The sequence below is a fragment of the Candidatus Sulfotelmatobacter sp. genome, assembly GCA_035504415.1.
Lineage (GTDB): Bacteria > Vulcanimicrobiota > Vulcanimicrobiia > Vulcanimicrobiales > Vulcanimicrobiaceae > Vulcanimicrobium.
On sequence record DATJRY010000007.1, the window covers coordinates 114115 to 285583 of the forward strand.

Here is a 171469-nt window from a genome sequence, read left to right on the forward strand (position 1 = left end):
CGGCGCGACGAGAACGGTCGCGGTCGCCGCTGACTCTCGGCGGTCGGTGAGGTGAACCCAGACGGCGCGCTCCGGCGCGCCGTCTCCGTTTGGGTCAGCCCGCGGCGGCGCGCACCGCGTCGGCGAAATGCGCGAAGTCGCTGCGGTGCAGCGTGTGGCCGTGGCCTTCGACGACCTCGACCGTGACGGTCTGCGAGGCGTCGGCGAGATCCGCCGGCGCGATGACCGAACCTTCGCCGGCCACCAAGATGCGGGTGGGAATCTTGAGCGCGGCGAGCTTTTGGCGCAGATCCCAACCGCCCGCGTCGACGTCGTTGTCGCGACCGAGGCGCCGCAGCGTGTCGGCCGAGAGCGCGTGCATCGCGTGCACCTTACCGTCGCGATCGACCGCGTCGGCGTCGGCGAAGAGCGCGCGGATCTCGGCGTCGCGTTCCTCGCCGACCGGTTGATCGAGCAGCTCCGCCAGATCGTCGACGTAGTCGCCGTAGAACGTGTTCGGTGCGACGCGGATCATCGGATCGACCAGGACCAGGGCGCGCGCGACCTTGGGTCCGCCGACCAGCGCGACCGCGCCGCCCCACGAGTGGCCGACCACGACCGCGACCGTGCCGATGCTGTCGGCGACCGCGCGCAGGTCGGCGGCCAGCACGGCCAGCGACATCGCGCCGGTGCTCGTCGAGCTCTCGCCGTGGCCGCGCTGATCGTAGGCGAAGACCCGGTGCGTATCCGCGAGTGCCGCGCCCAGCCGCGCGAAGTCGCGCCGCGACGAGGTGATTCCGTGGACGCACAGGATGGCGGGTCCGGCTTCGCCCCACCGCTCGACGGTCGTCGTCTCGCCCGTCTCCAGGGCCACCCGCCGGATCTCGGTCGTGCTCGTCATATGCCGCGCTCGTTTCTCAGCACGCCCGCCGGTCCTTCGCGGCTCGGGCCGTTCGGGCGACGTCGGTGACCGTCGGCCCGGCCGGGACGACCTACGACCACGCAGGCGGCTCGGCGGCTGCGCTCGCCGGGTTGCCATGATGATATCACTGTGATATCATCCATCGAACCATGCGTCAATTCCCGGCGCGGTTGGACAACGGAGTGTACGACGAGCTGAAGCGGCGGTCGGAGAACGAACGCAAAAGCATGAACGCGGTCCTGAACGAATCGCTCGACCGTCACTTTCGTGGCCAGTCGGACGCCAAGGCGGCGCTCCTTCGCGCGCTGGCGGCACTCGAAGAGGCCGAGCGGCCCGAATGACCGCGCACGCGCCGGTACGGGAACGGCTTGGCTGTGGGGCGTACTTCTCAGGTTCGATCATGGCACGCACGCTCGAATCCCTCACCGAAGGTACACCCGTGTTCGCCGGCGAGACACGCGTCGGCGACGTGCGCGGCGTGTATGCCGAAGGCGACGCGCGTTCCGCCGAGCTGATCGTCGTCCACTGGGACGCGCTCGGCAGCGACGTCGGCGTGCCGGCCACCGAGATCGAGAGCATCGACGAGGACGGCGTTTCGTTGATCCGCACCGAGCCCGACGCGTACGAGGATTTCGCGCCGTTCGACGCGTCGCGCTTTCCGACGTTGCGGAAGATCGCGTGACGACCGAGATGGAGACCGCGGTGAACGCGCCGGCGATGAAGTTCTCGATCGTCGTTCCGACGTACAACGAAGCCGGCGGCATCGAGCGGCTGGTCACGACCGTCACCCAGATCTTCCGCGACAACGGGCTCGACGGTGAGATCGTCGTCGTCGACGACAACTCGCCCGACGGCACCGGGGCGATCGTCGACCGCCTCGAACGCGAGGGCTATCCGGTGCGCTGCCTGCACCGGCCCGGCAAGCTCGGCCTCTCGTCCGGCGTGATCGACGGCTGGCGCTTCGCGCGGCCCGACTCGGTCGCGCTCGGCGCGATGGACGCCGACTTCTCGCACGACGCGAACATCATCCCGCGCATGGTGCACGCGCTCGCCGACGAGGGCTACGGCCTGGCGATCGGCTCCCGCTACGTCCCCGGCGGCGGGATCAGCAACTGGCCCAAGCGCCGCATCGTCACCTCGAAGGTGGCCATCGCGCTGGCGCAGCCGCTCACGCCGATCAAAGACATCACCTCGGGGTACTTTCTGGTCAAGCGCGAGGCGCTCGACGGCGTCGACCTCGATCCGATCGGCTTCAAGATCGGGCTCGAGGTCATCGCGAAGGCGCACTACGGCCGCGCGCTCGAGGTGCCGTACGTGTTCACCGATCGCATCGCCGGCGAGTCGAAGCTCAACCAGAACGAGATCCTCAACTATCTGCGCCAGCTCGGCCGCATCTATCGTGCGCGCTTGTTCGGCCGCGGGGGCGCGCGCTAGCCGTGGCGATGCCGGAGTGGCTCCGTCTGCGTCGTGCGCAGCCCGTGCCGCCCGAAGAGGCGGCGCAGTGGACCAAGTGCCCCGGCTGCGGCGAGATGCTCTACCGCCCCGACCTGGCAGCCAACCTGTGGGTGTGCACGCGCTGCGAGCACAACTTCCGCATGCACGCCTTCGATCGCATCGCGCTGCTGGTCGACGCGGACTTCACCGAGATCGGCGGCGACGTGCTGCCGTCCGATCCGCTGGGCTGGACCGACAAGTCGTCGTATCCCGCCAAGCTCCAGCGCGATCGTGAGAAGTCCAAGTTGACCGAAGCGATCGTGTGCGGCTTCGCGACCATCGGCAGCGTCCCGGTCGCGCTCGGCGTGATGGACTTCAACTTTCGCGGCGGCACGATGGGCACGGTCGTCGGCGAGCGCCTGGCGCAGCTCTTCGAGCAGGCTCGCGATCGCGGCGTTCCGGTCATCGTCGTCACCGCCAGCGGCGGCGCCCGCATGGAAGAAGGCATGCTGGCACTGATGCAGATGGCGAAGACGACGCTCGCCGTGCGCCGCTTCCAGGACGCCGGCGGCTACTATCTGAGCGTGCTGACCGACCCCACCACCGGCGGCGTGTCCGCCTCGTTCGCGTTCCAGGCCGACGTCATCGTCGCCGAGTCGCACGCGGCGATCGGCTTCGCCGGACGGCGCGTCATCGAGCAGACGATCCGCCAGAAGCTGCCCGACAACTTCCAGACCGCCGAGTTCCTGCTCGAAAAGGGCGCGATCGACATGGTCGTGCCGCGTCGCGATCTCAAGGACCAGCTGATCCGGCTGCTCGACTACGGCGTCGGCGCGACGATCGCCTCGAGCAACGGTCGCGGCCTGACGGCGCCCGCACCGCAACCGGCGGAGACGCGCACGTGAACGTCATCGTCGAGCGCGAGAAGGGGCTGCTCGAGCTCGAGCAGCGCATCGCCGAGCTCAAGGCGCAAGCCGCGCAGCAGCCGGTCGACATGACGGCCGAGATCACCGCCCTGGAAGCCAAGTACGGCGAGATCCAGCGCGAGATCTTCGGCACGATGACGCCGTGGCAGCGCGTCAACATGGCGCGCCACCCCAAGCGTCCGATCGGGACCGACTACATCAGCGCGTTGGACCGCTTCGACGAGCTGCACGGCGATCGCCACTTCCGCGACGATCATGCGATCGTCGGCGGTTTCGCGAAGCTGCGCGGCCGGCGCGTCGTCGCGATCGCGCAAGACAAGGGCCGCGACACCAAGGAGAAGGTATTCCGCAACTTCGGCATGTCTTCGCCCGAAGGGTATCGCAAGGTCATTCGCCTGGTGCGGTTGGCCGCGCACCTGCACTTGCCGGTCGTCACGTTCATCGACACCAGCGGTGCCGATCCGGGCATCGGTTCGGAGGAGCGCGCGCAGTCCGAGGCGATCGCCGCCTCGCTCTACGAGCTGGCCCAGGTCGAGGTGCCGATCGTCGCGACCGTCATCGGCGAGGGCGGCTCGGGCGGCGCGCTCGCGCTCGGCCTGGCCGACCGGGTGCTGATGCTCGAACACGCGGTCTATTCGGTCGCCTCGCCCGAGGGCGCGGCGGCGATCCTGTGGGGCGACGCGGCGCGTGCCGAAGAAGCGGCCTCGCGACTGCGGCTGACCTCCGACGACCTGTTGCGTTTCGGCATCGTCGACGAGCTCGTGCCCGAGCCGGTCGGCGGCGCGCACCGTGACGGCGCGGCGACGATCGCGCGCGTCCTCGACGCGGTCGATCGCGCCCTGACGACGCTGGTCACGGTGCCGATCCCGACGCTGCTCGACCGTCGCTACGCCAAGTTCCGGCGCATCGGAGCCCCGTGAACAGGCCGGCGGCGCTGCTCCGTCTCGCGAGTCGGATCGGCGTCGTCTGCGTTGTGCTCGTCGTCTTCTCGCTGATCGCCGTGCAGTACGCGCGGTTGATCGGGCGCACCGTCGGCATGGCGCACGAGCTGCGCGACGCCCGCCGCGAGGTCGCGCGCCTGGAAGCGAAGCGCCTGCAGCAGAACCGGGAGATTCGGCGGCTGAGCGATCCCGCCGGCGCGCTGCCGGAGATCCACGACCGCCTGCACCTGGTCGGCGACCACGAAGCGATCATCTATCTCAAGGGCAACAAGGGCGCGCCGAACCCGTGAGCGAGCGCGTGCGCGGCAGCGTCATCAACGTGCACAACCTCGGCGCCACCGTGCGGCTCGAGGACGGCCGGCTGGTGGCCGCGCCGATCGGCGACGTCAACAAGAACCGGGCCGCCTACACGCGTGCGCTGGAGCACAAGTCGGCCACGGTGCCGTTCGACTTGGTGGGGCGGATGGTCGTCCTGGCGCAGACCCGCGTCGACGAGGTCCTGCCGACGAATGACGCACCGGTGCTGACCGACCCCTCGTTCGAGGCGCAAATCGCCGCCTACCTCAAGTCGACCGAGGAGTGGGCGCCGGCCGACCGGCCCGAGCCGGCGGAGCGACACCTGCAGCGCAAGCGCCAGCGCGCGAAGGTGTTTCGCTCGGACGCCACTCCAGGCAGGTAGGCGGCGCGCGTCGAACTTCGCGTCCATGGCGACGAAAGAAGTGCGAGTCGATCCCGTAAAGGTGCCCGGTTCTTTCGTGCGTTTGCAAGGCGCGTACTCGGGGCTGCGCGCCGCCGAACAGCGCGTGGCGGATTTCATCCTGCGGCACCCGGACGAGCTGATCTACCTGACCGTGACGGAGCTGGCCGAGCGGACCAACACCAGCGAGTCGACGGTGGTACGGCTCTGCCAGAAGATCGGCTACAAGGGATATCAAGAGTTCAAGATCGTGCTGGCGCGCGATCTGGTCGAGCCGACGACCGAGATCTACGCGGCGATCGAGCCCGACGACGACCTCTCGACGGTGAAGAGCAAGGTCTTCCAGGCCAACACCCAGGCGCTGCGCGACACCATCGAGGTGCTCGACGACGAGATGCTCGGCCGGGCCGTCGAGGCGTTGGCGAAGGCGAACCGGGTCGACATCTACGGCGTGGGCGGCAGCGGTCCGCTGGCGGCCGACGCGTACCACAAGTTCCTCAAGCTGGGGCTGCGCGCGGTCGCGCTCTCCGACGGCGACCTGATGGCGATGTCCTCGGCGCTGCTGGGCAGCGGCGACGTCGCGCTGGGGATCTCGCACACCGGAGCCAGCCGCGACGTGACCGACGCGCTCGGCCGCGCCAAGACGAACGGTGCGACGACGATCTGCATCACCCATCGGTCCAGCTCGCCGATCACCAAGGTGGCGGACATTCAGCTCGTCACCGCGGCCAAAGAGACGGCTTTCCGCAGTGACGCCAGCTCGAGCCGCATCGCGCAGCTCACGATCATCGACACGCTCTACGTCGGCATCGCGCACAAGGCGCACGACCGCTCGTTGCAGATGATCGAACGAACGCGCGAAGCGACCGCCGCCAAGCGCTACTGATCGCGACGGCACCCTGGCGCGTGGCGGGGCGGCGCGCGGGTCAGCGCTTCGACGCCGAGCTGCGGGTCACGACCGAAGCGTTGGTGTTTCTGGGCGAGCTCGATCCCGAGGCGATCGGCCCGGCGATCGAGTTCGCCACCCACTACGAGCCGACGCCGGTCGCGGAAGCGGAGGCGCTGCTCGCGGCTTCGCCGTTATCACCCGAAACGACGACGTTCGTCGACGTCGGCGCGGGGATGGGGCGCGTCGTCATGCTGGCGGCACGGCGGCCGTTCCGCGCCGTCGTCGGCGTCGAGCTGTCGCCGGCGCTCGCCGAGATCGCGCGCGAGAACCTCGCGGCCGCCAACGATCCCAAGCGCGTCGTGCACGACGTGCGCGTCGTGCGCGCCGACGCCTCCGCGTGGACGCTGCCGCGCGGCGATCTGCTGCTCTATCTCTACAACCCCTTTCAGGCGCCCGTGCTCGAACGGCTGCTGACCCGCGTGGGAAGCGGGCCCGCGCGCGAGGTCGTGCTGCTCTACCACACGCCGGTCGAACGTGCGACGATCGACGCCGACCACCGCTTCGCGCTGGTCGCCGATCTGGGCTTCGGCCTCGTCTACCGGTTGCGCAGCTAGTGCGGCGCGCGCACGCCGACTTCGTCCAGGTGCTGTAAGAGGTCGGCCGGATCGTCGTAGACGCGATACGCGCCCGCGATCTGCAGCTCGTCCAGGCCGTAGCCGCCGGAGAGCAGCCCCACGCCGAGCGCGCGCGCGCGCCGCGCCGCCAGCAGATCCCAGACCGAGTCGCCGACGACGATGCTGTTGGTGATCTCGACGCCGAGCTTCTCGGCCGCTTTCAAGAACAGGTCGGGGTCGGGCTTGGCGTGCGCCACCTCGTCACGGGTGACGATCGGGACGCCGGGCGGGATGTCCAGCAGCGCGAGGGTCCGATACGCGACCTCGCGCCCGCCGCTGGTGGCGATGGCCCACGGCACGCCCAGGTCCGTCAGCGTCGCCAACAACTCGCTCGCGCCCGGCAGCGGCACGACTTCGTCGAACCGCTTGGCATAGGCCTCGGCGTGTCGCCGGCCGAGATCGGACACCGTCGCGGCATCGACGGGACGCCCCAGCTCGCGGGCCAGCGCGCGCACGAACAGCCCGCCGCTCATGCCGACCTTGCGGTGGATCCGCCACATCGAGAGCGCGATGCCGGCCGAGCGCAGCGCGTCGTGCCACGCACCGACGTGCTGGTACACGGAGTCGACCAGCGTACCGTCGAGGTCGAACAAGAGCGCGGGCGCGGCCATAACGTTACATTCGCGACGGCGGGGAGCGCCGCCCGGTGGCCGAAAGGGCCGCCTCGTGACTCGTGCGCTCGTCTCCATCGGCACCAACTCGACGCGGCTCCTGATCCTCGGCGAGGGCGACGCGCCGGTGGTCGCCGAGTCACGCGGGACCCGCCTGGGCGCCGGGATCGGGACGACCGGGTCGATCGACCTGGTGGCGAAGATCCGCACCCTGGCTGCCGTCGACGAGTACGTCGGCATCGCGCGCGCCAACGGCGTGACCGCGGTCGACGCGATCGCGACCAGCGTGCTGCGCCGCGCGAGCGACGGTGAGGCCTTCGGCCGCGAGGTCGAGCACCGAATCGGTGTCGTGCCGCGCGTGCTCACGGGCGAAGAAGAAGCGACCTACTCGTTCCTCGGCGCGACCGCGCAGCGCCCGGGCGCCGAGTCAGTGGCCGTGCTCGACGTCGGCGGCGGCAGCACCGAGATCGCCGTCGACACCCCGGCGCACGCGCGCAGCACCGGTGCCGTCGGCTTGAGCATGTCGCTCGAGATCGGCGCCGTGCGACTCTCGGAACGCCATCCCGCGCTGCTCGGCCAAACCGCGCTCGCGCCGGCCGCGCGCCGTTCGCTCGAGATCGAAGCACGCTCGTACGCGCTCGGCGTCCTCACGCCGCTCTCCGAGGCACGCGGTTTCGGCGAGTTGATCGCCGTCGGCGGCACGGTCTTCACGGCCGCCGCGATGATCGCCGACGGCGCCCGCGACGGCGCGCCGATGACCCGCGCCGATTGCGCCGGGCTCATCGACGCGCTCCTCTCACGCGACCTCGAGGCCCGCAAGCAGATGCCGCACATCCGTCCGCAGCGCGCCGACATCTTACCGGCCGGCCTGATCGTCGTCGACGAAGCCTGCCGCATGCTCGACGTCGACCACTTCACGGTCAGCGAAGCGGACCTGCTCTACGGTTACCTCACATCGAGGTCGTTCCGTTCCGAGCCATTCGTCGCCAAGGGGTAGCGGCCGGTGCCCGCGGCGAATCGGGCCGCGGGATGATGGTGGAATAGGCAGACACAGCAGACTTACCAAATGTGAGCCGACCGCACGGAAACGGCGGCCGGGATGCGCTCAAAGTCGGTGAACTCGTCGCGCGGGCACGACAACGCCGAGCCAAGCCGCGAAGCCGCATGTCGGCGACGTGGAAGGTGTAGAGACTGGACGGGCGCGACCTACCGGTTCGTACGCGAACCCACGGCCAAGGCACAGTCCAGACCACGAACGGTTTCGACGAGAAAGCCGGCGGCGAAAGCCGAAGTGGTACGAAAATCTGCAGCCCGCAAGGGCGTCCGGGTTCGAGCCCCGGTCATCCCACGTTCACGGGCAGCACTCTTGCGGTGTCGGCGCGAACGAGCGTAGATGGCAGAACATCGCGTGTGTGTTTCGCAGACTCCGTCGTACGAGCTCGTCAATACGGACCTCGTCGTCGAGATCGACGACGAGCATGGGAAGCTCGGTGAATTACGGCTCAGCCGCGGCGGCGTCGATTGGTGGCCGCGCGATGCGCGCAACGGCGTCACGATGACGTGGGAGCAGTTCCGCGACCGGCTGGAGGGCTATCGGCTCTGAGCAGCAGGTCAAGCGACCCAGCCTGACCGAAGAGAGCGGGCGACAGCCGTTCGACTGCCGGTCGGCAGCGCGCTGTATCGCGGGGGTGAGACGATGCAGGGACCGGATAAAATCATGCTGATCCGCCACGCGGAGAAGCCGATTCCGGGTGGCCCGAACGGCGTGAACCTGGACGGGAGCCCGAACGATCATGCTCTGATCGTGCGCGGCTGGCACCGCGCAGGCGCGCTGGTGTCGTTTTTCGCCAAGCCGACGCACGCGGGAATCGCCACGCCGACGACGATCTTCGCATCGGGCACCAGCGCCGATCCGTCGCTGCCCCCGGACGAAGCCGAGAGCCTGCGCCCGCAGCAGACGGTCACGCCCGTGCACGACATGCTGGGCGTGCCGTTTCAGACGGCCATCGCCGTCGGTGACGAAGCCGCAGTGATCGAGGCGATCACGGCCTGCACCGGCGTCGTGCTGGTCGCCTGGGAGCACAAGCACATCCCGATCATCGCGGCGGGCTTCGTCGACGGCGCGCCGACCAAATGGGGTGACCGCTTCGATGTGGTGTGGGTCCTCGATCACCAGCCCGACGGAACGTACGCGTTCAGCGCGCTCGACCAATCCCTGCTCGCCGGAGATGTGACGTCATGAGCCACCTCGCGACCCGCGGCGCCAAGAGCCGCACGCTCCGGTTCGGACAGCCCGCGACGCGGCCGCTCAAGGTCTATGCGTTCGATCCGAGTCTGGGGAAAACGCTGGGCAATTTTCTGGTCATCGACGTGCGCTACGAGAAGCTCGAGCCGGGCCCGCTCGGCGAGCGTTTCGCGGTCGTCGACTACGACGGCTCGACGAAGGGATACTACACGCCGGTCGACCTCGACGAGCCCGATCTGCTGCTCGGGCAAGGCCTGGACCCGACCGAGGCCGATCCGCGCTTTCACCAGCAGATGGTCTACGCCGTCGCGTCGGAAACGCTCGACCGATTCGAGGCTGCGCTCGGCCGCCGCGTCCACTGGCGCTTGCCCAAAGGCAAGCAGGAACGGCGGGGCGTGCTCAACCGGCTGTACCTCTTCCCGCACGCGATGGTCCAGGCCAACGCGTTCTACAGCCCGGACGTGCACGGCATCCTGTTCGGATACTTCCGGGCCAGCGACTATGCCGACGCGCAGGTCGTCCCCGGCGAGACGATCTTCACCTGTCTCTCGCACGACATCATCGCGCACGAAGTGACCCACGCGGTCGTCGACGGCATCCGGCAATACTTCATGGAAGCCACCAACATCGACGTCCCGGCCTTCCACGAAGCATTCGCCGACATGTCGGCGCTGTTCCGGCACTTCTCACACAGCGAGGTGCTGCTCGATACGCTGCAGCGAACGGGCGGGAAGCTCTATCTCGGCCGTGAGACGGCGGACACGACGGACCAGGCGCAGTCCAGCTCGCCGCTAGCGACGCGGACGCCGACCATTCAAGCGCAGGTGCGGCCGGACAATCCACTGATCGAGCTGGCGCGGCAATTCGGCCAAGTCTCGGGGATGCACAACGGATTGCGCAGCGCGCTCGGCATCCCGCAGACGCCCGACGCGATCCGCACGACGACCGAACCGCATCTGCGCGGCGCGATCTTGGTCGCGGCCGTCTTTGACGCGTATTTCGACGTCTACTTGCGGCAAACGGCGGATCTCTTCCGCATCTTCCGGGCCGGCGGCGGCTCCGCGCACCCGGTCGACCTGCCCGGGCCGTTGGCCGCGTTGCTGGCGAACGCGGCGAGCGACATCGCGGACCTGTTCTTTTCGGTCTGCGCACGCGCCCTGGACTACTGCCCGCCGGTCGACGTCACGTTCGGCGATTTTCTGCGCGCGCTGATCACCGCGGATACGGTGCTCTTCCCGAGCGACACGTACGGCGTCCGCGAGTCCGTGATGCAGGCCTTCCGGGCCCGCGGCATCCTGCCGACCGACGCCGAGTTCTTTTCCGAGGACGCGCTTTGCTGGCCGCGCGTCGCGCCGGGCACCTACGATCCGGTCGTCGGCCTGGAGTTCGGCGACCCGAACGGCTTGACCACCGAGGAGAAGAACGCCAACGCCGCCGTCCTCCATCGCTTCGCGAAGCGTTACGCGAGGGATCTGGGCTTCGATCCGAAGCTCGCCATCGAGATCCCCTCGTTCCATCCGATGTTCCGCACCGATGAGGACGGCTCGCTGAAGGTCGACATGGTCGTCGAGATGGTGCAGGTCCACAACGAGCCGCTCGATCCGAAACAGCCGAACCTGGGCAGCTTCCCGCTCCGCTGCGGCGTGACGATGATCATCGCACGCCCGCCGGTCGTGGCCGATGAACGCAAGGACCCCCAAGTGTCCTTCGTCATCGAGAAGTCGCTCAGCGACGAGCGGCGCATCCGCCAACGCGCCGCCTACGCCGAACAAGGCGTTACCGACGGTCCAGCTCACGTCAACCTCGCTCTCCTCCACGGGATCTGATGATGGCAACGACGCGCAAGAAGAAGACGACCCGCAAGAAAACCGCGCGGAAAAAGACCGCCGGACGCAAGAAGGCGACGACTCGCAAGAAGACGCCCGCGCGCAAAAAGAAGACGTCCGGACGCAAAAAGAAGACGAGCGGGCGTAAGAAGACGACGCGCAAGAAGCGTCCGCGTCGCAAGGCGCCCGCGCGCGGCGGCGGTGCCGCGACGCCTGCGCCTACGCCGGCCGAACCCTCGCAGAGCTCCGGTGACACGCCGACCCCCACCGCGCCGAGCACACCGAGCGCTCCGGCCCCCGCGAGCCCCGCGCAGCCGGCCGGGTCGATCGGCGGCAAAGCCGGCATTCGCGTGCGGATGTATCGGGTCGGTTTCGGCGACTTCTTTCTCTTGAGTCTGCAAGGACCGGACCGCGTCCATCACATCCTGATCGATTGCGGCGTGCACGCGAAGGACATCGGCAGCATCGGGGATGCGGTCGCGCAAATGGCGCAAGAGACGGGGCGTCATTTGGATCTGCTCATCGTGACGCACCGGCACGCCGACCACATCTCCGGCTTCAGCTCGCAGAAGAGCGTATTCGCGACCTTCACCGTCGACCGCGTCTGGATGTCCTGGTTCGAGGACCCGAACAACGCCGACGCGGTCAAGTTCCAGACCACGCTGACGGCCGTCGCGACCAACCTGCAGGCCAACTTCGCGTTGAGCCCGCCGCTCGAGAACCAATATCTGTACATGGCCCAGAACGTCACCGGCGACGTACTCGGGGTCGGCGGCGTCACGAGCAACCAAGACGCGCTCAACACGCTGCACGGCAAGTTCGGCAACGCGCAGAATCCGCCCATCGACTACTACAAGGCCGGCGATCCGGCGATTCTGCCGCCGGCGCTGGTGCAGGCCGGACTCACGGCGCAGATTCTCGGGCCGCCGATCGACCCGAACCTGGTGAGCCAGATGAACGGCAAAGGCGAGCAATACCTGACCGCGACCACCGACGACGATGCGCCGCCGCGGCGGTTCAACGCGGCTTTCAAGGCGCGGGTCACGGCCTATCCCAAGGGAGCCTTCGAGCTCTGCACGCCCGATGAGATCGCCAAGAACATCGCCGCGGCGCAGCCCGACTTGGCCATCGCCAAGGCACAGCAGGCCGACAACACGCTCAACAACCAGAGCGTCATCGTGCTCTTCGGATTCAACGGGAAGAAGCTGCTCTTCGTCGGCGACGCCCAGTGGGGCAATTGGCAGAACTTCCTCTACGGCGGCGCCGTCGGAACGGGGAGTCCGCAGCTCAGCGCGGCGGCCAGCTCGATCCTGGGCAACATCGACTTCTACAAAGTCGGCCACCACGGCAGCACCAACGCGACGCCGATCGATGCGCTCAACGCGATGCGTCAAGGCATGGTCGCGATGTGCTCGACCATCGAAGGCGCCTACGGCAAGGTTGCCAACAAGAGCGAGGTTCCGCGCGTTCCACTGATGGCCGCGTTGGACAAGAAGACCGGCACGAGAGTCGCGCGCGCCGACGAGGTCGCGGCCGGAACGCAGGCCGCCGGCGCTCCGGTCTATCCCGGCCAGCCGATTCCCCCGCTCCCGAGCATCTTCGAACCGGGCCCCGGCGACAAGCTCTACATCGACTACGAGCTGTAGACGCCAACCCATGCTCCGCCGTGTACGCGCCGCCCTCATCGTCGGCGTCCTCGTGGTGGCACACATCGAGGGTCTCGCGCTGCCGGCGGTGCCCGCGAGCGCTGCGGGCCAGCTCATCCTGAATTTTTTGCCGACACGCCGAAGCGCCGCGGCGACGTATCAGCGACTCGGCCGCGGGGGCTCGGTCCTCGAGGAAGGGCGCGATTCGATCATGGTCGCCGCTCGCAACCATCCGGAGCGCTGGCTCGAGGTCACCATGAGCGACACGTCGGTGGGACTGATCATCCCGCACGGCTACGGTCATGTCCGTCCCTATCCGGAGCCGTGTCCGGGTGCAGATTTCGAGCACGTCCTCTCGCCGGACGGCAGGCTGGGTGCATGTCTGGTTGGCGTTTACCACCGACGGGTGCCCGCGATGGCCAATGGGCCGAGTCTGGTCTTGTTCGCCCCGCCGACCGGACGCGTGTTGCGGCGGGCGAGGACCGACGAGCTTGATGCAGGTTGGCAGGCCTTGGCTTTCGTCGGCGACCACGCGTTGGTCGCGCTCGAGTTCGATGCGCGGTGCGCGGGCATCTCCGATTCGGGCGAGGAGAGAGGCGTTCCGGTGCTGTTCTCGCTCGCGCTGCGCGTGCAGAAGAGGTACACGGATCGTTGCGCAACCGGCGTCGTCCCCTATGGAGCGGGGCGTTTCGCCACCGTCTGGTTTCTCGGCGGCGACGGCCTGTTTCGCCTCGCGGACGGCACGCTGCACCAGGGCGACTTGCTTGCCGTGAGCGATGACGGAACGCCGATCGTGTGGTCGTCGAACGTCGTTCGGGGCGACGGCTGGACCGTGCCCGCGACGACGTTTCCGCTGGCCACCTGGGTTCGTTGATCGACTAGTGCGCGAAGCCGGCTTGCGCGACGGCTTGTTGGCTCGACGTGACGTGCACCGCGTCGGCGACGTACACGGGAATCGCCTGGTCCGGCTTCACGATGACGTCGTGGCCGTGCACGAAGTTGTGCGCGAAGAGCCCGAGCGGTCCCAGCAAGACGTAGGACGCGATCGTCGCGGTCGACGCCGCACCCTTTTTGCCTTCGCCATCTTGCTGCGCGGGCACATCTGAGAGAGCAACCTTCTCGCCGTCGACGCCGTAGACCCAATCGAACTTCAGCGCGAGTTTTCCGGGGTGCCCGTTTCCGGCAGCGCTCTCGGCGTTCGCGACCGTGCCGGTGCCGAGTGCGCCCTTCGCAATGACGACCCAGCCGTCGACCACGACATCGTGCTGTGCCTTGAATTGGAACGTGTCGCCGGTATGCGCGGTGTTCGACGCGATCTGCGCCGTCAGGACGACCTTCATCGGCGTGCCGCCGGGAATGAGCACCGCGGTACCGGTAACAGGCCCCGCGACCGGCGCAGGCGACGTTGCCGGCGCGGTCTGTGCCAACGCCGAGCCGGCGAGCAATGCGAGCAAGGCGACCGTCGTACCGGCGGCGCGCAGAGAGAGATGTGCCATGAGAGCCCCTTCCAGAAAGAGGGAAGCGGGGCGCACGGTAACACCCCTAGCCGAATATCGGCACCCGGCTGCTCGCTCTTATAGAGCAAATGCGCTCTATCGCACGCTGGCAAGCGGCCTCTCCCTGGAAGTTCCTCAATCCGACAAGATCGATCGCCGGACTTGACCAGGTAGCGCTGATCGTATAGAACTAACTGGTTGGAGGCCTGATGGGACGGTTTCCCGAATGGCCGCCTGTTCCCGACCCGGCGCCGAGAGCCGGGTTTTCGTGTGTCCGGAGGTTGGTGCGCTGAAGATCCTCGTCACCGTCAAGCTCGTCCCCGATACGAACGCCGACAAGCGGATCGATCCGGCGACGAAGCGCCTCGTCCGTACCGGCGTCGAGACGGTTCTCAACCCGTTCGACGAGTACGCGATCGAAGCGGCCCTGCAGCTCAAAGAGAAGCTCAACGATGGTTCCACGGTAACCGTCGTCTCCATGACGCCCGCGTCGGGCAAAGAGATCGTGCGCAAGGCGCTCGCGATGGGCGCGGATGACGCCGTCATGCTGTCCGACGACACGCTCGCCGGCAGCGACTTGTGGGGAACCGCGGTCGCGCTGTCCGCGGCGATCAAGCAACAGAGTCCCGATCTGATCCTGACCGGCACGCAGTCGACCGACGCGGGCACCGGTGATCTGCCGGGGATGCTCGCCGAGAAGCTCGGTCTGCCCGGTCTGACCAACGCGCGCAGCGTCGAGCTCGTCGACGGCCGCGTCAAGGTGCAACGCGAAACGGAGACGGGCTACATGACGCTCTCCGCGCCGCTGCCCGCGCTGGTGAGCGTGACGAAGTCGGCCAACGAGCCGCGTTATCCGTCGCTCAAAGGCATCATGGGCGCCAAGAAAAAGGAGATCAAGCAGCTCGCCGCCGGCGATCTCGCGCTGACCGTCGCGGTCGGCAGCGACGGCGCGAAGGCGAAGCTGACCGATCTCGCGACGCCGCCGACCCGCGGCAAGGGCAAAGTGGTGACGGTTGCCGACGGCGCGGAAGGCGCGAAGGTCATCGTCGAGTTCCTCAAAGAGCGGAAGTTCCTGTGATGCAAAACGTCATCGCGTTCATCGAGCACAAGAAGGGCGCGCCGCGGCGGGTCGCGCTGGAAGCGGCAACCTACGCCAAGACGCTCGCCGATCAGCTGGGCGGCAAGGCGCACGCCGTCGTCACCGGTCCCGGTGCCGGCGCCGCGGCCGAGCTGCTCAAGAAGTACCCGCTCGACCAGATCCACGTCTCCGAGGAAGACCGCTTCCTCGACGGCGCCGTCGACGCGCTCGAAGCGGTTGCCAAGGCCGCAGGTCCCTCGCTCATTTTGGTCGGCAACACCGTCATCGGTCGCGACGTCGGCTCGCGCTTCGCGGCGCGGCTGGACTGCGGCATCAACGCCGACGTCACCGACTTCAAGATCGACGGCGGCTCGGTCGCCTGTGTTTCCCCCAAGCTGGGCGGTCTGGTGATCACGACCTGCCAGCTGACCGGTTCGGACTACGGCGTCGCCGCGATCCGTCCCAACGTTTTTGCCGCCAAGGAAACTCCTGGGGCCGGTGAGATCGTTTCACTCCCGTCGAGTGGGAAGGCGTCCACCATCACGGTGGAGGATGAGGTCGAGGAAGCCGCGGCGGAGCTCGGCGTCGAAGAGGCGTCGGTCGTCGTCAGCGGCGGTCGTGGGATGGGCGGTCCGGAACCGTTCACCACGATCCTCAAAGGCCTGGCCGACGCGTTCGGCGGCGCAGTGGGTGCCTCTCGTGCGGCGGTCGACGCCGGTTGGGTCGCTCATGGTCACCAAGTCGGGCAAACCGGGAAGACCGTCAGCCCGCAACTCTACATCGCCGTTGGTATCTCAGGCGCGATTCAACACAAGGTCGGGATGCGCACGTCCGAAACGATCGTCGCGATCAACAAGGACGCGGGTGCCCCGATCTCCGAGTTCGCCGACCTCCTTGTCGTCGGAGACGCGTTCGCCATCGTTCCGGAGTTGACGAACCTCGTTAAAGACGCGAAAGCCGCTCACGCTTGATGAAGCCCCGTCTGGTACCCGTTTTGGCACTCACGGCCGCCGCGTTTCTCGCGGCGGTCGCGGTGCATCCGCACGCCGCGAACGCCGCGCCCAAACCGGCGGCGACCGCGTCGCCGAGCCCCTCGCCGTCGCCCAGCGCGACGCCTGAGCCGCTCGATCACGCGATCCCGCGCCTGGAGGCGGCGGTCAAGGCTGATCCGACCGACAAACAGGACGCGATCGAGCTGGCTGCGGACTATCTGCAGATCAACCGAGCCGATCTCGCGATCGCGCTCACGCAGAAGCTGATCCAGGGCGGGACGAAGACGGCCCAGACCTACTATTTCGACGGGCTGGCCAACCAGCAGCTCGGCCATCAAGCGCAAGCGCTGGCCGATCTCGAGCAAGCCGCGAACCTCGAGCCGACCAACGCCGGCGTGCTGGGGACGCTGACCAACTTGTATCTGCAGCTCAATCGCCCGGCGGACGCAGAGCGCGTCGCCAAGCGCGCGATCACGTTCAACAAGAACGACGAGAACGCGGCGCTGGCCTACGGTTCGGTGCTGGCGCAAGAGCAGAAGTTCGACGAAGCGCGCCAACAGTACGAAGCCGCCGCGACGATCAACCCCAAGGACGTGCGGCCGGTGCTGCTCGAGGCGCAGACCTATCAGGCACAAGGCGCACTCGCGCTGGCCAGCCAGCTCTACGACCGTGCGATCGCGATCGATCCCAAGAGCATCGACGCGCTGGCCGGCAAGGCGCGCCTGCAGGCCGCCGAGCACGACGTCACCGGCGCGATCGCGACCTTCGAGACGCTGCTGAATCTGGCGGTCGACCCGGCCGACAAGGTCATCGTCATCGATCAGGAAGGCGCCGTGTACGCCAACGAAAAGATGGACGGCAACGCCGACCAGCAATTCCGCCGCGCGCTGACCGCCTATCCGAACGTGTTGGCCGGTCACACCGCGTACGGTGAGTATCTCGCCAGCCGCAACGACCGCGTCGGCGCCGAGCGGGAGTTCCTGGCGGGCGAGGGCCCCAACCGCGATCAGCCCGATGCGGTGGTGAAGCTCGGCGAGCTGTACGCGCAAGAGAAGCAGTTCGGGAAGGCGATCGATCAGTTCAAGCGGCTGGTCGAGATCGCCGGCAACGACCCGCGCTCGCACCTCTTGCTGGCCGCCAGTTACGCCGCGAACAACCAGTTCGACAAGTCGCGCGACGAGTTCAAGGCGTCCTACAACCTCCAGCACACCTCGGAAGCGCTGCTCGGGCTGGGGCAGGCCGATCTACGCACGCGCAACTATGCCGAGTGCGCGCAGGTCTACGACGCGATCGATCGCGGCGCGCCGCAGCTCGCACGCCAGCAGCCGGCGATCCTGTATTCGCTGGGCCAGTGCTACGAAGGCGCCAAGCAGAACGACAAGGCGCGCTCGACCTACCTGCGGCTGTTGAGCTATCTCCCGCCGGGCTCACAGGCCGCCGGTGAGGTGAAGTCGCGCATCGCCTCGCTCGACCATGCCAACCAGCCGGCGCGCAAGCCTGCGGCCAAGCCGACCGCGTCGCCCAAGCAAGCCGCCCTGGCGCACAAGCCGAAGCCGAGCCCGACGCCGACTCACTAGTCCGATGCTCGTCGCGTACGACGAAGGCCTCACCACCCACCTGGCCGGCGTTCCGCACCCGGAGTCGCCGGACCGGGTGCGGGTCGTCGCGCACGAGCTCGAACGCCGCGGCATGCTCGGCGAGCGGCTTGACCCGCGCGTCGCGCGGCCCGACGAGATCGCGCGCGTCCATCCCGCCGGGTACATCGAACTGGTCCGGCGGACGTGTGCCAGCCTCGAAGACGGCGACGTCGCACAGCTGATCACCGGCGACACCATCGTCGACGAGACGTCGTACGAAGGCGCAGCACGCGCCGTCGGCGCGGCGCTGGTCGCGCTCGAGCACGCCGTCACCAATCGCCGCGCCGCGTTCGCGCTGGTGCGGCCGCCGGGCCATCACGCCGAGCCCGCGCGCGGGATGGGCTTTTGCGTGTTCAACAACGTCGCGATCGCGGCGCGCACCTTCGCGCAGGATACCGGCGGGCGCGCGCTGGTTTGGGACTTCGACTACCATCACGGCAACGGGACGCAGGCCGCCACCGGCGGTGGCGTCTCGTTCTTCGGCACGCACGCCGATCCGGCGTATCCCGGCACCGGCGATCCGCGCGACAACCGCGTCACCGCCGGCGCGGCGATGGTCAACGTGCCGATCGACGCGCGCGGGATCGCGACCGAGGGTTTCGTCGCGATCCACACCCGCGCGCTGCGCGCGCTGGCCGAACGCGTGCAGCCGCGCCTGATCGTCGTCAGCGCCGGCTACGACGTCGTCGCCGGGGATCCGGTCGGCGATCTGGGCGTCGAACCGTCGTTCGCGCGGCAAATGGGCCGGCTCGTCCGGGAAATCGCCGATACCTACTGCGACGGCCGCGCGCTGTTCGTGCTCGAGGGCGGCTACGATCCGCACACGCTCGCCGGCTGCGTCGCCGAGACGATTCTCGGCTTCGAAGAGGCGACCGAGGTCGAACGCACCGACGTGCAAGCGATCCCGCCGCGCCAACGGGCGCTGGTTCGCGAAGTCGAAGACGCCGCATTGACATCATGAACATCGTCATTCTGATCCTCCGGGTCGCGCTGGGCGCGATCTTCATCGTCGCGGGTGCCTCGAAGATCGGGCACGCCGCGTTCTTCGCGGCGCAGATCGCGGGCTTTCGCATCTTGCCGCAGGCCGTGGTCGCGCCGCTCGCGCTGGTGCTGCCGTTCCTCGAAGTGCTGCTCGGCGCGTACCTGGTCGTCGGCTTGTTCACTCGTCAGGCCGCTTGGATCGCGGCGCTGCTGCTGCTGATCTTCGACGCGGCCATCGCGTCGGCGGTCGTACGCGGCATGGCCATCGACTGCGGCTGCTTCGGGCCGAGCGACGCCACCCTGACCACCTGGAGCGAGGTCGCACGCGACGCGATCTTCGTCGTGCTGGCCGTCATCGTCGCCCTGCGCGCGCCCGGAAGGCTGGCGCTCGACCACCGTCTCAACAAGGGATCATGAACCGCAAGACGCTCATTTACGGCACGCTGGCCGTCGTCATCATCGCGATCATCGCCGCCATCGGGCTGGCGAATCGCAACGCGGTGCCCAACGCCGCTTCGCAAGCGCCGATGCAATCGAAGCTCAAGGTCGGCGACACGGCGCCCGAGTTCAAGGTCGACACGAACGCCGGACCCTTCGACCTGGCCAGCGTGCAGACGCCGGTGCTGCTCGAGGTCTTCGCGACCTGGTGCCCGCACTGCCAGCACGAGACGGTCATCCTCAACGATCTCGCCACCAAGTACCAAGGCAAGATCGCGATGGTCGCCGTGAGCGGCAGTCCCTACGGGATGGACGGCAGCAGCCCCGAGTCGTTGGCCGACGTCAACACGTTCGGCCAGACGTTCCGGGTCCGCTATCCGCTGGCGTTCGATCCGCAGCTCACGGTCGGGCAGCAGTACTTGCTGGGCGGCTATCCCACCATCGTCCTGATCAAGCCCGACAAGAAGATCGCCTTCCTCAAGGACGGCGAGATCCCGGAAGCGGACCTGGTCAAGGCGATCAACGGCGTCCTCTAGCCGATCTAACGGCCTTCTCACGACCTGCTAACGGCGCTCTCACAACGCGGTAACCGGTACCGCGGTAGTGTGGTGCAGATGGGCACCGCCCGTCACGCACTCGATGAAACGCGCCGTCACCCGGCGTGAGGAGATCGCCTTGTCACCCATTCGCTTCCTGACGACCGTCGCGCTGGCCGCGGCGGTCGCCGCCCCGACGGCCGCGTTCGCCCAAAGCACCGGCCCCAACGGGCCGCCGCCCGCCGGTCCCCCGGCGGCCGCCGGGCCGGCCGGCATGCACCACGGTCATCACCGCCACAACCGCTTCCTGCACGCGCTGCGCGGGCTCAAGCTGAGCGACGCGCAGCGTGCGCAGATCCGCGACACCGTCCGCCAAACGTTCCGGGCCAATCGCGGGCTCGATCCGCAAACGCGGCGCACCAACCTGCGCGCGATGCGCCAGAAGGTCGAAGCGATCCTGACGCCCGACCAGCGCGCGCGATTCCACGCCGCGTTGCAGCGTCACCGCGAGCGCGTCAACCCGGGCGGCCCGATGATTCCCGCCCAGCCGCCGGCGGGCGCGCCGGGTCGCTAGTCGCGACCGAATCGCCGACGTCTCGCGCCAGCGCCGCCTTCACCGCGGCGACCAGCGAGACGTCGGCGGTCACCGTTCCCCAGTCCAGTTGCGCGCCGTAGCTGCCGCCGGCGAAGGTCGCGTTGGTCGAGCCGATCCAGGCGCGGTCGCCCACCAGCGCCAGCTTGGCATTGCTGCTGCCGGCGCGCACCTCGACGCCGGCACCGCGCAGATGCGAGAGCACCGCGTGGGCGCGTCCGCTCTCGGCGCCGTTGACGATCAGCGTCGTCGGTGCGCCGCTCGCGGCATGATGGGCGAGCGCGGCCGTCAGCGGCCCGGCGCCGATCGCTTCGGTTTCGAGCGTCACCGGCGCGGCGCCGGCATGTGCGAGCAGGTCGAGCTCGAGCGCCTGGGCACGGTCCTTGCGCGTCGCCAAGCCGTCGACCGAACCACCGTGGCCGGCCAGCGAGCGGCGCACCAGCGCGACCGCGTCCGGATCGTCGTCGGCGACGACCAAATCTCGCCCGCTGTGCGTCCAGTTGCGATCGTCGAGATACGCGACGCCGTCGCAGACGGCGGCTTTGAGGTGAAACGTCGTGTGACCGTCGTCGCCGACCAGGCGTACGTGCGCGCCGGCCGCGCGCAGCTCGCGCGCATTCGCGGCGTTCTCTCCCGCGAGCTCGCCGGTGCTGTCCGGCCACGGCGCGCGCGGCAAGACGACGTCGACGTGGGCGCCGCGGTGGGCCGCGGCGATCAGCGCATCGTGCACCGGTCCCGGCGGCAGGATGTACGCGCCGAGCGCGACGTCGCGCGCGCCGGCGACCCGCGCGGCGAGCGCGGGCACGGAAGAAAGCGTCGTTCCCATGCCGCTCGTTCACGCGCTCCGCGGCGCGTGACGAGGGTCAGGGGACGACGGACTTCGCGATCGGGACCAGCTCGGTCAGGTCGAGGTCGCCGACGAGCAAGAACGTCAGCCGGCGCTCGCGCCACGAGAGCAGCGTGTCGGAACCGTCGTGCGCGTACTGCGCGTCGTGGCCTTCGAACGAGGTCGCGTGGGCCTGCATGTCGCTGAAATCGACGGCGCGATCGCTGGCGTTCTCGAACAGCGAGAGGTTGCGGATGCCGTCGGTGTAGAGCAGGTGCAGGTTCTTGATGCCTTCCGGCGTGCGCGAGACGTCGGCGCCCGTCAGGATGAAGCCGTCGGGGAGATATTTCGGCGTGATCGGCGTGAAGCCGGCCTCGGTGATCGCACCCGGCAGCGCGCCTTGGCGACTGTACGAACGGCCGCGCACGGTGTCGTATCCGCTCGGAACGCTGGTGGAGAAGATGGCCTCGGGGATCGCGTCGGTGTAGCGGATCTCGTCGAAGCGCGTGCGCCACGCCAGCGAACCGTCGCTGTGATACGCCTCTTTGGCCAGCACGACGTGCATGTCGCTGTCGATCCACAGCCGCATCACGCGTTCGCCGGTGTAGCGGCTGACCAGGTCGACGACGTCGGTGCGGCGGTCGGCGACGTTGTCGGTCGCGCTGCGCACGGCGCGGTAGTTCCCGTCGAGCAGCGCGATGTCGTCGACGATCGCGACCGGGTCGACGACGGTCTTGTTCTCGCTGACCACGACCCGCTTGTTGAGCGGCTCGACGTCGTACGAGATCGCGCCGTGGGTGATGACGTACTCGCCGTACACGCCGCGCGGGGCCAGGTAGGTGCGCCGCGTCTCGTCGGGTGCGCGGTGCTCGATCTTCGCGACGTACGCGAACGCCTGATGCGTCCCGCTGACGATCGAGGACATCTGTCCGACAAACGAGACGTGGCGCGGCGCGGCGACCGCCGCGACGATCAGCGGGCGCGCATCCGTGCTCGGCTGCGGGGTGGCGGCGCGCGCGGCCGCGACGAGCCCGGCCGGCGCGCTCACCAGGAGCGCGCCGAAGAGCGCGAAGAGCCTAGCGGTCCGCACCGACGGCGTCGTCGAGAGTCGCGGCGTCGGCGGAATCGATGTACGAGGCGGCGGACGACGAGGCGGTGTGGTTCGCGGCCGTCTCGTAGATGGCGGGCGCGGCGCCCTGACCGAGCGGGTTGTCCTGGGTCTCGGCGCTGTGCTCGTCGAGGTAGAACGTGGCGGCGACGCCCGGCACGGACCCGCGGAAGACCGGCGTCCCGAAGTACACGCCGAGAATGAAGGCCGCGGCGACCGGGACCGCCAGCGCGGGTCCCCAGCGCAGGTGCAGGCGCGCCAGCACCGAGGGGCGTTCGCGACGGACCGCGTCCCAGACGCGCGCCTTGATCAGCGACGGGAACTCGCGCTCTTGCGCGCCGGCCAGCGCGCGCAGACGTTCGCCCAGCGCCGCTTCCTCGTCGTGCAGCGCGAGGCAATCGGCGCACGTCTCGAGGTGCGCGAAAACGGCGGCGTCCGCGTCGGGGTCGAGCGCGCGGTGCTGGTAGTCGATGAGGGTGTCGCGATCGTAGTGGCTGGTCATCGTCGTTCCTGTTGCGCCCGGGTCACCAACCGACGGAGAAGGGCTCGCGCTCTATGGAGTCGCGACCGGACGGTTCCGATCGAGCACCCCATGATGTCCGCGATTTCTTGGTAGCTGTACTCTTCGATATCGGCGAGGATGACGACTTGGCGCTGTTCCGGGGAGAGTTGCGACAACGCGATTGCGAGCGGCTCCCCCAACTGCCCCGCCATGTAGTCCTCGATGGGATCGACCGCGAGCGGCCGGCTCCCCCCGTACTCTTGCGGGGCGTTGTCTTCCGGGATTTCCTCTTGGAAACGTCCTTTTCTCCTCCGAAGTTCATCTCGGTAGAGATTCGTGACGATCCGGTAAACCCAAGAGAGGAAGCTCGTGCCTGGTTGGAACGAGCGCCAAGCCCGGTACACGCGAATGAACGCCTCCTGCGTCAGATCGCGGGCGTCGGCTTCGTTCCCGGTCAGCCGGTAGGCGAAGTTGTAGGTCGCCTTGCCGTACTGGTCCATCGCCATTTCGAGGAACGCCGAGGCCTCCGGCGTCGGCGGGTCGGACGGCTTGCGCGGGACCCCCATCGGGAAAAGAGCCTTCGGGGGAGCGTCGCCGACGGCCTCGCGGCCTCAGCGACGCTTAACGACAGCGGGCCGCGGCTGCGACGATGACGCGGGTGGCCGCGTCTTCCCAGCGGCCGGTGTAGCTCTGGATCGCGCCCAGGTCGTCGTCGAGCTTGTGGGCGTCGTGGAGGCTGACCGCGACCTGGTGCTGGCCGATGTCCGCGACGCTCGTCTTCTGGTCGTTCAGGAACCCGGTGATGGGCGGCATCGTCGGGTACGCGCCGGCCGGCAGGTTCGGCTGCATCGAGTTCATCATCTGCTGCTGCGTCTCGCTGGGCTGCGCGAACCGTCGCATCCGCTCGGTCTCGACGAAACCCGACATGATGCTCTCTTCCATCTTCTGGGCCTGCAAGATGCCGTTGAGGGTGGTCTTGAGGTCCTTGATGCTCTTCTGATCCTCGCTCGACGCGGTTGCCGCGGGGATGAGCAGCGGATCGTCGACGGCGTTCTTGAGCTTCTCGACCTGATCGTTCATGTGGTCGACCTCGCGGTCCATCTGCAGCAGGTGCAGGTCGCGCGACGCGTCGTTGTCCTTCACGACGTAGTCGAAGATCTTCGCGCGGACGACCTTGTAGCTGGCGTCCGTCGCCATCGCGGCCTGCAACGCCGGCGCCACGACCGTCCGCAGGGCGCTGCACAACGGCCGGTTGTGCGTCGTGCCGATCAGCGGGGGCGGCGTCGACTGGATCGGGTCGAGCGTGAAGGGGTTGGTCGCGGTCGGTTTCGGCGCGGGAGTCGCGGCGAGGGCCACGGCCAAGACGATGGCAAGCACCTAGCTTCCGTTCGGCACCCGGCCAGGCGCCTCCGTGCTGAGCGACCGGCACCTGCGGGACGTCGTCGTCGTCGAACGGCTCCTCGGTGGGGCGTTCAGACCGAAGCCGTAGCGGGAACTTCGGGTGACCTACGACAATCGTTAGGAGCACCTCACGCCCTCGGAGCATCATGGCCGCCGTCCACGCCGAGTCCCAAACCTTTCCCGTCCCTCGGAACCGCGGCCGCCTGTGGCGCTACCTTGCCGTCGCCGGGCCCGGGCTGATCGTCGCCTTCGCCGACACCGAGGCCGGCAGCATCACCACCGCGGCGACGTCGGGCGCGCAGTTCGGCATGAAGCTGGTGCTCCTCCAGCTGCTGCTGATCGTGCCGCTGTTCGTCGTCCAGGAGATGACCGTGCGGCTCGGCACGGTGACCGGCAAAGGGCACGCGCAGCTGATCCGCGAGCATTATGGGCTGGGCTGGACGTGGCTCTCGCTGGGGACGATGCTGATCACCAACCTGGCCGCGCTGGTCACCGAGTTCATCGGTGTCGCCGGCGCCGCGCTGATCTTCGGCATCCCGGCCGCGCCGCTGGTCGTCGCCGCGGCGGCGGTCCTGGTCGGGGTCGCGCTCAGCGGTCGCTATCGACGGGCCGAAGTGTTCGCGCTCGGCCTGTGCCTGTTGGAGCTGCTGTTCATCCCGGCCGCCTTCGCGGCGCATCCGCAGCTGGGGACGCTGGTCCGCGACGGGCTCTTCGGGAGCCAGCCGTTGGGCAACCGCGACTACCTGTTGCTGGTGGCCGGCAACATCGGCGCGGTCATCATGCCGTGGATGATCTTCTACCAGCAGTCGGCGACCGTCGACAAAGGGCTGCGCGAGGCCGACCTCGGCCTGGCCCGCACCGACACCGCGATCGGCTCGGTCGCGACGCAGCTGATCATGGTGGCCGTGATCGTCACCTGCGGCGCGACCCTGTTCGTCCACCACATCAGCGTCACGGACGCCGCGCAGGCAGCCCTGGCTCTGGTGCCCCTGACGGGCTCCAAGCTGGCCGGGATCGCCTTCGGGGCCGGCCTGCTGGGCGCGGCCATGCTGGGGGCGCTGGTGGTGTCCTTGGCGACCGCTTGGGCCTTCGGAGAGGCCTTTGCCTGGCGCTGCTCGCTCAACGCCCAGTGCGTTGACGCGAAGCGCTTCTACGGCCTGTACGCGGGCATGGTCGTGGTCGCCGCGGGGGTCGTCCTGATCCCCCATCTGCCGCTGGTGCGGATCACCGTCTGGGTGGAGGCCTTCAACGCGTTCGTGCTGCCGATCGTCCTTGGGTTCTTGCTCGTCTTGTCCAACGACAGGAAGATTTTGGGTTCGCGTGTGAACTCGCTCCTGGGCAACGTCGTCGCCATCGGGGTCGCGATCGTGTGCGTGGGACTTGGCCTTTGGATGGGTGCGCTGACACTCATGGGCCAGGTGTAGCAAGGCTACCGAGCGGTCGCATTTACGTACACTTTACGAGCAAGTAATTGACCTAATTGTGACCGTGCTCGCATAGTTTCCTTACACAGCCCGGAAGACGTCCGCCGGGTCGGAACCTCTATAAACCAAGGGTGAGGACGTCATCCCAACGGTACGTCCGCTCGATCTCGTTTAGAGATGGAGCGGCGGGCTCGCCCGGCAACGGAAGAGCCCTCGTCGACGGGTCACACCGACGACGCCGTCTCCGAACGGGGCTCGTATGAACCGCCTTCTTTCCGCCCTCGCGCTCGCCGCTCTTATTACAGGGTCGGCTTGTAGTGCTCCGACGAGCGTCGGCAGCGTTTCGCCGCAGACCCTCGCCGACCAGTCGTCGGCTCGTCATACGCAAGACGTAACCGGCGGAGGCGGCGGCTTCAACACTGCAGCCGTCACGGTAGACCTCTACGACGCGGCGCTGCAGCTCGGACCCAACGCGCAGGTCAACGTCGCGATCGAGGGCGTGGACGTGGTGTCGGACGGCACCGAGTATCCGCTGGTGTCGTACGCGAGTGCGCAGATCGTCAACTTGCTCCAACTGCAGCAGGTGGCGGACGCGATTCAGGGCCAGCTTCCGGCAGGCTCGTACGACTCGCTGGAGCTGCTCGTCGATCCCTCGCAGTCGACGCTGGTCAACAACGGCACGACGTATCCGATGGTCTTCCGCAGCGGGCGCTCGAAGTGGGGCACGACCAGCTCGCGCCGCCGCTCGCACTCGCAGAGCACCCTACGCGGAACGCAAGACGTCGTCGGCGGCGGCGGCGGCTTCATGGCACTCGTCGCGCCGGTCAGCTTCAGCGCCAGCTCGGGCGGGTCGGTGAGCCTCGCCGTCGACTTCAACGTCCTCGAGTCCGTGACCGTGGCCAACGGCGTCGCGATCGTGACCGCGAACCTTGCGGCTGCGGATCAGCCCTCGGCCGTGAACGGCGTCGTGCAGAATCAGGCCGGCCAGCCGGTGGTCAACGCGACCATCATCGCGACCGATTCGAACGGTAACGTCGACAACACGACGACCACCGCATCCGACGGATCGTTCACGCTGCATGCCCTGAACAGCGGCGCGTACACGATCTCGGTCGTGAACTCGTACACGAGCGCCAGTGGGAACACCGTCACCGCGAGCGGTAACGATCCAAACGCGTCGCCAAGTGTCCCCATCGATTTGGCACCGTCCGACCAACTCAACATCGGAACGCTGATCGACTAGAGCGGCCCTCAGGTACTCAAGGTGCAGGGAAGCATCGGCGCAGAGAAGGCTGCTAGTACCGTCCGTGACGCGAAGCTCGCGTTACGGGCGGCCTGGTACGATGCTGTTCTCTCGCTGACCGAGGGCTGCGAAGATTGGGCCTCGCCGTTCGCGGAGCAGGCGATGCTCATGAAGGCGGACGTGCTGGGCCGTCGCGATCGCGTGAACGCGCTCGAATACCTCACGAGCATCGAAGATCTCTTTGACTCCGTCGAGGGCCGGTTCGAGCGTGATCTCGCGGCCGGATTCCTCCACTATCGCCTGAACGACTTCGACACCGGCGACGCGCGGTACGACGCGGCGCGCAAGCTCGCGGGCGCCGTAACGGACGGCGAGAAAACGCTCGCGTTCCATCAGCTGCGCTGTGCGTTCATGCGCCGCGAATGCAACCTCGATGCGCCGGAGTTCGCGCTCGCGTTCTCGCATCCCGATCCGCACATCGTTACGCTCACGCACAATTACCGCGGGTGGTATCATGCCGCGCTGGGCGACCTGCGCGGGCAGATCGCCGAGTGCCGCAAGGCGCTCGCGGTGAAGCCGCGCGCGGACGAGCCGTACGACGTGCAGCTGCGAGCGAAGAACGTCTACACGCTGGCTCTCATCGCGTTCGAGATCGCGGACGGCGAAAGCGTCTCGGTCGCTCGCGAGGTGGCCGACACCATCGCTTGGACGCCGGACCTCGATGTTGAGCACTTCAATACGCTGCGCTGGTTCGGGTGGGACTCGTTCATGCGCGGACGGCCGGGCGCCGCACAGTGGTCGTTCAAGGATGCGCGCGCCGTCGCGCCGTCGGTGCACTGGCAGGTGATGGCGCATCTGGATCGTTCGTATGTCGCGCGGATCGCGAAGAACGAGGCGTGGGCGCTCGACGAGCTCAATCAGGCCGACCGCCTGGCGCGTGACACGCGATGGGAACTGGCCGCCGGCGAAGAGCGGCAAGTGCTGCCCGTGCTCGCCACGCTGTTCGCTCGCGTCGACCCGGTCCGCGCGCAGCGCTATGCCGCGATCTACGGTTCGATTGGCGCTGCCAAGGGCGTCGATCCGATGCTCGGCATGGTCAAGGATCCACGCGTGTGGGCTTTTGCCCGTTACGCGCAAGGTCTCATCGACCTCACGCTCGGGCGGCCCGACATGGCGGTCCCGGCGATCGCGGCCGCCCTCGAGAAGTTCGAAGCCGTCGATTATCACTTCCGCTCCACGCTCGCTGCCGGGATGTTGTACGAGGCGACGGGTGAGCAGCGGTGGCGCGAGGCGTCGATCGCGCACGCCAATCAGTATCCGAACTGCCCGCTTGCGACCTTCGCCGACGACGCGGTCGCGCGCGAAGAAGTCATGCCGCGCACGCTCTCGCCGTTCCAAAAGCAGATTGTCCGCGCGCTCATCAACGGCGCCGACGTCTCCGAGCTCTCGCGGCGGTTCAGCCGCAGCCTCTACACCATCGAGCGGCAGGTCAGCGAAGTCTACTCGGCCTTCGACGTGCGTACGCGTGGGGAGCTGCTCGACGTCGCGCAGGCACGAGGCCTGGCGTGACGGTCGCGCTGGCGGTGCTGCTCGTCCTGGTGATCGCCGCGGCGGCGGTCTGGGCGACGCGCATGCTGGCGGTCGTGCGTTCCGCCCGGGCCACCGCCGACGACGCGATCGAGCGCCGCTTCAACGTGCTCGAGACGGTCGGCGACGGGCTGTACATCGTCGATGAGTCGATGCGCATCACCCACGTCAACGAAGAGGCGGAGCGGCTGCTGCGGGCGATGGCCGGGAGCTTGGTCGGCGAGACGCTCGACGCGGTCGTCGACCCGCTCGGCTCCGAGCTGGTGCCGGACATTCGCTACGCGCGGCGCACCGGCAACGTCGTCGAGAGCGTGCACGCGTTTCCGACCAGCCGCACCTGGGTCGAGGTGCGCATCAAGCCGGCCGCAGCCGAAACGCTGATCCTGCTGCGCGACGTCACCGAACGAATGCGCGCCGAGACGATGCTGCGCGAGAACGAGCAGCGCATGCGCCTGGTGACGCAGAACGTCGACGCGGTCCTGTGGACGACCGACCGCGACGCGCGTTTCACCAACGTCGCGGGCGGCGCGCTGCACGAGCTCGAGCTGGATCCGGAGCGGATGGTCGGCCAGCCGTGCGAGGCGCTGCTCTCGGAGCACGTCCTCGAAGAGGTCTTCGCCGGCGAGTCGGTCCGCATCGTCACCGCGCGCGGCGAGCGCTGGCTGCGCCACCACCTCGAGCCGCTGCGCGACAACGAGAAGCGCGTGCTCGGCGCGGTCGGCGTCTCGCTCGACATCACCGAGCTCAAGCGCACGCAGCAGCAGCTCTTCGAGAGCGCGCACCGTGACCGGTTGACCGGGCTCCCCAACCGGCTCTCGCTCGAGCAGCGCCTCAACGCCGCGCTCGAGACGGCCAGCCTGGACGACCGCCGCTTCGCGCTACTCTACGTCGACCTCGACCGCTTCAAGACGATCAACGACACGCTCGGCCACGGCGTCGGCGACGCCGTCCTGCGCGAGGTCGCCAGCCGCTTGCGCGAAGCGCTGCACCCGCGCGACGTCATCGCGCGCCCAGGCGGCGACGAGTTCATCGTGCTGGTCCCGTCGGTCGTCGACGCCGGCGACGCGGACGCGACCGCGCAGCGTATCTTGCGCGTGCTCAAGACGCCGCTGACCGTGCTCGGCCGCGAGCTGTTCGTCACCGCCAGCGTCGGCGCGGCGATCTTTCCCGATCACGGCCGCACCGCGGAAGCGATCGTCGCTCACGCCGACGCCGCGATGTACCGCGCCAAAGCGATGGGCGGCAGCCGCCATGCGATCTACGACGCCACGATCGAAGCGGCGGCGTCGGAACGCCTCGCGCTCGAGAACGACCTCTGGCACGCGCTCGGGCGCGACGAGCTGCGCCTGTTCTTCCAGCCGATCGTCGACCTGGCGACCAAGAAGGTCACCGGCTGCGAGGCGCTGATTCGCTGGAACCACCGGACGCGCGGGCTGGTCGAGCCGGGCACCTTCATCCCGATCGCCGAAGAGACCGGCGCGATCGTCGCCCTCGACCGCTGGGTCTTGCGTGAAGCCTGCAAGGCCGTCGCCAAGATCCGCAAGACGCATCCTGCCTTCCGGGTCGCGATCAACCTCTCGCCGCGCGATCTGCGCGAGCAAGACCTGCCGGACGCCGTCGCCGCGATGCTGGTCGAGCACGAGCTCACGCCCGACGCCCTCACGCTCGAGGTGACCGAGCACGTCGCGCTCGACGACGCCGTCGTGCCGGCGCTGCGCCGACTATGCGCGATCGGGATGCGCATCGAAGTCGACGACTTCGGCACCGGCTACAGCTCGTTGGCGTACCTCAAGCGGCTGCCGGTGACCGGGCTGAAGATCGACCGCGCGTTCATCGCCGACATCGCCGACGACGCCTACGACCAGGCCATCGTCGGCTCGATCGTCAGCGTCGCCAAGGCGCTCGGTTTGAGCGTGACCGCCGAAGGGATCGAGACGGACGCGCAGAGCGAGTTCGTGACCGCGCTTGGGTGCGTCGAGGCGCAGGGCTATCGTTTCGGCCGGCCGGTCACCTACGACCAGCTGCTGCGCACCCTGCCCCCGACGCCGCCCTCGCTGCGGCTGGTGCGCGGCGCCTAGAGCCGTCTCGCAGACGATGGAAGAGGCGAGCGCGTTGCACTCGCCTCTTCCATCGCTACGATCTGCTACGATCGACCGTGCGGTTCGCCCGCAGGTCGCCGCGTCGGATCAACTCTTCACGCGGAGGCCGATCTCGAACGTGCGCGGCGGCGCGTAGTGATTGCCCTGCGCGTTGATGTACGTGACGTAGTAGCGGTCGTTGAGCAGGTTGCGGATGTCGAAGGTTACCGCGGTGGACGGCGAGACCGCGATACCGTCCTCCACGTCGAACGTGATGTGCGGCGTTCGCTTGCACGGGCCGCCGACGTTGAACATGTAGTCGGGGCCGGCGCACGTGATCGTGGCGGGATTCAGCGTTGACGAGAGGCCGCTTCCGTATTCGCCGTCGGCCGAGAACCAGCCGCCGTGGCGGTTGTTCAGCAGCACGCCGCTGTTGATGGTCCAGTTCTGCTCGTGGTCAGCCGGCGTGTAGCCGGTCGGCTGCCCGAAGCACGGCGCCAAGAGCTGCGTCTCGCAGCCGCTGTTGAGCGACATGACATGCGCCACCGAGAAGTACGCACGGCCATTTCGGGCCAGCGGCTGGACATAGTTCACGGCTTCCTGCGAAAGTCGGCCAAGCACGTAATTGATGTCCTGGTGGAGCAAGGTGACGCCAACCTGCGTGTCGTCGATGAGGTCGTTCGCATTCTTCTGCCACACGCGGAAACCGAGGCTTCCCGACCCGAAGGGAACGTGTCCGCCCAGCTCCAGGTCCGTGTCACGTTCCGGCTTGAGGTCGAACTGCGCGATCGTCGGCTGAAGCGGGAGGTTCAGCAGATACGCGGCCGACGGGCTAACGTTCTCGAACGACGGCGGCTCGAAGAAGCGGCCGATGTATGCATACAGACTCGCGCGATCGCCCCAGTAGCGCGTGAGCTTCAGCCGCGGGCTGAACGATCCGAAGCCTTCGTCGTACCCGGTCGACCGGATCGTGTAGAAGTCGTATCGCAAGCCGTAGTCGACGCCCCACAGGTCGCTCATGCGCCAGCTGTCTTGCGCGTAGGTAGAGTAGATCGTACCGAGGTTCGGTGCGTCATCGACGACCGGCGTCGGAGCGTCCGGCGTACCCGGCGTCTCGAGCGGGGCGAGAAAGTTCCCCGGCTGCAACGTGATCTCGTAATACTTGAGCACGCGCGTGAGGTCGTATTCACCACCGGCCGCGACCGTGTGCTTCCCGAACCGCTGGTTGTAGTCGGTCTGGAAAATGTAGTCGATCGCCGTCCGCGTGTCGTTCAGCGAAAAGGCACAGGTCGTCGGCAAGTACGAGACCGCGGGATTGGTGAGCGCGGTGGCACAATCGGTCGAGCTGCCCCCGTTTCCGTACGGCGGAGCCTCGACGTTGAGCGCTTCGCCGTATGCCCAGTCGTTGGCCGGGTCACCGAAGTCTTGAATGCGCGACACCTTGTACGCCGGACCGAACGTGAGCACGCCGGTATCGCCGAGCAAGTGGTGGTACTGCGCGGTGAAGAACGTGTCCGCTTGCGTCTCGTTGTCGTCCGTGTTCCCGGGCTCGCCGTTGTCCACGTCGTTCGGAATTTGATAGCCGCTCTTGCTGTCGATGAACGTGATGTTCGTGAAGTCCTTGCCCGCGGGCAGGGTCATGCGCAGGAACGTGCCGAGCGCACTCGCGTCGTTGTGCGGCGAGCCGAGGTTCGGCGGGTCCAGGCCGCGGGTCGTCTGCAGACCCGAAACCGAGATGTCGTACCCGCCACCGCCGGCGAGAGGTGCGTGATAGCCGAGCGTTCCCTGTCCGGTCGTATATGAGCCGAACGAGCCGTTGCCGTAGAAACCGGCGGGTCCGGTGCCGGCGCGCGTGTCCATGTTGAACACCGAGCCGAATTTCAACCCGTACTGGGCCGGGTAAGCCCCTTCGATCAGGTCGATGAACGAGAGATCGTTCAGATTGATCTCCCCGCCGATGTCGCGGTTGAGCTCCTGCGGGAGCGGCACGCCGTCGATGAGGTAGTCGATCACGCCGTGGTCGCCGTTCATGTGCACCACGCCGTTTGCGCCGCGTACGGCGCCAGGCTGCTGAATCTCCATCTCGGAGAAGTTGTTGTTGTACGGCATCTGCGTGAGCTGAGTCGTGTTCAAGACCACGTCGCTGCCGCTGCCTTGGATGACCGCGGTCGGTATTTGCTGAGGATGAACGACGACCTCACCGATCTCGCGGACGAGCGGTATCTGGACTACCGAGCCGCTCGCACCCACATCGACGCTGATCGCGCCCTGGAGGTCGCCGCTGTGCACCCGCAGGACGTACGTGCCGAGCGGGAGTGGCGGAAATTCGAAGGCGCCTTTGGCGTCCGTCGTCGCGTGGAGCGTGAGGTTATTGCCGGACGCGGTGACCACCGCACCGGCGACTGGTTGGCCTGCGTTCGTGACCGTCCCGTTCAAGAACGCGTTGCTGTTGGCGGCATACGCGCTGAGCGGTCCGGCGGCGACCAAAATAAAAATGAGCAATGCGGCGCGAGCACGTAATGATCGCACCACCTTCCACGAGGTGAACACTGGTTTCTATCCCTTTCTAGGACGTTTTCTAGGACGTTTTTTGTTGCGTCAGGTCAGGGATGGAAACGGCGGTGGTCGATTCGGCACGAAAAGCGTGAAGATGCGTGCGGCGCTGCGCGGCGGGGCGACGCGCCGGACGGGTGCCAGGGCCGGTCCGACCGGCGGGCGCGTCCAGGACAGGTGCCGGACGGTCGCGTCGACGAGCGCGCGGCCCAGGGCGGCGACGATCGCGGCCGCGACCAGCGAGCCGAGCAGCCCCAGCGCCAGGCCCAGCACGAGGTCCCCGCTCAGCAGCGGGATGCCTTCGCCGAGCTGCGTCAGGGCGAAGAAGGCTACGTGCGCCCCGGCCAGCGCGGCTAGCGTCAGCGGCCCCCGGGGCCCGCGCACGAGGGCGGCCAGCAGGGCCACCCGGCGCCGGCGCTCGGGCCGACCGCGGCCGACCCCGACGGTCCGCCCGAAGGTGACCAGGCTGGCGGCGACGAGCAGCGCGAGATAGACGTGCCGCAGCACGAACCCCATCCCCAACGCGCCATGGCCCAAGGCGGTCGCCTCGGCCAGAATATGAACCAAGGTAGCGCTCGGAACCACGGCGGCTGCCAGACCCACGACCGTCAGCCAACGCCGCATCCTAGCGCGGGTATACACCACGACCGCCACCGTCGCCTCGCCAAACGCGTTCCTGGAGGTACTCGTCGGCCGCTTCCGCCGGCGCAGACGGGGGGCGAATCCCCGCAGGTGGCCCCCCAGCGGGGGTCCGAAGCATCGACCCCCTTACTCCAGGCCACCCCGAGAAGAGAGATGTACACCCCCCGCCCGCTTGCTTTCGACTCCGCCGACACGGTCAACCGTGTCGTCGCGTTGCTGGTCCGATATCCGGAGATCCACAGCGTACGTTCGAGCCCCGCGGACGCGTCGGTGACGCTTTCCTTCGCGGTGCGCGAACGGCTCGACCGCGCTCGGACCAAGGCGTTCGGCGAGCAGGTCACCGAGCACATCCGCGCGTTCTTCGACCTGCTCGGCGAAGAGCCGGGCGCGATCGGCGTGAGCTCGGATCGCGACGCGTCGGTCACGTTCGTGCACCTCACGCGGGAAGCCGCCGGCTTCACCCGCGAGGAGTTGGACTTGGTCGTCGCCTTGTTCGCCGAGACGTTCGGCGAGCGGCTGGTGCGCGATGACGCCGGCGCACCGATCGACGACGATCCCGCCGCGCGTGAAGAGATGGTCGAGATCGCGCTCGACGCATTGCGCGATCCCGCTCGTCGTCAACGGTTGGTCGGTTTTCGGGAAGAACAACGTGTGCTCGTCTACTTCGCACACGCCCGCAAACGTACGAAAGCTAGGGCCCGATCGTAACACCCACCTCGGTCACCATCTTGGTCGTCGGCGATGTCATGGGCTCGCCGGGCCGCGACGTCCTCATGAACCACCTGCCGCTCGCGCGCGAGCAGTACCACGTCGACGCGGTCATCGCCAACGGCGAGAACGCGGCCGGCGGTTTCGGGCTGACCACGCAGACCGCGGACGAGCTGTTCGAGGCCGGCGTCGACTTCATCACGTCCGGCAACCACATCTGGGACAAGCGCGAGTTTCGCAACGCGCTCGACGAGACCGACCGCATCCTGCGGCCCGCCAACTATCCGCCCACGCTGCCCGGCCGGGGCGCCGGCACGTTCGTCGCCGGCGGCGTCACCATCGGGGTGCTCAACCTGATGGGCCGCGTCTTCATGCCGCCCGTCGACGACCCGTTCCGCGTCGGCCGCGACCTGGTCGACGAGCTGCGCGCGCGCACGAACGTGATCGTCGTCGACGTGCACGCCGAGGCGACCTCGGAGAAGATGGCGCTGGGGCGGTTCTTCGACGGCTCCATCTCCCTGTTGTACGGGACGCACACCCACGTGCAGACCTCCGACGAGCAGATCTTCGCCGGCGGCACCGCCTACCTCACCGACGTCGGGATGACCGGGCCTTCCGAGGGCATCATCGGAATGGAGGCGGGCCCGGTGCTCGAGCGATTCACCAAAACCGTCTCGGAGCGGTTCGCCGTCCAGAAATCGGGTACACGGCAGTTTTGTGCGGCCGTCACGACGGTGGACGTCGCGACGGGACGCGCGCTCGACATCAAACGCATCAATCTTCGAGGCCTGGCATGATCGAGCCCCAGAGGGCGCCAGCGTCCGGCGTCCTCAAAGTGTCCGCTCAGTCGAATCCCAACTCCGTCGCCGGCGCCCTGGCGGGCGTGCTGCGTGAGAAGACCCATGCCGAGCTCCAAGCGATCGGAGCCGGTGCGACCAACCAAGCTGTCAAAGCGATCGCCATCGCGCGCTCCTACCTGCACGCCGGGGGCATCGACTTGACCTGCGTTCCGGAGTTCACCGAAGTCGAGATCGACGGCAACGTCCGTACCGCGATCCGTCTCTTGGTCGAACGGCGCGCCCTGTCCGGACCCCCGCCGGCGCCGCCGCCACCGGAAGCGGGCGCTTGACGGTCGACTTCCACTCGCACACGCGCGAGAGCGATGGCACGCTGCGCGCCGACGAGCTGGCGGCGCGCATGCGAGCACGCGGCGTCTCGTGGTTCTCGATCACCGATCACGACACGACCCGCGCCTACGACGGGCTCGACACGACCGGCGCGCACGTCGTCCCCGGCATCGAGATCAACACGACCTGGGACGGCAGCGAGGTCCACATCCTGGGCTACCGCATCCCCACCGGGCCCGGCGCCCTCGCCGACGCGCTGGCGCGCAATCGCGAACACCGTCGCTCGCGGGTCGGCCGCATGGCGGCCGCGCTCGCGGCCGCCGGCTACCCGCTCAGCGAAGAACAGATCGTGGCCGAGTCCGACGGCGGTCACGCGTTGGGCCGCCCGCACGTCGCCAAAGCGCTCGTGCGCGCCGGCCACGTGCGCGACGTGCAGGCGGCGTTCGACACGCTGCTCTCGCGCGGCAAGCCCGGCTACGTTCCCTCGCACCACATTACCCCGGCCGCCGCGATCGAGCTGGTCATCGCGGCCGGCGGTGTTCCGGTGCTCGCCCATCCCGGCCGGCTGCGCGACGAGAGCGTGATCGAGACGCTGACCGCAAGCGGCCTGCGCGGGCTGGAAGTCTTCTATCCCAGCCACACCACCGAACAGGTCGCGCGCTACCGCGCGCTGGCGAACCGCTTGGGGCTGGTGATGACGGCAGGCTCGGACTTCCACGACCCGCGTTGGAACCCGCGCGGGGTGGGCATGGACGTCGATCCGGCCAACATCCGGCCGTTCCTCGATCTGGTCGCCTAGCGCGAGCTCCCCGGCAGCGTGCGCAGCACGCGGTCGAAGGTCGTGGCCAACGTGTGCACGTCCCCCGGCCAGCGGCCCGAACAATAGCGGCCGTGCTGGACGACGAACGCGGGCGTCGCGTCGGTCAGCGTGTCGCGCGCGAGGCCCGCGGTCTTGCGGCGGTAGTCCGGATCGCCGCGCGGCACGTCCTCGAAGTCGCTCGGGCGTTCGAGCGCGCGCGTGACCTCGGCCTGGACGCTCATGTAGCCCGGCGGTTGATCCGGCGCTTCGCGGTAGGTGCGATAGTAGTCGGGATCCCAGAAGCGCGCGATGCGCCCGATGCGCCAGGCCGCGCGCTCGAGCTGCCAGGTCAAGGCGGTCGTGCGCCGGCCGTAGAGCACCGAACGCCGCGTGCGCGGATCGATGCTGCGCGCGGCCAGCAGCACGCCATGGCAGATCGCCGCCACCGGTTTGTCGTCCGCGAAGAAGTCGACGACCAGCTGCTGCAGCACCGCGCTCTCGAGGTACGCGCGCATCCCGCGCGCGCGGTGGCCGCCGGGCAGGAACAGCGCGTCGTAGTCGCGCGCGCGCAGCGTCTCCCAGCGCTCGGGCGCGCGGAAGGGCGGCAGGTGCGCCAGCGCGGCGTAGGCGGCGCGCGCGTCGGCGTTCGCGCCGAGCACGCGCCCGAACAGGCCCAGACCGCGCCCCGTCAGCATCACCTCGTCCGACTGCGCGGCTGCGCCGGTCTGGGTCGCGAAGACGACCTCGTGACCCGAACCCGCCAGGACTTGCCAGGTGATCGCGACTTCGCTCGGATCGGAGTCCCGTTCGGGGAGCGGGAGCAACACGCGCGCCATCTCGTGCCAGTGTAGCAGAGGCGGGTCGCTCGGTAGGATGGGGACTGCGCGACGGGAACACCTCGCGTCCGGCCTTTCACCATCGCACCATTCCGACGAGGAGCACCCGCACGATGACAGACGCCGAAGTCAAACCCTGGGTTGGCAAGCCCGTTCGCCTCACCCTCGACGACGGCCAGGTGCTGGCCGGTACCCTGCACGCGGACCACAGTCACGGTCACGGGCACGATCACTACGCGGTCGTTTCGGGTGCGGTACGCGAAGGCGGGGAAAACGCGACCGTGACCATTCACGGCGCGGAACGAATCACGACGATCGAGGACGCGTCGGGCGACCCCGCCGCCGTCGAATAGGCGGCCCTCCGGAGGCTTCTCACATGATCGACGATCTCGTGCTGCTGGCGGTGCGCCTCGCCGTCGGCGGCAGCATCGCTTCGCACGGCGCGCAAAAGGCGTTCGGCTGGTTCGAAGGGCCTGGCCCCGACAAGGCGGCCGGCTATTTCGAAGGGCTCGGCTTCAAGCCCGGTGCCCGCTTCGCGCAGGCGGCGTCCGCCACCGAGATCGGTTCGGGCATCCTCATCGCGCTGGGACTGGGCGGTCCGCTCGGCCCGGCGGGACTGCTCTCGACGATGATCGTCGCGGCGCAGTCGGTGCACGCCAAGAACGGCTACTTCCAGCAGAAGGGCGGCGTCGAGCTGAACGTGCTCTACGCGGCGTCGGCGTTGGCGCTGGCGGCGCGCGGCTTCGGCGCGCTCTCGCTCGATCGCGCGCTCGGCCTGCACGACCGGCTGCATCACCCGGTGCTCGAGACGCTGGCGCTGGCCGGCGGCGTCCTCTCGGCGTGGGCGATTCTCGGGCAGCGCGATGCCGGGCCGCCGGAGGGCACGCTGGCGACGCCCACGATCAGCGGCGCGCGCAGCAACGGCAGCGCCGAGCCGGCCCGCAGCTAGCTAGACCGGGGTCGCCGCCTTGGTGGCCTCGGCGATGCCGACCGTGCTGCGGCTGCGCGAGTAGGTGAAGTACACGATCAGGCCGAGCACGAGCCAGATCAGGTAGCTCACGATCGTCATCAGCGGCAGGCCCTTGACGATCAGGTAGAGCGCCCCGAGCGCGGCCAGGACCGGCACGACCGGGCTGCCCGGGACGCGGAACCCGCGCCGCATGGTGGGGCGGGTGCGCCGCAAGACGATGACGCCGACCGCGACCAGCGCGAAGGCGACCAGCGTGCCGATGTTGACCAGATCCGCGACGACGTCGAGCTGGCCGACCGCCGCGACGACCGCGACCACGATGCCGACGATCGCCGAGGACAGATAGGGCGTGCGGAAGCGCGGGTGCACGCGCGCGAAGACGGCCGGCAACAGCCCGTCGCGCGACATGGCGAAGAACACGCGGCTCTGGCCGTAGAGCATCACCAGCAAGACCGTCGTCAGGCCCGCGATCGCGCCCAGCGCGACGATCGCGCCCGCCCAGCCCAGCCCGATCTGGATCAGCGAGAACGAGACCGGCGAGGGGACGTTGAGCTGCGTGTAGGGCAGGATGCCGGTCAGGATGCCCGACACGATGATGTAGAGGATCGTGCAGATGACCAGGCTGCCGATGATGCCGCGCGGCAGATCGCGGGCCGGGTTGCGCACTTCCTCGGCCGAGGTCGAGACCGCGTCGAAACCGATGTAGGCGAAGAACACTAGGCCCGCGCCGTTGATGATGCCGTCGAAGCCGAAGGGCGCGAACGGATGCCAGTTCGCGGGGTTGACGTGGCCGATCCCGATGACGATGAAGAACGCCACCACCAGCAGCTTGGCGGCCACGATGATCTTGTTGACGTTGTCGCTCTCGTGGGTGCCGCGGATGAGCAGCACCGTGATCAACAGGATGATCAGGGCGGCGGGCAGGTTGAACAGGCCGCCGTCCCACGGGTTGGTCGCGAGCGCTTTCGGGATGTGCAGGCCGATCGTGCCCAGGAAGTCGGTGAAGTAGCCCGACCAGCCGATCGCGACCGTCGCCGCGCCGAGCGCGTACTCGAGGATCAGCCCCCAGCCGACGATCCAGGCGACGAACTCGCCCAGCGTCGCATAGACGTAGGAGTAGGCGCTGCCGGAGATCGGCACCGACGAGGCCAGCTCGGCGTAGCACAGCGCGGCGAGCGCGCTGACGATGCCGGCGGCCACGAACGAGAGCACGACGGCCGGCCCGGCGCTCAGCGCCGCGGCTTTCCCGGTCAGCACGAAGATGCCGGTTCCGATGATGGCGCCGATGCCCAGCGCGGTCAGTCCCCAGACCCCGAGGGTCTTCTTGAGCGCGGGGGCGCTGTGGTCGTCGAGTGCTTCGGCTTGCGCCAGAAGATCGTCGAGCGGCTTGACGCGTTCGAGTAGCATTGGCAGCGACACTACGCCCCGTGGGCCGGGGGACCTCTTCGCACGAGCACGGCCAGCCGCTCGTTCTGGGCTTGGATGATCGCCTCGTCGCGAATATATCGGTGATTGATTCGGACGTTGGCGACGCACGCCGCCTGCGCGGCCCGCAGGAAGTGTTCGGCGCACTCCACGTCGCTGATCAGGTGCTCGTTGCCCAGCGCCGCGGCCCGTTCGACCAGGGCCAGCCCTTCGGCGCACAGCCCGGCGGCGGCCAGCGGGGCCTCGGCCGCGCCGACCAGCGCGGCCTGCAGGGCGGCCGTGCGTGCCGCCTTCGCGGCCTCGCTGCCGCGCGGGAGCGCCTGGGCGGCCACGACCCGGCTGAACGCGTCCTCGTCGACCACGCGGGCCGCGCTCAGCCGCTCGCGCAGGGCGTCGGCGTCGTGCACGATCGCCTCGGCCGGGCCGCGCTGCTCGGCGTGACGCGGGCTGGTAGCGGTGATGCGGGCGACCATCGCGCACAGCGCGACCCCGCAGGCTGCGACAATCGTCGCCGCGCTGCCGCCACCCGGCGTGGGGTCGGCGGACGCCAGCTTGTCGAGATACGCATCGATTCCGTCCACGCCGCGGTCTACCAGGCATGAGCCCCTGACGCCTCGCGGCGAATGAGGTTCGGTCGCGCCGGTAGAGCTGGTTTCAACAAGCACGGACGCACAACGACAACTGACATCCGAACATAGGAGTGCATCCTTGCCTACTCTCGAGAAGGCGCGCGGGGACGTTCGCGACCTCGCATTGGCCGACGCCGGTAAGTCGCGCATCGAATGGGCCGCATCGTTCATGCCGGTCCTCGGGCAGATCCGCGATCGCTTCGCGAAGACCAAGCCGCTGGCCGGCGTGCGCATCGGCGCGTGCCTGCACGTCACCACCGAAACCGCCAACCTGATGCTGGCCCTCAAGGCCGGCGGCGCCGACATCGCGCTGTGCGCCTCCAACCCGCTCTCGACGCAGGACGACGTCGCGGCCGCGCTGTGCAGCCACTACGAGATCCCGACCTTCGCCATCAAGGGTGAAGACGAGAAGACGTACTACAGCCACATCGAGGCCGTCATCGCCGCGAAGCCGCAGATGTCGATGGACGACGGCTGCGATCTCGTCACCACCATCTACACCAAGCACAACGCGCTGCTGCGGGACATGATCGGCGGCTGCGAGGAGACCACGACGGGCGTCATCCGTCTGCACGCGATGGAGAAGGACGGCGTGCTGCCCTACCCGGTCATCGCCGTCAACGACGCGCTGACCAAGCACATGTTCGACAACCGCTACGGGACCGGCCAGTCGACCCTCGACGGCGTCATCCGCGCGACCAACGTGCTGATCGCCGGCTCGACCGTCGTGGTCGTCGGCTACGGCTGGTGCGGGCGCGGCGTCGCCTCGCGCGCCAAGGGCCTGGGCGCCCACGTCGTCGTCACCGAGATCGATCCCCGCAAGGCGCTCGAAGCCGCGATGGACGGGTTCGAGGTGCTGCCGATGGCGGAAGCCGCCAAGCGCGGCGACGTCTTCATCACCGTCACCGGCAACTACCACGTGATCCGCAAGGAGCACTTCGAGGTGATGAAGGACGGCGCGATCGTCTGCAACTCGGGGCACTTCAACGACGAGCTCGACCTCGACGCGCTCGAGCTGCTCTCGACCGGCAAGACGACGCCGCGCGAGTTCGTCGAAGCGTACGCGCTCAAGAACGGCCGCACGGTTCGCGTGCTGGGTCAGGGCCGCCTGATCAACCTGGCCGCCGGCGAGGGTCACCCGGCCGCGGTGATGGACATGTCGTTCGCCAACCAGGCGATGGCGGCGGCGTTCCTGGCGCAGAACTACCAGACCCTCGAGAAGAAGGTCTACTCGGTTCCCGACCACATCGACGAAGAAGTCGCACAGCTCAAGCTGGCCGCGTTCGGCATCAGCATCGACACCCCGACGCCCGAGCAGGTCAAGTACATGGCGTCGTGGAGCGAGGGCACCTAGCATGGCGTATCAGCGTCTGTTCACCTCGGAGTCGGTGACCGAAGGGCATCCCGACAAGGTCGCCGACCAGATCTCCGACGCGGTGCTCGACGCGATCCTCGCCGACGACCCGCATGGCCGCGTCGCGTGCGAGACGTTCGCGATCACCGGCCAGATCCACATCGCCGGCGAGATCACGACCAAGACGTACGTCGACATCCCGAAGATCGTCCGCGAGACGATCAAGGAGATCGGCTACGATCGCTCGGCGGTCGGCTTCGACTACGAGACCTGCGGCGTCAGCGTCTCGGTCGACGAGCAGTCGCCCGACATCGCGATGGGCGTCGATCAATCGCTGGAAGTCAAGGAGACCGGTCAGCACGATCCGTTCGAGCTGACCGGCGCCGGCGACCAGGGGATGATGTTCGGCTACGCGTGCCGTGAAACCGCGCAGCTCATGCCGCTGCCGATCACGCTGGCGCACGACCTCACCCGCTTGCTCGCGGCCGCGCGCAAGAACAAGACGATCGGCTACCTGCGCCCCGACGGCAAGTCGCAGGTCACGGTCGAGTACGACGGGCTCAAGCCGGTGCGCGTCGACGCCGTCGTCATCTCGACCCAGCACGATCCCGACGTCCCGCTCGACCTGATCCGGCGCGAAGTCACCGAGCAGATCATCGATCAGGTGATCCCCAAGGGGCTGCGCGACAACAATCTCAAGGTCTACGTCAACCCGACCGGGCGTTTCGTCATCGGCGGTCCGAAGGGCGACGCCGGCTTGACCGGCCGCAAGATCATCGCCGATACGTACGGCGGGATGGCGCGGCACGGCGGCGGCGCGTTCTCCGGCAAGGACCCGACCAAGGTGGACCGCTCGGCGGCGTACGCGGCGCGCTACGTCGCCAAGAACGTCGTCGCGGCGGGGCTCGCCGACCGCTGCGAGATCCAGGTCGCATACGCGATCGGCGTCGCGCACCCGGTCAGCGTGCTGGTCGAGACGTTCGGCACCAACAAGATCGAGGAAGAGACGATCGCGGAACTGGTCAAACGCCACTTCGACCTGCGCCCCGCCGCCATCATCCACAACCTCGACCTGCGCCGCCCGATCTACAAGCAGACCGCGGCGTACGGCCACTTCGGCCGTCCCGAGCTCGACTTGCCGTGGGAGAAGCTCGACAAGGCCGCCGCGCTGCGCGCCGACTCCGGGCTGCGCGGCGAGATCGATCGCGAGCTGGTGCCGCTGATCGGCTGACACCGATCGCGGTCGAGTTCCCCTCCGAGGCGCCGGGCGACCGGCGCTTCGGGTATTTCTGCGGGAACGCTGGGAGCCCGAGGATCGTTCTCATGTCGATACCCCGCCCCCGCAAGAGGTACCCGATGTCCCGCAGGATACTGGTCGCGGTCACCGCTGCGCTTATTGCAGCGATGCCGTTGGCTGCTGGAGCGCAGCAGTTCAACGGCGGCCCGCCGGGCGCCGATCAACTGCTGCCCTCGCAAACGATCATCACCGGCGTGCTCGAACAATCGATCTCGAGCAAGACCGCGCAGGTCGGCGATCCGTTCGTGCTCGACGTGCAGCCGCCGTATCCCGGCGACGACGGACGCTTTCAGGCCGCCAAGGTCTACGGTCACGTCAAGGCTGTCGGCCGCGCCGGCGGCCTCAAGAAGGGCGCGGTCGCGCTCGCCTTCGATCGCATCACGCTGGCCGACGGGACGACGGCGTCGCTGACGGGTTCGGTGCTCTCGCTCGATGCGAAGGAGCAGGGCAACAAGGGCGCCCGCGCCGTCATCGGCGCCGTCATCGGCGATCTGGTCGGCAACTTCGTCGGCAAGAAGCTCGGCACCAACGCCGGCGGCGCGGTCGGCGCGGTCGGCGGCGCTATCTACGCGGCCAGCCTGGGCAGCAACGTCGTGATCGGCCCCGGCTCGACGATCGAGATGCGCACGACGCAGCCCTCGACGGTCCTCTCACGCCGCCAACAATACCAACCCCAAGCCGCGAACTACCCACCGGGCACGTTCGCCTCGCCGACCGCCCTGCCCACCCCGTATCACTAAACGGCGCTCCGCCCCCGGCTCCGCGCCCCCCAACGCCTAGGGCGTGGGGCCCCCGGACCGACCTCGCAACAACCGCAACGGTGATGTGACCATGCTCCTGCGCTCGGTCCATCACCGTTTTCTCGTCGCGCTAGCGCATCGTGACTTTGTCGGCGCCGAGCCAGTGTGCCATCGACTCCAGTTGGGTGCGGACCGCGGCGAGAACCTCGCGGCGGGGGACGCCGTGCTCGAGGTGGGTGGCGTGCGCGCGCAGGATGCGCGCTTGGCGATCGTGCTTGAGGTCGACGCGCGCCATCAGCCGGTCGCCGAACAGGAACGGCAGCACGTAGTAGCCGTGGACGCGCTTGTGCCGCGGGACGTAGATCTCGATGCGGTAGTCGAAGCCGAACAGCTCGCGCGTGCGATCGCGGTTCCAGACCAGCGAATCGAAGGGTGAGAGCAGCGCGTGCGCGTGCACGCGCCGCGGCACCCTCGTGCCGGGGGCGAGGTACCGCGTCCCACGGAGGCTTTCGACCGTGACCGGCGTGAGCTCGCCGCTCTCGACCAGCTCCGCGACGCGGGCGCGCGCGTCGGCGAGGTCGAGCCGGAAGTAGTCGCGCAGATCGCGCTCGCTCGCGATCCCCATCGCGCGCGCCGAGGTGCGCACCAGCTCGCGCTGCGCGTCGGCTTCGCCGGGCGTCGGCAGCGCGAGGATCTCGGCTGGGATGACGCGTTCGGTCAGGTCGTAGATGCGCTCGAAGCCGCGCCGCGTCCGGGTCGTGATCTCGCCCGACCAGAACAGCGCCTCGAGCGCGTTCTTCGCCTCGCTCCAGCCCCACCAGCCGCCCTCGCCGCGCGGGCCTTCGAACGCGCCCGCGCCGAGCGGACCCTCGTGGGCCAGCCGCGCCAGCACGCGCTCGAGCACGTGCGGGTTGTCGCGCCGCAGCCGCGCCAGCCGCCCCCAGGTTCCCTCGCCGCTGCGCGCGCGCTCCATCCGCCAGCGCAAGAGCGGGTGCGCGGCGAGCGGCAGCAGCGACGCCTCATGACCCCAGTACTCGAAGAGGATGCGGTCGCGTCCGTACGCCGCATCCTCGAGCACGCCCGGTTCGTAGTCGCCCAGCCGCGAGAAGAGCGGCAGGTAGTGCGAGCGCACCAGTACGTTGACGCTGTCGATCTGGATGAGTCCGACCCGCGCGAAGACCCGCCGCAGCAGACGACGGTCGACGGCGCCCCGCGGCGGCGGGTCGGTGAAGCCTTGCGCCGCCAGCGCGATCCGTCGCGCTTCGGCCAGCGAGAAGTCGGCGATGCCGCCGGGTTATCCGTGCCGCGCCGTGGCTCCCGCGTCCGCTCAGCGGCAGACGTTCTCGAAATCCGTCGAGGAGGCGACAAGCCAGAGTCTGACCGGGGGACGATGATCCTCCGAGAGGCCGAGAAAGACGAAGCGCAGCGGACCTACGTGCCGACCGTCGTCCGAAACGGCGACCGCGTCGATGCGATAGTGTCGCGCCTGCACGTCGTTGTCGATGATCGGGACTTGGTCGTGGAAGCGATCGACGCTCCAGTACCCGACGACGCCGCCGGCCGGAGCTCTGACTTCATTTTGGACGAGGTCTTCGAAGGGGCGTAACGTCTCGTACGGGGCGGCGGTGAAATACGCTTCGTCGACAAGAGCGCTGGCGACCCGACGGAGCGCTTCCGTATCCGCGGAACTCCCAGCGGGGCAGTAGGAGACGACCCGGGCCGGCGCGGGAACCGTGGGGGCAGCCGCGCACCCGGTCAGCAGCGCGACCACGATTCCCGCGAAGGTGCTTCGCAAACGCGCCTCAGTGAGCTTTTGCAGGCGTCGACGACGAACTGCCGGCCGGTGTCAGCTGAATCATTCCATATTCTATGACATGAGTGGTTTGGCTGTAAACGTATGAGTGAATCCACGTGCCGGTTCGATCGACGACCTGCGTCTGCACAAGCAGTCCGGAGCTCGGGCCGTTGAGCCGAGTAAAGCCGATCGCGGCGAGGTCGCGCGTCGTCACGGACCGCGTGGCGAGCAGGCGGACAGAGGGCATCGGACCCCGATGGTTGATCCGAAAGCGCTCGGCACGAGCGGTTCGGGCGATCGCATCGTTGACGATGTTCGCATTTCGAAGCACGAGCGGCCGGCGGTGAATATTTCGCACCTGCGGCATCTGTTGCGTCGCCGTTGCGGGCGTTTCGTGCGCTGCCACGCCGAGCACGGCCAGCACTACTACGGCGAACATCTTATTGAACGAAGGCATCAATGCTCTCCACGGCGCCGGAATATGCGTCTACCGAGACGACATAGTGTCCGCTATAGAAGAAATGAAACGCGGGGTAGGCTGTGTTGTCGGTCGACGTTATCGATGGCGTCCAATAGCCATACAGGTAGCCCAGGGGCTGCCCCAGCGTGGTGGCCCCTTTGATCGATTGATCCTGAGACGCGATGGAGAAGGCTTGGGCCGGTGAAAGAGCGGGTGAGCCGGTCCCGTTCACCCCCGTAGGATAGCGAACGGCATTTGGTTCGCGCCACAGGCGATAGTAATAGTTGAGGTGGAGCGTGTAAGTCATCTCCCACTGAATACATGTCGGGACAGGCCCGTGCGGGCCGACGACGATGACCTTCGTTTCGGTGCAGACCTGCTTCTCGGTGTTGTCCACACCGACTCGAATGAAATCGCCGCCGAGGATCGGGGTGTTATGCTTCCAGACGAAGTCGTAACCTATCAGGACGGGCGCCTCACTGCCCGTTGTCATGTAGACGGAGACCACGTTTTGCAGCTGCGCGTCGCTGGGCAGAGGGTTGTAACTTTGCTGGCTCGAGATGGCGAAGTTCTCGGCAGCCGAAACAGCGTAGTTCATTGGCACGCGAGTGCTCGATCCGCTGGCGATCAACCCTTGGCTTCCCTCATAGTGGCTTGCTACAAAAGCAGAGCCTGCCATCCGGTACTCGTTCGAAGAAGGGGACTCGGTCGTTACGCCCGGATTCTGTGCATTCGCGGCCGAAAAAAGCGCCGCATCGCTGTACGACTCGGTCGTCATCGCCAACGGTAGATATTGCCCGGGGGAGGACGACGATATCTGAGACTGCGGAACGATCGGGAGTGGATAGGCCGTAGAACCGTCATTGTCGGTGTAGACCACCGGATTGCTGTCCGAGTAGACGCCCGTACTCTGCTCTGTGCTTCCGAGATGATCGCCGTTGCCGAGATCAGCCCCGTTGCTATTGATACCGCTCGCGTCTTCGAGTTCCCATTCGCCGAAATTTGTATTGGCAGCTCCGACCGCATCTCGCCAGGCATCGTGAACGTCGGTGCCGGAGTTTGAGCCGACGTTGGCCGCAGCGGAGACGAACGTGTCGGCGACGTTTTTCGCGGTGTCCGGCAGGTCGGTCGGCTCGCCTTCGACGCCATAGTAGCCATGAAGACCTTGCGAGCTCGTGTTGAAGATATAGGGCCAGTTCTGATCCGTGGTACAGACGGATGCATACGCGAAGATCCACTTCAGCCGCCCGGCCATCGGAACGTTCGCGGAGGCCCCGTTGAAGCATTCGACGTCCGGCGAGTACCCCTTCGAGCTGCAGTCGCCTTCGTTGCTGCCCGTTGGATCGTATTCGTTCAGTACAATGAAGCCGTCGTCTCCGTGCCCCGAGTACCATATGAAGTCGGCATTTTCCGCATTGCTGCTTGTGAAGCTTGACGCATGGACGGCTGGGTCGCTGGTTGTACCCGTGGCAAACGTGCAAGCACCGTCATTGTCTTCGATGGAACTGGTGCGGGTCCAAGACTTTGCGGTGAGACGTGAGTTGAGTTCGGGGACGTCCGCGTTTTGCAGGCAGCTATTGTATGCGAAGAACGGGTAGTAGTGTTGGTGGAGCGTAACGAAATTGCCCGGCGGGGGCGGAGCAGTACCGCTGCCGCCGACTCCGCAACCGCATAGCGTCGCGGCGCAGACTGCTAGTAGCGCGACTATCGATCGTTGCACAGTCGATGAACCTTTCAAGAGTGGCTTTGATCCGGAGACGGCGCATTGGTGATGTGCGGCGTGACGACGATATAGAGATTTGTGTTTACCCGTTGCTCGGTACGGTTTCGAAAGAAACTCCCAAGTAGGGGTAGGTCGCCTAAAAGCGGGATCTTGGAAAGGCTGTTGATCTCGCTGTCCTCTATCAAGCCTCCGATAACGAAGGACTGACCGTCACGTACAGTCGCCGCCGTCGTCGCCGTACGTTGTGTGATTTCGGGGTAGCCCTGCACGTATGAGCTCACACTGGAGACTTCCGAGTAGATGTGGAAGTTGATGAAGCCGTCAGGCGAAACGCGTGGCTGAATTTGAAGATTCACGCCGACGGTCACGTACTGCACCTGTTGCTGCGTAAGAGTCGCCGAGCCGAAGCTCGTCAACGTCGTAACGACCGGAATCTCATCGCCGGTGAGAATCGATGCCGGCGACCCGCTTTGCGCGACGATGCTCGGTCGCGCAAGAAGTTTTCCGCCACCCTTCGTAACGACGTCGTAGATTTGTGCCTGCAAGTTCAAGCTCGACGTGGCGAGGCTTTGGCTTTTGAGCTGCGTCGAAACGGCAGCAATGGGACCGCCGGCGTTTGTGTAGTCGATGCCGACTTGCTTAGCGGCACTGTCGGTAAGCTCGACGATCTGCGTTTCGAGGGTCACGGTTGGAAGGGGCACGTCCAGTTGTGCGATTAGGCTGCGCAATTCGGCGACGCGTTCCGGCGTACCGGTAAGGATGATCGCGTTGAGGCGGCGATCAATGGCGAGCTCGTCCGTCAGCTTCTGCCCGAGGGCCTGCGTCGACGCTGGGCTTGCGACCGATATCGATTGCGCCGCAACGATGCCGCCGGAGGCGCCGCCGATTGATGAGGCGCTTTGGCTGATTTGTGATGGTTGCGGCGCAAAGGTATCATTAACAGGCACGGTCTGCCCCTCGATGAGGGCACCCGCAATCTCGCTCACGTCGGCGAAGTGTAAGATGACGACGGCAGTCGTCGCGCCGAGCACGATGGGCAGTCGCCTCATTGCTTCTTGCTTGCTCGGGGGGCTACGATCGCGAGAGATCGATAGTTCGATGGTGTTTGCCGTGGCGGAGAAATCGACGTGAGCCGGGACTGCGACGAGGATCAGTATGTTGAGGTCGCCGCCGATGAGGTTGACCCGGACGGACTCTACGAGTGCGCCTGCGACGGCGATTGGCCTAAACTGCGGCGCGATACGCGTCTGTATGCATTGCACAACAATCGCGCTTGCGGCTTGCGGCGGAACGTTGCAGCGCGGTATTGGGCCCGAGAATCTTAGGGTGAGATCGGCATGGTCGGCCGAGCCGTGTTCGAGCGCGCCACTCACGATGATGGACGCGTTCGGCTGCGCGTTCACGGGCCGAACCGTGGCGCAGAACATAGCGATGAGGAGGACTGACGTACGCCTCGGCGTTTGAAGGACGCAGCCGCGCTTGTATGTGGCCGTGACAAGACCATCCTGTGGTGCGCAGCGAACGACGATATATTCCGTCGTCCGCTAGTATGGCACTACAGGTCGGTCGCGTGCTGCTCCCGTCGAGCTGCGATTATTGATTATCGATCGTGACTGTCAGTATCGACCAACGAGAACCGGCGTGGCTCGGACTCGAGGTCGTTCACTCGGCGAAGACCTCTACCGCGACGACTTTGCCCGAGACGATGCGCCCGACGCAGGTGTCGGTCGAGTCGTTGATGAGGTGGCCATCGACGAGCTGGTGAAGTTCGAGTTCGAGTAGCCGCCCGCGACGGTGCCCGACCAACCGTTGCGGCCCAGCGAGGTCGCGTTCTCGCTGCGCTCGTCGTTGAACGACTGCACGATGCGCCCGGTCAGCGCGTCGACGACCTTAACCGAGACTTTGAGCGTCGTACGGCTGCTGTGCACCGAGCCCGCGATCGAGCCGGCAACGCCGGCAGAAAGCCGGCGCCGCCGCTGCGCCCGGTGACGTCCAACTGCACCACGTTGCCGGAGATGAGATAGCGCGCTCCGATGAGCCGGCCGGCGCTGACGGCGGAGGCCGGATCGACCTCGCCGCCCGCGCCCAAGTGGTGCTCGTTCAGCGTCGAGGTGAGGTGGCTGCGATCGACGACCGAGAGCTGTCCTTTGCTGACGAGCGCGTCGGTCACCAGGTCCGCCAGCGCGACGCCGGGTTCGAACTGGCCGTAATTGCTGCCGGTCAGGCCTTTGGTGTCGAAGTCGAGTACGGCCGCGGTCGGCGGTCCGGCCGCACACGCGCCGGACGGCGTGCCGAGCGTCGTCGCGGACACGACCGCGCACGCAAGCGCGAAGACGATTCGTCGCACGGTGAGTCCCTCCAAGAAAGCGAGGCAGGCGCACTTGGGGGCGTACGCGGTACTCCCGAACTTGGCTCGCTCTGAAAACCGACCCTGCTCTCGCTCAATACCTCTACCGAAGGGCTCGTCTATCGGCTGGCGCGGTCGACCCACCAGAGCAGCGGCAGCTGCAGCGGCACGCGTGCCCAGATGACCCAAGCCGGCGCGACGCGCCGGAAGCGCTTCGCCTCGAGCGCCATCCCGATGTTGGCCGGCCAGACTCCGAGCAACAGCAGCATGAGCCCAATGCCCGCCGGCCGCCGCGTGCCGGGAAGCAGCAGTCCGATTGCGCCGGCGATCTCCGCCGCGCCGGTGATGCGTACGAGCATCTTGGGGTCGCCGAAGCGCGGCGGCACGATGGCCTCGAACGGACGCGGGCGCACGAAATGCAAGATGCCCGACGTCAAGAAAAGGGCCGCGAGCGGGAGGCGTGCGCGCATCCGCGGACGTTCAGCGCCGGGCCCGCGGCATCCGCGCAGGGGTGCGCGGCGAGGACGCGGGATACGTCGCGATGGCGACCGTAACGACCGAACCGGCGATCGAGCGTTCCAAGGCGGTGCTGGAGGGACTGTTCGGCCCACAGCTCGGCAACGAGGTGGCGGTCCGCCTGTGGGACGGCAGCGAGATTCCCGCGTCGTCGCCCGCCTTCACGCTGCTGGTCAACGCGCCGTACGCGCTGCGCGCGGCCTTCACGCCGCCGCTCGACGCCAACCCCGGCCGCGCGTTCGTCGAGGGTTGGATCGACATCGTCGGCGACGTCGAGCTCGCGCTGGATACGCTCGAACGGTCGGTGACGCGGCTCTCGAAGCTCGCGCTGGCGCGCCTAGCGATGCTGCTGGCGCGCTTGCCGCGTGCGCCGCGCCACCACCACGGGCGCGCGCGGCTGCACGGAAAGGTGCACTCGAAAGCGCGCGACGCGGCGGCGATCGGGTTCCACTACGACCAGCCGGTCGCGTTCTACCGCACCTTCCTGGGCCGCGAGCTGGTGTACTCGTGCGCATATTGGGACGACGGCGTGACCGACCTCGACGGCGCGCAGCGCGCGAAGCTCGACTACGTCCTCGACAAGGTGCGCTTGCGCGCCGGCCAGACGTTCTTGGACATCGGGTGCGGGTGGGGCGGCCTGGTGCTGCGGGCGGCGCAGCGCGGCGCGCGCGCGCTCGGCGTTACGCTCTCGCGCCGCCAGCACGAAGAAGCGCAGCGCCGCATCGCCGAGGCCGGACTCGAGGATCGCGCGCGGGTCGAGCTGCGTGACTACCGTGAGCTAGGCGACCTGCAGTTCGACGCGATCGCGTCGGTGGGAATGGTCGAGCACGTCGGGCGCGAACGGCTGGGTGAGTATTTCCGCTGCGCGTACCGCGCGCTGCGCGAGGGTGGCCTGTTCCTCAACCACGGCATCGTGCAGCAGGGCCGCGACGGGAAAGGGTATCGCGCCAGCGACGATTTCATCGGCCGCTACGTGTTTCCCGACGGCGACTTGGTGCCGGTCGACGTCACCACCCGCGCGGCGGAATCGGTCGGTTTCGAAGTGCGCGACGTCGAGAACCTGCGCGAGCACTACGCCCGCACGCTGCGTGCCTGGGGGACGAATCTGGAGGCGAATCGCGTGACCGCGATCGACGCGACCGACGCGCGCACCGAACGCATCTGGCGCATCTACATGGCCGGCAGCGCGCGCGGCTTCGCGCTCGGCCGCATGGGATTGATGCAAACGCTGCTCGGGAAGCCCCGTTCCAACGGCGTCACCGACGTTCCGCCGACGCGCCGCGACCTCTATCGCTGAACCGGCCGAGCGTTCGGCCGTCAAATGTCCGCAAACGGGTACAACGCTGCCATGCGCAGCACCCACGCTCTCATTCTCACGGCGGCGCTGACCGCCCTGGCGACCCCGGCTTTCGCGCAGCAGCAAGCGTCCGACAACGGCACCAGCGCGAACGGCCCGATCACGATCTTCAAGAACATGCTCCCGGAGGATCCCGGCGTCACCGTGCGGATCGACGGCCGCGAGATCGATCACCTCCACATGGCCGCGTACGACGACGTCACCACGACCGTCAAGCCCGGCGCGAACACCCTGACCATCAGCTGGAATCACCCGGTCAAGGCGCTGAACTTCAAAGTCGCCTACGCGCCGACGCGGAACAACTTCAAGAACATCCTCGTCGTCAACGTCAGCAGCAGCCAGGACCCCGCGCTGAACCAGGCCGGCTCGAAGACGATGTCCTTCAACATCCCCGGCTAACCGGCTCGCCTCGCGGCGGTCCGCACGAAAGAAGGACCGGGCTCGCGCTAGTGCGCGAGCCCGGTGATGAAGTTCCGCAGGTCGGCCGACAGGCGCGCGTGCGACGCCGGATCGGCATAGATCATGTGCCCGCTCGGATAGTACGCGAGGTGCACGTGGTCGCGCAGGCTGGGGTCGAGCTCCAAGTGCGCGATCGTGTACTCGGTGTTCATGAACGGGGTCGCCAGATCGAACAAGCCGTTGGCGACGAACACGCGCAGCGAGGGATTTTGGCTAAGCGCTTGACGGAGATCGTCGACCACTTCGGGGGCGAGCACTTTGCCGGCGAAGCCGGCGATCGCGGCCGTGCGCTTGAAGTCCCAGTCCCGGAACACCTCGCCGTAGTCGGTGATGCGGTACTCTTCGTTGGGCTTCCAGTCCAGCGCGTCGCGGCTGTAGACGTTGAACAGCGTCGTGTAGACCGGCTCGAGCGCGGTGTCGGCCGGATCGTAGTCGGGTGAATCGTCGGTCGCGTCGCGATCGATGCCGGTGAAGCGCGAGTCGAGACGGCCGACGGTGCGGCGCTGGTCGCGCAGCAGTTCCTTCTCGAAGTGCTCGGCCCAGATGCGCAGGTTCGCCAGGTCGATGTAGTGCGCGCTCAGACCGGTGTAGGCGTGCAGCCGTTCGATGATGTGCGCGCGCGTCTGCGGGTCCAGCCGGTCGCCCTGCATCAGCGCCGCCGCGTACTCGGTGGCCGCGAAGTGCCGAACCTCGGCCAGGAACGCGTCGAGGTTGGCCGGCTGCTGCGGCAGCGCATGGTGGTAGTAGGCGACGGCGGCTTCCGAGGGCAAGAACAGCACGAACGGCAGATCGTTGTCCTGTGCGGCGATGAGCGTCGCGTAGTCGAGCGCGGTCGAGATCAGCACGACGCCGTTGCAGGCGATGCCGCGCTGCGCGAGCACGTTGACGAGGTTGGCCGAGCGGGTCGTCCCGTAGCTCTCGCCGATCAGGAACTTCGGGCTGTTCCAGCGATCGGACGTCGTCAGGTACCGCTGCACGAAGGTCGCGAACGTCGCCGCGTCTTGGTCGATACCGAACACCGCCTTGGGATCGTAGGCGCGGCCGTAGCCGGTGCCGGGCGCGTCGACGAAGACCAGATCGGTCGCGTCGAGCAGGCTGTCGGCGTTGTCGACCAGGCGATACGGCGCCGGCGGCGTCGTGGTGGCGTTCGCCGTCACGACCATGCGCGGCCCGAACGCGCCCATGTGCAGCCACACCGTCGAGGATCCGGGGCCGCCGTTGTAGACGAACGAGAGCGGGCGGTGCATGCGATCGGCGACGTCGTCGCGCGTGTACGCGACGTACGACATCGAGGTCGTCGGCTTGCCGTCGTCGCCGCGAATCACCAGCAGCCCGGCGCGTGCGGTGTACGCGATGTCGGTGCCGTTGATGCGCGCGTGGTGGTGGGTGACGACCGGCGTCTCGGAGGGCAGCGCGGGGCTGGGCGCCGGAGTCGGGTCGGCCGCGTGGGCGGCGCGAGGGAGACCGCCGCTCAGCGCGGCGGTCAGGACGACGAGCACGAGGGTGCGCAACCAGAGCATGGCAGCCCGGCTTCGGTCCGTGGCCGGTCGACCACTCTCTAGCGGAACGGATAGGTCGATTTGGGGGCCGAGAGGCCGACCGGCGGTCGAGGGCCGAAGGCAAGCGGCCGATACCGAAAGAGGAAACGTCGGACAGGGAGGTCTTGCGTGTCGTCGTCGTCCCCGGTGACCTTGCATCTCCACGCGACGGCAACGCAGCCGCTCGCGTCCGCCGCGGCGCGCGGCCTGGACGCGAAAAGCCCTGCCGGCGACGGCAGCGCGACGCCGCAGGGGACGTTCACGGCGCAGATCGCCGTGACGCTCTACGACGGCAACGGCGCGCCGCGCTCGCTCACCGAGGGGCCGGCACCGATCACCGGCGCCAAGCTGACGGGCGACGACGTGGCGATCCTCGAGGTCCAGGGTCTGAACGGCAGCAACAGCGATCTCACCGTGACGCTGCGCGCCGACGACACCTACCTCGCGGTCGAGCACCGCGACGGCCAGACGATCACCTACGACAGCCGCAATGGTCCGGCCAGCTTGGCCCAGGTCCCCCTGGCGACGCTGGCCGGCCAGGTGGTGGGCCTGGCCGGCGCGGCCGGGTCGGACACGAAGCTGGCGAGCGCGGCTCCGGCGGCGCTGAGCCAGTTGGTCGCGCCGGGTGGCTCGATCGAGGGCTTGACCGTGACCGTCACCGATGCCAAGGGCGTCTCGCGCTACGTCGGCGGCGCGGACGGCGTCGTCTCTGCCCTACGCACCGGCGGCGACGTCGCGCTCGAGAGCGTGACCGTCGATGACGGGGTGACGACCGACTCGGTCCGGTTGCTCGACGGCAGCGGCACGACCACGGTCGACGGTGCGGCGCTCAACGGGACGGTGTTCACCTTCAGCCGCGACGCACAGGGGGAAGAGATCGCGCGGGTGACCAGCGACGGCGGCGCGCTCAGCGATGCGACGCCCGCGGCGGCGAGTGCGGTCGACGCGTTCGGTGACACGCTCACGATCGGCACCGGGGCACAGGGCGCCGTGAACATCGCGGTGCGCGACGGGTTCGGTAACAGCTTCACGTTCAGCGAGGGCGGTGCCGGGACGAGCGCGTCGCTGACCGCCGGCATCTCGGTCGGCGGCTCGACCAACATCGCGAAGGCCGACGTGGTCGCCGACGAGTCGGCCACCTTGACGACCGGCAGCATCGCGAGCGCCGCGACCTCGCTCGAAGCGGACGGCACCTCGGCGAAGAACGACGGCACCCTGAACGTCGCGCTGGACGACACGGTGAGCTCGGCCCAGACGAGTTCCGCCGGCAACGAGCAGTCCAAGGCACCGCAACAGAACGCGACAAGCACGCTGGCCTCGGCGCAGGTCGGCATCCACGCGACCGCGTCGGGAACGCTCGACGTCCTCGGCGCCGCGCAAGCGGGCGTGCTCGACGGCGCGCAGAGCGATACCGGAGACCTGCTCGAGGGGGGAGCCTCGCAAGAAGGCAAGGGCGCCGAAACGCTCGTCGACGGCGCGTCGCGCACGATCGTCGACGCGTCGATCGAAACGCAGGCCACGGACGTGCGAAACGCGGCGGAAGCCCCGAAGAACTCGGCGACCAGCGACTTCGGCGACGTGAGCGTCACCGCATTCGGTCACACGTCCTCGGCGCTCTCGGACGAAGAGATCGATCGCGAGGACGACGTGCTCTACACGACCTCGCAGCCCGACTCGCTGGTGCTGTGAGCGTCAGCCGCCGGCGCGCTTGACCCGCCGCGCGCGCTGCTCGAAGTACGCGACCACCGCGTCGCGGTGATCGCCCTGCAGCTCGACGACGCCGTTCTTGGCCGTGCCACCGGTGCCGCACAGGCGCTTGAGCTCCTTGCCGACGGTTGCCAGCTCGTTCGCGGCAAGGCCGTGCACGAGGGTGACGCTGCTGGCGCGGCGGCGTTCGCGCGCGACCCGCACGACGCCGTCGTCGGGAAGCGCCCGCCCGGCACCCGGCGCCGGCGCCGGAAGCCGGGGCGCGCTCGGGAGCGGCAGGCTGCCGTCGGTCGAGTAGACCAGGACGCGCTCGTCGCGCACGCGCTCGTCTTTCATCGCTGCTGCAACCGGCCAGGCATGGGCGGTGGTTCCGCCTGGGGTGATCACGGTGCTGCCGGCACCGCCGCCGGCGGTGGTCGAAGAGATCGCGGCGTTCGGGCGCTTCGCCGCCTCGCGCGGCTGGGTGCCCGCCACCGGCGGCAATTTTTCGTGCCGTCTGGACGCCTTCCACGCCGTCGTGACCCGCAGCGGGGTTGACAAAGGCACGATTCGCCGGATCGACGTCGCCACGCTGGCGCTCGACGAGCCGGTGCCGCCCGGCATGTCGGCGGAGACGCCGCTGCACTTGGCGCGCTATCGCCGCGACCTGCGGCTCGGCGCGATCTTCCACGTGCACTCGCTGGCGGCGACCGTGCTCTCCAAGCTCGACGCCGCGCGCGGGTTCGTGCGCACCGAGGGCTACGAGATGCACAAGGCGCTGGGGCTGCGCACGCACGAGAGCGTCGTCGACATCCCGGTGTTCGCCAACGACCAGGACACCGAGGCGCTGGCGGCACGGATCGAGTCGCAGCTCGGCGACGAACCCGCCGTCCCGGGCTATCTCCTGGCCGGTCACGGCTTGTACGCGTGGGGCGCGGACGCCGCGCAGGCGCGCCGCCGCGTCGAGGGACTCGAGTTCCTGTTGGCCTGCCACCTCGAAGAACGGAGACTGCGATGAACGCCGTGTTGACCTCGACCTTGCGCGTCTACGACGACGCCGACCCCGCGCGCATGCTGCTCGACACGACCGACCGTGCCGAGATCACCCGGACGCTCAACGGCGTCGGCGTGCGTTTCGAGCGCTGGGCGGCCGACGCGGCGATCGCGTCGGACGCGACGCCGGCGGACGTGCTGGCGGCGTACGCGGACGACGTCGCACGCTTGCGCGCGGAGTGCGGGTACGAGGCAGCCGACGTGATCCGGCTGGCGAAGGGGGCGCCGAACACCGCGCCCATGCGCGAGAAGTTCCTCGACGAGCACACCCACAGCGAGGACGAAGTCCGCTTCTTCGTCGAGGGCAGCGGCGCGTTCTACTTGCGCATCGGCGGTCGCGTGCACCAGATGATCTGCACCCGCGGCGATCTGATCTCGGTCCCCGCCGGGACGACGCACTGGTTCGACATGGGCCCCGATCCGGAGTTCACCGCGATCCGGCTGTTCACCGACGCGTCCGGGTGGGTCGCGCAGTTCACCGGCGACCCCATCGCCCGGCGCTTCCCGCTCTACGAGTAACGTGCCGGTCGCGCTGACCGCGCGCGCGGTACTGACCGACATCGAGGGGACCACCAGCACGATCGCCTTCGTGCACGAGGTCCTCTTTCCGTACGCCGACGCGCGGCTGGACGCGTTCGTCGCCGCCCATCGTGAAGAGCCCGACGTCGCCGCGGCGATGCGCGACGCGGCCCGTGAGGCCGATGAGGAGCCCGACGTCGACGATGCGACCGTGCTGGCGTACTTGCACCGGTGGATCGCCGAAGACCGCAAGTCCACCGCGCTCAAGGCGCTGCAAGGGCTGATCTGGGCCCAGGGCTACCGCCGCAACGAGATCCCCGCGCACGTCTATCCCGACGCGGTCGCCGGGCTGCGCCGCTGGCATGCGGCGGGACTGCGCTTGTACGTGTACTCGTCGGGGTCGATCGCGGCACAGCGCACGCTGTTCGGCCACACGCCGGCCGGCGATCTGCGCTCGCTCTTCAGCGGCAACTTCGACACGACGAGCGGCCCCAAACGCGAGGCGGCGTCCTACGCGACGATCGCGCGCGCGATCGGGCTGCCGGCGGGTGAGATCGTGTTCCTGAGCGACGTCGACGCCGAGCTCGACGCCGCGCGCGGCGCCGGGATGCAGACGGTGCGGCTGCTGCGCCCGGCCGACACGCCGCCGGGTGCGACCACGACGCACCCGGCAGCGAGCAGCTTCGAGGAGATCGAGATCAGAAGCCGGTCTGGCGGCTGAGCTCGAGGTAGACCGTGCGCGGCTGGACGTACTCGAGGTTGGTCGGCCCGACACCGCCGCCCAGCGCCTCGGACGTGTAACCGCCGTAGTAGATGCCGCCGACCTGGTTGCCGTCCTTGTCGAACAGGTTGCGCGCGCCCAGGGTGATGTCGAACGCTCGCGTCGGGAACTTGAGCGCGGCGTCGAACTCGGTGAAGCCCGGCTGACCGAAGGCGTTGTTCGCCCCGTAGGTCGTGCTGCTGAAGCGAACCGAGCTGCCGCTGGGGAACGTGTAGAAGAGATCGCCGCGCATCTTGCTGTCGGGATAGCCCGGCAGCTGGACGCCGTCGGCCGGCAGCTCGAAGAACAGCGTTCCCGACTTCGAGGGGACTTGGTTGTAGGAGTAGTCGCGCAGCAGATCGACCATCGCGCGGTAGCCGAAGCCGACGCGCGGTTGATGCACCAGCGAGAGCTCGACGCCCGCTTGGCGGCCGTCGCCTTGCGAAGAGTTGATCGTTTCCGACGAATACGGCTTGCCGTCGAACGTGCCGGAGACCGGTTCGACGATCTGTGCGTAGCGGTTGTAGATCGTCGAGTCGTAGAGGTCGAGCGATACCAGACTGTCGCGACCGTACTTGTAGTCGCCGCCGATGTCCCAGCCGGTCGACGTCTCGGGGTTGAAGGTCGTCGTCGGGACGATGAGTGAGCCGCCGGTGATCTTCTCGGTCGTGCCGGTGACCAGTCCGTAGTAGGGAGCGACGTAGGCGCTCCCCCACGACGCGCGCACGCTCGTGTTCGCGTTCGGCCGGAACGTCAAGCCGGCACGGGGATCGAACCGCGAACCGACGTAGCTCGTGTTCGAGAAATAGGCGCCGGCGTCGAGCTGCAGGTCCGGCAGCAGCTGGAACGAGCCGCGCACGCTCTCGGACGTGCTCGCGACCGTGAAGTACGTGTCGGTGCCGGACTCGAGCGTATAGTAGTCGCTCGGGGTCGTGTCGTAGGGCCAATACCCGACGGCGTAGACGCCGTTGATGAACAGCGACTTGTCGACGTGGCGGTCGAAACCGACCGTGATGGTGTTCGCCCCGATCGGCAGCGTGTACTGCGCGTCGAAGCCGTGCAGCGTGTCGGTCGTCGGCTCGATGTACGGCTCGCCCGGGTAGCCGTTGTCGTCGTAGCTGCTGGCCTTGCCGGGGAGCGGCGGCGTGTCGGTGACGACCCACTGGCAGGTCGGCGTGTAGCAGGGCGAGATCGCGTAGGGCGCCTCGTTCTGCGTGACGGTGCGCGAGACGCTGCCGGCGTAGTACCGCGCCAGCAGCGAGCCCGGCCCGATCACCGTGCGGAACTCACCCGTGTAGAGCGGCTCGTTGTCGAACTCGTACGTGTTCGGGTACGCCGCGTAGTAGTTGATCAGCTGGTGCGTGCCCACGTAGCCCAGGAACGGGTTTGCCGTGTAGTTGTAGTTGCCGGCCGTGCCGCCCGCCGGGCAGGTCGCGCTCGGCGTGGCGCCGGTGTAGATGCACGGCACGATGAGGGCGTTGATGCTGCCCTCGTTGTTGCCGGTCTCGTCGAGCCACGTCTGGGTCGAGTAGCTGCTGAACTGCATCGACGTCACCGGCGAGAAGCTGTACGAGAGCTTGACGAGCTGCGAGTCGCTGCTGAAGTCGGATGTGGCGGGGTAGCGGAAGTTGAGCACGCCGTCGTACGACGCGCCCGGTCCGAACACGTCGCGGGGATTCGGGTAGACCGGAATGCCGACCGGGTTGTAGTAGTTGTCGGCGCCCCACAGGTACTGCGGGGTCAAGAAGCCGGGCGTGGTCTCGCGCGCGGCGCCGACCAGGAACCCGACCTTGCCGATCGTGTCGGAGAAGCGCAACGCGTACGTGAAGGTGTCGAACGAGTCGTAGCCGGTCTGGAACGCGCTGGTCGGCTTCGCCGTGATCGGCGCGGTACGGAAGTTCAGCGTGCCGCCGACCGCGTCTTCGACCGTGTTCGTCATGCTGCCGGGACCTTCGCTGACCTCGATGTTGCTGATCAGGAGCGAGTTGATGAACGCGGTGTTGAAGCCGAAGGTACCATTGCCGGCGGTGTTGACGGGGTGGCCGTCGATGAGGATCTGTGATTCGTAGGGCTCCGCGCCGCGGAGCGAGATCGACGCGTTCGAGCCGGGCTCGTTCGAGCCACCGCCGACGCGCAGGATCTCGACGCCGGGGATCTGGTCGAGCACGTTGACGACCTGGTCCTGACCTTGGTTGAGCAGTGCGCTCGCGTTGACGCTCTGCTGCAGCACGGGCGCGCTGCTGACCGCCGTCGCGCTGGTCGAGGTGTGCCCGATCGTGGTCAGCGACGCGTTCGCGAGCGACGTCTTGAGCGAGACCGTTTGACCCGGGACGATGGCGATGTTGTCTTGGCGGGTCGACTGAAAGCCGCTCGCGGAGATGGTGACGCTGTAGATGCCGGGCGGGACGCTGACGGAATACGTGCCGTCCGGCTTGGTGACGGCCTCCGTCGAGACGGGGCCGCTCAGGCGGATGCGGGCGTTGCCGAGTGCCTGTCCGGCGCCGTCGGTCACGGTTCCGCTGATGCTGCCAGCGCTCTGGGCCAGCACGGCGGTCGGTGCGACGCACGTCGAAACGAACCCGGTTGCGACGAACGTCGCAAAAAGAAACGCTCGGGTCTTCAAAAGTCAGTTCCTCGGGAGAGGGGGAACAGATGCAGTCGGGTGACCGATCTGCGAACCTTAATCTCCCAGAGCAACATTAACGTTGTGCAAAATCTGTGAGCATCGGCCTCGACTTGGCACGAATGGCGAATGCGTTCAGCGCCGTTCCGAGCGTACGACCCGCGAGCACGCGAAGATCACGGTCGTCACCAGGTAGCCGTAGGCGGAGATCCCGACCGTCGCGCGCACGCCGATGTGATCCGAGAGCCAGCCGCCGAGCAGCGACGCCGGCAAGATGCCGCCGAGCACCAAGAAGCGCGCGACGCCGAAGACGCGCCCGACCAGCTCCTCGGGGATGACGCGCATGCGCCACGACACCATCGCGGTGACGTAATAGCCGGCGCAGACGCTGGAGAACGTCACCCCGGCGACGACCACCGGCAGCGCGTGCGTGAAGGGCAGCGGCAGCCAGCCCAGGCCGTCGCCGAGGTTCGCGACGACCAGGCCGAGCCCGACCGGCCAGTGCGTGCGGCCGGCGATCAACGCGCCCAGCGCCGCGCCCGCCGAGAAGCAGCCGAAGATGATGCCGACGACGTGATCGCCGGTCTCGAAGGCGCGCTTGAGATACGGGATCAGCGACACGAAGCCGATCGTGCCGACCGTGTTCGCCGCCAGGCTGAAGAAGGACAGCCGCAGCATCGTCGGGTCGGAGCAGAGAAACCGCCAGCCGGCGGCGACGTCGGCCGCGATCTCGCGCAGCTGCGGCAAGCCGCGCGGCGTGTCCGGGCCGAAGGTGCGTACCGATGCGACCGCGGCTTGCGAGGCCAGATAGGTGAGCGCGTTGGTGATGAGCAGCGGCAACGGTCCGACCACACCGAGCAGCGCGCCGCCGAGCGGCGGCGCGATCAGGTTGACGGTCTGCTCGGTCGCGCCCATCGCCGCGACCGCCGCTTTGGCGCGATCCTTGCCCAGCAGATACGGAATCGACGGCGCTTGCGAGCCTAGGAAGATCGAACCGCCGATGGCCAGCACGAACACGCCGCCGTAGATGAGCGGAATGCTCAGCCGGCCGGTGAGGAACGCGACGCAGAAGCCGGCCATGACCACGAAGCGCAGCGCGTCGCAGGCGATCATCAGCCGGCGGCGGTCGACCCGGTCGGCGAGCGACCCGGCGAGCAAGCTGACGACCGCGTACGGCAGCAGCTCGAGCCCCCAGGTCGCACCGACTGCGACGGCCGAGCCGGTCAGCCGGAAGACCAGCAGCGGAATGGCGATCGTGCGCAGGCCGTCGCCCAGATAGCTGAGCGCTTGGCCGGCGTAGAAGCGGGCGAACGCCGATGATCGAAAGACGCTCGCCGGGCGAGCGGAGACGGTGTCCATACGAGGTTCCCAGGTCGTGCGAGGAAGGAAGGTTTGGTGCACGAACCCCGCGGCGCCAACGGCCGGCGGGGGAACCTGTTAAAGCATGGTAGGCTCGGTCTACCGCGCGGGCTTCACGGAATCCTGGCCGACGGGAGCGGGAACGCGTTCACCGTCCGCGAATCGGGGTCGGTCGGTCCCGGATAGCTCAGTTGGTAGAGCAGCTGACTGTTAATCAGCGGGTCGTTGGTTCGAGTCCAACTCCGGGAGCCATGCAGAAGCCCGTCCGATCGAGAACGATCGGGTGGGCTTCGTTCTTATCGCGGTGTGTTTCAGCTGGTGAGTGGGCCGGTGCGGGCGCGGCGTTCGATCATCGTGACGACGGCGGCGCGGGCACGGGCGATGGCGGCGCGGCGGTAGTCCCAGCGCGGATCGTCGTCGGGTGCGAAGATGCCCATCGCGCCGTTCGCCTCGAAGACGACGACGTCGCCGTGCGCGTCGAGGGTGAAGTCGATGCCGCCGTAGTCGAGCCGCATCGTCGCGGCGACTTGACCGAGCGCCGTCAGCGCGCGCTCGCCGAGGAAGGCAGCCGGGTCGTCGAGGAAGCGCGCCTCCTCGGCGCGGAACGCGGCGACGTCGCGCATGGCCGAGGAGACGTAGTGCACCTTCCAGTCCCGCGAAACGGCGAGGTGGACGGGATACAGCGTGCCGTCGATCGCCATCATGCGCAGCTTGCGGAACGCACCGTCGGCGCCGCGCGTGTCCTCGTACGAGAGCACCAGCCGGTCCTCGCCGGGCATCGCGGCCGCGCGCTCGGCGAGCTCGTCGGGACCCGCGACGCGCTCGAAGAACTGGCCGTTGTGGTAGCCGGGGCTGCGCAAGAGGAGCGGGAACGCGAAGCCCAGCGCGGCGACGGTCGCGACGCCGTCCGGCCCCGCCAGCTGCGTGCGCGTCGCAGCCGCAACGTGCGCGGTGCGCACCCCGGCGATCGTCGCCAGCCGCCCGGCCTGTTCGAGGCGGCTGGTCCGCGCGACGTCGTCCGGATGGTTGAGGATCGGGGCCGCCGTTCGCGCGATGATGCGCCGCGCCACCGCGAGGGCGCGCGCATCGGACTCGACGTCGCCGACGGCGACGAGGACGACGTCGTGGTCCGGCAGCGGCTGGCCGTCGGCGTACGCTTGCGTATAGAGGACCGTGTTCGCGATGCGGCTCGGGTCGACGAAGAGATCGTAGCGGATCGCGTGCAGCGCGGAGGCGATCGTCAGCAGGCGCACCGCCTCGCCGGAGCCGGTGTAGGCGAAGATACGGACGGTGCCGCGCAGCTGCTCGCTGCTCCACGCCGCCGCGGCGGCCTGCTCGTCGCCGAGCTCCTCGTGCGCGGCGGCCAGCGCGAACAGCAGCTCGCCGTCGCCGGGCGCCAGCGCGAGCGCACGCTCGAGCAGGCGCAGCGCGGCGCGCTCGTCGTGCTGCGCGCTCGCGAACGTCGCCAGCCGGCGCAGGACCAGCAGCGCGCGGTCGGGCTCGTCGCGCAGCACGGTCTCGAGAAAGACGTCGGCCGCGTCGAGGTCGCCGCGCAGTATCGCGTTGGCGCCGATGTCGTAGACCAGCTCGACGAACGGATCGGCGGCCGCCTCGGGCGTCGCGGGCGCCGCGGCCGCCGGCGCGGGTTCGGCGGGGACGGGGACGTGCGAAGCGTCGCGCTCGAGCCGTTGCAGCACCTCGCGCAGCCCGCGCAAGGCCGGCGCGTGGTCGGGGCGCAGCTGCAGCGCCCGCTCGAACTCGCGCTGCGCGGCGATCAGGTCGCGCCGTTCCAGCAGCACCGCGGCCAAGTTCGTCGCCGCGATCACGCTGGCCGGATCGGCTTCGGTCGCGGCGCGCAAGCAGGCCTCGGCCTCGCGAACGTAGCCGTGGCGGTGATAGAGCAGCGCCAGGTCGTTGAGGGCGCGGAAGTGGTGCGCGTCGACGGCCAGCACCGCGTGGAAGGCCGGCTCGGCGTCGACGTCGCGTCCGAGCGCCGTGAGCAGCTTCGCCCGGTCGAACAGCAGGCTGACGGACCGCGGCTGGCTGGCGAGTGCCGCATCCAGCGCCTCGACGATCGACTCCAAGGTCACATGGGGGACGGTATGCTCTCGCGCTGCGGAGTGCCTGGCGAGGAGGCCGACGGATGATCTCGAGGGTCGCGGTGATCGGCCCGGGCGCGATGGGGAGCGCCATCGCCGGGCGCCTGACCGAGCACGGCGTCTCGGTGTTGACCTCGCTCGCGGGCCGCAGCGAGGCGACGCGTCGCCGCGCCGAGGCGGCGGGGATGATCGACGCCGACGACGACGCGATCGCGTCCGCCGACGCGATCCTCTCGATCGTGCCGCCGGCGGACGCGGTCGCGCTGGCGCAGCGATTCGCCGCGCCGCTCGCGCGGGCCGCGCGCAAGGCGATCTACGCCGACTGCAACGCGGTCGACGTCGACACCGTGCACCGCATCGCCACGATCATCGCGCCGACCGGCGCGCCCTTCGTCGACGGCGCGATCATCGGTCTGCCGCCCGGGCCGAACGGCGATCCCACGGTATACCTCTCGGGTGAGCCCGCGCCGGCGCTCGCACCGCTCGCCGATCGCGGGCTGACGCTCCGCGTCATGGACGCTCCGGTCGGCGCCGCCTCGGCGCTCAAGATGTCGTTCGCCGGCATCAACAAGGGCATCACGCTGCTGGCCGCCGCGATGATCCTGGGCGCGACGCGGGCCGGCGCGGCCGAGTCGCTCCGCGGCGCGCTGGCAGAGCACCGTCCCGACGTCCTCGCGCGCCTCGACCGCGCGTTGCCGGACATGGTTCCGAAGGCGTACCGCTGGGCGCCGGAGATGGAAGAGATCGCCGCGTTCCTGGGCGACGACGCCGCCGGCCGTGCGATCTACGCGGGGTTGGCGGCGCTCTGCCGGCGGCTGGCCGCGGATCGCACGGGCGCGGGAACGGAGATCGCGACGCTGACGGCGTTCGTCGCGGGCGATCGGCGCTAAGCGCGCTCGGCGAGCGCGAACGCGGCGCCCGGCATGCCGTCGAGGCCGATGATCTGCGCGCCGAGCGGCAGGCCGTGCGCGCCGGTGCCGATCGGAATCGCGAGCGCGGGCAGCGCGAACGCCGAGGCGGGCGTCACCAGCGGGATCGTCTCGTCGCGGAACGCCGGCGGCGCGGGCGCGAGCGGCGCTTCGTCGCGCGCGATCGGCGCCAGCGCGCAGGCGTAGCCCGCGGTCGCGGCGCGCCATGACGCCAGCGACGCGTCGATCGTCGCACGCGCGGCGGCCAGGGCGGCGTCGTCCACGGTCAACGCGCGCTCGACCCGCTCGCGCACGTCGGCGCCGTACGCGTCGCGGTGCGCGGCGATCAGCGGCGCGTGGAACCGGGCCGCGGCGTGCATCTGCACGACGGCCACCGCTCGCGCGAGCGCGTCGTCCCACCAGTCGACCGTGTCGACCCGCACGCCCCGCGCGCGAAGGCGTTCGACGAGCGCGTCGAGCGCCGCATGCGTGGCCGGGGCGAGCGCGTCCCAGCCGCCGCCGCGCAGCCGGCACACGCGGGTCGCGGCGGTCGCCGGGATGTCGGCGCCGGCGAGCACCACGTACGCGCGCCGCACCATCGCCAAGTCCCGGGCCATCGGCCCGACCGTGTCGAGCCCGAGCGCGAGCGGGACGATGCCGTCGAGCGGAAACGTCCCGGTGGCGGGCCGGATGCCGTACAGGCCGCACAGCGCGGCGGGAATGCGGATCGAGCCGAGCGTGTCGGTTCCGAGCGCGAGGTCGGCCAGCCCGGCCGCCAGCGCGGCGCCGGAGCCGCCGCTCGAGCCGCCCGCGATGCGCGCCGGATCGAGCGGGTTGGCCGTGCGGCCGAAGTGCGGGTTCTCGGTGGTGACGCCCCAGGCGAACTCATGGGTGGCGGTCTTGCCGACGACGAGCGCGCCGGCGTCGCGCAGTCGGCGGACGACCGGCGCGTCGACGTCGGGGTCGCGGCGGAAGAACGACGAACCGGCGCGGGTCGGCAGTCCGGCGACGTCGATGAGGTCCTTGACCGCCAGTGCCGCGCCGTGCAGCGGTCCGCGCGCGTGCGGCGGCACGGCGTCGAGCCGGTCGGCCTCGCGCAGGACGGCAGCGCGATCGACGGCGACGTAGCAGCGCAGCTGCCCGTCGCGCGCGGCGATCTCGGCGAGCAGCGTTTCGGCGCGCGCGCGAACGGTCACGACGCGGCGGCGTCGAGACCCATCAGCTCCCGGATGCGCGCGTGGTCGCGCGCCAGCTCGGCGGCGGGGCCGTCGTACACCAGGTGCCCGCTGTCGAGCACGTACGCCCGCGACGCGAATTTGAGCGCGAGCAGGGCGTTCTGCTCGACCAGCAAGATCGAGACGCCGGTGCGCTTGAGCTCCGCCAGGATCGCGTAGACGTCCTCGACGATCAGCGGCGCGAGCCCCTGCGAGGGCTCGTCGACCAACAGCAGGCGCGGGTTCGCGACCAGCGCGCGACCGATCGCGAGCATCTCTTGCTCGCCGCCCGAGAGCTTGCCGGCGCGGCGGGCGCGCAGCTCGGCCAGTTTGGGGAGATGCTCGAAGACGCGCTCGATCGACCACGCGCCGGTGCGCCCGTTCTCGGCCAGCTGCAGGTTCTCGAGCGTCGTCAGGCCGCCGAACATGCGCCGTCCCTCGGGCACGTAGCCGACGCCCAGCCGCGCGATCCGGTAGGGCGGGAGCCCGGCGATCTCGGTGCCGTCGAAGCGGACCGAGCCGGACGCCGGCGGCGTGAGCCCCAGGATGCTGCGCATCGTCGTCGTCTTGCCGGCGCCGTTGAGCCCGAGCAGCGCGACCAGCTCGCCTTCACCAACGGTGAGCGAGACGTCCCGTAAGATGCGGATCTTGCCGTAGTTGGTGCACAGCTTTTCGACCGCGAGCAACGGTTCAGACATCTTCGATGATCTCCGTCCCCAGGTACGCCTCGCGGACCGCGGCGTTCCCGGCGATCTCTTGTGGGGTGCCTTCCGCCAGCACGCGCCCGCGGTTCATCACCGTGACGCGGTGCGAGAGCGAGAGGACGACGCGCATGTTGTGCTCGACGAACAGCAGCGTGAGGCCGAGGCGTGCGTGCAGATCGCGAATCACGTGCATGATGCGCTCGGTCTCCGCCTGCGCCAAGCCCGCCATCGGCTCGTCCATCAAGACGAAGACCGGGTCGGTCGAGAGCGACATCGCGATCTCGCACAGGCGCTGCGAGCCGTGCGAGAGCTCGGCCACCGGACGAGCGCGGACCTTGCCGAGATTGACGAAGCCCAGCAGCTCGTCGACCCGCTGCTCGACGCGTCGCGCCGCCTCGCCGGTCGGGGGCCGCAAGCGAAAGGCCTGCTTCGCTCGCGCCCGCACGCCCAAGCGCAGGTTCTCCTCGACGGTCAATTCGGGAAAGATGCTCGGGGTTTGGAACGTGCGCCCCATCCCCGAGGCCACGCGCCGGAAGCCCCGCAGCCGCGTGACGTCACGACCCTGGAACGTCACCCTTCCGGCGTCGGGCGGATTGTAACCGGAGATCGCGTTGAAGAACGTCGTCTTGCCGGCACCGTTGGGTCCGATGACGGCGTGGATCGCGCCCGCGCGCACCGTGATCGAGACGTCGTCGACGGCGCGCAGGCCGCCGAAGATCTTGGTGATCCCGGTCGCTTCGAGCATCACGGCGTCAGCCATTCGGATCTCCTACCAGGCGCGCGTGCGCGTCGAAGTCGGCGTTGGGGTCGGCGATCGCGTCGACCACCCGGCCCCGGCGGCGCAGTCCCTCCAGCGTGCCCAGGATGCCGCGCGGGAAGAGCAGGACGCAGACGACGAACACGCCGCCGATGATGATCTGCCAGGCCGGGGTGATGTTCGAGACGAGGTCTTTGCCGATCACGTAGATCACCGCGCCGACCAGCGGTCCGAACACCGTGCCGGCACCGCCCAGCACCGTCATCAAGACGAAGTCGCCCGAGAGGTGCCAGTCGAGCAGCAGCGGGTAGGCGAAGTTGATGAGCATCGCGTAGAGCGCGCCGCCCAGCCCCGCCATCCCCGAGGCGATCAGCAACGCGACGAAGATGAAGCGATCGCTGTCCAAGCCCAGGTAGCGCACGCGCGTTTCGTTCTGGCGGATCGCCACCAGGACGTGGCCGAACGGTGACTCCGCGAGCGCGAGAAACGCCAGCACGAGCAACACGAACAACACCAAATCGAGATAGTAGAAACCCTGGGCGTGCAGCATGACGTGGTGGCCGACCAAGCCGAGCGGCGGCCGAATGACGGTCATGCCGTCCTCGCCGCCGGTGAAATCGGTGAACCGGTAGGCGACGAAGTAGAAGACCTGGCCGAACGCGATCGCCAACAGACCGAAGTAGATGCCGCGGCGCCGCAACAAAAACGGCCCGATGAGCAGGCCGCCGAGGAGAGCGACGAGGGTGCCGATCACGACCGCCTCGCCGAAGCCCACGTTGAGGTATTTCACCGAGAGCGCCGCACCGTACGCGCCCAGCCCGAAGAACGCGGCGTTCCCGAAGGCCGGCAGCCCGGTGTACCCGAGCAGCAGGTTCACGCTCATCGCGGCGAACGCGTCGAGCAGCACCTCGGAGACGATCGAGATGTCCAGGCCGATCAACGGCGCGACCAGCGGCGCAAGCGCGAGCAGCACCGCGATGACGGCAAGGGTGATGAGGCTGCGGCGAGCTCTCACCCGAACACTCCCTCTTCGCCGAACAAGCCGCGCGGGCGGATCATCAGCACCAGCGCCATGAGGATGTACATCGACACCTCGCTGGCGGCCGGAATGTAGAGCGTCGTGATCGAGATCGCCAAGCCGATCAGCAGGCCGCCCACGATGCTGCCGAAGATGCTGCCCATCCCGCCGATGATCACGGCGACGAAGGCCGGCATGAGCAGCGCGTTGCCGCTGGTCGGATCCAGGCCCAGCATCCCCGACGCCAGCACGCCGGCGATCCCCGCCAAGAAGATCCCCAGCGCGAAGTTGACCATATAGAGGATCTGCGTGTTGGTCCCCAGCGCGGCGATCATCTCGGTGTCCTGGAGCGCGGCGCGCAGTCGCAGCCCGAACCGCGTACGGGTGAGGAACAGCGCCAGCGCGACGATCGCGATCAGCAGCACGGCGGCGATGAACAAGCGGAAGGAGGGGAAGGTCATGAACGAAAGCTGCACGCCGCCCTGCAGCGAGGACGGCGGCGAGACGGGCACCCCGTTGGCGCCGAAGATGAGCCGATAGGCCTCCTCCGCGATCAGCGAGAGCCCGAAGGTCAGCAGCAAGCTGTAGAACGGCTCGCGTTTGTAGAGCGGGCGGATCAACGTCCGCTCGACCAGGATGCCGACGACGACGGTGAGCAAGGGTGCCGCGATCAGCGCGAACCAGAACGACGTGCCGTGCTCGATGAATGCGAATCCGAAGTATCCGGCCAGCGTCATGAAGCTCCCGTGCGCCATGTTGATCGTGCCGGTCAGGTTCATGATGAGCGAAAGACCGATCGCCACGATCGCGTAGAACGCGCCCAGGACCAGTCCGTTGAACAGCTCGGGAGCGATGTGCTGGATCAAACGCGTGTGCTCCGCGGGAGCGCGGCGAGGCCGGCGCCGCTGGGCGGAGCCGACCTCGGTTCGCGCGGTGATGTCAGGAGGGATAGTTGAGGTGGCAGGCCTTCGAGGCGTCGGCGCCGCTCAGGTAGATGCCGGCCGGCTCCTGGCGGTCGATGATGTGGAAGAGGTCGAACGGATCGCCCGGCGTGCCGTTGGGGTTGAGCTTGCCGAACCACATCGGCCACAGCAGCGCGTGATCCTCGGGACGATACTGTGACTTGCCGATCCACAGGCTCTCGAAGTCGTTGCCGGCCAGCGTCTTCGTGCACTTGACGGGATCGGTGGACTTGGCTTCGTTGATCGACCACAGGAGCCGGTCCATCGCGACGTACCCGAAGCAGCCGCGCGGCGTCGGGGGCATCTTGTGCCGCTGCTTGTACTCCGCTACGAACTTGTTCGCGAGCGCGTTGTTCTTTCCGAGCACTTCGTCGCCTTTGTAGTACCACTCCGTGCCCCAGTAGCCGACGCGCACGTTGGGCGGCACGGCCAGCACGGCTTCCATCTCCGCGTACGGGCCGGCGACCGGGATCTTGTTGAGCAGGCCGTACTGCGAGGCTTGCTTGAGGCAGTTGACCCAATCGTTGCCCTGCACGAGCACCAGCAGGCACGACGGCTTCGCGGCTTCGACCTTGGTCAGATACGGGCTGAAGTCGGTCGTTCCCAGCGGCGTGAGGTCGTTGGCGACGATCTCGCCGCCGACGCGTTTGATGACGTCCTGATATCCGGCCGCGAGCGCGTGGCCGAACGCGTAGTCGGGCGTGATGAGATACCACTTCTTGCCGAACAGCTTCGCGATCGAGAAGCCGGTCGCGTGCGTGAGCGCCCAGGTGGGATGACAGGTCTGGAACGTCGTCCAGTGGCAGTCGGAGCCGGTGATCTGATCCGCGTGGCCGCCGGAGACGATGAACATCACGCCCATCGACGCGGCGGCGCCGCTGGTCGAGAGTGACGCCGCGCTGTTGAGGGTTCCCATCAGCGCCGCGACCTTCGTCTCGTTGACCAGTTGACGCGCCTTCTCGACGCTCACGCCCGGATTGTTCTGGTTGTCCTCGACGGTGACTTCGACTTTGCGGCCCATGACGCCACCTTTGGCGTTCCACCAGTCGACGGCGATGGCCGCGCCGCGGACCTCGCTCTGCGCTTCGGCCGCGTAGGTTCCGGTCAACTCTTCGATTTGACCGATCTTGAGAACGTCGGCGGCTTCGCCGAGCCGCGGAATGAAGGCGGGTATGGCCATGCCGGCCGCGGCGCCGGCGGCGATCGCCGAGAATTGCCTGCGCGAGATGGACGAACGGATCATGCAGTGCTCCTCTTGCGGATAAGTGCGATGTTCGGTGGTAGCGCGCTCTCGGAGCGTGGTATAGCGACTTTTGTCGTGATGGCACCATACTGACCGCAAGGTACAGCCACCTTCGTGCCGCGGCGCGTGCGATCGAAGAGATTTCCACCCGGGGCCGGGCGTTCGTCCGCAGCCGCGCGTGCGCGAACGCTCGGCACGTCGGACGATGCGAGCACGTCACGTGCGGCCTCGCGCGCGTCGCGTGCGCGCGAACGCACCGTCGACGCGGCGCGTCGGTAAAGCTTCGGACAGCGCGGCCCGATCGAGCAGACATTTGCTTCCCCGAAGCCGATATGAGTGAGCGTACGAAGCGTACCAAGGACGGGCGCCTGCCAGCTGTTGTTTAGCAGCGGGCTCGCTCGTCGTGTGTTCACGAGGGGCTGCAAGGATGACGAGGTCGCGCGCGGGGATGCGCGGGTTGACGGCATGGATGTGCGTGGCTGCGCTGTGTAGCGCGGTTTTCTCGCCATCCGGCATGGCCGGTGCCTCGCTCGAACACCTGCTCCGCGTGAGCGCCGACGGCGCGACGGCGATCCCCGCCAGCGGCCGCGGCACGGTGACCGTCAGCGCTCACGTCAGCCGCGCCGACGGCACGCCGCTCGCGCTCGGCGACGCGGTGCGCGCGACGATCGCGTCCGGCGACGCACGCTTCACCGCCGGCGGCGCCAGCGACGATCTGGTCGCCGGACCCGGCGGCGCCGTCGCGATCGTGCTCGCGCCCGGCACGCGCGCGGGACCCCTGGTCGTTCAGCTCACGGCGGGCGACGCGAGCGGCGACCTCGATCTGACCCTGACGACCGTGCAGCGCCGGCCGCTGGTCGTCGGGTACGCGACGGGCGGGGTCGGCGCCGTCCCGGGCTCGATCGAGACGCCCGACAACGGCCCGAACGGCTTGGACACGCGGCGCGGCGCGATCTCGATCTACGGCACCGGCGAGGTCTCGCGCAATACCACGCTGACCTTCGCGTACGACTCCGCCGACGTGCTCTCGCAGACGCTGGTCGCCGGCCCGTTCCTCGACAACCCGGACGATCGTCCGTTCGCGATCTACGGTGACAGCTCGCTGCGCTACGACGACGCGCTCTCGACCAACCGCGTCTACGCGCGGCTCGACAGCGGCCGCTCGAGCGCGATGTGGGGGGAGTTCTACGCGCAGGCCGCGCCGGCCACCGCCGTCGGCGGCTACGACATGCTCGTCGAAGGCGCCAACGTCCATGCGCAGGGCAACGTGGTGGGCGGCGGCGGGTTCACCGCGCGCAACGACGTCGCCTACGACCGCCGCGTCGTCGCGCCGACGGGCCTGGCGATCGCCGACGAGCTGCTGCACCCCGACATCGTGGTGGGCAGCGACGTCCTCACGCTGGTCCACCTCGACCGCCACAGCGGCGCCGTGGTCTCGCAGACGCAGCTCGTGCGCGGCAGCGATTACGAGATCGACTACGCCAGCGGCCTGTTGACGTTCACCAACATCATCCTCCCGTACGACGACGCCTTCGACCCGCAGATCGTCACCGTGCAATACGAGTACGGCGGCCCCGGCGCGCGCTCGACGATGCTGGGCGGGAACGGTTCGATCAAGCTCGGCCGCACCGGCGGTTTCGAGAGCTGGTACCTCAACGACGCCGACGGGAGCGGCAACCTGACGCTGCTGGGCGAGTCGATCGGCACGACCGCCGGCGCGACGGTGTGGTCGGTCAGCCACGAGCGCTCGAACGGCTTCTTGCCGATCTCGCAGCTGCAGTACGGCACGAGCGGCGACGCCTACCGCGCCTCGGTCCACACGAAGGACGGACCGCTCACGCTGGCCGTCGACTACGCCGACACGGCGGCCGGCTACGACAACCCGTTCGGCAACTATACGGCGCCCGGGTTGGTGTCGCTGAGCGCGAGCGCGACGCTGACGACCAGCCGCATCACCGACCTCGAGCTGAGCTATCGCGGCGCGACGAATCAGTTGCCGGCGACGAGCACGAGCCAGGCGGTGAACAACAGCGACCGCGCCGCCGAGGCGAAGGTGCGCGTGCACCCCTCGCGGCGCTTCAGCTATCACCTCGGGGTCACGTCCGCCGCGGCGTCGAGCAACGGCGTGCTCGATCCCAGCGAGCTGCTCGCCGGCGCAGCGACGCCGAACTCACCCGCGACCGCCGCGGGCCCCTCGTCGCTCCTGCAGCCGCTGCCGGCCCTGGTCGACTATCAGGCGGGATCGGGGCACTCGCTCGACGCCGACTACGGCTTCGATTGGCAGTTCGCTCCTCGCGCTTCGCTGCTGGTCTCGCGCCTCTCGCCGCTGGGCGGGGCCTCGTTCGATCCGTACGATCCGCCGCAGACGCAGGCCGAGCTCGACCTCGACGTCGGCAGGGCCGGCAAAGTGTACGTGCGCCAGCTGTGGCAGGCGACGCCGACGGAGAGCCTCGCCGCGACGCAGGCCGTGCAGACCTACGCGGCCGGCGCGAGCAGCTCGACGAGCCTGGGCTTCGAACAGCAGGTCGGCGCGCAGACGTATCAGTCGGGCTACGCGGTCGACCATACCATCGACGGCACCGACCTGTACGACGCGATCGGCGTGCGCAGCCGCATCTTGGCCGGTTCGCACCTGACCGGCGATGCGTTCCTGCAGCTCGGGCAAGAGCTGTACTCGTCGTACGGTCCCGCGCTGGCCGACTCGTCGCCGTACTTCATGACCGGCGGCCTCGCGCTCGACTACAGCGAGAGCAGCTTCCACGCCACCGGCAAGTTCGAAGCGCGGACCGGTTACGACTCGGGCAGCACGCTCGAGCTCGGCGCGACCGGTCCGATCTCGCCGGCGGTCTCGCTGTTCGGCGCCTACACGGCGGCCTTCACCGAAGCGGTCGACGACCGCGAGGCGCGCATCGGCCTGTCCTACCGGCCCTCGCGCAACGACCGCTACGTCACGTTGGTCGACGTCGACACGCAACAGGGGAACCTGACCAACTACGACGCCTACGTCACCAACGTCGCGCAAGTGCAGGAGCTGTACCGCTCGAGCACGCGCACCGAGTGGGCCGCGAGCCTGGCCTACAAGATCGACGGCGACGCGTACTTTGCGCCGCGCACGTCGATCTACGGCGTGCGCGGCGATCAGCGGATCGGTTCGCGCTTCGACCTCGCTTCCGAGGTCCATTGGAGCGACACCGCGCCGCTGAGCGGCACCAAGGCGACCGGACTGGTCGTCGAGGGCGGCTATCGCCTGGGCGACTCGCTGCGGGTGGCCGCCGGCTACAACTTCTCGGGTTTCGCCGATCCGGCGACGTCGGTGAACCCGACGCACCGCGGCGCGTACGTGACGCTCAGCAGCTACGTCGACAACCTCTTCGGCTGGGGCAAGGGAGACCGTCCGTAATGCGCGCGACCCGCTCGCTGTGGCGAACGCTCGGGGCGTTCGCCGCGACTTTCCTCGCCGGAACGGCGCTCGCGTCCGCGCAAGTCCAGGTCAACAAGCAATTCAACCCGACCAGCGTCGCGCTGGGCGCGACCTCGGTGGTCACCGTCACGCTGCAGAACTCCTCGACGACCTCGGCGGCGACGATCACCGCGTTCTCGGACGACATCGCGACGATGAACGGCTTCGGCACGCTGCTCACCTCGCCGGCGCCGACGACGACCTGCGCCGGCGGGACGCCGACGATCAGCGGGACCGCCGTCGTCATGAACGACGGCTCGATCCCGATCGCCCCCAACTCCTCGACGCCCGGCACCTGCACGATCACGTTCTCGGTCCAGGGCAGCGAGATCGGCAACGGCTTCAACACGATCCCGGCCGCCAGCGTCACCACCAGCAACGGTTCGCCGACGTCGGACGTCACGCAGACGCTGAGCGTCCAGTCGGCGAACGTCACCGTCGCGGCGTCGGCCGCGCTCACCGTGCTCAGCGGCAACACGACGACGGTCACCTACACGATCACCAACCCGGCCGCGATCGCGCTGAGCAACACGAGCCTGGCGATCTCCTCGAACGCGACGACGGCGTACACGATCAGCGGGTACGACGCCGCCAGCACGTGCGGCGGGACGGCGGCGTTGCCGGCACCGAACGGAACGACGGGCACGACGACGCTTTCGGGACTCACGATTCCGGCCAGCAGCCATTGTACGGTCGTTCTCGACGTCACCACGAGCGCCGTCGAGACCGTCAACTTCACCCTGGCCGCCGACGCGATCAGCGATGCGCAGGCGGCGACCAACGCGACCGGCGTCTCGGCGCAGGCCAAGTTCGTCAACGGCGACCCGAACGTCACCAAGTCGTTCAACCCGACCTCGGCGCAGCCCGGCGGGACCTCGGTCGTCACGATCAAGATCGCCAACGTCCTCTCGAACCAGAGTCTGACCAGCGCGGCGGAGTCCGACCCGCTGCCCGGCGGGATGACCGTCGCCTCGACGCCGACCCCGACCTCGAGCGGATGCGGCACGCCCACGCTCGGCGGTCAAGGCACCGGGACGTTCACGATGAGCGCCGGGACGATCGCGGCGTCCGCGACCTGTACCGTGACCTTCACCGTCGACATCCCGGCGGCCGAGACGGCCGGATCGTACACCAACACCATCCCGCTGGCGAACTTCACCAGCTCGACGAGCCTGGGCGGCACGGTCAGCGGTGCGGCCGCGAACGCGACCGCGACGCTGACGGTGACGGCGGCGGGCGGCAACGTGACCGCGGCCAAGGCGGCGAGTCCGACCTCGGCCGGCATCAACACGCCGGTCAAGATCACGTTGACGTACACGAGCCAGGGCAACGGCGTCTTCAGCGGCGGCAGCGTCACCGACACGTTCCCGACGACGCCGGTCGTGATGGAAGGGTACGATCCCTCGGCGACCTACAACCCGACGTTCAGCGCCGGATGCACCGGCGCCACGACGCCGGCGGTCGGCGGCGGTTGGGCGACCGGCGCGACCTCCATCACGGTGACGGGGATGTCGATTCCCGGCAACGGCACGTGCGTGGTCACGTTCTACGTGTACTTCCCGAACGTCACCGGCCCCAGCCGCGTCGACGCGAACACCGCCGGTGCGGCGACGTTCACCGGCGCGGACGGCACCGTCACGACGGGTACGCCGTCGGCGAACGTCACCGAGCTGCCGACGTTCACGGTCAGCAACTACGTCGCCTCGGCCAGCGGCCTCACGAACCAGCCGCTCGCGGTTTCCGCGACGGTCAACGTGCCCGCCGGCTACAGCGACACGGACGCGTCGGTCACGATTCCGCTCACGACCGGTAAGGTGCAGCTGGCATCGACCAGCAACATCACCTTCACCGGCTGCCCGTCGGGAACCGCGGTCAGCTCGTTCGGAACGAACGACGAGTCGTTCACGGTCACGCTCGGCACCACGATCTCGCAGAACTGCACGATCAACTACACCGTCATCGACGAGGGCAGCCTCACCGGCACGTTCACGCCGGGCAACCCGACCTACACCGGGACGGTGACCGGCGGAACGGCAGTCGCCTCGACCGGTCAGAACAACGTCACGTTCACGGCGCCCTCGCCGATCATCGTCACCAAGTCGTTCTCGCCCAACCAAATCCAGGCCGGCGGTACGTCGACGGCGGCGATCGGCCTGGTCGTGCCGCAAGCGGGCTCGCTCGCGACCACCGAGGCCGAAGGGGTCGCGTTCACCGACAACCTGCCGACCAACATGAACTTCTCGGCGACGCCGAACGTGACGTTCACCAACTGTCAGCAGACGGGACAGCCGGCGCCGAGCTACGTGATCACCGGCTCGTCGATCGCGTTCTCGAACATCTCTTTGATCACCGTCGGCACGACCGAGACGACGTGCACGGTCAACTTCAACGTCACCTCGAACGTCGTCGGCGCGCCGCTCAACCAGATCCCCGCCGGCGCGGTCACCTCGACGGCGGGCGCGGGCGCGACCAACACGACGGTCGCGAAGGCGTCGCTGACGGTCAGCGCGGGTCTGGGCATCGCGAAGACGTTCACCAGCTCGACGCTGCAGCTGGGCGGGACCGATTACGTCCGCTTCCTGATCACGAACACCGCGACGACCTCGAACCTGAGCGGCGGCAGCCTGGTGGACAACATGCCGGCGAGCCTCGTCCTCGCGAGCACCACGGAAGGTCCCTCGCAGGCGGGTGATCCCGCGCTGTGCGGCGGCACGATCAGCGGCGCGGTCGGCTCCAGCAGCTTCACCCTCAACGGGCTGGCCGTCGCCGGCGAAGTCGGCAGCGTGGCGGGTCAGTGCGTCGCGTACGTGCAGGTCACCACGTCCGCGAGCGCGGTGCCCGGCACGGTCAGCAACACGATTGCCAGCGGCGGCGTGAACATCGGCGGCTACAGCAACCAGAACAGCGGCAGCGGCTCGGTCACGCTGACCCCGCCGCCGAGCCCGACGCTGACCAAAGCGTTCTCGCCGACAGCGATCGCGCCGGGCGCCACCTCGACGCTGACGATCACGATCGCCAACACGGCGAGCGGAGCGGTGGCGCTCTCGGGGATGGCGCTGACCGACACGCTGCCCGCCGGCGTCACGATCGCGGCGGCGCCCAACGCGGCCACCACCTGCGGCGCGGGCAGCGTCACGGCGGTCGGAGGCGGCGGTACGGTCGCGCTCGCCGCCGGCAGCGTCGCCGCGGCGGGGACGTGCACGATCACCGTCAGCGTCACCTCGTCGACCAGCGGCAGCTATACGAACACGATTCCGGTCGGCGCGCTGACGGCGACGCAAGGCGCGACCAACGCCTCCGCGGCCAGCGCGACCCTCGCGGTCGCGCCGCCCGTCACCCTCTCCAAGGCGTTCTCGCCGACCTCGATCGCCGCCGGCGCGACCTCGACGCTGACCGTCACCGTCGCGAACACCGCGGCCGGCGCGGTCGCGCTGAGCGCGATGGCGCTGACCGACGCGCTGCCCAGCGGCGTGACGATCGCGGCGACCCCGAACGCGGCCACGACGTGCGGCACGGGCACGGCAACGGCCCTCGCCGGCGGATCGACGCTGACGCTCTCGAGCGCCGCGCTCGCTGCCGCGAGCAGCTGCACGATCACGGTCGACGTCACCGGCACGGTGGCGAGCACCTATACGAACACGATCCCGGCAGGGAGCGTGACCGACACGCAAAGCGTCACCAACGGCTCGTCCGCGACCGCCAACCTGACGATCACGCCCGCATCGCTGACGATCGGGAAGGCCTTCGCGCCCGCGTCGATCGTTTCGGGCGGGACCTCGACGCTCACGATCACGCTGCCGAACACCGCCTCGGGTGCGGTGGCGCTCAGCGGGATGACGTTGACCGACACGCTGCCGGCGGGCGTGACGATCGCGGCGACGCCGAACGCCGCGACCAGCTGCGGCGCGGGCACCGTCACGGCGGTGGCCGGCGGCGGCAGCGTCGCGCTGAGCGGCGGCTCGGTAGCGGCCGGCGCGACGTGCACGGTCACCGTGAGCGTGACCGGCACGACGGCGAGCACGTATACGAACACGATTCCGGCGGCGAGCCTGGCCGACACGCAGAGCGTCTCCAACGGCAACGCCGCGAGCGCCAACCTGACCGTCACGCCGGCGGCGCTCTCGATCGCCAAGGCGTTCGCGCCGGCGTCGATCGCATCGGGCGGCACCTCGACGCTGACCATCACGATTCCGAACACGGCCGCGGGCGCCGTCGCGCTCAGCGGCATGGCATTGACGGACACGTTGCCGACCGGCGTGACGATCGCGTCGGCGCCGAACGCGGCGACGACCTGCGGTGCCGGGACGGTGACCGCGGTGGCGGGCAGCGGCAGCGTCGCGCTGAGCGGCGGCGCGGTCGCGGCGAACGCGTCGTGCACGATCTCGGTCAGCGTGACCGGGACGGTGGCCAACACGTACACCAACACCATCGCGGCGGCGAGCCTGACGGACACGCAGAGCGTCTCGAACGGCAACGCCGCGACCGCCAACCTGACGATCACGCCGGCGGCGCTCTCGATCGCGAAGGCGTTCGCGCCGGCGTCGATCGCGTCGGGCGGCATCTCGACCCTGACGATCACGATCCCCAACACCGCGTCGGGCGCGGTCGCGCTGAGCGGCATGACGTTGACCGATGCGCTGCCGACCGGCGTCACGGTCGCGGCGACGCCGAACGCGGCGACGACCTGCGGCGCCGGGACGGTGACGGCGGTCGCGGGCAGCGGCAGCGTCGCGCTGAGCGGCGGGTCGGTCGCGGCGAGTGCGTCGTGCACGATCTCGGTCAGTGTGACCGGGACGGTGGCGAACACGTACACCAACACCATCTCGGCGGCCAGCCTGACCGACACGCAGAACGTCTCCAACGGCAACGCCGCGAGCGCCAACCTGACCGTCACGCCGGCGGCGCTGGCGATCGCCAAGGCGTTCTCGCCGGCCACGATCACGGCGGCCGGCACCTCGACGCTGACGATCACGATCCCGAACACGGCGTCGGGGGCGGTCGCGCTCACCGGCATGGCGCTGAGCGACGCGTTACCGGCGGGCGTGACGATCGCGGCGACGCCGAACGCGGCGACGACCTGCGGTGCCGGGACGGTGACCGCGGTCGCGGGCAGCGGCAGCGTCGCGCTCAGCGGCGGCACGCTCGCGGCGAACGCCTCGTGCACGATCACCGTCAACGTGACCGGTACGCTGGCCAACACCTACACCAATACGATCCCGGCCGGCGCGCTGACCGACACGCAGAACGTCTCCAACGGTTCGCCCGCCAGCGCGAACTTGACGATCGCGCTTGCGCCGACGACGCTGGCCAAGGCCTTCTCCCCGACCACGATGGCCTCGGGCGGCACCTCGACCCTGACGATCACGATCCCCAACACGGCGGCCGGCGCGGTCGCGCTGAGCGCGCTCGCCCTCACCGACACCCTGCCCACCGGCGTCACGGTAGCGGCGACGCCGAACGCGGCGACCACCTGCGGCTCCGGGACGGTGAGCGCGCTCGCCGGCAGCGGTGTCGTCACGCTGAGCGCCGGCTCGGTCGCAGCGAACGCCTCGTGCACGATCACCGTGAACGTCACCGCGACGCTCGCCAACACCTACACCAACACGATCCCGGCGGCGGCGCTGACCGACGCGCAGGGCGTCGGCAACACCACGCCGGCGACCGCGACCCTGACCGTCACGCCGGCCGCGCTGACGGTGGCCAAGGCGTTCGCGCCGGCGTCGATCGCCTCGGGTGCCACCTCGACCCTGACGATCACGATTCCGAACACCGCCGCGGGTGCGATCGCGCTGAACGGCCTCGCGCTGACCGACGCGCTCCCCGCCGGCGTGACGATCGCCGCGAGCCCCAATGCGGCGACCACCTGCCCGAGCGGCACGGTCGTCGCGACCGCGGGCGGCAGCAGCGTCGCGCTGAGCGGCGCCGCGCTCGCGGCCAACGCCGGCTGTACCGTGACCGTCAAGGTGACCGGCACCGTCGCGAACACCTACACCAACACGATCCCGACCGGTGCGCTGACGGACGCGCAAAGCGTCTCGAACGGCGCGCCGGCGACGGCGAACTTGACCATCACGCCGGCGTCGCTGACGATCGCGAAGGCGTTCGCGCCGGCCTCGATCACCGCCGGCGCGACCTCGACCCTGACGATCACCATCCCGAACACCGCCTCCGGTGCCGTCGCGCTCAGCGGCGTCACGCTGACCGACGCGCTGCCCAACGGCGTGACGATCGCCGCGACGCCGAACGCCGCGACGACCTGCGGCACCGGAACGGTGACCGCGACGGCCGGCGGCACGAGCGTCGCGCTCAACGGCGGCACGCTCGCGGCGGGCGCGAGCTGCACGATCACCGTCACGGTGACCGGCACGGTCGCGGGCACCTACACCAACACGATCCCGACCGGGGCGCTGGCCGATACGCAGAGCGTTTCGAACGGCGCGCCGGCCACCGCGAGCCTGACCGTCACGCCGGCCGCGCTGGCGATCGCCAAGGCGTTCGCGCCGGCCAGCATCACCGCCGGCGGCACCTCGACGCTGACGATCACGATTCCGAACACGGCGACCGGGGCGATCGCGCTCTCCGGCGTGACGCTGACCGACACGCTGCCCGGCGGCGTGACGATCGCGGCGACGCCGAACGCGGCGACGACCTGCCCGAGCGGGACGGTCACCGCGCCGTCCGGCGGCGGCAGCGTCGCGCTCAGCGGCGGTAGCCTCGCGGCCGGTGCGACCTGCACCGTCACGGTCAACGTGACCGGCACCGTCGCGAACACCTACACGAACACGATTCCGGCCGGCGCGCTCGGCGATACGCAGGGCGTGGCGAACGGCAACCTCGCGAGCGCGACGCTGACGATCGTGCCGGCCGGTCTGACGGTCGCCAAGGCGTTCGCGCCGTCGACCATCCCCACCGGCTCGACCTCGACGCTGACGATCACGATCCCGAACACGGCGCCGGGCGCGATCAACCTGAGCGCGCTCGGGCTGACCGACCCACTGCCCACCGGCGTGACGATCGCGCCGACGCCGAACGCGGCCACGACCTGTCCGAGCGGGACGGTCACCGCGACGGCCGGCGGCGGCAGCGTCGCGCTCAGCGGCGCGAGCTTGGCCGCCAACGCGACGTGCACGATCACGGTCGGCGTCACCGGCCTGGTGGTGAACACCTACACCAACACGATTCCGTCGGGTGCGCTCGGCGATGCGCAGAGCGTCACCAACCCGGCGCCGGCGACCGCCACGCTCAAGATCCTGCCGAACAACGTCGCGGTCAGCAAGGCGTTCGCGCCCGCGGTGATCCCGGTCGGCGGCAGCGCGACGCTGACGATCACGATCCCCAACACGGGCACCGGCGCGATCGCGCTGAGCGCGTTGGCGCTGACCGATCCGCTGCCGGCCGGCGTCGTCGTCGCGGCGACGCCGCACGCGTCGACGACGTGCCCGAGCGGCACCGTTACCGCGGCGGCGGGCGCGAGCAGCGTCGTGCTGGCCGGTGCGACCCTGGCGGCGAACGCGACCTGCGCGATCACCGTCAGCGTGAGCAGCGCGACGGCCGGCACCTACACGAACACCATCCCGACCGGCGGCTTGACCACCGCGCAGGGCGTGAGCAACGCGAACCCCGCGACGGCGCAGCTGCAAGTCCTCGCCGCCAGCCTGAGCGTCGTGAAGACCTCGAACCCCGCCGGCGCGAACGTCGGGCCGGGCCAGGTGATCACCTATACGATCGCCGTCACCAACAACGGCAGCGTGCCGGAGACCAACGCGACGCTGACCGACACGCTCGCCAACGCGACGCTCGTCACGGGCTCGGTCAAGGTCAACAACGCGGTCGCGGCCGACGGCGTCGTGACCAGCCATCTGCCGCTGGGCACCATCGCGCCCGGCGCGACCACGACGGTCGTCTACAACGCGACCGTCAGCAGCTCCGCGAGCGCGGGAACCCAAGTCACCAACGCGGTGACGGTCGGCGGCGACGTGCCGTGCACGGGCGCGGCGTGCACCGCCGCCTCACCGGCGAACATCGTCGAGCTGCCGAGCATCTCGGTGGTCAAGACGATCGACACGCTGCAGCACGAGGTCGTGCTGCGCGGCCAGACGGTCACCTTCACCATGGTCGTGACGAACAGCGGCTCCGCGCCCGCGTCGAACGTCGTGCTGACCGATCCGGTCCCGGGCGGCGTCACGCCGATCGCCGGCACGGTGACCTTGAACGGCGCGTCGATCCGCAGCGCGAGCGTCGTCGGGCAGATCGTCAGCGCCCCCATCGGCACGATCGCCGTCGGCGCGTCGGCCACCGTCACGTTCCAGGCGAAGGTCGAGTCCAACGCGACCGGCACGCCGACCAACGTCGTCGAGGTCGGCTCGGCCGGGCTCGCGTCGACGATCCACTCGAACCCGGTCGTCGCGCAGATCGTGCCGTCGACCCTGCAGGTGACCAAGACGGCCAGCGCGAGCGTGGTGCGCGTCGGCGACCGCGTCGACTACGTCATCGGGGTCTCGCCCTCGCAAGGCGCCGGCTACGGTGAGACGACCGTCGTCGACACGCTGCCCGACTACGAGCTGTACGCGCCGGGGACCGCGCGCGTGAACGGCAAGTCGCTCGAGCCGACGGTGCGCGGCCGCACGCTGACCTGGAAGCTGCCCTCGCTGACGGCGACGGTGACGATCGCGTACGCGACCGTCATTCAGAACGGCGCGCCGCAGAACCAGACGCTGACCAACGAGGTCGAGGTCTCGGCCGCCGCGCCGGGCGGTGCGCCGCCGGGACGCGGCCACGCCAGCGCGCAGGTCCAGACGATCGGATCGACGCTGGGCAGCTGCTATCCGATCACCGGCCGCGTGTATCTCGACCGGACCGGGTCGGGACGCTACGAGGACGGCGATCCGGGCCTGGCCGTCGTGCGCATCTTCCTCGACGACGGCGAATCGGTCGTCACCGACGCGCACGGCCGCTACGACTTCCCGTGCGTGCGGCCCGGGATGCACGCGATGCGGCTCGACGAGACGACCCTCCCCGACGGCGTCCTCCCCTACCCCGACCACAGCATCGACAGCGAGAAGAGCACGCGCCGCCTGGTGCACCGCACCTACGACGACACGATCATCGAGGACGTCGACTTCGCCGTGACCGGAACGCTGCCGTCGCCCGCGCCGACGGCGCGTCCACAACCGCCGCGATAGTCGGCGCCCGGATTTCTTTTCGTTCAAGCGGGTACGATCGTCTCATGGCAGCGAAGAAGGCGACTACCCGCAAGAAGACCGGCACGGCGACGGCAAAACGGACGGCGAAGAAGGCCTCCGGCTCGCTCGTGAAAACCGCGAAGAAGGCCGTGACGGGCGCGAAGAAGGCGGCCGCGGGCGCGAAGAAGGCGCCGACCGCCGTGCGCAAGGCCAGTCACCGCGTTAAGCAGATCAGCGATGCGGTCAGCGCGGGCGCCGCGGCCGTCGAAGCCGCCGCGGCGACGCTGGAAAAGCCGGCGCGACGGACGGCGGCCCCGAAGCGCAAGACGGCCGCGAAGCGCTGACCGCCCCTACGGCGGCGGAACGGTGTCCGGCGCCGGCGTGGGATGCGTGCCCAGGATCAGTGCGGCGTCGTCGAGCGCCTTGCGATAGGTGGCCTTTTCGGTCGGATCGTACGGCTGCCACTGGGTGACGCCGTTGGCTTCGAGCCACTCCTCGGGGTAGAGCTCGAAGATCTGCATGTTGTTGTCGAGCGCGTAGGCCAGCAGGTTGGTGATGTCGATGACGTTGCCGCCCGACGTGTTGTAGGTCGCGGTGATCGGCTGCATCGCGAGCGGCACCTGGCCCGCGTACTTGACGTAGGCCTGGCACCAGTGCAGCACGATCATCTTGGCGGCCGGATTGCACGGACCCGGTGTCGTGCCGGGCGCGGTGACGTTCTCCGAGCCGAGGCTCTCGTTCGAGAGCCCGATGCCGTTCGCCGCCGCGACCGCGGCGAAGGCGTTCGACATGGCGTAGATGCCCGGCGCCTCGCCCGGAGCGAGGCCGACGCTCGTCGAGACGCTCGGGAGCGAGGCCATGATCTGATGCGTCGACGGGGTCGCCGCCATCGCTTGCAAGACGCGCAGCTCGTGCGCTTGCCATACGTCGTAGGTGTAGCCGAGGTTGGCCCAGCCGGCCTGGCAGGTTCCGCCGTCGTTGTAGCCCGGCGGCGGCAGCGCTTCGGCGCCGCCGGCCGTCGCGAAGCGCATGTAGCCGATGTTGTTCTTGATCGTCGAGGTGGTGCTGAAGTACGCGATCGCGGCGGCGATGAAGGTGGTCCAATCGCTCTCGTAGGTCGGATCCCAATAGGCGGGCATCGTGACGCCTGCGGTGCAGGCGAAGGTCGGCACCTCGTTCAGCACCCACGGCGGCGTGACTTGATTGGTCGTGCCGGTTTCCGTCGCTTCGGAGAAGAGTAGGTTGACGGTCAGCCCGTGCTGCACGAACGGCTGCGCCGCCGCTTCGGCGACGTTGAAGGCGTAGCTGCCCTTGGACGGCTCGAGGTCGGTCCAGAACACGACCAAGCTCGCGCCGCAGAGCGTCGGATCGACCCCGATCACGTAGTCCGAGAGCAGCGTCGTGTCGCGCGCGTTCGGCGCCCAGGCGTACATGCCGTGCGGCGCGGTCGGATCGGCGGCCAGCGGATCGGTGCCCACGCAGTTCGGCGCGCCCGTCGCGGCGATCGACGGCGGCGGCGCGGGCTCGATCGGCGCCTTGACCTTGACGGTGACGATCTGGGCCGGATCGCCGCCGTCGGTGATCGGGATGCGCGAGCACCCGAGCGGCGTCGCCGGCAGCTGCCCGTCGAACGCGACGGTCGCCGTCGGCCCGGCAACGGTCTCGGTCGGAGCACCGCTGCCGACGACCATCTTCAGCGGGCCCTCGAAGCTGTCATAGCAGGTCGTGTTCGGAAACGCGAGCGGCGCCATGCGAAAGCTCGTCGCACCGGCCTCGCTCAGGGTGAAGGTCCCGATCGTTTGGCAGTGGCGCGGGAAGGCGCCGCTCACGCAGCCGAACTGCGTCGTCGTCGTCGGGCTGACGGTGAACTTGTTGATGGCCGGGATCGCGAGCGTCACGGCGACGGCGGCGCTGTCGCCGGCCGTATCGCTCAGCGTGACGGTGCAGCTCTTCGCGATCGCGCCGATGCCGAAGGCGGCGATCGCCGCGCTCCCGCCGGCGGCCGGCAGCGTCGCCGGCTCGACCGAGATCCCCTTGGCCGCGGTGGCGCAGGCGCCGGCGCTGAGGGTCGTCTTGCCGGCGAAGCCGCTCACGGTCAGCGCGACGATCTGATTGAGCTGCGTGATCGTGATCGCTTGCGGCGCGACGGTGCCGGCGCGCGGGGCGCGCGTGACCGCCAGCGTCGTGCGCGGCTTGCGCGCGGCCGACTGCACGACGACGATGGTCTGATAGCTCGCTCCGACGGTGCCCGTCTCGCCGTTCGAATCGCTCACGTCGAGCGTGCACGACGCGGGCGGCGTCCCGACGGCGTAGGTGACGAACATCGTCGGCGTTCCGCTCACCGCCGTTTGCGGCTGCCCGGCGCCGGCGACGTAGATGCCGCCGTCGGCGCCGGCGCACGACGAGTCGGTTGTCGCGGTATAGTCGACGCCGGCCGTATCGTTCTGTACCAGGAAGGTCGACGTCGGCGTGTCGTTGGTCAGCGCGACCGGATCGGGACTCAGGTCGAGTCCCGACGACGCGTTGCTCGCGACCGGCGGCGCGGTATGCGTCGAGACGCAGCCGGCCAGCAGAAGAACGGCCAGGACGCCAAGGGCCGGCGCGCGACGTGCGGTCATGTTCGGCCGAGTATGGCAGAAAGAACGCGGTGCGCCTAGTGTGCCGGCGCGCACCATGCGCGACGTTCTCTTCACGATGTGTGGACCGACCAGGCACCGCGATGCGAATGCGGCGAACGGTCGGCCATGAGAGTGCTCCTCGTCGCCGCGCTCTGCACCGTGGTGGCGGCGTGCGGCGGGACGCCCCCGCCCGCGGGCTCGCAGCGGCCGTCGTCGGTTCCGACGCCGGCACCGGTCGGCGCATCGCTGCAGAAACAGCCCATCGTCGGCCTGATCGACATGCAAGACATCTCGTGGCACGACGTCGAGGGCGGCGAACCGACGTTCACGACCACCAACGTCGAGCAGTTCCCGGGACTCTTCGGCGGAATCGTCATCAACGCGACCTGGGACCAAATGCAGCCGTCGGGCCAAGGCGGCCCGATCGTCACCACCCGGGTCGACGCCGCGCTGGCGCAGGTGCGCGCGTACAACGCGACCTTTCCGGCGACGCCGCTGGGCGTGAAGCTGCGCATCTACGCCGGCAGCAGCGCGCCGACGTGGGCCCAGCTGATCGGCGAGGCGCAGCCGATTCAGATCCAACGCAACGCCGGCGGCTGCTCGTCGGGCAACTGTCCGCTCACCATCGGGAAGTTCTGGGACCCGAGCTACATCGCCGCGTGGCGCACGTTCCAAGCGCAGGTGGCCGCGATCTACGACGACCATCCGCTGATCCGCCAAATCGCCGTCACCTCGTGCACCTCGCAGACCGACGAGCCGTTCGTTCCGACGTCGGACGCGACGTCGAAACGGAACATGAAAGCCGCCGGCTACACCGACGCCGCGTACCAGACGTGCTTGTCCGGCGCGACGACGGACTACGCGGCATGGCGGTCGACGCTGGTCGACTACACCTTCAATACGTTCGTGAGCATGCAAGTGCCGAGCCAAGGGACGAGTCCCGCCTTCACCCAGACGACCATGCAGGCGTGTGCGACCAACCTGGGCTCCCGCTGCGTCACCGACAACCACGCGTTGAGCGATCCGCTCAACGCGGACGACACGATCGTCTACGCGACGATGCCGGGGCTCGGCGTTCCGGTCAACTTCCAGACCCAGGCGCCGCGCGGGTTCGGCTGCCAGTGGACGGCCGTCATCGCACAAGGGATCGCGGTCGGCGCGAAAGCGATCGAGGTCTGGCCGGAGGCGCGCTACGAAGGCTTCGACGCGCTGACGGTCGCCGACGTCGCGTCGTTGACGGCGCAGTTCACGGCGCCGATCGCGGTACCGGCCGTGCCGAACCCGCTGCCGAGCGGCTGCACCGGCTTCGATCCGACGTCGTGAGCGCGGGGCGCCGCGATCAGCGGCGCCGCAGCACGCTCGCCGGTGGGTTGTTTCCCAACGCCGCGGCGATCGGTCCGGTCGTCGTCGAGCCGTTCACGGTGCCCCCGTAGTTGAATACCGCGGTCGCGTCGGCGCCGCCGGCCGTCGCCCCGTTGGCGGCGCCGCTGCCGGCCGCGCCGCCGACGGCCGCGTTATCGGCCGAGCCGCTGCCGGTGGTCGTGAGCGTGCCTGCGTACACGAAGATCGCGGGTCCGGCCGCGGCGCCGCCGCCGCCCCCGACGACGTCGGTCGTCCGCGCGCCGTCCGCGCCCATGCCGCCGGTGACGCCGGCGCCGAGCGAGCCGCCGGGCTGGTGCTGCCCGAAGTCCGCCGCGCCACCGCCGCCGGCACCACCCGCCGCCGAGCCGGTCGTCAGCGACCCGCCCGCGCCGCCGCCGCCGCCGAAGCCGCCGGCCGCGCCGAACTCTCCGTCCGAGCCGCCGCCCCCGCCGCCGCCGAACCCGCCCACGCCGCCCGCGCCGTTGGGGGCGCTTGCGCCGGGGGCGCCCCCGGCGTAGCCGGCGCCGCCGGGTTCGCCGCAGCTCAGTGCTGCGCACCCGCCGCCGCCGCCGCCGCCCGTGCCGCCGGCGCCACCCAAACCGCCGGTCGCCGCACTGGTGCCGTTGCCGCCGGTGCCGGTCACGCCGCCGCCGCCGCCGCCGCCACCGTCGCCGATCGTGTACGTGCCGGCCTCGCCGCCGTTGCCGCCCAGGCCGCCGCCCCCGCCACCACCACCGCCCGCCTCGGCGCTGCTGATCCCGGCCCCGCCGGTTCCGCCGATCGCCGTCGAGTTGTTGAAGTAGACGCTGCTCACGGTGACGTTCGCGGTCCGGATGAACAGGCCGGCGCCCGCGCCCAGACCGCCGCCGCCGCCTTCGGGATAGCCGGCCCCACCCGTGCCGCCTTGCGCCCGCGTGTTTTGGATCTCGAGCGCGTGGAGGAACACGGTGCCGCTGTCGGCCCAGAACGCGCGGTACGCGTTCGCTCCGTCGATGACGACATCGCCGTATACGTCTCCGTCGATCGATACGGTGCTGGTGATCGGCGGCAGCGCCGAGCCGAGCGTGATCGTGCACGGCGTCCCGCAGTTGAACGCGATCAGCTCGCCGCTCGCGGCGTTCGCGCCGTCGATCGCGGCGCGCAGGGTGCCGGCGCTCCCGTCGTCGGCCGTGCTGGTCACGACGTAGCCGCTGGCGACCGTGAACGGCTGCGGACCGCTGGTTCCGCCACTGGTCGTGACCATGACGTTCTGCGCGCCGGCCGCGGCGCCGGCCGCGACCGTGAAATCGACCGTCAGCGAGGTGCTGCTGGTGACGTTCGCGGTGCCGGCGGTGACGCCGCTCCCGCTCAGTTGCACGCTGGTGGCGCCCGCGATGAAGCCGACGCCGGTCAGCGTCTCGGTGACCGTTTGCCCGGGGAGATACGCGGGACTGCTCAACGACGTCAAGGTCGGGTTCACGCTCAGGGTCGCCGGCGACGGTGCGCCGCCCGCGATCGTCCCGCCGCTCACGCCGGCGGAGATCGTCGGCGCGGCGATCGTCGCGCCGTCGTACGAGAGCGTGATGCCGCTGGTCGGGGCGGTGAGGCTCGTCGTCGAGAGCATGGTATGACCGCTGGTGTCGCTGTCGCTCAAATGAATCGTGAGCGCGTCGCCGTTCGCGTCGGCGTAGTTGCCCGGACCGACGAGCAGGTTGTCGTCCTTGTCGTAGGCCTCGACCGAGACGCCGACCGTTCCCGGCGTGCCGGCGGTCTCCGCGGTCGGCGAGAGGGCGAGCACGACGTGGTCGACGACGCCGTCGAGGATCAGCGGCGTCGGATCGGCGTTGGCCTGACCGGCGATCATGGTGAGCGTCACGTCGGCGCCGGAGAGCGCGTTGCCGGCCGGCGTGCTCGGCGTCGGCGTGGTTTGCTGGGCGTCATAGGTGACGACTTGGAACACGTCGCTGCCGGCGACGGCCGGCGCGGTGACCGTGCACGTGAGCGGTGAGCCGCTGCAGTTCGGATTCGTGGAGGTCAGGTTGCTGGCGACCTCGCGCGGCGAGCCGGTGTAGGCGGTCCCGTTGACGGTGAGCAGCGTGATGACGATCGACTGCGTCGCCGGCGAGACGTACTTCGGTTTGCGCGCCGACGCGCTGCTCGCGCCGTGATTCGGGACGGTGATCGTGAACCGCGCGCTGGTCGGCGTGGCCGGGCCGGGCGTCGCGCTGGGCGGGCTCGCCGGCATCGCGGTTCGTCCCGTTCCGCCACCCGAGCAGCTCACCAAAGCAATGACGGCGACGAGAACAAACAGACGCGCGCGCATGAGCCTCACCCGGATCGAGAAGTGAACGTTGTCGCCCTTTTCCGTGCACGGTGGGCGGGTCGCCTGCACCGGGAACGCCACTCGCCTCACCGGGTGGACGAGTTCTGAACCATTGCCGGCGCCTATCGACCCGATAGGAAACGTGCTTTACCGCAGCTTTACAGACGAGTTTCGCTCGTGGTACGCTCGCTGGAACGAGCTAGTTCGCAGTGCCGCACTTTCGGTCGGGGTCAGTATGCCGGTCACGCGCTTCGATCACGTCAACATCCTCACCGTCGATATCGACGCCGCGCGCGACTTCTTCGTCGCGGTGCTCGGGTTGCAGCCCGGAGATCGCCCGCCGTTTCGATCGCCGGGCTACTGGCTCTACCAAGGTTCGCAAGCGCTGATCCACATCAGCGACGCGGGCAACCACGAGCAGACGCACCCGGAAGACATCGGCGCGGTCCGCACCGGCGGCCATCCGGCGGTCGATCACCTGGCTTTTCGCTGCGAGGGCTACGCGGATACGAAAGAGCGGTTGCGCCGGCTCGGGCTGGCCTTTCACGAGGCCGACGTGCCGTATGCGAACGACCGGCAGATTTTCGTCGACGGTCCCGACGGCGTGACCGTCGAGTTGCTTTTCACGCCGGCCGAAGTCGAGGCCGCCGGCGGAACGCTGCATGCGGGAGTGCGCTAGATGAAGACGGTGACGGCGAACCGATGGGTGCAGGCGGTGCTCGGCATCGTCTGCATGTTCATGATCGCGAACTTCCAGTTCGGGTGGACCGTGTTCGTCGACCCACTGATCAAGACCATGGGGTGGAAGCTGGCCGCGATCCAGCTCGCCTTCACGATCTTCGTGCTGGTCGAAACGTGGCTGGTCCCGTTCGAAGCGGCGCTGGTGGACCGCTTCGGGCCGCGCGTCATGGTGATGGGCGGCGGCGTGCTGGTCGCGCTGGGCTGGACCATCGACGGGACCGCGCACGCGCTGGTCGGGCTGTACGTCGGCGCGGTCGTGTGCGGGATCGGCGCCGGCATGATCTATGCGACCTGCGTCCCCAACGCGGTGAAGTGGTTCGCGAAGCACCGCGGCCTGGCGGTCGGCCTGACCGTCGCCGGGTTCGGCGCCGGCGCCGCCCTGACGGTGACGCCGCTGTACTACATGGTCGAGCGCGCCGGACCGTTTCCGACCTTCACGTTCTTCGGCATCGTGCAGGGCGCCGTCATCGTCGTCTGCGGTTTCTTCCTGGTTCGGCCGCCGGCCGCGGTCAGCATCGAAGAGCAGCGCCAAGTGCGCGTGCTGCAAGGCAACGGTGACGTTCCCCCGGCGCGCACGCTGCGCTCGCCCGTGTTCTGGCTGATGTACCTCTCGTTCACGCTGGTCGCGGCGGGCGGCCTGATGGGCGTCGCGCAGATCGCCCCGATCGCGAAGTCGTTCCACATCGGCAAGGCGCCGATCCACGTCGGGCTGTGGGTCGTCCCCACGCTGCTGCTGACGCTGCAGCTGAACAACATCGTCGGCGGGATCGCGCGGCCGCTGCTGGGCTGGGTGTCCGACTACGTCGGACGTGAGAAGACGCTCGCGATCGCCTTCACCGTCGAGGGGATCGGCGTGCTGGCCTTCAGCAAGTTCGGTCATACGCCGGTGTCGTTCGTGCTGCTCTCGGCAGTCGTGTTCTTCGCCTGGGGCGAGATCTACAGCATCTTCCCCTCGCTCGTGCGCGACCACTTCGGTCAGAAGTACGCGGCCACCAACTACGGGATGCTCTACACCGCCAAGGGCGTCGCGTCGTTCCTGGTCCCGATCTCGGCCGTCATCACGGCCGCGACCGGCAGCTGGACCGCGGCGCTCTACCTCGCCGCCGCGCTCAATCTCGTCGCCGCCGTGTGCGCCGCCGCGCTGTGGCCGCTGCGCAAGCGCGAGATCGCGCACACGCTGGTGCGCCAGCCCGACCCCATCACCGCCGCCAGTCAGGTGCTGGCGTCCTAACCGAGGAGCCTTCCCGTCCGATGTCCGCCACCGTTTCGCCCGACCCCGTCTCGTTGCGCATCCCGACCACGATGCGCGCCGCCGTGCTCGTCGAGCCCGGCGAGTTCCGCATCCTCGAGAAGCGCGTCCCCGAACCGGGCCCGGGCGAAGTGCTGGTCAAGGTCGCGATGTGCGGCACCTGCGGGACGGACTTGAAGATCATGCAGCACCCGTTCCCGCACCAGCCGCCGTTCGGCTCGTTCACTCCGGGCCACGAGTGGACGGGCACGGTCGTCGCGCTGGGTGACGCGGTCGACGAGTTCGCGGTCGGCGACCGGGTCGCGATCGAAGCGCACAGCGGCTGCGGGCGCTGCGCGAACTGCGTGGTCGGCGAGTACACCGCGTGCCTCAACTACGGCAACGTGCACAAGGGCCATCGCACCAGCGGCTTCACCGCCGACGGCGGCTTCGCCGAGTACGCGATCCATCACGCCAAAGCGCTCTACAAGATGCCGGCCAACGTGACGTGGGAAGACGCCGTGCTCGTCTCGACCGCGGGCACCGGGCTCTACGGGCTCGACGTCGCGGGCGGTTTCATCGTCGGCCAATCGGTCGTCGTCATCGGCCCCGGCCCGGTCGGCTTGATGACGGTGCAGCTGGCCAAGGCGCTGGGCGCCGGACAGGTGATCCTGGTCGGGACGCGCACCGGGCGGCTCGAGATGGGACTGCGCCTGGGCGCCGACGCGGTCGTCAGCTCGCGCGACGAGGATCCGGTCGCGGCGGTGCGCCGCCTGACCGACGGCATCGGCGCCGACGTCGTGATCGAAGCCTCCGGCGCGATGGACACGCCGCAGCAGTGCGTCGAGATGGTCAAGCTGGGCGGCAAGATCCTGTTCCTCGCGTTCTACAAGGACAAGGTCACCTTCGACCTGAGCCGCGCGATCCGGCAGGACGTCACCCTCTACACGACGCGCGGCGAAGGCGGCGCCAACGTCGGCCGCGCGCTCTCGCTGGCCGCGCAGGGAAAGATCAAAGGCGCCGAGCTGGTGACCCACCACTTCCCGCTCGAGGACATCATGGAGGGTTTCCGCGTCGTGCGCGAACGCGAAGGAGACCCGATCAAGGCGGTGTTCGTTCCGTAAGCCCGTGCCGACCGTCACCCTCGTGCATGCCGTCCTCCCGGCGCTCGCGCCGATGCGCGACGCGTTGGCCGAGGCGATCCCGAACGTGCAGATCCGCAATCTGCTCGATGAAGGCTTGAGCACCGAAGCCGAACGGCGCGGCGGCGTCGACCGCGCCTGCGTCGAGCGAATGCTGGCGCTGCTCGGGCTCGCGGTCGCGGCGCCGACCGACGCGATCCTGCTGACCTGCACCGCCTACTCGACGATGCTGCCGCAGGCGCGCCGGCGCTTCCCGGATACGCCGATGTTCGCGGTCGACCAGGTGATGGTCGAGACGGCGGTCGCGCGCGCGCGACGCATCGGCGTGCTGGCGACGTTCGCGGCCGGGCTCGAGCAACAGCGCGAGCTGCTCGCGCGTGAGGCCCGCGCGCAGGAGAAGACGATCGAGATCGTGCCGAGCCTGCACCCGCTGGCGATGGACGCGCTGCGGCGCGGCGAGCCGGCGGAACACGATCGGATCGTCCTCGACGCGCTGCCGTCGCTGCTTGCCCAGACCGACCTCGTGCTGCTCGCGCAGGCCAGCATGGCGCGCGTCGCGCCCCAGATACCGGCGGCGGATCGCGAGCGCGTGCTGAGCAGCCCACGCCTGGCCGCGCAGGCGCTGCGCGTGGCGCTGGGAGTCCCCGCGTGAAGCTGGCCTACATGATGACGACGCCGGAAGCGCAGCCGATGGCGCTGTGCTGGCACGGCGAGCCGGCGTACGTGATCGGTCGCATCGCCGAGATCGGCTACGCCGGCGTCGAGCTGCAGGTGCGCGATCCCGGCGCCTTCGACCACGCCGCGATCGCCGCGCTGGCGCGCAACGCCGGGATCGCGATCACCGGCGTGAGCACCGGCTCGATCGGTGCCAGCGACAAGCTGTTCTTGACGGCGGCCGACCCGGTCGTGCGGCGGCGCGCGATCGACCGGTTCGCGTCGGTGGTGCGGCTCGCGCACGAGTACGGCGTCGACGCCAGCATCGGGCGCTTTCGCGGGTCGACCGCGATCGCCGGCGGCCGCGAGCAGTTCTTCGCCGCCTTTCGCGCCGCGCTCGAGGAGCTGCTGCCGTTGGCCGAGTCGCTGGGCGTGCGAATCGTGCTCGAGCCGCAGACGAAGTACGTCGGCGACACGCTCAACACGATCGCCGAGACGGTGGCGTTCATTCGCAGCTTCGACACCCGCGCGCTGACGTTCGAAGCGGACTTCCACCATCAGGCGCTCGAGGAGCGCAGTCTGGTCGCCTCGCTGGTCGAAGGCGCGCGTAGCGGGCTGATGAGCTACGTGCAGATCAGCGACTCGACCCGCGGCGCGCCGGGGACCGGCAGCTTCAACTGGATGGACCTGCTGGCGACGCTCAAGGCCACCGGCTACGACGGCTGGCTGGCGATGGAGTTCCTGCAGCAAGGCGAGAGCGAGCGGTTCGCCGCGCAAGCGTTCGCGACGGTCAGCGCCGTGCTGCGCCAGCTCCAGCCGTGAACGCGGCGCCGCTGTCGCTGGGGGTCGTCGCCGACGACTTCACCGGTGCCGGCGACATCGCCAACACGCTCGTGCTGGGCGGCATGCGCACCGTGCTGACGATCGGCGCACCGCGATCCGACCGCGACTACGGCGACGCGCAAGCTCTGGTCGTCGCCCTCAAGACGCGCTCGATCGCCGCGCCCGACGCGGTGGCGCAGTCGCTCGACGCGCTCGAGGCGCTGCGCGCTCGGGGGGCGCGCGCGTTCGTCTTCAAGTATTGCTCGACGTTCGACTCGACCGACGCCGGCAACATCGGTCCGGTCGCCGAGGCGCTGCGCGAGCGGCTCGACACCGCGTTCACCGTGCACTGCCCGGCGTTTCCCGCCACCGGGCGGCGGGTGTTCGCCGGCTACCTGTTCGTCGGCGACGTGCTGCTCTCGGAGTCGGGGATGCGCGACCATCCGCTCAACCCGATGCACGACGCCAACCTCGTGCGCGTGCTGCAGCGCCAGACGCCGCGACCGGTCGGGCGCGTCGACTTCGCCACCGTGCGAGCGGGCCGGCCGGCACTGGCGCGAACGCTCGGGACGTGGGACGCCGAGCGAGCTCGGCACGTGATCGTCGACGCCGTCGCCGACGACGATCTGCGCGCGATCGGGGGCGCCGCGCTCGACGCGGGCTTGCCGCTGCTGTGCGGCGGCTCGGGGATCGCGCTCGGCTTGCCGGCGGCGCTCGGCGTGCGCCCCCGCGGCGAGGACGGCGCGGTCGCGGTCCCGCAGAGCGGACCGGCGGCGATTCTGGCCGGCTCCTGCTCGCAGGCCACGCAAGCGCAGATCGCCTACGCCCGCGAGCGATTGCCGGTGTTCGATCTGGGGGCGGGATCGCTCGACGATCCGCAGCGGCGCGTCGACGAAGCGCTGCAATGGGCCGACGGCGCACTGGGCGAGCGCCCGATCCTGATCGCGGCGTCGGCCGCGCCGGCGCGCGTCGCCGAGAACCAGCGCCGGTACGGGGTCGCCGGAGCCGGCGAGCTCGTCGAAGGGATGCTGGCCGCGATCGCGCGCGGGCTGCGCCGGCGCGGGGTCGCCCGTTTCGTCGTCGCCGGCGGCGAGACGTCGGGCGCCGTCGTCGCCGGACTGCACGTCGACGCGCTGCGCATCGGCCCGCAGATCGATCCCGGCGTACCGTGGACGGCGACCCTCGACGAACGGCCCGTCGCGCTGGCGCTCAAGTCCGGGAACTTCGGCGGCGAGGACTTCTTCGTGCGCGCGTTCGCCCAGAGCGCGTGACGCCGGCGCAACACGAGGCCGCGCAGGCGCTGTGCGCGGCCGGCCGCACGTTATTCGACGAAGGGTTGACCCCGGGCACGTCGGGCAACGTCTCGCTGCGCGTCGCCGGCGGCTTTGTGATGAGCCCGACCAACGTGGCGCTGCGCGCCCTCGCACCCGAGCGCCTCGCGGTGCTCGACGAGCAGGGTGCGCACATCGGCGGCGACGCCCCGACGAAAGAAGCGCCGCTGCACCTGGCGGTCTATCGCGAGCGGCCGCGGGCACAGGCCATCGTGCACGTGCACTCGACGTACGCGGTCGCGTTGGCGTGCCTGGCCGACGTGGATCCCGACGACGTGCTCACGCCGCTCACGCCGTACGCGGCGATGCGCGCCGGGCGGGTCGTGCTCGCGCCCTACGCGCGACCGGGATCGGCGGCGTTGGCGAACGCGGTCGCGCGTCGCGCACGCGACGCGGCGGCGATCGTGCTGGCGAACCACGGGCCGCTCGTCGCCGCGCCCACGCTGGCCGACGCGGTCGCGGCCGTGATCGAGATCGAAGCGGCGGCGAAGGTGCAGCTGCTGCTGCACGGCCGCGACGTGCGCCGTCTACCCGTCGACGAGATCGCGGCGCTGCGCCCGCACTGGTGACCCGGAGGCGTCGGCCGGGCGGGGCGTTTCTCCCCGCCCGGGCCGTCGCCGCAGGTGGCTAAACGCGCGCTCCGCGACCGGTGAGCAGGTTGATCACCAGCAGCACCAGCGCCACGACGAGCAACAGGTGGATCAGGCCGCCGCCGATGTGGACGGCGAATCCGATCAGCCAGAGTACGAACAAGATGACGATGACGGTCCAGAGAATTCCAGCCACGGCTACCTGCCTTTCGATGCGGATGAAGACATTCGACGGCCTTTCTACCCACTCGGCCGTCCCTCGAAGCGGACGGTCGAGCCCGGGTGGGAGTTCGCCCGCGGACACGGGAAACGAGCGCCCGATGACCCTCGCGGATTTCGAGTCCACCTACGCGCTGCGTCGCGAGCGCGAGGTCGAGCTCGGTGAGATCGACATGCTCCGCCACGTCAACAACGTTCGCTACGCCGTTTGGGCCGAGACGATTCGCTCGCTCTATTTCGCCGACGTGCTCGGGCGCGACATCGCCGGCTCGACCGGGATGATCCTGGCCAAGCACGAGTTGCACTACGAGTCGCCGGTGAAGTACCGCGAGCGCGTGATCGTCGGCGGACGGTTGTTGCGCTTCGGCACCAAGTCGTTCGACTTCGAGACCGCGGCGTGGTCGATCGCGCAAGAGCGGCGCGTGTTCCGTTCGCTGGCGACGCTGGTCGCGTTCGACTACGACGTCGAGCGCTCGATCGCGGTTCCGGACGCGTGGCGGGCCGCCGCGCGCGACTTCGAGCTGATCGCGCCGGCGTGACGCGCTGGCCGCGCGTCACGCTGCTGATCCTGACCGGCGTCGTCGCCGCGTTCGGCGTCGGCAAGGTCCCCGTCGCGTTGCCGCTGCTGCGCGACGAGCTGCGCTTGAGCGGGTTGGCGGCGGGCGCGCTGGTGGCCGCGATCTCGGGGCTGGGCGCGCTGGCCGGAACGCTGTTCGGCGTGCTGGCCGACCGGATCGGGCACCGCCGCGCGCTGGCGGCCGGGCTCGTGACGATCGCGCTGGCGGGCGCGGCCGGCGGGTTCGCGCGCGGCGCCGCCGGCCTGCTGGCGGCGCGCGTGGTCGAGGGCATCGGCTTTCTCGCCGTGATCGTGGCCGTTCCGCCGCTGATCGTCGCGTCGAGCGCGCCGCGCGATCGACGGCTCGCGCTCGGCTTGTGGAGCTGTTACGTGCCGGTCGGCTCGGCGGTGGTCCTGTTCGCGGCGCCGGCGCTGGTCGCGCTGGGTGGTTGGCGCGCCGTCTGGTTCGCGTGCGCCGCCGTCGCCGCGCTGCTCGCGGCGGCGTGCGCCGCGCTCGCCGCTCCGCGCGCGCCGGCGCCGGACCGCGCGCCGGTCGGCGAAGAAATACGCGCGCTCGGCCGCGCGCGCAACGCGCTCGTGCTCGCAATCGGATTCGGCGGTTACACCGCCACCTATCTCGCGCTGGTCGGCTTCTTGCCGACGATGCTCGTCGCCGGCGGCGCGGCGCTCGGTACCGCCGCGACCGCCAGCGCGCTGGTCGTGCTGGCCAACGGTGCCGGCAACATCGCCGGCGGGATCGCGGTGCGCTGGCTGCCGCGCTGGTCGGTGATGGTGGTCGCGGCGGCGGTGATGGGGTTGGGCGCCGCGCTGTTGTACGCCCGCGGCTTGCCGCTGCCGGGCCGCTACGCGGCGGCCTTCGTCGCCGCGCTGGGCGGCGGGACGATCCCGGCCGCGGTCATGGCCTCGGTGCCGCTCTACGCGCCGGCCCCGCGCTTGCTGGCGGGCACCCAAGGACTGGTCGTGCAGGGCTCGAGCCTCGGCCAGGTCGCCGGTCCGCTGCTGGTCGGGGCGCTGGGCGTGACGCGCGGCGGTCTGGCGGGCTCGGTCTTGATGCTGCTCTGCACGGCGGTCTGCGCCGCCGCGGGGCTCGTGCTGCGCCGAGCAGAGCGGGTCGCGCGCGCCGAGGGGTAGGGTTTTCCCATCTGCCGGGCGGGGGCGGGCCCACCTATCCTGGGGTCGAGCCCGATCCCCGGAGGTGCCCGATGAACCCGCTCCATCGCCTCGTTCGCCCGCTCGGCACGTTTCTGGCCCTGGTCCTGACCGCGGGCGCTCCGGCCCCGGTACGCGCGGCCGACGGCTGGACCACCCACCGCGACCCGCGCGGCTACGTCGTCGACGTGCCGCCGGGCTGGAACCTCCAGTACGACGACCACGCGCTGCGCGCGACGCTGACCGCTCCCGACGGGACGCGCGCCGTCATCCGGGCGCTGGTGCGCCCCGGTCGGCTCGACGGCGGCGCCGCCGCCGCGCTGGCCCACGACGCGGACGCGCAGGTGACGTGGGAGGCGCCGCGCGCGGCCGGCTCCTCGATCGTCACGCTCACCGGCGGCGGCGCGCGGGGCGGCAAGGCGTTCTTCACCTGGGCCAACGCCCCGCAGCTGGGCGTCGGCTGGCTCTACGCGGAGACCGGTACGCCGATGGGGCTGTTGCGCAACCGCCTCCAGATCGGCGAGGTGTTCCTGAGCTACCACGTCGTGCCCGCGCCCGACAGCGCGCGTGGTTTGCCGCCGGCGGCGGGCACGGGTGCGAGCGCGCAGCTGCGCTACGCGACGTTCCGCGACCCGCAGGAGAGCATGTTCTCGGTCGAGCTGCCCGCGCAGTGGCGCCCGGCCGGCGGCGCGAATCGGCGCGCGCCGGTCGACATCCGGCCCGCCTTCAGCGCGACCTCGCCCGGCAAGGCGGTCATCGAGAGCGGCGACGCCGATATCCCGTACTTCGAGCTGCCCAACGCCGGCACGCAGATGGCCGGCATGCGCGCGGGGAGCCCCTACCGAACGGCGGGCGCGACGCTGATCCTCGAACCGTTCGTCGAAGGCGCGACCTTCGCGCGGCAGTACGCGCAGCGCCACTTCGGCCGCGTCTGCGGCAACCTGCGGATCGAGCAGTCGCGTACGCGGGCCGACGCGGTCGCGGCGCTCAACGGAACCTATGCCCAATACGGTTTGCCCGTGCGCGTCTCGGCCGGCGAGGTCGCCTTCTCGTGCACGATCGGCGGCGTGCCGGCCCGCGGCTACGTCTTCGCCGGAACGCAGCGCACCGTCATGGACGGTGCGGGGATCTGGAACGTGCAGTACCTGCTCGACTACGTCGCGGTGCAAGACCTCGCACCGCAAGCGCAGGCCGCCCTGCAGCACGCGGCGGCCACGTTTCGCATCGATCCCGCCTGGGCGAACGCGAACAACGACACGATGACGCACATCAGCGCGATCACGACGCAAACCGGGAATCAGATCTCGAAGATCATCAGCGACACGTACTGGCAAAACAGCGCCACCACGTTTCATGCCATCGAACACTACGACGAGTACGCGGTGCGCGGTCAGCAGGACGTCGTCGATCCCGAGAACCCGAAGACGACGATCACGCTGGACGACCGCTACGAGTACAACTTCCTGCGCGGGGACGGCACGATCTGGGGCAGCGACGTCCCGGCGCAGCCGGGCCCCGAGTTCCGCGCGCTGATCGCACGGCCGTAGCGTGATCGGCCGTGCGGCCGAGCTCGCGACCTTGATCGACTGGACGACCGCCGCGGCGTTGGGCCGGGGCGGCCTCGTCCTCCTCGACGGGCCGGCCGGGATCGGCAAGACGCATCTCCTGCACGCGTTCCGCGAGGCGATCGAGGACTGCGAGGTCGCTCTCGCGACCGGCGCGTACGAACCGTTCGCGAACGCACCGTACGCGGGGCTGGCGCAAGCACTGCGCCAGCTCGGCGTCGCCGCCCGCCGCGCCGGCGGGCGGGCGTCGCCCGCTCACGATCGGTTGCTCTTCGAGCGGCTGGCGGAGGCGACCGAACGCGCCACCGCGGTCGTGCTGCTCGAGGACGTGCAAGCCGCCGACGATGCGTCGCTCGAGCTGCTGTTGACCCTGAGCCGCTGCGCCGCCGCGCTGCGGCTGCTGCTCGTCGCGACGGTGCGCAGCGACGAGCTTCACCGCCGGCATCCCGCGGCGCCGTTCTTCGCCCGACTGGCGCACGAGCCCGCGGTGCGCCGGTTGGAGCTCGCGCCGCTCGACGCCGGCGCGACGGCCGCGCTGGCGCGCGAGGCCGCCGGCCCGCAGGCGTTGGCGCCCGCGCAGTTGGCGGCGATCGTCGCGCGCAGCGAGGGCAACCCGTTCTTCGCCGAGGAGCTGGTGGCCGGCGGGTATGCGCCGCGGGCGGGCGGCGCACCGGCGCCCGCGACGGTGCGTGCGGCCGTGGTGCGCCGGCTGAGCGCCTTCGATCTCGCCGACCGCGCCGTGCTGGCGTGCGCGGCGGTCTTCGGCCGCGCGTTTGGCGTCGAGTTGCTGGCGGCGATCGCGCGGTGCCGGCCGCGCGACGTCGTCGCCATCCTCTCGGCCGCCGCCGAGCTGCGCCTGATCGTCGACGTGCCGGGCCCGGTCCCGGCCTTCGCGTTTCGTCACGCGCTCACGCGCGAGGCGGTCCAGGGCGAGCTGTTGGCGATCGAGCTGCGACCGCTGCACCGCCGCATCGTCGAAGCGCTGGAGGCGCAGGGGGCCGACGACGTCACCTTCCTGGGCCATCACGCCTGGGTCGCGCGCGACGCGGCTCGCTGCTTGCGCTACAACGAGCGCGCCGGGGACGACGCCGTGGCGCTGGGCGCGCACGCCGACGCGCTGCGCGCGTACGAACGCGCGCTCGACGGCGTCACCGACGCGGCGGCACGCGCACGGCTCCTGAGCAAAGCGACGCGCTGCGCAGGGGCTCGTGAAGCGACGCGGAAGCACGCCGCGGCCGTATGCCCGCGCAACTCGTCGTTTGCAAGGAGCTGATCGGCCGGCGCGCGGAGCTCGAGACGCTGGTCGACTTGCAGCGCGCCGCCGCGCGCGGCCACGGCGCGCTGGTGCTGCTGGGCGGCGACGCGGGGATCGGCAAGACGCGGCTGTTGCGCGCCTTGCGCGAGACCGTGAGCAACGGCCGGGCCGCGGTCGGGAGCGGCGCGTTCGCCGAATTCGCGAACCTGCCCTACGCGGGCGTCGTCGAAGCGCTGCGCGCGCTGGGGGCGCCCGAACCGCTGGCCGCGGCAGGCACGCAAGCCGAACAACTGGCGGCGCTGCAGGCTCCGCTGGACCGGATCTGCGCGCGGCGCAACGTCGTGGTCGTGCTGGAGGACATGCACTGGGCCGACGAGGCGACCTTCGCGTTCCTGCAGCACCTGGCGCGTTCGGTCGGGACCATGCGGCTGTTGGTGGTGGCGACCTACCGCACCGACGAGATTCACGCGCACCATCCGTTGGCGGGTTCGCTGGCGCGCTTGCAGCGCGTCGCGCGCCGCCTCGACCTGCCGCCGCTGGACGGCGACGAGACGCGGGCGCTGATCCGGGGCGCGCTCGGTGAGCGGCGCACGCTCACGCGCCGGCGGGTCGAGGAGATCGTCGAACGTTCCGACGGCAATCCGTTCTTCGTCGAGGAGCTGCTCGAGGCGGCCTTGGCGCCGTCCGGGCGGCGCCGTGACCCGCGCGAGCTGCCGCTGACCGTGCGCGCCGCGGTGCTCGAGCGGTTGGCCAAGCTCGACGAGGTCGCGCGCGAGGTGCTCTCGTTCGCGGCCGTCATCGGACGGCGCTTCGCGCCGGAGCTGCTGGCGGCGGTCGCGCAGCGCGAAGCCGCCGAGGTGTTGCAGGTGCTGCGCGCCGCCCGCGATCTGCAACTGGTCGAAGAGCTGCCGGGACCGCCGGTCGGCTACGCCTTCCGCCACGCGCTGACCCGCGAGACGATCTACGGCGAGATGCTGTTGCCCGAGCTGCGGCCGCTGCACCGCCGCATCCTCGACGAGCTCGAACGGCGCGGCGAGGACAACGCCGCCGAGCTGGGTTGGCACGCCTGGTCGGCGCGCGAGGACGAGCGCTGCGTGCGCTACAACGAGCGTGCCGGCGACGTCGCCGACGCGCTGCACGGGTACGCCGACGCGATCGTCGCGTACGAGCGCGCCCTCGACGGTGTGACCGACGATCTCACCCGCGCGCGGCTGCTCGAAAAAGCCGGCATCGCCTGCACGCGCGACGGTCAAGTCGATGCGGCCGTGCGGCTCCACGCCGCCACCGCCGACGCCTACGCGCGGGCCGGCGCGCCGGAGCGGCTGCCGGCGGTGTTCCAGCGGCTGAGCGCGGAGCTGCGCCTGGCCGGCGAAGCCGAGCGCGCCGTCGAGGTGCTGGAAGCCGCGCTGGCGACGGTCGGTCCGGAGCACGCGGGCGCACGTGCGATGCTGCGCGCGACGCTCGCGATGCTGCACCTGGATCGCGGCGAGCGCGAGGCGGCCGAGGCGCAGCTGCAGGAGGCGCGCGACGCGGAGCACGACCGCACCGCGGCGCCGATCTATTGGAACGCACTGTGTTATGCGGCGACGCTGGCGGGCGACACGGCGGCGCTGCGCGAGCGGACGACCCGCTACCTCGACGCCGTGCGCGAAGCCGATCCGGATCGCCGCGTGCGCGCGCGGCTCAACGCCGGCGTCGGCTACACGCTGCTGGGCCTCGACGAGGACGCGCTGGCGCTGCTGGAGCCGCTGGTCGAACAGCTCGAGCGCCAGCGTCTGACGACGCTGGCGATGACGGCCAACACCCTGATCGCGCAGATCCACCTGCGCGCCGGACGATTCGCGCTCGCGCGCGAGGTCGTGGAACGTTCGCTCGCGAGTCCCGAACCGAATACGATCGCGCCGCTGGGCGTCGCGGCCGTCGCGCTCGCGCTCGGCGTCGCGATGTGCGACGAAGAGCTGATCGCACGGGCGTTGCCGCCCGAGATGCCGGAGTTCGCGCTGCGCTGCGGCGTCGCCAGCGCGCTCGGACGGTTCGCCGGCCCCTACGCGCGCTGGCGGGCACAGGCCGGCGAGCGTGGTGCGGCGCGCGCGTATCTCAACCGCGCGCTCGACACCGCGCCGCCCGCGGCGGTCGCGACCGATCTGCTGTTGGCGGCCGCCGAGCTGGGCGATCGCGCGCTGCGCCACCGTGCGATCGCGGCCGCCGCGCCGCTGGAACGCGGCGACGCGCCGTGGTTTCACGCCACCTTGGCGCTCTTGGCCGCCTTTGCCGGTGCGCACGACGGCGGAGCGGCGGCGGCCGCCCGCGAGGCCGAGGCGCGCTGCCTGGCCGGCGGCTGGCGCTACCTCGCGGCCCGGTGTGCCGAACTGGCCGGCGAGCGCGACCGGGCCGGCGTCGCATTTCGAGCCATGGGCGCGATCGCGGATCTGCGCCGACTGGCCTCCCACGCCGCGGCTCCCACCGCGGGCGACCGCGGCGGCCTTTCCCCGCGCGAATGGGAGATCGCGACCCTAGTCGCCGCCGGGACCTCGAACAAAGAGCTGGCCGGCCGCCTCGCCGTGAGCCAGAAGACGGTCGAAAAGCACCTCACCTCGATCTACGACAAGCTGGGATTCCGTAGCCGCTCCGAGTTGGCGGCCTTCATCGCCCGGCGCAGTTGAGCCAGACGGAGAGGACACGTGTCCCGGTCTTTCCCGGTCGGCGGGAGGAGGAGGGGCCTGGTTCTCAGGAACCACGGTCGGACAATCCGTCCCATCGTGCCGTTCGAGCAGGGTATGCGCGCACGTCGATTTTCGGTCTCTTCTCCGCGAGCGATTTCCCCGCGCGCCCGTACGACCGGGCGCGCGGGCGACGTTGCCGCGCGCGCCGCATCGCTCGACGCTGCGCGCGCGGGTCTTCACCTGGGGACGGACGCCGCCGTGCGCAGCGACTACCGCGGCGCGCTCGAACAATTCTCCGCGGCGCTGCGCGCGTCGAGCGCGGCGCGCGACGAGGACGTCCATTTGGTCGCGATGCTCGCCCATCGCGTCGCCTCGCTGGAGCTGATGCTGCGCTCGGTCGTCATCGCCGGCACGCATCGCGAGCGCCGGCAGCTCGTTGGGCTCGACGTCTCGACCTCGCCGACCTTGCAGGGGTTGGCCGCCGGGACGCTGGTCGCCGACGCCTGGCAGTTCGCGCACGACGGCGACGCGGCAGCGGCGTTCGCCTGCGCGCGCTGGGCCGATCGGCTCGCGCCCAGCGACTACGCGCGCGTCCGCACGCTGGCGAACCGCGCCGCGATCGCGCGCGCCTTCCGTAACGACGACGCCGCGCGCGAGCACGCGGAAGACGCGGCCGAACGAGCGCAAGTCCTCGATTGGGTCGAGGCGGGCGACGACGAGATCGTCGCGCTGCTCGCGCTGGTCGAGGCGCTCGTCGAGGTCGACCCCGCTGCGGCCTACGAGTTCTTCGGCGCCTACCAGCGGCTGACGGAGCTGCGTGGCATCTCCGGCGATCCCGCCCGGGTGAGCTACGTGTGCGGCGTGTTGCACCGGGCGATCGGCGACACCGCCACCGCGGGCGCGTCGCTCCGCGCGGCCTATCACGCCTACACCGAGACGGAGCACCTCTGGCGTGCGACGCTCACGCTCATCGCGCTCGACGAAACGGAACCCGCACCGACCTCGCGCGTCGACACCTACCTCGACGTCGCGGCCGCGATCGTACGCGCGCACTTTCCGTGCTCGTTCCTCACCCGGCGGCTGGGGCGCGCTCGGCGCGCGTACGACGATCCGACCGTCGCCACGCTCACCCCCGCCAAGCGCGCCGTCCTGCGACGGCTCGTCGAAGGTCACGGCCCGCGCCGTGCTGCCGAGCTGTGCTCGCTCTCAGAAGGCACGGCCCGAAACTACATCGCCGAGATCGAAGCAGCGTTCGGCGTCCACTCGATCCAAGAGCTGCTTGTCGCGTGCTATCGCCGCGGCCTGGACACGATCTCGTGGGACGAGCCCGCGCCCGTGATCTCCGGAGCGGACGGACGGATGACCGTGCCACTACCGAGCTTGCGCGCCGGCTGAATCGATCGCGACGATGCCGATCGTCGCGAACCCTCCCGTGCCGAACCGGCACGCTAGATGATGCTCCGCGCGTGGGCGACTGAGCCCACGATCGTTGCCTAGAAGTGTTAGACGTCGCGTGCGAGGTAACGCCACGATGTTGCTGCGGCGGGCGTTGGTCCGGCTCTGACACGTGGCGCGACTGATGCAGTAAGACGGTCACGTTCGATAGATTGGTCAACCTCCTTCGGACCGGTCAACTCGCGCCGTCGTTACACGTCGCCGGCTTTGCCGACGTAGAGTCTTCAACTAACGAGGAGTTGCTAATTTATCACGACAGCGGACGAAGGTTATGTGCGTGCTCGACCGCCAGTGAGGAGTGCGTTGCCGCCCACGCTTATGATAGTCAATTTTGCTAGTTGACCCCGGGCACCCGAGTTGCTACGGTCGCAAGTAAGAATGGCGTTGCTTTCTCGCGGTCGCCGGTAGCGGACGAAGGAGAATCGGGTGCGAACTCCCACACGAGCCGTTGTTGCGGCGTTGCTTTCCTTATCTTTCTTCTGCGAGCTGACCCTTCCATCGAACGGGACGTCAACCAGCCAGGCGCCCGCGCAGCGCGTGCTGCCGATGACGACTCTCGTCGGAGGGTCGTCGCGCGAGCGTCGCGTTGTTGAATTGCCGCCGCCACTCGCGGTGCGAAAGGTCACGCCGCTTCCGGCGTCGGCGTACCATCCTACGCTCGCTCCGGAACATCCCAGCGCGCGCGGGGTGCGTGTATTTGTACCCACGAGTATGTTGCACCCGGACTTCAAGTCACACCTGGATCCATTGGCGATGCGTCGGAAGCAAAATGCGCCCGTCAGCATACTGACTGTTCCCCGTTCGTCGGCTGCGCGCGTATCAACTATGACGGTGAATCATACGACCAGCCTGGCGAGTCCCGACATTACGTGTCCGCAACTCAGCGGATCGGGCGTCGTCTCCCCGAACTGCGTCGGAAAGCCGACGATGACGCCGACGCCCGCGCCGACGGCCACGCCGATCAACGCACAAAACCCGATCGTACCGACAATCACCGGAAATACGGGAACCGGGCGTACGCCGTGGTGGGGTTTCTTTACTGATTCGGTGAACGGCATCGGTTCTTCTTTGCTCAATGCTGCGACGGGCAACCTTGTCGTGCAAGTCAGACCGGACATGCAGCTCGCCAACGCAGGCTGGATCGTCCCTTTTCAGCGCACGTACAACTCGCAGAGCACGCATAACGTCTCCGGCGCCGATGGGGGTTATCCAAGCCTCTACGGTAACGGATGGACCAATACGTTCGACGCCCACCTCATGAACGGACCGAACGGCGGACGGTTGTCGACGCCAGCGGCACCCGATACGACTACACGCCGTCCGGAACGGGTAGCTGGAACCCTCCGGCGGGTCAGCACGCTCAACTCGTCTTCGATGGCGGCGGTGGCTACATGTGGATCCAGAAGGATGGTTCGCTGCTGTACTTCTGGAGCCCAAACATAGCCACGAACTACCCGAACTACGCCTCGCTGGCCGGGCGTCTGTACATGATTTACGGTCGTAACCGCAACACGTGGGCACAGTTCAATTACTACACTGCGGCCGGGGTGAACATCCTGGGCAACGGATCGGCGCCGAACTCACTCATTACCCAAATGTTGGTCACTACGCAATCCGGCCAGACGACGACCCTGAGCTACGGTCAGTCGGGATCGTACTGGCTATTGCAGAGCATGACGCTTCCTGACGGCCAGATCGTGCGCTACTACTACGATGCGTCGGGCGACTTGTACGAAGTGGTTCGCCCTGGCAACAATGGTGACGGCAGCACGATTACGGAGTTATACAGCTACTGGTCCGGCACGTCGTGGATGCAGGCAGCATATAGCCCGCGCTGGCTCGCCAGCGGCGGTGCATCCGGTTCATACCGGTATTGGGCGAACTATACGGGTAACGGCACACCGCAGACGATGGAAGCGGTTGGGGTCGTAAACTTCACTCCTGCAGATGGTACGAACACGCTCTTACAGCCGTCGGCCGCAACCGGTGCCGTCGGCTACTACACTGCGGCGTACTCCTTCGACAGCGGAGCGACGCAGATGACCGATAGCGACGGTCACAACACGTTGTTTGCATTCGACGCAAATGGAAGAACGGTTCAGCAGTCAGTTCAGGTGAGTTCCACGCTGACCTTGACAAGCACTCAAGGGTGGGATGCGCAGAACAACTTAGTTTCTATGGTGAGCGCACAAGGAAACGAGACCGACGCCGTCTACGATGCCAGTGGAAATCCGGTAGCAATCGCCGGACCGCAGACATCCGCAACAACGGAAATGGAGGGCGCTATTCGTCCAACGATGCTCCTTTCATACGACGCGTACAACAACGTAATTTCAGCTTGCAGCGCTCGCGCGACCTATTTGTTGGGCTTGAGCTGGAATGCCACGCCCCCTGCGGCGACCGATTCGCTATGTCCTAGCGGAACCGCAGACGCGCGGCAATACCAATACACCTATCCGTCTTACGAGCCAAGCGGCGAGCTTCAAGGCATAACAACGGCGGGCATCGGCGCGCCGCTAGCGGGCTATCAATGGACGTATTCGTACGCTCCGGCCCAACAGAACGGTAGTGACTACGGACTGCCGACGGCGGTTACCGGGACATCGTACACTCAGGCTGACGGGACACTGCGACAGCCTAGCGCGCAGATGTGGTACGACGCGCAAGGTCGGCTGAGCTGTCGGAACACAGGCAGCGGATACTGGGTCTACACATACGATGCCATGGGGCGGCTACTCACGTCCTCCGACCCCGACGATACCTCCGCCGGAACCGGATCCTGCGGTAAGACAGGCGGTCAAGCTGGCTGGAATACGACAACGACCATCCAACGGAGCCCGGACGGTACGGTGTACACGATGGAAGGACCTTCACAGCGGGCTGGTGGCGTGAGTAACATCTATACGTTCGATCCGGATGGTAATCCAATCCAGATGTTCAGTTGGTATGGGAACATCTCAGGCGTTGCGGTCAATACTTACGACGGCGCCGACCGTCTCGTCGAGACACAACTGCCGTCAACGTCCGGCGAAACCCCGTGGCTGACTCGTTATCTCTACGACCTCAGTCAGGGTGCGGGCAACGTCGCATCGAATACTCAGCTCGTGGCGCACGGCAATGTATTCGACATGCAACGATACACGACGGAAGGATGGCTCGACGTCGCGATGCAGTCGTCCGACCCGCTCGGGCGGGTGACCACGTCCTATTCGTTTGCGCCGTGCCCGTTTGCCGGCGCAAGCGGCGCGATCTTTTGCGCACAGTCGCCGAAAGCAACGTCTTATGCGTACGACAACGGTGGTGCACTCGGTGAACTAACGTCCATGACGGATCCGCTAAATGAGGTCACGGCGTACGCATATGACGTGCTCGGGCACGTGGCCGCCGTTCAATATTCGGGCGATGGCGGTGTCACACCAGCGACGTCGTATCTCTATCGAGCCGACGGCGCCGTCAAGACGATCACGTCCTCGTCGCTTGGCGTCGAGGCTTTCTCTTACGATCTCGAGGGTAACCTGTTTTCGAAGGTAGACCCGCCGAGTTTGGGGAGCGCGATTACCGAGTACGTGCCCTATCCGGACGGCTCTGTGGAATCTGTTTACGTGTCGTCGCAGACGTTAGCCACGCCGACGCTCCTTCAATATGCGTACCGAGCGGATGGTCTGCTTCAGAAGCAGATAGTGAATTATCGGGGAACGCAGCCTTTCTCGTATACGTACACGGCGGCAGGCCGATTGTTACAACGGACAGACGTCGGGCCGACGCCGTCGATTGCAGCGACCTACGATCAGTATGGTCAAGAAGCGTCACTTCAGGTGCCCGAAGGTTCCTATACCGGAATCACCCATGACGACGAAGGGAACGTGACGGGCTATCAAGCCTATGGTGGCGAGCAGGTTGGCATCACGTATGATGTTCGAGGTGAGCTCACGGGCGAGTCGTTCACCCCGAATGGCTTCGCTGCGGACGGGTACGAGGCGTGGCCTGCGTTTGGCTACACCCCCCAGGGCGGCACCTTGATCCAGGATCCGACGGAGGCCTGGGATGCGCGAACCGGTGCCGTTATCGGAATTGGAGGTTCGGCTTACGGCTATGACGCGGGCGGACGCCTCGTATCGGCGCCGCAAGGACAAACGTTCACATATGACGCCGCGAATCGTCTACTCAGTGGTGAAGCCGACTTGGCATATGTGACGCAGAACTGCGGCGGCGCGGGCGCGCGGACGTTGCGAGGGCTTGGAGGCGAAACGCGATGGACGTCGTCACTGGAGAAGTACGTGTACGGGCCCGAAGGCACCGTAGTGCAGAGCATCAGCACTGCGTTCGAGGGCGGAAGCAACATCACGACCCACCACTGGGGAAACGGCCCGCTGCTCTATGAAGATTTCAACGGAGCGCTTGCAGGCGTGCATGTCGGCGAAGACGGGACGATCTCCGGCTCGTCGAGCGACACGACGGTTCTGAACGTCGCCGATCGTGACCCGCTCGGCAATATGGCAGCCTCTCATAACGTGACAGGCTACTCGGCATGGACGGCGCCCAATCCGCAGCATCAGCAATGCGTTGCTGCCAACCCGATGCCCGCGTCGGCCGGGTTCAGCTTCGCCACCGTCGCAACGCCGCTAGCGAGCTATCCGTCGATAGCCCTCATGGATGATGGATACAACCTCGCTGAGGAAGGAACGCAACTTAATCCGTCAGCGCTCACGACCGCCACCGCGGGCGGTGAGCCCTCTCCGTACCTCGTCCAAGGAAATAATCCGTCCGGCGCTTCATTGCTTGACAGACGCGTCGCCGACGACTGCGCGCAGCCGCAAAGCACGCGGCGGGGACCTGAAATGACGACAGGCGCACCGTGCCAGCAGGAACCGCCGCCAGAAGACTATTCGCCGGGATGGGGCTTTGGCGACGCGGGCAGCGGTGGCTATCCTGCACCGGGCTGCGCATCGTCGGTTTCGAGAAGGTCAGCGCAGTATTGTAATTTCCGCCACCCACCTGCGCCGAATCCACAACCGAATCCGCCTCCCAAGGCGACTGTATATACGCCGACCCAGTGCACGCCTCTCGGCGCGAACTTCCCAGGCATATTTGGACTTCAAGCGAACTTCGGCGGCTTCGGCAAGGGTATGCAATTTTCGGTGACGGTCAACGGCGGCAATGTCTATTTAACGGGCGGGTATACCACAGCGACTATTCCGTCTGCCGGCGTCGGACCGTTCGGTGGCGTAGTCGTCCCGAGCCGGGGACAGACGAACGCCCAGGTGCTCAGTTCGTACAGCGGGACCTTCACGGTCGGCACCGAGGGGCTAGAGGCGAACGTCAGCGCCAATACGTCCGGCTATTCCGTGGTGGTCTCGCCGAGTGCGGATACTCCTCTGACCTTGGCCGGAGGAGGCTCGTGGACGTACGGCCCGATTACGTTCCTGTGCAAGTAGTGCGACCAGGATAAAAGGGTGCCAACAGCAATGGGATATTGGACATTCGCCGCGATCTGGTTTGCCGTCATGGCCGTCATCCTTGGGAGGTCACTCAGCAGTGCACGTCGCCGAGGAGTTCGAATCCACTGGATCGGTTGGCTCGCGATCCCGCTCTTCTGCGTCGGGACGGTCGTAGCGGCGTACTATCATCGAGGCGTTTCCGCCGGCCTGTGGGGCGCCGTCGCGCTCGTTGGATTCCTTTTGGTGAACTACGCAATGCGCAGGTCAGATCGAAGTCGTGATGACATGACGGGCAGTTAGTGCGGCGGTAGGATCCAGCTGGTGTGCGGGATGTGCAGCTCGTCGGGCCACATGCGCGCATACCATTGGTCGTGGGTGATCTTCGTGCCGGCCAAGACCGGATAGAAGAACGCGAACAGCGCTACCACGGCGGCGGCGAAGACGCCCAGGTACCACTTCACCTGTTCGGGCCGTAGGCGGCGGACGAAGCGCTGGACCAGGATCGCGTCGCAGAGCACGATGATGACCAGGTTCGGGAAGAAGTGGTACTCGAAGAGCAGTCGCGGCGCGCGCGTCCACGGCAGCCACTGGATCAGGTACGCCGCGACCAGCAACGCATAGCCTTTGTCGCGCTCTTGCCAGGCGAGGTAGGCGACGTACGGCACCGAGATCAAGCCCATCAGGAAGACGAGCGGGTTCGGCAGCGCCAAGATCTCGGCGACGCAGCACGCGCTGCCGGGCGCACCGGGCGACTGTTGCGCGCCGAAGGTCGAATAGTAGTACGAGATCGGCACCTGCAGGATCGGCCACTGCCACCACTTCGATTCGTAGGGGTGGGTCGCGGCGGAGACGCTGCTGGTGTGATACCAGAACATCTGCTGCTGCAGGTACAACATGTCGGCCAAGTTGTGGCCGAGCAGGAAGAACGGGATGTACGCGACCCAATAGGCTGTCGCTACCGCAAAGAGGATCACCGCACCGTCGGCGTCCAGGGTGAACCCGCGCGGGTTGCCCCATTGGGCGCGGCCGGGCACGTAGCGTTGCGCCCAGACCGCACCGAGCACGACGGCGATGACGATCAAGTCGAACAAGCCGTTCCACTTACTTGCGACGAGCAGTCCGGCCGATATCGCGAGTACGGTCAGCCAGATCCAGCGTTGCTTCGCGTTCACGACCGGTGCGCCATCGACGCGCATGATGCCGTCGGGCGTGAAATCGGCCGTACCGTCCGGCGTCGCGTAGCGCAGCGCGCCGTCGCGGGTCGTCGTAACCTTCAATTCCGCCGGATCGTTGACGGCGCGCGGCGGCACGAGCAGAACCGTACCCTTCTGGCCGGGAACTGCTTGCGTTCCGTCCGCGTACGACGTCGTGCTTCCGCGCGTTGGCAAGAAGCGCGGCACGATGACGCGCGCGAGCACGTATATGCCGAGCATTGCGTACAGAAATGCGACGGTATACGGATCGATCGTCAGGATGTGCGACCACACCCCGGTCCACCGCACGTTCGAGAAGAGGTTGCGCAGCGAAATATCGGACGGGACGCTGGTGATACCGGAGGCGATCTCTTTGATGTGGTTTGCCGGTCCGAGGTTGACCCACCACGAGAAGATAATCGAGACCGGGATACCGATCGCCAGCGTGATCCAGAACGGCCAACCGAAACGCGCGGGAACGATGGCGCGGATGCGGATCTGCGTCGCCAGCCACAAGCGGTAGAGCGCGTAGAGGACGACCGTGATCAGGGTCGCGATCGTGATCTCGCCGGTCGCCAGCCGCGACTCGACGAAGTGGAAACCGTCGAAGGTCAGCATCAGCGCCGCCAAGGCGGCGAACACCGTCGAAGCGGTGAGGCGTTTGGCGAACGCGTAGACGACGCCGACCTCGAGTGCGCCGATCACGATGTTGAGGAACCGCCAGCCGTACGAGGTGTTGCCCTCTCCGTGCAGGCCGCCGAACAGCAGCATCGAGAGCGCGATGACGAGCTTGGTGAACGGCGGGTGCGTCCACTCGAACTGGTTGACGCCGCGCAGATACTCTTCGCCGGCGCGAGCGAAGTAGATCTCGTCGAAGATCCGCTCGTGCGGCCACGAGTAGCCGATCACCGCGATCACGAACGCGACGACGACGAAACCGCACAGCAGCAGCGCGTCGAGCCGGGTGAGGGTGGCGATCCCCTCGCGCGGGCTGAACCAGCGCCGAGCGCGCTCGGCGGCGGCGAGGATCGCGTCGCGGACGACGACTTCGAATTGCGGCGGCGGCGCGGCGGTCGCGCCCGCGGTCGCCGTCTCGGTGCCGAAATACCGGAACGCCAGCACGAAGAACAGCAGCACGTTGAGCGCCGGCAAGAAGTGGCCCCAGAACGGCCACAGGTCGTACGCGTCCACGCCGGGGAACGGTATCTTCGACTCGAGCACCGTCTGATAGGTGAGCGAGTAGATCAGGTTCAGGCCCATCGTCAGCGTCAGCGTGATCGTCGACCAGATGCCGATGCGGCCCAGACCGATGAGCGGAATCGCCAGCAGGAACGCGCCGTAGACGTAGCGCTCGTGCATGCGCGTGGCCAGCACGAAGAACGCGAACGCCAGCAGCATGGCGCCTTCGACGAAGGCGCGCTCGTCGCGGCGCTGCAGGTAGCGTCCGACGACCAGCGCGCTCGCCGCCGCGACCAGCGCGATGCCCCAAGCCCAGAGCGGTCCCAGCGCGAGCCCGAAGAACGTCAGGGGCTGCGTGTCGGGCTGCCAATACTTGTGGACCAGGACGTAGATCGTGAACGCGTTGACGGAGGTGTACGGATAGACGGTGCTGCCGAACGCGTAGCGCTTGAGCAGCCACGGCACCACGTCCGGTGCCGGATGGAACAGCAGCGCGACCGCCAGGCCGAACAGGAGGCCGGCGCCGACGCCGGCGGCGGCGTCACGCAGCCGGCGCGCGCGCGTCGCGGCGTCGGTGGTCGCGAACGGGAACGCCAGCATGATGAACCCGACCGTCGCCGCTTGGGGCTTGATGAGGATCGAGAACGCGAACGCCAGCCACGCCAAGATCGTCAGCGAGCGGCTCGTGGCCGGGTCGTCCTGCGAGCGCAACAGCAGCCAGATCGCGATCAGCACCAGCCCCCACGAGACCGAGTCGATCTGTCCCCATGCGGCCGAGATGTAGATCGCGGCCGGGTTGAGCGCCAGCGCCGCCGCCGCCCACAGCGAGACCTTCGGGCTGGCCCAGCGGCGCGCGATCGCGAAGACGACCGCCGCGTCGACGAGATCCATCGCGATCGCCGGCAGCTTCACCAGCGTGCGCAGCAGGGAGTAGCCGGGATCGTTCCCCACCACCGCCAAGAGCGCGCCGTAGACGTGCCCGATCACCCACTCGATGATGAAATAGCCCGGCGGGTAGTCGGCGAAGCCGGAGTTGGCGTAGAACTGCCACGGTGCGTGGTCGCGCAGCGTGATCGCCCACGACTCGAAGGCCGCGATGTCGTTGTGGAAGCCTTCGCTGCCCAGGAGCAACAGCCGGACGACCAAGCCGACCGCCAAGATCGCGATCAGGGGCGTGTTGACGGCGGTTCGCTCAACGACCGCCTTCGCGCCGAGTCGGGCGCCAGTCTGCATGTTCGCTCCGTGGGTGACGCCCGCCACATCGGCGGAGCCGCCTCCCTCCATTAGCCGCGCAGCGCCGCAAGCGCCTCCCGTGCCGCACGCCGGCCTGACGACAACGCACCGGCGACGGTACCGGCCTCGTTGGCGTCGACCGTCGCCTCGCCGGCGAAGAAGAGCGGGGGTACGGGCGCCGCCAGTGCCGCGCGCGCGCCTTCCGCGCCGACCGCGACGTAGCTGTACGCCCCGAGGGCGTACGGATCGCGCTGCCAGTCGTGCGCCTCGGCATCCTCGAGCTCTTCACGAGGATCGACCTCCCCGCGCGCGAGCACGGCGAGCTGATCGAGCGCGGCCGCGATGCGGTCGCTCGGCGTACGGGCGCCCAGCGCGTCGGCGCGCGGACCGCCTGCCCACGCCACCAGCACCGGCGCGCGCACGGGCAAGAGCGTCCAGAACACCGTGAACGCGCCGCCGGACGGCATGTAGAAGGACGACGCGTCGCGGAAGCGCCCCTCGGCCAGCGTCTCCCAAAAGGGGCGGCGGAAGCGCAAGCAGAGCTTGTGGACCGGGCCCATGATCAGTCCCTCGAGTGCCGCGCGTTTGGCGGCCGGCAACGGCGGATCGAACGCGGGCCGGCCGGCCTGCAGCACCCCGAGCGGGACGGTGACGATCGCGCAGCGCGCGTGCACCTGTGTCGTGCTTCCGTCGGCGGCGTCGGCCTCGACCACGACGCCGTCGGAGCCGTGGCGTAACGATTGCACCGGGGTGGCCAACTCGACGCGCACGCGACCGGGCGGCAAGAGATCGCGCAGCGCACGCAACACCGACGCGTAGCCGCCCAGCGGGCGAAACTGCCGCGCGGTCTGTCCGTTCACGTCGTCGCTCCACTCGGCCGCGATCGCGCGAGCGCTGGCGCGCGCCGGGTCGGCGGCGTCGAAGCCTTGCACCATCGTCAGCAGCGCGTCGCGGGCGGGCGCATCGAGGTCGCGCGCCAGCTCGGCGACCGAGACGTCGCGCGCGTAACCGCGCACGCGCTCGAGCGCCGCCGCGACCAGCGCGAAACGATCCTCGCCCGGATGCACGCCGTCGGGGTCGACCTGCACGCCGCTGTCGGTCACGTCGATCGCGGCGCTGCCCGCCTCGCGCAAGAGCGCGAAGCTGACCTCGGCGCTGCCGTGGATGAACTCCGCGCCCAGCTCGAGCGGCGCCCCCGGCACGTCTTCACGGGTGAGGATGCGCCCGCCGATGCGATTGCGCGCTTCGAGCACGACGACGGAGCTGCCGGCGTCGGCCAGCTCGCGCGCGGCGATCAAGCCGGCCGCGCCCGCGCCGACGATCGCGACGTCGTAGTCGTGCACGCGCTCAGCCGGCGCTCGCCAAGACGGCGGTGCAGTACTTACAGCGTCGCGCTTCGATCGGAATCGGACTCAAGCACTCCGGACAATTCCGCTCCGCCGGCGCGGGCACGGGCTTGCGAAAGCGCTCCGACATCATCTGTATCGGCAACACGACCGCGTAGTAGATCACGATCGCGTCGAGGACGAAGTCGATCAGCGTGTTCACGAAGTCGCCGACCGGAAAGTGGGTGTAGCGCACCGTGAACCCGAGGTCGCCGAAATTCGGTTTGCCGATCGTCGCCGCGATCAGCGGCGTGAGCAGATCCTTCACCAATGCGTTGACGACCGCGGTGAACGCACTACCGACCACCACCGCGACCGCGAGGTCGATGACACTGCCGCGCGCGAGAAACGCGCCAAATCCCTTGAGCAGGGGAGCCTCCTTCCGCTGAGCCGTCGCTCGCCTGGGTCCCAGCTGAGCGCCTTTGCAGTCCCTTGACGTTACGCGCTATGTTTGCCTTCACTTTCGCGATCCGGGGGCCGATATCTGACACAGAGACGGCTCGTATACAGCGAGGATGTTTTCGCGCACATGGATGTCCCCGAAAATCTCGACACATTTCTCCTCGACCTGCTGAAGGAAGAGGGCGGAGCGGTCCAGCTCGATGCCGAGGATCGAGCATTCATCGACCGTATCCTCAAATCGATCACGCATGGGAGCAAGGGCATCTTCGTTGTCCTGCACCCGGATGATCGCATGCAGTACATGCTGCTGAACACGAACCGCGCCGGCGCGATCGCGCTGCTGGCGCGCGTCATGCAACGGACCGCCGAGGCGCTCGAAGCCGACCTCGACTGACGGCGCGACGCTTCGTTCGCCGAGGAACGCGAGCGTCGACGGCCACCCTCTCGCCTCGGCTGGGATCGGCCCGGCCGGCGCGAAGCGCAGCGTGTGGCATCCGACGCACTCGACGGCTACCTGCTCGACGGCCGGCCCGGCAAGGCCGAGGCGATCGCGGCCGCGCTGGCGGCGCCGTCCGATGAGCCGCGCGCGCAGCCGTTCTACCGGGCGTTGCGCGCGGTCGGCGTCAACGCCGCCGACGATGCCTTGTTGGCGCTGCGGCTCGTCCTGGGCGGCGGAGCGGCCGACGACGCGGGTATTCGCGCCGCCCGGGCGGCGCGCGCCGCCGTCCACGACGGGTCGGACCCCGACCGAGCGAACTGGCACAAAGTCATGGGAACGATTCGCGGCTGATGTGGAACGCGCGCCCGTTCCGGCTGCGTTACCCCCAAGCAATGCGCCTCGTGCCCGCCGTCATCGCCTTGGGCCTCCTTGCCATCCCCCTCCCGGGGTTGGCGCAGGGGACGGCGCCCGCTGCGGTCGACGGCGGTACGATCGAAGGCCGCGTGACCAACGTCGACTACCAGCGCGGACTGCTGCACGTCGAGACGTCGCGCAAGGTCAACTTCGAGGTCTCGGTCATGCCGACGACCAGCATCCAGACCTCCGACCCCGGCTATCACGCGATCACCGACGTCTCGCGCGGCTCGAAGGTCTCGATCCTCGCCTCGCGCATCGGCGGCAAGCTCGTCGCGCAGATCATCAAGCTGTTCAAGCACTGACCGCGTCGAAGGCGCGGTGATGCCCCCGACTGCCGAGTTGGAAGGGCTGGCGCGTGGGACGCTGGCCGTCGGGTTCGCCGGAGCGAACGTCGCCGACGCGCCGCTCGGCGAGCTGCGCGCGCTCGCGCCCGGTGCGATCACGCTGTTCGCCCGCAACGCGGGCGACGGCACCGAGCTGCCCGCGTTGATCGCCGCGCTGCGCTCGCTGGGCGCGCCGCCGCCGCTGATCGCGATCGATCAGGAGGGCGGCCGCGTCGCGCGGCTGCGCACGGGCGTCGCGCCGTTGCCGTCGGCGATGGCCGTCGGCGCAGGCGGTGATCCGGCAGCCGCGCGCGCGCTGGGCACGCTGCTTGGGCGCGACCTGGCGACGCTCGGGATCAGCGTCGACTTGGCGCCGGTGGCCGATCTCGCGCTGGCGCCGGGCAGCACCGTGATCGGCACGCGCGCCTATGGCGACGACCCGCGTGCCGTCGCGCCGTTCGTGACCGCGTTCGCCGAGGGCCTCGAACGCGGCGGCGTCGCGGCGACACTCAAACATTTCCCGGGTCACGGTGCGACCGCGCTCGACTCGCACGCGGAGCTGCCGCGCGTCACGACCGACGCCGCCACGCTGCGCGTGCGCGAGCTCGTCCCGTTCGCGGCGGCGATCGAGGCCGGCGCGTCCTCGCTCGTGCTGACCGCGCACCTGATCGTCGGCGCGCTGGACGCCACGCTGCCGGCCTCGCTCGCGCCGGCGACCTACCGGCTGTTGCGCGAGGAGCTTCGCTTCGCGGGCGTCGCCGCCACCGATTGTCTGGAGATGGACGCGATCGCGGGCGGCATCGGCACCGTCGAGGGTGCGGTCGCGGCGCTCGCCGCCGGCGCCGATCTGGTGCTGATCAGCCACCACCTGGAGTTGGCGCGCGACGCGGTCGCGGCGATCGTGCGCGCGGTCGAGAGCGGCCGGCTGCCACGCGCGCGTTTGGAAGAAGCGCACGCGCGCGTGCTGCGCTTGCGCGAGCGGTACGCGCAGCTGCGGCCCGCGGCGGCGGAGGCGGTCGACACGGCTGCGCCGCTGGCGGCCGCGCGCCGTGCGGTCACGAGCGTTCGCGGCGCGGCGCGGTTACGCAGCGGCGCGCCGGTGACGGTGATCTCGTTCGAAGGCACGCTCGGCGATGCGGCGGCGGCATCGGGTGCGCGCCCGGGCGCCGACGCGCCCTCGCTCAGCGCAGCGCTGCGGCGGCGGCGCTGGAAGAGCGAGCTGATGCGCGTCCCGCTCGTCCCCGACGCGGACGACCTCGAGCTGCTGCTCGAGCACGTCCCGCGGCTGGGCGAGCGCGAGTTCGTGCTGGTCGTGCGGCGCGCCGACCTGCATCCGGCGCAGCGCGAAGCCGTCGCGCGCATCCTGGCGCTCGCGCCCGACGCGCTGATCGTCTCGGCGCGTGAACCGTACGACGCCGTGGCGTGGCCCGCCGCGCAGCGCGTCGTCTGCTGCTACGGCGACGACGCGCTGGCGTTCGAGGGTCTGGCCGACGTCCTCGACGGCCGCGCGCCGGCGAGTGGGACGCTGCCGGTGCGGATCGGGCAGGGCACCGCTGTTCGCTGAGGTCGATGCCGTCGTTCGCGCCGCGCTCGCCCAGCGCTACAGCGCGGCGGTCGTGCGGATCGAGCAGGGCGGCCGGGTGCGCTTCGAGCGTGCCTACGGGCGCTTGGGCGATGACGCGGCCGCGGGGCCGGTGCAAGTCGACACGCGCTTCGACCTCGCCTCGATCACCAAGGTCTTCGTCGCCACCGTCGCACTCGACGCGGTCGCGCGCGGGACCCTGGCGCTCGACGCGCCGCTGCTCGATCTCGTCCCGGAGTGGCGCGCGAACGAGCATGCACCGATCGTGCTGCGCCGGCTGCTCGCGCACGACGGTGGCTTTCGCAGCGGGGCCGACTGGCGCACCCTGCTCGACCGCGACGTCGAGGCGTTCGCGTTGACCGAACCGCTGGCCGCACCGGTCGGCGAACGGGTGATCTACAGCGACTTGGGCTTCATCGCGCTGGGCGTCGTGCTGGCGCGCGCGCACGCGACCAGCCTGCGCACGCTGGTCGACGCGCGGCTGCGCGCGTTCGGCGCGCGTTCGACCGCGTTCACGCCGGCCGGACGCGAGCGCGCGAGCATCCCGGCGACCGAGACCGATGCCTGGCGCGGCGGCGTGCAGGGCGTCGTGCACGACGAGAAGGCGTACTTGCTGCGCGGGATCGCCGGCCACGCCGGGCTGTTCGGCGACGCGTGCGATGCGGCGGCGCTGACCGAGTGGTATCTGGGCGCGCTGCACGGCCGGCCGACCCCGCTCGACCGCGGCCTGGCCCGCGAGGCGGTGCACCAGCAGGCCTGGGATCCGGTCTTGCGCCGCGGCCTGGGGTGGGCGCTCAAGACGACCGGCGAGAACTCGTGCGGGACGCGGATGAGTGCGGACACCTTCGGCCACACCGGCTTCACCGGGACGAGCGTATGGGCGGATCCGCAGCGCGACCTGAGCGTCGTGCTGCTGACCAACGCCGTGCACTACGGTCGCGGTGACCTGCGCGCGGTGCGCGCGGCGGTCTGCGACGCGGCCGTCGCCGCGGTGGACGCCGCATGAGGATCGCCGGCGCCATCTCGGGCACCTCGCTCGACGGGATCGACGTCGCGATCTGCAGCGTCGAGCCCGACGGCGCCGGGGTGCGCGTGGCCTGCGAGCGCTTCGCCACCGTGCCGTTCGACGAGCACCTGCGCGCGCGCATCGTGGCCGCCTATCCGCCGGCGCGCGTCGACGCGCGCGTGGTGTCGGCACTGCACGCCGTCGTCGGCGAAGCGTTCGGCGAGGCGATCGCGCGGGTCGCCGGCGAGACGGCGCTCGACGCGGTCGCCTCGCACGGCGTGACGCTCGCGCACGACGGCGACGCGCACCACTCGCTGCAGATCGGCGACCCGTTTCGCATCCGCGAGCGCGTCCGCGCGACGGTGATCAGCGACTTTCGCTCGGCCGACACGGCCGCGGGCGGGAGCGGTGCGCCGCTCGTTCCGGCGGTCGACCGGCTCTTGTTCGGCGCGCACGCGCCGTGCGTCGCGCTCAACGTGGGCGGCATCGCGAACCTCACCGTGCTGCCCGACGGCATCGCGTTCGACTGCGGCCCGGCCAACTTGCCGCTCGACACGTACCTCGCGCTGCGCACCGGCGGCGCGCAGCGCTACGACGCCGGCGGCGCGCGCGCGCTGGCGGGCAACCCCGACAGCGCGCTGCTCGACGAGCTGCTGGCCGATCCGTACTTCGCGCAGCCGCCCCCGAAGTCGACCGGGCGCGAGCGCTACGGCGCGGCGTACGTCGCGGCACTGCGGCCGCGACTCGACGCGCTGCCGCTGAACGACGCGCTGGCGACGCTGGCCGCGCTCACGGTGCGCACGGTGGCCGGCGCCGTGCGCGCGCACGCGCCCGACGCGCGGCTGCTGATCGTCGCCGGCGGCGGCGTGCACAACGCGGCGCTGTTCACCGGTTTGCAGGCGCAGCTGGCCGGCGTACGCGTCGCGAGCGCGGCCGCGTTCGGCGTCGATCCCGACGCCAAGGAAGCGATCGCGTTCGCGGTGCTCGGGCACGAGACGCTGCACGGGCGGCCCGGCAACGTGCCCAGCGCGACCGGCGCGCGCGGCCCGCGCGTGCTCGGGACGATCGCGCCGTTCGCGCGCTGAGCGGCAAGGACGGGCTCGGACCGCGCCGGAAGGCGGCGGGATGATCGTGATCGGGGTCGACGCCGGCGGTTCGCAGACGCACGCGGCGTCGGCGCAGGACGGGACGCTCGTGCGCGAGGCGCGCGGGCCGGCGGCCAACCCGAGCGCGCTCGGGATGGATGCCGCGGCGGCCGCCATCGTCTCGACGATCCAGGACGTGCTGGCCGGCGCGGCGCCCGCGGCGATCTACGTCGGCGCCGCCGGCGCCGGCCGTCTCGCCATCGCCGCGGCGCTGCGCGCGCAGTTGGCGACGGTCTATCCGGCCGCCCGGCTACAGGTCGGCGACGACGCGTCGATCGCGCTGCGCGCCGCGATCCCCGACGGCGACGGCGCGGTGCTGATCGCCGGAACCGGCTCGATCGCGTACGCCGAGCGCGGCGGGAACGCGCACCGCTTGGGTGGTCTGGGATGGCTGGCCGGGGACGAAGGCGCGGGGTTTTGGATCGCCCTGCAAGCCGTCAAGCTGTACGGCCGCGTCCTGGACGCTCGCGCGCCGCGCGACGAGACGACCGATCTGGTCGCGGCGGCGCTCGACGCGCCCGATCGCGATCGCTATCTGGCCGCGCTCTACGACGCGCCGCTGCGACCCGCAACGCTGGCGGCGCTCGCGCCGCGCATCATCGCGCTCGCCGGCGCGGGCAACCGCGCGTCGACGAAGATCGTGCAGCAGGCGGCGCTCGAGTTGGGCGACCTCGCCAAGGGCATCCTGCGCGCCGCCGGGTTGACCGACGCGCCGCGCATCGCCCTGGCCGGCGGCCTGTTGCGGGAGAACAGCCTGCTCTCGTTCTTGCTCGAGACGCGGTTGAACGGCGACGTGCCGGGCGTCGAGATCGTCAAAGGCGGCGACGAAGCGGTGCACGGTGCGCTGCGCCTGGCCGCGCGCATGGCCGGATGAGCGAGCTGCCGTCGACGGAGGCCGTCGACCCCGCCACCGCGAGCATCGATCGGCTCGAGGGCACGCAGCTGGCGCGCACGCTGCTCGAGACGCACCGCGCGGCGGTCGACGCGGCGGTCGCCGCGGCGGACGCGGTGGCGGCCGCGACCGACGCCGTCGTCACGGCGCTGCGCGGCGACGGACGCGTCGTGCTGGTCGGGGCGGGGACGAGCGGACGGCTGGCGGTCCTCGACGCCGCCGAGCTGCCGCCGACGTTCGGGGCCGATCCGGCGCGCGTGCAAGCGCGCATCGCCGGCGGCGAGGCGGCCTTGCGCCGCGCGGTCGAAGGTGCGGAGGACGACGCGGCGGCCGGCGCGCACGCGGTCGCCGACGTCGGCGCGCACGACGTCGTGATCGGGATCTCGGCCAGCGGCGGCGCGCCGTTCGTGCGCGCCGCGCTGCAGGCCGCGCGCGCGCGCGGCGCGCGCACAATCGCGATCGTGAACGCGCCCGCGACCCCGTTGGCGGCCGCTGCCGACGTCGCGATCGTCGCCGTCAGCGGCGCCGAGCCGATCGCCGGCTCGACCCGTCTGCGCGCGGGCACGGCGCAGAAGATCGTGCTCAACGCCATCTCGACCGGCGCGATGATCCGGCTGGGGAAAACCTATCGCAACCGGATGGTCGATCTGGTCGCGACCAACGCCAAGCTGCGCGCGCGCGCCGAACGGCTGGTCCGCGAGCTGGCCGGCGCGCAGGTCGATGCGCCGGCGCTGCTCGCGGCGGCGGGTGGCTCGGTGAAGGTCGCCATCGTGATGGCCCGTCGCGGCGTTGATCGCGCCGCGGCCGAACGTCTGCTGGCGCAGAGCGACGGCCGGTTGGCGGCCGTCATCGAAGGTCGAGCGTGACGGCCAGCGCGCCGCGCTCGGCGTAGCCGAGCAGCGCGAAGAGCGCGCGCAACCCGGCGTCCGGCGGCACGACCGCTTCCATGCGCACCACCTCGAGCTGCGCCAAGCGGCCGCGCAGCGTCGCCAGCAGCGCCGAGCCGATGCCGCGGCCGCGGTGCTCGGGATCGACCCACAGGTCGCGCAGCTCGGCGGTCAGCCCGCGTTCGGTCGAGATCGCGAACGCGACCGAGACGCAGCCGGCCGCCACGCCGTCGTCATAGGCCAGCCAGACGAAGCCGTAGTCGGGCCGCTCGATGAACAGTGCGAGCGCGTCACCGAGCGCGGCCTGGTCGGAACGGAAGGACGACATCAGCGCGAAGGCGTCGAAGCGTTCCGGGCTGGCCATGGTGCGGCACTCGATCACGAGAGGACTTCCATCACGATGACGTTCGACTTGCTCCGCCGTTCGCTTCTCGCCCTGTCCGCCGGCGCGCTGGCGCTGACGGTCGTCCCCGCCGCGGCGGGAGCGCAGGACGCCGCGCCGCCCGGCGGCAAGTGGCGCGACTGCCACGGCTACGTGCGCCACGTCTCCGACACCAACATCCGCGTGCACTGCATCGACGGCGTGCCGGCCGACCTCTCGTTCTTGTACGCGCCCAACTACCGCGCGCTGTTCGAAGACGGCAAGAGCGAGCAGACCAAAGCCCTCACGCCCGGTACGCCGGTCCACATCGTGTTCACCCAATCGCTGGGCGTGCGCAAAGCGGTGAAGATCTACATCATGAACGCGCACGGTCACGGGATGTTCGGGTTCGGCAGCTAGCGTGCTCGCGGCGCTGGCATCGTCGCTGCTGGCGTTGACGGTCGTCGTCGTCCCGCTCGACGATCGTCCGGTCACCGCGCAGCTGCCGGTGCTGCTGGGCGCGATCGCCGGCGTGCGGGTGGCGGAGCCGCCGCCCGCGCTGCTGGGGCGCTATCTGCGGCCGGGCGATCCCGATGCGATCCTGCGCTGGCTGCGCACCGACGCGCCGCGCGACGCGCGCGCCTACGTCGTCTCGAACGACATGATCGCCTACGGCGGCTTGGTCGCCTCGCGTATCCCGCAGACCTCGGGCGCGCAAGCGGAAGCGCGCGTCGCGGCGCTGGCTGCGTTCCGGCTCACCCACGGCGACGCGTCGTTCGCGCTGTTCGGGACGGTGATGCGGCTCGCGCCGACGGGGATTCCGGCGCTCGGCGACGCGGCGTCGTTCCCGTTCGCGGGCGAGGTCTGGCCCCGTCTGCAGCAATACGCGAACCTGCCCGACCCGCCGCTGACCGACGCCGATCGCGCCACGGCCGCGCGCTTGCGCGCGCAGTTGGGACCCGATCTCGAGGCGTATCTCGCGGCGCGCGCGCGCGACCGCGACGTCGATCTGTTCGCGCTCGGCGAGGCGGCGCAGGGACGCTTCGACCGGGTGGTGCTCGGCCAGGACGACGCCGGACCGGTCGGCTTGCACCTGCGCGACTTGGCCGCGTTGCGCGCCTACGCGGCGCGCTGGGTGCCGCCCGGTCGCGCGGCGATCGAGCCGGGTGCCGACGAGCTGGGGATGGCGCTGCTGGCCGCCGCGCTGGCGCGCCAGGCGGCGTTCGTGCCGCGCGTGCGGGTGATCTATTCGCGCGCCGACGGCGGGGGCGTCAACGACCCCATCGAGTTCGCGCCGGTCGCCACCTCGATCGGCTCGCTGATCCGCACCTGCGGCGCGGTCGAAGTCGATGCGCCCGACGCGCCGGCCGACGTCGAGCTGTTCGTCAAGGTACCGGCCACCGGCGAGGCCGACGAGCACGCCTTCGTCGACCGCATCGCGCACGACGCGACCGCCGCCGGAGCGCCGCTGGCGGCGCTCGCCGACCTCTCGTTCCTGGTCGCCGACGACTACGCGCAGCAGCGGCAGCTGATGCGCGATCTGATCGCGCGCGGCGTCGCCGGCCGCGTCGGCGCCTTCGCGTCGTGGAATACGGTCGCCAACACCGTCGGCACCACGTTGCCCGAGGCCATCGCGGTGCTGGCCGGCAAGCGCATGGGCACGTACGACCCGACCGCGCACGCGCGCTTCACGCTGATGCGATACGTCGACGACATCGCCTTCCACGACGACGTGCGGCCGCGGCTCAACACCGACCTCGACGCGCAGGGCGTGGACGACCACACCTACTTGCTGCCGGGGACGGCCGGCGCGACCGCCGACGAGAACCGCACCCTGCTCTGGCGCGACGGCCTGGCGCTCTTGCACCAGATCGAGCCGCAATTCCGCGACGCGGGCTTCACCATCACGCTGCCCTGGGACCGCACCTTCGAGACGGAGCTCGACCTTCGGCTGACGCCCAACCTTTGAGGGCGGCGGCTCGGGCGAAGCCCGAACGCGAAGGCTTCGGCGGGAGCCGAAGCCACTTCACGGGTCGGCGATGCCGGTCGTCTCGGTGATCCCGACTTGCTCGTACGGCGTGAGCTCGTTGTGCGCGCTGACTTCCTCGAAGGTGATGGTCGTGTCGTAGCACGTGTCGCCGCTGTCCTGCATCGGTCCGAGCGCGGTCTCGCGGTCGATGTACGAACCGCCTTCCCACTGTCGGAACTCGACCAGCCACGGCGTGGCGCTGAACGGCAGGCCGTTGCCGATCCCCGACACCTTGGCGCGCACGACGTCGAACGTCTTCATGTCGATCCACAGCTCGCGCAGCCGGTAGCGATTGGGGTCGCGCAGCGGCGTCAGCCCCAGGTGGTAGAGGTGGACGTTGCCTTCGGTGACGTTCCCCAGATTCACGACCGTGTAGGTGCGCGCGATGACGGCCGTGCTGCCGATGTGCGGCAGATACGGTTTGGTCGTCGAGATGTCGACCAGATCTTGCGTCTGCGAGACCGGCGGCGCGTTGAGCGAGATGCCGAAGTCTTGATTGATCGCGAAGGTGACCTGGCCGAGCACGTCGGCGCTGGTGGCCGCGTTCATCGTCAGCCCGGTGCCCAGGATGTTGCCGCCGCCTTTGGTCGGCGCGGGCACGTTCTGCACGCCGCTGCTCCCGCCCGCGATCCCGATGTTGATCCCGGTCGGCGTCGGCGGGTGTGCTTGCTCCTCGCGGCTGATGCCGTGGGTGAAGACGAGCCGCTTTTGCAGGTCCTCGACGGTGTCCCACGAGCGGATGACCGGCACGTTGCCGTCGCGATACCGCACGACCGCGGTATAGCTCGCGTAGCGCGGATAGCCGCTGCTGGTGCGTTCCTTGCGCGCGGCCAGGAAGATCGCGTCGGGATCGGTCAGCGTGGTCTGCACGGCGGCGCCGCTCGTCGTCGCAGCCGGCGTCGTGTCGGCGGCGCGTGCGACGGTCGCGCTGCCGAGCAGCACCGCCAGGGTCAGGGCAAGCGCCGTCGGCGAGGTTCCTGAACGCATCACCTCGGAGAACGGCCTGCTTCGGCCGCCGGTTCCGCATGGCCGCCCGGTTGACAGAGCTCGATCAGGACGCCGCCGGTCGATTTCGGGTGCAGGAACGCGATCGTGTTGCCGTGCGCACCGCGCCGCGGCTGCTCGTCGATCAGGCGGACGCCGGCGTCGCGCAGGCGCGCCAGCTCGGCGCGGATGTCGCCGACGCGGTACGCGGTGTGGTGGAGCCGCGAATCGGCCTCGCCGCGGAAGCGCGCGACCGGCGAGCTCTCGTCGAGCGGCCGGAGCAGCTCGATGATCGCATCCCCGCTGCGCAGACCGACCGCCTCGATCCCCTGGTCGGCGACGATCTCGCGGTACACCTGCGTGAATCCCAGCGTCTGCGTGTAGAGGCGAATCGTGGCCTCCAGATCCTTGACCACGATCGCGACGTGGTCGATGGGGGCGTCGATCAAGCGATTCTCTCCCGAGCCACGTGGGTGCCGAAGACGCTGCGCAGGACGTCGCTGATCTCGCCCAGCGTCGCGCCGGCGTCGACCGCGTCGATCAGGGCCGGCATGACGTTGTCGCGGCCGGCGGCCGCGCGCCGGGCCGCTTCGAGCGTCGCCTCGGTGCGCGCGGCGTCGCGCCGTGCCCGAAAGGCGCGCGTGCGAGCGACTTGGTCGCGTTCGATCGACGGATCGATGCGCTGGATCGGGATCGGCGCGTCGTTGCCGCCGTCGGTGAAGCGGTTGACGCCGACCACGACCTGCTCGCCGCGCTCGATCGCCTGCTGCGCGCGATAGGCCGACTCCCCGATCTGGTCCTGCATCCAGCCGCTCTCGATCGCCGCGACCGCACCGCCCTGCGCGTCGATCTCGCCCAGCAGCTCGCGCGCGCGCTCGATCATCTCGTCGGTCAGCGTTTCGAGGTAGTACGAACCGGCCAGCGGGTCGACCACGTCGGTGACGCCGCTCTCGTAGGCGATGATCTGCTGCGTGCGCAGCGCCACCCGCGCCGACTGCGCGGTCGGCAGGCCCAGCGCTTCGTCCTGGCCGTTGGTGTGGAGCGATTGCGTCCCGCCCAGTACCGCGGCCAGCGCCTGCAGCGCGACCCGCACGACGTTGTTCTCCGGCTCTTGCGCGGTGAGCGTCGAGCCGCCGGTCTGGGTGTGGAAGCGCAGCATCTGCGAGCGTTTGTCGCGCGACCCGAACTCGTCGCGAACGATCTGGGCCCACAGCGTGCGCGCGGCGCGGAACTTGGCGACCTCTTCGAAGAAGTCGTTGTGCGCGTTCCAAAAGAACGAGATGCGCGGCGCGACGACGTCGACGTCGAGCCCCGCCTGCTGGGCGGCGCGCAAGTACGCCTTCGCGTTGGCCAGGGTGAACGCCATCTCTTGGAGCGCGGTCGAGCCGGCTTCGCGGATGTGATAGCCCGAGATCGAGATGGTGTTCCAGTTCGGCACCTGCTGCGCGCAGTACGCCATCACGTCGGTCACTAGCCGCATCGACGGCTCGGGCGGGAAGATGTAGGTCCCGCGCGCGACGTACTCCTTGAGCACGTCGTTCTGGATCGTGCCGCCGAGCCGCTCGAACGGAATGCCGCGGCGGCGCGCGACGGCCAGCACGAACGCCAGCAGGATCGACGCCGGCGCGTTGATCGTCATCGACACCGTCACCTGATCGAGCGGGATGTCGGCGAACAGCGTCTCGACGTCGGCGATGGTGTCGATCGCGACGCCGACCTTGCCGACCTCGCCGCGCGCCGGTGTCGCGTCGGAGTCGTAACCGAGCTGGGTGGGCAAGTCGAACGCGACCGAAAGGCCGGTCACGCCGTTGGCGAGCAGGTAGCGGTAGCGCTCGTTGGACTCGGCGGCCGTCGCGAAGCCGGCGTACTGCCGCATCGTCCACAGCCGCCCGCGATACATGTCGCGCCGGATGCCGCGGGTGAAGGGGAAACTGCCGGGCGGGGCGCGCCGGATCGGCGGGTCGACGGGCTCGTAGAACGGCTCGAGCGGGATGCCGCTGGCGTTCAGGTCGCGGGTGGCCACCCGGAGGCGTTCGTCAGCCGTGCCGGACGAACCGCCAGGTGAACCACACCCCGAGGACGACCGCGCCGATGAAAGTGATCCCGATGGCGGCCAGCTCGGTGACGACGCCGGCCAGGGAGTAGCCGCCGCACAGCGCCGCGATCCCGGCGACGGCCGCCAGCATCAGCCGCTGGAACGGGTTCGAGGCCTTCCCGGCCAGCGCTTGGACCTCGGCCAGGACGTCGCCCGGGTCCCAGCCGGCGGTTGGGATGATCTCCGCGATCCGGCCGTTCGGGTTGACCAGCACCAAGTCGTCTTGGTGGATGTAGTGCCCGGGCCCGTCCTGCAGCGAGGAGACCTCGAAGGCGTCCAGCAGCGCCTTGACCTCGGAGCCCTCGCCGGTCAAGAGCGACCAGCGGGCCGGATCGGCGGCGAACTGGGCGCCGTAGCGCTTGAGGACCGAGGGCGAGTCGAAGGTCGGGTCCAGGCTCACCAGCGCCAGGTGGGTGTCGCGCGGGTCGATGTGGTGCTGCAGGTAGGCGAACTTGCCGCTGATGGCGGGGCAGATCGCCAAATCCGGACAGCGCGTGTAGACGAAGCTCAGCACCAGCGACTTGCCGCGCCAGTCCGCGAGATGGCGGACGACGCCGTCCTGATCGACCAGGGTCCGGTCGCCGAGCAGATCGCCGCGGTTGAGGTGACGCACGGTCAGCGAGCCCGGCAGTCCGGCGACGAAGGCGGTCGCCGCGCGGACGGCCGTCAGCCGGCGGCCCATCAGCAGGCCGTCGATCTCCGTCCCCGGCGCCAGGCGCGCTGCCGACGCGGGCGTCACCGCCCAGCGGTACGTTCCGGCGGGCAGCTCGCCGGTCACGCCGGCGCTGCGCACGACCAGCTGACCGCGCTCACCGGCCCCGAGCACGGTTGCGTGGATGGGAACCACGCCCGCCGCGCTGGCCGGAGCGAGCGCCGACAACGGTCCGAGGGCGACGAAGGCAAGCAACGCCGCAACGGGAGAGATGCGCACTATGACGTTTACCGTACCCGGATTCGCGGCGAACGGGTACGACTACGGTATGTCGGTTCGGCGCCGTGTCCTCACGCGTGCGGCGAGCGCCCTGGTCGCGCTCGCGCTGAGCGCGTGCGCGCACGCCGCGCCGCATTTCAACGGGACCACGCTCACCCCGAAACCGGCCTACGATTTCACGCTGACCGATCAGAACGGGCGGCCGTTCTCGTTGGCGAGCGAACGCGGCCGCGAAGTGGTCCTGTTCTTCGGCTATACGCACTGTCCGGACGTGTGCCCGGCCACGATGGCGCAGCTGGCGCGCGTCGACCGCGGGCTCTCGGCGGCGCAGCGCGCGCGCGTGCAGGTCCTGTTCGTCACCGTCGACCCGCAGCGCGATTCGCCGCCGGTCATGAAACGCTACGTCGCGCTGTTCGATCCGTCGTTCATCGGCTTGACCGGCAGCGAGGCGCAGCTGGATCCGGTGTTCGCCGCTTATCACGTCTGGCATCAAAAGCTGCCGGGCACGAAGGCCAGCGGATATCTCATGGCGCACAGCGGATCGGTCTACCTGATCGACCCGGCCGGCGAGCTGCGCGTGCTGCACGACTGGACCGATCCCGCGCCGGCGATCGCGTCGGACGTCAAGGAGCTGCTTGGATGATCGCCCCGCTGCTGTTGGCCGCCATTACCGTCGTGGGCGCATGGTCACGCCCCGCCGTCGACACCGGCGTCGTCTACGCGACGATCCGCAACACCGGCTCGCGCCCCGTCGCGCTGGTCGGCGCGAGCACGCCGCGCGCGAGCAGCGTCGAGCTGCACGAATCGACGACGATGTCGAGCGGCGCGATGAAGATGCAGGGGATGACGATGCCCGCGATGGGGATGCACCCGGTCAGCCGCATCGTCATCCCGGCGCATGGCTCGGTGACGCTCAAGCCGGGCGGCTACCATCTGATGCTGCTCGGATTGCGCGGCACGCTGGCGGCGGGGCAGCGGATTCCGCTGACGCTGCGGTTCGCGGGCGCACCGCCCGTCTCGACGCTGGTTCCCGTCGAGACGCGCGCTTTCTAGTGCGATGATCGCCAACGCATGATGCGGGCGCTGCTGCTGGCGGCGCTGGTCGCGACGCTCGGCGCGTCCGCGCCGCCGGCGACCGTCACGCTGAGCGGGCAGTTCGTGCGCGGCGCATCGATCGGCCTCGCCGATCTGGCGGCGATGCCGCGCACCCAGGTCACGGCGAGCGAACACGACGGCAGCACCAGCCACTACGCCGGGGTGACGCTCGCGGCGCTGCTTCGCCAAGCCGGAGCGCCGGTCGGCGACGCCGCCAAGGGCCTCGCGGCGCGCTCGTACCTCACCGTAACCGGCTCCGACGGATACGTCGCCGCCTACTCGCTGAGCGAGTTGGACACCACGGCGGCGAGCTGCGCGCCGATCTTGGCCGACACGCGCGAGGGGGCGCCGCTGCCGGCGGCGAGCGGCCCCTTTCGGGTCGTCGCGCCGTGCGACCGTGTCCAGGCGCGCTGGGTCCGCAACGTCGTCGCGCTCACGGTGGGCACCCTGCCCGGGCCGCCGATCAAGCCGATGAAGGACTGATGTAAGCCGGACTACGGAACGATCCGGCGCCGCCGCGGTATCGTTACCGGTACGATGCGACGTTCCACGCTCTTGGCCGGCCTGGCCGCTCTGGGTGCCCTGCGCGCCGTGCCGGCGCGCGCCGCGCTGACGCTGGTGACCCACACCGACGCGGAGTGGCGCAAGCTGCTCCCGCCGCAGACGTACTGGGTCATGCGTCAGGCCGGGACGGAACAGCCGTTCTCGAGTCCGCTCGACGAAGAGAAGCGGCGCGGGACGTATGTCTGCGCGGCGTGCGCGCTGCCGCTGTTCTCCTCGAAGACGAAGTTCGACAGCGGGACCGGCTGGCCGAGCTTCTGGGCGCCGCTGCCGGGCGCGATCGCGACCAAGAGCGACACCTCGGACCTCATGGTGCGCACCGAAGTGCACTGCGCGCGCTGCGCCGGCCACCTCGGCCACGTCTTCGACGACGGTCCGCAGCCGACCGGCCTGCGCTACTGCATGAACGGCGTCGCGCTCAACTTCCGTCCCGCTGCGGATCGAGCGTAGCCGAACGCGGCGGCTGCGGCGCGGCCGAAGCCACTAGATTTGGAAGTCGAGGAAGTCCTGATCCATCGAGCGGCCCGGCATCTGACCGGGCTGGCGGCCGACGACCTTCGCCGGTACGCCCGCGACGGTCGTGTACGGCGCGACCGGGCGCAGCACGACGCTGCCGGCGGCGACCTTCGCGCCTTCGCCGACGACCACGTTGCCCAGCACCTTCGCGCCCGCCGAGAGCAGGACGCCACGCCCGATCTTGGGGTGGCGGTCGCCGCTCTCTTTGCCGGTGCCGCCCAGCGTGACGTTGTGCAGAATCGAAACGTCGTCGCCCACGACGGCGGTCTCGCCGATGACGACGCCGGTCGCGTGATCGACGAAGATCGCGCGCCCGATGCGCGCGGCCGGATGGATGTCGACGGCGAACGTGTCGGAGACGCGACCTTGCAGATAGAGCGCCAGTGAGCGGCGATCGCTGGTCCACAGGTGGTGCGCGACGCGGTACCACTCGAGCGCGCTGTAGCCCTTGGCGTACAGGAACGGCGTCACGTGGTCGGGATAGGCGGGATTGCGCTCGACGCTGGCGGCCAGGTCCAGCGCGGCGGTCTCGACGATCGCGGGATCGGCCGCGAACGCGTCGTCGGCGAGCGTCATCAGGCGCGGCGCATCGAGGTCGGCGTCGGCCAGCTTGGCGGCGAGCACGGCGGCGAGCGCTTCGCCGAACGAGGCCGGCCCGAGGATCGAGCGCCGCAGCAGCGGGGCCAGGAACGGTTCGGCGGCGGCGATGCGCTCCGCGTCGGCGCGCAGCACGTCCCAGACCCGCGCGGTCGCGGATCCGTCGGGTGCCGTCCGCAGAGCGGTCTCTCCCAGCGTCATGCCGCCTGTGACCGCGCCGCCGGGGCCGTTCGTTTCAGAGCGCGGTGCTGACCCGCCGGTCGATCCGGTGCCGTTCGTCGCTGAACAGCGGCGAGGAGATGAGGAAATCGGCCGTCGCACGGTTGCATGCGATGGGGACGTTGTAGAGCACCGCCAGACGCAGCAGCGCTTTGACGTCGACGTCGTGGGGCTGCGAGGAGAGCGGGTCCCAGAAGAAGACGATCAGGTCGATCTTGTGCTCGACGAGCATCGCCCCGACTTGCGCGTCGCCGCCGAGCGGTCCCGAGAGCAGCAGCTCGACCGGCAGCGCCGTCGCCTTGGCGACTTGCGAGCCGGTCGTTCCGGTCGCCACGAGCTCGCAGCGCGCCAGCGTTCCCCGGTTGAAGAAGGCCCACTCGGTCAGGTCGTCTTTGCGGGCGTCGTGCGCGATCAGCGCGATGCGCGGCGCCCCGCCGCGGTGGCGCGGATTGGCGTCCATGCCCCCATCCTAAGCGGATCGCGCTGGAGATGCGAGCGCACGCGCCCGGCGCGCGCAACGAGGATTCTTTCAGCCGCGCGCGGCCGCGACGGTTGCACGCACGCCGTCATCGTAGGGCGTCTTGCGGATCGGTCCGAGCAGCGCGTGCAACGCGGAATCGTCGAGCACCACCGGGTCGGTGGCCAGATAGTACATCTCGACCAGCTCGCGCACGACGCCGTTGAACAGACCGAATGTGCGCAGCATCATCGCGTTCATGCCGAGCGTCCGGACCGGTTTGCCGGTGCTGCGCGCGACGCGATCGATCATCGCCCGTGTCGTCGTCGTGCCCGCGCCGCCCAGGTGCCAGACGTGTCCCCACGCACGCGGCTCGTCGACGAGCCGCACGACGACCGCACCGACGTCCGGCACGTAGATGTACTCGTGCGGCGTCTCGCGCGGGCCGATCACCGCGGCCATCTTCCCGTTCGCGCCGTTCGTGAACAGCTCGCCGAGCAGGCTCTTCTCGACGCCCGGCCCGTAAAAATCGGGCAACCGCAGCACGGCGCCGCGGATCCGGCCCGCGCGATCGGCGTCGAGCAGCAGATCCTCTTGCGCCTTGCGCATGCGGCCTTTGAACGTGTGCGGCTCGCGCGGATGGTCTTCGCGCACCGGCGTCGTCCGCGGGCGCCCGTAGGGATAGACGGTGCCGATCAGCAGCATGTCGCGCACGCCCGCGGCGATCGCGCCGTCGAGCGTCGCCCGCATCAGCACCGGATGCTGCGCGAACTGCGTGTAGTCGACGCCGACCAGATACACGATGGTCTCGACACCCTGCGCCGCCGCGCGGACCGAGGCCGGGTCGGCCGGGTCCCAGGCGACGATCTCGGCCAGCGGATCGCCGCCGAAGGTGCGCGCCAGTGCGGCGGCATCCCGCCCGACCACGCGGTACGGCCGTCCGTCGGCACGCAGCACCGCCGCGATGCTCCGCCCGATGGCCCCATTGGCTCCCCAGAGTGCGATCGTGCCCATGACTGCCTTTCTCGTTTATCGAACGATAGACAAATATCGAACGCTGTTCATTTTAAGAACTGCGTTCAGTATACGTTGACCGTTCGGCTTGTCAAGGGCTATACTCGCCCCGATGGCCAGCACCGCGCCCCGCGAGCGTCGCCGCGTCGCCCTGCGAGAAGCGATCTTGGAGGCGGCTCGCGGCCTGCTGCGCAGCGAGGGCCTGCGGGCGCTCACCATGCGGCGGATCGCCGAGGCGGTCGACTACGCGCCGGCTTCGCTCTACTCGCACTTCGGCAGCCGCGAGGCGCTGCTGGCCGAGCTCTGCCGCGCGGGAATGGCGGGTCTGCGGGCGGCGCTCGAACGCGCCGTGGCCGGGATCGACGACCCCTACGCGCGGCTGGCGGCCGCCGGCCGGGCCTACCTGCAGTTCGCCCTCGACGAGCCCGACGTCTACCGTCTGATGTTCATGGAGGACGCGGCGATCACCAAGGCCGTGTTCGAGCACGTCGAGTGGGAGGACGGCGCCGCCGCGTTGGCGATCGTGGCCGCGCCGTTCGTCCAGCTGCGCGCGGCCGGTGCGCCGTTGCCCGCCGACGATCCGGCCCGGCTGACCGATCTGTTCTTTGCCGCCGTCCACGGCGTGGCCAGCCTGCGGCTGGCGTGCCCGTCGATCCCGGCGACCGACGACGCCGCGCTGATCGCGACCGCCGTCGACGCGATCGCCGGCCGCGCGGTCAGGGCGTCCGGAAGAGCGGCAGCATCGGCTTGACGCCGCGATCGCTCGCGGCCGCCAGCCCCAGGTATTGGTGGATTCCGAACGCGTCCTCGATCGTGCGCAGCAGCGAGTAGTGATTGTACGGCGTCGCGTCGACCACTCCACGCGGGCCGTGGTTGGTGATGACGATCGTCGGGATGCGGCCGCCGCCGAAGTTCGAGACCGCGTTCGGCGTCACGCCGCAGCAGCCGTCGCGCGCGGGTGAGTCGCTCTCGTCCCACGTGACCACGATCGCGACGTTGTCGCCGGACGCCCACAGCGGTGAGCCGATGATCGTGTTGACGACGTTGACGGCCCAGTTGTCGCCGCGCCGGATCAGCGGCCCGATCGGGTCGAAGGTGCAGTCGGCCGGCACGTTCGCGCCCGCGCTCATCCCGTGCATGTCGTCGCACAGGTTGCCCACGATGTAGCCGAAGCTCGGCGCGGTGCCCGCGTCGAGGTCCGCTTGCAGCGCGTCGAGCCCGACCAAGTGCTCGTTACGGCGCGGGTCGGCGACGACGGACCGGAAGTTGATGAAGCCGGCGTGCTTCGAGACGTACCAGGGCGGGGCGTCGGTCTCGCTCGCGCCGGTCACCGCCAGCGAACCGGTCGCGGGGATGCTCTCGTAGTATCCCTTCCACGTCAGGCCCGCGCCCGTGAGCTGCGTCGCCAGGTTGGGCGCGTCGATCAGGTGCGGCGCGTAGCCGGGATCGTTCGTTCCGTGACAGTGCGGATCGTCGGTGCCCGGCTTGCAGTAGTACGCGTCGTCGTCGTGCAGCCCGAACGTCGAGCCGCTCAGCATCGCGACGTAGTTCGGCTCGCTGGGATGGACTTCGGCGTACATCGCGCTGGCCGTGCCGTACCGCGAGGCCAGCGCGCTCAGGCCCGGTGCGTCGGCGGCGCCGACGATCTGGTCGGCGTCCTTGTTTTCGTCGACGATGACGAAGATATGGCGATAGCGCGGGACGGCGAGGTCGTCGGGCGTGGGGCCGCCGGCCGCGAGGGACGGTACCGAGGCGGTGGCCGCGAGCGCGAGGACGGCGAGGGCAGCGGGAAGGCGCATCGCCAGGAGGGTTGTCGGGCCGAGACGGCTGACCTTCCAGCCTCGTGGGACTGCTCGACGGAAAGACCATCCTCGTCACCGGCATCGCCAATAAGTGGTCGATCGCCAGCGGCATCGCGCACCGGCTGCACGAGCACGGCGCCAAGCTCGTGCTGACCTACCAAGGCGAACGGGTCGAGAAAGCGGTGCGCCAGCACGCCGACGAGCTGGGCGGCGCGCCGGTGTTCGAATGCGACGTCACCAGCGACGCGTCGCTGCGCGCGCTGGCCGACGGGGTCGGGAAGCTCGACGGGTTCGTCCACTCGATCGCCTTCGTGAAGAAAGAAGATCTCTCGGGCACGGTCTACGAGACCTCGCGCGACGGCTTCCTGATGTCGATGGACGTCAGCGCGTACTCGCTGATCGCGCTCGCGCAGCACCTCGAGCCGAACCTCAACGACGGAGCGTCGATCATGACGCTCACGTACCTGGGCGGCACGCAGATCGTGCCGAACTACAACATCGCCGGCATCGCGAAAGCGGCGCTCGAGTCGATCGTGCGTTATCTCGCCTACGATCTGGGGGCGCGCGGCATCCGCGTCAACGCGATCTCGGCCGGTCCGATCTCCACCGCCTCCTCGCGCCAGGTCGGCGGCTTCTCGCAGATGCCGGCCAAGGTCGCGGCCGCCTCGCCGCTGCGCCGCAACGTCACCGCGCTCGACGTCGGCAACGTCGCCGTCTACCTGGCCTCCGCGCTCTCTTCGCAGATCACCGCCGACGTTCACTTCGTCGACGCCGGCTATCACGCGATGGGCATGTATCCCGACACGGCCAAGGCCTGATGCGCGTACCGACCGCCGACGAGCTGGCCGCGATCGCGGCCGCGTACCTCGTCGTCACGCGCTCCGCGGTGACGGCGGCGCCGCCGTCCGTGCCGCGCTGGCGCTTGGCGGGACGCCTGCCCGGCGCCGTGCCGGAGATGGTGCGCGCCGCCGCGCGCGCGCGCTCGCGCTGGACGCTGGCGGGACGGCTCGATGGCTGAGCCGCCGTTCCGCAAGATCCTGGTCGCCAACCGTGGCGAGATCGCGATCCGCGTCATGCGCAGCGCGAAAGAGCTGGGCTGCGCGACCGTGGCGGTCTACTCCGACGCCGACCGCGATGCGCTGCACGTGCGCTACGCCGACGAAGCGTACCATCTCGGCGCCGCGGCGCCCTCGCAGTCCTACCTCGACGTCGAGAAGATCCTCGCCGTCTGCGCGCGCGCCGGCGTCGATGCCGTCCATCCGGGCTACGGCTTCTTCGCCGAGAACGCCGGCTTCGCGCGGCGCGTGATCGCGGCCGGGATGACCTGGATCGGACCGCACCCCGACGCGATCGACGCGATGGGCGACAAAATTCGCGCGCGCCAAGCGATGGTCGCGGCCGGCGTCCCGGTCGTGCCGGGCGGAACCGATCCGATCGCCGACGCCGGCGCCGCTCGCCTCGCGGCGGAGAAGTACGGCCTGCCGCTGGCGCTCAAGGCGTCGGGCGGCGGAGGCGGTAAGGGCCTCAAGGTCGCGCGCACGGTCGACGAGCTGGAGTCCGCGTTCGCGACGGCGACCCGCGAGGCCAGCGCGTATTTCGGCAACCCGACGATCTACGTCGAGCGCTATCTCGAGAACCCCAAGCACGTCGAGCTGCAGATCCTGGCCGACAAGCACGGCAGCGTGCTGCACGTCGGCGAGCGCGACTGCTCGCTGCAGCGCCGTCACCAAAAGCTGTGGGAAGAAGCCCCCGCACGCATCCCCGAGAACGTGCGCCGCGGGCTGCGCGAGGCCGGCGTGCAAGCCGCCAAGGCGATCGCGTACGACTCGGTCGGCACGATCGAGTGTCTGGTCAGCGGCGACGAGTTCTACTTCCTGGAGATGAACACGCGCATCCAGGTCGAGCACACCGTCTCCGAGGAGATCTCGGGGATCGATCTGGTGCGCGAGCAGATCCTGGTCGCGGCGGGCCGTCCGCTGACGCTCGCGCAAGACGCGATCGACTTTCGCGGCCACGCGATCGAGGTGCGCGTCAACGCCGAGGACCCGGCGCAGAATTTCCGTCCCGCGCCGGGGACCGTCGAGCGTTACCGCGAGCCGGGCGGCTTCGGCGTGCGCGTCGACTCGGCCGCGTATCCGGGCTTCACGATCACGCCCGACTACGACTCGCTGATCGCCAAGCTGATCGTGTGGGCGCGCGACCGCGACGAGGCGCTGGCGCGCCTGGGCCGCGCGATCGACGAGTACGTGGTCACCGGCGTCCCGACCACGCTGCCGCTGCTGCGCGCGCTGGTCGACTACGGCCCGGTACGCGACGCCTCGTACGGCACCGCGACGCTCGAGCCGTTCGCCGCCTCGCTCGGCGCCGCGGCGACCGACGGCGTCGCCGCCGTCCGCGACGCGGACGCGGACGGTGCCGAAACGGGGGCCGACGACGGCACGATTCGCGTCGAGGTCAACGAGCGCATGTTCCGGGTGCGGTTCGTCGATCTGCCGTTGCCGAACGCAAGCCCCGCAGCGGGCGCGGCGCCGCCGCGCACGCTGCCGAAGAAGGGGGGCGGCGCGCGCAGGAACGCGGCCGCGGCCGGCAACGACGTCCTCTCGCCGATGCACGGCGTCGTCGTCGAGCTGCCTCGGGCGGTCGGCGACGCGGTGCAAGAGGGGGACGTGGTCGCGATCATCGAGGCGATGAAGATGATGAACGAGGTTCGCGCCCACAAGGCCGGCACGATCGGCGCGCTGCACGTCGCGCCCGGCGCAACCATCGAAGCCCGCACGCCGCTGCTCACGATCGGAGACGTTGCCGTTCACCCGTGACGCCGACCGAGGGGAACGCAGGACCGGGCGCGTAGCCGCTCGGTAATGGCCGATCTCGTCACGCTGGCGGCGCTGCGCGCGCTCGTCTCGCTCTCCGACCCGCGCCTGTCGCCCGATGGGACGCGCGTCGCTTACGTGCGCACGACCGCCGACGTGCCGCACGACCGCATGGCGCATGCGCTCGTGGTGCAGTCCGCGGCCGGTGGCGCGGCGCGCGTCGTCGACGCGGGGCCGTTCGTCGGCGCGCCGCGCTGGTCGCCCGACGGGACGCGGCTCGCGTACCTGCGCCACGATGCGAAGCACGACGACGATCAGATCGTGGTGGTGCGCCTGGCCGGCGGTGCGGCGGTGACCGTTACCCACGCGCCGCGCGGCGTCGAGCACTATGCCTGGAGCCCGGACGGCCGGCGCTTCGTTTACGACACGCGCGACGCCGAGCCGAACGCGGCCGCCGCGAAGGCGCACGACGATCTGTTCGCGGTCGGCGACGACGGCTTTCTCACCGACCAGCCGCCGACGCCCTCGCACCTGTGGCTGGTGGCGAGCACGGGCGGTGCGGCCCGGCGTCTCACGCACGGCACGTGGAGCGTCTACGAGGGCGTCCCGCCGTTCGCCGGCGGGACCGGCGATCCGTCGTGGTCGCCCGACGGGCGCAGCATCCTGATCGCGACCTCGCCCGACGCGCACGACGCGGTGACCGATCGCTCGACGGTCGCGCTCGTCGACGCGGCGACCGGCGCCGTGCGCGAGCTCGACGCGCCGCGCACCTACGTCTACGAGCCGGCCTTCGCGCCGGCCGGCGGCAGCTTCGCGTACCTGCGCCCACACGGGCCGGGACCGATCAGCGCCTTCGACGCGATCGTCGCCACGCCGACCAGCGCCGGCGTCGATCGCACGAGCGCGCTCGATCGCGACGTGACCTCGCTGCACTGGTCGGGCGACGTGCTCGTCGCGACCATGGTCGACGGCTTGCGCAACGGCGTGCTGGTGATTCCGCCGAGCGGGAAGCCGCGCCGCATCGACGTCGGCGCGCTCTCGGTCGGCGATCTGGATGCCGGACCGCACGGTGAGCTGGCCTTCGTCGGCAGCACGCCGAGCCGGCCGCCCGAGCTGTACGTCGTACGCGCTCCCGGCGCGCGGCCACTGGCGCTCACCGCCGTCAACGCGCGCTTGCGCGCGCTGCGCTACGCGCGCGTCGAGCCCGTGCGCTGGACCGGGCCCGACGGGATGGTGTCGGAAGGCCTGCTGGTGCACCCGATCGGCGAACGGCCGGGCGTCCACTATCCGCTGTTGGTGTGGCATCACGGGGGCCCCGAAGCGGCGGTCGACCTCGGCTACGACGAGGGAACCGACGAGGGGATGCCGATCGGGCAGCTCGGCGCCGCGCGCGGCTGGTACGTGTTCTTACCGAACTATCGCGGCAGCGACGACCTCGGCACCGCGCACGAGCACGCGATCTTCGAAGATCCGGGCGAGGGTCCGATGCGGGACGTCATGGCGGGGCTCGCCGACGTCGAGCATCGCGGTGCGATCGACACCGGCCGCGAGTGCGTCGGCGGCCATTCGTACGGCGGCTACATGACCGGCTGGATCATCGGCCACGACGCGCGCTGGAAATGCGCCGTGATCGGCGACGGCGCCGTCGATTGGCTGCAGGCGTACGACCTCTCCGCCGCCGGCAACCTCGCCTGGACGCGCGATTCGCTGGGCGGCAGCCCGTGGACGAGCGCCGCGATGCTGACGCGCTACCGCGAGGACTCGCCGATCACCTACGCGACGCAGGTCCGCACGCCGACGCTGATCCTCACCGGCCTGGTCGACCAAACGGTCCCGTTCACCGAGTCGTGGACGTACTATCACGCGCTGCGCGACCGCGGCGTTCCGGTCCGACTGATCGCGATTCCGACCGCGCACCACACGCCGCACGACCCGGTCCGCCTGGACGCCTACGAACGCCACATCCTGGACTGGATCGCGGTACACGTTGGCCAGTAACCAAGCGGCTGACTACTACCTTTCGATCGCTCGTGCCATGCACCTGGCATAGCCCGAAGGTATGCTGTCGGCAGGTCGAACGGTCGCAGTCGGGGTTGGACCGGGACCGGTGACGTGAGGTCGGTATGCGAACGAACGAGGGAACGCTTTTCCTCCACTACCCGTGCTTCGACGGACTTGCCTCGGCTGCAATAGCCGCTGAGTACCTCGAGTCTCGCGAAGGCTGGTCGATCGAGGAGGTGCGCTTCGTGAACTACGATCTCGCGAAGACGTGGCTTTCGACGACATTGCCCCCACGCTCGGCCGTCGTCGATTTTCTATATCATCCGGACGCCGTGTTTTGGGCCGATCATCACGCCACGACGTTCCTTTCCGAAGACCTCGAGCACGAGGTCGGTCAGCCCGCTCCCGGCCGAACGCTGCTCTACGATCGAACTAGCCCGTCGTGCGCGATGCTGCTGTGGAGGAAGGTCGGGAAGCCGTCGGCGCTCGCTGACCGATACGCTGCCCTCGCAGCAGCGGCCGATCGTATCGACGCGGCGGTGTACTCCTCCGTCGGCGAGGCGATGTTCGGCTGGGGCGATCCCGCCGCGGAAGTGAACCTGAGCCTGACCGTGTCGGCAGATGCGTCCTATGGAAAGCTGCTGCTGCGGGCGATGCGAACGATGAACGTGGCGGCGATCGCTTCGCTCGACGAGGTGCGTTGGCGTTTGGAGCGTGCGCGCCGGGAGGCCGACGAGGGATTGACGATCATACGGGAGCGCATCCGGATGGTTCACGGGGAGATCGCCGTCACTGATGTGTCGCCCCCCAACGGTGTAAGCGTGAATCGCTACACCCCGTATGCCATTTATCCGGAGGCGCGATACTCGATCACGCTGACGAGGTCGGAGAGCCAAGTCGCAAAGATTACCGCGATGCGAAACCCATGGCGAGAGTTCGCAAGCGTCGACCTCGGCAGTTTGTTCCGCCGATACGGGGGCGGTGGTCACCAGCGCGTTGGCTCGGTCGTGCTGCGGGAGGGCGACGGACGCGATCCTGGAGCGGTCTTATCGGAGCTGACTGAGGAGATCCGGCTCCGCGACGGCGAGGGCTCGAGTTCCGAACGAATGTCCGCATGATCCAGCGCTTTAACTTCTACGATATCTATGGGTATTTGATCCCAGGCTTGGCAGTCGTCGTCGTCCTGTGGTTGCCGCGGGCCATCGTGTCGGGCCAATCGATGGATACGACCGCAGGTGATATCGCGATGGCGCTGGCGCTCGGCTACGTGATCGGCCATTTCGTGCAGAATCTTGCGTCCAATGCGTTTTCCGCGAAATTTGTCAGAGACGCGGACGGCAATCCGGCATATCCGTCGGCGATCGTCTTCGGCAACTTGCAGGAAGACGTTCAGCTTCGCATCGCAAAGCTCGCCTGGGTCTGGTTCGAAATGGACGTGAGCGTCGGGCAACGCGCGAGCGGAGCTGTCCTCGATCGGCGCCAAGCCGTGTTCGATCTGTGCCGGCCGATCGTCAACGCGCGCACGCCGTACGCCGAGCAGTTCCAGGGCCTCTCGACGATGGCGCGCGGGCTCTTTCTGGCGCTGAATCTGGGCGCCGCGGAACTGCTCGGCTGGCTCGTGGGTTCGCTGCACGCGCGGACCTTGAGTGCCGTGCTCGCCGATGCCGTCGCAGCGGCCTTGCTGGCGTCCCTCGTACTCTCCGTTTTTCGTGTGCTTCCCGATCAACCTCGCCGTCGTTTCTTCGACGAGGTGTTTCGAGCCCGTCCCGGTGGGGCTCGCCGGCGGTTCAGCTACAGTGCTTCTCGATTTCGCACCGTCGTCGACGCGGCGCTTCTTGGCCTTCTGGTTCTCATCTTGGTCGGGCTGAGTAGCACGTTCGTGCCCGTTTTCGCGGCGACGTTTCCGCCCGACAGGACCGCGATCTTGGCAGGGTGCTTGATCGCCTGCGTCGCGGTCTCGCTCCGCTTTTTGGCGCTATACTACTACTTCGCCGATCAGTTTGCCCGAGCGGTGTGGAAGAACTTTGCCGTCGAGCCCGTGCCGCGGCCAGCATAGCGTCGCAGAGAGGACCGCGCAACTGCTCGCCGCGTGCCCAGCGGCGAACGTAGCTCAGAGCTGAAGGTGCGCGACCAGCCATGCTGCGACGTCGGCGCGCGTCATCGTCGTCGACGGCCACGGCAGGCTCGAGCCGCCCACGGCGCGCTCAATCTCAGCGTGCTCGAGCGGGCCGACGATGTCGGCGGCGCCGAACGCCAGCGACGCCGGGCGGGTCAGGTAGCCGCGTGCACCCAGCAGGTGCGCGGCACGGAACAGCGCCGCATCGGCCGGCGGCAGATCGCTCCACCAATAGAGCGGGACGCCGGCCGCGAGCAGCGCGTCCTGGAAGACGTGCAACTGCGGCGCTTCGAGTACGGTGCTCGGCGTCATGGCGTGCTTGACGCAGAACGCGGCCAGCGCGCCCGCCGCTTCGCCGATGTTCCACTCGATCGGGTGCACGCGGTACGCCGAGTTCGTGATGTGCGTGACGCCCAGGTTCTTGCAGGCGGGCAGCAGATTCTCGGTGCCGTCGGCCGGCACGAGCGCGCCCAGCGGGATCTGAAAGTGCGCGGGTTGCCGGCCTTCGTAGTCCGGCATCCCGTTGAGCAGGGTGTGCATGTCCAGACGGTACCAGCCGATCCCGCAGGCGTCGGGGAAGAGGGTCGCGCGCGGTGCGTCGCCGACCACGATGTCTTGCTGCCGCACGGTTTTCCGGGCCTTGATCCGGCGCGACTCGCGCACGTACGGCAACGGCGCGACGCCGTCGGGCGTCCCGAAGACCTCGGTCGCGACCCGTACGTTCGGATAGCCGTTGCCCGTGCCGTCGTCGCGCGGGCACGCCGTCTGCAACCAGTAGACGTACGCCAGCGAGCGCGCGCGGGCGGCCAGCAAGACGCTTTGGTCCCGCGCCGGATCGCCGGTCGGAAAGCCCTCTTCGCGATAATCGTTGGAGACGTCGTTGAGCGTGGTCACGTCGTACCGCAGCGAGGGATCGGCGAAGTTCGCCGCGGCGACGAACTGGCGATAGTTGAACAGCGAATCGCCGCCGGTGGCCCGGAAGACGCCGCCGGCGCCGAACTCCATCGCGAACGGCTTCGCGCGCACGATCTCGTCGTAGCCGAGCGGCTTGGGGATGGTGTGGTTCTCGCCCGCGGGACGGCGCTCGACCGCGACCGGCAGCGTGATCGGTTGGATCCACTCCGGATGCGCCGCGTCCGGAGCGGCCGGCTCGCCGAACTCCGTGCGCGCTTCGGCGCCGATCGCATGCGGCGCATCGGCCAAGACGAGCACCTCGCCCAGATCGGTCGCGTCGAGCACGTAACTCGCGGCGAAGCGAACCGGCGCGCCGTCGTACGGCCGCGCGATCACCGCGGCGACGCGCGACCCGTTCGACTCGACCGAGTGCGCCCGCATCCCGGTCAGCACCGTCACCGCCGGCGCGGTCGCACGCAACATCTGCGCGAGGACCAGGTGCGCGACGCGTGGCCCGACGCGCAGGTTGGTCGCGTACCGCGCGTCGACGGCACCGGGCTGGAACGGGTGCAGCGCCTTGCCGGTCGCCGAGAGCGCGAAGCTGCTCGTGTAGTACGCCACCGCGTTCGCGCGAAATTGGGCGTAGAGCGCGGTGCAGCCGGTGCCGCCGGCGATGTACTCCGTCTCGTCGCCGCGCGTCAGCCCCTGGCTGCTGTATTGCCCGCCGATCCACTCGGACGCCTCGAGCAAGCACACCGACGCGCCCATCGCGCTCGCGCGCAACGCCGCCGCGACGCCGCCCAAGCTGGCGCCGACGACGAGGACGTCGAACGTTCGTTCTTCCACGCACCCTCCCGGGCTATCGTACCATCGCGGCCTCCTTCCGCGGGCCGGACGTGATGGTCGACACCGGCAGGTACAAGCCCGTCAGGTTCAGGATCGGCATCGGCTGTTGGGTCAGATCCGACATGAGGGTCAGGTCGAAGCGATAGGAGGCGCGGGTCACCGACGGCTGGTGCGCGTCGAACCACGCCTGCATCGCCGCGGCCTGCTGTGCGACGACGTCGGCGAGCGGCTTTCCGGCCCCCCCGTCGGCGACGGCGACTTGCACCGGCGGCATCATGCACACGGGGACGCTGACGGGCAGCATCGCCGCGTTGAGGCTGTGCTCGTACTGGGCGACGAACTGGATCGTGCTGTCGGGAACGCCGGCGTTGACGAACAGCGCCGCGTACAACGCGGTCAGGTGCTCGGTGAGCGTGCGGTTGACCGGGTCGCAGGTGGTCGTCCCCAAGATCGTGGAGACGTCGATCGCGAGCTCGTTGGTAAGCGTGGGCAGAAGCGGGTCGGGGAAGCGCACCGTCGGCGTCGTGTAGACGAACGGGTCCGCCGAGGGGTGGCCGTCGACCAGCTCTTCGTTGCGGGTGAGGTAGAGTGACGTCTCCGCGTCCTGCCGCTGCAGCACGTCGAGGTTGGGCAGACGGAACAGCCGTTCGCTGATGCGCGCGCCGTCGCCGGCCGACAGATAGTCGCTGGTCCCGCGGATCTTGTAGACGTAGCGGAAGACGTTGTCGGGCGGCGGCGGCCCGGCCGACGGCGCCGGCTGGCGCTCGTACTTGTCCGGTTCGATGTCGACGAAGGGTGCGCCGACGCCCGCCGCGGGCCATGTCGTCGCGGTGATGGTGACCATCAGCGCCGGATTGGTGTCGCTGACTTCCCCTTCGGTGATCACGAACTCGAAGGGCGGGATCGACGGCATGGCCGGCCCGCGGAGCGCACCGCGCACCAGCGGCGCGGCGGCGGCGGTCTCGGCCAGCCGCGCGATGAGCGCGGTCGCCGAGCTCACCGCGACGCTCGCGTCGGCGATCTGCGTGGCGTCGTCGGTGGCGAAGGTCAGCGTCGCGAGCCGGCTGTTGAGATCGACGAGCACGTTGGGATAGACGTTGACGAACTCCGCCAGGTCTTCGAACAGCGTGCGCGGCGGCGCGAACAGCGCGGTCAGGCCGTTCACCTTCACGTTGAAGAGAATCGTGCCGTAGACCGTGTCTTGCTGCTGGTGCACGGCTTGCGAATAGGTGAAGCCGTACGTCCAGGTCTTGACGTCGCGCAGGGGATTGCACAGGCCGCCGTCGGGCGGCAGCGTCGCGGTCGGCGGAAGCGCCGCCTGGACGATCAGGGTCGGCGTGGCCGGGAACTGGCGCAGCACGATCGGCACGGCGAATTGGCCGAGCGGCTGCGTGAGCGGCCAGCTGCCGCCGACGCCTTGATCATCGACGAACGTCAGCCAGGACGAGGGCTGATAGCCCGTGATGCCGGCCAGCGTTCCGATCTGATGCTCGATGAACCGGCCCTGGTACTCGAGGTTCACCGTGACGTTCTTGCTCTCCACGGTCGTGCTCGAGAAGAGCGTGCTCAGGAGCCGCTTCCGCGCCGTCGCGGTGCCGGTGTCGGCGAACGCGAGGTCGAGCTTCGGCGAGGTGATCGAGACGTTCTTGTCCAGGCCGGCGTTCGGCGCGCCGGTCGGCGCCAGCATCGCGACCTGTCCGAACAGCCGCGGAGGCTGTTCGTCGAGCGCATCGGGAGCGATCGACGCTTCGACCGAGGCCTCGAACTGCAAGCCGGCCTTGGTGGTGTAGAAGCTGCCCAGTGTGTCGAGCATCCGCTGCAGGAAAACTTCGCGGATGGCCGCGAGCTGTTCGTCCGTCGTCGCTTGCCCGCGGTAGACGGCGATCATCTTGAGGCGCAGCGCTTCGGCCAGCGCGCGCTTCGCCGCCAAGAGCGCCGTGCGCAGGTCGCTGCCGGTACGCGCTTGGATGACCAGCATCGGGGTGATGTACTGCGGTGAGAGCAAGCCGTCGATGTATGCCAGCGACTGCTGCATCCACATGTCCAAGTCGACGCCGTCGAACGACGCCAGGCGCGAGGGGGTCGTGAAGTCGATCCCCTTGCCGGTCTTGTACTCGTAGATCGCGACCGCCTGACCGGAGGCGAGCTTGTTCGAGAGCGGCTGCGGCGCGTAGACGATGGGATCGCTCGCGTCGTCGATGCGGTAGGAGATCGCTGTGCTCGCGTCCGTGCCGAGCTGGACGGCCCAGATCGTCGCGGCGGAGCCGGTCGCGGTCTGCGTGCGGTCGCCGCCGGTCGCGATGCGGAAGCTGCGTGCGCCGAGCTTGGTCAGCGCCGCGGTGAACGCGGCCGCGAACAGGCCCAGGTCGCGCAGCGACTGCGTGCCCTGGTCGAAGGTGCCGCGCGCGGCCTGCAGCCACGCCTTGGTCTGCGCGGTGCCGGCGTCCATCGTGCTGAGCGGTCCGGTGTACGGCGCGACCGTCACCGACCGCGCGCCCACCGCGGCCGCCGAGCGCAGCGCGCCGGCGACCAGCGCCGCCTTGCGCCGGATCGTGAACTCGGCGCGCACCGCGAAGATCTGCCCCGCGTTGACGTGGTCGAGCGCGAGCGGGACCGTGATCGTGTAGACTTGCTGGAGCGTCGTCGGGGCGCTGCCGAGCAGGCTGTTCAGCCAGGTGCGGATCGATTCGATCCACCCGACCAGCGCGTCGGCCGCCGCCGGGCTGAGGACGGAGCCCGCGTCGGGGGTGACGGTCGTCGTCAGCTCGAGTGCAACGCCGTTCTGGTCGCGCAGCTGCTGCAAGACCGTGTCGTAGATCTGGATCGCTTGGCGGATACGCCGGCGGCGCGGCGCGTCGTCGGAGACCGTCGTGTCCTTCAGGTACGCGGACGGGTCGAAGTCGAGCACGAGGTCGAGCAGCGGATTCTGCTGGTCGTCGGGGCGCAAGCGGTATGCGGCCGTCATCGCCGGCCATTGCGTGAGCCCGACGATGTCGTCGGTGTAGCCGGTGATCTGCGGCGGATAGTTCAGGTGCGCCGCGCGCGGGTTGCCCAGATCGGTGAGTGCGAGGTTGCCGAAGATGTCGCGCCAGTCGAGTCCGACTTGCAGCATGCCGCCCACGCCGCGGTACGGGCTCGGGTCGGCCGGGTCGTACGGATGCGCCCACAGCTGCGGGAACGGCAGCGTGAGGCGGTACGTCCAATCGGTGAGCTCGGCGACCAGACGCGGGGCTTGGATCTTGTCCGTGCCGGGCGCGGCATCGGGATCGACCGGACCGGCCGGTAAGCCCATCGTGCTCGGATGGAAGTCGGGGTTGGCGAACTCGGGCAGGCCCGCGACCTGATAGCCCAGCAGGCTGAACATGTGACGCAGGTAGGTCGCGCCGTCGGTGGGCGTGATCGTTCCGGGTGCGGTGCGTACGAGTTGGACGCCCGCGACGCCGGGCGGCACGCTCGCCGATCGCTCGACCGGACCGAGCGTGACCGGCAGCGTTTGCCCCGCGGCCAGCAGCCCCGCCAGCTCGGCGTTGGCGTGCGTCGCCGCCAGCGCGGCGACGGAGATCCCGTAGTACGCCGCGAGGTCGGAGAAGCGCACGCCGTCGGTCGCGATCGAGCGGGGGATGCGCGGCAGCGCCAAGGCGACGAACGGCGGCAGCACGTTCGGCGCCACCGGCCAGTCGGTGCGGTACGGATTGGCGCGCTTGAGCTCGTCGACGGTGGTGCCAAAATGCTGCGCGATCAGCGCGACGTCGCCGCCGGGATCTTGCACGCTGGGCGTCGCCGCCGGACGCACTTGGTAGAGTCCGCCTTCGACGACGACGGTCGTGCCGTTGCGGAAGGTGACGTCCGGGTTGGACTCGATCAGCGTCGCCGGATCGAGGTACGCGCGCGCCGCCATGCCGGCCAGCGTGTCGCCCGTCGTCGTCGCCGGCGGCCGGTACGGATCGCGGACGGTTTCGAGGACGAACGCGGCGTCGCCCAGCGTGAAGCCTTCGTCGGTGGCGACGACGTTGACGTAGTTCGTGAACGGCTGACCGGCCGCGCCGACCGCGTTGTACAGCGCGAGCACGGCCACGTTCGCCTCGCCGCGGTCGTTGAAGATCGAATCCGGTAGGCCGGTATCGTGCCGGCTGTCATGATAGGCGAGGAAGAAGCCGCCTTGACGGGTGATGCTGGCTTCCCACAGCAGGCGCAGGAACGCGGTCGGACCGTTGATCACGTTGCCGAGCGCGCCGGTAATGCGCGCGTCGGCACGTGCCGCGGCCAGGCTGGTCGGCGGACGCGTCTCGGTCGACAGGTTGACTTGCGTGATGCCGACCAGCGTCACCGCCGGATCGCCCGACTGCCAGCCGGTCTGCACCGAACCCGCCGCGCTGGGCGGATAGAGCAGCAGCATCTGTTGGAAGGAACCGTCGCTCGAGCGCAGCTGGTCGAGCAGCCGCTCGAGCAGCACGATGTCGTCGGTCGCCGCGCCGATGATCTCGTAGGTGTGTTCGGTGGTCGGACTGCTCGCGACCAACGGGACCTTCTTGACCTTGAACGCGATCAGCGTCCCGGTGCCGTAGTTCTGCACCGGCGTCGTGACCGTGGTACCCGAGGCTTGATCGTAGCGCGAGAGCAGCGGGGTGAGCCGCGGGCGCGGCGCATCGAGCGCCTCGTGCGGCAGGTCGACCAGGGTGGGCGGCAGCGTCCACAAGCGCGGGCGCTGCGCCGCGAGCGCGACCGGTTGGCGCGGCAGGACGACGACGGCCGGCGTCTGCCAGACGATCTCTTGCGCGAGCGGGAAGCGACTGGGTTCGACCGCCGAGACCGTCACCGGCCCGAGCTCGTGGGTTTGCAGGTCGAGCACGTTCGCGCGCGCGTAGTCGCGCACGGCGACGTAGCGGTCGTAGTCGCGCGGGTGGTCGAGCTTCCAGGTCAGCGACGGCGCCCTCGCCGTGCCGAACGTCAGCCAGGTCTCGTTCGCGCCGCGCGTCAGCGTGAAGTTGAAGGCGGGATCTTCCGGCTTGCTCGGCAGCGTGATCGTGGTCGGCAGCGCGAAGGCCTGGCCGGTCAGCGCGAACAGCCCCATCACGTCGGGGATCGCGTAGTGGCCGGGCGAGGTCTGGGTGACGAACAGCCCCGGCTGATCGGCCGTCACGTCGGCGGTCGGAATGCGCAGCCCGTTGAGGTAGAACCGCGACATCATCCCGCCCAGGTTCTGGAGCGCGAGCGTGCGGTGCATCTCGTCGAGCAAGTCGCCGACGCGGTACTGCGGCAGGTGCGTGATGTTGAGGTTCGGGTCGTCATGGGCGTCGAAGAGCCCGGCGATGCCGCCGTTCGCGGCCGCCAGCGTCGCTTCGGTGACGCCGTAGGTTCCGGCGATCGCCGCCAGCGTCTGGCCGTCCGTGACCGCGTGCACGAAGCTCGGGATCAGCAGCACGGCGAGCGGCGCCAGCACGGCGCCGTCGGTCAGCACGTTCGAGGTCGAGAGGAGCTGCGCCAGCGAGATCTCGAGCGCCTTGGCGATGGTGGTGAGCGAGTCGCCGCCTTGGATGCGGTGCGAGGCGTTGCCGGCGACGACGTTCGTGCCGGGCTGCAGGATGTGTGCGTCGTCGGCGTTGGCCCGCGCCAGCGCCGCGCCGTCGAACGCGTTGCCGAACATCGAGAGCTTCGCGACGTCGTTGAAGCTGGTCCCGCCGGGCGTGCGATACCCCATCCCGGCGATGGTGAGCTTGGTGTCGGCGGTCAAGCGATGGTCGGGGTTGCCCTCGAACAGGTACGCGGCGGTGAAGGCGTCCTCGCCGGTCAGCTGGCCGGCTTGGTTGACGCGCTCGACGATGGTCGTGACCGTTTCGGCCGGGTCGATGAGCCGCTTGAAGTTGCGCAGGCTGGTGAGCAGGGCTTGCACGCCCTGCCGCGCGATGCCGGTGTAGTAATCGGCGAAGACGTACGTCGCGACCGACAGGTTCGCTTGGCCGACCGGAGCGCCGGCGGCGAGCAGCTCGGGCGCGAGCGGATCGTCGACCGAGGGCGGCTGCACCTTGACGCGCAGCGCGGCGAAGTACGCGGCCAAGTTCTCGCGGAACGCCGCGCCGGTCGTGTTGTACGAGCCGAAGACGTAGTCGACGCCCTTCCATTGACCGTAGTCGGGGACGGTCAGCCGGGTCGACGGCGGCGCGGGGAAGTAGACGCCGTGCCCGGAGTCCTGCGCGCTGGGGGCGTCGAGGTTGACGCTGACCTGCGCGGTCAGGAACGCTTCGATCGCGTCGACCGGGATCGGGTTGGGTTGCGTCGGATCGCTCAGGTAGGCGAGGATCGCGTCGAGCTGGGCGGCGGTGAGGACCAGGTCGTCGACCTGCCCGACCGTCTTGTCCGCGGGCTGACCGGCGGCGAGCACCCATTGCAGCACGCGCACCGCGAAGTCTTCGAACGACGCCTGCGCGCCGTCGCCGAGCGCGTTCGCGCCGAACAGACGCGCGTTGCGCCGCGGCTCCGCGCGGCGCAGCGCCGCGTGGGCGATCTCGCCCGGCGTCCGCGGCAGCGACGGCGCGCCGCTCGCGGCCCCCGTCAGCCGGCGCGCTTGCGTCGAGCGCTGGACCGGCGGCGGCGTGGTGAGGAAGAAGCTGGCGACGTAGCAGATGTCCTGTTGGTCCGGCCGCGTGGCCTCGTCGCCGGCGACGGTCAGCACCGGCGCGACGTATCCGTTGAGATCGAGCACGGTGCCGGGCTGCAGGCGCGTCCAGACGGGGTCGTACACCGCCGCCGCGCCGCCGGCCAGCGCGCGCAACCGCCGCGGCATCGCGTTCGCGGCCGGCGCGAGCAGCGCGTCGGTGCCCCACGGCGGATTCTTTTGCGGGTTGTCGAGCGTGAACGTCGCCTTGATGGTGGCCGAGAACGAGAAGCTGATGTCGATCGAAAACAGGCCCAGATCGATCGAGATGGTCACGCTGATCGAGACCGAGGCTTGCAGCGTGATCGGGATCGGCTCGTAGCTCGCGAGCCGAATCTGGATCATGACGCGGATGTCGACGTCGACGCGCGCCTTGACGATGGCGAAGTCGACCTCGCCGTACAGCTTGCCGATCGCGCCCACGATGCCGGTCAGGGCGAAGTAGTAGCCGTTCTGCAGGTCGTCCTTGCGTTCGTTGGGCGCGCCGCCGTCGTACGGCAGCCAGCGCGCGAGCACGCCTTCGATGATGCCGAACACGGTCGCCGAGAACCCCGCCCGCAGGATACCGGCCTCGATCGATTTGCCAAGTCCGATTTGGGCGCCGAAGCCGAACACCAGGACCGGGTTGAACCAGCCCTTGCTGCTGCGCGGCACGAGGTTGGTCGTCGCGCTGCTGAGCTTGCCGAAGTAGAAGCCGGCGGAGCCGACCACCGGGATGCCCGGTGGGACGATCGCCTCGATCGTGAACGAGCGCGCGAAGTTTTGATTCCACGGGAAGCCGATGTCGACTTGGAAGTCGCCGTTGGTGTACACGTCGATGCCGAACGTCGGCAGCGTGATGGTGAACGCACCGGCTTGGAAGCGCCGCATCAGCTCGGGCAGCGCGAGCTCCGCCGAGTAGACCCCGACCGTCTCCGAGATCTGGCGGTACAAGATCTGGAAGTCCAGCCCGTTGAAGACCTTCGCCAGTGGGCCGGTCAGGACGATGCGCAGCGCGTAGAGCAGCGGATCGTTGAAGACGATCGAGAGCTGGATGAAGTAGTCGTCGGGCGTCGCCGGGGGCGACTCGCCGTCGGGATCGTCCTTCGCGACCCGCAAGATGCCGAAGTCCATGCCGACGAACCACGAGCTGTTCGGCGCGAAGACGGGCTGACCGGTTCCGCCGACGGGGATCTCCGGCGGTTCGGGCTCCTTGAGATCGCGCAACAGCGCGATCACGCCTTGCACGCGGCGCTGTTCGGTGAGCCCGGCGACGGTAACGTGCTGTCCGAGCGCAAGCAGTCGCAGGTCGAAGTACTTGTTGCCGCCGCCCGAGGGCGAGGGCGTCGTTTCGGGTTTGCTCGGGTCCCACGAGAGCGCTTCGGACGAGGACTGCCACTTGAAGGCCGCGTCGACGGTGACTTTCGTCTTCGGGTCTTCTTTGGTGCCGGCCGCGTCCGGATTGTAGACCAGACCGATCTTGTTGATGGTGAACAAACCCAGGTCGATCGGGCCCAGGTTGACGTTGAAGCCGACCTTCTTCTTGGTGAAGTTGTAGGTGACTTCGAAGTTGCTCAGCGGGATCTCGTTGAGCACGTTGAACGGCGCGGCCAGCGCGTACGGCGCGCCGGTCACCCAGCTGACGAACTCCTCGACCAGCGAGCCGATCGTGCGCTCTCCGATGGTGAAGGTCGCGATCGTGTCTTGGCCGTCGCCGCCGGTGACGACCGCCGTCAGCACGCCCCACACGACCTTGAGCTCGTACTTCCCGGGATCGAAGACCAAGGCGACGGAGAGATCGGCGATGTTCCACAAGTGGAAGTCGCCGCTGAACTCGCCGTAGTACCCTTTCTTGGGCGGCGGCGGATCGGTGGCCAGCGCCGTTCCGGCCGCGCGCGGCGCCGGTCCGGGCAGCATCAGCGTGCCGCGCGCGGCGGCGACGGGCTGGTCTTGGGTGACGGCCGGCGGTACGCCGTAGCCGAGCTTGAGCTTCACGTTCTGGGCGTAGACGTCGATGCCGCTGATCGGCTGCCAGCGCTCCGCGGTGGCGGCCGAGATCTCGTACGTGCCCGAGTCGCTGGTGAACGAGACGACCAGGTCCTTGACTTTGGGCAGTCCCGAGGGCACCGGGAAGTTCTCGCCCAGGTAGTACTTGACGATTTGCTCGATGTCGAACACGCCGCTGGTCTGCTGCGCGCGGAACGTCCAGAGCTTGGTTTCGCCCTCGTACGACGCGCTGAGCAGCAGCCCGACGGCCGCCGCGCCGCCGAACAGCTCGATCGCGCCGGTGATCGAGCCCTGGTTGACGCCGCGGTTGCGCGAGATGTCGAAGCCGACTTCGTTGACCGTGAACAGGTTCGCTTTGCCGGGGAAGCTGAAGCTCCAGCCGCCTTCCATCGCGAACTTCATCGTGACCGACATGCTGTCGGTCGCCTTCGCGTAGCTGAACCGGAAGTCGATGATCTTCGGATCGCCCGGGATCGGCAAGGTCACGAACGGCAAGAACGCCGTCAGCATCTCGGCGATGGTGACCGTGCCCTCGAGCTGCCCGTTGAACTGCCAGTTGGGGTACTCGACGGAGACCTGGACGGTGCCGCTGCCGATCTTGAACGAACCCGACGCCGAGACCGCGATCGAACGATCCCCTTGCGGGTCGATCAGCATGGCGGTCATCTGCAAGTCGCTCAGCGTGATCGTTCCGACCAGCGGGAGATTCTGCGTGTTGCTCTTGGCCAGGATGATGACCGAGGCCAGCTTCTGGGCGTCGTAGTCGTACTGCGTCTCGATGCGGACGACGCCGAAATCGACGATCACGTTGAGCGGCGGCGGCAGCAGCGAGACCAGGTTGACGCTGGTCATCATCTGGAAGGCCAGCGCGATGCTGGGATAGTTTTGGCTGAACTCGACCGTCGCCGGCCAGATCGGCAGCGACGAGGCGACCGGAATGGCGAAGCGAGCGGTGACGGGCTTGTCGCCCTTCTCCAGGGCCGGGTAGTAGCCGCCCATGATCGCGGTGACGGGGAAGCTCTTGTCCGGCAGGCGCAGCGCGATGAACGGGTCGCGCAGCGCGATCCACTCAACGCCGGGCATGATCCACGCCCCGAGCGTGGTGAAGGTGAGGTCGGCCGTCATCGTGTCGTCGGGCGCGGTGAAGACGACCGACACGGTGTTCTTCACGCCGATCTTCTCGAACGCCGAGGTGACGCCGGTCAGCTCGATGCGGGTGATCGCGTCGGGCTCGCCCTCGTGGGTAAAGGTGTCGACGGTCAGCGTCAGCGTCGGCGAGAACGTCTTGAGCAGCGCGACCACGTAGTCGGCGATGACGCCGGTGGTGAGGATCCCCGGGATCAGGTCGAGCGGCTGCCCTTTCACGACCGCGGGCTCGAGCTTGGCGTACAGGGCGTTGAGCGCTTCCTGCCCACCGCCCTCGTCGGCGACCGCCGCCGCGAGCGACGCGCGCGCGCGCAGCGCCGGCGGACGTTCGACCGCGGTCAGCACCTTGGCGTTCATGAACGCCAACGCGACGTTGAACTTGTCCTGATGCGCCTGCGCGTACTGTTCCTTGAGCCGGCGGAAGTAGCCGTGAATCCCCGCCAGCGGGTCGCGGCCCTCGTCGACGTACTCTTGGTTCCACACGGCGAGCACGGTGCAGGGGGCGTCGGCGTCCTTCGCGGGCCAGACCGAGGGCGCCGAGTTGTACTGGCCGGCGGCGGTGACCATCAGCTGCGATTGCTCGGCGGCGTTGATGCCTTGCCGCACGACGGAGGGATAGAGCGCGGCGCGCTGCTGCACGGTCGCGTTCTCGCGAGGGATCTGCATGTAGGCGCGACCCATGTTGATCGCGGCGTTGGTCGTGTTCTGCCCTTCGAAGACGGGGATGATCGTCGATTTGAACAGCGCGTGGTTGAACAACGGCTGTGGCGCGTGGCCGAGCTGAATGAACAGCACGCGATCCTTGTGGCCGGTGATCGTGGCGACCGCGTCCCGGACGGCCTGCACCGTCGTGGGCTTGAAGAGCGTCGTGAAGCGGTCCGCTCCGAGGGCCGTGAAGTACGCCCTGCGCCGCGCTACGTTCGCGGATAAAGTCGTGTTGCGCGCCAGCGAAGCGCCGAGGGCCGTCTCCCCCGGGGTGAGGCCGCCCTCGACGATCGTCTTGACGGCGGCGACGCTGTCGGCGCTGTCGATCAGGTCGAAGTTGACGATGACCAGCGGCTGCGCGTTCTTGTAGAGCTTTCCGGGCAGACCTTGCCAGCGCAGGCCGGCGCCGCAGCACAGCGCGGTCGCGAAGATCCCGTTCTGGTTGAAGTAGATCAGCGAGTCCTTGAAGCTGTAGATCGCCTGCAGCGCGTGCGCGGCCAGGAAGTCGTCGCTGGTCAGGTACTGCACGATCTGCGGCACCACGCCCGCGTACCGGCTGAAGTCCGGCGCCGCGTAGAGCGAGGGATCGACGTTGAAGAGCCGGCGCCCGAAGGCCAGGCCGCCGAGCGCGGGCTGGTCGTTGAGCGAGATGTTCTTGGCGAGGTCTTGCCGGACGATCTGCTCGAGCTGCGTCTTCCACAGGTACGGCTGCAGGCGCAGGAACGTCCCGACGTTGAGCATCGCCGCCAGGCCGCCCTGCGCGTCCTTGGAATCGTCGGCGGCGCCGGTGAAGCCCAGAGCGACCAGCGTCGTCGGCCTCGTCGTCCACTTGATCAGGTTGACGGTCGCGGCGTCGACGGTCCCGTTCGGCTGGCCGCCGAGCTCGGGCAGCAACTGATAGATCTTGGCGAGCGTCTCGTCTTGCTCGTAGTAGACGTCGATGATGCCGCCGTAGCCGTAGGTGAGCTTGTCGTCGCGGCGCGGGCGCGCCAGCCGATACAGCAGGTTGATCGTCGAGGACTGGTTGCCCAGGTTCGACGTCTCCTCGACCCACATGCGGATGCGCGGGTTCGTGCCGCCGGTCAGGTAGGTGTGGAACGCGTCGCTGCCAGCCAGGATCTCGGCGGACGAATACTGCTCCGTGGTCCCGGTCAGCGAGCTCCAGACCGACGACAGGAATCCGAAAGCCATGGACGTCTCTCCTCGCGCGCTCGAATCAGCTCTGCGGCTCTTGGTTGTACACGGCCAGCCAGCCCAGACCGCTGGTGTCCTTCACCGTGCGATCGCCGAACAAGAAGAACGAGCTGGACCCGTTGGGCGGGATCTTGAGCAACGAGAGGAACTTGAGCGCGAGCTCGCTGAGCAGCAGCAAGAACGACGCCTTCTCCTTGTTGTAGTAAAGCCGCGGCGTGCCGACCGACACGCTGATCACCGTCTGGAGCGAGAACAGCTCCGCGCCGCCGCCCGTGCCGGGCAGCTTGAGCGCGAGCACGGCCTGCGGGGAATCCGCGCTGCTCTCGTCGCCCCACGCCGTCAAGAGCGTCGAGGTCAAGTTGAGCTTGCCGGCCAGCGCACCGGGTGTGCCCAGGTTGATCGTGTAGACCAAGCCGTGCCAATTGCCCGCGTCGACGCCGCTGAACGGGTGGTCGGGCGTGGCGAGGGTGAGATAGCCGGCCTTGGTCGGCGTGAGATCGCCGCCGCCTTGCGTGAGGCCTTGGAGCTGCAGCTGAAAGCTGCGCACGATGCTGTTGTCGCGCGCGCGGCTGCTGCCCGGATCGAAGCGGATCTCGTTCGTCTCGAGCGTCAACCGCCGCGTCGCGGGCGACTGCAGCGGGAACGCGATGCGCAGGCCGAGGTTCGAGAACGCCAGGCCCTCGCCGATGACCGGCGCGTCGTCCGACCCGAACGAGAAGACGTCGAAGTCGGGGATGCGCACGAACGAGAGCGTGCCGCTCATCGCCAGCCACGAGACCGCCGGATTGGCGAACACCGTCGTGTTGGCGGGCTGCGCGGCCAGCAGCCTCGCCGCGACGAACGTCTTCGCCGTCGCGTTGACGCCCGAGATCGTGGTCACCTCTTGTTCGAGGCCGGTGCCGATGACGACGGTCATGCCGTTCGCCAGGCCGGCCACGCTCTCGACCGCGACGACGACGTTCTCGCCGTCTTCGACGTCGGCGGTGGTCGTGGTGAAGGCGCTCTTCGTGCCGGTCTCGCGCGTCGTGAGCTGCGCGTTGGCGATTTGCGCCTGCAGCAGCACGTCGTTGGCCAGCACGAAGGTGTTCTCGCCGGTCGACGCCAGGCTGTAGACCGCGCTCTCGCCGTTGCGCTGGTAGGCGCCGCGCAGCAAGATCGCGTTGTCGAGGTTCGCGCCCGGACCGTCCATCCCGGCGACCGCCGTGCCCATGATGCGGTTGAGAACGGCCTGCGCGACGCTGTGGAAGCGCACGACCGCCGTGTTCTCGAACAGCACCTGCAGCGTGAGCAGCGTGAAGTCGTAGGTCGCGCCCAGGTCGCTGGCCGGAATCGGCGCCTCCGTCACCGGATCGAAGCGGGGGTCGACGTAGTAGACCAACCCGAACACCGCGCTGCTGTCGACCAGGTCGATGCTGGCGCGATCGACCTGCGCGATCGCGAAGCCCAGATGGTGCGCGTTGAAGTCCTCGGGGCTGCCGACCCCCGCCAACAGGCCGATCAGATCGGGCGGGATGTCCGTGATGTCGACCTTGAGGAACAGGATGCCCGTCCAGGTCTCCTCGCGGATGATGCGGTTGAAGTTGGCGAAGTACGGATCGTCGTCGCCGTGCGCCAGCGCCGCGTCGAAGTACTCGCTCAGCCACTTCGAGAGCGGCAAGAGCTGGCCGAGCTGCGGTTCGGTCGGCACGCCGTCGAGCAGGGTCGTCGGCGCCGCGAACTGATCCTTGGCCGTCCACTTGTCGGGACTGGTGACGAGGTCGACGAGCTTGCCGCGCACGCCCTTGACGATCATGACGTTGCGGTAGTCGCCGTACGCCGGGTTGTTGCCGATCCCGGCGCGGAACTTCCACGTCTCGACGTTGAGGACGTTGCAGAACGTCGCCGGCTGCTGGACGGGCGGCGGCGAGCCGACGCCGTCGGCGGGCTTGCCCAGCAGCGTGGCGTTCGCGACCACCAGGAACAGATCGCTGGTCTGGAACGCGGCTTGCAGCTCGCGCTCCAGACCGAGAAAGCAAATCTGACGTTCGGGCTGCGCGGAGCCGGGCCGCGCGATCTGTCCCAGCAGCAGCTTGGTGAACGAGCCGCCGTCGACGGTGGCGATCAAGCCGGCCGGCGTCGTCGTGCGGAACGCGTCGTTCGCGCCGTTCGCGTTCGCGTGCGCGGCCAGCTTCAGGCTGGCGCGCGCCGAGGCGGAGTGCGGCGGCTTCGAGGCGCGAATGCGCTGGCGGCGCGTCACCGAGAGCACCTGCCGCTCGAGATCCTGGATCGCGCCGGGCCCGAGGTTGGTGTGGTCGTCGCCGGGGATGACGCCGGCGTACGGCGCCAGCGGATAGCTCAGCGTCGCGTCGGACAGCGCGACCCCGGGATCCTTGGGGCCCAGCAGCAAGGTCGTCTTCGGCGCCACGATCGCGTCGGCGCCGAACGGGTCGGCGCCCTTGGGTGCCGCGGCATAGTGCGGTGCGCCGTTCGCGCTCGCGCCGGCGATGACGCTGGCCCACGACGTGCGGAACGTCGGGTCGAGCAGCATCTGCGTCGGGTCGAACGGCGGCCCCAGCGGCGAGGCCGGCGGGATCGGAAAGACCGGCACGTTGGCGGGCTGGTTGGGCGTGCATCGCAGGCGGTCGGCGCCGCTGCTGGCGTCGCTGGGGACGAACGCGATCGACTCGCCGCCGGCGAGCCCGCACAGCAGCGTCGCGTGATCGTCGATGCGACGGCTCGCGTTCATCGCGAAGTCGCCGCTGGGCCCGAAGCGGAAGCCGGCCTGCAGGCCGCTGAACCCGTAGCCGGGGTTGATCACCAGCTCCGCGGGCGAGCCGCCGCCGCCGGTGAGCGGCGTCAGGGAGATCGGGTCGCCGAACGGCGTGCGATAGAAGGAGCTGAGCACCGTCGCATCGCCGTTGGAGTTGGTGCCGACGAAGCGGAACGCGCTGCGGATGACGCCGTCGTCGGTGAGTGCGTTCGTGTTGTTCGGATCGGCCGGGTTCATGCGCACGTCGAACAGGATGCGGTCGTTGGGGTCGGGCAGGTCGCCCGACGCGAGCGGCATCCACACGGTCAGGTAGGGCGGATCGTTGGAGGTGCCGATCGTGCGCGGCGTCAGGAACTGGTAGCCCCAGTTCAGCTTCTGGTAGAGCGACACGCGGTCGACGCCGAGGCGGAAGCGGAGCGCTCCGGTATCGTCACCGGCGAAGGAGATCGACGCGTCGGACGGTGCGCTGGCGCTGGGAGCGGCCGGCCCGTCGAAGCGGACGACGCCGGTGCGCTGCAGCGCGAGCGAGCTGTCTTCAGCCGTCAGCGTCGCCGCCGGCGGGACCGTCAGCAGCAGGCGCGGCGGCGTACCACCGGAGATGCCGAATTGGAACAGCCCGATCGTCTGGTCGCCGGCGGTTTGCAGGCCGAGCGCGAGCGCGCCGTCCGGGCTCGGTACCAGCGCCGGGAACCAGATGAGCGCGCGACCGTTGGCGGTCCGCCCGGCCACCGCGTCGACGGCCGCGATCAAGGTGGTGACGAACGGGTCACGCAGATCGGGCGCGCGCAGCACGTAGGCGAACGAGCCGGCGAGCTTGGTGCTCGTCAGCGCCGTCGCGAACGGTATCGGATCGGTCGGCGGGTCGGCGTTCGCGGCAACGACGAACCCCCACCAGCCTCGACTCGAGACGGCGTCGCCGGCGTACAGCCGGGACGTGCCGACGCGCTGGAACGTGATCATGCTCTCTCACCCGTAGAAGGTCAGGGGCGCGCGCAAGCGCGCGCCCCGTGCCGTGCCGATACGTTCGTCCGCCGCGAGGCGGCTTGGGACGAGGCTAGCTGACGGTGAAGCTGGCCTGCGCCGCCAACGACGTGCGGCCGGTGGCCTTGGACGTGGGCTGCATGAAATACCCGACCGAGTACGTCTCGCCGGCGCGTAGATCGAGCCCGCCGATGAAGAGCTGGCCCGACTCGCTGCTGTTGGTGATCGTCTTGGTGGCCATCGCGTCGCCGCTGTAGCGGACCTGCTTCTGGCGCCAAACGCCGATCCAGTTCTTGTTCGCGGCGGGATCGTAGTTGAACAGCCCCGTGTATTTCACCGAGATGGTGTCGATGCCGACGTACGGCACCGTGATCACCAAGCTGCTGTACTCCCAGGTCGCCGGGTCGTGCTGGCCGGCCGCGGGGACGAAGACCGTCGCGCAGACGGCGCTCGGGTCGGGCGCCGGCGCGTAGCCGAGGATGTAACCGCGCTTCTGGATCGCCGTCGCGACCGGCTGGTCGCCGCGCGGCTGATCGCTCGCGATCGCGCCGTCGCCCGAGGTGGGGTTGGACCACGGCACGGTGTTGTCCTCAGCCGGCCAGACGAAGATCTTGTTGCTGTACGTCGAGGGCTGATTGTACGCGAAGGTCACGTACTGCGCGATGAAGCCGTCGGGGTTGAGTCCCCCCTGGAGCGTGATCGAGATGCCGCTGGTCTGCGGCGTGTCGGCAAGTGTGTGGAGACGGGCGACGCTAGACTCTGCCATGTGGATTCTCCATAAAAGTGACGTGGTGACTAGGTTGCCGATCAAATGGGCCGGAGCGGCGGTCGCGCGGGCTGGAAATAGATCAGCGCGGCGGCCGTTGACTGCTCAGGGCCCATGAAATAGGCGATCGTGTAGGTGAACGCCGGCACGAACGTGGCGTCGAGCGTGACCAGACCCTGGGTGTAGTCGGACATCACGTCGGCGCGCGCGGCCGGTTTGGGCGCGGTGTACGGCAGTGCGTATCCCGGCCAAAGACCGACCCAGTTCTGATGTGCGTGGGGTTCGTAACCCGGTAGCGTCGTGTACATGACCGTCACCGACTTGTCGGTGAGCTGGTCGATCTCGATGACGACCGCAGGTGGGGGATCCGGCGCGTTGCCGGAGCCGGGGTTGATCTGCGCGAGCGCGCACATGCGTGACGCATCCGCGCCGACCTGGTAGGTGACGCAGTAGGCGGCGGCGGTCAGGCTCTTCTCGAACTTGACCTCGCCGCGCTCGAGGTTGGTGGGGACGTCCTGCTCCTCGAGCGGCTCCGCGGTGGTGTTGGGAAGCGCTCCCTGCCACAGGAAGACCGTATTGTGGTAGTCCTTCGGCAGGTTGCCGGGGAGGCCGCTGTACGCCACGAGGAAGCCGGGGCCAGGCTCGGGTTCGGCCTCGGGCACGGGCGCGTGAACTGCCGCCAGCGGCCGGATGACGCTGATCGAAAAGTTCGTCGGGCCGCCACTCGACGGCGCGACCAGACGTGCTCTGAACAGTCTGACGGGCGCGTTTGAGCCCGACATATCCTATACGCACACCCCACCCGTAACGCACACTCCACCCGCTTACAGCTCTAAGCTGCGTGCGCGGGCCCTTCACCGCCGCCTCGGCGGGAGCCTGGTCGGCCCGCGAAAAATTTTTTCCCGCTTAGAGCGGTATGTTTCCGTGCTTGCGATGGGGGCGGTCGACCCGCTTGTTCGCCAGTACGTCGAGCGCGCGGGAGACGGCGCGCCGCGTCTCGCGGGCGGCGATGACGTCGTCGACGTAGCCGCGCTGCGCGGCGATGAACGGGTTGGCGAAATGGTCGGTGTACTCGGCCGCCAGGCGTGCGGCCTCGGCATCGGGGTCGGCGGCGGCGGCGATCTCGCGCCGGTTGAGGATGCGCACCGCGCCCGACGCGCCCATGACGGCGATCTCGGCGCTCGGCCAAGCAAGGTTGATGTCGGCCCGGATGTGTTTGGAGGCCATGACGTCGTACGCGCCGCCGTACGCCTTGCGGGTGATGACGGTGATCTTGGGGACGGTGGCCTCGGCGAACGCGTAGAGCAGCTTGGCGCCGTGTTTGATGATGCCGCCCCACTCCTGGCTCGTCCCCGGCAAGAAGCCCGGCACGTCGACGAAGGTGAGCAGCGGGACGTTGAACGCGTCGCAGAAACGCACGAACCGCGCGGCCTTGATCGAGGCGTCGATGTCGAGCACGCCGGCCAGGAACTTCGGCTGGTTTGCCACGACGCCGACGCTGCGTCCGCCGACGCGGCCGAAGCCGACCACGACGTTCTGCGCCCACAGCGGCAAGATCTCGAAGAAGTCGCCGTCGTCGAGGATCGGCACGATCGCGTCCAGGATGTCGTACGGCTTGTTCGGCGAGTCCGGAATCAGCTGGTCGAGCTCGGGAACGAGCCGCATGGGATCGTCCTGCGTCGGCACCAGCGGCGGATCGTCGAGGTTGTTGGCGGGGATGAACGAGAGCAGTCGCCGGCAGTGCTCGTTCATCTCGTCTTCGTCGACCGCGGTCAGCTGCGCGACGCCGCTCTTGGTCGCGTGCGTGAGCGCACCGCCCAGCTCTTCGAAGCTGACGTCCTCGCCGGTGACGGTCTTGATGATCTCGGGCCCGGTGATGAACATCTGCGAGATGCCCTCGACCATGACGGTGAAATCGGTGATGGCGGGCGAGTAGACCGCGCCGCCGGCGCACGGCCCGGCGATCAGGCTGATCTGCGGGATCACGCCCGATGCCTGCACGTTGCGCCAGAAGATCTCGGCGTAGCCGCCCAGGCTGACGACGCCCTCTTGGATGCGCGCGCCGCCCGAGTCGTTGATGCCGATCAGCGGCGCGCCGGTGCGCACGGCGAGGTCCATCACCTTGCAGATCTTCTCGGCCATCACTTCGCCCAGCGAGCCGCCCAGCACCGTGAAGTCCTGCGAGAACAGAAAGACCGTCCGGCCGTCGATCGTCGCGTGCCCGGTGACGACGCCGTCGCCGAGAAACTCGCGCTCGCCCAACCCGAACGCGGTCGTGCGGTGCACGGCGAAACGATCGAGCTCGACGAACGAGCCGGGGTCGACCAGCGCCTCGACCCGCTCGCGCGCGGTGCGCTTGCCGCGCGCGTGCTGCTTCGCGTTCGCGTCCTCGCCGGCCGGCGCGAGCGATGCGTCGCGCATCGCGTCCAGCCGCGCGATGGCGCGCTCGTGGGGCGAGCCGGTAGTGGACATTCGCGCGGCTTTCGGGCGCCGCGCGGGCGTCGCCTACTGGTAGGTCGTCGTGCCGATCAGGACGTACCCGGGCAACCCCGGCGCGCCCGCGCGCGTCTGGTTGATCCACTCGCCGCTGTCGGCGGCGCGATGATAGACGCCGCGCACGACCACCAGCTGCCCGGCCTGGAACGGCGGCGAGCCGGCGCCGTCATAGTCGACCGCGATCGGCTCGGTGCCGTCGACGTCGAGCGCGAAGCTGCCCGGACGCGTCGTGCCGCTGGCCGGCGCGGCGGTGATCGTCCCGCAGACGGTGACCGGATACTGGACCGGCGTGTCGATCGAGCGATAGGAGAGGAAGGCGTCGTTCAGGCAGTCCTCGACGGCGGTCGCCAGGGCCACGGTGGCCGGCGGCGAGGCCAGGTTGTAGAACGGGGTCGCGGTCGGGATGGGGTGCGCGAAGTTCGCGGTCGGCGGGTCCGGGACGCGGGCGGCGCCCGCGGGGACGTCGGTCGCGGCGACCGCGACGAACACGGCCGCGGCGGCGAAGGCAAGGCACGGTACGGTGAGCTTCACGCCCCTACTGTACCCTCGCCGGCTTAGGAGAACTGCAGGCGAGCCGCACCGGCGTTGGCGCGGCGGATGATCATCGCCCGGACCGCGTCGAGCGCGCGCTGGACCGGCGCCTTGCGGTAGGCGAAGCGCGGATCGTCCTTGGGCGGCAAGATCACCATCGTCGCGTTGGCCTCGAAGATCGCCAGGCGCCCCTGCGGGTCGAAGGCGAAGTCGACGCCGGCGTACTCGAGCCCCAGCGCCTCGCCGATCTCGCGCAGCATCGCCACCGCGGGAGCGCCCAGCGTCCCCGCCATGTCCTCGAGGAAGGCGCGCTCCTCGTCGCGGAAGGCCTGCTCTTCGCTCATCGCGGCGGTGAAGTAGTGGACTTTCCACTCGCGCGAGATCGCCAGGTGCAGCGGGTAGAGCTCGCCGTCGATGAACATCACCCGGTACTTGGCCCAGGCGCCGTCGGCGCGCCGCGTGTCCAGGTACGAGATCGCCAGCAGCTCCTCGCCCGGCAACGCCTGCACGGCGGCGGCGAGGTCGGCCGCCGTCGCGATCAGCTCGAAGTGCTCGCCGGTGTGGTAACCCGGGCTGCGCACCAGCAGCGGCCACTCGAAGCCGTGCGCGGCCAGCGTCCGGACGGCGTCGGGCGCGGTCAGCGCGTCGCGCGCGAAAGCGACCACGCGCGGCACCACCACGCCGGTCAGCGCGGCGAGCCGGTCCGCGTTGTCGGCACGGCCGGAGCCGCGCACGCGGGCCGGCGGGTTGATGACGTCGACGTCGACGCGTTCGAGCAGCTGGTCGGCGTGCTCGAGGGCGCGGGCGCAGCGGTCGTGGTCGCCGATCGCGTTGAACACGACGCCGTGCGGCGGCAGCGTCATGGTCGGGACGTACGACTCGGCGATCAGCGTGGCCCATTGGAAGACGCGGTCGTCGAGCACGTGCTGCAGCGGGATGTTGCCGCCGATCGCCGAGGTCACCAGCAGCACTCGCACCGGCTCGTTGGGCCCGCGAAACGGCGAGATCGCGATCGAGCCGTCGGGGAACCCCGCCCGCCAGGCGCGATCGGCCGCCGCGATGTCGCCGGCGCGCTCGAAGATGATCGCCAGCCCGCGGTGCGCCTCGAGGTGGCCCGGGTCGACGCCGAGCGCTGCCTCGAAGGCCGCCCGGGCCCCGGGCGCGTCGCCCAGATCGAGGAGCACGTTGCCCAGCGAGGCGTACGGCGCGGGGCGGTCCGGGTGATGGACCGTCGCTTCGTGGAACACCGCCCGCGCGCCGTCGGCTTTGCCGCCGGTCGCGAACAGCGCGCCCAGCCGCATCATCGCCTCGTAGTGCCACGGATGCGCGACCAGCACGTGCACGTAGGCGGCCGCGGAGTCCTCACGCAGCCCCAGGTCTTCGAGCAACTGCGCCCGCTCCAGGCGCAGACCGACGTCGTCCGGCGAGCGCGCCAGCTGCGCTTCGACGCGCGTCAGGGCCGCCGTGCGGGCGTGCCACTGCTTGGCCCAGGGGCCGACGGTCACCAGATGCCGAGCGCCAGCTTCACGTCTTCGGACGCCATCGTGCGCGGGTCCCACGGCGGGTTGAACGTGATCTCGACGTTGGCCGACTTCACGCCGACGACGCCTTCGACTTTGCTCTGCACCGCCTGCTTGAACATCGGGCCGACCGGACACATCGGCGAGGTCAGCGTCATGACGACGGTGACCTCTTGGCCCTCCGGGCCCTCGCAAGCGACGTCGTAGACCAGGCCCAGGTCGAGGATGCCCAGGTTGAGTTCGGGGTCGAGGACCTCGGTCAGCGCCTCGCGGACCGTTTCGGGGGTGACCATCACCCTCTACGATACACCGGACGGCGCGGAAGTTCCGCGCCCGAACAAGCGCTCGGGGATCGCCCGCAGCCGCGAGCCGCCCAGCCGGTTGGCGAACGGGAGCGCGACCAGGGGCACCCACGCCCAATGGACGCCGTTCACCGCGTCGATCGCGATGGCCAGGGCGAAGATGACCGCGCTGAGCGACGACCGCACGACGGCTCGCCACACGCGCTCGCGCAGCGCGCCGTCGAGGACCGCGTACGAGCGGCGCAGGCCCCGCCATTCGAGGACCAGGCCGGTGGCCGCGATGGCGAACACCAGCAGCGCGTAGAACATGAAGCCGGCCTTCTCGTCCAAAGCCGTGCCGTCCATCAAACGCGAGAAGGTGATCAGCCCGTAGGGAAGCAGCGAGATCGAGGCGAGGTAGGCGAACAGCATCGTGCGGTCGATCTGCTGCGGGCGAAAGCCGACCGACATGATGCGGTGATAGCGCAGCCAGTACGTCACCAGCAGCGCGAACGTCACGCCGTACAACAGCCAGCGAATGGGATGGTCTCCCAAGTCGCTGGCGTGGGTGGGGACGCTGAGCTGCAGCGCGCTCAGCGAGAGCGAGAAGCCGAAGACGATGTCGCCGAACGACTCGAGGCGCGTGCTGAGGTGACGTTCCTCGTGGCTGAGGCTCTCGCGGTACATGCCGCGCTCACACGGCCAAGTACCGCTGCATCATCGCTTCGTCGGCGCGCAGCTGATCGATGGTCCCCGCGCCGACGATGCGGCCGTTGGAGAGCACGTAGCCGCGGTCCGACAGGCTCATCGCGACTTGTGCGTTCTGCTCGATCAACAAGATCGTGTTGCCTTCGGCGCGGATCGAGCGCACGACGTCCTCGACGTTGCGTGCGATCAGCGGCGCGAGCCCTTCCATCGGCTCGTCGAGCAGGATGATATCGGGGTTGGCGACCAGCGCGCGCGCGATCGCGAGCATCTGCTGCTCGCCGCCCGAGAGCTTCGCCGGCTTGTCGCGCCGCTCGCCGAGCACCGCGAAGTACTCGTAGATGCGCTTCTCGGTCCACGGGCCTTTGCGTCCGGCCAGTGCCGCCAGCCGCAGGTTCTCGCCGACCGTCAGGTTCGGGAAGATGCGCCGGTCCTCGGGGACGAACGCGATCCCGTGCTGCGCCAGCGAGAACGGCGTCTTGTTGGTGACGTTCTCACCCTTGAAGCGGATCTGGCCCATCCGCACCGCGACCAGTCCCATGATGGCCTTGCAGGTCGTCGAGCGGCCCGAGCCGTTGCGGCCGAGCAGCGCGACGACTTCGCCCGCGCCCACCTCGAGCGAGACGTCCTGCAGCACGTGGCTCTTCTCGTAGTACGCGTTGACCCGGTCCAATTCAAGCAGCATTCTAACGGCGCTCCGCCCGAGGCTGCGCGCCCCCCACGCGTTGCGTGGGGCCCCCGGTCCGACCTCGCAACGACGGTACCGCGAACGCGTGATTCTGCTGCGCTCGGTCCATGACCATCATACGAGCTCTCCCAGGTACGCGCGTTGGACGGCTTCGTTGGCGCGGATCTCGGTCGGCGTTCCGACCGCCAGCACGGCGCCGGTCTGGAAGACGGTGATCGTCGTCGAGATCGCCATGACGACGTCGATGTCGTGCTCGACGAGCAGGATCGTGCGGCCGGGCGAAACGCGCTGGATGAGGTCGACCGTCGCGTGCGTCTCGGTCGGCGACATGCCGGCCAACGGCTCGTCGAGCAGCAGCACCGGCGGATCGCTGGCCAGCACCAGACCGATCTCCAGCCGCCGCTGATCGCCGTGCGAGAGGTTCTCGGCGCGCGTGTCGCGCGCGTCCCACAACCCGACGTCGTTCAGAAGCCGCTCGGTCGTCGCCGGAATGCCGGCGAAGCGGCGCGAGGGAAACAAGAAGCTGGCCTTCCCGTCGTTGACGGCTTGCGCCGCCAGGCGGACGTTCTCGGCCACCGTCAGGTGCGCGAAGATGTTGGTGATCTGGAACGAGCGCGCGATGCCCAGCCGCGCGCGCTGATAGGACGGCAGCCGCGTGATCTCGCGGTCCTTGAACCAGATGCGGCCGGCCGAGGGCGGCAGCATCCCGCTGAGCAGGTTGAAGAAGGTCGTCTTGCCGGCGCCGTTCGGTCCGATGATCGTGCGCACGCCTCCGGTCGGAATCTCGATCGAGACGTCGTTGACGGCGGTGAAGCCGGAGAAGCGGCGGGTCAGCCCCTCGGTCTTGAAGACGTAGTCCATCACTGCACCCGGTCCATGCCGACCGCGTCGTCGACCAGCGGCCGCTCTTCGCGAACGTCGGTCTCGACCCGCGCGCGCCGCGAGATCAGGCGCCGGAACGTGTTGCCGGCCCCGTATTGCCGGATGTCGTCGATCAGGCCCATGATCCCGCGCGGTCCGACCAGTACGAAGAAGACGAACACGATGCCGATCCAGGCTTCCCAGTACTTGGTGAGCTGCGAGACGTTGTTCTGGATCTCGTAGTAGATCGACGCGCCGAGCGTCGGCCCCAGAAACGTCTGCATCCCGCCGAGCATCGACATCATGACGACGTTGCCGGAATACTCGACCGAGCCGGCGTCGGGGTTGATGGCCTGCTGGTAGTAGGTCCACAGCCAGCCGGCGATCGCCGGGAAGACCGCGGAGAGGACGAACGCGTTGACGCGGTACTTGTCGACGTCGTAGCCCAGGAAGCGCGCGCGCTGCTTGTTCTCGCGGATCGCGTGCAGCACGCTGCCGAACGGCGAGGAGACGATCCAGTACAGCACGCACAGCGCGAGGAAGACGACGATCGCCGTGAACCAGTAGAAGTGATAGGTCTCGCTGAGCATGTGCGAGCCGAGGATCGTCGGCCGCGGAATGCCCTGCAGGCCGTCCTCGCCGCCGGTCAGGTCGCTCCACTCGTAGGTGACGAAGAAGACGACCTGTGCGAACGCCAGCGTGATCATCGAGAAGTAGATGCCGCTCGAGCGCGGCACGATCAGCCGCGCCAGCACCCAGGCCCACAGCACCGCCGCCACCAGCGAGAAGATCAGCGCCAGCAGCAGATTGTCGGTCGGCGCGTGCTGCACGGTGAGGCCGAAAATCTGGACGTTGAAGCCGTTGGCGAACAGGGCCGTCACGTAGGCGCCGATGGTGAAGAACATCGCGTGGCCGAACGAGAGCTCGCCGACGTGCCCGAACAGCAAGTTGAAGCCGCCCGCGAAGAGCGCGAAGATGACCATCGTCGTGCCGATCCCGACGAATCCGCTCCACTGGCCCGCGAACGGATTGGCGCCGGCGACGAAGGGCAACGCGACGAACAGCAGCGCCGTCCACAGCAGCGGGTGCAGCAGGACGGCGGACAGCCGGGACCGTGGCTTCATTCGAACAGCCCCTCGACGCCGAACAAGCCGCGCGGGCGGATCAGCAGGATGATGCCCATGATGAGGAAGCCGCTCAGGTCGACGGCCGGTGCCCAGATCAGCGCCACCAGACTGCTGACGATGCCGATCAGCAAGCCGCCGACGATCGCGCCCCAGAACGAGCCGATTCCGCCCACGATGACGATGACGAAGGTCAGCACGATCCACTGCGAGGCCAGCTGCGGCTGCACCGCGTAGATCGGCGCCGCCAGCGCCCCGGCCAGGCCCGCCATGAACGAGCCGATGCCGAACACGAAGGTGAACATCAGCGGCATGTTGATGCCGAGGATCTTGACCATCTCGGCGTCACGGGTGCCGGCGCGGATGATGATGCCGATGTTGGTCTTGTTCAGCAGCAGCCACACGACCGCCAGGATGACGATCGTGATGATGACCAGCAGGAAGTCCCGGTAGAACGGAAACTGCACGCTGCCCAGCGAGATCGAGTCCGGCATGTACGCCGGCGTGCTCACGCGTACGGCGTCGTCGCCCCAGATACGGCGGACGACCTCGGTGAAGATCAAGGCCGTCCCGAACGTCAGCAGCAGGGTGTACTCCGGCAAGCGCCGGTAGAGCGGGCGGATCAGCGTCGATTCGAACGCCATCCCGAGCAACCCGACCAGCAAGGCGGCGACCGGAATCGCCGGCCAGAAGCCCAGCCGCGGCGAGAGCGTGTACATGACGTACGCGCCGAGCATGAAGAAGGCGCCGTGGGAGAAGTTGATCACCCCCATGAGCCCCAGGATGATGTTCAGCCCCAGGGCGACCAGGATGTAGAGCATTCCGAGGGTGATGCCGTTGACGAGCTGATCGAGCAGCTGCGGAACGGTGAACAGTCCGAGGATGTGAATTGCAGCGTCCTCGCAGGCGGCGGAAAAGTCGACTCACCGTTCGCCCCTGCGGTGCCTGCTTCCATGCTGCATTCGGCCAGGGGTTTGAAACTGAACGAACGTGCCGAAGGTTTAACCACCACCAAGGCCGCACCGGACTCCTCAGGGAGCCGATCCGGTTGGAGGCAGGAGCGGCACGGCCGCTCGGGGAGTTTCGGAACGTCATGTCAATGTGGGAACCGTTCACCGAACGCGCGCGGCGCAGCATCGTGCTCGCTCAGGAAGAGGCGCAGCGGCTCGGGAACAACTACATCGGGACCGAGCACATCCTGCTCGGGATCATCTCCGAGGGGGAGAGCCTCGCGGCCAAAGTCCTCGAGACCCTCGGTGTGAACCTGGCCAAGGTTCGCCAAGAGGTCGAGGCGATCGTGGGGCGAGGCGGCCAGACCGTCCAGCAAGAGATGGTCTTCACGCCGCGCGCCAAGCGCGTTATCGAACTGGCGTTCGAAGAAGCTCGGCAGCTCAACCACAACTACATCGGCACCGAGCACCTGCTGCTGGGCCTGATCCGCGAGGGCGAGGGCGTCGCCGCCCGCGTGCTCACCAACCTGGGGGTCGACCCGGCCAAGGTGCGCGTGCAGACGACCTCCCTGCTGGGGGCCGAGGGCCAGCCGCCTGCTCCGAAGGGCAAGTCGAAGACTCCCACGCTCGACGCGTACGGTCGCGACCTCACCCAGCTCGCACGCGAGAACAAGCTCGACCCGGTCATCGGCCGGGCGACCGAGATCGAGCGGGTCATCCAGATCCTCAGCCGCCGGACCAAGAACAATCCGGCCCTGATCGGCGAGCCCGGCGTCGGCAAGACGGCCATCGCCGAGGGCCTGGCGCAGCGCGTCATCAAGACCGAGGTCCCCGAGCCGCTGCGCGACAAGCGCGTGATCACGCTCGACCTCGCCGGTCTGGTGGCGGGCACCAAGTACCGCGGCGAGTTCGAGGAGCGCATGAAGCGCGTCATGGACGAGATCCGCGGCGCCGCCGGCGAGATCATCCTGTTCATCGACGAGCTGCACACGCTGGTCGGTGCGGGCGCGGCCGAAGGCGCGATCGACGCCTCGAACATCATCAAGCCGGCGCTGGCGCGCGGCGAGCTGCAGTGCATCGGCGCGACGACGCTCAACGAGTTCCGCAAGCACATCGAGAAGGACTCGGCGCTCGAGCGCCGGTTCCAGCCGGTCATGGTCGGCGAGCCGACGGTCGAGGAGACGGTCGAGATCCTCAAGGGCCTGCGCGATCGCTACGAGGCGCACCACAAGGTCACCATCACCGACGAGGCGCTGGTGGCCGCGGCGAAGCTCGGCGACCGCTACATCAGCGATCGCTTCTTGCCCGACAAGGCCGTCGACTTGATCGACGAGGCGGCCTCGCGCGTACGTTTGCAGGCGACGTTGCCGCCGCCCGAAGTGCGTGAAATCGAGAACCAGATCCGTCAGGTCAAGCTCGAGAAAGAGTCGGTCGTCAAGTCGCAGGAGTTCGAGAAGGCCGCTGCGATTCGCGACCGTGAGGAGAAGCTGCGGCTGGAGAAGACGCGGCTCGAGCAGGAGTGGGCCGACAAGCGCGCCCAGTCCGACAAGGTCATCAAGGTGACCGAAGCCGACGTCGCCCACATCGTCTCGTCGTGGACGAAGATCCCCGTCTCGAAGCTGGCCGAGCACGAAACGGCCAAGCTGCTCGGCATGGAGGACCAGCTCCACAAGCGCGTCATCGGGCAGAACCAGGCGATCGGCACGGTCACCCGCGCGATTCGCCGCGCGCGCGCCGGACTCAAGAATCCCAAGCGCCCGATCGGATCGTTCATCTTCCTCGGACCGACCGGCGTCGGTAAGACCGAGGTCGCCCGTTCGCTGGCCGAGTTCATGTTCGACGACGCCGAGTCGATGATCCGCATCGACATGTCGGAGTACATGGAGAAGTACGCCGTCTCGCGCCTGGTCGGCGCACCGCCCGGATACGTCGGCTACGAAGAAGGCGGTCAGCTCACCGAAGCGGTGCGCCGCCGTCCGTACTCGGTCGTACTGCTCGACGAAATCGAGAAGGCGCATCCCGATGTCTTCAACCTGCTGCTCCAAGTGCTCGACGACGGGCGCTTGACCGATTCGCAA

145 protein-coding genes and 1 tRNA gene (1 of these 146 cut by a window edge) are annotated in these 171469 nt (G+C 69.2%); 85 read left to right on the forward strand and 61 right to left on the reverse strand.

The window, feature by feature from the left end; all coding sequences use genetic code 11:
• Window positions 1–33: the 3' portion of a hypothetical protein gene (locus tag VMD91_03765; GenBank protein ID HTW83172.1), read on the forward strand. The gene continues 327 nt to the left of window position 1, outside the view; only the last 33 of its 360 coding nucleotides appear in the window; the start codon falls outside the window, past its left edge; its stop codon occupies window positions 31–33.
• Window positions 34–94: 61 nt separating this feature from the next.
• Here the strand turns inward: VMD91_03765 and VMD91_03770 are convergent, their stop codons facing one another.
• Complete coding sequence (locus VMD91_03770; GenBank protein ID HTW83173.1) at window positions 95–880, reverse strand: alpha/beta hydrolase; 786 nt, start codon at window positions 878–880, stop codon at window positions 95–97.
• A gap of 203 nt (window positions 881–1083) precedes the next feature.
• Here VMD91_03770 and VMD91_03775 point away from each other — a divergent pair, with 203 nt between their 5' ends.
• From VMD91_03775 to VMD91_03815, 9 genes are all read left to right on the forward strand, one after another.
• The gene (locus tag VMD91_03775; GenBank protein ID HTW83174.1) at window positions 1084–1242 is read left to right on the forward strand and encodes a hypothetical protein; all 159 of its coding nucleotides are present in this window, start codon (window positions 1084–1086) and stop codon (window positions 1240–1242) included.
• Between the two features lie 98 nt (window positions 1243–1340).
• The gene (locus VMD91_03780) at window positions 1341–1583 is read left to right on the forward strand and encodes a hypothetical protein (GenBank protein HTW83175.1); all 243 of its coding nucleotides are present in this window, start codon (window positions 1341–1343) and stop codon (window positions 1581–1583) included.
• On the forward strand, window positions 1580–2335 hold the full coding sequence (locus tag VMD91_03785) for a polyprenol monophosphomannose synthase (protein ID HTW83176.1): 756 nt from the start codon (window positions 1580–1582) through the stop codon (window positions 2333–2335). Before VMD91_03780 ends, VMD91_03785 begins: the two co-directional genes overlap by 4 nt.
• An 8-nt stretch (window positions 2336–2343) precedes the next feature.
• Window positions 2344–3240, forward strand: a complete 897-nt coding sequence (gene accD, locus VMD91_03790) for an acetyl-CoA carboxylase, carboxyltransferase subunit beta (protein HTW83177.1) — start codon at window positions 2344–2346, stop codon at window positions 3238–3240.
• Window positions 3237–4181, forward strand: coding sequence for an acetyl-CoA carboxylase carboxyltransferase subunit alpha (locus VMD91_03795; protein HTW83178.1), 945 nt, complete (start codon window positions 3237–3239; stop codon window positions 4179–4181). The genes accD and VMD91_03795 overlap by 4 nt, the downstream gene beginning before the upstream one ends.
• Window positions 4178–4492, forward strand: a complete 315-nt coding sequence (locus VMD91_03800; GenBank protein HTW83179.1) for a hypothetical protein — start codon at window positions 4178–4180, stop codon at window positions 4490–4492. Before VMD91_03795 ends, VMD91_03800 begins: the two co-directional genes overlap by 4 nt.
• Window positions 4489–4881, forward strand: coding sequence for a hypothetical protein (locus VMD91_03805; GenBank protein HTW83180.1), 393 nt, complete (start codon window positions 4489–4491; stop codon window positions 4879–4881). Before VMD91_03800 ends, VMD91_03805 begins: the two co-directional genes overlap by 4 nt.
• A gap of 61 nt (window positions 4882–4942) precedes the next feature.
• On the forward strand, window positions 4943–5785 hold the full coding sequence (locus VMD91_03810) for a MurR/RpiR family transcriptional regulator (protein HTW83181.1): 843 nt from the start codon (window positions 4943–4945) through the stop codon (window positions 5783–5785).
• Between the two features lie 20 nt (window positions 5786–5805).
• The gene (locus VMD91_03815) at window positions 5806–6402 is read left to right on the forward strand and encodes a methyltransferase domain-containing protein (protein ID HTW83182.1); all 597 of its coding nucleotides are present in this window, start codon (window positions 5806–5808) and stop codon (window positions 6400–6402) included.
• On the opposite strand, the gene VMD91_03820 is transcribed toward VMD91_03815, so the two are convergent.
• Window positions 6399–7073, reverse strand: coding sequence for an HAD family hydrolase (locus VMD91_03820; protein HTW83183.1), 675 nt, complete (start codon window positions 7071–7073; stop codon window positions 6399–6401). The two genes, VMD91_03815 and VMD91_03820, sit on opposite strands and share 4 nt — an antisense overlap.
• A 55-nt stretch (window positions 7074–7128) precedes the next feature.
• Between VMD91_03820 and VMD91_03825 the strand changes: the two genes are divergently transcribed.
• The 6 genes from VMD91_03825 (at window position 7129) to VMD91_03850 (ending at window position 13664) form a co-directional block, all read left to right on the forward strand.
• Window positions 7129–8070: a hypothetical protein gene (locus VMD91_03825; GenBank protein HTW83184.1), complete on the forward strand. Its 942-nt coding sequence runs from the start codon at window positions 7129–7131 to the stop codon at window positions 8068–8070.
• A gap of 396 nt (window positions 8071–8466) precedes the next feature.
• Window positions 8467–8676, forward strand: coding sequence for a hypothetical protein (locus VMD91_03830; GenBank protein ID HTW83185.1), 210 nt, complete (start codon window positions 8467–8469; stop codon window positions 8674–8676).
• Window positions 8677–8769: 93 nt separating this feature from the next.
• Window positions 8770–9315 (forward strand): hypothetical protein, encoded by a 546-nt coding sequence (locus tag VMD91_03835; protein ID HTW83186.1) that lies wholly within the window; start codon window positions 8770–8772, stop codon window positions 9313–9315.
• A complete protein-coding gene (locus VMD91_03840) occupies window positions 9312–11144 on the forward strand; it encodes a hypothetical protein (protein ID HTW83187.1) in 1833 nt (610 codons plus the stop codon). Before VMD91_03835 ends, VMD91_03840 begins: the two co-directional genes overlap by 4 nt.
• A gap of 2 nt (window positions 11145–11146) precedes the next feature.
• Window positions 11147–12790, forward strand: a complete 1644-nt coding sequence (locus VMD91_03845) for a hypothetical protein (protein HTW83188.1) — start codon at window positions 11147–11149, stop codon at window positions 12788–12790.
• A gap of 10 nt (window positions 12791–12800) precedes the next feature.
• A complete protein-coding gene (locus tag VMD91_03850; GenBank protein HTW83189.1) occupies window positions 12801–13664 on the forward strand; it encodes a hypothetical protein in 864 nt (287 codons plus the stop codon).
• A 4-nt stretch (window positions 13665–13668) separates the two neighbouring features.
• Here the strand turns inward: VMD91_03850 and VMD91_03855 are convergent, their stop codons facing one another.
• A complete protein-coding gene (locus VMD91_03855; GenBank protein ID HTW83190.1) occupies window positions 13669–14286 on the reverse strand; it encodes a hypothetical protein in 618 nt (205 codons plus the stop codon).
• A 268-nt stretch (window positions 14287–14554) separates the two neighbouring features.
• Here VMD91_03855 and VMD91_03860 point away from each other — a divergent pair, with 268 nt between their 5' ends.
• The 7 genes from VMD91_03860 (at window position 14555) to VMD91_03890 (ending at window position 20522) form a co-directional block, all read left to right on the forward strand.
• Entirely contained in the window at window positions 14555–15364 is an 810-nt protein-coding gene (locus VMD91_03860; protein HTW83191.1) for an electron transfer flavoprotein subunit beta/FixA family protein, read from the forward strand.
• On the forward strand, window positions 15364–16335 hold the full coding sequence (locus VMD91_03865; protein HTW83192.1) for an electron transfer flavoprotein subunit alpha/FixB family protein: 972 nt from the start codon (window positions 15364–15366) through the stop codon (window positions 16333–16335). The genes VMD91_03860 and VMD91_03865 overlap by 1 nt, the downstream gene beginning before the upstream one ends.
• Before the next feature lie 23 nt (window positions 16336–16358).
• Complete coding sequence (locus tag VMD91_03870; GenBank protein HTW83193.1) at window positions 16359–17933, forward strand: tetratricopeptide repeat protein; 1575 nt, start codon at window positions 16359–16361, stop codon at window positions 17931–17933.
• A 4-nt stretch (window positions 17934–17937) separates the two neighbouring features.
• A complete protein-coding gene (locus VMD91_03875) occupies window positions 17938–18954 on the forward strand; it encodes a histone deacetylase (GenBank protein HTW83194.1) in 1017 nt (338 codons plus the stop codon).
• Window positions 18951–19391 carry a MauE/DoxX family redox-associated membrane protein gene (locus tag VMD91_03880; GenBank protein ID HTW83195.1) on the forward strand — a complete coding sequence of 147 codons (441 nt, stop codon included), beginning with the start codon at window positions 18951–18953 and terminating at the stop codon, window positions 19389–19391. Before VMD91_03875 ends, VMD91_03880 begins: the two co-directional genes overlap by 4 nt.
• The gene (locus VMD91_03885; GenBank protein HTW83196.1) at window positions 19388–19948 is read left to right on the forward strand and encodes a TlpA disulfide reductase family protein; all 561 of its coding nucleotides are present in this window, start codon (window positions 19388–19390) and stop codon (window positions 19946–19948) included. The genes VMD91_03880 and VMD91_03885 overlap by 4 nt, the downstream gene beginning before the upstream one ends.
• Before the next feature lie 139 nt (window positions 19949–20087).
• Window positions 20088–20522 carry a hypothetical protein gene (locus VMD91_03890; GenBank protein ID HTW83197.1) on the forward strand — a complete coding sequence of 145 codons (435 nt, stop codon included), beginning with the start codon at window positions 20088–20090 and terminating at the stop codon, window positions 20520–20522.
• On the opposite strand, the gene VMD91_03895 is transcribed toward VMD91_03890, so the two are convergent.
• The 5 genes from VMD91_03895 to VMD91_03915 are packed head-to-tail and all read right to left on the reverse strand — an operon-like array spanning window position 20464 to window position 24353.
• Window positions 20464–21345: a phospholipase D-like domain-containing protein gene (locus VMD91_03895; protein ID HTW83198.1), complete on the reverse strand. Its 882-nt coding sequence runs from the start codon at window positions 21343–21345 to the stop codon at window positions 20464–20466. The genes VMD91_03890 and VMD91_03895 overlap by 59 nt on opposite strands.
• Window positions 21346–21403: 58 nt before the next feature.
• Window positions 21404–22456 carry a sigma-E factor regulatory protein RseB domain-containing protein gene (locus tag VMD91_03900; GenBank protein HTW83199.1) on the reverse strand — a complete coding sequence of 351 codons (1053 nt, stop codon included), beginning with the start codon at window positions 22454–22456 and terminating at the stop codon, window positions 21404–21406.
• Window positions 22443–22976 carry a zf-HC2 domain-containing protein gene (locus tag VMD91_03905; GenBank protein HTW83200.1) on the reverse strand — a complete coding sequence of 178 codons (534 nt, stop codon included), beginning with the start codon at window positions 22974–22976 and terminating at the stop codon, window positions 22443–22445. The genes VMD91_03900 and VMD91_03905 overlap by 14 nt, the downstream gene beginning before the upstream one ends.
• Window positions 22973–23542 carry a sigma-70 family RNA polymerase sigma factor gene (locus VMD91_03910; GenBank protein ID HTW83201.1) on the reverse strand — a complete coding sequence of 190 codons (570 nt, stop codon included), beginning with the start codon at window positions 23540–23542 and terminating at the stop codon, window positions 22973–22975. Before VMD91_03910 ends, VMD91_03905 begins: the two co-directional genes overlap by 4 nt.
• A gap of 55 nt (window positions 23543–23597) precedes the next feature.
• Complete coding sequence (locus VMD91_03915) at window positions 23598–24353, reverse strand: hypothetical protein (protein HTW83202.1); 756 nt, start codon at window positions 24351–24353, stop codon at window positions 23598–23600.
• Between the two features lie 170 nt (window positions 24354–24523).
• Between VMD91_03915 and VMD91_03920 the strand changes: the two genes are divergently transcribed.
• The 4 genes from VMD91_03920 (at window position 24524) to VMD91_03935 (ending at window position 30709) form a co-directional block, all read left to right on the forward strand.
• Window positions 24524–25801 carry a divalent metal cation transporter gene (locus tag VMD91_03920; protein ID HTW83203.1) on the forward strand — a complete coding sequence of 426 codons (1278 nt, stop codon included), beginning with the start codon at window positions 24524–24526 and terminating at the stop codon, window positions 25799–25801.
• Between the two features lie 259 nt (window positions 25802–26060).
• On the forward strand, window positions 26061–27044 hold the full coding sequence (locus VMD91_03925) for a DUF4382 domain-containing protein (GenBank protein HTW83204.1): 984 nt from the start codon (window positions 26061–26063) through the stop codon (window positions 27042–27044).
• Window positions 27045–27065: 21 nt separating this feature from the next.
• Window positions 27066–28613 carry a hypothetical protein gene (locus VMD91_03930; GenBank protein ID HTW83205.1) on the forward strand — a complete coding sequence of 516 codons (1548 nt, stop codon included), beginning with the start codon at window positions 27066–27068 and terminating at the stop codon, window positions 28611–28613.
• On the forward strand, window positions 28610–30709 hold the full coding sequence (locus tag VMD91_03935) for an EAL domain-containing protein (protein HTW83206.1): 2100 nt from the start codon (window positions 28610–28612) through the stop codon (window positions 30707–30709). The genes VMD91_03930 and VMD91_03935 overlap by 4 nt, the downstream gene beginning before the upstream one ends.
• 108 nt (window positions 30710–30817) lie before the next feature.
• On the opposite strand, the gene VMD91_03940 is transcribed toward VMD91_03935, so the two are convergent.
• Entirely contained in the window at window positions 30818–33211 is a 2394-nt protein-coding gene (locus VMD91_03940) for a TonB-dependent receptor (GenBank protein ID HTW83207.1), read from the reverse strand.
• Window positions 33212–33307: 96 nt separating this feature from the next.
• Entirely contained in the window at window positions 33308–33886 is a 579-nt protein-coding gene (locus VMD91_03945; GenBank protein ID HTW83208.1) for a hypothetical protein, read from the reverse strand.
• Window positions 33887–34057: 171 nt separating this feature from the next.
• Here VMD91_03945 and VMD91_03950 point away from each other — a divergent pair, with 171 nt between their 5' ends.
• From VMD91_03950 to VMD91_03965, 4 genes are read left to right on the forward strand one after another with little or no spacing between them, the layout of a single operon-like run.
• Window positions 34058–34612 (forward strand): hypothetical protein, encoded by a 555-nt coding sequence (locus VMD91_03950; protein HTW83209.1) that lies wholly within the window; start codon window positions 34058–34060, stop codon window positions 34610–34612.
• Window positions 34613–34632: 20 nt separating this feature from the next.
• Window positions 34633–35409: a TIGR00282 family metallophosphoesterase gene (locus VMD91_03955; GenBank protein HTW83210.1), complete on the forward strand. Its 777-nt coding sequence runs from the start codon at window positions 34633–34635 to the stop codon at window positions 35407–35409.
• 38 nt (window positions 35410–35447) lie between these two features.
• Window positions 35448–35741: a stage V sporulation protein S gene (locus VMD91_03960; protein ID HTW83211.1), complete on the forward strand. Its 294-nt coding sequence runs from the start codon at window positions 35448–35450 to the stop codon at window positions 35739–35741.
• Window positions 35738–36538, forward strand: coding sequence for a PHP domain-containing protein (locus tag VMD91_03965; protein ID HTW83212.1), 801 nt, complete (start codon window positions 35738–35740; stop codon window positions 36536–36538). Before VMD91_03960 ends, VMD91_03965 begins: the two co-directional genes overlap by 4 nt.
• On the opposite strand, the gene VMD91_03970 is transcribed toward VMD91_03965, so the two are convergent.
• The gene (locus VMD91_03970; GenBank protein ID HTW83213.1) at window positions 36535–37365 is read right to left on the reverse strand and encodes a type 1 glutamine amidotransferase domain-containing protein; all 831 of its coding nucleotides are present in this window, start codon (window positions 37363–37365) and stop codon (window positions 36535–36537) included. The genes VMD91_03965 and VMD91_03970 overlap by 4 nt on opposite strands.
• 122 nt (window positions 37366–37487) lie before the next feature.
• Here VMD91_03970 and VMD91_03975 point away from each other — a divergent pair, with 122 nt between their 5' ends.
• Together VMD91_03975 and VMD91_03980 are read left to right on the forward strand one after the other, a co-directional pair.
• Window positions 37488–37727, forward strand: a complete 240-nt coding sequence (locus VMD91_03975) for a hypothetical protein (GenBank protein ID HTW83214.1) — start codon at window positions 37488–37490, stop codon at window positions 37725–37727.
• Between the two features lie 23 nt (window positions 37728–37750).
• Window positions 37751–38323 carry a DoxX family protein gene (locus VMD91_03980; GenBank protein ID HTW83215.1) on the forward strand — a complete coding sequence of 191 codons (573 nt, stop codon included), beginning with the start codon at window positions 37751–37753 and terminating at the stop codon, window positions 38321–38323.
• Here the strand turns inward: VMD91_03980 and VMD91_03985 are convergent, their stop codons facing one another.
• Window positions 38324–39751 carry an amino acid permease gene (locus VMD91_03985; GenBank protein ID HTW83216.1) on the reverse strand — a complete coding sequence of 476 codons (1428 nt, stop codon included), beginning with the start codon at window positions 39749–39751 and terminating at the stop codon, window positions 38324–38326.
• Between the two features lie 11 nt (window positions 39752–39762).
• Entirely contained in the window at window positions 39763–40350 is a 588-nt protein-coding gene (locus VMD91_03990) for a cyclodeaminase/cyclohydrolase family protein (protein HTW83217.1), read from the reverse strand.
• Window positions 40351–40477: 127 nt separating this feature from the next.
• Here VMD91_03990 and ahcY point away from each other — a divergent pair, with 127 nt between their 5' ends.
• The 3 genes from ahcY (at window position 40478) to VMD91_04005 (ending at window position 43789) form a co-directional block, all read left to right on the forward strand.
• Window positions 40478–41752: an adenosylhomocysteinase gene (ahcY, locus tag VMD91_03995; protein ID HTW83218.1), complete on the forward strand. Its 1275-nt coding sequence runs from the start codon at window positions 40478–40480 to the stop codon at window positions 41750–41752.
• 1 nt (window position 41753) lies between these two features.
• A complete protein-coding gene (gene metK / locus VMD91_04000) occupies window positions 41754–42983 on the forward strand; it encodes a methionine adenosyltransferase (protein HTW83219.1) in 1230 nt (409 codons plus the stop codon).
• Window positions 42984–43108: 125 nt separating this feature from the next.
• Complete coding sequence (locus tag VMD91_04005) at window positions 43109–43789, forward strand: hypothetical protein (GenBank protein HTW83220.1); 681 nt, start codon at window positions 43109–43111, stop codon at window positions 43787–43789.
• 130 nt (window positions 43790–43919) lie between these two features.
• Here the strand turns inward: VMD91_04005 and VMD91_04010 are convergent, their stop codons facing one another.
• Entirely contained in the window at window positions 43920–44921 is a 1002-nt protein-coding gene (locus tag VMD91_04010) for a crosslink repair DNA glycosylase YcaQ family protein (GenBank protein ID HTW83221.1), read from the reverse strand.
• Between VMD91_04010 and VMD91_04015 the strand changes: the two genes are divergently transcribed.
• Entirely contained in the window at window positions 44910–45395 is a 486-nt protein-coding gene (locus tag VMD91_04015) for a hypothetical protein (GenBank protein HTW83222.1), read from the forward strand. The genes VMD91_04010 and VMD91_04015 overlap by 12 nt on opposite strands.
• A 196-nt stretch (window positions 45396–45591) precedes the next feature.
• Here VMD91_04015 and VMD91_04020 read toward each other — a convergent pair whose 3' ends face one another.
• The 6 genes from VMD91_04020 to VMD91_04045 form a co-directional block, all read right to left on the reverse strand.
• Window positions 45592–46008, reverse strand: a complete 417-nt coding sequence (locus tag VMD91_04020) for a hypothetical protein (GenBank protein ID HTW83223.1) — start codon at window positions 46006–46008, stop codon at window positions 45592–45594.
• A 16-nt stretch (window positions 46009–46024) separates the two neighbouring features.
• Window positions 46025–47764: a hypothetical protein gene (locus VMD91_04025; protein HTW83224.1), complete on the reverse strand. Its 1740-nt coding sequence runs from the start codon at window positions 47762–47764 to the stop codon at window positions 46025–46027.
• A gap of 14 nt (window positions 47765–47778) precedes the next feature.
• Window positions 47779–49170, reverse strand: coding sequence for a secretin N-terminal domain-containing protein (locus VMD91_04030; protein HTW83225.1), 1392 nt, complete (start codon window positions 49168–49170; stop codon window positions 47779–47781).
• Window positions 49171–49446: 276 nt separating this feature from the next.
• Entirely contained in the window at window positions 49447–49695 is a 249-nt protein-coding gene (locus VMD91_04035; GenBank protein HTW83226.1) for a hypothetical protein, read from the reverse strand.
• Window positions 49641–50114, reverse strand: coding sequence for a CsgG/HfaB family protein (locus tag VMD91_04040; protein HTW83227.1), 474 nt, complete (start codon window positions 50112–50114; stop codon window positions 49641–49643). Before VMD91_04040 ends, VMD91_04035 begins: the two co-directional genes overlap by 55 nt.
• 119 nt (window positions 50115–50233) lie before the next feature.
• A complete protein-coding gene (locus VMD91_04045; GenBank protein ID HTW83228.1) occupies window positions 50234–50584 on the reverse strand; it encodes a DoxX family protein in 351 nt (116 codons plus the stop codon).
• Here VMD91_04045 and VMD91_04050 point away from each other — a divergent pair.
• Together VMD91_04050 and VMD91_04055 are read left to right on the forward strand one after the other, a co-directional pair.
• Window positions 50575–51927, forward strand: a complete 1353-nt coding sequence (locus VMD91_04050) for a cyclopropane-fatty-acyl-phospholipid synthase family protein (GenBank protein ID HTW83229.1) — start codon at window positions 50575–50577, stop codon at window positions 51925–51927. The two genes, VMD91_04045 and VMD91_04050, sit on opposite strands and share 10 nt — an antisense overlap.
• 51 nt (window positions 51928–51978) lie before the next feature.
• Window positions 51979–52386, forward strand: coding sequence for a hypothetical protein (locus VMD91_04055; protein HTW83230.1), 408 nt, complete (start codon window positions 51979–51981; stop codon window positions 52384–52386).
• 47 nt (window positions 52387–52433) lie between these two features.
• Here the strand turns inward: VMD91_04055 and VMD91_04060 are convergent, their stop codons facing one another.
• Complete coding sequence (locus VMD91_04060) at window positions 52434–53966, reverse strand: hypothetical protein (protein ID HTW83231.1); 1533 nt, start codon at window positions 53964–53966, stop codon at window positions 52434–52436.
• 147 nt (window positions 53967–54113) lie between these two features.
• Here VMD91_04060 and VMD91_04065 point away from each other — a divergent pair, with 147 nt between their 5' ends.
• Window positions 54114–55673 (forward strand): hypothetical protein, encoded by a 1560-nt coding sequence (locus tag VMD91_04065; GenBank protein ID HTW83232.1) that lies wholly within the window; start codon window positions 54114–54116, stop codon window positions 55671–55673.
• A 3-nt stretch (window positions 55674–55676) separates the two neighbouring features.
• Here VMD91_04065 and VMD91_04070 read toward each other — a convergent pair whose 3' ends face one another.
• The gene (locus tag VMD91_04070; protein ID HTW83233.1) at window positions 55677–56027 is read right to left on the reverse strand and encodes a hypothetical protein; all 351 of its coding nucleotides are present in this window, start codon (window positions 56025–56027) and stop codon (window positions 55677–55679) included.
• 43 nt (window positions 56028–56070) lie between these two features.
• On the opposite strand from VMD91_04070, the gene mtnB reads away from it, so the two are divergent.
• From mtnB to mtnC, 3 genes are read left to right on the forward strand one after another with little or no spacing between them, the layout of a single operon-like run.
• A complete protein-coding gene (mtnB, locus tag VMD91_04075) occupies window positions 56071–56688 on the forward strand; it encodes a methylthioribulose 1-phosphate dehydratase (GenBank protein HTW83234.1) in 618 nt (205 codons plus the stop codon).
• A complete protein-coding gene (locus tag VMD91_04080) occupies window positions 56685–57242 on the forward strand; it encodes a cupin domain-containing protein (protein HTW83235.1) in 558 nt (185 codons plus the stop codon). Before mtnB ends, VMD91_04080 begins: the two co-directional genes overlap by 4 nt.
• Window position 57243: 1 nt before the next feature.
• Entirely contained in the window at window positions 57244–57963 is a 720-nt protein-coding gene (mtnC, locus tag VMD91_04085; protein HTW83236.1) for an acireductone synthase, read from the forward strand.
• Here the strand turns inward: mtnC and VMD91_04090 are convergent.
• A complete protein-coding gene (locus tag VMD91_04090; protein HTW83237.1) occupies window positions 57941–60625 on the reverse strand; it encodes a TonB-dependent receptor in 2685 nt (894 codons plus the stop codon). The two genes, mtnC and VMD91_04090, sit on opposite strands and share 23 nt — an antisense overlap.
• Before the next feature lie 135 nt (window positions 60626–60760).
• Window positions 60761–61984, reverse strand: coding sequence for an MFS transporter (locus VMD91_04095; GenBank protein ID HTW83238.1), 1224 nt, complete (start codon window positions 61982–61984; stop codon window positions 60761–60763).
• Between the two features lie 176 nt (window positions 61985–62160).
• On the opposite strand from VMD91_04095, the gene VMD91_04100 reads away from it, so the two are divergent.
• Window positions 62161–62236 (forward strand) — tRNA-Asn (locus VMD91_04100).
• A gap of 59 nt (window positions 62237–62295) precedes the next feature.
• Here the strand turns inward: VMD91_04100 and VMD91_04105 are convergent.
• Window positions 62296–64074: a hypothetical protein gene (locus VMD91_04105; protein HTW83239.1), complete on the reverse strand. Its 1779-nt coding sequence runs from the start codon at window positions 64072–64074 to the stop codon at window positions 62296–62298.
• 53 nt (window positions 64075–64127) lie between these two features.
• On the opposite strand from VMD91_04105, the gene VMD91_04110 reads away from it, so the two are divergent.
• Window positions 64128–64973: a DUF1932 domain-containing protein gene (locus VMD91_04110; GenBank protein HTW83240.1), complete on the forward strand. Its 846-nt coding sequence runs from the start codon at window positions 64128–64130 to the stop codon at window positions 64971–64973.
• Here the strand turns inward: VMD91_04110 and VMD91_04115 are convergent.
• The 6 genes from VMD91_04115 to VMD91_04140 form a co-directional block, all read right to left on the reverse strand.
• Window positions 64970–66187: an amidase gene (locus tag VMD91_04115; protein HTW83241.1), complete on the reverse strand. Its 1218-nt coding sequence runs from the start codon at window positions 66185–66187 to the stop codon at window positions 64970–64972. The two genes, VMD91_04110 and VMD91_04115, sit on opposite strands and share 4 nt — an antisense overlap.
• The gene (locus VMD91_04120) at window positions 66184–66903 is read right to left on the reverse strand and encodes an ABC transporter ATP-binding protein (GenBank protein HTW83242.1); all 720 of its coding nucleotides are present in this window, start codon (window positions 66901–66903) and stop codon (window positions 66184–66186) included. The genes VMD91_04115 and VMD91_04120 overlap by 4 nt, the downstream gene beginning before the upstream one ends.
• Window positions 66896–67669 carry an ABC transporter ATP-binding protein gene (locus VMD91_04125; GenBank protein HTW83243.1) on the reverse strand — a complete coding sequence of 258 codons (774 nt, stop codon included), beginning with the start codon at window positions 67667–67669 and terminating at the stop codon, window positions 66896–66898. Before VMD91_04125 ends, VMD91_04120 begins: the two co-directional genes overlap by 8 nt.
• Entirely contained in the window at window positions 67662–68681 is a 1020-nt protein-coding gene (locus tag VMD91_04130; protein HTW83244.1) for a branched-chain amino acid ABC transporter permease, read from the reverse strand. The genes VMD91_04125 and VMD91_04130 overlap by 8 nt, the downstream gene beginning before the upstream one ends.
• The gene (locus VMD91_04135; protein HTW83245.1) at window positions 68678–69550 is read right to left on the reverse strand and encodes a branched-chain amino acid ABC transporter permease; all 873 of its coding nucleotides are present in this window, start codon (window positions 69548–69550) and stop codon (window positions 68678–68680) included. The genes VMD91_04130 and VMD91_04135 overlap by 4 nt, the downstream gene beginning before the upstream one ends.
• Before the next feature lie 73 nt (window positions 69551–69623).
• Complete coding sequence (locus VMD91_04140; protein ID HTW83246.1) at window positions 69624–70889, reverse strand: ABC transporter substrate-binding protein; 1266 nt, start codon at window positions 70887–70889, stop codon at window positions 69624–69626.
• 547 nt (window positions 70890–71436) lie between these two features.
• Between VMD91_04140 and VMD91_04145 the strand changes: the two genes are divergently transcribed.
• The 3 genes from VMD91_04145 to VMD91_04155 are packed head-to-tail and all read left to right on the forward strand — an operon-like array spanning window position 71437 to window position 83875.
• On the forward strand, window positions 71437–74289 hold the full coding sequence (locus VMD91_04145) for a hypothetical protein (protein HTW83247.1): 2853 nt from the start codon (window positions 71437–71439) through the stop codon (window positions 74287–74289).
• Window positions 74289–83531: a hypothetical protein gene (locus VMD91_04150; GenBank protein HTW83248.1), complete on the forward strand. Its 9243-nt coding sequence runs from the start codon at window positions 74289–74291 to the stop codon at window positions 83529–83531. The genes VMD91_04145 and VMD91_04150 overlap by 1 nt, the downstream gene beginning before the upstream one ends.
• Window positions 83532–83575: 44 nt before the next feature.
• Window positions 83576–83875, forward strand: a complete 300-nt coding sequence (locus tag VMD91_04155; protein HTW83249.1) for a hypothetical protein — start codon at window positions 83576–83578, stop codon at window positions 83873–83875.
• 6 nt (window positions 83876–83881) lie between these two features.
• Here the strand turns inward: VMD91_04155 and VMD91_04160 are convergent, their stop codons facing one another.
• Complete coding sequence (locus VMD91_04160) at window positions 83882–86149, reverse strand: hypothetical protein (GenBank protein HTW83250.1); 2268 nt, start codon at window positions 86147–86149, stop codon at window positions 83882–83884.
• Between the two features lie 126 nt (window positions 86150–86275).
• On the opposite strand from VMD91_04160, the gene VMD91_04165 reads away from it, so the two are divergent.
• A complete protein-coding gene (locus tag VMD91_04165) occupies window positions 86276–87472 on the forward strand; it encodes a hypothetical protein (protein HTW83251.1) in 1197 nt (398 codons plus the stop codon).
• A gap of 16 nt (window positions 87473–87488) precedes the next feature.
• Here VMD91_04165 and VMD91_04170 read toward each other — a convergent pair whose 3' ends face one another.
• Window positions 87489–89735, reverse strand: coding sequence for a hypothetical protein (locus VMD91_04170; GenBank protein ID HTW83252.1), 2247 nt, complete (start codon window positions 89733–89735; stop codon window positions 87489–87491).
• A gap of 106 nt (window positions 89736–89841) precedes the next feature.
• Between VMD91_04170 and VMD91_04175 the strand changes: the two genes are divergently transcribed.
• Genes VMD91_04175 through VMD91_04205 form a run of 7 tightly spaced genes read left to right on the forward strand, consistent with a single transcriptional unit; the run spans window position 89842 to window position 96300 of the window.
• Window positions 89842–90492, forward strand: coding sequence for a VOC family protein (locus VMD91_04175; protein HTW83253.1), 651 nt, complete (start codon window positions 89842–89844; stop codon window positions 90490–90492).
• Entirely contained in the window at window positions 90493–91785 is a 1293-nt protein-coding gene (gene oxlT, locus VMD91_04180; GenBank protein HTW83254.1) for an oxalate/formate MFS antiporter, read from the forward strand.
• 20 nt (window positions 91786–91805) lie between these two features.
• Window positions 91806–92906 carry an alcohol dehydrogenase catalytic domain-containing protein gene (locus tag VMD91_04185; protein HTW83255.1) on the forward strand — a complete coding sequence of 367 codons (1101 nt, stop codon included), beginning with the start codon at window positions 91806–91808 and terminating at the stop codon, window positions 92904–92906.
• Window positions 92907–92910: 4 nt separating this feature from the next.
• Window positions 92911–93576: an aspartate/glutamate racemase family protein gene (locus VMD91_04190; protein ID HTW83256.1), complete on the forward strand. Its 666-nt coding sequence runs from the start codon at window positions 92911–92913 to the stop codon at window positions 93574–93576.
• Complete coding sequence (locus tag VMD91_04195) at window positions 93573–94400, forward strand: sugar phosphate isomerase/epimerase family protein (GenBank protein ID HTW83257.1); 828 nt, start codon at window positions 93573–93575, stop codon at window positions 94398–94400. Before VMD91_04190 ends, VMD91_04195 begins: the two co-directional genes overlap by 4 nt.
• Window positions 94397–95671 carry a 3-oxo-tetronate kinase gene (gene otnK, locus VMD91_04200; protein HTW83258.1) on the forward strand — a complete coding sequence of 425 codons (1275 nt, stop codon included), beginning with the start codon at window positions 94397–94399 and terminating at the stop codon, window positions 95669–95671. The genes VMD91_04195 and otnK overlap by 4 nt, the downstream gene beginning before the upstream one ends.
• Window positions 95668–96300 (forward strand): class II aldolase/adducin family protein, encoded by a 633-nt coding sequence (locus tag VMD91_04205; GenBank protein ID HTW83259.1) that lies wholly within the window; start codon window positions 95668–95670, stop codon window positions 96298–96300. The genes otnK and VMD91_04205 overlap by 4 nt, the downstream gene beginning before the upstream one ends.
• Before the next feature lie 58 nt (window positions 96301–96358).
• Here the strand turns inward: VMD91_04205 and VMD91_04210 are convergent, their stop codons facing one another.
• Window positions 96359–96517, reverse strand: a complete 159-nt coding sequence (locus VMD91_04210; protein ID HTW83260.1) for a lmo0937 family membrane protein — start codon at window positions 96515–96517, stop codon at window positions 96359–96361.
• Between the two features lie 124 nt (window positions 96518–96641).
• Here VMD91_04210 and VMD91_04215 point away from each other — a divergent pair, with 124 nt between their 5' ends.
• The 6 genes from VMD91_04215 (at window position 96642) to VMD91_04240 (ending at window position 105144) form a co-directional block, all read left to right on the forward strand.
• Window positions 96642–97079, forward strand: a complete 438-nt coding sequence (locus VMD91_04215) for an acyl-CoA thioesterase (protein HTW83261.1) — start codon at window positions 96642–96644, stop codon at window positions 97077–97079.
• The gene (locus tag VMD91_04220) at window positions 97076–98248 is read left to right on the forward strand and encodes an MFS transporter (GenBank protein ID HTW83262.1); all 1173 of its coding nucleotides are present in this window, start codon (window positions 97076–97078) and stop codon (window positions 98246–98248) included. Before VMD91_04215 ends, VMD91_04220 begins: the two co-directional genes overlap by 4 nt.
• Before the next feature lie 71 nt (window positions 98249–98319).
• Entirely contained in the window at window positions 98320–99813 is a 1494-nt protein-coding gene (locus VMD91_04225) for a hypothetical protein (GenBank protein HTW83263.1), read from the forward strand.
• 1 nt (window position 99814) lies between these two features.
• Window positions 99815–101104 carry an AAA family ATPase gene (locus VMD91_04230; GenBank protein HTW83264.1) on the forward strand — a complete coding sequence of 430 codons (1290 nt, stop codon included), beginning with the start codon at window positions 99815–99817 and terminating at the stop codon, window positions 101102–101104.
• Window positions 101071–103749 (forward strand): AAA family ATPase, encoded by a 2679-nt coding sequence (locus VMD91_04235; protein ID HTW83265.1) that lies wholly within the window; start codon window positions 101071–101073, stop codon window positions 103747–103749. The genes VMD91_04230 and VMD91_04235 overlap by 34 nt, the downstream gene beginning before the upstream one ends.
• Window positions 103750–104007: 258 nt before the next feature.
• The gene (locus VMD91_04240) at window positions 104008–105144 is read left to right on the forward strand and encodes a hypothetical protein (GenBank protein HTW83266.1); all 1137 of its coding nucleotides are present in this window, start codon (window positions 104008–104010) and stop codon (window positions 105142–105144) included.
• An 896-nt stretch (window positions 105145–106040) separates the two neighbouring features.
• On the opposite strand, the gene VMD91_04245 is transcribed toward VMD91_04240, so the two are convergent.
• Window positions 106041–106262, reverse strand: coding sequence for a hypothetical protein (locus VMD91_04245; protein HTW83267.1), 222 nt, complete (start codon window positions 106260–106262; stop codon window positions 106041–106043).
• Between the two features lie 171 nt (window positions 106263–106433).
• Between VMD91_04245 and VMD91_04250 the strand changes: the two genes are divergently transcribed.
• Window positions 106434–110639: a hypothetical protein gene (locus VMD91_04250; protein HTW83268.1), complete on the forward strand. Its 4206-nt coding sequence runs from the start codon at window positions 106434–106436 to the stop codon at window positions 110637–110639.
• 299 nt (window positions 110640–110938) lie between these two features.
• Here the strand turns inward: VMD91_04250 and VMD91_04255 are convergent, their stop codons facing one another.
• Genes VMD91_04255 through mscL form a run of 3 tightly spaced genes read right to left on the reverse strand, consistent with a single transcriptional unit; the run spans window position 110939 to window position 116044 of the window.
• Entirely contained in the window at window positions 110939–114247 is a 3309-nt protein-coding gene (locus tag VMD91_04255) for a phospholipid carrier-dependent glycosyltransferase (GenBank protein HTW83269.1), read from the reverse strand.
• A gap of 50 nt (window positions 114248–114297) precedes the next feature.
• Window positions 114298–115590 carry an NAD(P)/FAD-dependent oxidoreductase gene (locus VMD91_04260; GenBank protein HTW83270.1) on the reverse strand — a complete coding sequence of 431 codons (1293 nt, stop codon included), beginning with the start codon at window positions 115588–115590 and terminating at the stop codon, window positions 114298–114300.
• A 4-nt stretch (window positions 115591–115594) separates the two neighbouring features.
• Window positions 115595–116044, reverse strand: coding sequence for a large conductance mechanosensitive channel protein MscL (gene mscL / locus VMD91_04265; GenBank protein HTW83271.1), 450 nt, complete (start codon window positions 116042–116044; stop codon window positions 115595–115597).
• Window positions 116045–116161: 117 nt separating this feature from the next.
• On the opposite strand from mscL, the gene VMD91_04270 reads away from it, so the two are divergent.
• From VMD91_04270 to VMD91_04305, 8 genes are all read left to right on the forward strand, one after another.
• A complete protein-coding gene (locus VMD91_04270) occupies window positions 116162–116428 on the forward strand; it encodes a hypothetical protein (GenBank protein ID HTW83272.1) in 267 nt (88 codons plus the stop codon).
• A gap of 93 nt (window positions 116429–116521) precedes the next feature.
• Window positions 116522–116824 (forward strand): hypothetical protein, encoded by a 303-nt coding sequence (locus tag VMD91_04275; protein HTW83273.1) that lies wholly within the window; start codon window positions 116522–116524, stop codon window positions 116822–116824.
• A gap of 41 nt (window positions 116825–116865) precedes the next feature.
• Complete coding sequence (locus tag VMD91_04280; protein ID HTW83274.1) at window positions 116866–117192, forward strand: hypothetical protein; 327 nt, start codon at window positions 116866–116868, stop codon at window positions 117190–117192.
• A gap of 19 nt (window positions 117193–117211) precedes the next feature.
• Entirely contained in the window at window positions 117212–118777 is a 1566-nt protein-coding gene (locus VMD91_04285) for a glycoside hydrolase family 3 N-terminal domain-containing protein (protein ID HTW83275.1), read from the forward strand.
• Entirely contained in the window at window positions 118731–119801 is a 1071-nt protein-coding gene (locus VMD91_04290) for a serine hydrolase domain-containing protein (GenBank protein ID HTW83276.1), read from the forward strand. Before VMD91_04285 ends, VMD91_04290 begins: the two co-directional genes overlap by 47 nt.
• Window positions 119798–120886 carry an anhydro-N-acetylmuramic acid kinase gene (locus VMD91_04295; GenBank protein ID HTW83277.1) on the forward strand — a complete coding sequence of 363 codons (1089 nt, stop codon included), beginning with the start codon at window positions 119798–119800 and terminating at the stop codon, window positions 120884–120886. The genes VMD91_04290 and VMD91_04295 overlap by 4 nt, the downstream gene beginning before the upstream one ends.
• Before the next feature lie 40 nt (window positions 120887–120926).
• On the forward strand, window positions 120927–121820 hold the full coding sequence (locus VMD91_04300; protein HTW83278.1) for a BadF/BadG/BcrA/BcrD ATPase family protein: 894 nt from the start codon (window positions 120927–120929) through the stop codon (window positions 121818–121820).
• Window positions 121817–122704: an N-acetylmuramic acid 6-phosphate etherase gene (locus VMD91_04305; GenBank protein ID HTW83279.1), complete on the forward strand. Its 888-nt coding sequence runs from the start codon at window positions 121817–121819 to the stop codon at window positions 122702–122704. The genes VMD91_04300 and VMD91_04305 overlap by 4 nt, the downstream gene beginning before the upstream one ends.
• Here the strand turns inward: VMD91_04305 and VMD91_04310 are convergent.
• Complete coding sequence (locus VMD91_04310; protein HTW83280.1) at window positions 122685–123107, reverse strand: GNAT family N-acetyltransferase; 423 nt, start codon at window positions 123105–123107, stop codon at window positions 122685–122687. The genes VMD91_04305 and VMD91_04310 overlap by 20 nt on opposite strands.
• Before the next feature lie 18 nt (window positions 123108–123125).
• Between VMD91_04310 and VMD91_04315 the strand changes: the two genes are divergently transcribed.
• Window positions 123126–123506 carry a hypothetical protein gene (locus VMD91_04315; protein HTW83281.1) on the forward strand — a complete coding sequence of 127 codons (381 nt, stop codon included), beginning with the start codon at window positions 123126–123128 and terminating at the stop codon, window positions 123504–123506.
• A gap of 1 nt (window position 123507) precedes the next feature.
• Window positions 123508–125055, forward strand: a complete 1548-nt coding sequence (locus VMD91_04320; protein ID HTW83282.1) for a DUF4127 family protein — start codon at window positions 123508–123510, stop codon at window positions 125053–125055.
• 57 nt (window positions 125056–125112) lie between these two features.
• On the opposite strand, the gene VMD91_04325 is transcribed toward VMD91_04320, so the two are convergent.
• The 4 genes from VMD91_04325 to VMD91_04340 are packed head-to-tail and all read right to left on the reverse strand — an operon-like array spanning window position 125113 to window position 129125.
• A complete protein-coding gene (locus tag VMD91_04325) occupies window positions 125113–126102 on the reverse strand; it encodes a hypothetical protein (protein ID HTW83283.1) in 990 nt (329 codons plus the stop codon).
• Window positions 126102–126548 (reverse strand): methylmalonyl-CoA epimerase, encoded by a 447-nt coding sequence (gene mce, locus VMD91_04330; protein HTW83284.1) that lies wholly within the window; start codon window positions 126546–126548, stop codon window positions 126102–126104. Before mce ends, VMD91_04325 begins: the two co-directional genes overlap by 1 nt.
• The gene (locus VMD91_04335) at window positions 126545–128122 is read right to left on the reverse strand and encodes a methylmalonyl-CoA mutase family protein (protein HTW83285.1); all 1578 of its coding nucleotides are present in this window, start codon (window positions 128120–128122) and stop codon (window positions 126545–126547) included. Before VMD91_04335 ends, mce begins: the two co-directional genes overlap by 4 nt.
• Before the next feature lie 13 nt (window positions 128123–128135).
• The gene (locus VMD91_04340) at window positions 128136–129125 is read right to left on the reverse strand and encodes an SCO family protein (protein HTW83286.1); all 990 of its coding nucleotides are present in this window, start codon (window positions 129123–129125) and stop codon (window positions 128136–128138) included.
• 1 nt (window position 129126) lies between these two features.
• On the opposite strand from VMD91_04340, the gene VMD91_04345 reads away from it, so the two are divergent.
• Genes VMD91_04345 through msrB form a run of 4 tightly spaced genes read left to right on the forward strand, consistent with a single transcriptional unit; the run spans window position 129127 to window position 131231 of the window.
• Window positions 129127–129768: an SCO family protein gene (locus VMD91_04345; protein HTW83287.1), complete on the forward strand. Its 642-nt coding sequence runs from the start codon at window positions 129127–129129 to the stop codon at window positions 129766–129768.
• Complete coding sequence (locus tag VMD91_04350) at window positions 129765–130178, forward strand: copper chaperone PCu(A)C (protein HTW83288.1); 414 nt, start codon at window positions 129765–129767, stop codon at window positions 130176–130178. Before VMD91_04345 ends, VMD91_04350 begins: the two co-directional genes overlap by 4 nt.
• An 18-nt stretch (window positions 130179–130196) precedes the next feature.
• The gene (locus tag VMD91_04355) at window positions 130197–130703 is read left to right on the forward strand and encodes a molybdopterin-dependent oxidoreductase (GenBank protein ID HTW83289.1); all 507 of its coding nucleotides are present in this window, start codon (window positions 130197–130199) and stop codon (window positions 130701–130703) included.
• A 54-nt stretch (window positions 130704–130757) separates the two neighbouring features.
• Window positions 130758–131231 carry a peptide-methionine (R)-S-oxide reductase MsrB gene (msrB, locus tag VMD91_04360; protein ID HTW83290.1) on the forward strand — a complete coding sequence of 158 codons (474 nt, stop codon included), beginning with the start codon at window positions 130758–130760 and terminating at the stop codon, window positions 131229–131231.
• Between the two features lie 33 nt (window positions 131232–131264).
• Here the strand turns inward: msrB and cysE are convergent, their stop codons facing one another.
• The 3 genes from cysE to VMD91_04375 form a co-directional block, all read right to left on the reverse strand.
• The gene (gene cysE / locus VMD91_04365) at window positions 131265–132095 is read right to left on the reverse strand and encodes a serine O-acetyltransferase (protein HTW83291.1); all 831 of its coding nucleotides are present in this window, start codon (window positions 132093–132095) and stop codon (window positions 131265–131267) included.
• 34 nt (window positions 132096–132129) lie between these two features.
• Entirely contained in the window at window positions 132130–132573 is a 444-nt protein-coding gene (locus VMD91_04370) for a methylglyoxal synthase (GenBank protein HTW83292.1), read from the reverse strand.
• Window positions 132574–132642: 69 nt separating this feature from the next.
• Window positions 132643–133584 (reverse strand): NAD-dependent epimerase/dehydratase family protein, encoded by a 942-nt coding sequence (locus VMD91_04375; protein ID HTW83293.1) that lies wholly within the window; start codon window positions 133582–133584, stop codon window positions 132643–132645.
• 112 nt (window positions 133585–133696) lie between these two features.
• On the opposite strand from VMD91_04375, the gene VMD91_04380 reads away from it, so the two are divergent.
• Window positions 133697–134335, forward strand: coding sequence for a helix-turn-helix domain-containing protein (locus VMD91_04380; GenBank protein ID HTW83294.1), 639 nt, complete (start codon window positions 133697–133699; stop codon window positions 134333–134335).
• Here the strand turns inward: VMD91_04380 and VMD91_04385 are convergent.
• Complete coding sequence (locus tag VMD91_04385; GenBank protein ID HTW83295.1) at window positions 134301–135383, reverse strand: alkaline phosphatase family protein; 1083 nt, start codon at window positions 135381–135383, stop codon at window positions 134301–134303. The two genes, VMD91_04380 and VMD91_04385, sit on opposite strands and share 35 nt — an antisense overlap.
• A 44-nt stretch (window positions 135384–135427) precedes the next feature.
• Here VMD91_04385 and VMD91_04390 point away from each other — a divergent pair, with 44 nt between their 5' ends.
• The 6 genes from VMD91_04390 to VMD91_04415 all read left to right on the forward strand — a co-directional run bounded on the left by VMD91_04390 (window position 135428) and on the right by VMD91_04415 (window position 142256).
• On the forward strand, window positions 135428–136204 hold the full coding sequence (locus VMD91_04390) for an enoyl-ACP reductase (protein ID HTW83296.1): 777 nt from the start codon (window positions 135428–135430) through the stop codon (window positions 136202–136204).
• Window positions 136204–136404: a hypothetical protein gene (locus tag VMD91_04395; GenBank protein HTW83297.1), complete on the forward strand. Its 201-nt coding sequence runs from the start codon at window positions 136204–136206 to the stop codon at window positions 136402–136404. Before VMD91_04390 ends, VMD91_04395 begins: the two co-directional genes overlap by 1 nt.
• Window positions 136397–138202, forward strand: a complete 1806-nt coding sequence (locus VMD91_04400) for an acetyl-CoA carboxylase biotin carboxylase subunit (protein ID HTW83298.1) — start codon at window positions 136397–136399, stop codon at window positions 138200–138202. Before VMD91_04395 ends, VMD91_04400 begins: the two co-directional genes overlap by 8 nt.
• 45 nt (window positions 138203–138247) lie before the next feature.
• The gene (locus VMD91_04405) at window positions 138248–140197 is read left to right on the forward strand and encodes a S9 family peptidase (GenBank protein HTW83299.1); all 1950 of its coding nucleotides are present in this window, start codon (window positions 138248–138250) and stop codon (window positions 140195–140197) included.
• Between the two features lie 248 nt (window positions 140198–140445).
• Entirely contained in the window at window positions 140446–141318 is an 873-nt protein-coding gene (locus VMD91_04410) for a hypothetical protein (protein HTW83300.1), read from the forward strand.
• Window positions 141315–142256, forward strand: a complete 942-nt coding sequence (locus tag VMD91_04415) for a hypothetical protein (protein ID HTW83301.1) — start codon at window positions 141315–141317, stop codon at window positions 142254–142256. Before VMD91_04410 ends, VMD91_04415 begins: the two co-directional genes overlap by 4 nt.
• 54 nt (window positions 142257–142310) lie before the next feature.
• Here VMD91_04415 and VMD91_04420 read toward each other — a convergent pair whose 3' ends face one another.
• From VMD91_04420 to VMD91_04485, 14 genes are all read right to left on the reverse strand, one after another.
• Window positions 142311–144056 (reverse strand): FAD-dependent oxidoreductase, encoded by a 1746-nt coding sequence (locus VMD91_04420; protein HTW83302.1) that lies wholly within the window; start codon window positions 144054–144056, stop codon window positions 142311–142313.
• 13 nt (window positions 144057–144069) lie between these two features.
• Window positions 144070–155736, reverse strand: a complete 11667-nt coding sequence (locus VMD91_04425; protein ID HTW83303.1) for a LysM domain-containing protein — start codon at window positions 155734–155736, stop codon at window positions 144070–144072.
• 25 nt (window positions 155737–155761) lie between these two features.
• The gene (locus VMD91_04430) at window positions 155762–159448 is read right to left on the reverse strand and encodes a hypothetical protein (GenBank protein HTW83304.1); all 3687 of its coding nucleotides are present in this window, start codon (window positions 159446–159448) and stop codon (window positions 155762–155764) included.
• Window positions 159449–159542: 94 nt separating this feature from the next.
• Window positions 159543–160235, reverse strand: a complete 693-nt coding sequence (locus VMD91_04435; protein HTW83305.1) for a hypothetical protein — start codon at window positions 160233–160235, stop codon at window positions 159543–159545.
• Window positions 160236–160276: 41 nt separating this feature from the next.
• Window positions 160277–160897, reverse strand: coding sequence for a hypothetical protein (locus VMD91_04440; GenBank protein HTW83306.1), 621 nt, complete (start codon window positions 160895–160897; stop codon window positions 160277–160279).
• Window positions 160898–161141: 244 nt separating this feature from the next.
• On the reverse strand, window positions 161142–162707 hold the full coding sequence (locus VMD91_04445; protein HTW83307.1) for an acyl-CoA carboxylase subunit beta: 1566 nt from the start codon (window positions 162705–162707) through the stop codon (window positions 161142–161144).
• A gap of 33 nt (window positions 162708–162740) precedes the next feature.
• Entirely contained in the window at window positions 162741–163262 is a 522-nt protein-coding gene (locus VMD91_04450; GenBank protein HTW83308.1) for a hypothetical protein, read from the reverse strand.
• A 23-nt stretch (window positions 163263–163285) separates the two neighbouring features.
• Window positions 163286–164767 (reverse strand): tetratricopeptide repeat protein, encoded by a 1482-nt coding sequence (locus tag VMD91_04455; protein ID HTW83309.1) that lies wholly within the window; start codon window positions 164765–164767, stop codon window positions 163286–163288.
• Window positions 164764–165075 carry a metal-sulfur cluster assembly factor gene (locus VMD91_04460; protein HTW83310.1) on the reverse strand — a complete coding sequence of 104 codons (312 nt, stop codon included), beginning with the start codon at window positions 165073–165075 and terminating at the stop codon, window positions 164764–164766. The genes VMD91_04455 and VMD91_04460 overlap by 4 nt, the downstream gene beginning before the upstream one ends.
• A 6-nt stretch (window positions 165076–165081) precedes the next feature.
• Window positions 165082–165750 carry a TMEM175 family protein gene (locus VMD91_04465; protein ID HTW83311.1) on the reverse strand — a complete coding sequence of 223 codons (669 nt, stop codon included), beginning with the start codon at window positions 165748–165750 and terminating at the stop codon, window positions 165082–165084.
• Window positions 165751–165757: 7 nt separating this feature from the next.
• The gene (locus VMD91_04470) at window positions 165758–166453 is read right to left on the reverse strand and encodes an ABC transporter ATP-binding protein (GenBank protein HTW83312.1); all 696 of its coding nucleotides are present in this window, start codon (window positions 166451–166453) and stop codon (window positions 165758–165760) included.
• Window positions 166454–166570: 117 nt separating this feature from the next.
• Window positions 166571–167317, reverse strand: a complete 747-nt coding sequence (locus tag VMD91_04475) for an ABC transporter ATP-binding protein (GenBank protein ID HTW83313.1) — start codon at window positions 167315–167317, stop codon at window positions 166571–166573.
• Entirely contained in the window at window positions 167317–168441 is a 1125-nt protein-coding gene (locus VMD91_04480; protein HTW83314.1) for a branched-chain amino acid ABC transporter permease, read from the reverse strand. The genes VMD91_04475 and VMD91_04480 overlap by 1 nt, the downstream gene beginning before the upstream one ends.
• Window positions 168438–169331, reverse strand: coding sequence for a branched-chain amino acid ABC transporter permease (locus tag VMD91_04485; protein HTW83315.1), 894 nt, complete (start codon window positions 169329–169331; stop codon window positions 168438–168440). Before VMD91_04485 ends, VMD91_04480 begins: the two co-directional genes overlap by 4 nt.
• A 203-nt stretch (window positions 169332–169534) precedes the next feature.
• Here VMD91_04485 and VMD91_04490 point away from each other — a divergent pair.
• Window positions 169535–171469 (forward strand): ATP-dependent Clp protease ATP-binding subunit (locus VMD91_04490; GenBank protein ID HTW83316.1); only part of this gene is annotated, 1935 nt, incomplete at its 3' end.

What these genes read in the sequence shown, in the direction of transcription:
- VMD91_03830 (HTW83185.1), top strand. Translation starts at nt 8,467, where the DNA reads ATGGCAGAACATCGCGTGTGTGTTTCGCAGACTCCGTCGTACGAGCTC.
- VMD91_04380 (HTW83294.1), top strand. Translation starts at nt 133,697, where the DNA reads ATGGCCAGCACCGCGCCCCGCGAGCGTCGCCGCGTCGCCCTGCGAGAA.
- VMD91_03840 (HTW83187.1), top strand. Translation starts at nt 9,312, where the DNA reads ATGAGCCACCTCGCGACCCGCGGCGCCAAGAGCCGCACGCTCCGGTTC.
- VMD91_04385 (HTW83295.1), bottom strand. Translation starts at nt 135,383, where the DNA reads ATGCGCCTTCCCGCTGCCCTCGCCGTCCTCGCGCTCGCGGCCACCGCC.
- VMD91_03980 (HTW83215.1), top strand. Translation starts at nt 37,751, where the DNA reads ATGATCGACGATCTCGTGCTGCTGGCGGTGCGCCTCGCCGTCGGCGGC.
- VMD91_03865 (HTW83192.1), top strand. Translation starts at nt 15,364, where the DNA reads ATGCAAAACGTCATCGCGTTCATCGAGCACAAGAAGGGCGCGCCGCGG.
- VMD91_04480 (HTW83314.1), bottom strand. Translation starts at nt 168,441, where the DNA reads ATGAAGCCACGGTCCCGGCTGTCCGCCGTCCTGCTGCACCCGCTGCTG.
- VMD91_04255 (HTW83269.1), bottom strand. Translation starts at nt 114,247, where the DNA reads ATGCAGACTGGCGCCCGACTCGGCGCGAAGGCGGTCGTTGAGCGAACC.
- VMD91_03875 (HTW83194.1), top strand. Translation starts at nt 17,938, where the DNA reads ATGCTCGTCGCGTACGACGAAGGCCTCACCACCCACCTGGCCGGCGTT.
- msrB (HTW83290.1), top strand. Translation starts at nt 130,758, where the DNA reads ATGCGACGTTCCACGCTCTTGGCCGGCCTGGCCGCTCTGGGTGCCCTG.
- VMD91_04215 (HTW83261.1), top strand. Translation starts at nt 96,642, where the DNA reads ATGACCCTCGCGGATTTCGAGTCCACCTACGCGCTGCGTCGCGAGCGC.
- VMD91_04160 (HTW83250.1), bottom strand. Translation starts at nt 86,149, where the DNA reads ATGACCGCACGTCGCGCGCCGGCCCTTGGCGTCCTGGCCGTTCTTCTG.
- cysE (HTW83291.1), bottom strand. Translation starts at nt 132,095, where the DNA reads ATGACGCTGGGAGAGACCGCTCTGCGGACGGCACCCGACGGATCCGCG.
- VMD91_04235 (HTW83265.1), top strand. Translation starts at nt 101,071, where the DNA reads ATGCCCGCGCAACTCGTCGTTTGCAAGGAGCTGATCGGCCGGCGCGCG.
- oxlT (HTW83254.1), top strand. Translation starts at nt 90,493, where the DNA reads ATGAAGACGGTGACGGCGAACCGATGGGTGCAGGCGGTGCTCGGCATC.
- VMD91_04445 (HTW83307.1), bottom strand. Translation starts at nt 162,707, where the DNA reads ATGTCCACTACCGGCTCGCCCCACGAGCGCGCCATCGCGCGGCTGGAC.
- VMD91_04350 (HTW83288.1), top strand. Translation starts at nt 129,765, where the DNA reads ATGATCGCCCCGCTGCTGTTGGCCGCCATTACCGTCGTGGGCGCATGG.
- VMD91_03880 (HTW83195.1), top strand. Translation starts at nt 18,951, where the DNA reads ATGAACATCGTCATTCTGATCCTCCGGGTCGCGCTGGGCGCGATCTTC.
- VMD91_04155 (HTW83249.1), top strand. Translation starts at nt 83,576, where the DNA reads ATGGCAGCGAAGAAGGCGACTACCCGCAAGAAGACCGGCACGGCGACG.
- VMD91_04095 (HTW83238.1), bottom strand. Translation starts at nt 61,984, where the DNA reads ATGGACACCGTCTCCGCTCGCCCGGCGAGCGTCTTTCGATCATCGGCG.
- VMD91_04415 (HTW83301.1), top strand. Translation starts at nt 141,315, where the DNA reads ATGATCCAGCGCTTTAACTTCTACGATATCTATGGGTATTTGATCCCA.
- VMD91_04005 (HTW83220.1), top strand. Translation starts at nt 43,109, where the DNA reads ATGTCCCGCAGGATACTGGTCGCGGTCACCGCTGCGCTTATTGCAGCG.
- VMD91_03985 (HTW83216.1), bottom strand. Translation starts at nt 39,751, where the DNA reads ATGCTACTCGAACGCGTCAAGCCGCTCGACGATCTTCTGGCGCAAGCC.
- VMD91_04060 (HTW83231.1), bottom strand. Translation starts at nt 53,966, where the DNA reads ATGCTCTGGTTGCGCACCCTCGTGCTCGTCGTCCTGACCGCCGCGCTG.
- VMD91_04250 (HTW83268.1), top strand. Translation starts at nt 106,434, where the DNA reads ATGGACCAATACGTTCGACGCCCACCTCATGAACGGACCGAACGGCGG.
- VMD91_04120 (HTW83242.1), bottom strand. Translation starts at nt 66,903, where the DNA reads ATGTCTGAACCGTTGCTCGCGGTCGAAAAGCTGTGCACCAACTACGGC.
- VMD91_04435 (HTW83305.1), bottom strand. Translation starts at nt 160,235, where the DNA reads ATGGCAGAGTCTAGCGTCGCCCGTCTCCACACACTTGCCGACACGCCG.
- VMD91_04125 (HTW83243.1), bottom strand. Translation starts at nt 67,669, where the DNA reads ATGGCTGACGCCGTGATGCTCGAAGCGACCGGGATCACCAAGATCTTC.
- VMD91_04460 (HTW83310.1), bottom strand. Translation starts at nt 165,075, where the DNA reads ATGGTCACCCCCGAAACGGTCCGCGAGGCGCTGACCGAGGTCCTCGAC.
- VMD91_03920 (HTW83203.1), top strand. Translation starts at nt 24,524, where the DNA reads ATGGCCGCCGTCCACGCCGAGTCCCAAACCTTTCCCGTCCCTCGGAAC.
- VMD91_04245 (HTW83267.1), bottom strand. Translation starts at nt 106,262, where the DNA reads ATGCCGTTCACCGAATCAGTAAAGAAACCCCACCACGGCGTACGCCCG.
- VMD91_04465 (HTW83311.1), bottom strand. Translation starts at nt 165,750, where the DNA reads ATGTACCGCGAGAGCCTCAGCCACGAGGAACGTCACCTCAGCACGCGC.
- VMD91_04170 (HTW83252.1), bottom strand. Translation starts at nt 89,735, where the DNA reads ATGCCGGCGAGCCCGCCCAGCGCGACGCCCGGCCCGGCCACGCCGACC.
- VMD91_04375 (HTW83293.1), bottom strand. Translation starts at nt 133,584, where the DNA reads ATGGGCACGATCGCACTCTGGGGAGCCAATGGGGCCATCGGGCGGAGC.
- VMD91_04070 (HTW83233.1), bottom strand. Translation starts at nt 56,027, where the DNA reads ATGAAAGACGAGCGCGTGCGCGACGAGCGCGTCCTGGTCTACTCGACC.
- VMD91_03910 (HTW83201.1), bottom strand. Translation starts at nt 23,542, where the DNA reads ATGGGGGTCCCGCGCAAGCCGTCCGACCCGCCGACGCCGGAGGCCTCG.
- VMD91_04355 (HTW83289.1), top strand. Translation starts at nt 130,197, where the DNA reads ATGATGCGGGCGCTGCTGCTGGCGGCGCTGGTCGCGACGCTCGGCGCG.
- VMD91_04315 (HTW83281.1), top strand. Translation starts at nt 123,126, where the DNA reads ATGACGTTCGACTTGCTCCGCCGTTCGCTTCTCGCCCTGTCCGCCGGC.
- VMD91_04225 (HTW83263.1), top strand. Translation starts at nt 98,320, where the DNA reads ATGAACCCGCTCCATCGCCTCGTTCGCCCGCTCGGCACGTTTCTGGCC.
- VMD91_04370 (HTW83292.1), bottom strand. Translation starts at nt 132,573, where the DNA reads ATGGACGCCAATCCGCGCCACCGCGGCGGGGCGCCGCGCATCGCGCTG.
- accD (HTW83177.1), top strand. Translation starts at nt 2,344, where the DNA reads ATGCCGGAGTGGCTCCGTCTGCGTCGTGCGCAGCCCGTGCCGCCCGAA.
- VMD91_03925 (HTW83204.1), top strand. Translation starts at nt 26,061, where the DNA reads ATGAACCGCCTTCTTTCCGCCCTCGCGCTCGCCGCTCTTATTACAGGG.
- VMD91_04395 (HTW83297.1), top strand. Translation starts at nt 136,204, where the DNA reads ATGCGCGTACCGACCGCCGACGAGCTGGCCGCGATCGCGGCCGCGTAC.
- VMD91_04150 (HTW83248.1), top strand. Translation starts at nt 74,289, where the DNA reads ATGCGCGCGACCCGCTCGCTGTGGCGAACGCTCGGGGCGTTCGCCGCG.
- VMD91_04140 (HTW83246.1), bottom strand. Translation starts at nt 70,889, where the DNA reads ATGATCCGTTCGTCCATCTCGCGCAGGCAATTCTCGGCGATCGCCGCC.
- VMD91_04295 (HTW83277.1), top strand. Translation starts at nt 119,798, where the DNA reads ATGAGGATCGCCGGCGCCATCTCGGGCACCTCGCTCGACGGGATCGAC.
- VMD91_04270 (HTW83272.1), top strand. Translation starts at nt 116,162, where the DNA reads ATGGATGTCCCCGAAAATCTCGACACATTTCTCCTCGACCTGCTGAAG.
- VMD91_04425 (HTW83303.1), bottom strand. Translation starts at nt 155,736, where the DNA reads ATGGCTTTCGGATTCCTGTCGTCGGTCTGGAGCTCGCTGACCGGGACC.
- VMD91_04285 (HTW83275.1), top strand. Translation starts at nt 117,212, where the DNA reads ATGCCCCCGACTGCCGAGTTGGAAGGGCTGGCGCGTGGGACGCTGGCC.
- VMD91_04045 (HTW83228.1), bottom strand. Translation starts at nt 50,584, where the DNA reads ATGCGCGCACGCCTCCCGCTCGCGGCCCTTTTCTTGACGTCGGGCATC.
- VMD91_04305 (HTW83279.1), top strand. Translation starts at nt 121,817, where the DNA reads ATGAGCGAGCTGCCGTCGACGGAGGCCGTCGACCCCGCCACCGCGAGC.
- VMD91_03885 (HTW83196.1), top strand. Translation starts at nt 19,388, where the DNA reads ATGAACCGCAAGACGCTCATTTACGGCACGCTGGCCGTCGTCATCATC.
- VMD91_03850 (HTW83189.1), top strand. Translation starts at nt 12,801, where the DNA reads ATGCTCCGCCGTGTACGCGCCGCCCTCATCGTCGGCGTCCTCGTGGTG.
- VMD91_04325 (HTW83283.1), bottom strand. Translation starts at nt 126,102, where the DNA reads ATGCGTTCAGGAACCTCGCCGACGGCGCTTGCCCTGACCCTGGCGGTG.
- VMD91_04400 (HTW83298.1), top strand. Translation starts at nt 136,397, where the DNA reads ATGGCTGAGCCGCCGTTCCGCAAGATCCTGGTCGCCAACCGTGGCGAG.
- VMD91_04165 (HTW83251.1), top strand. Translation starts at nt 86,276, where the DNA reads ATGAGAGTGCTCCTCGTCGCCGCGCTCTGCACCGTGGTGGCGGCGTGC.
- VMD91_04405 (HTW83299.1), top strand. Translation starts at nt 138,248, where the DNA reads ATGGCCGATCTCGTCACGCTGGCGGCGCTGCGCGCGCTCGTCTCGCTC.
- VMD91_03855 (HTW83190.1), bottom strand. Translation starts at nt 14,286, where the DNA reads ATGGCACATCTCTCTCTGCGCGCCGCCGGTACGACGGTCGCCTTGCTC.
- VMD91_04300 (HTW83278.1), top strand. Translation starts at nt 120,927, where the DNA reads ATGATCGTGATCGGGGTCGACGCCGGCGGTTCGCAGACGCACGCGGCG.
- VMD91_03905 (HTW83200.1), bottom strand. Translation starts at nt 22,976, where the DNA reads ATGACCAGCCACTACGATCGCGACACCCTCATCGACTACCAGCACCGC.
- VMD91_03845 (HTW83188.1), top strand. Translation starts at nt 11,147, where the DNA reads ATGGCAACGACGCGCAAGAAGAAGACGACCCGCAAGAAAACCGCGCGG.
- VMD91_04185 (HTW83255.1), top strand. Translation starts at nt 91,806, where the DNA reads ATGTCCGCCACCGTTTCGCCCGACCCCGTCTCGTTGCGCATCCCGACC.
- VMD91_04080 (HTW83235.1), top strand. Translation starts at nt 56,685, where the DNA reads ATGAACGCCGTGTTGACCTCGACCTTGCGCGTCTACGACGACGCCGAC.
- metK (HTW83219.1), top strand. Translation starts at nt 41,754, where the DNA reads ATGGCGTATCAGCGTCTGTTCACCTCGGAGTCGGTGACCGAAGGGCAT.
- VMD91_04280 (HTW83274.1), top strand. Translation starts at nt 116,866, where the DNA reads ATGCGCCTCGTGCCCGCCGTCATCGCCTTGGGCCTCCTTGCCATCCCC.
- VMD91_04430 (HTW83304.1), bottom strand. Translation starts at nt 159,448, where the DNA reads ATGATCACGTTCCAGCGCGTCGGCACGTCCCGGCTGTACGCCGGCGAC.
- VMD91_03770 (HTW83173.1), bottom strand. Translation starts at nt 880, where the DNA reads ATGACGAGCACGACCGAGATCCGGCGGGTGGCCCTGGAGACGGGCGAG.
- VMD91_03950 (HTW83209.1), top strand. Translation starts at nt 34,058, where the DNA reads ATGTACACCCCCCGCCCGCTTGCTTTCGACTCCGCCGACACGGTCAAC.
- VMD91_03835 (HTW83186.1), top strand. Translation starts at nt 8,770, where the DNA reads ATGCAGGGACCGGATAAAATCATGCTGATCCGCCACGCGGAGAAGCCG.
- VMD91_03820 (HTW83183.1), bottom strand. Translation starts at nt 7,073, where the DNA reads ATGGCCGCGCCCGCGCTCTTGTTCGACCTCGACGGTACGCTGGTCGAC.
- VMD91_04110 (HTW83240.1), top strand. Translation starts at nt 64,128, where the DNA reads ATGATCTCGAGGGTCGCGGTGATCGGCCCGGGCGCGATGGGGAGCGCC.
- VMD91_03975 (HTW83214.1), top strand. Translation starts at nt 37,488, where the DNA reads ATGACAGACGCCGAAGTCAAACCCTGGGTTGGCAAGCCCGTTCGCCTC.
- VMD91_04475 (HTW83313.1), bottom strand. Translation starts at nt 167,317, where the DNA reads ATGGACTACGTCTTCAAGACCGAGGGGCTGACCCGCCGCTTCTCCGGC.
- VMD91_04055 (HTW83230.1), top strand. Translation starts at nt 51,979, where the DNA reads ATGCGCAGCACCCACGCTCTCATTCTCACGGCGGCGCTGACCGCCCTG.
- VMD91_03945 (HTW83208.1), bottom strand. Translation starts at nt 33,886, where the DNA reads ATGCGGCGTTGGCTGACGGTCGTGGGTCTGGCAGCCGCCGTGGTTCCG.
- VMD91_04345 (HTW83287.1), top strand. Translation starts at nt 129,127, where the DNA reads ATGACGTTTACCGTACCCGGATTCGCGGCGAACGGGTACGACTACGGT.
- VMD91_04470 (HTW83312.1), bottom strand. Translation starts at nt 166,453, where the DNA reads ATGCTGCTTGAATTGGACCGGGTCAACGCGTACTACGAGAAGAGCCAC.